We start from the raw sequence: 221820 nt of genomic DNA on the forward strand, positions 1-221820 counted from the left end.
CAATTGGTCGAACGAGCCGACTTGGAATTTCGGCTGCTCCACGCGGGCTAACTTTGCCGCCCAGGTCGCCGATCCAATCGACCTCGTGCGCGGCCGGCCGGAAGGCCGCATCGACACGATCCGGCGCACGCAGGACATCGGTCAGCTCCGCGAGGGCAAGGATCCGTCAACCCGTTGGCGGCAAGATGGAAAGGCCAATGTCAGCAGCGAAGTGAAGAGCCAGTAGCCGCGTCGGCCTCTCGGCCGCTGCCCTCTCGAGTCCCTGTCGATCCCTGGCCGCGCCTACTCGGCATAAATTCCGGAACCCACGCATCATGCCGGACACTCACGAGGCCTCAGAGCGAACCATCGCCCCGGTCCCTCGCATCACGATCCAGGCCTTCTGCGAGACGCCGGAAACGGCAGCGATGATCGAAGGCACCGCGTCCGATCGGCGGATGCAGAAGGCTCACGTGAAGGTGCAGATGGGCGGGGGCGCTGCGGCCCTGGAGGCGTACCGGCACGCGCCGACGCCCAATGTCATCGTGATCGAGTTCCTCGGCCTCAAGTCGCGGCCGCTCGAATGTCTCGATCAGCTCGCCGAGGTTTGCGACGAGGGCACCAAGGTGCTCGTGATCGGCCATGTCAACGACGTGCTGCTCTACCGGCAGTTCATCCAGCGCGGCGTGAGCGAGTATCTGATGGCTCCGGTCGAGCCGGTCGGCATGATCGCCGCGGTCTCGGATCTGTTCGCCGCGCCGGGTGCCAAGCCGGTCGGGCGCACCATCGCCGTGTACGGTGCGCGGGGTGGGGTCGGCAGCTCCACGATCGCTCATAACCTTGCCTGGACCGTGGCGCGCGAGCACGGCACCGCCACCGTCATCGCCGATCTCGACGTTCCCTTCGGCACGGCAGGACTCAACTTCAATCAGGACCCGCCGCAGGGGATCGCCGAGGCGGTGTTCGCGCCCGAGCGCCTGGATGCCAACCTGCTCGACCGATTGCTTTCGAAATGCGCCGACAATCTCAGCCTGCTCTCCGCGCCGGCCACTCTCGACCGCACGGTTGATCTCATTGAACCGGCCTTCGACGCCCTCACCGACCTGCTGCGGGCAACCGTGCCCTGCATCGTCCTCGACGTGCCGCATCAATGGAGCGCCTGGAGCCGGCGCGTGCTGGTCAGCGCCGACGAGATCCTGATCGTCTCCGCCCCCGACCTGGCGGGGTTGCGCAACGTGAAGAACCTGCTCGCACTGCTGCACCAGCAGCGTCCCAACGACGCCCGGGCCCGGGTCGTCCTCAACGGTGTCGGCATGCCCAAGCGGCCGGAGATCGCGGCCGCCGAATTCGCCAAGGCGCTCGACGTGCCGCTTCAGGCGATCATCCCCTTCGACCCGGCTCTGTTCGGGACGGCAGCCAACAACGGCCAGATGATCGCCGAAGTGCAGGCCGGCTCGAAGCCCGCGGAAATCTTCTCCGAACTCGCCGCGGCCGTGACCGGCCGGGCCGAGATCCGCCGTGCCAGGGCCAATCTTCTGGAACCGCTGCTTGCCCGGCTGACCCGCAAGAAGGCGTCCTGACGGTGGCCCGCGCTCTTTCCTCTCAAGACTGTTGAAGGCGCGGCGCCATGTTCGGTCGACGCTCCAACGCCGCATCGGCTCCCGCTCCGGCCCCCGCCCCGGCCGGGCCGACGACGGCTGCCCCGCCGGTCCTCCAACAGGAGACCGTGCGCGCACGCCCCGAGCCGCCGCGCAACCCGGCGCCTCAGGCGCCGTTGCCGAAGTCGGAGGATTACTTCCGCACGAAGAGCATGATCTTCGGCGCGCTGATCGAAGCCATCGATCTCGCGCAGCTCGCCCGGCTCGAAGGCGAGGCGGCGCGAGAGGAGATCCGCGACATCGTCTCGGAGATCATCGGCCTCAAGAACATCGTGCTGTCGATCGCCGAGCAGGAGGAGCTGCTCGATGATATCTGCAACGACGTGCTCGGCTACGGTCCCCTGGAGCCGCTGCTGGCTCGCGACGACATCGCCGACGTGATGGTGAATGGCGCCGACCGGACCTTCATCGAGGTCGCTGGCAAGATCCAGCTCACCTCCGTGCGCTTCCGCGACAACCAGCAATTGATGAACATCTGCCAGCGGATCGTCAGCCAGGTCGGCCGGCGCGTGGACGAGTCCTCGCCGATTTGCGACGCGCGCCTGCCCGATGGCTCCCGCGTCAACGTCATCGCCCCGCCACTCGCCATCGACGGGCCGGCGCTGACGATTCGTAAATTCAAGAAGGACAAGCTCACCCTCGATCAGCTCGTCCGCTTCGGCGCGATCTCGCCCGAGGGCGCCAAGATCCTGCAGATCATCGGCAAGGTCCGCTGCAACGTCGTGATTTCGGGCGGCACCGGCTCGGGCAAGACGACGCTGCTCAACTGCCTCACCGCCTTCATCGAGCACGACGAGCGGGTCATCACCTGCGAGGACGCGGCCGAGCTTCAACTCCAGCAGCCGCACGTCGTGCGCCTGGAGACCCGGCCGCCGAACCTGGAGGGCCAGGGCCAGGTCACGATGCGCGACCTCGTCAAGAACTGCCTGCGCATGCGCCCCGAGCGTATCATCGTCGGCGAGGTGCGCGGACCGGAAGCGTTCGATCTGCTGCAGGCGATGAACACCGGCCACGACGGCTCGATGGGCACGCTGCACGCCAACTCCCCGCGCGAGTGCCTCGCGCGTATCGAGTCGATGATCACCATGGGCGGCTTCTCGCTGCCCTCGCGAACGCTTCGCGAGATGATCACCGGTTCGGTCGACGTCATCATCCAGGCGATGCGTATGCGCGACGGCTCGCGACGCATCACCCACATCACGGAGGTGATGGGGATGGAGGGCGACGTCATCATCACCCAGGATCTGTTCGTCTACGACGTGCTCGGCGAGGACGCGAACGGGCGTCTGATCGGCCGCCATCGCTCGACGGGCATCGGCCGCCCGCGTTTCTGGGAACGGGCGCGCTACTACGGCGAGGAGCGGGCGCTGGCCGCGGCTCTCGACGCCGCCGCCGACACCGTGGAGCAACCGCTGTGAACGCGCTCAATGCTCCCCTCGCGGCCGGCCTCGTGGCCGTAGCCGCCGGCTCGCTCGCCTATGTCTTTCTGATGCCCTTGCTCGCCGGCGAGCGCCGGGCCGAGCAGCGTCGAAAGGCCTTGGGCCAGCCGCGCTCGGTGCTGGCCGAGCGCGGCGCCGCCGCCAATCGCCGCGAGCAGGTTGCGAAAAGCCTCAAGGAGCTGGAGGCGAAAAAGGATAAGACCAAGGTCACGCTCGAGCTGCGCATCGCTCGCGCCGGCCTCGATTGGACGCGCCGGAAATACTACGTCGTCTCCGGGATCATGGCGGCCATTCTCGCGCTCGCCGCCATCCTCGTCTCCCACAACGTGATCGTCGGCCTGCTCGCCCTTTTTGCCGGCGGGTTCGGCCTGCCCGCCTGGATGCTCAAGTGGCGGCAGAAGCGGCGTGTTGCGGCCTTCGTCGAGGAATTGCCCAACGCGATGGACGTGGTGGTGCGCGGTCTGCGCTCCGGCATCCCGCTGGGCGACTGCCTGCGCATGATCTCGCGCGAGGCGAAGGAGCCGCTGCGCAGCGAGTTCCGGGTGGCGATCGAGGCGCAGGCGCTCGGCCTGCCGATGGCGGACGCGATCCTGCGCATGTACGAGCGGGTGCCCGTGACCGAGGTGAACTTCTTCTCGATCGTGATCGGCATCCAGCAGAAGGCTGGCGGCAACCTGTCCGAGGCGCTCAGCAACCTGTCGCGGGTGCTGCGCGAACGCAAGAAGATGGCCGGCAAGATCGATGCGATGAGCATGGAGGCTAAGGTCTCGGCGGGCATCATCGGCGCGCTGCCCTTCCTCATCGGCGGCGGCACCTACCTGTCGAGCCCGGATTACACGTCGCTGCTATGGACGACCTCGGTCGGCAAGATCGCTCTGGTGATCTCCGGGTTGTGGATGCTGGCGGGCGTGCTGGTGATGAAGAAGATGATCAGTTTCGACGTCTGATCCGGCCCGGCCGGGCGGCGAGGACAGGAACCAAGCGCCCCGCCAAGGGGGCAGTGGATGGCGGCGGCGCGAGCCGCGCCGTGAGGGACGGGCTGGACTGGGATGCTGGACGACTTCGTCAACACTGCGCTCGCCCCGCGCACCGTCGCCGCGGTGCTGACCGGCATCGCCGCCGCCGCCACGGTCTTCACCCTGGTTCAGCCGCTGCTCGAAGGCGATCAGCTCGCCAAGCGGATGAAGCTCGTCAGCGACGAGCGTGAACAGATCCGCCAGCGCGAGCGCGAGCGGCTCAACAACCGCGTCAGCCTGCGCGTCGAGCCGAAGGCCTACATGAAACGGGTCGTCGAGCAGTTCAATCTCAACCGCTGGCTCGGCACGGAGACGGCCAAGGCCAAGCTGGTTCAGGCAGGATATCGTGGGACCAGTGCCGAGACGGCCTTCCTCTTCTTCCGTCTCGTGATGCCGATCGTCCTCACGGCCGTCGCCTTGTTCTACCTGTTCGTGCTGGAGGTCCTCGATCAGCCCCTGGCGATCCGGGCCGGCCTCGTCCTGGCCGCCGGATTCATTGGGCTCAAGCTGCCGGAAGTCTACCTGTCGAACATCACGACCAAGCGGCAGGCCGAGATCCGCCGCGCCTGGCCCGATGCCCTCGACCTGTGCCTGATCTGCGTCGAGTCCGGCATGTCGGTCGAGAACGCCTTCCGGCGGGTCAGTCTGGAGATCGCGAGCCAATCGACCGTGCTCGCCGAGGAGCTGGCGCTGCTGACTGCCGAGCTGTCGTTCCTTCCCGAGCGGCGGGTCGCGTACGAGAACCTTGCCCTGCGCACGGGCCTCGAGATCGTCAAGTCACTTACCACGGCGCTGATGCAGGCCGAGCGCTACGGCACGCCGGTGGGTCAGGCCCTGCGCGTGTTGGCGCAGGAAAGCCGCGATTTCCGCATGACGGAGGCCGAGAAGAAGGCGGCCGCTTTGCCTCCGAAGCTGACCGTGCCGATGATCCTGTTCTTCCTGCCGGTGCTCTTCGTCGTGCTCCTGACGCCCGCCGGGATCCAGGCCTACGCGCTGATGAAGTGAGGCCGGTTCCGAGAGGAGGGCCTTCGAAGTCATCCCGGATGCGCTTGGCCGTTCGATGATGTAGCCACGCGCGGACCTTTTCCGCGATGCGGCATCCCATGGCTCTGATTTCCCTCGACGACCTCGCTCCCGGCCAGGAATTCATGGCCGGGCCAATCACGGTGAGCCGGGACGAACTCGTCGCCTTCGCCCGCCTCTACGATCCCCAGCCTTTCCATCTCGACGAGGCGGCGGCGAAGGACACCTTCGTCGGCAGCCTGATCGGCTCCGGCTGGCAGACGGCGGCGCTCGGCATGCGCCTTCTCGCGCAGGCCCTGGTGTCGAACGCCACCTCGATGGGGTCCCCCGGCATCGCCAACCTGCGCTGGCTGAGGCCCGTCCTACCGGGCGATGCTCTGAGCGCCGTGGTGCGTGTCGAGGAGGTTCGTCCCTCGTCCTCGAAGCCCGACCGCGGCATGGCGCGTCTCGCGATGACGCTGACCAACGGCCGCGGCGAGGCGGTGATGACACAGGCCTTCGCCGTCCTGTTCGCCCGCGCCGGCGCCGTGCCGGAACCACGTCCGGTCGCGTTGTCCACGGAGACCGGCCCCGTGGTTGAGCCCGAGGACGCGGTGCCGCTGCCTTACCTTGCTCAAGCCGAACTCGGCGTCACCCGCGAACTCGGTGCTCACCGCTTCGAGGCGGACGACATCATTGCCTTCGCGCGGGCCTACGATCCGCAGATCTTCCATCTCGATCCGCAAGCCGCGCGGGCCACGCATTTCGGCGCGCTCTGCGCCTCGGGCTGGCAGACGGCTGCGGTCTGGATGAAGCGGCTCAACGCCACTTTCACCCGCGACATCGCGCTGACTGCCCGCTCCGGCCCGGTGCCGCAGCTCGGTCCCTCGCCGGGTTTCAAGGATCTGAGATGGCTGCGGCCGGTCTATGCCGGCGACACGATCCGTTACAGCAGCACGCTGATCGACCGACGCGCCTCCGCCTCGCGGCCGGGTTGGGGCATCGCCACGCATCACAATACGGCCGAGAACCAGCGCGGCGAGCCGGTTTTCGAGTTCACCGGCACGGTGTTCTGGCAGTGGGAGCCACCGGCTGCATGAGCGTTCCTTCTATGAGCGCCCCCTCCGCTCGCCGAATCCTGACCGCGAGCTTCGTCGGCACTGCGATCGAGTTCTACGACTTCTACATCTACGCCACCGCCGCCGCGCTGGTGATCGGGCCGATCTTCTTCCCCCAGGGCGAGCCCGGCGTGCAGACGCTCAGTGCGTTCGCGACTTTCGCCATCGCCTTCCTGGCCCGCCCGGTCGGGGCGGCGGCCTTCGGCCATTTCGGCGACCGGATCGGGCGCAAGGCGACGCTGGTCGCCTCGCTGATGATCATGGGGGTGTCGACGGTCCTGATCGGCTGCCTTCCGGGCTATGCCAGCATCGGTTGGTGGGCGCCGGCCCTGCTCTGCCTGCTGCGGTTCGGCCAGGGCGTCGGCTTCGGCGGCGAGTGGGGCGGGGCGGCCCTGCTCGCGGTCGAGAACGCGCCGCCGGGTCGCCGCGCGCTCTACGGCATCTTCCCGCAACTCGGCGCGCCGATCGGCTTCATCGCCGCCAACCTCCTGTTCCTCGGACTCAGCGTCGCCTTGAGCCCGGCGGATTTCGAGGCCTGGGGCTGGCGGCTCCCGTTCCTCGCCTCGGCCGCCCTCGTCGGAGTCGGGCTCTACGTTCGGCTCAAGCTCACCGAGACGCCAGCCTTCCGCGCCGCCCTCGAACAGGCGCCGCCGGAACGGGTGCCGCTCGCCACGATCTTTTCCGCGCATCTTCGCGCGACGCTGCTCGGCACGCTCGCCATGGTGGCGGCCTATGCCGTGTTCTACCTCTCGACGGTGTTCGCGCTGAGCTACGGCACCGGCACGCTGGGCTACCCGCGAAAGACCTTCCTGCTGTTCGAGTGCGTGGCGATCCTGTTCATGGCGCTGTCGATCCCGCTCTCGGGCTGGGCCGCTGATCGGTTCGGGCGCAGGCCGGTGATGCTGTCGGGGCTCGCGGTCACGGGAGCCCTCGGCGCCCTGCTCGGGCCGATGCTCGGCAGCGGCGAGCCGGCTCAAGTGCTGGGCTTCCTCTGCCTCGCGCTTTTCGCCATGGGCTGGATCTTCGGGCCGATGGGCGCGCTGCTGCCCGAACTGTTCCCGACCAGGGTGCGCTATACCGGCGCCTCCGTCACCTACAATCTCGCCGGCATTCTCGGCGCGTCGGGCGCACCCTTCGCGGCGCAGTGGCTTGCCGGCTCGGGTGGCATCGGCCTTGTCGGGCTTTACCTCGCGGCTGCGGCCGGGATCAGCTTCGCCGCCATCGTTGCCATGCCGGAGACCGGGCGCGACGCTTGAAGCTTCAGACGCCTTCAACCCAAGGGCGGGCTGCCATGCACCGAGCGAATAGATTGCGCACTATTTATATTGCGCGCAACCCAGTTTATCGGTATTGAGGTCTCAAGCCGAACGGATCGGCCCCATTCCACCCCGTTGACGAGGACAAGTCCATGACCGTCGATGTGAAGTACCGCACCACCGCCTCCGCCACCGGCGGCCGTGACGGCTCCGCCCGCACCGAGGACGGCAGCTTCCAGGTCCAGCTCTCGACTCCGAAGGAACTCGGCGGCGCGGGCGGCCCCGGCGCCAACCCCGAGCAGCTCTTCGCGGCGGGCTACTCGGCCTGCTTCATCGGCGCCCTGAAGGTGGCTGGTGGCCAGCTCAAGCTGAAGGTTCCGGCCGACACGACGGTGACCGCCCAAGTCGGCATCGGTCCGCGTTCCGAGGGCGGCTTCGGCATCACCGCCGATCTCAAGGTCAGCCTGCCGGGGCTCGACCGCGCGGACGCCGAGCGCCTCGTCGAGGCGGCCCACCAGATCTGCCCGTACTCCAACGCCACACGCGGCAACGTCGATGTCGGACTGACGGTCGCCTGAGTCGCAGGCTCATGCTGCGAAGCGCCCTCGGTCTATGGCCGGGGGCGCGTCCGTTTCACGGCCCCTCGATCGTCCGCTTCTGCACGCCGCCCTTGGCCATCTGCGGCTTCTTCGCGCTGAGGATGCGGGAGTTCACCCCGGTCCAGCCGATCTCGCCGGAGAGCCGGCCGTACTCGATCTTCGGGCAGCGGTTCATGATCACGGTTACGCCCGCCGCCTCGGCCCGTGCCGCCGCCGCGTCGTCGCGCACGCCGAGCTGCATCCAGATCACTTTTGGCGGCACCGGCAGCGCCAGCGCCTCGTCGACCAGCGGTCCGGCAGCGGCCGAATTGCGAAAGATCTCGACCATGTCGACCGGCCCGGTCAGGTCGGACAACCGCGCGATCACCGGACGGCCGAGCAGGGTCTGGCCGGCCAGACCCGGATTGACCGGCGTCACCGTGTAGCCGCGCTCGGCCAGATACTTGAAGACGATGTAGCTCGGCCGGGCCGGGTTGGCCGAGGCGCCGACGAGCGCGATCGAGCGCGCTTCCTTCAGGACGGCGCGGATCTGCGCATCGGGATAGCGGTCGTGCCGGGTGGCGATGCCTTCGGGCGCGCTGTCGATCGTCGGGATCATGCTGCTCTTGTCCGCTAAGCGCGGGCATGCTGCAAGGCTCGGTCATGAGCGAGACCGTGATGAGCCTGGAGGAAACCGCGTCCTTCCTGGAGCGGGATTTCCCGCAGATGAATGCCGGTGGGCGCCACTACCACCTGGAGGCGGTGGGGCCGCTCTCCGCGCGGATGCGCCTCGATTATCACGAGCGCCATCTGCGCCCCGGCGGCACGGTCTCCGGTCCGTCGATGATGGCGCTGGCCGATTACGCGCTCTACGCGGCGATCCTCGCCAATATCGGCCCGGTGGCGCTCGCCGTGACGACGAACCTGAGCGTCAACTTCCTGCGCCGGCCAGGCCCCGCCGCCCTCGTGGCCGAGTGCCGGCTGCTGAAGCTCGGGCGGCGCCTCGCGGTGGGCGAGGTCGCGATCCGGAGTCAGGGCGGCGAGGCCATCGTCTGCCACGCCACCGGCACCTACTCGATCCCGCCGGAGCGGTGAGGCCGTTGGCGGCCTGTCACGGACTCGCCCGACGCTATTCCGCCGGCGTGGCGAGCGGCGTCGCGGGCGTCCTCGGCGGCGCGTCGGTCGGGCGCGGCTGGTAGCCGAGCGTCTCGGGCATGAACAACAGGTAGACCGCGAAGCCGGCCGCCGCGATCGCCGCGAGCACGAGGAAGGCCGCCGTGTAGCCCGCGCCGACGATGACCACGCCGGCTAGGGTCGCGCTCAGCGCCGCGCCGAGACCCTGAGCGGTGGCCGCCGCACCCTGGGCGACGTTGAAGCGGCCGGTGCCGCGGGTGAGATCGGCGACGACGATCGGGAACAGCGCGCCGTAGATGCCGGCGCTGACGCCGTCGAGGCACTGCACCGCGACGAGATAGAAGGGATTGTCAGCGAACGTGTAGAGGACCCCACGCAGGGCCAGCACGCCGAAGGCGACGAGGAAGATCGGCTTGCGCCCGAAGCTGTCGGCCTTGGCGCCGACCAGCACCGCCATCGGCACCATCACGCATTGCGCCGCCACGATGCAGACCGCGATCAGCGAGGTCGCGTTGTCCTTGCCCACGACCTTGGTGAGCAATTGGCCGACGGAGGGCAGCATCGCTGCGTTGGCGAGATGGAATGCGGCGCAGAGGACCGCGAACAGCAGAAGGTGCCGGTTGCGCAGCAGCAGGCTGAGGCCCGAGGGCTGGTCGCAGGTTTGGTCTGTCGCACAGTCGAGGCCGCGGGCGAGGTCGTTGTCGATCTCCTCGGCTGGCACCATCAGCATCGCGACGATGGAGCAGGCGGCGAGAAGCCCCATCAGCCAGAACACCACCACCGGACCGAAGACATAGGCGAGCCCGCCTGCCAGCATTGCCGAGACCGCATTGCCGGCATGGTTGAAACCCTCGTTGCGGCCGATGCGCTTCGCGAACAATCGCGGACCGACGATGCCGAGCGTGATCCCGGTCAGCGCGGGCGCGAAGACGGCGCCCGCCATGCTGGCCAGCGCCTGCGTGCCGGCCACCAGGGTGAAATTCGAGATCCAGGGCAGGACGAGACAACTCACGGTCACGACCACTGCCGCGGCGATCACCACGCTGCGCTTGGCGTGGGTGCGATCGATCAGGGCGCCCAGGGGCGTCTGGGCCAGCAGCCCGGCGATGCCCGCAATCGTCATCACCAGTCCGATCGTGGCCTCGTTCCAGCCCTGCTGGGGACCGCGCACGGCGAGCAGGTAGATGGCGAGGTAGGGGCCGAGCCCGTCGCGGACGTCGGCGAGGGTGAAATTGAGAAGATCGAGTCCGCGCAATGCGCGGGTCGACGGCTGACGCAAGACGAGATCCGTCGTGGATTGGTCGAAGGATGGAGCTGCATCGACGCGCATCGGCAATTCGCATATCCGTGATTTTCGTCCCGCAGTCGTGAGACAGTTGCGGGAGATCAGCGGCCCGAAAAAGTCGGCATCAGAGTTCGATTGCTGCGTGCTGCATCACGGGGACGCTGCGGACAGCCACGAGACCGCACAGGCCACCGCGCTAAGTCGCGCTTCGCGTGTTCGTTCCGGTGGCGAAATCTTTAATCCCGGCCAAGTCTTCACATCTGCGTGCTTCAGGGATCGCTCGCGTTCCCCGGCCGTGCTTTGACCGTCGACGATAACGTCGCCTTAGCCATGAACCGATCGGACCTCGGCTCCGGCGCTTTCCCGTAACAGTTGTTTAGCGCGGCGGGCCGAGACAAAGAGGTCGACGGACGAGATAAGATGCCGATGCCCACCTCCGACGGTGACCAGAGTCGGTTGAACGAAAGACGGCCGCCGCCGATCGGCCGGCTGCGGTCCAGCGTGGTGCGATTCTTCCGCTCCTCGCGGACGTGGATCGACCTGGGCGTCCTTGCGCCGATCGGCATGCTGGTGCTTTCGGCCATCATGCTGCTCGACCTGCGGCGCGACGCTTGGGACAAGGCCGAGCGGACCTCGAAGAACCTGCTTCAGGTGATCGAGCGTGACATCGCGCGCAACGTCGAAATCATCGACCTCTCTCTGCAAGCTGCCATCAGCAACCTTAAGTCGCCCGGCGTCGCGGAGGCCGATCCAGCCCTCCGCCAGCTCGTGCTCTTCGATCGTGCCACGACGGCGCGTGACATGGGAGTGATGCTCATCGTCAACGAGAACGGCGACAGCATCATCGACTCGAATGCCGTGCCGGCTCGCTCCCTCAACAATGCCGACCGCGGCTACTTTCAAATTCACAAGGCGCGCGCCGATCTCGGGCTCCATATCAGCCCGCCGGTGACGTCGCGCCTGCTCGGCGTCCCGGTGATCGTGCTGAGCCGCCGGATCGACAAGCCCGACGGGTCTTTCGGCGGTGTGGTGCAGGCGAGCCTGAGGCTCTCCTATTTCAGCAACCTCGTCGATCAGATTGCGCTCGGGCAGGAGGGGGGCATCAACCTCTACCTGAGCGATGGCACGCGCCTGATGCGCTATCCCGCCGGGCCATCCGATGTTGGAGCGAATCTTGCCGAAACGCCGACGTTCAAGCGGTATCTCGCCGAGCGGAGCGGCAGCTTCACCGGCGTGTCCGTCCGCGACGGCATCGAGCGCTACTACGCGTTCACGCAAGTCGGAGACCTGCCGCTCATCCTCAATGTCTCGCTTGGAACGCGTGAGATCGTGGCGGAATGGCAGGCCAAGGCGACGGTGATCGGCCTTGCCATGCTCGTCCTATGCGGGCTGACCGTGTCGCTCTCGCTCCTGTTAGGACGGGAACTCGGCCGCAGGGCGACGATGCAGGCCGAGTTGGCCAAGCTCGCACGGACCGACAATCTGACCGGGCTGGCGAACCGACGCCATTTCGAGGAGGCATTCGAGCAGGCGTCGCGAGCGTCGGCACGCACGGGTCGGCCGCTGTCGCTGCTCGTCATCGATGCCGATCACTTCAAAAATTACAACGACCGCTTCGGCCACGCGATCGGGGACGCTGTCCTCAGGGGGCTGGCGGACGCCCTGAGGCTGAGCGCGCGCCGGCCGAATGATCTCGCGGCCCGCGTCGGTGGGGAGGAGTTCGCGATCCTGTTGCCCGAGACCGACCGGGAGGGCGCGTTGCAGGTCGCGGCAGCGATCCACAGGGCCACGGCCGCGCTCACCCTGCCGTCCGCCGGGATCGAACCGGGCTCCGTGAGCGTGAGCATCGGCCTGGCCGTGAGTTCGGCGGGCCGTGCGGCGGCAGAACTCTATCGCCGGGCCGACGCCGCGCTCTACGAGGCCAAGAGCGGCGGCCGCAATCAGACCCAGTGTGCTCCCAACGAGGCGAGCCTCCACGTGCCCGAACGGGCAAGCGCCCGGCTCGCCACCTCGTGACCGCTACCCGCGCGCCCTAATCGCTGGCGCGCCCGTGAACCAAGAACAAGGCCGTGTTCAGGGACAGGGATGGCGGGCGCCGTCATTGCCGAGATAGGTCCCGCTCCGCGCATCGTAGGAACGGAAGCGGCGGGCGCAGGCCGCGACGGCCTCGGGATCCTGGCCGCCCTGAACCACGACGGGCGCGGCCTGTGCCTGGGAGTTGGCGAGAGCGCCGCCGAGGATCGCGCCGGCCGCGAGACCCGCCACGCCCGCTCCGACTGCGGCCCCGACTCCGGGCCCCCGGCGATAGCCCCGACCATAGCCGTAGCGGCGAGGCCCGTAATGGCGATGGCCGTAGCGGCGGTACTGGACGTAGCCGGTCGGCAGATCGCCTCTGATCAGAGCGTCCGCCGGGCTCTGCGGTACGGGCGAGGCCGAAGCCGGCGCAACGGCGAGCAGGCCGGCGAAGGCAGCGAGGACAAAGGTCGATTTCATCAGTCTGGCAGATCCTTGATCGGGGTTGAGCCGCGTCTCGGAGCAAGAGCGCCGGCCGGTTCGACCGGCCAGCGCTGCTGATAGAACGTGCGAACTGCGCTCCCGCATCCGGCGACGTGTTGTCGCCGAGGAAGGGCCGGCTCTCGTGGAAGACTCAGTCGCGGACCGTCAGGGGCTTCGGCGCGGCGAGAAGCCCGCCGAGGAAGGCGGCGATGGCACCGAGGATCAGTGCGATCGAGGCGTAGAGCGCGCCCTGGGTCGCGACCGATTTCGCTGTTCTAGCCGCGTCCTCCGCCTGCTTCTTGGCGCTGGCGAGGGCCTGCTCGTACTGCTTTTGATAGTCCTGAACCTGCTGGCGCGCCTGATCGACCGGGATGTTCTGCGCCTTGGCGAGGGCGTCCGCAGCGCGTGCTTCGGCCTGCTGCTTGTCGGCGGCGTCGCCGGAAAGCAGCGCGCGCATGGCGGAGACGGCGGCGTCGCGGGCGGCCTGCGGGTCCTGGCCTGCGGCTTGATCCTTCACTCGCCGCTCGATCTGGTCGAGGGGGTTCGGGATCTTGGTCAGGGAGGGAGCGGCGGCCTGCGCCGCGGTCTGAACCGTACCGCCGACGAGGTTGCCGGCCCCGCCCAGGGCCGAGCCGACCGTGCTGACGGCGCTGCCGACGACGCCGCTGGCCGCCGAGGTCAGCAGGTAGAGGACCACGAGGGTGGTGACGACCCAGGATACGAGACCGTGCAGCCCGGCGATCCCGCGCAGGGGCTTGCCCGAGAGACGCCCGGCGATGAGGCCGCCGATCAGCGAGGCGACGATGCCGGAGCCCACGAACCACGCCCCGGCCCCGAGCGAGAAGGTCGACGCGGTCGGGTTCTCGGCCGTGTCGAGGCTCACCGAGGCGAGGCCGACGGCCACGCCCGCGAGGTTGATGACGACCTGAGCCACCAGCGCCGTCGCGGCGCCGGCGAAGACGGCTCCCCAGGAGACCTGATTGAGGGCGACGGTCTCGTGGGCGACGGAACGCGTGCTGCCGAGGGGCGAGGGTTCGAAGCCGGAAGGATACGTCACGCTGCTACTCCTGATCTCGGGCCGTCGGCCTCAAGGCCGTCGATCTTTGAGCCGTCGGGCTCGGGCCATTCGGATGGATTGAGCCTCAGTCGCGCCCGCGCACGAGGAGGCCGAGGCCGAAGCCGATCAGACCGGCAATGAGCAGCGAGGCGTGCGGCCACTCCACCGAGCGCTCGTGCCCCTCCTGCAGGGTGCGGCGACCGCGGTCATAGAGCTCCTCGGCAGTGTCGTAGGCTTCGTCGGCGACGTGCCGCGCGGCGTCCTTGGCCTGGCCGTAGACGTTCTCCGCCCGGCCCGCGACCTCGCGCAGACGGCCCTCGGCGGAGTCGCTGCGGGAGCCGGTCAGATCGCCAAAGGCACCCTGCACCTTGCCGCCCAGTTCCTGGGCGGTACCCGTGATCCTGTTTCCATCGACCATGGTCGCGATCCTCGTTGCAAAAAGTTCTGGTCCGGCCGTCTCTCGGTGCGGAGCCCTGCGCGTTGTCGGCCCTCAGCTTGGCCGAGCCGCGGTGCACGAACGAGTTGCGGACAACGTGGTTCCACCGGCACGACCCGGTTCCGCAGTCACGATCGCGCCATGGCCCCACGCACGTTCAACGAGCAGCGGCGCGAGATGTGCCCGTATCGGTGCGCGGTCGTGTTCAAGGACGGTTCAACCGATGCGCCCTACTTCACGAGGACCGGCGCGGCGTCCCGCTGCCCGAGTTGTCGGGAGGTCGACATGCGTTCCTCATTTTTGCGCACCTTCACGATCCTGGTCGGCCTCGCCGCCGCCCCCGCCCTGGCGCAAGCGCCGAGCCCGGCCACGCCGCCCACCGCCGGAAAGCCGCCCGCAATGGCGCCTGCCGCGACGCCGCCCGCGACCAAGGAGGCGAAGCCGGATGCGAAGGCCGAACTCATCGACATCAACTCGGCCAGTGCCGAGGAGCTGAGCCAGCTCAAAGGGATCGGCGAGGCGCGCTCCGCGGCGATCGTGAAGGGCCGTCCCTACCGGGGCAAGGACGAGCTGGTCCGCAAGAAGATCCTGCCGGAATCGGTCTATGCCGGTATCAAGGATCAGATCATCGCCAAACAGAAATAGTGTTTCGCGCCTCCGATCTCTGGGGGCGGGCCTATCGGGACGGCGCGCGCGATGCTACGCGCCGCCGGACCCGATCTTCGAACGGCCCCGAACCCCTCCATGTCCGCCGCCCCTTCTCGGATCCGCCTGCACCAGGGTGACCTGCCGCCCGATTTCGCGCCCGATGCGGCCATCGCCATCGATACCGAGACACTGGGGCTCAATCCGCACCGCGACCGGCTCTGCGTCGTTCAGGTCTCCCGCGGCGACGGCAGTGCCGACGTCGTACAGATCCGCCCTGGCGATCCGGTGCCCGAGCGGCTCGCGACCGTCCTCGCCGACCCGAAGGTCGTCAAGATCTTCCACTTCGCCCGGTTCGATCTCGCCGTGCTGTTCAAGGCGTTCGGCGTGATGCCGACGCCGATCTACTGCACCAAGGTCGCCTCCAAGCTCGCCCGCACCTATACCGACCGACACGGCCTCAAGGACGTGGTGCGCGAACTCGTCGGCGTCGATCTCTCCAAGCAGCAGCAATCCTCCGATTGGGGCGCCGAGGCTCTGAGCCAGGCGCAGATCGACTATGCGGCCTCCGACGTGCTCTACCTGCACGCCGCCCGCGAGCGGCTCGACACGATGCTCGCCCGCGAGGGACGCACGGAGATGGCGCGGGCCTGTTTCGACTTCCTGCCGACGCGGGCCAAGCTCGATCTCGCCGGATGGCCGGAGGTCGACATCTTCGCCCACGCCTGAGTTGCGCGCGGCGAAGGTCTGCCGCGCTTCCTCAAAGAACAGCGCGGCCGTCGAGGCGACGTGAGATCGACGCCGGCAGCGATGCCGGCCGGCCACGCTCCTGCGGAAGAGTGCCGAGACGCGGCATCCCGCGCCGCTTTCGGTGCGGGGGCGCACGCGACCGCCGTTGATCATTTGTCGAAGACGAGGCCATAACTTCGCCACCGCACCGGAGCATCCGGCCGGTAGTGCGCGACCGCGAACGCGCCGACCCTTCAGGAACGCGATGCAGGCGGCCGACACCATCCAGACGGAGACGGATCTCCTCGCGCTCGCCGCGAACGAGAACGCGCGTCGCAGGCGGGCGCACGGGCGGGCGCGCCGTCACAGCGCGCAGGTGCGCACCCTGCGACGGGTCATCCCCATCGCCGCTGGCCTCGCCATGCTGGGCCTTGCGGGCATCGTGCTGTGGGGCCCGCTCTCGGGCAGCATCCCTAACGTCTCCATCGGCCCGATCAGCGTCTCGGGCACCAAGGTGACGATGGAGAACCCGCGCCTGTCCGGCTTCCGCAAGGGCGAGCGCGGCTACGAGGTGGTCGCCGACGCCGCGCAGCAGGACGTGCGCAAGCCCAGCATCATCGAGTTGCAGGCCATGAAGGGCCACGTCGCCACCGACGACAAGGGCGGCCGGGCCTACCTCCAGGCCCAGGGCGGCGTGTTCGATTCCACCCGCGAATCGCTCAACCTCGAGAACGACATCCGTCTCTGGACCGACAAGGGCGAGGAGGTTCGGCTCTCGGTCGCCACCGTCGATTTCAAGACCGGCAGTCTGCGCTCCTCCAAGGCCGTCACCGTGACCGTCCCATCGGGCTCCATCGTCGCCGACAGCCTCGACGTGGTCGAGAGCGGCCGGGTCGTTTCCTTCGTCGGTCGCGTCCACGCCGTGTTCCACGGCGACGAGGCCGACGACAAGGAGACCGGTGCCAAGATCGCCCTGCGGACGGATCCCGAGCGCATTCACACCTCCGCGGCGGAACCCACGCGATGACGGCGCGTCTCGCCCCGGCGCTCGCCGTCGGCCTTGCTCTTCTCCTCGCCCTGCCTGCCGCCGCAGCGCAGGCGCGGGAAACCGTCAAGGAGACTCCGAAGGAAAAGTCCGCGCCGCTCGGCACCGTCGGCGGCGGCAAGGGGCCGATCAAGATCGACGCCGACCGACTCGACGTGTTCGACAAGGAGAACAAGGCGATCTTCGCCGGCAATGTCGTGGCCGTGCAGGGCGAGAGCACGATCCGCTGCTCGGCCATGACGGTCCATTACAAGCGCGACAAGGACAAAGACCCGAACAAGGCCGCGACGAAGACAGAGGCCGAGGCGGCCGAGGACGCGAAGGCCAAGGCGGCGATGGGTGGCAGCGGCATCCGCAAGGTCGAGTGCGCCGGCCCCGTCACCGTGGCGCAGAAGGATCAGGTGGCCACCGGCGACAACGCGGTGTTCGATCAGGAGGCCAAGCGCATTGTGCTGACCGGCAACGTCGTGCTCAGCCAATGCCAGAACGTCACCCGCGGCTCGCGGCTCGTCTACGACATGGCGACCGGCCGGGCGAACATGGACCCGGTGGCGGGCGGGCGCGTCTCGGCGATGTTCGTGCCCGGCGAGGGCGGTGAGAAGGGCGGGCAGGCCGGTGGGCAGCCGAAGGGCTGCACCCAGCCGGCCATCACGGCCAAGCCCGGCCCCAAGGCTGCCGACAAGCCGGCCGCGAAGACGCGGGCGCAGGCGAACTGACCGTGGCGGAAGCCGGGATGCCTGCGGGCGTGCCGCTGCGGGCGGTCGCCGAGCCGAGGCCGGCGGGCCGCGGCCGCAAGGGTTCGTGGATCGGCCGTCTGTTCGGGCGCGGCGGATCGGCGCCGCAGGCTTCACCCGACGCGGCGCTGGCCCAGGGCGGCGGACCGGGCGTGCTGCACGTGAGGGGTCTTCGCAAGAGCTACGGCGCGCGCACCGTCGTCCACGAGGCGGGGCTGACGGTCCACAACGGTGAGGCGGTGGGGCTGCTCGGGCCGAACGGCGCCGGCAAGACCACGATCTTCTACATGATCACCGGCCTCGTGCCGGCCGACCGCGGCTTCATCAGCCTCGACGGCATGGAGATCACCCACCTGCCGATGTACCAGCGCGCCCGGCTCGGCATCGGCTACCTGCCGCAGGAAGCGTCGATCTTCCGCGGGCTTTCGGTCGAGGACAACATCCGCGCCGTGCTGGAGGTGGCCGAGCCCGACCGCAAGACCCGCGAGCGCAAGCTCGATTCCCTGCTCGAAGAGTTCGACATCGCGCGCCTGCGCAAGTCTCCCTCGATCGCGCTCTCGGGTGGCGAGCGTCGCCGCTGTGAGATTGCCCGGGCGCTTGCCTCCTCGCCGACCTTCATGTTGCTCGACGAGCCGTTTGCCGGCATCGACCCCATTGCGGTGGGGGACATCCAGGATCTGGTCAAGCATCTGAAGCAGCGCGGCATCGGCGTGCTCATCACCGACCACAACGTCCGCGAGACGCTCGGCCTGATCGACCGCGCCTACATCGCTCATTCCGGCCGCATCCTCACCGAGGGCACGCCCGAGCAGATCGTAGCCAACGAGGATGCCCGCCGGCTCTATCTCGGCGAGGATTTCCGGCTCTAGACGACCATCCTGCACGGTTGAGACCGTCGGGTGCCTCCGATCGATCGCTCTTGCGAAGATCCGGAGACGATAACCACCCCTGAACCAAGCGCCTCGATGCCCAAGTCGCGCGCAAGGCTTTCTTGATTTTTGAAATGCAATCCGTCGAGCAGAACTCGCGCCCTGCGTGTGGGAGCTTCGCTCTGCCTGAGGGGTGAACGTCTGTGGCAGTGTTGCCCACCGGGACGGATTTCAGGGCGCGAGGGCGAAACAGACTTTGACGGGCGGATCGGATGGAGCTAGATCTAAACAAAGGAGATGCAAAGAACGTGCCGATTGAGGCGCGGCTCACGCTCGGGCTGCGATTTATCAACGAATTCTGAGGGTTGGACGTTGAGATGAGCCTGCTGCAACGGCTTGAAATGCGCCAGGGCCAAGCCCTGGTGATGACGCCGCAACTGTTGCAGGCGATCAAGCTCCTGCAACTCTCGCAGCTCGATCTCACAGCCTATGTCGATGCCGAGCTGGAGCGCAATCCGCTTCTGGAGCGCGCCGAAGGCGAGGGCGCGCCGGAACGCGAGGCACCGGAGGCGTCGGGCGAGGGTGAGTACGAGGGCGGCGACGGGCCCGAGCCCGAGGCGTGGCTCGCCTCCGACATGACTCCGAGCCGCAGCGAGATCGAGAGCGACCTCGACACGCGCCTCGACAACGTCTTCGCCGACGAGAATCCCGTTCCGCGCGAGACGGGGGCGGGCGACACGCTCTCGCTGACGCCGGCCCCCTACGGCAATGCCGGCGGCAGCTTCGACGGGGACCTTCCCGACTTCGAATCGACGCTCACCGCCGAGACGTCTCTGCGCGAGCACCTCGCCGCGCAGCTCGACCTCGCGACGCAGAGCCCGTCAGACCGGCTGATCGGCAGCTTCCTCATCGATGCGGTGGATGATGCCGGTTACCTGCGCGAAGAGATCGATGGCGTGGCCGAGCGGCTCGGTGCCCCGCTCGACGACGTCGCCCGCGTCCTGAAGCTGGTCCAGACCTTCGACCCACCGGGCGTGGCCGCCCGCGACCTCGCCGAATGCCTCGCGATCCAGCTCCGCGAGCAGGATCGGTTCGATCCGGCCATGCGAGCGCTGGTCTCGCGCCTCGACCTCGTGGCCAAACGCGATTTTCCGGCCCTGCGCCGCCTGTGCGGCGTGGACGACGAGGACCTCGTCGAGATGCTGGCCGAGATCCGCCGGCTCGATCCGAAGCCCGGCCGGGCCTTCGGCACGCACGCCGTCGAGGTGCTGGTACCCGACGTGTTCGTCCGGGCCGCCCCGGACGGCTCCTGGCTGGTGGAGCTGAACGCGGAGGCGCTGCCGCGGGTCCTGGTCAACCAAAGCTACTATGCCCGCGTCTCCAAGGGCGCCGTGGCGGACGGCGACAAGGCGTTCCTGTCCGAGTGCCTGCAGACCGCCAACTGGCTCACCCGCAGCCTGGAGCAGCGGGCGCGCACGATCCTCAAGGTCGCCACCGAAATCGTGCGCCAGCAGGATGCCTTCTTCCTGCACGGCGTCTCCCATCTGCGCCCGCTGAACCTCAAGACGGTTGCCGAGGCGATCGGCATGCACGAATCGACCGTCTCGCGGGTCACCTCTAACAAGTCGATCGGCACCAGCCGCGGCACCCTGGAGATGAAGTACTTCTTCACCGCCGCGATTCCGGGCGCCGCGGGCGCGGCGGCCCATTCCTCGGAGGCCGTGCGCCACCGCATCAAGCAACTCGTGGATGCGGAAGCCGCCGACGTCCTGTCCGACGACGCACTGGTGCAGCGCCTGCGCGACGAGGGTGTCGACATCGCCCGCCGCACCGTCGCGAAGTACCGCGAGTCGCTGCGCATTCCCTCGTCGATCGACCGCCGCCGCGCGAAAATGGCGACTGCCGCCCGATGACACCGGACGCGGCGAGGCTACCTGAAAGCCTTGCGCCGGCTCGACTTCGCGTTGACTTGCCCCGTCCCCCTTTCTAACTCTCGAAGCCCTCGGGAGAAAAGCGGAGACGTCGATGGCAGGTTTGCGGGTGACGGGGCATGGCCTCGATCTCGGTACGGCCCTTCGAGGCCGAGTCGAAGACCGCATGGCGGCGACGCTTTCGAAGTATCTCGACCCGCATATGAGCAGTACCTGCACCGGGCATGTGACCCTGCGGCGCGACGGCACCGCCTACCGCACCGATTGCGTGCTGCACCTCGTCACCGGGCTGACGCTGGAGGCGTCGGGCGCCGCGCACGACGTGCATGTGAGCTTCGAGCAGACCGCCGACAAGCTCGAAAAGCGCCTGCGCCGCTACAAGCACAAGCTGAAGGGGCACAATGCGCCGAGCCATAACGGGGCCGATATCGAGGCGGCCTACGCCGTCTTCGCCGCGCCCGACGACGAGGTCGATGACGAACTGGCCGACCCCGCCGATGCGGAGGAGGGCGACCACCCGCCGGTGGTGGCCGAGAGCACCCGCACCCTCAAGCGCCAATCCGTCAGCGAGGCGGTCACCGCCCTCGACATGACCGGCGCCCCGGTCGTCGTCTTCGTTCACGCTGGCACCGGGCGCATCAACGTCGTATATCGGCGCAGTGACGGCGCGATCGGCTGGGTCGATCCGCCCGCCGATCGAGGGTAAGGCACGGCCCCGTTTCGGGGCATCTCGGGCGTGGACCTGAATGTCGCTCACGAAGGCTCCGGCCGTGGCCGGAGCCCGGACTTCCGGTTCGCGGAAGGCGTGGACGACACTCTGCCGGGGCCGGTTGGCTCCGGAAACCGTGCATGGGAACGCGGGACCATCGGATGGATCCCGCCGACGAGGCGTTTAGTTTTCATGCCGATGCTCGAATTCCTGAACCCGGACTCGGTCGTCTCTGCCTTGCGTGTGCGGGACAAGAAGCACGTGCTCCAGGAGCTGGCGGCCCAGGCCGCCCGCCGCCTGCCGGGCCTGTCCGACCGGGACATCTTCGAGACCCTGCTTCAGCGCGAGCGTCTGGGCTCTACCGGCATCGGTGACGGCGTGGCCATTCCCCACGGCAAGCTCGCGCAGCTCGACCGCCTGTTCGGCCTCGTCGCCCGGCTGGAGAAGCCTGTGGATTTCGACGCCCTCGACGGTCAGCCCGTCGATGTCGCCTTCCTGCTGCTCGCCCCCGAGACCGCCGGCGCGGACCACCTGAAGGCGCTGGCCCAAGTCGCCCGGCTCCTGCGCGAGCCCGGCATGCTGGAGCGCATCCGCAGCGCCCGTGACGCGACCGCCCTCTACGCCCTGCTGGCCAACGGCCCGACGACGCAGGCGGCCTGATCATGAACCTGCTCCGTCCGCGCACCGCCCTCGTCCTGGCGGCGCTTCTCACACCCGGCAGCCTGCACGCCCAGGGTGAGGCTGCCTGTGCCCGCGACGTGCTGGTGGCCGGCTCGATGCAGCGGCAGGCCATCGAGCAGCTCGAAGGCGGGAGCGAGGACGAGGCGAGCCTCTGCCGCGTTTGGCGCCGCCACGTCGAGACCATGCGCCGGATCGCGGGCGTCTACGGCCGCTGCCTGTCCGGCCCGGAGCGGACCGAGCGCCTGTCCCAGGTCCAAGCCTCGGAGAAGGAGTTCGCGGGCCTCGTGCGCAGCCGCTGCCGCGGGATGTGAGGGCGAGCGCGGCTGTTCGCGCCTTGCAATTCGTGCATGATCGCGGCAACCGCCCGCGAGCCTCGTCCGGGCCCCTCCGGTCCGGAATCTGACCCCGCCGTGCCTCCCTTTCCCTTCACTGCCATCGTCGCTCAGGAGGAAATGAAGCGGGCGCTGCTGATTGCGGCGGTCGATCCCTCCATCGGCGGCGTCCTGATCTTCGGCGACCGCGGCACCGGTAAGTCCACCGCCGTGCGGGCGCTCGCGGCGCTGCTGCCGAAGATCTCGGCAGTGGCGGGCTGCCCCTATTCCTGCGCGCCCGACAGTCCCGCCGAGGCCTGCCCGCACTGTGCCGAGCACAGGGGACCGGGGAGGGGGAAGACCCACATGATCCCGGTGCCGGTAGTCGACCTCCCCCTCGGTGCCACCGAGGACCGGGTGGTGGGCGCCCTCGATCTGGAGCGGGCGCTGACGCGGGGCGAGAAGGCGTTCGAGCCGGGCCTGCTAGCGCGGGCCAATCGCGGCTTCCTCTACATCGATGAGGCGAACCTTTTGGAGGATCACCTCGTGGACCTCCTGCTCGACGTCGCCGCGTCGGGCGTCAACACCGTCGAGCGCGAGGGCCTGTCGTTGCGCCACCCCGCCCGCTTCGTCCTCGTCGGCAGCGGCAACCCGGAGGAGGGGGAACTGCGTCCGCAGCTTCTCGACCGCTTCGGCCTCGCCTGCGAAGTGAGCACGCCGACCGACATCGCCACCCGCATCGAGGTGGTGCGGCGGCGCGACGCCTACGAGCGCGACGGCGAGGGGTTCTGTGCCGCGCAAGGAAAGGCGGAGAAGGCGCTGCAGAAGACGATTCTGGCCGCCCGCACGCGCCTCGGCGGCGTCAGCGTGCCCGACGCGGTGCTGGAGAGCGCGGCCCGGCTCTGCCTCGCGCTGGGCACCGACGGCCTGCGCGGCGAACTCACCCTGATGCGCACGGCGCGCACGCTCGCGGCCCTCGACGGGGCCGCCGTCGTCACGGTCGCGCATCTGCGGCAGGTGGCACCGAGCGCGCTGCGTCACCGCCTGCGCCGCAACCCGCTCGACGAGTCGGGCTCCACGGCGCGCGTGGCGCGGGCCGTGGAGGAGGTGTTGGGACCGGCCTAAGGCACAGGTTGCCTCGCAAAACGCCCCGATCACGGCCGTTCTCACTCTGTGGACGGCTGCGCAGCGGGAGTATTGTGAGAGACACTCAGTCGTCCTGGTCGATGTCCTTGTCGAGGATCAGCTTCGACTCGACCGTGGTGTCGGACTTCAGCCGGTAGACCAGCGGGATGCCGGTGGCGATCTCCAGGCTGGCGATGGTCTTTGTGGTCATGCCGTCGAGCACCATGACCAGCGCCCGCAGCGAGTTGCCGTGGGCTGCCACCAGCACCCGCTCGCCCGACATGACGCGCGGAAGGATCGTCTGGATGTAATAGGGCAGCACCCGCGCGGCGGTGTCCTTCAGGCTCTCGCCGCCGGGCGGAGGCACGTCATAGGAGCGGCGCCACTCGTGGACCTGGGCGTCGCCCCAGCGCTCGCGGGCGTCGTCCTTGTTGAGGCCGGAGAGGTCACCGTAATCGCGCTCGTTCAGCGCCTCGTTGCGGATCGTCTCCAGGCCGCCCTGGCCCATCTCCTCGAGGATCAGCGCGCAGGTGTTCTGGGCGCGCCGCAGGTTCGAGGTGAAGGCCACGTCGAACTGCGTCCCCTGGGCCTTGAGCCAGCGCCCGGCCCGGCGCGCCTCGTTGACGCCGAGCTCCGTCAGCTCCGGGTCGCGCCAGCCGGTGAACAGCTTCTTCAGGTTCCATTCGCTCTGGCCGTGCCGAGCGAGGACGAGCAGGCGCTCCATGGGACGGGTCTCTCCGAAGAAGGTCGAGACGAGGCCGCCGCGTCACGGCACCTCGCGATCATGGGCCGGGCGTCTACCAGAGGCGGCGTTGCCTCCCAAGCCCAAGCCTGACGTTCCGCCAGATTCGTTATTCGGAACGCAAGTCTAATCCCGCAGGCCCAGCACGTCGTCCATACCGTAGAGGCCCGGCGGCTGGTCGAACGCCCATTGTGCCGCCCGCACGGCGCCGCGGGCGAAGATGCCCCGGTCCTCGGCATGGTGCGAGAGGGTGATCCGCTCGGAGGGGCCGGCGAAGATCACGCTGTGGTCGCCGACCACCGAACCGCCGCGCAGGGTGGCGAAGCCGATATCGCCGGGCCGCCGCGCGCCGGTATGGCCGTCGCGGGTCGAGACGCGGGTCTCGGCCAGTGACACCCGGCGCCCTTCCGCCGCCGCCTCGCCGAGCAGCAGGGCCGTGCCCGAGGGGGCATCGACCTTCATGCGGTGGTGCATCTCCAGCACCTCGATGTCGAACGCCTCGCCCAAGGTCGCGGCGACCTTACGCACGAGGCCCGCCAGCAGGTTGACGCCGAGCGACATGTTGCCCGAGCGCACGAGGCGGGCGTGATAGCTCGCCGCCTCCAGCCGCTTGAGGTCGTCCTGCGAGAGTCCCGTGGTGCCGACGACGTGGACGATGCGGGCCTGCGCGGCGAGTTCGGCGAAGGCGACCGTCGCGGCCGGGACGGTGAAGTCCAGCACCCCGTCGGCGGCCACGAACAGCGAGAGCGGATCGTCGCTCACGCTCACGCCGAGATCACCGATCCCTGCCAGACGTCCGGCATCCTGGCCGAGAGCGGGCGAGCCTGCGCGCTCGACCGCGCCGTGCAGCGTGCAGCCCTCGGCCTCGGCGACCGCCCGGATCAGCATCCGCCCCATGCGCCCCTCGGCGCCGACAACGACGAGCTTCATGATGGTCGACTTTCCGTTCCGATAGGTGGCGGGCTGCCGCGTCGCGCGTCTCGTCCGACAAGGGCGGCCATTGAGCTGTCTATACCCGCTGCGAGGCGATCAGTGGCCCGAGAACGTCCGACACGCCGTTGACGGTGATCTGCGTGCCGACACACAGCAGCAGGAAGGCCGAGAGCCGTCCGAGAACCCGCGCCCGCACCGGTCCGATCAGGGTCACGAGCCGGTCCGCCGATCCGTAGGCGAGGCGGATCATGCCGGCAATGGCCATGGCGGCAAGCGAGGCACCGATGAAGAACCCGGCGAGGTCGCCGGGTTCGGAGGGGCGGTTGGCGCCGAGCGCGATGGCGACCGCGATGGTGCCGGGCCCGGTGGTGAAGGGCAGGGTGAGGGGGAAGAAGGCGACTTCGGCGAGGTTCTCGCCGGCCTCCGGTTCCGCCTCGGCATGTTTGCGCGCCTCCCGCGTCTCGGGTGCGTTGAGCAGGGTCCAGGCAAACGCCGCGACGAACAGGCCGCCGGCGATGCGGAGCGCGGCGAGCGACACGCCGAAGAAGTTGAGGATCGGCGCCCCGGCCCAGAGGGCGGCGAGCATCACCAGGGCGGCGTAGAAGCCGATCCGCCGCGACAGCTCCGCCCGCTCCGCCTGCGAACGGTCGGCGGTGATCTGCGCGAACATCAGCGCCGAGCCGACCGGATTCACGATGGAGAACAGGCCGGACAGCGCGAGCAGGAAGCTCGTCAGCACGGTCTCGAATCCGATGGATGCCAACATGCGGGCTCGGCGGTCTGCGGGAGGGGAGGGCTTTAGCCCGGCTGCCCGGCCGGCACCAGAACGCGCGCGCGCACCCGGCTCTCCAGGCGACGCACTTGCCGCACCGCGACCGGCCGGTAAAGCTGCTTGGTCGCATCGACCACGTGGAGCCCGGCGAAGGGCATGGCGAGGCCGGTGCCGAACCGCTCCCAGGCGGCGGCGGTGCGCAGCCAGAAGCGGCTGCGGATCGGCGGCATGTAGAGAGTCTCGGCCCAGCCTTCCGGCGAGAACAACGTCTCACGCATCAGCCGCGAGAGCTGCGAACGGCTATAGGGCTGGCCGTGGCCGAAGGGCGTCGCGTCGCGCCGTGCCCAGACCCCGGTGCGGTTCGGTACCACCAGAATCAGGCGCCCGCCCGGCGTCAGCACCCGCCAGACATCGGCCAGGAGTTCGCTCGGACTCTCGACGGCTTCGAGGCCGTGGACGAGGATCACGCGATCGACCGCGGCCTCCGGCAGGGGCAGCATGGTGAGGTCGGCGAGCGCCGTCACCGAGCGCCCGCTGGAGGGCCAGTTCACCACCCCCTGCGTCGCCGGCATGAAGGCCAGCGTGCGCTCGGCGATGACGTGGACCGGGCCGAGATAGGGCGTGACATAGCCGAGCCCGAGCACGCGCAGCCCCGAGACCGAGCCGAGGAAGCCGTGGATCGCCCGGCCGACGACGCGGTGCGTGACGACCCCGAGGGGCGAGGCGTAGAAGGCGCGCAGGTCCGTGACGTCGAGGCGCATCGGATGGGGTGCCGGCACGGCCGGTTGTCCTCCACGAGACGGATGCCGTAGGGCTGATGCCGCATCAATGGGGATCGCAAGCGGCTCCGGCAAGCGGAACCGACGCGTCTGTCAGCAGAAGGCGGGCGAGCGTGACCATACGCCCGGTACCGGAACCGACGCTTCCACGCGACGGTTCCCGACCGGGTCAGTCATGCGCCGGGCCGGTGCCAACGGTTCTGAGCGAAAAATCGATACTGGCGAAAGGGTCTTCGATGACGAGAGCGGCACCACAAATCCGCACCTTCCTGTGCCGGAGCGACAATATCGGTGTGCTGATCCGCGATTCCGCCAGCGGTGCCTGTGCCGCCATCGATGTGCCGGAGGCCGCGCCCGTGCTCGCCGTCCTCGATGCGGAGGGGTGGTCCCTCACCGACATCCTCGTCACCCACCGCCACGGCGATCACATCGAGGGAATTCCGGAGGTGGTGGAGCGCACCGGCGCTCGGGTGACGGCACCGGAGAAGGCACGCACTGCGGTGCCGGATGCGGCCCGCTACGTGCGGGAGGGCGACACGGTGACGGTCGGCGAGCTCTCGGCCGCGGTCTGGGAGACGCCGGGGCACTGCGCCGACCACGTCACCTACCATTTCTCCGATGCCGGCGTGGTCTTTGCGGGCGACACCCTGTTCACCCTCGGCTGCGGCCGCGTGATGGAGGCCGAGCCGGCGGTTCTCTGGCAGTCGCTGACGCGCTTCCTTGATCTACCCGACGCGACGGCGGTCTATAGCGGCCACGATTACGTGCTCTCCAACGGCCGCTTCGCACTCGCCGCCGATCCGGACAACGCCGACCTGAAGGAGCGGGTGGCGCAGGCCCAGCGGCTTGCCGAGACCGGTGGTTTCCTGATCCCCTCCACCATTGGCGAGGAGAAGGCGACCAATCCATTCCTGCGCGCGGGCGAGCCGGCCCTTGCCCGCTCGGCCGGGCTGGAGCCGGGTTCCGATCCGTCGGCGGTGTTCGTCGCGTTGCGCGCCTGGAAGAATCGGTTCTGAAGGCAGGGGAGGGGCAGGGGGCGGTCTCGCATCGGTTTCCTTGACCGGTCCGGGTGTGTTCGGCGAGATCTTGCCTTTGCGCCGGTGCCGTGTGATCGAAGCCCACGGTTTGCGCATCGCAACACGACCCGCTCGTCCGCGTATCCTCGGCGAAAGGCCGGTTCCCTTGCCCACCCTGTTTCGTTTCCTCGCCACGATCGCGATCCTCGCGGGCCTCGTCTTCGCCGGCATGTTCGCGCTGGCAACCTTCGTCCAGCCGACGCCGCGTGAGATGAGCGTCACGATTCCTCCGGCGAAACTTCAGCCGGGCAATCGATGAGCGGGGACGGTTCCGCGTCCCCGGACGGGGCGGAGGATCCAAGCCAACTCTTTCTCGATATGCTTGCCGCCGAGCGCGGCGCGGCGGCCAACACCCTGGCAGCCTACCGGCGCGACCTCGACGATTATCTCGGATATCTCGCGGAAGTCGGGGTCGATCCCGAGGAGGCGCAGGCCGACCAAGTCCGCGCCTACATCGCCTCGCTGGAGCCCCGCGGGCTGAAGGCGTCCTCAGCCGCCCGGCGCCTCTCCTGCATCCGCGGCTTCCACCGCTTCCTCTACGCCGAGGGCTACACGGAGACGGATCCGACCGCACCGGTCGCCGCCCCGCGCCGTGCCAAGGGCCTGCCGAAGATCCTCTCGGTGACGGAGGTCGACCGCCTGCTCGCCACGGCGCGCGAGCGGGTCGATGCGGCGGGCGACAATCGGGCGGAGGCGCGAGCGGCCGCGCGGATGCTCTGCCTGCTCGAATTGCTCTACGCCACGGGCTTGCGCGTCTCGGAGCTGGTGGCGCTGCCGCGCTCGGCCGCCGCCACCCGCGAGCGCTATCTCGTGGTGAAGGGCAAGGGCGGGCGCGAGCGCCTCGTGCCGCTGACCGATCTCGCCCGGGACGCGATGCGCGCCCATATCGCGCATGGAGTCGCGCATGGCCCCGTGGACGGTCCCTGGCTGTTCCCGGCCGAGAGCGAGAGCGGCCACCTGACCCGGCAGGCCTTCGCCCGCGACCTCAAGGCTGCCGCCGCGGCGGCCGGCCTGCGTGCCGACCGGGTGAGCCCGCACGTGCTGCGCCATGCCTTCGCGAGCCATCTGCTCCAGAATGGCGCCGATCTGCGTATTGTCCAAGAATTGCTCGGGCATGCCGACATCTCGACGACCCAGATCTACACTCACATTCTCGACGAGCGGCTGAAGGGCATGGTCCGCGATCTCCATCCGCTCAACGATGCAGGTGATGACGTTGAAGTGAATATCGTTTCCTCATAAGAACTGTATCGAAATGTACCATAGTGCCTAATTTTTAGCAGATGCGGCGACGCATTGCTGGAAAATCCAGCCTTGCTGCGATGTATTGCCGTTGACATCGAGGTCGTGGTCTGGCCCTTTGAGGGGACCAGGATGCTGAGGGGGCGGCGCAGCGGCTCGACGGGGCCGGTGCCAAGACAAGATGCGCCTCGATCTCCCGACGCTCTTCATGATGACGACCGCCGTGACCGTCACGGTGGGGGTGCTGTTCCTGCTGTCGTGGAGCCAGACCCGCCGCGAGCGCTCTCTGGCGGTCTGGGGTATCGCGCACATCGTCGGCGGCCTTGCCTCACTGATGCTGGCCCTGCGGGGCCAGATCCCGGACAGCCTGTCGATTGCCCTCGCCAACGCGCTGATGATCGGCGCCTACGGATTGATCTGGTGTGGCGTGCGCGCCTTCGAGGGCCGCCGCCTGCGGCTCGACTGGGCTCTGGCCGGAGCCGTGATCTGGCTCGGAGCCTGTGCGGTTCCAGCCTTCTTCGAGTCGCTCGCCGCCCGCGTCATCCTCGCCTCGACGATCGCCGGCCTCTATTGCGGCTCAGGTGCCCTCATGATCTGGCGGGGCCGTGGCGAGCCGCTGGTGTCGCGCTACCCGGCCCTGATCCTGCTCGCGACCTACGCCGCGCTCTACTGGATCCGCATACCGCTGGCGGTCGCAACACCGTTGCCGGTCTCCATCGGGACCGCCTCGCCGTGGTTTGCCATCCTCGCCTTCGCAGGCACGCTGTTCTCGGTCGCCATCGCCTTCGTGTTCATGGCACTGACCAAGGAACGGGCCGAGCGCGAGCAGCGGCAGGCCGCCGAAACCGACTCCCTGACCGGAATTGCCAACCGCCGCGCCCTGGTCGCCGGAGCGGAGCGGCATCTCGCGGTCGCCCCCGCCGCGCTGCTTCTTTTCGACCTCGATCACTTCAAGCTGATCAACGACCGCCACGGCCACAGTGTCGGCGATGCGGCGCTGGCCGCCTTCTGCCAAATCGCGGCGCCTGTGCTGCCGCCCGAGGCGGTGTTCGGGCGAATGGGCGGTGAGGAATTCGCCTGCCTGCTTCCGCGGCTCGACGAACGGGCGGCGGCGCGCGTCGCCGAGCGGATTCGGGCCGGGGTCGCCCGCTTCACGCATCCGGACTATCCCGAGCTGAGGATGAGCGTGAGCGTCGGCGTGGCCGCCGAGAGCCAGATCGGCGGCAGCCTCGACTACCTTCTGCGGCGGGCCGACGACGCCCTGTATCGCGCCAAGCGGACCGGGCGCGACCGCGTGGTCACCTCGGAGGAGGATCCACTTCCCGTCGCGGCGGACATTCCTGGGACGAGCCGCGTCGGCGGTCGGAGTCGGGTGCGCTCGCCGTGATCGTCGTCCACACCGATCGGCCCGTTTCCCGGTGATGCCGGCCGATGCCGCATCGACGGCGCACCTCGTCCTGAGGCATCCTCTCGCGCCGTGGAAGGGCGGTCGAAACCGCTCCCGGGGGGACGGTGACGATGCGGCGGCTGGCTCGGAGAATCGTCCGCGGCATCGCCGGGGCTGTTCTCCTCATCGTTCCGGCCCGTGCGGCCGAGCCGGTCGAGCACCGGATCGAGGCGCTCCTTTCGCGGATGACGCTGGAGGAGAAGGCCGGCCAGCTCACCCTGATCTCGCACGAACCGATCCTCGACCTCGACAGCTTCCGCCGTGGGGAGGTCGGAGCCGTCATCAACTTCAACAATGCCGGTCTCGTGGCCCAGGCCGACCGGCTCGCCCGCTCGTCGCGGCTCGGCATTCCGCTGCTCGTCGGCCTCGACATCGTCCACGGCTACCGCACTATCTTCCCGCTGCCGCTCGCCATGGCCGCCAGTTTCGATGCCGGGCTCGTCCGCCGGGCCGCGGCTGCGCAGGGACGCGAATCCGCGGCCGTCGGCCTCAACTGGACGTTTTCGCCGATGGCGGACGTCGCCCGCGACCTGCGCTGGGGCCGGGTGGTCGAGGGTCTGGGCGAGGATCCGTGGCTGACGGGGCGGCTCACCGCGGCGCAGGTCGAGGGCTTTCGCGATGGTGGGCTCGCGAGCACGCTGAAGCATTTCGCGGGCTACAGTGCGGTGCTCGGCGGGCGCGACTACGACGCCACCTTCGTGGCACCCACCGAACTGCACGACCTTCACCTACCGCCGTTTCGCGACGGAATCCGGGCCGGAGCCGACGCGGTGATGACGGCGCTGACCGCGCTCAACGGTGTGCCCACCACCGCCGATCCGGCGCTGATGACCGGGCTGCTGCGGCGGCAGATGGGATTTTCCGGCCTTGTCGTGGCCGATTGGCAGGCGGTCGCGAGCCTAACGAACCACGGCGTCGCCCGAAACGGGGCGGAGGCGGCGCGCAAGGCGCTGCTGGCCGGCGTCGACATGGACATGACGAGCGGGCTCTTCCTGCGCCACCTCCCCGCGGAGGTCCGCGCCGGGCGCATTCCTGAGAGCGCGGTCGATGAGGCGGTGCGCCGGGTGCTGCGGCTGAAGTTCGGACTCGGCCTGTTCGACCGCCCCGTGATCGATACGGCCGGCGCCGAAGAAAAACTCCTGCGTCCCGAGACACGGAACCTCGCCCGCGAGGCGGCGCGGGCGAGTCTCGTCCTGCTCCAAAACCGCGAGGACCTGCTGCCGGTCAATCCGGCCAAGGTGCGCCGCATCGCCGTCGTCGGCCCCTTCGCCGATTCCGCCTGGGATCAAGTCGGGCCGCACGAGGGTGCGGGGCAGGAATGGGACGCGGTGACGATCCTGGCGGGTTTGCGCGAGCGCGCCGCCGCATCCGGCATCGCCATCGATTTCGCGCCGGGTTGCGGGCGGGTCTGCGACGGCCGTGCCGAGTTCTCCGAAGCGGTCGCGGCGGCGGCGCGTGCCGATCTCGTCGTGGCCGTGATGGGCGAGCCGCGGGACCGTTCGGGCGAGGGCTCATCGAGCGCGACGCTGTCTTGGCCGGGTCTACAGCATGAGTTGCTCGCGGCGGTGGCGGGAACGGGCAAGCCGGTCGCGCTCGTCGTGGTCGGCGGGCGCCCGACCGAGCTCGGAAACGCGCTGGAGCAAGCGCAGGCGGTGCTGATGGCGTGGCTTCCGGGCACGGAGGGCGGACCGGCAGTGGCCGAGACCTTGTTCGGCGACGCCAACCCTTCGGGCCGGTTGCCGGTCTCCTGGCCGCGCAGGGTCGGGCAATTGCCGCTGACCTACGACGTCTTGCCCGGTGGCCGGCCGCATATTCCGGGCTCGCGCTGGACCATGGGCTATGTCGATGAATCGCCGCTGCCGCTGTTCCCGTTCGGCTATGGCCTCTCATACACCCGCTTCGCCTACGGTGAGCCGGAGGTCGTGACCCCGCATCTTGGCGTCGGTGACCGCTACGACGCGGTGCTGGAGGTGCGGGCAGCCGTCACCAATTACGGCACGCGGGCCGGCCGGGCGGTGGCACAGCTCTATCTCAGTCAGCCGGTGGCCGGCCGCAGCCGGCCCAAGCGCCTGCTGAAGGGCGTCGCGCTTCTCGATCTCGCCTCGGGCGAGACCGGCACCGCGAGCTTCCGCGTGCCCGCGCGCGACCTCGGCTACCATGAGCCGGACGGCACGCTCGTGGTGGAGGCCGGCGCCTACCGCGCCCATGTCGGCGGCGATGCGGTCGCGACCCGCAGCGCCGGCTTCACCGTCGAGACCGGCTGGCGCGGCCCGCCGGGGAGCGACGAGGCGCGGCGCTGAGGCGGTTCAGCCGAAAGTCTTCCTCGGATCGAACGCGTCGCGCACGGCTTCGCCCGCGAAGACGAGCAGGCTCAACATCGTCGCCACGACGAAGAAGCCGGTAAGGCCGAGCCAGGGGGCGTTGATGTTGTCCTTGCCCTGCGCCAGCAGCTCGCCGAGCGAGGGCGAGCCCGGCGGCAAGCCGAAGCCGAGATAATCGAGCGAGGTCAGGGTCGTGACCGAGCCGTTCAGGATGAACGGCAGGAAGGTCAGCGTCGCCACCATGGCGTTGGGCAGGAGGTGGCGGGTCATGATGCGCACGTTCGACAGACCGAGCGCGCGCGCCGCCCGCACGTATTCGAAGTTGCGCGCGCGCAGGAATTCCGCGCGCACCACGCCGACGAGCGCTGTCCACGAGAACAGCGTCAGGATGCCGAGCAGGGTGAAGAAGCTCGGCACGAGGAAGGCCGACATGATGATGATGAGGTAGAGCGTCGGAATCGCGCCCCAGATCTCGATGACCCGCTGGAAGATCAGGTCGGTCCATCCGCCGAAATAGCCCTGCACCGCTCCGGCGATCACGCCGATGACCGACGAGATGCCGGCGAGCACGAGGCCGAACAGGATCGAGATGCGGAAGCCGTAAATCACCCGCGCCAGTACGTCCCGCGTGGCGTTGTCGGTGCCGAGCCAGTGCCACTCGATGTCGCGACAGCCGAGTTCGCGACCCTCGACTTTTACGCCCGCCCGCTCGGCGACCGGACGGCATTGTTCGTCGCTCAGCATCCAGGTCGGCGGCGAGGGAGCCGGCGTCGGCAGATCCCGCATGAAGGTGTTGTCGGCATACGGAATCGGTGGCCAGAGCGCCCAACCGTTCTCCTCGATCTCCTTGCGCGTCTCGGGCGCCCGGTAGTCGGTCTGTGCCAGGAAGCCGCCGAACTTCTCGTCCGGGTAATCGACGAGGACGGGGAACAGCCACTCGCCCTTGTACTGCATCACGATCGGGCGATCGTTGGCGATGAGTTCGGCGAACAGGCTCAGCACGAACAGGACGGTGAAGATCACCGCCGACCAGTATCCGCGACGGTTGGCCCGAAAGTTGGCCAGTCGCCGTCGGTTGAGGGGCGACAGGCCGCGGCGGGTGGCGGTCGGCAGGGCCTGCATCTGCGGCGCGTTGCCCGGCGCGGTGACGGGCACCGCGTCGGGTTCGGGTCGCAGCTGCTCGTTCATCGGCTCCACCCTCACACTCGGGCGGCCGATGCCGGCTCAGTCGAGCCGGATTGCGGTGCCCTCGATCTCGCTCGGCCGCAAGTCGCCCTTGCGCTCGAGATGGCGGCGCAGCAGGCGCACGTTGCGGCGGTTCGCCTTGAAGGCCGCATCGAGCAGGTCGCCGGCCAGCGGCACCGAGCCCACCGCGCCGTCGAGGGCGACGTTGGCCATCATGCGCCAGACCAGCCAGCGCGGCGCGCCGAGCCGTTTCGCCTCGTAGACGATGTACGAGGCGATCGCCATGCCCGCGATGTCGCCGAGGACGGGAACGAGACCGATCACCGCGTCGAGGCCGACGCGGCGGTTGATGCCCGGCAGAAGGAAAGCCGAGTCCATCAGGTGGGCGAGTTGCTCCAGCCGCTGGAGGCTCGCCTCCGTGCTGGTGTCGGTGAAGCGGCGCAGCTGCGCCGCGCCCGGAGGCTCGCGATAGGCCATGCTGGGGGTGTCGACGGAGGTGGTCATGGCGGAGGATGTGGCCCCGCCCCGACCGTTGCACAAGGAAGCGGGCCTCGTCTCCGCTCACCCCACGCGAAATAGACCGGCCAGCCGCTCGACCGCCGCGTCGAGGGTCGCATCCGTCTTGGCGAAGCAGAAGCGGGCGAGGTTCCTCACGCTTCCCCCTTCGTAAAAGGCGCTGACGGGAATGGCGGCCACGCCGTGCTCGCTCACGATCCTTCGGCAGAAGGCAACGTCGTCGGCGGCGAGCCCCGCGATATCGACGGTGAGGAAGTATGTGCCTGCGCTCGGCAGCACCGTGAAGCCGATTTCGGACAACCCCGCCGCCAGCCGGTCGCGGGAGCGTGCGAGGCCGGTGCGTATGTCCTCGAAGTAGCGATCGTCTTTGGCGAGTCCGTAGGCGACAGCCTCCTGGAGGTTGGGCGGCGTGGTGAAGGTGAGGAACTGGTGCGCCCGCGAGAGGACGCGCATCAGCGGCTCGGCCGCCATCACGAACCCGACCTTCCAGCCGGTGAGGCTAAAGATCTTGCCCGCCGAGCCGATCTTCACCGTGCGCTCGCGCATGCCCGGCAGGGCGATCAGAGGGAGGTGGCGCCGGCCGTCGAAGATCACGTGCTCCCACACCTCGTCGCAGATCGCCACCGCATCGAAGCGTCGGCAGAAGGCGGCGAGCAGGGCGAGGTCGTCCAGCCCGAAGACCGTGGCGCTCGGATTGAGCGGGTTGTTGAGGAGGACGATCCGGGTGCGCTCGGAAAAGGCTTCCGCCAGCGCCGCCTCCTCGATCCGGAAATGCGGGGGCTTGAGCGTGACGAAGCGCGGCACGCCGCCCGCGCGTCGCACCAGCGGCAAGTAGGCGTCGTACATCGGCTCGAACAGCACGACCTCGTCGCCGGGCCGAATCAGCGCCATCAGCGCGCCGGCCAGCGCCTCGGTCGCGCCCGAGGTCACCATCACTTCGCGCTCCGGATCGAGGTCGAGCCCCTGATGGTGCCGGTAATGCGCCGCGATGGCCGTGCGCAGCGAGGGCAGCCCCATCATGGGCGGATACTGGTTGCTGACGCTGTCTAGGGCCCGCGCCGCGGCGGCGCGCACGTCGTCCGGCCCCTGTCCGTCGGGGAAGCCTTGGCCGAGATTGATCGCATCGTGCTGGCGCGCCAGCCGCGACATCGTTTCGAAAACGGTTTCCGGCAGGGTAGCGAAGACGGGGTGGCCGGTGAGGGCGGGAAAGCGATTCGCGGCGGGAGTCATGGTCGATGTCTACGCAGAGCGGTCCGGCCGCTCCAAGCGCCTTCATGTAAGCAGGAAACAGGGAGAAGACTTGTGCGCGGTTGGTTTCATCCTGCGCGAAAACAAGAGGGGTCTTGCAGGACCTTTGCGAGAACCTCCCGACCCAGTCGATGCGGCGTGCGTTGACGCACACGAGTCTGCGGATGATCCGCCGAATCCGTTTTTTGCGGCATCATCAGGGGGTGACGAATGTTGACGATCATCAGTCGTAAGCGCATGTTCACCCCACGGTCGGACCGGCCGCGGCGCTGAAGGGACTTCGCCCCCTCGTCTCGTCAGTGTAGCTGGCCGGTCCGGTCGTCCTTCTGAAAAAGCCGCCGCTCGACACGGCGGCTTTTTTCATGTCCGATCAGGTTTCCCTTCGCGGCGGCCCCCTCGCATCGGCGGATCATGCGTCTTCGAACCTGTCTGCTGCTGGCCGTCGCGTCCACGGGTCTTGGGCTCTGCTTGCGCCTCGCCGTGCCGGTGACGCCGGTCGATGCGTCGTTTCGCGACGTGATGCGCCTCTATCAGTCGCAGGGCGCTCCGGGGCACAGCAACATGCCGGAAACGTCGGCGCCGTAGGAACACCGCATTATCGGGCCAGCCTCGCCGGCCGTACCGAGGCGGGCCCTTTTCGGGTGCGCGGTATCGACAGGACCGGACTTTCGGCCGACTGACGCGATTGAGGCACCGTCCCGAAAGACGGCGCCCCATCAAAGATCTGGCGGACCGGCTCGCATTCGACGGCCGTGAACGACATGACGAGTATGTGAGGGATGAACGAGAGTTCGCCGATACGCAGGGAGACCGCGCGGGAGTACCGGACCGCGGATCCGGTGCCGACCACCCCGGTCCGCCGACGCACGAAGTTCGGGCGCTGGATGCTCGCGCTGCTAATCCTCGGCGGCGTGGGCGCGGTGGCCCACCGCACCTATGATGCCCGGCAGAAGCCGGCCGGGGAGACGGCGCAGGCGCCGGGACCCGGTGGTCCTGGCCGCGGCGGCCGACCGGGCGAGATGAAACAGGCGGTCGGCGTCGCGCCGATCGTCAGCGGCGACATGCCGGTGGTGCTCCAGGGCCTCGGCACCGTGACGCCGCTCGCCACCGTCTCGATTCGCTCGCAGATCAGCGGCTACCTCACCAAGATCGGCTTTCGCGAGGGCCAGATGGTGAAGGAGGGCGATTTCCTGGCCCAGATCGACCCGCGGCCCTACGAGGCGCTGCTCGCCCAGTATCAGGGTCAGCTCGCCCGCGATCAGGCGCTCCTGCAGAATTCGAAGCTCGACCTCCAGCGCTACCAGACCCTGAACCGTCAGGATTCGATCTCGAAGCAGAACGTCGACACCCAGGCCGCCCTGGTGAAACAGAACGAGGGAACGGTCGCGGCCGATCAGGCGCTGGTCGATCAGCAGAAGCTGAACCTCACCTACGCCCGGATCGTCGCGCCGGTGGAGGGTCGTGTGGGCCTGCGGCAGGTGGATCTCGGCAACTACATCACCGCCGGCTCGACCAACATCGTCGTGGTCACGCAGCTGCGCCCGATCTCGGTGGTGTTCACGCTGCCGGAGGATGACGTGGCGCGGGTGATGCGCCGGGTGCGCGAGGGAGCCAAGCTCACCGTGCGCGCCTATGACCGCAGCGACCAGCACGAGATCGCCACGGGCCGCCTCGACACGGTGGACAACCAGATCGACACCACGACCGGAACGGTGAAACTGCGGGCGATGTTCGAGAACGAGGACGAGGCCCTGTTCCCGAATCAGTTCGTCAACGCGCGCCTCACCGTCGAGACGATCCGAAGCGCAGCGCTGGTGCCCAATGCCGCGATCCTGCGCGGCACGCCGGGCACCTACGTCTACCTGATGGACGGTGACGAGAAGGTCACGGTGCGCCCGATCAAGACCGGCGAGACCGATGGCGTGAACACGGTGGTTCTGTCCGGCCTTGCGCCGGGTGACCGCGTCGTCACCGACGGCACGGACCGGCTGCGCGAGGGGGCGCCCGTGCGGGTCGTCGGCCACCAGACCGGCCCGCAGGCCGCCGGACCGGCCACCGGCGCGCCCGGCGCGACGCTTCCCTCGACACCGGCGGCCGGTGCGCCGGCGCAGACGGGCTCCGGTGAGACAGCCCAGGAGCACCGGGGACGCCGGCGCCAGGCACAGTAACCGGATGCGGCCATGAACCCATCCCGCATCTTCATCCTGCGGCCCGTCGCAACGACCCTGTCGATGCTGGCGATCCTGATCGTCGGCGCGGTCTCGTACCTGAATCTGCCGGTCTCGGCCCTGCCCGCCGTCGATTACCCGACGATCCAGGTCCAGACCTTCTATCCGGGCGCCAGCCCGGAGGTGATGACTTCGGCCGTCACGGCGCCGCTGGAGCGGCAGTTCGGCCAGATGACCAACCTCAATCAGATGTCCTCGCAGAGTTCGGCGGGGGCGTCGGTCATCACGCTCCAGTTCAACCTCGACATCCCCCTCGACATCGCCGAGCAGTCGGTCCAGGCGGCGATCAACGCGGCCGGCAACTTGCTGCCGACCGACCTTCCGGCCCCGCCGATCTACGCCAAGGTCAATCCGGCCGACGCGCCGGTGCTGACACTGGCACTGACATCCAAGACAGTGCCGCTAACGCAGGTGCGCGATCTCGCCGAAACGCGGCTTGCCCAGAAGATCAGCCAGATCGCGGGTGTCGGCCTCGTCAGCATGGGCGGCGGCCAGCGGCTGGCGGTGCGGGTGCGTTTCAACGCGCTGGCGATGGCCGCCTACGGCCTCAACATCGACGACCTGCGCACGACGATCGCCAACCTCAACGTCAACACGCCCAAGGGCAACATCGACGGGCCGACCCAGTCCTACGCGATCAACGCCAACGATCAGGTCCGCGACCCGGCGGTCTATGCCAGCGCCATCATCGCCTACCGCAACGGCGCGCCCGTGCGGCTGACCGATGTCGCCGAGGTGGTCGAGGGGCCCGAGAACACGCGGCTCGGCGCCTGGGCCGACCGCACCCCCGCGGTCATCCTCAACATCCAGCGCCAGCCCGGCGCCAACGTCATCGACACGGTGGACCGCATCAAGCGGCTGCTGCCGCAACTCGAAGCGACGATGCCGGCTTCGGTCTCCATCGCCACGCTGACCGACCGCACCACGACGATCCGCGCCTCGGTGCACGACGTGCAGTTCGAGCTGATGCTCGCCATCGCCCTCGTCGTGATGGTGATCTTCCTGTTCCTGCGCAGCTTTTCCGCCACGCTGATCCCGAGCCTGTCGGTCCCGCTCTCGCTGATCGGCGCGCTCGCCGCGATGGATGCCTGGGGCTTCTCCCTCGACAACCTCTCCCTGATGGCGCTCACCATCGCCACCGGCTTCGTGGTGGATGACGCCATCGTGGTGATCGAGAACATCGCCCGCCACGTGGAGGAGGGCGACGATCCGTTCGAGGCGGCGCTGAAGGGCTCCCGCGAGATCGGCTTCACCATCATCTCGCTCACCGTCTCGTTGATCGCGGTGCTGATTCCGCTGCTCTTCATGGCCGACGTGGTCGGAAGGCTGTTCCGCGAGTTCGCCATCACCCTCTCGGCCACCATCGTGATCTCGGCCGTGGTCTCGCTGACGCTCGTGCCCATGATGTGCGCGCGGCTGCTGAAGCCCGTCGCCCACGGCGCCGACACGCCCGCCACCCGGCGCGAGGGCCCGATCGCTCGCATGGGCCGGCGGCTGAACGACGGGGTCATCACGCTCTACGGCAGGGCCCTGCGGGTCGTGCTCGCCCATCAGGGGCTGACGCTCATCGTCACCCTCGGCACCGTGGCGCTCACCGCCTGGCTCTTCGTGGTGATCCCCAAGGGCTTCTTCCCCGTGCAGGACACGGGCGTGATCCAGGGCATCTCCCAGGCCGATCAGAGCGTCTCCTACGAGGCCATGGCCGAGCGGCAGCAGGCGCTCGCCGACGTGGTGCTGAAGGATCCGGACGTCGCCAGCCTGTCCTCGTTCATCGGCGTGGACGGGCAGAACGTGACGCTCAATTCGGGCCGCTTCCTCATCAACCTGAAGCCGCGGGAGGCGCGCGGGGCGGATGCGAGCACGATCATCCGCCGCCTCAACGCGGCGACCGCCGCCGTGCCCGGCGTGCGGCTCTACATGCAGCCCGTGCAGGACCTGACGATCGACACCGCCGTCTCGGCAACGCAGTACCAAGTCATCCTCGAGAACCCGAACCTCGGCGATTTCGAAACCTGGGTGCCGCGCTACGTCGAGGCCCTGCGCCGCTCGCCGCTGCTCGCCGACGTGACCAGCGACTACCAGGGCAACGGGCTGGCGGCCTACGTCACCATCGACCGGCCGACCGCCGGCCGCTACGGCATCACGCCGGCCACGATCGACAACGTGCTCTACGACTCCTTCGGCCAGCGCATCGTCTCGACCATCTTCACCCAATCGAGCCAGTACCGGGTCATCCTCGAGGCGGACCCGAAGCTGCACACCTCGCTCGCCTCCCTCGAGAACCTCTACCTGCCGTCCTCCACCGCGCCCTCCGGGCAGGTGCCGCTCTCGGCGGTGGCGAAGATCGAAGAGCGGCGCGCGCCGCTGCTGATCGGCCATCTCGGCCAGTTCCCGGCCACCACCGTCTCGTTCAACCTCGCGCCGGGCGTCGCCCTGGGGCAGGCGGTGGACGCGCTGGAGGCCGCGCGCAAGGAGATCGATCTTCCGGCGAGCTTCAACGTGGTGCCGCAGGGCTCGGTGATCGCCTTCCAGACGGCTTTGTCCAACGAGCTGTTCCTCGTCTGCGCGGCAATCATCACCGTCTACATCGTGCTCGGCGTGCTCTACGAGAGCTTCATCCACCCCATCACCATCCTCTCGACGCTGCCCTCGGCCGGCATCGGCGCCTTGCTCGGTCTGATGTGGTTCGGGCTCTCCCTCGACATCATCGCGATCATCGGCATCGTGCTCCTGATCGGCATCGTGAAGAAGAACGCGATCATGATGATCGACTTCGCGCTGCAGGCCGAGCGTGAGGAGGGCAAGACCCCGCGTGACGCGATCTACGAGGCCTGCCTATTGCGCTTCCGCCCGATCCTGATGACGACGCTCGCCGCTCTGTTCGCGGCGGTGCCGATGATCGTCGGTTCGGGCGTCGGCTCGGAGCTGCGCCAGCCGCTCGGTATCGTCATCGCCGGCGGCCTCATCGTCAGCCAGGTGCTGACGCTGTTCACAACCCCCGTCATCTACCTCGCCTTCGACCGGCTGGAGCGGCGCATCACCCGGCGGCGCGAGCGGGACGGGCTGGCGCCGGGCGGGGCGGCGCCTTGAACCTCTCCGAACCCTTCATCCGTCGCCCGGTCGCGACGACGCTTCTCACCATCGGCCTGATGCTTGCCGGCCTGTTCGCCTATGTGCGGCTGCCGGTGGCGCCGCTGCCGCAGGTCGATTTCCCCGTCATCCTCGTCCAGGCCCAGATGGCCGGCGCCTCGCCGGAGACCATGGCGACCACGGTCGCCGCGCCGCTGGAGCGACGGCTCGGGGCCATCGCCGACGTCAACGAGATGACGTCCACAAGTTCGACCGGCACGGTTCGGATCGTCCTGCTGTTCGGCCTCAACCGAGACATCGACGGCGCCGCCCGTGACGTGCAGGCGGCGATCAACGCTGCGCGTGCCGACCTGCCGACGGCGCTCCGCACCAACCCGACCTACCGCAAGTTCAATCCGGCCGATTCGCCGATCCTGATCCTCGGGCTGACCTCAGACACGCTGACGCCGGGCCAACTCTACGATTCCGCCGCGACCATCGTGCAGCAGCGGATGAGTCAGGTTGAGGGTGTCGGCAACGTCGATATCGGCGGCTCGTCGTTGCCGGCGGTGCGGGTCGAGCTCGATCCGACTGCCCTGTTCCACTACGGCATCGGCCTGGAAGGCATCCGCGCGGGGTTGGCCTCGGCCAACGCCAACTCGCCCAAGGGCGACATCGTGGCGGGCGAGCGCCGCTACCAGCTCTACGCCAACGACCAGGGCCGGCAGGCCTCCGACTACCGCGACATCGTCGTGGCCTACCGCAACGGCGCCGCCGTGCGGCTCGCCGATGTCGGCGAGGTGGTCGACTCGGTCGAGGACAAGCGCAATCTCGGCCTCGTCGACGGCAAGCCGGGCGTGATCCTGTTCATCTACAAGCAGCCAGGCTCGAACGTCGTCGAGACGGTGGAGCGGGTGCGCGCGGCGATCCCGCAGGTGAAGGCGGCGCTGCCCGGCGACATCGACCTCGACATCTCCGGCGACCGCTCGGCCACGATCCGCGCGTCGCTGGCGAGCACCGAGGAGACGCTGATCATCGCGGTGATCCTCGTCATCTTCGTCACCTTCATCTTCCTGCGCTCGTGGCGGGCGACGCTGATCCCGGCGGTGGCGGTGCCGATCTCGATCATCGGCACCTTCGCCGCGATGTGGATGCTCGACTACTCCCTCGACATCCTCTCGCTGATGGCCCTCATCATCGCGACCGGCTTCGTCGTCGACGACGCCATCGTCGTGCTGGAGAACATCCAGCGCCATATCGAGGCGGGCAAGCCGCGGGTCGAGGCGGCGCTGATCGGCGCCCGCGAGGTCGGCTTCACCGTCGTCTCGATGAGCCTGTCGCTGATTGCCGTGTTCCTGCCGATCCTCTTGATGGGCGGCATCGTCGGTCGGCTCTTCCGGGAATTCGCGGTCACGCTCTCGATCGCGATCCTCGTCTCGCTGGTGCTCTCGCTGACGACGACGCCGATGATGTGCGCCCTGCTGCTCAAGCCCGAGGCGCAGGCGCATGCGGGCAAGCGCCCCAATTTCCTGCTACGGATGCTGGAGGGCGGCTTCGACGCGCTGCTGCGCGGCTACGAGCGCAGCTTACGGTTCGCGCTCCGTCATCGCCGCCTGACCGCGCTCAGCGTGTTCGCCGCGATCGGGCTGACGGTCTACGGCTACATTATCGTGCCGAAGGGATTCTTCCCCGATCAGGATACCGGCCAGCTCATGGGCGGCATCCAGGCCGACCAGCGCATCTCGTTCCAGTCGATGAAGGACAAGCTGGAGCGGGCGAGCGCCATCGTGCAGGCGGATCCGGCGGTGGAGAGCATCGTCGGCTTCACCGGCGGGCGCGGCACGAATTCCGCCAACGTCTTCGTCGGGCTCAAACCCTTAGGTCAGCGCGATTCGATCGAGAAGGTGATGGCGCGGCTTCGGCCCAAGCTCGCCCAGGTCGCGGGCGCGCGCCTGTACCTGTTCCCGCGCCAGGATCTGAGAATGGGCGGGCGCCAGAGCTTCGCCCAGTACCAGTACACGCTCCAGGGCGACACCGCGGCCGAACTCTACGCCGCCTCGCCCAAGCTTCTGCAGGCCCTTCAGAAGCGCACCGACATCTTCGCCGATGTGACCTCCGATCAGCAGGAGGGCGGGCTGGAGAGCCGGCTCGTCATCGATCGGGCGACCGCCTTCCGCTACGGCATCACGCCGGACCAGATCGACAATACGCTCTACGACGCCTTCGGCCAGCGGCAGGTCTCGACGATCTACAATCCGCTCAACCAGTACCACGTGGTGATGGAGATCGCGCCGCGATACCTTCAGAACCCGGAGGTGCTGAAGACGATCTATGTCTCGACCACGGGCGGACGGGCGCGGGGCTCGGCCACCACCAACGCGGTCGCCGGCACGGTCTCGGGCGGCGGGACCACGACGCCCTCGCCAGCCTCGACGTCGGGCACCTCCACCACCGATACGGCCGCAGCCATCGCCGCCGACTCGGCGCGCAACGCCGCAGGCAACGCCATCGCCGCGAGCCGGGGCAGCGCATCGTCGAGTGCGCCGGTGTCGAGCGCCAAGGAGACGATGGTCCCGCTCTCGGCCTTCGCCCGTTTCGAGACCGGCAACGCCCCGGTCCAAGTGGCCCATCAGGGCCTGTTCGTGGCGACAACGATCTCGTTCAACCTCGTGCCGGGCAAGAGCCTGGGCGAGGCGACCGCCGTCATCAACCAGACCATGCTCGATCTGCAATTGCCGCAGACCATCCACGGCGAGTTCGCGGGCGCGGCCAAGAGCTATCAGGATTCGGCCTCGCGCCAGCCGCTGCTGATCCTGGCGGCGCTGCTCGCCGTCTACGCCGTGCTGGGCATCCTCTACGAGAGCTACATCCACCCGCTGACGATCCTCTCGACGCTCCCCTCGGCCGGCATCGGCGCCATCGTCGCGCTGCTCACCACCGGCACCGAGTTCACCATCATCGCGCTGATCGCGGTGTTCCTGCTGATCGGCATCGTGAAGAAGAACGCGATCCTGATGATCGACTTCGCCATTGATGCGGAGCGGAAGCGCGGCCTCGCGCCGGGGGAGGCGATCTACGAGGCCTGCATCCTGCGCTTCCGGCCGATCATGATGACGACGCTCGCCGCCCTGCTCGGCGCGGCCCCGCTCATCATCGCCGGCGGCGAGGGCGCCGAGCTGCGCCGCCCGCTCGGGATCGCGATCGTCGGTGGACTCATCGTCAGCCAGATCCTGACCCTCTACACGACACCGGTCGTCTACCTGTATCTCGACCGTCTCCGGCTCTGGGCGAAGCGTCGCCGGGGCGGACCCGCGACGGTGCCGGCCGAGTGAGGATGGTTGTTTCGTGATCCGTGATTTGCACGAAGGCCGCCCGCGTCGAGCGGGGAGGGGAGGGTTTGCGACTCTGCTCCGCTTCTCCGGCGTCGCTATCCTTGCCGCGACCACCTCCGGCTGCCTCGTCGGCCCCGATTATTCGCGACCCTCCGTCGAGACGCCGCTGGCGTTCAAGCAGGGGGGGATGCGCGAGGACAGCTTGGCCTACGTCCAGGCGCAGAAGGGCTGGCGCCCGGCGCTGCCGAACGACGCGGCCGAGCGAGGCGATTGGTGGCGGGTCTTCAACGATCCGACCCTCGACCGGCTGATCCGCTCGATCGACGTGGACAACCAGAATCTCCGCGCCCAGATCGCGGTCTACGATCAGGCCCGCGCCCTGGTGGCGCAAGCGCGCGCCGCCCTGTTCCCCACGGTGATCGGCGCGCCGAGCATCACCCGCTCGCGGGCCCTGGGGACGGAGCGCACGACGGTCTCGCTCCAGGGGCAGGCGAGCTGGGAGCTCGACCTGTTCGGCGGCATCCGGCGCCAGATCGAGAGCGATGTCGCCTCCGCCCAGGCCTCGGCCGCCGACCTCGCCCTGGTGCGCCTCAGCCTCCAGGCGGAGCTGGCCACCGCCTATCTTCAGCTGCGCTACCAGGATGCGCTGAAGCGGGTGCTTCAGGAGAACGTCGAGGGCTTCAAGCGCAGCCTCGCCATCGCCGAGAACCAGTACAATGCGGGCGTGGCCGCCCGCTCCGACGTCATCACCGCGCAGACGCAGCTCCAGACCACCGAGGCCTCGCTGATCGCCGTCGATCTGCAGCGGGCGACCTTCGAGCACGCCGTGGCGATCCTCACCGGCAGGCCCCCTTCCGAATTCAAGCTGCCCTTCTCGCCCCTGCCGGTGCGTCCCCCGTCGGTACCGGTCGGCATCCCTTCCGACCTCTTGGAGCGCCGGCCCGATATCGCCGGGTCCGAGCGGCTGGTGCAGGCACAGAGTGAGCAGATCGGCGTAGCGGTCTCCGCCTTCTTCCCCACCGTCACGCTCTCGGCCTCGGGCGGATTCTCGGGCGCGACCAGCAATGGCGTATTCTCGGCAGCCAACCGCGTCTGGTCGATCGCCGCCAACGGCAGTCAGGTGTTCTTCGACGGCGGTGCCCGCGCCGCGGTGCTGCAGACGGCGCGGGCCGCCTACGAGGCGGCGGTGGCCAATTACCGGCAGACGGTGCTGACCGCCTTCGGCGAGGTCGAGAACGGGCTGGCCGGCGTGCGCATCCTGGCACGGCAGCAGGCGAAGCAGGACGAGGCGGTGGCCTCGGCCCGGCGCGCGGTCGAGATCGCGCTCAACGAGTACCGGGCCGGCACGCAGAACTACACCACGGTGGTGACCGCTCAGGCCTTGCAGATCAACAACGAGGTCACCGCGCTGCAGATCCGCCTCAATCGCTTCACCACCGCCGTGGCGCTGATCCGGTCGCTCGGCGGGGGCTGGGACGCCCGCTCGCTTCCGACTGGCGAAGAGCTCAAGGGCGCGCGCCTGCCGATCGACGGCGGCTCGGCCGTCCGCACCGACGAGTAGGGACCATTCCGGCGGCCGGAGCAGGGCAGCCCGGCCGGAACACGGGGCGCGGGATGCTGTTGAAACCGGGATCTCAGCGGTCGGCCCGTCGCCGGCCGGCAGCCCCGGATGATCGATGCCCGACGCCCGCGCTCACGACACCCCCGATACGCCGCAGGCCCCGCCCTGCACCCTCGTGGTCTTCGGAGCCGGCGGCGATCTGACGAAGCGCCTGCTGATGCCGGCGCTCTACAATCTTGCCGGTGGCGGGCTGCTTGCCGAAAAATTCTCGATCCTCGGCGTCGATCACAACCCGCTCACGGATGATGGCTGGCGCGACGACCTGACGAAGACGATGGAGTCCTTCGCCGGGGATCCGTCGGCCGAGTTCCATCCCGAGCGGATCGATCCGCAGCCCTGGGGCTTCATCCGCGAGCGCCTGCACGTGATGCAGGGCGATTTTTCCAAAGCGGCGACCTTCCAGGATCTTGCCGGGCGGCTGAGCGGCAATGTGGTGTTCTACCTCGCGGTCGCTGCCCGCTTCTTCGGACCCGTCGTCGAAGGCCTCGGCAAGGCCGGCCTGCTTGAACAGTCGGACGGCGCCTTCCGCCGTGTCATCATCGAGAAGCCGTTCGGCTCGGACCTCGCTTCCGCCAAGGCGCTCAACGAAACCATTCTCGCGCAGGGCGACGAGAGCCAGTTCTACCGGATCGACCACTTCCTCGGAAAGGAGACGGTCCAGAGCATCCTGGTGATTCGCTTCGCCAACGCCCTGCTCGACCCGGTCTGGCGGCGCGACTACGTCGATCATGTCGAGATCACTGCCGCCGAGACGATCGGCGTCGAGGAGCGCGGCCGCTTTTACGAGCCGACGGGCGCGCTGCGAGACATGGTGCCCAACCACCTGTTCCAGCTCCTCACCATGGTGGCGATGGAGCCGCCGGGCTCGTTCGATGCCGAGGCCGTGCGCGACGAGAAGACGAGGCTGGTGACGGCGATCCGCCCGATCTCGCCGGAGGACGCCGTGCGCGGCCAGTATGCCGCCGGACGCGAGGGGGGCAGGGATGCGGCGGCCTACCGCGACGAGCCGGATGTGGCCGAGGATTCCCGCACCGAGACCTACGTCGCGCTCAAGATCGCGATCGAGAATGAGCGCTGGTCCGGCGTGCCGTTCTACCTGCGCACCGGCAAGTGCCTGGCCGATCGGCGCACGGAGATCGCGGTGCATTTCAAGCCGGCCCCCTTCACCCTCTTCAAAGTGAAGGAGGGCGCGGACCCTTCTTCGAACGTCATGCGCCTGCGCATCGACCCGGAACCCGGCTCGGCGACACGCCTGAACGTGAAGCGGCCGGGTCCGCAGATGCATCTCTCCGCGATCGAGACCGGCTTTCGCTACGCCGACTTCTTCGAGCCCGCTTCGACGGTCGGCTACGAGACGCTGATCTACGACTGCATGATCGGAGACCCGACCCTGTTCCAGCGCGCCGACACCATCGAGGCGAGTTGGGCCGCCGTCGATCCGCTGATCCAGGCCTGGACGGACGCGCCGGTCTGCTTCTATGCGGCGGGGAGTCCGGGGCCGAAGGAGGCGGACGAACTCCTTGGCCGAGACGGGCGCGCCTGGCTGCCATTAGGGGAGAAGTAGCGCGCCGTCATCGCGAGCGTCAGCGAAGCGATCCGTGGCGCGGCACTGCCGGATGAGGTCCGCGCCCTGGATTGCCTGCGTGTCTCCCAGGGATAAAGATGCGGGCATTTAGCCCTTCAGCGCTTCCAACTCGCGCAGGATCGCGTCGCCCATCTCGGCGGTGCTAATCGGGGTCTGGCCTACGCCGACGATGTCGCGGGTGCGGGCGCCTGCGGCCAGCGCCCGGGTGATTGCGCCCTCCACGAGGTCGGCGGCCTCGCCGAGCCCGAACGAGTAGCGCAGGCACATCGCGAGCGAGCCAATCATCGCGATCGGATTGGCGTAGCCCTTGCCGGCGATGTCTGGGGCCGAGCCGTGGACCGGCTCGTAGAGCGCCTTGCGGGTGCCGCGGGCGTCCGTCGCGCCGAGCGAGGCCGAGGGCAGCATGCCGAGCGAGCCGGTGAGCATCGCCGCCACGTCGGAGAGCACGTCACCGAACAGGTTGTCGGTCACCAGCACGTCGAACTGCTTGGGACGTCGTACGAGCTGCATGGCGCAGTTGTCGGCGAGCACGTGCTCCAGCTCGACTTCGCTGTAATGCTCGGCATGAACCTTGGTCACGACCTCCTTCCACAGGACGCCGGTCTTCATCACGTTGTTCTTCTCGGCCGAGGCGACCCGGCCGGAACGCTTGCGGGCGAGGTCGAAGGCCACATGTGCGATCCGCTCGATCTCGGCGGTGGTGTAGACCTGCGTGTCGACCGCCCGCTTCGAGCCGTCCTCCAGCGTGGTGATCTCCTTCGGCTCACCGAAATAGACGCCGCCGGTAAGCTCGCGCACGATCATGATGTCGAGGCCCTCGACCAACTCGCGCTTCAGCGCCGAGGCGTCGGCCAGAGCCGGGTAGCAGATCGCCGGACGCAGGTTGGCGAACAGGCCGAGATCCTTACGCAGGCGCAGCAGGCCGGCCTCGGGGCGGATGTCGTAGGCCACGCCGTTCCACTTCGGCCCGCCGACCGCGCCGAGCAGGATCGCGTCGGCCGCGTCGGCGCGGGCGAGCGTCTCGTCCGCCAGCGGCTTGCCGTGGACATCGATGGCCGCGCCGCCAACGAGGTCGCGCTCGGTCTCGAAATCGGCGAGGCCGGCGCGCTTGAGCCAGCCAACCACCTTCTCGACCTCGGCCATCACCTCGGGGCCGATGCCGTCGCCGGGCAGGAGCAGAAGCTTGTAGGTGGTCATGGGGCTGAAATCCGGGCTGATGGCACGCGCCACGTCGTCCGCGCTCTATCGGCGCGGCCCGGCCCCCGCAAGCCCGTCTCTAAGCCAGCGTCTCAGCCGGCGCGCTTGGAAGAGCGGAATGGGCGCAGCATCCAGGCCATGCGCCCGACCTCGTCCTCGTCCGCGCGCTTCGTCGAACGGACGGCGCGTTCGGGCGCGGAGGAGCCGATCTCGTGGACGATCTGCCCGAGGAGCGGCGGGATTTCCTGGCCGTACTCGTCGAGGAGTACGGCGGCGTCCAGCAGGGCCTGGACCTGATCGTCGGGGATAGGACGGCTCATGATCTGCGCGTCGAGCGCTTGATCAGCCAGCAATGTCGCGAGGCGGGAGACCTCCGACAGACCGGCCGGTGCCGAGAGACCGCTGCTCATCGATGGGATGCCCTCTTGATCGAACGGACCCCCAGGATAATCCGTGTTGGTGAGCCAATCCTTTCACCATGTTCGCTTCTCGCGTGCCGAAAACGACCGGATCGTGATGGGAAGGCCTCCTGCGGCAGCTTTCCGGACTCAGCCCGAAAGGGCTAAGGTTTCTCGGTGTCGACACTGCGCCTTTTCCCCTCCCGCGCCGCTGAACGCGGTTCCCTCAGGACCGCTTCCGAGACCGCCTTGCGCGGCGGAGTAGCGATCGGCGCTTCGGTGCTGGCGATGTTCGCGGGGCCTGCTCAGGCCGGCGCGGCGCGGGGCGGCAGCAGCGCCTGCTACGCCACCGGCGGCGGCGCTCTCGAGATCTGCCGCTCGGCCGACGAGGCCGAAGGTGTTTTCGCTGTCCCGCCGCCCTGCCGCTTCGTTCACGACGTGCAGATCCTCCGGCTCAAGGATACTGGACCGCCCGGCCCGCTCCAGGTGATCTACCGGGCCGAGCCGCCGCGCGGGAGCGGACGCCGTGGCGAGGAGGCCTGCCCGTCGGACCTGCGCGCCAGCGACTCCGCCGCGGGCGGCGCCGTGCGCATCGGCCGGCAGATCGAGGCGCTGGCCACGATCCTGCCGCCGACCGATCCGCGCTTCTGGAGCGAGGGCCTCAAGGGGGACGGCCCGGCGCGGGCGGAGCAGCCGCGCCGCCGCAGCCGAGCGGGCCGGCAGGCGCGGCGCGAGGCCCGCCGGGCGGCGCGCGAGGCGCAGCAAGGGGGCAAGCAGGCGGAGAAGATGACCTTCCGCGCCCAGGCGCTGACGCCGGAGGACGATCCGTCCGGCAACGCGATGATGGTTGCGGGGCGCGATTGGGCGGGCGACCCCTATTACGCCATCCTCGCCACCGCGACCGAACCCTCGGGGGAGGGCGGCCGCCGCCGAGTGTTGGTCCAGGCAAGAACCTACGACTTCCAGAGCCTCGACCTGCGCGTCGAATCCGATCCCGGCACCGCATGGCAGCCGTTCGGCGCGCCCCCCGCCGAGGAGAAGGGGCGCCGACGCGGACGGGCCCGGCCTGCGGCGGCTAAGCCAGCCCCCGTGCTCGACGATAACGGCAAGCCGATCGCGGGCAATTGCGCGGCGCCGAATCTCGAGGCCCGCGGCCTGACCGGTTCGATCAGTGTGGTCGACCGCGTCTACCACTACTTCTACACCGACGTGCTGCCCGCCGATTGCGGGGCGCCGCGGAGCAAGCGGCGCATGGCGCTGTATCTGCGCACCAGCCGCGACCCGCTGGCCGAGCGCGCGTGGTCGGCGCCCGTCACGCTGATCGAGAGTCTGCCTGCCGAGACCGAGGTCCGCGTCGCCAAGGCACGCGGCATGGACCGCTGGGCCGTGGCCTATTCCTGCTCGCGGCCGGTCACCGTTTCGGGTGGGCCTGTCGCCGACATCTGCCTGCACTACACCTCCGACCTCTCGCCCGGCAGCATCACCGCCCTGACGCTCTATTCGGAGCCGATCGCTGCCGGCCATTCGACCGCCTATCTCGGCCTGCGCTCCGGCGGCGACGCCCTGGGGCGCTTCACCCGTGACGGCTTCGGATGGATGACCGACCGCTACGGCAATCTCGACGCGCCGACGATCTACCCGGACAAGGGCGGCTTCCTGACCTGGCTCGACCGCCGGGCACCCCGGATCGACGGCAGCGACGCTTCCTCCCTCTACGGCCGTCCGGTCTTCTGGGCGACCTGGTCCGTGCGACCGCGCGCTGCCCAGCCCTGACCCGATGACGATTTCGGCGGCAGGTTCGACAGGGGAATGAGCGGCCTTGGCGCCGCCGTCGATGGTGAGAGACCCTGAGACCGCGCTCGACCGGGTGTCATCCCGGCGCGGATGATGCGCGTTGAATCAGAGGGCTGACGCGCAGGGAGAAATGCCATGACGGTCACGACACTCGATGCGGTGGCCGAGCGGCGCGGCGCCGAGGTGCTGGTGGAGGTGCTGCGCTCGGAAGGGGTCCGCTACATCTTCGGCAATCCGGGCACGACCGAACTGCCGCTGATCGACGCCCTGACGGAAGCGACCGACATCGCCTACGTGCTCGCGCTGCAGGAGGCGAGCGCTGTGGCTATGGCCGACGGCTACGCGCAGGCCGCGCGCCGGCCGGGCTTCCTCAACCTGCACACCGCCGGCGGCCTCGGTCACGGCATGGGCAACCTGCTCAACGCCCAGATCTCGGGCACGCCGCTGGTGGTGACCGCGGGCCAGCAGGATTCGCGGCATGTCATCACCGATCCGCTCCTGTTCGGTGACCTAGCCGCCATCGCCGCCCCCACGGTGAAGTGGGCGCGCGAGGTGACGAACGCCGACCAGCTTCCGGTGCTCCTGCGCCGCGCGTTTCACGACGCCGCGGCGGCACCCTCAGGACCCGTCTTCCTGTCGCTGCCTATGGACGTGATGGAAGCGAGGACCGCCGCGCCGCTCGGCGAGATCTCCACCATCGACCACCGCGCCGTGGCCGGCTCCCTTGACCGGCTAGCAGAGCATCTCGCCGCCATCCCGCCGGGACGTCTCGCCCTGATCGCCGGCGACGAGGTCGATGCCAGCGACGCCTCGGCTCAGGCGGTTCGGCTCGCCGACCTCCTCGCCGCGCCGGTCTACGGCTCGTCCTGGCCGGCGCATATCCCGTTTCCGACCGCCCACCCGCTCTGGATGGGCAACCTGCCGACCAAGGCCAGCGGCATCGCCGAGATCCTGGGCCGCTTCGACGCGGTGTTCGCGCTCGGCGGCAAGTCGCTCATCACCGTTCTGTACACCGAAGGCTCGGCGGTGCCGCCGGGCACGCAGGTGTTCCAGCTCTCGGCGGATGCGCGCGATCTCGGCCGCACTTACGCGACGCAGCTCTCGACGGTCGGCAACGTGCGCGCCTCCCTTGACGTGCTGCTGCCGCTGCTCGAAGCGCGCGTCGCGCCCCGCGCCGAGACCTATGCCCGCCTGCGCCGCGAGGCCGTCGCGGCCTACGACGCGCGCCGGGCCACCCTCGAAGCCCGGGCGGATGCCGCCTACGCCGATCCCGTCATCCACCCTCTCGTCGCCGCCCGCGAGATCGCCCGCGCCGTCGGGGCCGACATCGCCATCGTCGACGAGGCGCCCGCGACCCTCGGGCACCTGCGCACCATCCTGCACAGCACTTGGACGCGGCAATATTCCTCGATCCGCGGCGGCGTGCTCGGCTGGGGCATGCCCGCCTCGGTCGGCTTCTCGCTCGGGCTCGACCGGGCGCCGATGGTCTGCATCGTCGGCGATGGGGCGGCGATGTACTCGCCCCAAGCACTCTGGACCGCCGCGCATGAAGGGCTGCCCGTGACCTTCGTCGTGATTAACAACTCCGAGTACAACATCCTGAAGCAGTTCATGAAATCGCAGACGCACTACGCCTCGGTGCGTGCGAACCGCTTCATCGCCATGGACCTGACCGACCCGCGGATCGACTTTCTGGCGCTGGCCGCCTCGATGGGCGTGCCTTCCCGCCGGATCGAGCGGGCGGCGGACATCGCCGGGGCGGTCGAGGCGGGCATCCGCTCAGGGCAGCCGAACCTGGTGGAGATCGTGGTCAGCGCCTCGTGACGACCGGCCTGCCGCCGACCCTCGTCTTCGACACCGATTGCGTGCTCTGCGCGGGATCGGTGCGCTTCGTGCTCGCGCACGAACGCGATGATCGCCTGCACTTCATGGGCGCTTGGTCCGTCGAAGGGCTCGCCCTGGCCGCCCGTTGCGGTTTCACTGCCGAGGACCTGAACGGCACCTTCCTGCTGGTCTACGACGGTCGAGCGCTGACGCGCTCGGATGCCGCGCTCGCCGTTGCACGGCATCTCAGGGCGCCGTGGCGCTGGTTCAGGCTGTTCAGAATGGTGCCGAAGCCGCTGCGCGACCGTCTCTACAGCCTCGTTGCGCGCTATCGCTACCGATTGTTCGGACGCCGCGAGGATTGCGCCCGCGTGCCGCCGGAGCAGCGGCACCGGTTCCACGGGGTGCGGCCGGCGGACCCGCCGCACCCGTAGGAGGTCAGGCCTTGCGCGCCACCGTGAAGCGGGCGGCGTCCTTGAGCACCTGGGCGCGCGCGCCCCAGGGCGCGACAGCCTCCTCGCACAGAGCCACAAGCCGATCACACTCGGCCCGCGCCCCGTCGAGGCCGAGGCGGTCGACCAGCGTCGCCTTGCCGGCATCCTTATCCTTGCCGGTGGCCTTGCCCATCGCTTCCGGAGAGGCTTCCCGGTCGAGGATGTCGTCGGCAACCTGAAAGGCTTGGCCGAGCGCCTTGCCGTAGCGCAGCAGCGCGGCCCGCTCGTCGGCATTCGCGCCGCCGACGAGGGCGCCGGCCTCAACTGAGAAGGCGAGGATCGCGCCGGTCTTCATCGCCTGCATCCGCAGGGTGTCGTCGATATCCATGTTGGCCGGGCCGAAGCGCCCCTCGGCCGAGAGGTCGAGGAGCTGGCCGCCGACCATGCCGCCGAGGCCGGAGGCGCGGGCCAGCCCCAGCACCAGCTCCGCCCGGATCGCCGGATCGGGCTGCCAGCGCGGGTCGGCGGTGACCTCGAAGGCCAGCGTCTGGAGCGCGTCACCGACGAGGATCGCGGTCGCATCGTCGTAAGCCTTGTGGACGGTGGGCTTGCCGCGGCGCAGGTCGTCATCGTCCATCGCCGGCAGGTCGTCGTGGACGAGGCTGTAGCAATGGACGAGTTCGACGCCCGCACCCGCCGCGAGCGCCGCTTCTTCAGTCCCGCCGAGCATCCGCGCGGTCTCGATGGCGAGGAAGGGCCGCAGCCGCTTGCCGCCGCCGAGTACGGCGTGGCGCATCGCCTCCATCAACCGAGGCGGACGGGCGATCTCGCCGGCCTGGAGCGTCGGCCCCAGCAGATCGACGAGGAAGGTCTCGACCGTGTCGGCGACCTGAGCGAGCCTGTGGGTAAAGTCACCCGTGTAGGCGTCCGCCTTGACCGAGGGGTGGGAAGCCTGCGTTGAGGTCATCGGAAGGGGCCTGGATCGGGGAGGGGCGGACGCGCGGTGGCGGTGCCGGAGGAGAGCGAGACGGGACGGCACGGGCGCGACCTGCGACGGGTTCCGTCGTCACGGCCACTCGCGAGGAAAGCCGCGCCGCGGGATTCCGTCCCGAGGCGTCGAACCGGGCTGCGGCGCGTCGCCACCCTGATCACGCTGGCTCCCATTGCCATTGTTGCCTTCACGCTCACGCTCGCGCTCGTCTATAGCGTGGCGACCCCGCCCTCAACCCTGATGCTCGGCCGTTGGTTGACGCTCCAAGGCGTGCAGCGGGACAGCGTGCCCTTGGAGGCCATCGCCCCGTCCCTGATCCAGGCGGTGATCGCCTCGGAGGACCAGCGCTTCTGCCTGCACAACGGCGTCGATTGGGGCGCGCTGCGCGACGTCGTCGATGACGAGGAGGGCCCGAGCCGGGGCGCCTCGACCATCACTATGCAGACGGTCAAGAACGTCTTCCTCTGGCCGGGCCGCTCCTACATCCGCAAAGGGCTCGAGATTCCGCTCGCGGTGATGGCCGACGCGGTCTGGGGCAAGCGCCGGACGATGGAAATCTATCTCAACGTTGCCGAGTGGGGGGAGGGCATCTTCGGGGCCGAGGCCGCCGCCCGCCACTGGTTCCGCAAGAGCGCCCGCGACCTGACCCGCAACGAGGCGGCTTTGCTCGCCGCCACCCTCCCGAACCCGATCCTGCGCAGCGCCGGCAAGCCGACCCGCGGCGTGCGGGCGATTGCCGGGCGCATCCAGGGCCGGATGAGTCAGGTCGATGGGTTGATGGGGTGTTTGAAGCGCTGATGATTCAGTTCTTCTCCGCCTCGCACAGCCGCGTCACGGCCCGCTCGTAGCCCTTCGCATCGAACTTCCTGAGCGAGTTCTCGCTCTGGTAGCGCACGCTCCCGAAAATCTTGCGCGTCTTCCACGGGCGGTCGTGCAAGCCGAAGATCCAGGCGACGTTGGTGAAGGAGTTCGCGTCGCGTCCGTCGAGGAAATAGCGGTTGTTGAGCCGCAGCGTCCGGGCAAAAGCCTCTTCCGGCGAGGGCGACCATTCGAGGATTTTCTTGCCCCAGTACATGCGCAACTGGTTGTGCATGTAGCCGGTCTCGCGCATCTCGCGCATGGCGACGTTCCAGTAATGGTCGTGGGTCTTCCCCTCCGCCAGCTCTTGCTCGGAATAGAGCGTCGGGCGCTCGTCGTCGGTGTGCTCCGCGAGCGTCTTGCGGGCCCAGTCGGGCACGGCGCGGCCGTAGTCGTCGTAGCCCCGCGTATGGAAGACGTGGTTCATTGCGAGTTCGCGCCGGACGATCAGCTCCTCGAGATAGGCCGAGCGATCGTCGCGGTCGGCATCCTTCGCCGCGCGAATCGCCAGCGCGATCTCGACCGGCGAGATGTGCCCGAAATGCAGGTAGGGGCTCATATGCGAGGCTGCCCCGGCTTCCGGCTTGTTGCGGCCGGCGCCGTAGCCGGCGAAGGCGTCCTTCAGGAAGCGGGTGAGGCGCCTGCTCGCCTCGTTGTGGCCGCCGCGGAAGCGCTTCACCGGGCCGACCGTGGTATCGAGCGTCAGCGTCGCGAGCAGCCTGTCCGGGTCCGAAACGTCGAGCCCGTCCTTCCGCTTCAGTCGCGCGATCAGCCCATCGGCCGGATGGTCGATCTCGCGGGGCGCCAGCGGCTCCAGGAAGTCGTCCCAGAGCTTCTGAAGCTTCGGGCGAAGGGTGCGCGCGGCGTATTCGTGCTTGGTCGAGGCGTTCTCGACCGGCACCACCACATCGCCTTCGACTTGCACGACCCGGCACGTCGCCTTCTGTTCGATCTCGCCGTACCAGCGCTTCTGTATCGCGAGGTAGCCGCGATCAAGCACCAGCAGCGCCGCCTCTTCGGAGAGATCAATGGCGACCTCGGCCGGCGTTCCCCGGCGCACGAGGAAGGCGATGCCGCGCTTGTCCAGGGCGGCCGCCGCGTCGGCGAGCCCCTGAAGCAGAAAGGCGTAGTGGCGGGCATTGGCTTCGGGGAAGCCGTTGGCGCCGTCGAGCAGGCCGAAGCAGACGAGAAGCGGGAGATTGAGGCGGTTTGCTTCCTCGATGGCCAGTTCCAGCGCCGGATTGAACGGGACGCGCATGGCCTGCTGCATGAGGTACAGGACGTACTCGGACCGATCCCGCGGCGGTTGGTCGTTCAGCACCCGGATGCGGGCCGGTTGGATCGCCATCGCTCGAAACTGCTCCCGTCTCGGTTCCGCGCGCCCACGATCACCGCTTCGGTCAGCGCCATCGTTTTCGGTCGCGTGATTCGGCTTCCACCCGGCGGCGTGGGTCGGCGCAGGAAATGCGCCAGCGCGGCAAACGTTGCATCGGCAAGGCGCCGATTTCGGCCGGCCCGCACGATCAAGGTCGGCGTCCGATCAGGATTCGCCAAATGGATCAAGGATCTGGCGTGTGATGAAAGCAATGAGCGGGCCTGGGTCTATTTTGACATCGGCCGTAACCATTGCATTCGCCTCCCGGGTCACATGCGGCATTTGAGTGACAGACGGCTGTCGACGTGTGCCTGCACACGCGCAAACGCCAACATTGCCGACGAAGCGGCTTGAAAAAATCCGAGCAAAGATCAATTTGTGCATTGCGGGAACTCGGACGGCGTCCGCCTCCCGCTGCCCTCCTTGGGCGTTTCCTCCCTAGACTTCGGGCCGCTCTTCACGGGCGGCTTTTTTTTGTCCGAAGTGCGGGATCGGGTCATCCGCGGGCGCGGGCGCGGATCATGAAATTGTCGTAGGTGTACTCGGCCACCTGGAACCAGAGGTATTCCTCGTTCCGGAAGGTCTTCATTGCATCGTAGATCCGCTTGAAGTCGGGGTTCTTGGCCGAGAGATCGGCATAGACCTCGTTCGACGCTTTGAGCGCCGCCTCCATCACATCCTGCGGGAAGGGGCGGAGCTGCGCGCCGCCGGAGACGAGTCGGCGCAGCGCCTGTGGGTTGCGCGCGTCGTAGCGCGCCTGAACCTCGGCATTCACCTGCGCCGCCGCCCCCTGCAGAATGGCACGATAGGTCTTCGGCAGACTCTTCCAGGCCTCGGCGTTGATCCAGAAATGCAGCAGGGCGCCGCCCTCCCAGAAGCCGGGATAATGGTAGATCGGCGCGACCTTCTGAAGGCCGAGTTTCTCGTCGTCGTGCGGGCCGATCCACTCGGCTGCATCGAGCGACTTGCTCTCCAGCGCCGCGAAGATCTCCGGTCCCGGTGTCGCCTGCACCGCGGCGCCGAGCTTGGACAGCACCGTGGCGCCGAGCCCGCCGATGCGCAGCTTGAGACCCTGGAGATCGCCGACCGTCTTGATCTCCTTGCGGAACCAGCCGCCCATCTGCGCCCCGGTATTGCCGCCGGGCAGCGCCACCAATCCGCTCTTCGAGAAGATCTCGGCGAACAGTTCCGCCGCACCGCCCTGGAGCCACCACGCGTTCTGGCCACGGGCGTTGAGCCCGAACGGCATCGCCGTCGCCAGCGCGAAGGCGGGATTCTTGGCCATACCGAAACTGGCCGGCGCGTGCCCCATCTCGGCCTTGCCGCTCCCGACCGCGTCGAGCATTCCATCGGCGGGGATCGTTTCGCCGGCGGCCGAGACCTGGATCTGGAAGCGCCCGTCGGTCGCCTCCGCCACGGCCTTCGCCAGGCTCTCGGAGGCGCCGAACAGGATGTCGAGGCTGCGCGCGTAGGCCGAGGTCAGACGCCAGCGCAACTCGGGCGCGGATTGCTGGGCCTGGGCCGGGCTCGCCAGCGTTCCGGCGGCGCCCAATCCGGCGCCGAGTCCGGCCGTCAGCAGGGCGCGGCGCTGCAGAGTCTTCGGCAGGGATTGTGGCATGAATCTCCCGGATCGTCCCGATACGCTGGCCGACCGTTGCCATACACGTGAAGGCCACCTTCGGGAAACCGGGGCGAAGCCCGTCGCCTCCGGCGCCCCGGCGTGATAGCAGGCTCGGCGTGAACACCGAGAAGCTCAGCCTCCACACCGTCTGCGGCCTCGACGAACTCGTCGAGCATCAGACACGCGGCGTCAGCCACGTCCTGTCGATCCTCGATCCCGACCGGGCGGATCCGGAGGCATTCGGCAGCTACGGCAGCCATCGGCGCACCATCCTGCGCTTCCACGATGCCATCGAGCCGGCGCCGGGCGTCGTCCTGCCGGAGCGCACGGACATCGAGAAGATCCTGGCCTTCGGCCGCGAGGCCATCGCCGATGGCGGCGAGATCCACATCCTCGTCCACTGCCATGTCGGCATCTCGCGCTCGACCGCGGCGCTGGCGACCCTGTTCGCCGAGGCCGAGCCCGATACGCCGGCCGAAGACCTCATCGCCCGCCTCCACGCCCAACGGGAGAAGGCGTGGCCGAACGCGCGCATGATCGCGTTCGCCGACGAGATGCTCGGGCGCCAGGGCAGCCTCAGCGAGGCGGTGCGCCGCCTGCACGCACTCCAACTGCGCAAGCGCCCGCATCTCGATCAGGTGATGCGCGACCTCGGCCGCGGCGCGGAGGTGGAGGCGGCCCAGCGCGACTGATCCTCGGATCAGTTCGGCGAATCATAACAAATCCGGTTGATCCCTTCGGGATGGCGGATTTGGCCGTCGCTCAAACGCCACGCAGGCTTTCTGATACGCTCCCCACTCCGATCGAGCGGAGACCGGATCAATTCGACTTGGCCGGGGTGAAGTTGCCGTCGCGCCAGACGTAGAGCACGTAGCCCTGGGCGGTGATGTCGCCCTTGGCATCGAAGCCGACCGGGCCGAGCACGAGATCGAAGCGCTCGTGGCGCAGGGCCTTGGCGATCGCGGCCGGATCGGTGCTGTGGGCGAAGTTGCCGGCCTCCACGAGCGCCTGCATGGCGGCGTAGCCGTAGATCATCGAGCCGTCCGCCTCGATCCCGTTCGTCTTGAAGGCGTTCACCACCCCCTGCGCTTCGGGCTTGCGACTCGGATCGAGATAGAAGGTCATCAGTACGCCGTTGCTGGCGGGGCCGGCGACCTTGGCGAAGTCCGACGTGGCGATGGCCGATGTGCCGAACCATTGCGGACGAAAGCCGCGCTCGGCCGAAATGCGGACCAGTCGGCCCATCTCCTGGGCGTCGCCGCCGTAATAGACCACGTCGATCCCCGCCCCCTTGAGCCGGTCGGCGAGCGCGGCGGCATCGGCATCGCTCGGCTGGAAGGCCGTGGACATCGCCTCGTTCACGCCGATGCGGTTGAGATTGTCCTTCGTCGCGGCGGCCAGAGCGCGCGAGGCCGGTGACAGGTCGCTGAGGATCGCGATCTTCCGGTCGCGGAAGCGCTCGGCGAGGATCGCGGCGGAGAGCTTGGCCTGGTCGTCGTCGCGGCCGCTGACCCGGAAGATCGTCGGCAGGCCGCGGTCGGTCAGCTTGGCGGCGACCGAGGCCGCTGTGATCATCACGATCCCGTGGGCGGCGTAGACTTCCGAGGCCGCGAGCGACGCGTTCGAGCAGACGTGGCCGACCACGAGCCGGACACCGGAATTGACGTAATGGTTGGCAACGGCGACCGCCTTATTCGAGTCGCAGGAATCGTCCTGAACGTCGAGGACGATGGGCTCCCCATTGATCCCGCCCTTGGCATTGGCATCCCGCGCGGCGGCCTCGACGCCGCGCAGCACCTGCTCGCCGACGGCGACGTAGGGTCCGGTGCGCGGCACCGCGACGCCGACCTTGACGTCGGCCGCAGCCGGAGCAGCCGAGACGAGGAGGCCGGCCAGCAGGCCGAGGCAGGCCGAAGCGAGGGCGAGGGGGCGTCGGACCGTCATGGCGCCTCTTTCCCAGCCCGCTGCCCCGTTGCCAAGGTCTGCCGGTCCGGACCGTTGTCGTCTGTCAGGACCATCGTCCTGTGCCGGCTCCCCGTTCGGGACCGGCACGGCCGCGCATCCGACATCGTATTCGATGCATGGAATGACGCGGGCTGGACCTTTGGCAAGTCGGGATCTCGATGAAACAGGGCAGACTTCCGAAGGGGAGGGCGGGATATGCCTGGACCCGCGCCCGCCGGGATAAGATTTCTATTGGGTGACGGTGTAGAGCGAGGCACCGGCGGCGACCGGCGCCGTAACGGTCGAGAACACGCTCAGCACCTTGCCCAGCTCCGCGAACGGCGCGCTCGACACGTAGACGAGGTCGCGGTTGCGCATGCGGAAGCTCTGGGTCAGGAACAGCCCCTGCGGATCGCGCAGGTTCACCCGGTACACCACCGGCACCTGCGGCGAGGCCAGAAGCGGCGAGTTCGGCCGCAGCCGGCGCACCACCGCCGCCGGCTCGTAGCGGAAGATGAACACACCTTCCGGATCGGCCTGGAAGTCGCGCAGGCCCGACGCGCGGGCCAGCGCCTGCGACAGCGTCAGACCGTCGGCGGAGAACGGCACCTCGGTGGTGGCGCCGAGCGCGCCCACCGCGAGGAAGGTCTGCGGGTCGCGCACCAGCGTCAGCGTGTCGTCGGGGCGCACGAAGATGTTCTCGCGCGGGTTGGCGACGACCGTGCTCATCGGAACGGTGACGGTGCGGTTGCCGCGCGACAGGCGCACGAAGGTCTCGGCCACGGGCGTGCGCACGCCGCCGGCCTGGGCGATGACGTCGAGCAGCCGGTCGCCGCGACCCGAGAGCGGCACGCGCTTGCCCATCGCGCCCTCGCCGGTGACGGTCGCCGATTGCGAGACCGGCTTGGTGACCGAGACGAGCACCTGCGGCTGGATCGCCTTGCCGGCGAGTTCGGTCTCGATCAGCGCCTGAACATCCTGGGTGCGGCGTCCGATGACCTTGATGCGGCCGGCATAGGGAACGGTGATGCCGCCGTCGGGCCCGACCACCTGCTCGGGGATCGTCGCGGACTTGGATCCGGCGGAGAAGCGGTCGGCGACCAGCGGCCCGGAGAACAGACCACCGGCACCGGCCTCCCATACCTGGACCGCCACCGAGTCGCCGACGCCGATCACGGGCTCAAGGGCCGGCCGGTTGTCTCCGAAGGTGACGAGCAGGCTGTCGAGGGGGCGTGTGCGCAGGGATTCGACGAGGGCAGGGGTGACGTCGATGATCTCGTAGCGGGCGAACAGGCCTTCCGCGGTGGCGACGTCGGCGCCATTCTCGATCGCCGAAGTGGTCGGCCCCGCCGCTGGCAGGATTGAGCACCCGGATACGGCGAGGGCAGCCGCGAGGATCGTCAGGGACGCAGCGTACTTCATGGACGATTCCATCCGGATCCGGGCGGACCGTGCCGTCACGTCCGTCCGCTCTCCGATAGCCGCGCAGTTACTGCGATCCATTGAACACGGGCCCCGGCCTGACTCTTGTAATGACGCGCAGAATGCGCCGATGGCCGGCGAGCGCTCACGCAGCAATGCGTCACCACCGTGGCACGGCCACGCTTATCCCCTCAATCCCGTCCGTTTCGGCGCGAGGGCGTCCCGCAGGACACAGCCGAGCTGGGCCGCGGTGAGATCGAGCCGAACCGGCGGCTGTCCGTTCTCACGACCGAACCTGAACAGGGCGTAGTCGGTCGCGACGGGCCCTGAGGGCGGCGGGCGGCAATCCGGCAGGGAGGGGGCGTGGTCGCCGAACACGCACAGCGTCGCCCTGCGGCCGGCGAGCCCGTCGATCAGCCGCTCGACCGCTTGGCCGGTATGAGCGACGTGGTGGAGATATTGTGCAAGCGGCTCATCGATCCCGGTGAGCCGGCCCGGCTTCCAGGGGCCGTGATTTTCCATGGTGACGGATAAGACGAAGCGGCGCCCTCCGGGGGCATGCGCTCCGTCCGGCGCCACTTCCGCCAGGATCCGCTCGGCGACCGCGACATCGCTGATGTAGGGACCGACGCGGGGGGCATTGCCGAAATCCTCCTCCATCACGAGGTGGTCGAAGCCGAGCCTGCGAAACACCTGCGCTCGGTCGAAGAAATCCCGGTGGAAGGGATGCACGAACACCGTCGCGAACCCGGAGGCGCGGGCAAGCCGGGCCAGGCTCGTCGGCTCCTCGCCCTTGCGGGCAAGGTACGGGTCGTAGCGACCGAAACCGAGGTCGTCGGGATCGAGGCCGGTGAGCACGGCGTGCTCAGAGCGCATGGTGTAGGCACCGTGCGCGGGCACCGCGAGGCGACCGTATTGCGCCGCCTGCGACCGGATTCGCGCCATCAACGGAAGATCCGGTCCTCCGAGGCGGGTCGGGTCGAGGAAGGATTCGAGCTGAACGACGACGACGACCTCGTCGTCCGGCTCGCCGCCGATACCCGCCAGGGGTCGGACGTCCATCTCGCCCAGACGGCGCAGCCCGTAGCCCATCATCGTCGCGACGAGGCCGTAGCGGGCGACGTCGCGGGCGAGGTCGGGTCGCGGGAAGAGCCGGCGCAGAGCCGCCTGGCCGAATGGGCTCAAGCCCAAGAGCGCGAGCGCCGCCAGCCCGGCCGGCAGGCCGAGGATTGCCAGTGCGGATGCGCCCGCTCCCTCCGGCAGAGCCGCCGGCTCCAGCACGTACCATGCGATGACGGTGGCAAGACCGATCAGCAGCGGCCCGGCGATCCGGAGGTCGGTGAGCGGCAGGGTGTAGTAGAGCTGCGGATGACGCGGCACCTGGGCCAGTAGAGCGAGGTCGCTGAACACGACGGGCTCGCCGATCACCTTGCGCTTCAGCTGGTCCACCACCGAGAGGATGGCCAGCGTCAGCAGGCAGGACGAGGCCGCGAGCCAGGGGCGCCACGAGAACTGAAACCAGAACAGCGTGATCAAGGCATAGCCGAGGAACCGGATCGCCAGATCGGCCGGGCGGAGGCTCGGGCGTTGCGGCGAGGCTGCCGCCTCGATGGCGAAGGCGCCGACGATCGCGACCGCCAGCGGCAAGAGAAGGGTCGCGAAGGTCATGCCGTCTCAGCGGCCCGATTCGCTGCGCACGCCGCGGCGGGCACGCAGACGGCGCAGGATCGGGTTGATTAGGGCGTAGCGCAGCCGCATCGTCGCGTGGCGGGCCGCGCCCAGGGCGAGCCGTGAGGGCGGCTTGGCGGCCCGGGCCTCGCTGAGCCGGTCGAGGAGCTGCTCGGGCGTGCACGGCTTCATGGCCACCGGATCGAGATAGAGCGGGTAGAGGATCAGCGCGCCCGCCACCAATTCGTCAAGGGACAGGCTACGGCCGCGCGCTGCACCGGGCGCCAAATCCTCCGTGAGGCCCCAGCCGGCGTAGAAGGGGCGGCCGTGGACGGCGACCGTCAGGCCGCGGATCAGTGCCTCGAAGCCCGCCAGCGACGTCATGGTCTCGACATGGTGGCAGCGGTCGAGCAGGTCGACGATGGAGAATCCGCCGACGACGCGGTCGGCGAGCCGGCGCACGTCGTCCCCCGGGATCGCGCCGGGCCGGAACCCGGCCTCGACGTCGGGATGCGGCTTGTAGAGCAGGAAGGCGTCCGGGTTGCGGGCGCGGGCTGCCCGCAGGAGGGCGAGGTTGCCGCGCACCTGCGGCGAGCCGGTCAATACCGAGGCGTCGTCCTCGACCTGCCCCGGCACCAGAACGATTCGCCGGTCGGTCGGCCAGTCCGCGCCGGGGGCCTCCAGGCCGACATTGTACTTGCTCAGGCGCCGCGCCACGATCGATTCGCGCAAGGCACTGGCGCGAGCGGTCAAACCGGGCGGGAAGTCCGCCTGCTTCAGGGTGTGGGCCAGCCGGCTCTCGACCCGCGGGTCGTAGTAGATGCCGAGGTCGTCCACGACGATGGAGGCGCCCGGCTCCAGGCTGGCGCCGAGCCCGACCGAGCGCAGGAACCCGTCCTCGATCCGCGCGAAGGGGATCTCGGCCTCGGCGCAGAGGCGCGGAAGCTGCTCGGGGCAGCGCGTGGCCCAGGCCTGGACCCGGCCGCCATGGCTGCGGGCGAGCGTCACCGCCTCCTCGGCGGTCATGGTGTGGAGCGGTGCGCCCGCCGGCCCGGTGGCGAAGACATCGAGCGCGGTCCGCTTCCAGCCGGAAACGCCGACGAGGACGACGCGGCGATCGTTGCCGAGAAAGCGGTCGCGCAGCCACGCCACTCGCTCCGCGGCTTCCGCCAGCGGAATCGGGCGGCGCGTCCACGGATCGAAACCGTGCACACCCGCGCCGTAGCGCAACGCGAGATGCGCCGCTTCGTCGGCCGGCCGCGGACCTGCCGCGGGATCGGGGCAGACAGTCTCGAAGCCGGCCAACGCGGCCTCGCAGGCCGCGTCCCAGCGCGCCACGTGGATGCGCGTCGCGATCGGAAACAGCGACCACGGGTCGGCCGGAGTCGCGATCACCGTGAGGCGCGGATCGGCGGAAACGCCCTCCGTGAGGCAACCTTCGGGACCGGCGGCGACGAAGCGTGTTCCCGGATGCGTCGCGAGGAGCCGCGTCAGGAAGGTGCGCAAAGCCCGCGGTGACGCGGCTGTCTCCGGATCGATCAGGGCGAGGTCGGGCGCCAGCTTGCCGGCGAATGTGCGGGTCACGGCCTCCGACAGCGAGCGGGCGAAGCGGTTGGAGCCCGCCAGCTCGCGGGCGCGCAGGAGATCCCCGAGATCCGGCGAGGGCGTCTCTGCGCCGACGGGAAGGCCGCCGTAGTGCAGCCGCAGGCTCGAAAGGCCGGTCTCGGGAGAATCGTAGGGGCTGAGAAGCGGGCCCGGCGCCACCCGCAGGATTGCCTTGCCGCTCCCTTCGCCGGTTGCGGACCACAGGGCCGGCGGTCCGGGTGAGCGGAAGGTCAGCGCGGCGCCCGTCGCCGCCTCGACCTGCGCGCGCAGATGGCGAACCGTCCGCCCGAGCGGCAGGAAGGAGCGGGGCAGCCCGGTATCCCCGTGCGGCTCGATGTGGCGCAGGTCGATCATGGTGGGGCGATCATGGCGAGGCCCGCTCCATAGCCCAAGCCTCGGCTGCGGCACAGACCAGTGGGGACATGGCCGATATCGCTTGGTCCGCGAGACGAGCGGCAGCGGATTTCGCGATGCATTTTTCGGGGGATGATTTTGGACTGGACACACAGGAGCCGCAATCAGGCGCGAGACGAGGGCCGTCCGATCGCCGCATGTTCTGCGTGATGGATCGGCAACGGAGACCGCAAATTCTCCCGACTGCCCCGAGCCGTGATTGTCGTGCGCGCGGTTGTCGTGAGAGGTGCTCAGCCGGCCAATGCAACACCGATCGCTTCACGACTAGGAATTGAGCGCCTGGGAATGTCGCAGCCTCGTGCCAATACCATAGGCCACCACGGCGCCACGTTCCTGTTCCTGCAGGGGATCGCTTCTCCGTTCTTCTCGGTGCTTGGCACGGCCCTGCGCGAGCGCGGCCACGGGGTCCGCCGCATCAACTTCTCGGCCGGCGACTGGTTATTCTGGCCCCATCCGGCGGACCACTATCGCGGCAGGCGCGAGGGCTGGGAGGCTTATCTCGAAGCCTACATCCGCACGCACACCATCACCGACATCGTGCTGTTCGGCGATTGCCGCCCCTATCATCAGGCCGCGGTGCTGGTCGCCAAGCCGATGGGCGTGCGCATCCACGTGTTCGAGGAGGGCTACGTCCGGCCTTACTGGATCACCTGCGAGGCCGGCGGCGTGAACGGCAACTCGACCCTGCCCAAGCGGGCGGAAGAGATCCGGGAACTCGCCCGCAGGCTGCCGCAGCCCGGCCGGGCCATGCCGCTCACCGGGGACATGGCCCGCCGCAGCCTGTGGGATATCAGCTTCAACATCGCCAATATCGGCTTTCCCTACCTCTATCCGGGGTTCCGCACCCATCGGCCGAATCACATCGCTGCCGAGTATGCCGGCTGGATCCGGAAGTTTGTGCGCCGACGCCGCACCCGCCGCGAGGCGGCGCGGGTCAACGAGATCTACCACGCGATCAACGCCGACTATTTCCTGCTGCCGCTGCAACTCGACAGCGATTACCAGATCCGCGTCCACTCGCCGTTCCTCGGCGTCGAGGGCTTCATGGATCGGGTGATCGCCTCCTTCGCCAAGCATTCGCAGGCGCCGACACGGCTCTTGGTGAAGCTGCACCCGCTCGACAGCGGGATCATGAACTGGCGCAAGCGTGCCCGCCAATCAGCCAAGCGCCACGGCTGCAACGACCGGCTCGACTTCATCGACGGCGGCGATCTGCCCAAGCTCATCGATGGCAGCCGCGGCGTCGTGCTCGTGAACTCCACGGTCGGGATGCTCGCCCTCGAGCGCGGACGACCGACTCTGGCCTTCGGCTCGGCCGTCTACAACCTGCCGGGCCTGACCCATCAGGGCGACATCGACACCTTCTGGCACAAACCGCAGGCGCCCGAGGCGGACCTGATGCAGGATTTCCTCCGCGTCGTCATGCACCGGACCCAGATCAACGGCGGCTACTTCTCCCGCTCGGCGATCGAGCGGGCGGTGGCCGGTGTCGTTCCGCGTCTTGAGGCGGCGCTGCCGCCCGCCTCGCTGGCCGCCGCCCGCGATTCGTTGGAGCAGGCCGACCGCGAGGAAAGCCTCTCGCCCGCCTATTGACCGCCAGTCACTGACGCGGGTCCGGAATCCTTCGACTGCGACCCGGCCCCTTGCGGAAAGAACACGCCGACTTGTCCGTCATCCTCATCACCGGCGCCTCCAGCGGCATCGGCGCGGCCCTGGCGCGCTTCTACGCGGCGAGGGGAGCGAGCCTCGTGCTCACGGGGCGCGACCGGGAGCGGCTGGAAGCCGTGGCACAGGGTTGTCGGGCGCTGGGAGCCGAGACCCGGACCCAGCTGATCGACGTGCGTGAGCGCGAGGCCATCGGCGCCTGGATCCGCGAGACCGACGCGCAGACGCCGATCGATCTCGTCATCGTCAACGCCGCGGTGAACGGCGGGCACCCGTCCGGCGCCCTGGAGGCCGAGGCGACGGCCTTCGAGACTGCCGACACCAACTTCACCGGCGCGCTCAACGTCATGCTTCCCTGCGTGACCTTGATGAGCGGGCGCGGCCGGGGACAGATCGCACTGATCTCCTCGCTCGCGGCCTATGCGCCGTTGCCCGACGCGCCGGCCTATAGCGGCGCCAAGGCGGCGCTCCTCGCCCATGGCCTCGCCCTGCGCCAGAAGCTGAAGCCGCTCGGCGTGCGCCTCAGCGTGGTGACTCCGGGCTACGTGAAGACGCCGATGGGCGGTGTCATCAAGGGATGGCGCCCGCTCGAAATCAGTGCGGACGAGGCCGCCGCCCGCATCGCCCGCGGATTGGAGAGCGACCGGGACGTGATCGCCTTCCCCGCGATCCTGGCCGCGCTCGCCCGCGGTGCGCTGCTGGTGCCGGAATGGGTGCGCAGCGCCGGTCTGCACGGGTTCCGCTTCCGCAACCGGCATCGGCGCTGATGGGTGCGCCCCGGATCGCCCTGTTCGCGCTGGAGGCACTGCCGAACGCCCGCGCCGTGCGCCGCTTCGTGGCGGATCATGCGGAAGAGATTGCCTTCGTCGGGCTCTCGAATGCCGAGCGGCCGGCGACCGGCGGGCTCATCGGTCAAGTTCGGCGCCATCTCGCCCGGTCCGGCCCCGGCTTCCTCCCCTATCTCGGCGTCAATTTCGGGTTCCCCGATTTGCTGCGCCCGCTGGCACCGTTCACTCAGCGCCTCGCCGGTACGGTCGGGACGCCCGAGGCCACCCCGCTTGCCGCCCTCTGCCGCCGGCTCGGGATTCCGGTGCTGCGGATCGACGACGTGAACGGCGAAGCGGTCGCACAAGCCTTCGCGGCGCATGCGCCCGACGTGATCGTCGCCTTCCACTTCGACCAGATTTTCTCGGCGGCAACACTGGAGCGGGTGCGGCTCGGCGGAATCAACCTGCATCCGAGCCTGCTGCCGCTTCACCGCGGCCCGGTGCCGACGATTCACGCTCTGGCCGACGGGAAGGGGGCGTTCGGCGTCACCGTCCACCGCCTCGCCCCCGCGATCGATGCCGGTGCGATCCTCGCGCAGGAGGCAGTCGCGCTGCCGGACGACACGACGGCCACCCGCGCCTCGGTGCGTCTGCACGAGCACGGCCGCATCCTGGTGGATCGCGTGCTCGGCGAAATCGCCGCCGAAGGGGCGATTCCGGCGGGCCGCAGCGTTCCGGTGCTGCCCTATTGCGGCTTTCCCGACCGGGCGCTGCTCGCGCGGATGCGCCGGGAGGGGCGGCTCCTCACCGACGTGCGGGATCTGCGGGACGCGCTGACACTGTCCCGCAGGGCGTGAGCCTCACGCCCGCAGGGCGGCGTCGAGGTCGTCGATGAGATCCTGCGGATCCTCGATCCCGATCGAGAGACGCACGACTTCGGGGCCGGCTCCTGCCGCCCGCTTCTGCTCGTCGGTGAGCTGGCGGTGCGTGGTCGAGGCGGGGTGGATCACCAGCGAGCGGGTGTCGCCGATATTGGCGAGGTGGCTGAAGAGCTGGAGATTCGACACCAGCTTCACGCCGGCCTCGTAGCCGCCCTTGAGGCCGAAGGTGAACACGGCGCCCGCGCCCTTGGGCGTGTAGCGCTGGGCTAACGCATGGTAGCGGTCGCTCTCAAGACCCGGATAGCTGACCCACTCGACCAGTTCATGGCCGGCGAGGAAGCTCGCCACCTTCAGGGCATTGTCGGAGTGGCGCTGCATCCGCAGCGGCAGGGTCTCGATGCCGTTGAGGATCAGGAAGGCGTTGAACGGCGAGAGCGCCGGCCCGAGGTCACGCAAGCTGAGGACACGGACGGCGATCGCAAAGCCGAAATTGCCGAAGGTCTCGGCCAGCACCATGCCGGCATATTCCGGCCGCGGCTGCGACAGCATCGGGTAGCGTTCGTCGCCCTGCCACTGGAACGTGCCGCCGTCGACGATCAGGCCGCCGATCGAATTGCCATGGCCACCCAGGAACTTGGTGGCCGAGTGCACGACGATGTCGGCGCCGTGCTCGAACGGCTTGATCAGGTACGGCGTCGCCATCGTGTTGTCGACGATGAGCGGGATGTTGTGGCGCTTGGCGATGACCGAGAGGGCGGCGATGTCGGTGATCACGCCGCCGGGATTGGCGATCGACTCGCAGAAGATCGCCTTGGTGCGCGGGGTGATGGCGCGCTCGAACGAGTCCGGGTCGTCGGTGTCGGCCCAGACCACCTGCCAGCCGAAGTTCTTGTAGGAGTGATTGAACTGGTTGATCGAGCCGCCGTAGAGCTTGTTGGCCGCGATGAACTCGTCGCCCGGCTGCATCAGCGCGTGGAGCGTCAGGAACTCGGCGGCATGGCCCGAAGCGACGGCGAGTGCCGCGGTGCCGCCTTCCAGCGCCGCGATGCGCTCCTCCAGCACCGCGTTCGTCGGGTTTGTGATGCGGGTGTAGATGTTGCCGAAGGCCTGGAGCCCGAACAGCGAGGCGGCGTGGTCCACGTCGTCGAAGACGAAGCTCGTCGTCTGGTAGATCGGCGTCGCCCGCGCGCCCGTGGCCGGGTCGGGGGTCGCGCCGGCATGGATCGCGAGGGTGTTGAAGCCGGGCTGGCGGTCGGTCATCGAAAAACTCCTCAAGACGCGTCGTTTACGCTCCTGCTCTTCGGCGGTGCAAGCGCGGCGGTGGCATGCGTGACGACACGACCGCCTGCAGCGAGATTTCGAGCCTCGGGTTCCTCAAGCGGAGCGGTCGGCCGCTATGTGCGGCCCTTCCGCACCCTGCGTTTCGGAGATGATGCTCTGCGGTAACGATCACCGGGGATCGTCGTGCTGCCACACGCCGCATCAAGCGCGGCAGTCTGGACAGGTTCGCATCTGGCATGTCAGAGAGCCGCGCAGGAAATAAAACGGTAATCCGGTGACCCACGGTCGCATTGATTGCCGCGGCGCGATGGTGTCACCCCTTGCGCCGGGTTTCGAATTTGAAAGCCTCCAAGGCGCGCGCAGCCGGGAAAGCCCGGGGCGCCACGAGAGGCTCGGCGCGACGGCTGACGGGAGGGCTGCACCTTGGCGGACGAAGGGCCTCAGGGCACCAAGCGAGATTTCCTCTTCCTCGCCACCGGCGCGGGGTTGGCCGTCGGGGCCGGCGCGGTGGCGTGGCCCTTCGTGGCCTCGATGGCACCCGACGCCGCCACCGTCGCGGCCGGTGCGCCGCTCGACGTCGACCTCAGCCCGATCCAGGACGGCCAGATCGTCAACGTGTTCTGGCGCGGCAAGCTGATCTTCGTGCGCAAGCTCACGGAGAAGGAAGTCACGGACATGAAGGCCGTGCCCCTCTCCGAGATGATCGATCCGGCCGCTTTCAACACCCGAGTCAAGTCAGGGCATGACCGTTGGCTCGTGGCCTACGGCAACTGCACTCATCTCGGCTGCGTGCCGATCGGCAATTCCGGCAATTACGAGGGCTGGTCCTGCCCGTGCCACGGCTCGCAGTTCGACGCCGTCGGGCGCGTACGCCGCGGCCCGGCGCCGACCAACCTCCCGATTCCGCCCTACGCCTTCGAGACCGATACCAAGATCAAGATCGGCGAAGAAGGCGGCAAGGCGGTCGCCTGACAACAGGACACGAGAAGCCGGAGCGGGCAAACCGATGAGCAGCGCACACGCGACCTCGACCTACGTACCCAAGAGCCGCCTCGCGAAGTGGTTCGAGTCACGGCTGCCGCTGGTCGGGCTGGTGCACTCGTCCTTCGTCGCCTTCCCGGTTCCGCGTAACCTCAACTACTTCTGGACCTTCGGCGCGATCCTGATCGCGTTCCTCGGCATCCAGATCATCACCGGCGTGTGGCTGGCGATGCACTACGATCCGAATGCGAGCAACGCATTCGAGAGCGTCGAGCACATCATGCGTGACGTGAATTACGGCTGGCTCCTGCGCTACGCGCACGCCAACGGCGCGTCGATGTTCTTCGTGGCGGTCTACGTTCACATCTTCCGCAACCTCTATTACGGGTCCTACAAGGCTCCGCGCGAGGTGCTCTACCTGCTCGGCGTCATCATCTACCTCTTGATGATGGCCACCGCCTTCCTCGGCTACACCCTGCCGTGGGGCCAGATGAGCTTCTGGGGCGCCACCGTCATCACCAACATCCTGGCGGCGATTCCGGTCGTCGGCGACACGATCCAGAGCCTGCTCTGGGGCGGCTACTCGGTCGGCAACCCGACCATCAACCGCTTCTTCTCGCTGCACTTCCTGTTGCCGTGGATGATTGCCGGCGTTGTCGTCCTGCACGTCTGGGCGCTGCACGTGACGGGTCAGAACAACCCGGCCGGCATCCCGATCAAGTCGAGCAAGGACGCCGTGCCCTTCACCCCCTACGCCACCGTCAAGGACGTGTTCGCGGTGGTGGTGTTCATGATCCTGTTCGCGTGGTTCATCTTCTACCAGCCGAACTATCTCGGCCACGCCGACAACTACGTCCCGGCCAACCCGTCGGTGACCCCCGCGCACATCGTGCCGGAATGGTACTTCCTGCCCTTCTACGCGATCCTGCGCGCGGTCCCGGACAAGCTCGGCGGCGTCATCCTGATGTTCGGCGCGGTGCTGATCCTGGCCTTCGCGCCCTGGCTCGACACGTCGCGGGTCCGCTCCTGCAATTACCGTCCGGTCTACCGGGTGTTCTTCTGGGTGTTCCTGATCAACGCCATCCTGCTCGGCTGGCTCGGCGCGAAGCCCCCGGAGGGCGGCTACGTCCTCGCCTCGCGGATCTGCACCATCTACTACTTCGCCCACTTCCTCCTCGTCATGCCGCTGGTCGGCCTGTTCGAGACGCCTGACCGCCTGCCGGGTTCGATCCTGGAGACCGTGACTGGTCCGGGCAAGCAGGTGAGCGGGTCCGGCATGCCCGCAGGCGCGGCGGCCGAACCGGCCAAGCGCGCCTAGGGCCAGAGGGAGAGAACACCGATGCGCATCGCACGCCTCGCCGCCGCGGCCCTTCTCGCGGCCTCCCTCGGTGCCGGCTCGGCGCTTGCCGAGGACGGACACGCCCCCAACCCGCCGCGGGAGAAGTGGTCCTTCGCCGGCATGTTCGGCAGCTTCGACCAGGCGCAGCTTCAGCGCGGCTTCCAAGTCTACAAGGAAGTCTGCGCCAACTGCCACTCGATGCGCCTCGTCGCCTTCCGCAACCTCGCGGAGCCGGGTGGTCCGGGCTTCACCGAAGGGCAGGTCAAAGCACTGGCCGCGACCTACAGCGTCAAGGAACTCGACGATTCCGGCGCCGAGAAGGAGCGTCCGGCGCGGCCGGCCGACCGCTTCCCGTCGCCCTTCCCCAACGACAAGGCGGCAGCCGCCGCCAATGGCGGCAAGGCGCCGCCGGATTTCTCGGTGCTCGCCAAGGCCCGCACCTACGAGCGCGGCTTCCCGCTCTTCGTATTCGATGCGCTGCCCGTCACCGGCTATTCCGAGCAGGGCGTCGACTACATCCACGCGCTGCTGACCGGTTACGAGGAGGCCCCGAAGGGCTTCACGATGCCGGACAGCGGCTACTACAACAAATACTATCCCGGCCACGTGATCGCGATGCCGAACCCGCTGAGCGACGGGCAGATCACCTATCCGAAGAACGACAAGGGCGAGCCGGTCGTGCCCGAGACGGTCCAGCAGTACTCGCGCGACGTGTCGGCCTTCATGGCCTGGGCGGCCGAGCCGCACATGATGGCCCGCAAGGCGCTGGGTCTTCGCGTGATCCTGTTCCTCATCGTGCTGGCCGGCCTGCTCTATTACGTGAAGAAGCAGATCTGGAAGAAGGTCGGCGGCGAGGTGCACGGCCTCCAGCCCGAGCTGCACAAGACCTACTGACCGGTTCAGCGATCGGACGGACGAACGGGCCCCACGTGGGCCCGTTTGCGTGTCGGGGGACGCCTGCGCTAAGGGGGTTCCATCGCCGGACGAGCCGATCCGCGCGCATTCAAAACGTCATCGCCGATCCTTATGCCCGGTCCCGCGAGAAAGCGCGTGGCGCGGACCGCAAGGGTTTCGGCAACACCACACAAGGATTCTTGCATGACGGCAGCGGTTCTCGGCGTGATCGGCGGTTCGGGTGTCTACGACTTGCCCGGCCTGGAGGATGTCCGCGAGGAGACCATCACCTCGCCCTGGGGCGAACCTTCCGACGCGCTGCGCATCGGCCGCATCGGCGAGACCAAGGTGGTGTTCCTGGCCCGCCACGGGCGCGGCCACCGTTTCTCGCCGACCGGCATCAACTACCGCGCCAACATCGACGTGATGAAGCGCGCGGGCGTCACCGACATCGTCTCGCTCTCCGCCTGCGGCTCGTTCCGCAACGAACTGCATCCGGGCCTGTTCGTGCTGGTCGATCAGTTCGTGGACCGCACGTTCGGCCGCGCGACCTCCTTCTTCGGCAATGGCTGCGTTGCCCACGTCTCCTTCGCCCAACCGGTCGGTCCGGTGCTGCAGAAGCGCATCGCCGCCGCGGCGGAAGCCGAGGGAATCTCGGTGCATCGGGGCGGCACCTATGTCTGCATGGAAGGGCCGCAATTCTCGACGCTGGCCGAGTCGAAGCACTACAAGGCTTCGAATTTCGACGTGATCGGCATGACCAACATGCCCGAGGCCAAGCTCGCCCGTGAGGCCGAGATCACCTACGCCACCATCGCCATGGTGACGGACTACGATTGCTGGCATCCGAGCCACGACAGCGTCGACGTGGCCTCGGTGGTTGCGGTGGCCCGCGCCAACGCGGGCAAGGCGGCGCAGCTCGTCGCCCGCGTCGCCCGCGACTTTCCGGCCGAGCGCGAGGCGTGTCCCGCGGGCTCGCACCGGGCGCTGGACGGCGCGATCATGACGGCGCCCGCCCAGCGCGACCCGGAACTGCTGGCCAAGCTCGACGCGGTGGCCGGACGGGTGCTGAACGGCTGAACCGTCGGAGCGCGGTGTCAGCCGAAGCGATCCGGCCCGCAGGGTATCAGGGCGGGCGTCTGACCTGCCCGTCGCTTTCCTGGGACAGCTTCCTCGCGATGACGGACGCGGAGCTTGGGAAGTCCTACCGGGCGCAGCCGGCGGCGCGCTCTTGGCGCTGGATGTCGGCGATGTCGGCGCGCTGGCGGGCGGAGAGGGGCACGTCGGCCAACTCGTCGTACTTGCAGCCGGCATTGCCGAAGGCGCGGATCGCCCGCTCGGTGCGGAAGCAGTAGCCCGCATCCTTGTAGATCGCGTTGCGCTCGCCCCACAGCTCGTCGCAGGGAAAGGCCGCGAGCGCGGGCGAGACCGTCATCGACAGGAGACAGGCGGCGGCGAGGACACGCATGAATGTGGCTCCGATCCGCCGGAGCACGGGCGTCCTCAGGCGGGTTTGAGGGTCAGTGAACGGCTCGGCTCACGACCGAAGCCCTGAATCTCCAGCCGGTTGTTCGCAATCTCGACGATGGCGAAAGCCGAGCTGGCGGGCGTGTCTACCATGCCGTGAAAGGTGACGTAGTGGATTCCGTCGCGCTCGGCATAGTTGCCCGCATGATTATGGCCGCTGAAGTAGGCGATCACGTGCGGCTGCCGCGCGAGGAGGGTGGTGATCCGTCCCGCATCCCAGAGATTGTGCGGGTTGCCGGGCGCGACCGGGTAGTGGCTCAGCACGACGACCCGCTCGCCGGCCGCCCGCGCCGTCTGAAGACTCCTCTCAAGCCATGCGAACTGCGCATCGCCGAGTGAGCCGTTCCAGGGCTTGGCGTTGACGAGGCCTTCCGCCTTGGCCCGCTCCAGACGCTCGGCCGCCAAGGTCCGGCGCGGGTCGTCCGGTGGTGGGGCGAACAGCGAGACGTCGTTGCCGTCGAGCACGATGAAGCGGGTACCGGTGACCGCGAAATCGTAATACGGGCCCTCCATCCCGAGCAGGCGCGGCACCCGTCCGCGATGTTCGGGCGCCACGTCGAAATCATGGTTGCCGAGCACGAACCGCGTCTGATGGCGAAGCGTCCGGTAGATCGGGAGGATCCGCTCATAGCTGGCCACGTCCCGATCGATGACGTCGCCCAGCGTCACCACGAAACGCAGGTCTTCGCCGTTCAAGGCGGCGACGGCGGCGCGCATCTTGTCGAGGCTGTTGGCGTAGTAGCGGCCGAGAGTCGGATGCGGCGGCGCCTCGGCATATTGCGGGTCGGCGATGACGCCGAAGCGCAGCCGGTTCTCGGCGGCACCCACCTTGCCGGCAACGAGCGCAGCACTGGCGGCGAGAACGGAACGTCGGGACAGCATGGCGGCTCCTCTCGGCCGGCGAAGCGGGCCAAGCTGTCCTCGCCGCATGACCCGCGAATGACGTCATGCTGCGGTTCATGATGGGGCCCAGCGCCAAAACCCTTCCCCCGGCGGGTGTTTCCACACTACAAGGCAGGCCCGGCCGGCCTTCGAGGCCCGCCGATCGTTCCAGGACCAGACATCCAGCACGCGATGCGTACAGCCAGCATCAGCCGCCGCACGGCGGAGACCGACGTTTCCGTCTCGATCGATCTCGACGGCACCGGCAAGGCCGAGATCTCGACCGGCGTCGGCTTCCTCGACCATATGCTGGAGCTGTTCGCCCGGCACGGCCTGTTCGACGTGACGATCAAGGTCGAGGGCGACCTGCACGTCGATCAGCACCACACCACCGAGGATACCGGCATCGCATTGGGCCAAGCGATCGCGAAGGCGCTCGGCGACAAGCGCGGCATCGCCCGCTACGCCGACATCCACCTGCCGATGGACGAGACCCTGAGCCGTATCGCCATCGACATCTCCGGCCGGCCGTTCCTGGTCTTCCGCACGAGCTTCCGCGTCGAGAAGATCGGCCAGTTCGACACCGAGTTGGTGCGGGAGTTCTTCCAGGCCTTCGCGATGAATGCCGGCATCACGCTGCATGTCGAGACGCTCTACGGCGACAATGCGCACCACATCGCCGAGAGCGTCTTCAAGGGGCTGGCCCGGACCTTGCGCAAGGCGGTCGCCATCGACCCACGGGAGGAGGGCCGCATTCCCTCCACCAAGGGATCGCTCTGACGGTGATCGGGGGAGGAGCGAGAATGCGGACCTACACGCTGCACCTTCCCGAAGGCTCGGTTCGCGGGGATCCCCGCGCATTGGAGCAGGCGCATCTCGTGCGCGACGGCTTCGCGTGGGGCGCCTTCGCCTTCACGGTCCTGTGGTTCGTGCGTCATCGCCTCTGGCTCGCGGCGCTGCTCGTGCTGGTGGGGCTCGTCGCCGTCGCCTTTGCGGGCCGTGCGCTCGCCCTCTCACCCTCCGCGGCACTGGTCATCACCGTGCTGGCGAGCCTGCTGATCGGCCTTGAGGCGTCGAGCCTGCGCCGCTGGACCTACGGTCGCCGTGGAAAACCCGCTCGGGATGCGGTGATCGCGAGCTCGCACGAGGAGGCCGAGTTGAAGGCCGCCGCCCGCTGGCTCGATGCCGATACGGTGCCCGGTGTCTTGATCCCAGGAGACGCGACGAGTGCCGCGACCCGCCCGACCCATCGCCGCGGCGACGACGCGGTGATCGGTCTGTTTCCCGCGAGCGAGGGTGGACGGTGAGCGAACAGACCGTCGCGATCATCGATTACGGTTCGGGCAACCTCCATTCGGCGGCCAAGGCCTTCGAGCGCGCGGCCCGCGAGGCCGGGCTCGACGGCACCCGCATCGTCGTCACGGACGTGCCGGAGGCCGTGGCCGGCTCCGACCGCGTCGTGCTGCCCGGCGTCGGCGCCTACGCCGATTGCCGCCGCGGCCTCGACGCGGTCCCCGGCATGGTCGAAGCCATGAGGGAGGCCGTCAAGATTCAGGGGAAGCCGTTCCTCGGCATCTGTGTGGGGATGCAGCTCATGGCGAGCCGCGGCCTCGAATACGAGGAGACTGCGGGCCTCGACTGGATTCCCGGCGACGTCGCTCCGATCGAGCCGGCCGATCCGGCCCTCAAGATCCCGCATATGGGCTGGAACACCCTGCATCTCGACCGCGAGCACGCGCTCCTGCGCGACATCGCGATCGGAGAAGGGGGGCTCCACGCTTATTTCGTCCACAGCTTCGCGCTGAAAGCCGCCGAGCCGGCGGACGTGGTCGCCCACGCCGAGTATGGCGGTCCGGTCACGGCGATGGTCGCGCGCGACAACATCGCCGGCACCCAGTTCCACCCCGAGAAGAGCCAGCGCCTCGGCCTCGCGCTCCTCGGCAACTTCCTGCGCTGGCGCCCCTGAGGGCGCCCGCTTTCCGACACACCGACCCGGCGAGTCCACGCGTGATCCTGTATCCGGCCATCGACCTCAAGGAAGGGCGCTGCGTCCGCCTCGTTCAGGGCGACATGGCCCAGGCCAAGGTCTTCAACGACGATCCCGCGGCCCAGGCCGAAGCCTTCGAGATGCAGGGCTTCTCCTGGCTTCACGTTGTTGATCTCGATGGCGCCTTCGCCGGCGCGCCGCGCAACGCGGCCGCCGTGGATGCGATCCTGGCCCGCGTGAAACTGCCGGTCCAGCTCGGCGGCGGCGTGCGCGAGATGCGCACCCTCGAAGGCTGGCTTGAGAAGGGCGTGCGACGCGTCATCATCGGCACCGCAGCGGTGCGCGACCCCGCCTTTGTGCGCGAGGCGGCCCGCCGCCATCCGGGGCGCATCGCCGTCGGCATCGATGCCAAGGACGGGCGCGTCGCGGTCGAGGGCTGGGCACAGACCTCCAGCATGACGGCGGAGGAACTCGGACGGCGCTTCGAGGATGCGGGCGTGGCCGCCATCATCTACACTGACATCGCTCGCGACGGCATCCTGAAGGGCCTCAACATCGAGATGACGCTGGCGCTCGCCTCGGCTGTGAGCATTCCCGTGATCGCCTCGGGAGGCCTCGCCTCGATGGCCGATGTCGAGCGGCTGCTGGAGCCCGATTGCGCCGTGCTCGCCGGCGCCATCACCGGCCGCGCGCTCTACGACGGGCGCATCGATCCGAAAGAGGCGCTGGCCGCCATCGCCCGCGCCGCGGTAAGCGACAAGGGAAGCGCCGCGTGATCGCGGCACTTCGACCGCCGGCCCCGTCAGCCTGAAGGCTACTGAGCGTGCTCAAGACCCGCATCATCCCCTGCCTCGACGTGAAGGACGGGCGCGTCGTGAAGGGCGTGCAGTTCCTCGAACTGCGCGATGCCGGCGATCCTGTGGAGTCGGCCAAGGCCTATGACGCCGCCGGAGCCGATGAGCTGTGCTTTCTCGACATCACCGCGAGCCACGAGGACCGCGGCACGCTGCTCGACGTAGTGAGCCGCACGGCGGAGGCCTGCTTCATGCCGCTCACCGTCGGGGGCGGGGTGCGTACGGTCTCCGACGTCCGCACACTCCTGCTCGCAGGCGCCGATAAGGTCGGCATCAACACGGCCGCCGTGAAGAATCCCGACTTCGTCGCTGAGGCGGCGGAGAAGTTCGGCGACCAGTGCATCGTTGTGGCGATCGACGCCAAGCGCGTCTCCGCGCCCGGTGAGGCCGCGCGCTGGGAGATCTTCACCCATGGCGGGCGAAACCCCACCGGCATCGACGCCGTCGATTTTGCCCGCAGGGTGTCCGAGCGGGGGGCGGGCGAGCTCCTCGTCACCTCCATGGACAAGGACGGTACCCGCTCCGGCTACGATCTCGCGCTCACCCGCGCCATCGCCGACGCGGTCAAAGTGCCGGTGATCGCCTCGGGCGGTGTCGGCGGGCTCGACGACCTCGTGGCCGGCGTCCGTGACGGGGGCGCCAGCGCTGTGCTGGCCGCTTCGATCTTTCATTTCGGGGAAGCCACCGTTGGCGAGGCCAAGCGCCACATGGCCGCCGCGGGTCTTGCGATGCGTCTCGATCCGTAACGGGTATCCGCTGCGCCGATGCGCGCGCCCCTTGACCGGGGCGCTTGCCCTGCGCAGGGTCCGCAGAGCCGGTATCCGATCATGCGATGCCGCATGGTACGGGTTCCGCTTGCGCGTATTATGACGAAGTTCAGTCTCGAAGACCTCGCCGCCCTCGTGGATAGCCGGGCCGGCGCGCCTCCCGAAAGTTCCTACACGGCCAAGCTTCTCTCGGAGGGGCCGGCCAAGGCCGCCAAGAAGCTCGGCGAGGAGGCGGTCGAGGCCGCCATTGCCGCCGTGCAGGGCGATCGCAAGGCGATCGTCGCCGAGGCGGCGGACGTGCTCTACCACCTCGTCGTGACGCTGAAGGCGACCGGCGTGCCGCTCGATGAGGTCATGACGGAGCTTGGACGGCGCACGGCCCAGAGCGGGCTCGCCGAGAAGGCGGCGCGGAGGCATACATGATTGGCGCCCCGATCCCGTCGGCCGGGATCGAACCGGAAGAGCGCCAGAATCCGGTGACCGGTCAGGGTCCGGGACGCCTCTCGCCCTATCGGATCTTCGCCCGCGAGGAATGGGCGCAACTGCGCGCCGACACCCCGCTGACACTGACCGCCGAGGATATCGGCCGGCTGCAATCGCTCAACGACCCGATCTCCATCGAGGAGGTCGTCGCGATCTACCTGCCCCTCTCGCGCCTGCTCTCGCTCTACGTCGCGGCGACCCAAGGTCTGTTCAAGGCGACGCAGCGCTTCCTGCTCGCCGAGCATGAAGCCAAGGTGCCGTACATCATCGGCCTTGCCGGCTCGGTGGCGGTCGGAAAATCGACCACGGCACGGGTGCTGAAGGCCCTGCTCGCCCGCTGGCCCAATACCCCGAAGGTCGATCTCATCACGACCGACGGCTTCCTCCACCCCAACGCCGAATTGCAGCGCATGGGCGCGATGGAGCGAAAAGGATTTCCCGAGAGCTACGACAGCGCGGCCCTGCTGCGCTTCCTCGCCGACATCAAGGCCGGCCACAGGCGGGTGTCGGCTCCGGTCTATTCCCACCTCGTCTACGACGTGGTGCCCGGCGAGGAGCAGGTGATCGAATCACCCGACATCCTGATCGTCGAGGGCCTGAACGTCCTCCAGCCGGCCCGCCTGCCGCGGGACGGCACGGCCATCCCCTTCGTCTCCGATTTCTTCGACTTCTCGATCTATCTCGACGGGCACGAGGACGACCTGCACCGCTGGTACGTCAACCGCTTCCTTCGGCTGCGCCAGACCGCGTTCCGCGACCCGCTCTCCTACTTCCGCAAATACGCCGAAGTGGCCGAGAGCGAGGCCCTGGAGATCGCCGATCGCCTCTGGACGACGATCAACTTGCCGAACCTGCGCGACAACATCCTGCCGACCCGCCAGCGGGCGAGCCTGATCCTGGCCAAGGGACCGAGCCACCGCATCGAGAGCGTGGCGCTGCGGCGATTGTGAGCTGACACGCGAGCACCGTTTGGTGAGCGAGCGGCTAACGGCCGATAAGCCGCTCGCTGGCGATGATCCATCCGAACCGATCCGCCATGGCAGCGAGGGCATTCCGCTTGACCTCGTCGGCGTCAAGCGTTCCGCCTCCGGGCATCTTCAGATCGCGCGTCGCCGTCGCGTCGGCGACGACGAAGCTCGTATAGGCATGATCCAGCGCGGCGCGTGCCGTGGCCTCCACGCACATATGGGTCATGAAGCCCGTCAGGATCAGGGACGTGCGCCCCTCCCGCCGCAGAACGGCGTCGAAGTCGGTCCCGGCAAAACTGTTGGGAAGCCGCTTCACGATCACGGTCTCACCCGGAGCAGGCGCCAGTTCCGGGACGAAGTCGGCGCCGGGCGATCCGGCGGCGAAGGCAGCCGATCCGGTCTTTGCCACGTGCTGCACGTGGATGACGGGAACGCTACGGGCCCGCGCCCATTCCCGCAGCTTGACGATGTGCGCAACCGCCGGCTCGAAGGCCGTGAGCGGAAGCACACCGGACCGGTATTCCTGCTGCGCGTCGATGATGACGAGCGCAGCCCGTTCCGGGACGAGCGGGGGCGGCTCGACGCCTGCGATCTCGAGCAGGGTGCGCGGAATGGCGAGCGAGGTGGAAGCGGCGAGGATGGCAGCGGCGACGAGCAGTTTCGGCATCGGACTCTCTCTGTGCCGACAGCCTTACCGGCTGGCTCGAATCACAAAAATGCGCAACTTCAAACAAGTGCTGTGCAGATTTGAGCATCATGACCGAGTCCGCGATCGATTGGGATGACCTTCGTATCCTTCACGTCACCGCCACCGAAGGCTCGATGCTGGCAGCGGCGCGCCGGCTCGGGATCAGTCATGCGACGGTGAGCCGTCGCCTGGCTCGGCTCGAACAGGGCCTGGGTTTGCGATTGCTCAACCGGATGGCGACTGGAATCGTCCTCACCCCGGACGGGCAGGAATTGGGTCGCCTGACCGCGCGCATGGCCGAGGATGCGCTCGCGCTGCTGCGACAGGCAAAGGGACGGTCGCTGCGATTGTCCGGTGATGTCGTCATCGCCGTCACACCGGGGCTCGCCGGCGAGATCGTCACAGCGCTCGCCCCGGTCAGCCTGGAGCATCCAGGCATTGTCCTGTCCGTCGTGAGCGCGATCTCACTCGCCTCCCTCGACCGTCTGGAGGCCGACCTCGCGATCCGGCTGACGCGGCCCGAGGAAACCTCTCACACGCGCAGGCGCCTCGGAACGATGCACTTCGCCTTGTGCGCCGCGAGGGGGTACGATTTCAGCGCCAAAGCCGGCCGGTTCATCGGCTACTCACAACGCTTCGACGGACTGGCACAGCAACGTTGGCTGATCGAACAGGCCGGCAGCGAAGGGCTGGCCCTTCGCATCGACGACATCGAGGTGCAGCGGAAAGCAGCGCTTGCCGGCCTCGGGATCGCATTGCTTCCCGAATTCATGGTCACGGATGATGAACTCGTGCGCGTGCCGTTCGACGGCCCGCTCCCGACTCGCGAGATCTGGCTCGCGCAGCACCGCGACACGCGCAAAGCTCCCGCTGTCAGGCTCGTCGCGAAGCGCCTGACCGAAGCCTTCGAACGCGACGCCCGGTTCTCTCAGGCGTGATCTCCGTCGGACTGCCCGACCGAGAGGGGCTGACCCGAAGCGATCAAGCGGAAGCGGTCTGACGGAGGGTCAACGACCCGGAAAGTGGTCCCCGTGGAAAACACCGGGGATAACCCGCCAAACGGCTCAGCTTGCCCGCAAATTGCCCCGGCTTGCCCTGGGGATGCCACAACCTCGGCCGTGTTTGCGCCACATCCGGCGGCGAAGTGTTGCCCATACGCCGCTGGCGCCATCACGAAGAGTGAGCGACGACAACGATGCAGGGCCGTACGATCGGATCGCCGCGTACTACCTCGATGCCTCGCAAGAGCGGGCGCTCCATCCCGTCCTCCGACGTCATCACCCTCAATACCCGGACGGGACGCGATCACGGCAGCCGCACGGCGCTGGTCCGCTCCATCCTCTCCATGACCCTGCTTGCCGGCGGATTGAGCGCGGTTCTGCTCAATGCCGGCACCGATCTCGGTCGCGCCGAGGCGTCGACCAAGGTCTCCGATCTGTCGATGCCGAAGCCGCGCCTTCAGATGGTGGCGCCGGAAAGCCCGGTCCCGTCGGTGCTGGCCGCGTCGGCGAGCTTCCACCCCGTCGGCGACCTCGACACCGAACTCGGTGCCAACACGGTCGACCGCGTCTCCTACGACTTCCTGCTCTCCCAGACCTCGAGCGGCGACCCGAACGACATTCTCGAATTCGGCCCGATGAAGATCCGCCGCCATCTCGTGCAGACGATCGTCAAGGCGGCGCAGGCGGTCCAGACCGATCCGGTTCTGCTCATGGCGGTGGCCGACAAGGAATCGAGCTTCATCACTGCGGTCCAGGCCAAGACCTCGTCGGCGACCGGACTGTTCCAATTCATCGAGCGCACTTGGCTCGGCGTCATGCGCGATTTCGGACCCAAATACGGGTACGAGAAGGACGCCGCCCTGATCGTGCCGGACGCCAACGACAGGCCGTCGGTTCAGGATCAATCCGAGCGCAGCCGAATCCTCGATCTGCGGCGCGATCCCTATCTTTCAGCCGTGATGGCCGGCGAGATGCTCAAGCGCGATGCTGCCCGCATCGCCCTGAAGATCGGCCGCGAACTCTCGCTTGGCGAAGTCTACCTCGCTCACTTCCTCGGCCCCGACGACGCGGAGAACTTCCTCTCACAGGTGGTCGACAAGCCGACGGCCGCCGCCGCGGCCCTGTTGCCGGGCCCGGCGCGCGCCAATCGCTCGATCTTCTTCGCCGGCACCACCGGACGCGGCCGTCACCGCAAGCCCGCGAGCCTCTCGGTTGCCCAGGTGCATCAGAAGTTCGAGGCCATGATGAGCACCCGCGGCGATCGCTATCGCGACGTGCGCAGCGTGGCCGGCCTCGTCACCCTCGCCGATGCCGAGGCGGTTCAGTAAAGGCGTTGGCCGCGGCTGCCTGCCGCGCGGCGGGCCTGCGTCGGTGAAAATCTCCCTTCGACGCAACTGAGCGGCACCTGCCCGCTTTGTTGTTCTGTGCGGCGCCTCGGGCTTTCGCGTTCCGTGAGAGCTCACCCGCCGCCCGGACGCACGAGAGAGGATCGTTTCGCCTTGAACGACTCGTTTCGAGACCGATCGCATCGAGGCTTCTCGGATGATCCTCTTCTGCCGGGGATGAAACTCGACCAGATCGGGCAGGCCCTCGCCTCCTGCTACGACAACCTCGTCGCGGAGGGTCTCCCCGATCATCTCGCAGCCCTGGTTCGGCGTGTCGATCTTGCCGAACGGTCCCGGTCCGGCAAAGCCGAACGTCCGGACGCGCCCATCGCTGTCGTGGTCGAGGACGAGCGCGATACCCGCGAACTGGCAGAGAGCGTGCTGGAAGAGACCGAGATGCGGGTGATCGGCTGCGACAGCGCCGAGAATGCCTTGGGGATCTTGCGCGAGAGGGGGGGCGAGGTGGCCCTGGTCTTCGCCGATATCCGCCTCGCCGGCGCCATGGACGGGCTTCAACTCGCCCGCGCCATCGCGACCCTCTGGCCGCGCACCCGGCTGGTCGTGACGTCCGGCGTCGAGCCGGAGCCCGGCGTCTCGCTGCCGGAGGGGGCTGTCTTCATTCCCAAGCCGTGGCGCGCGCTCGACGTATTGGTCGAGGCCGAGCGGGCCGCGCGCGACCCTTGGCCTCCGGTGAGCTGATTGTCCCAAGTCATTCGTGCCGGATGGATCCCGGGCAGGGCCTCCGGGCCGAACCGGACGGAGTGCCCTGCGTCGGATCAATCTCAGGCCGCGACCGCCTCATGCCGACGGCGGCGGGGCAGGAAGAACAAGGCTGCTCCGATCAGGCCCAGAGCGCCCGCACCCGTGCCGACATAGACGAGTTCCCGGTCGGTCTGCTCCTGATACGCCGTATCGTCCAAGACGACGACGTTCTCACTCTCCTTCGGCGATCCGGCTTCACCCGGCATGTACTTGATCGGGAGCGTGTCGGCCGCCAAGCGATTGTCGACGATGAGCTTGTCGGCCAGCGCGTGAGAGATCGAAACCTCCTCGACCCTTCTCTTCAGGCCGCTAGCGTCGGTCCAACTGAGGTCGAGCTTATAATTTGTTCCGCTACGACGACGCTTGATCCGTGTCGCACTCTCGATCGTCGCCTCAGCCTGAACCCCCATCGCCATCACGTCCCGTCGGCGGGTGCCGTCCTGCCAGCAGGCGAGGGCCACGATCGGCCCGCCCACGGCGCAGAGAATCGTGAGCCATTTCAGCTTGCCGAGAACCCAACCCACCATGCCTTCGACCTCTTCTCAGTTTCGAAGTCATCAGGCTAGGACAAAAGGCCGAGTCGATCAAACTCGACAAGAATAGATTTGGTTCGGTCTTTATTTTATCGAGAAACGACAAGTTTCTAAGCGATGCGGTTGCCGGCGACAGCCCGACTGATCTCGGCGGGACGGCGCGGTTGATCGGCTGATCTCGGCTGCCCGATCCGCTCTGCTCGGAATGCGGCAAATCAGGACAATGCGGGCCGGATTTTGGAGCCGACACCGGCGACGCTGTCTTTCTCACAGAAGGACCCGCATCGACGCAACCGGCCCCCGAGCACAGCCCGTTCGGGAGTAACCGCTGCCGAACGGCCAAGCTCATGTGAGCCTCCGCACGGCTGAGTCGTGGAAAATCCGTAAACAGCAGGGAACCGAGCAAGCACAGTCACGCTTGTAACAGCAAAGATTACTGCACAGGTAGGCTCCTGCGATGAAGACCTTGGCATCTGTTCTCGCCGGCGTTGTCGGCGTCTGTGTACTCGCGACGAACGTCGCCAGCGCCGCTCCGTACGATCCGTTCGGTTCCGACGGCGACGACTATTACCAGGAGCAGGCTTCGCCGGGCGGCTGGCCGGTCCACGATCCCTACGCGACGCGTCGCGGTTCCAGCGCCCAGGGCTACGGGTACGGGCAGAGCTATGGCGATGACGAGGCCGCTCAGGCTCAGGTCGCCCGCATCCCCCGCGAGATCGTGGCCTACAGCACCCGCTACGCGCCGGGCACGATCGTGGTCTCGACGGCGGAGCGGCGTCTCTATTACGTGCTTCCGGGCGGACAGGCGGTCCGCTACGGCGTTGGCGTCGGCCGCCCCGGCTTTACGTGGAGCGGCGTGAACAAGATCACGGCCAAGCGTGAGTGGCCGAGCTGGACGCCGCCGGCTGCCATGCTGGCGCGCCGCCCCGACCTGCCGCGCTACATGGCCGGCGGCATCGAGAACCCGCTCGGCGCCCGTGCGATGTATATCGGCCGCTCCGAGTACCGCATCCACGGCTCCAACGAGCCGGATACGATCGGTCAGGCGGTGTCCTCGGGCTGCATCCGCATGACCAACGAGGACGTGACCGATCTCTATTCCCGCGTGAAGGTCGGCGCGACCGTGGTCGTCAACTGACGTCTTCATCGACCGAGGCATGGGAAAAGGGCTGCGGCGGAGACATCCGCCGCAGCCCTTCTTGCATCTCGATACCCTGCCGCCGGTCCTTTTCGAAGAACGCGCGGGGTGCGGCTACGGCGCAACCCGGCCGACGGCCGTCTGCGGGCCGTTCATGAAGGAGACCGGCATGTCGCAGAAGCAGCGGGCGCCGAGCGGGCGCGGTCCCGGTAGGGGGCAGGAGAAAGGCTGTAGGCCGGTGATACCGGACTGGACGGCATCGCAATTCAGGCCCATGGCCCGGCGCGGCGGGCCGCCCCAGTCCCGATGCGCACGGGCGCGCGGAGGCGGCGCATCGTAGCCGTCGTCGTAGTACTGCGCGTGTGCAGGCGCGAGGCTTCCGGCCGCGAGGGCGATCAAGGCCGCAAAGCCGAGGGTGCGAACGGAACGCATCGTGTCCATAACCTCCTGTGGGCCGCCCACTCGGAGCCGGCAAGAGGGGGAGCCTTGCTTCGCCTGGGCGGCGGAAAAGAGGCGAAACGGGTCGCGCCGCGAGGAAACTGGGGCCCGATGCAGGAACGGCCCACTCCGTCGGGAGTGGGCCGTCGATCGTATGGAAGGGCCGGATAGAAGCCCGGCAGGCGCGTTACGACGTTGCCTTCTGCGCGTCGTTGGCGTTCTCGCGAGCGGTCTCGACGCCCTGCTCGTAGGCCTGACGGGCCTCGGCGGCACCCTGCTGCATCGCGCTCTTGGCGTTCTCGGCGCTCTGCTGAAACGCGCTCTGGGCGAGGCCGCCGAACTCCTTGGCCTGCGCCTGGATCGCGGCGAACTGCGCGCGGACGAACTCGGCCTGATGCTGCATCGCCTCTTGGACGTCACGAGCGCGGACGAGCTTCTGAGCGAGGTCGAACGCAGCGTTGACGTTCTGCTCGGCGTACTCGAAGCCACGGGTCGAGATGTTGGTGGCGTTGCTGCGGGCGAGGTCGGTCGAGCCCTGGACCGTGTCGGCGGTCCGGCGAGCGGCGCCGATGAAAGAGTCGAACGCCTTGCGGGCCTGCTCGACGCTCTTCTCAGCGAAGTCGCGCATCTCGGTAGGGATCTCGTAATTCGGGGTGCTGCTCATGCCTGTCTCCTCTGTGTGGCATTGCACGCTCGTTGTGCGGCGCACAATGTGCAATGCACAATAGAGCGGGGGCGACACTTTTTCCACCCCCATGGGGGCGATTAAGGTTACCAGTTGATAAACGTGTGTCGGCAGGTTTCAGTGTCCACGTCCGGCGGCAGTTAAGTTACACGGGAGTTGTGTGTTCATGCCCCGATCGACCGTCGGAAGGGCTGTGAAGGGGCTTATGACCAGGGTTCGGATGTCGGACCACGCGGCGCAGGATCTGTCTCCCGAGGGCGATTCGGGTGTGCGCGCCGCTCTGGCGCGCTGGCGCGGCGACGCGTCGATGGCGCATCTTGTCCGTGAGGGTGGGCCGCTGCTGCTTCTCGATGGGGCGGCGGAGCGGATCCTCCACGCCGACGGTGCGGCGCTCCCACTGCGGGCCGCCATCGCCGATGCGAGCGGGACCATCCTTCCTGCTCTGCGCTTGGCCGCGCAGGTCGACCGCGCCGGCACCCTCGATACACGGCCCCGGATGGTCCGCCTGCGGTTCGATCCGCGGGGCGTTGCGGCGCCCGTCGTCGTTCTCGCCGCAAGGGCCGAGATCGAGCCGGGACATTCGGTTCTGCTCCTGGCTCCGATCGGGGCCCTTCCGACGCTGCGGCCGTTCGAGGCTGCGCCGGCGAAGGTCGATCCGCAGCCCCAGATCCCGAGTGCTTCCGCGGCGTCGCTCGAAGTCCCGATCCTCGAGCCGGGGGCAGAGCCGATTGCGCCAGTGGCCGAGGCGGCGGATCGTCCGGCCCGACTCGTCTGGCGCAGCGATGCCGAGGGCGTTTTGAACCATGTCTCGCGCGCCCATCCCGACTTGTCCGAAGTCCTGGTCGGCCGATCCTGGACGACACTCGCCGCCGAGGGCGTGATCGCCGGCGAACGCGACGGCGCGGCACTGATCGAGGCTCTCTCGACACGCCGGACGTTCCGCGCCCTACCGCTCGTCCTGCGTGGGCGCGCCTTCGAGCATGTCTTGGAGATCTCGGGCGCGCCCGCAGGTCGAGCGACGGGCGATTTCTCCGGTTTTTCCGGCTTCGCGATTCCCGGCGAGCGGCGTCCGCGCCCGGTCGAGGGTGGGGAGGTCGCGGGTGGGGAGCCGCTGCTCGACGATCACCAGGAGCCGGACGTCGTTCGCGAGCCGGAGGCGGATGCCAGCCTTTCAGTCAACGAGCATGCTGCCTTCCGTGAAGTTGCGCGCATCCTGGGTCTGCGGTTCGCCCCCGACGAGGTGGTTTCGGATGAGGCGCCGTCACTCGGACGCGCGGAGGCCGCGGCGGGAAGCTCGGTGATGCCGTTCCCGAAGCCGCCGGCCCGGCTCGCGGAGAACGAGGTCCGGGCCCGCGCGGCACTCGCGGAATTGCTCGAAAGCCTACCCTTGGGAGTTTTGATTTATCGCGGCAGCGAAATGCTGTTTGCCAGCCGCGCGTTTCTCGATCTCACCGGCTATCCGGACTTGCCGGCCCTGCGTCAGGTCGGACTGGCGCACCTTTTCCGCGGCCTGCCGCCAAGAGAGCGCGCGATCGTCGGACCGGTGCCCTTCGCCCGGCCCGAGGGCGGGACGGTCGCGCTCCTCATCGATCGGGCCAGCCTCGTCTGGGAGGGCGCGCCGGCCGAGATCTGCCTCGTCCGTGGGGTGCCGGACGCGTTTGCGGCCCCGTCGCCCGCCGTTCCGCCCAACGCCGCCCGGTTGCGCGCGGAGAAGGTGTTGGACAGCCTCGAGGAGGGCGTCGTCACGCTCGATGCCGAGGGCCGGGTCGTCGGCCTGAACCCGAGTGCGGCCGAACTCGTCCACGCCCATCCGAAAGAGGTCGTGGGTGGGCGGTTCGCCGACCTGTTCGCGCCCGAGAGCCTGCCGGCCCTCGAGACGGCGGTCACCGTGTCCCGCCGCGCGGGCGCGAGCGAGATCTACGGGGTCACGCCGCGGACGGGAGCGGCGGCTCTGCGGCTGCGCATCGCCCGGTTACTGGGCGAGGACGCGCCGGGCTACTGCGCCAGCCTGCGCGAGATTCGAGACGAGGAGCCGACGCCTCCGCCAGCGGTCGCGACCGAGCCTGTCCACCGGGGCGGACCGGAGATGGAAGCGGCCTGGAAGGCCAATGCACTCGCACGGGTCAGCCGCGAGATCCGCCCCTCGCTCAACGCGATCCTCAGCCTCACCGACATGATGCTCTCCGATCGCTTCGATCGGGCGGATGCCGAGCGGCTGGAGGCCTACCTGCGCGAGGTGCGTCTCTCCGGCGGACGGATCGCCGGCCTGATCGACGATCTGCGCGATCTCGCCGAAATCCAGGCCGGCCGTGGCAAGCTCACCTTCACCGATCTCGCCCTCAACGATCTCGTCTCTTCCTGCATTGCCGCGCAGCAGGCGAGGGCGGCACGGGACCGTATCGTCCTGCGAACCAGTCTCGCTCCCGATCTGCCGGTCATGAGGGCGGACGAGCGCTCGATCCGGCAAGCGGCGCTGAACGTGCTCGAGAACGCCATCCGCGTGTCCGAGGCCGGCGGCCAGGTGATCGTCTCGACCACGCTCGCTGAGCGGGGAGAGATCGCCTTGCGTGTGCGCGACACCGGCACAGGCATGACCGAGGAAGAGCTGACGAATGCCCTCGAACCGTTCCGGGCCGATGTCGGTCCCGATGGCGAAGGTGAGGAGAAGGGTTTCGGGTTGACGCTGACCAAGGCGCTCGTCGAGGCCAATCGCGGTCGCTTCCGCATCACCAGCCGCAAGGACGAGGGTACCCTCGTCGAGATGCTGTTTCCCGCTGCCTAACGGTCAAGCGCGCGGTTGATTGGCTCGAGCCCGGTCGGCTTGAAAGAACGAATTCTTGTTGAACAACAAGCCTTTCCCGGTCTTGCCGGGGTAGCCGGGCTGCCTCTGCACCATCCGCAATCAATTATCGCGCAACTAGATTGCGCAAAATTGCAGGGCTCGACTTTTTGGTGCTTGCCGGGTGTATTCAACTGCGCTTAAGAGTTTTGAGGAAGCCCCGGCTGCGCGGACCTTCGCGATACGATCGGGGACCGGCAGGGAAGAAATTAAAATGAGCGAGAAGGTCATCGACGTTCAGGATGCCTGGCGGGAGCGGGCTCTGATCGACGACGCCAAGTACAAAGAAATGTACGCGGCATCCGTCTCAGATCCTGAGTCGTTCTGGGCCGAACATGGCAAGCGGATCGATTGGTCGACGCCGTTCAGCAAGGTCAAGAACACGAGCTTTGCGCCGGACAACGTTTCGATCAAGTGGTTCGAGGACGGAAAGACCAACGTCGCGCTCAATTGCATCGACCGTCACCTGGGGACCCGCGGTGACCAGACCGCGATCATCTGGGAGGGTGACGACCCCAACGAGTCGCAGCACATCACCTACCGTCAGTTGCACGCGGAAGTGTGCCGGATGGCGAACGTTCTGCGCAATCGCGGCGTCGGCAAGGGTGACCGCGTCACGCTCTACCTGCCGATGATCCCCGAGGCCGCCTACGCGATGCTGGCCTGCGCACGGTTGGGCGCCATTCATGCTATCGTCTTCGGCGGCTTCTCGCCGGACTCGCTCGCGAGCCGAATCAAGGGCTGCGGCTCGAAGCTCGTTATCACCGCCGACGAGGGCCTGCGCGGCGGTCGCAAGGTGCCGCTCAAGGCCAATGTCGACGAGGCGATCAAGCGCCTTGATCAGGATCTCGTGGACCACGTCATCGTGGTGAAGCGCACCGGCGGCAACGTGGCGATGGAACCCGGCCGCGACGTCTACTACCACGAGGCCGCCGCGCAGGTGACCGACGAGTGCCCGGCCGAGGCCGTGGAGGCCGAGCACCCGCTCTTCATCCTCTATACCTCGGGCTCGACCGGCCAGCCGAAGGGCGTGGTGCACACCACCGGCGGCTACCTCATCTACGCCGCGATGACCCACCAGTACGTCTTCGACTACCACGACGGCGACATCTACTGGTGCACCGCTGACGTGGGCTGGGTCACCGGCCACAGCTACATCGTCTACGGCCCGCTCGCGAACGGCGCGACCACGCTGATGTTCGAGGGCATCCCGACCTATCCGTCGAACTCTCGCTTCTGGGAGGTCATCGACAAGCACAAGGTCAACATCTTCTACACCGCGCCGACCGCGATCCGCTCGCTCATGGGCGGCGGCGAGGGGCCGGTGAAAAAGACCTCGCGCGCGTCGCTGCGGGTGCTGGGCTCGGTCGGCGAGCCGATCAACCCGGAGGCCTGGGACTGGTACTACCGCGTCGTCGGCGATTCCCGCTGCTCCATCGTCGATACCTGGTGGCAGACCGAGACCGGCGGCATCCTCATCACCCCGCTGCCCGGTGCCACCAAGCTCAAGCCCGGCTCGGCGACCCGTCCTTTCTTCGGCGTGCAGCCGGTGATGGTCGATGCCGAGGGCAAGGAACTCGACGGTCCTTGCGAGGGCAACCTCTGCATCAAGGATAGTTGGCCGGGCCAGATGCGCACCGTCTACGGCGATCACGAGCGCTTCGAGCAGACCTACTTCTCGACCTACAAGAACCTCTACTTCACGGGCGACGGCGCCCGCCGCGACGCGGACGGTTATTACTGGATCACCGGGCGAGTGGACGACGTCATCAACGTCTCCGGTCACCGTATGGGCACGGCCGAGGTCGAATCCTCGCTCGTCGCGCATCCGAAGGTTTCGGAGGCCGCGGTCGTCGGCTACCCGCACAACGTGAAGGGCCAGGGCATCTACGCCTACGTCACCCTCAACGAGGGCGAGGAGGGCACGGACGAGTTGCGCAAGGAGCTCGTCACCTGGGTCCGCAAGGATATCGGCCCGATCGCTTCGCCCGACTTGATCCAGTTCGCGCCGGGCCTGCCCAAGACCCGCTCAGGCAAGATCATGCGCCGCATCCTGCGCAAGATCGCCGAGGACGATTTCGGCTCGCTCGGCGACACCTCGACGCTGGCCGAGCCGGCGGTCGTGGAGGATCTGATCGAGAACCGGCAGAACCGCTCGGCCTGAGCGGAGGACGACCGTTCCGGCCGCGGCGTGCGGCCGGAGCCGTTCCGGGCATGACTCGCAATCGGAACCGATAGGCCCGGATGCGCCGAGCCGGACGTACCCATCGGACGTTCCGGTCCCGGCTTGCAATGGGGCGAATGCCGGCGCTCTCGTTGTCATGATTGCAGAATAAGCAGCCGATCCACGGCCCGCCGCGGCGCCGGATCAGGATCGTGCGGAAGGAGATTCATGAGCACCATCAAGACCGCGGGGACGTCCGCAACGTCGGACGCTCGCGCGCTTCACGGGGCCGCACCCCCCCACATGCCCGAGCCCGATCACCGGCTCGACCGCATCGCCGAACATCCGATCTTCAAGACATTGGTTCACGAGCGCACGCGCTTCGGCTGGATTCTGACCGGCCTGATGCTCGTGGTCTATTTCGGTTTCATCGGCCTCATCGCCTTCGACAAGGCGTTGCTCGCCACCAAGGTCGGCGGAACGGCCTCGCTCGGCTTCTACATGGGCATGTTCGTCATCGTCTTCGCCTTCGTGCTGACCGGCATCTACGTCGCCCGCGCCAACACCCGCTACGACCGGCTCTCGGCCGACCTCATCCGGAGCCTCGCCAAGTGAGCCGTCGTGTGATCCGCCTCGTCCTTCTCGGTGCGAGCCTCGCGCTCGGCACGGTTTCGGCGCTCGCTGCCGGACCCGATATGGGTGCCGTGCAGAAGCAGGCCACGAACTGGCCCGCCATCTTCATGTTCCTCTTCTTCGTGCTGTTCACCCTCGGCATCACCTACCGGGCGGCGAAGGGCTCGAAGTCGGCCTCCGACTTCTACGCGGCCGGCGGCGGCATCTCGGCGCGCACGAACTCCCTGGCGATTGCCGGCGACTACATGTCGGCGGCCTCCTTTCTCGGCATCTCGGGGCTCGTCTATTCCTCGGGCTTCGACGGCCTGATCTATTCGACGGGCTTCCTCGTCGGCTGGCCGATCGTGCTGTTCCTGATCGCCGAGCGGCTGCGTAATCTCGGCAAGTTCACCTTCGCCGACGTCGCGAGCTTCCGCCTCGATCAGACCTCGATCCGCATCATCTCCGCGACCGGCACCCTCGTCGTGGTGGCCTTCTACCTGATCGCGCAGATGGTCGGCGCGGGGAAGCTGATCCAGCTCCTGTTCGGCCTCGACTACCTTTACGCCGTGGTGATCGTCGGCGCGCTGATGATCATTTACGTCGCCTTCGGCGGCATGAAGGCGACGACCTGGGTACAGGTCATCAAGGCCTGTCTACTGCTCGGCGGCGCGACCTTCATGGCCGGCGCCGTCCTCTACCTCTACGATTTCAGCCCCGAGAAACTGTTCGCGACCGCGGTGCAGACGCATCCGAAGGGTGACGCGATCATGGCGCCCGGCGGCCTCGTCTCGAACCCGGTCGACTCGATCTCGCTCGGCGTCGGGCTGATGTTCGGCACCGCGGGCCTGCCCCACATCCTGATGCGCTTCTTCACGGTGTCGGACGCCCAGGCCGCCCGCAAGTCGGTGTTCTACGCCACCGGCCTGATCGGCTACTTCTACATCCTCACCTTCATCATCGGCTTCGGCGGCATCGCTCTGCTGATGTCCGATCCGAGCTACTTCAAGCTCGGCGCGGACGGCACCACCTACGACAAACTCAAGGACATGGTCGGCGGCACCAACATGGTGGCCGTGAACCTGGCCAACGCCGTTGGCGGGCCCTACTTCCTCGGCTTCATCTCGGCGGTGGCCTTCGCGACCATCCTCGCGGTGGTGGCGGGCCTGACGCTCGCCGGCGCCTCGGCGATCAGCCACGATCTCTACGCGCAGGTCTTCGCCCGCGGCCGCACCACCGAGAAGGCGGAGGTGAACCTCTCCAAGCTCTCCGCCGTCGGTATCGGTATCGTGGCAATCTATCTCGGCTATGTCTTCGAGAACCAGAACGTCGCCTTCATGGTCGGGCTCGCCTTCTCGGTGGCGGCGAGCTGCAACTTCCCGGTCCTGACTATGTCGATCCTCTGGCGCGGCACCACGACCTGGGGAGCGCTGGCCGGCGGCCTCGTCGGCCTCGTGGCGGCCGTCGCGATGGTGGTGCTGTCCGACGCGGTCTGGGTGAAGACCTTCGGGCATCCCGCGGCGCTGTTCCCGTACGCGAACCCGGCCCTGTTCTCGATGCCGCTGGCGTTCCTGACGATCTGGGGTGTCTCGAAGATCGACCGGACCCGCCGGGGCGATCGCGAGCGCGCTGCCTTCGATGCCCAGTTCGTCCGCTCGGAAACCGGCATCGGAGCCTCGGGCGCCCACGCGCACTGAGCATCTGACACACGCGAACCCTGAAGGACGCGGCCGGCGAGGCTGCGCCCTTTTTGCGCGCATCACGTTGTCATCCGTTACAACAACGCGAATTCTGTCAACTACGCATCTTTCGCGTCGATTTACCTATTGGGCAACTTCAAGGCATGCGGTAACACAGGCGCGTGCATGCGCCGAGCGCATGAGGCGGGTCGAAGCCGGAGAACCGGACGCCCGCACACGTGTGATCTGGAGGAACGACAAAGATGGCTGGGGCAACCGCAGTAGCGCGGTCCGCGGATGCAGTCAGGCCGATGACTGCCGGCGAGAAGAAGGTCATCATGGCCTCCTCGCTCGGGACCGTTTTCGAGTGGTACGATTTCTATCTCTACGGCTCGCTCGCCGCGATCATCGGCGCGCAGTTCTTCTCCGCTTATCCGGAGGCGACCCGCAACATCTTCGCGTTGCTGGCCTTCGCCGCGGGCTTCCTCGTGCGCCCCTTCGGCGCCCTGGTGTTCGGCCGCCTGGGTGACATGGTCGGCCGCAAGTACACCTTCCTCGTCACGATCCTGATCATGGGCATCTCGACCTTCGCGGTCGGCCTGCTGCCCTCCTACTCGACGCTCGCGGCCTACAATGTCGGCTGGATCGCGCCGGTGACGCTGCTGGCGCTGCGCATGCTCCAGGGCCTCGCCCTCGGTGGCGAGTACGGCGGCGCCGCCGTCTACGTGGCCGAGCACGCTCCGATGGGACGGCGCGGATTCTACACCGCCTTCATCCAGACGACGGCGACACTCGGCCTGCTGCTCTCGCTGATTATCATCCTGTCGACACAGGGTTACGTGAACAGCGCCTATCCGGCCACCACCGTAACCAACGCGGACGGCACCACGACCACGCTCACCGCCTTCCAGGTCTGGGGCTGGCGCATTCCGTTCCTCGTCTCGGTCGTGCTGCTCGGCATCTCGGTCTGGATCCGCCTGCAGATGCAGGAGAGCCCGGCCTTCAAGAAGATGAAGGAGGAGGGCACCCACTCCAAGGCGCCGCTGTCGGAAGCCTTCGGCCAATGGAAGAACGCGAAGTGGGCCCTGCTGGCGCTGCTCGGCCTCACCGCCGGTCAGGCCGTGGTCTGGTACACCGGCCAGTTCTACGCGCTGTTCTTCCTGCAGAGCATTCTGAAGGTCGATCAGTTCACGGCCAACATCATGATCGCGTGGTCGCTGATCCTGGCCACTGGCGGCTTCCTGTTCTTCGGCGGCCTCTCGGACCGGATCGGCCGCAAGCCGATCATCCTCGGCGGCTGCCTCATCGCGGCGCTCACCTACTTCCCGCTGTTCAACATGCTGACCGCCCAGGCCAATCCGGCCCTGCACGCAGCCCAGGCGAACGTGCCGGTGGTGGTGAAGACGAACAAGGACGACTGCTCGTTCCAGTTCAATCCGGTCGGCACTGCCAAGTTCACCAAGGAGTGCGACGTCGCCAAGGCGCTGCTCGCCCGCTCCGCCGTGAATTACACCACCGAGAACCAGCCGGCCGGTACGCCGACCGTGGTCAGCATCAACGGCAAGGACTTCCCCGTCGCCGATCCGAACTTCGCCAAGGCGGTGCCGGCGGCGCTGACGGAGGCCGGCTACCCGTCCGCGGCGTCCAATCCAACGGTGATCAAGGCCTCGAACCCGATCGACATCTTCACGGGCCAGAAGCTCGCCGTCGTCGGTATCCTGACGATCCTCGTGCTCTACGTGACGATGGTCTACGGCCCGATTGCCGCCGCGCTGGTGGAGCTGTTCCCGACCCGGATCCGCTACACCTCGATGTCGCTGCCCTACCACATCGGTAACGGCTGGTTCGGCGGCCTTCTGCCCGCCACCGCCTTCGCCATGGTGGCCCAGACCGGCGACATCTATTTCGGCCTCTGGTACCCGATCGTGATCGCGCTCTTCACCTTCGTGATCGGCCTGATCTTCATCCCCGAGACCAAGGATCGCGACATTCTGGCCTGATTTATTCCGGCCTTGCAGTCGTCAAAGGAAAGCCCCGCCGCAAGGTGGGGCTTTTTTCATGGGGCGGAGACTTTGGGATGGCGCCGGCCCGGCGCGCTGGGCAGCCGGGCGCGATCAGTGCTCCGAGCCGTTCTCGCTCGTATCCGTCGGCGGCCTCGCAGACGACACAGCGAGTGGGACCATGGCAGGTGGGGTCGAGGCTGACGGTCGACGACGGTGAGCGGCTTGGCCTGATCGGGCAAGCTGCTCGAAGAGGTCCGAGGGCGGATCGCTTCGGCTCCGGCTCACGATGATGGAGCGAGGCAAAACCCTACACAATCAGCCGGAAATCGTATCCGAGGAACGGGAGGGACAGTTTTGGAGTGCCTCACACAACGCCCGCTTACCGACGGCCCTCGCTCTGGCGAGGACAGCGCAGCGGAAGTTTTGTGAGAGACCCTTATTCCCACTTAGGAAACTGGACCGTCTTGGGAAGCGCTTCCATGAGCACGCTCCCGAACGTCTGCATTCCTGCAACGATCGCAAGACCGAGGAAGACGCAGATCATACCATATTCGATCGCCGTCGCGCCGCGCTCATCCTGTGAGAAGCGCCGAAAGAGGGCGAACGGCTGAGCGGCAGAGCCCAAGATATGCCGGACTGACGAAAACTGAGACACGGCAGATCGTTCCGAGATAAGGGATCCTCCGGCAAACTACCGCTTGAAACTTGCAGCGGGCTTAAAGCGATCTCAGAAAATCTGCCCTAAAGCCGCTTGGCCTGATGGTTGGAGTCGCGCAGCTTCCCGAAGGTCGGGCTCCGATATTCGGAAAAAGACGATACAAAACAGAAATCTAGAGCATCGCCCTGGATCTGATATCCGGCCGGTCGCGCTCGCATCGCCGGGACGTTCTGCCGGCCAGGACAAGACATTTGAGACAATGTGCAAGTTGTTAGTCGGGATGCGATCCGAGCCTCACCGAGGGGGCTACAAGCAGCGCGGCCGACCAGGATCACGTCCTCGCCGGCCGGTGTAGGGATCGGGCTCTTCGAGACCTCGCGATCAATCAATCCTTGCCGGTTTCCTTACGCAAGGCATCGATGCGCTTGGAGGCCTCCGCCTTGTCGAGATCGGCCTCGAAGGCGTCCGGCGCCTTGGCCTGCTCGGACAGGGTCTTGAGATAGGAGGCCTGCGCGCCCGTCATCGGCTCGGAGCCGGTGGTCCACTCGTCCGGATCCTTGATCCGGTTCGACTCGTCGGTCGGGTCGGATTTCGGGTTCTCGGCCGCAGCTTGGTCCTTGGTCGTCTTGCCCGTCATCGGCGCATTCTCCGCGTTCATGAATTGTTCTCATGAACGCAGGGCCCGCCGCGAAGTTCCGTGCTTCGCGGCGGGCTGTGAACCTCGCGGCAAGACCCTCAGGCGGCAACCGCCCGCGGCTGCACCTCGTCCAGATAATCGTCCATCAGTGCCTTGGTGAGTGCACCCGGCGTGAAGCGGTAGGGGCCGATCTCGGAGACCGGCGTCACCTCGGCGGCGGAGCCGGTGATGAAACACTCGGAGAAGCCCGTCATCTCCTCGGGGCGGATCCGCCGCTCGACGACTTCGATCCCGCGACGCTTGGCCAGTTCGATCACGGTCTGGCGAGTGATGCCGTTGAGGAAGCGGTCGGCCAGGGGCGTGTGGATCACGCCGTCGACGATGAAGAAGACGTTGGCACCCGTGCATTCGGCGACGTTGTCTTCCCAATCGAGCATCAGCGCGTCGGCATAGCCCTTGTTCTCGGCCCGATGCTTCGAGATCGTGCAGATCATGTAGAGGCCCGCCGCCTTCGAGGTGGAGGGCGCCGTGCGCGGGTCGGGCCGGCGGTAATCGGCGATGTCGAGGCGGATGCCCTTCATCTTGGTCGCCGGATCGAAGTAGCTCGGCCATTCCCAGGCGGCGATGGCGAGATGGATGGTGTTCTTCTGCGCCGCGACGCCCATCATCTCCGAGCCGCGCCACGCCACGGGGCGCAGGTAGGCGTCCTGAAGACCGCTGGTCGCCAGAACCTGGGCCTTGGCCGCCTCGATCTGATCGACGGTGTACGGGATTTCGAAATCGAGGAGCTGAGCCGACCGGCGCAGGCGCTCGGAATGCTCGCGGCTCTTGAAGATGCGGCCGCCATAGGCCCGCTCGCCCTCGAACACCGACGATCCGTAGTGGAGACCGTGGCTGAGCACGTGGATCTTCGCCTCGCGCCACGGCACCATGGCGCCGTCGTACCAGATCGTACCTTCGCGCTCATCGAAGGGAATCACGGACATTTCTCGAAGTTCCTCTGCGCGGCCTCGGCGAAGCACGGGGTCGCAGGGTGGGGCAGGAGCCGGAGCGGGGACGCAGAACAAGGCCGCGGGCCGCTCTACCGGCAGGGTTGACGGGTAGCAACGGGGCTGAGATATGTCAACAACACTGACTTATCTTCTCGAGGCTTCCGAGCCCTCGCGAAGCCCTGCGATCGACCGACGCCCGACGAGGTTTTCACGACGTGAGCCGTGCGATGACGCCAGATGCCGACACAGCGGTGCAGGCTCCCTGTGAGACGCCTCGCCCGGCTTGCCATGCGACGGGCGGCGACAGTGACGATCTGATCGAGCTTCTGTTCTTCGCCTATCGCGATTTCGTCGGCGACCCCGACCGGATCCTGGCGCAGTACGGTTTCGGCCGCGCCCATCACCGGGTGCTGCACTTCGTCGATCGCTATCCCGGCCTCACCATCGCCGAACTCCTCGATATCCTGCGGATCACCAAGCAGAGCCTCAACCGGGTGCTGAAAGACTTGATCGATCAAGGCTATGTCGAGCAGCAGACCGGCACGAGCGACCGGCGTCAGCGGCTCCTGTTCTGCACCCCGTCCGGCCGCGCGCTGACGGCCGACCTGACCCAGGTCCAGGTGCGCCGGATCGTGCGTGCGCTCGATGCACCGGCCGAGGAGGACGATGGCGGGCGCGGAACCCGTGCCGCCTCCGCCCATGATTTCCTGCTGGCGATGATCGAACCGGCGGAGCGCGCCGCGATTCGACGGCTGATGGCACGCCGCGCGACGGGGCGCGCCTGATGTCGGTCGAGACCGCCGTGAAGGCGCGCCCCGAGCTTCCGGACCACGCACCCCACATCCTGCTCGTCGACGACGACCGGCGAGTGCGCGAACTCCTGTCCCGCTTCCTCTCCGAGCAGGGGTTCCGCGTCACGGCCGCCGCGAATGCGGCCGAGGCCCGCTCACGCGGCCAGTGCTTCGTGTTCGACGCCCTCGTGCTCGACGTGATGATGCCCGGTGAGAGCGGCTTCGACTATGCCCGCTCCGTGCGCGAGACCTCGCGGGTGCCGATCCTGATGCTGACCGCCCGCTCCAACCCGAACGACCGGGTGACAGGCCTGGAGATCGGCGCCGACGATTACCTGCCCAAGCCCTTCGAGCCGCGTGAGTTGATCCTGCGGCTCAATAACATCATCCGCCGCCACGCCGCCCCGGAGGCGCGGGCCTCCGGCGATGCGTCGGTCAGCTTCGGTCCCTTCAGCTTCCGCACCGACCGCGGCGAGTTGCGCCGCGAGAACGAACCTGTGAAGATCACCGAGCGCGAGCGCGAGATCCTGACCATGCTGTCCCAGGCGCGCGGCGGCAATGTCGAGCGCGAAACACTCGCGGGCAACGGTGGCCTGGCAGCCGAGCGCACCATCGACGTGCAGATCAACCGCCTGCGTCGTAAGATCGAGCCGGATCCGGCCAATCCGAGCTTCCTGCACACCGTTCGCGGCGTCGGCTACCGCCTCGCCATCGATTGAGGATTTCATGGCGGTCCCCGCCGGCCTCTCCTCGAGCGAATCCCGGCCCGAACCCCGCCGGGCCGGCGCGCTCGCGGCTGTGTTCGGCCGGATCCGGAGAGGGTGGCGGCGCTTCAGCCGGGTCATCGGTGACGCCCTGCCGAAGGGCCTCTACGCCCGCTCGCTGATCATCATCATCGCGCCGATGGTGCTGCTCCAGTCGGTAATCGCCTACACCTTCATGGAGCGGCACTGGCAGCTCGTCACCCGCCGGCTCTCGGCGGCCGTCACCGCCGACATCGCCGCGCTGATGGACATCTACGAGTCCTATCCGCAGGACAAGAACGCGGAGACGCTCTCGCGCATCGCCGGCGAGCGGCTGAATCTCGACATCGACATCCTGAAGGGCGCCAAGCTGCCGAGTCCGGGGCCGCGGCCGTTCTTCTCGATCCTCGACGAGGTGCTTTCGGAAGAGATACGCCGCCAGATCCGGCGCCCGTTCTGGATCGATACGGTGGGACGCTCGAATCTCATCGAGATCCGCGTGGCGATCCCCGAGGGCGTAATGCGGGTCACCGCCCGGCGCAACCAAGCCTACGCCTCAAACTCGCACATCTTCCTACTCTGGATGACCGGCTCCTCGCTGGTGCTGCTCGGCGTGGCGATCCTGTTCCTGCGCAACCAGATCAAGCCGATCCTGCGGCTCTCGGCGGTGGCGGAGGGGTTCGGCAAAGGCCGCGAGATCGAGTTCAAGCCCCGCGGGGCCCGCGAGGTCCGGCAGGCAGGCCACGCCTTCATCGAGATGAAGCGGCGCATCGAGCGCGCCATGGAGCAGCGCACGGCGATGCTCAACGGCGTGAGCCACGACCTGCGCACCATCATCACCCGATTCAAGCTCTCCCTCGCACTGGTCGAGCAGACGCCGGAGGTCGAGGATCTCCAGCGCGACGTGGACGAGATGAGCCGGATGCTGGAGGGCTATCTCGCCTTCGCCCGCGGCGACTCCGCCGAGACCGCCGCCGAGACCGACATGCGGATCCTGCTGGAGGATCTGCGCAGCGACGTCGAGCGACTCGGCGCCCATGTCGAGGCGGTCGAGATCGAGGGCAGCCCCCTCGTTACCGTGCGGCCGGACGCCATGCGACGCTGCCTGTTCAACCTGGCCGCCAACGCCGCACGCTACGCCGACACGGTCGCGATCTCGGGCAAACGCGAGCACCGCGCCTTCCTCGTCGCGATCGACGATGACGGGCCCGGCATCCCGGTCGAGAGCCGCGAGGAGGTGTTCAAGCCGTTCGTGCGGCTCGACGACGCGCGCCAGGATGCCGGCGGCTCGGGGCTCGGGCTCGCCATCGCCCGCGACATCGCCCGCGCCCATGGCGGCGACGTCGCGCTGCATGACAGCCCGCTCGGCGGCCTGCGGGCCACGGTGCGCATCCCGGCTTGATCGACGTTCGCTAGGGCCCTGCGCCGTTGAATCGCTCGTAGATTCTGAAGCGCGGGAGTTTCCTCCGGCGGAACGGCGATGCTAAGACCGCTCCGCATTATTGTTCGGGCCGCGCCGCGGTCCTCAACGAACGCGAGTGACGTCGAATGAACCCGCTGGTGCCGCTGTCCATCGTGCTGCTCATCCCGATCGCGGCCGTCTGCGCCGTGCTCTTCACGGATACGGGGATCGAGCCGGCCCTGTTCTACGCGGCGGTCAAGACGTTCGCGATCCTGTTCGTCGTCGGCGGCGCGATCTCGTTCGCGGCGAGCCGCCTGGCCGAGCGTACCAACGGCTGACATCCGGCGCCGGCCGGCGCCTGAGGGAAGAGCGAGACCATGCTGCGGATCGTGCCTTCCTTTGACCGGATCGGCGAGGAGAACGCCTTCGCGGTGCTCGCCCGCGCTGGAGCGCTGGCGGCGCAGGGGCGCGACATCGTCAATCTCGGCATCGGCCAGCCGGATTTTCCGACCCCGCCTCATATCGTCGAGGCGGGCATCAAGGCGTTGCGCGACGGCCATCACGGCTACACGCCGGCCGTCGGCATCGCGCCGCTTCGCGAAGCGGTGGCGCGGGATCTCCATCGCCGCCACGGCGTCGAGGTCTCGCCCGACGCGGTGATGATCGTGCCGGGCGGCAAGGTCACCATGTTCATGGCGATCCTGATGTTCGGCGAGCCCGGCGCCGAGATCCTCTATCCAGACCCTGGCTTCCCGATCTACCGCTCGATGATCGAGTTCACCGGTGCAACCCCGGTGCCCGTGCCGATCCGCGAAGCCAACGGCTTCGCCTTCTCCGCGCAGGAGACGCTCTCGTTGATTACGGAGCGCACGCGCCTCCTGATCGTCAACTCGCCGGCCAACCCGACCGGCGGCGTCACGCCCAAGTCCGAGATCGATGCGCTCGTCGAAGGTCTCGAGGCCCATCCCGGCGTCGCCGTTCTCTCCGACGAGATCTACGGCACCATGACCTATGACGGGGGGACGCATGTCTCCCTGCTCGCCTATCCCGAGATCCGCGACCGTCTGATCCATCTCGACGGCGCCTCGAAGACCTACGCGATGACGGGCTGGCGGCTCGGCTGGTCGGTCTGGCCGAAGCCCCTCTACGACGCTGCCCGCAAGCTCGCGGTGAACTCCTTCTCCTGCGTCAACGCCGCCACGCAATGGGCCGGCGTCGCCGCCCTCGACGGTCCGCAGGACTGCGTCGTGGCGATGGTCACCGAGTTCGACCGGCGCAGACGGCTCATGGTGGACGGGCTGAACCGCCTGCCGAACGTCTCCTGCATCACGCCGAAGGGCGCGTTCTACGCCTTCCCGAACGTTGCTCGGACGGGTTGGAAGGCCAAGGCCCTCGCGAGCGCGCTCCTCGACGAGGCGGGCGTCGCGGTAATTGGCGGACCGGATTTCGGCGTTTACGGCGAAGGGTATCTGCGCCTCTCCTACGCCAACTCCGCCGAGAACATCGGTCGTGCCCTGGAGCGGATGGGACAGTTCCTGTCCGAGCGCCCGCCCGCCTGATACCGCGGAAGCATCCGTGTCGCCGTGCGAGAGCTTCCGAGAAGCTCCGCCTACGATTCAGGCAGATTCGGACAAACTCGGCCTTTCTCGATTTTCCATGCATCCGAATTCGAGGCTCGGGCGTTACTGGCCCATGCTTCGCTGCGCTCAGGTTGCGGCGGACGTCAGAACGACGGAGTTACCCGAATGAAGATCAAGACCCTTCTCGCTGCCTCGGCCATTGCCCTTGCTCTGCCCATGGCGGCTCAGGCTCAAGGCACCCTGCGCGGCGCCGAGCGCGGTGCTGAGGAAGGCGCGGCGGCAGCCGGCCCGATCGGCGGGATCGTCGGCGGTGCGGTCGGCGCGGCCACCGGCACGATCGGCGGCATTCTCGGTGTCGAGGATCGCCCGCGCTTCCGTTCGTATGTCCGCGAGCGCAACGTCCGCTCTTATGACTATGACGGCCGCGTCGTCGTCGGCTCCACCCTGCCGTCCTCGGGCGTGACCTATTACGATGTCCCGAACGAGTACAACGTGACCCGCGGCACCCGCTACACGGTCGTCAACGACCGTCCGGTGCTGGTCGATGGCCGCCACCGGATCATCGAAGTGCTCGACTAAGCACTCAGCCTACGGGCCGCCCGCCCAGGGCGGCACCATCCGGCCCCGGCACTCTGTGCCGGGGCCGTTTTTTTGCCTCGTCTGCTGAGATAACGCGGCATCACACCCTTGCCGACCGGACGCGAGGTGTCGGACGCAACGGTCCATGTCTTCAATCGTTTATTGGTGCGAGACAACGCTACGGAAGATCAGGACTGAAGATGAGCGGCCCCGACACCACGCCAGAAAAGCTTCCCGATAGCCCGCCGCTGCCGGAATCCGTTCGCGATCACCTCGGCCACGAGCTGCGCGGCGTGCTGACCGAGACGGCTCCCGAACCCCGCTTTCTCGGCGACGAGCCGTCCGCCGTGCCAGAAAAATTCGAGCCACAGATCCGCCGACTCGAGACGCGGCTGAAGACGCACGAGGAAGGCACGGAAGCCGTAGAGCAGGCACTCGACCGGATCCTCGATGCCTTCGGCGTGGCCCCTCACGAGGATGCGGGCGACAGGAAGTAGGACGCTCACGCCTTTCGCGTCGCCAGCAGATCCCGGATCTCGGCCAGCAGCTTCACCTCGGTAGGAACCTCAGCCTCGGGCTTCGGCTTGGCCTCTTCACGAGATTTCAGCGCGTTCATAGCGCGGATTACCATGAACAGCACGAAGGCGATGATGGTGAAGTTGACCGCCAGCGTCAGGAATTGGCCGTAGCCGATCACCGCGCCCACCTTCTTCGCTTCGACATAGGGCATGCCTGCCTGCACCTTGGACGAGAGCGGGATGTAGTAGTTCGAGAAGTCGAGGCCGCCGGTGACCGCACCGATGATCGGCATGATCACGTCCTGAACCAGCGAGTTGACGATCGCGCCGAACGCCGCGCCGATGATCACGCCGACAGCGAGATCGACCACGTTGCCGCGCAACGCGAACTTCTTGAACTCTTCCAGCATCCGAGCCTCCTGTGACGGCGTCTCGAACGGAGTGCGCCGCCTGCGAAGCTATGCCGGACGCGGCGGATGCCAAGGGGATGGGGCCTCCAACCGTGACGCATCCGGCGGGTCGGAGCGCCCTCGTTCGAGGACCCTGTGCCATCCGCCACGCGCCCGGCGGCAAGCCCGTGCAGGCCGAGCCGCCTGGCTAAGCTAGAAGTAGATCGAGCCGTGGCTCAAGATCGAGCTTCAAATTTTCCGAAATTCGGCAATTTTCGAGAAAAGATCAGAAACAAACCCTCGAGTTCTGCATGCAATCGGGGTGGCGGCAGGGAGCGGATAAGCGCCGATCTAGCGCCGTTTAGGATTAGTTCATTTTTAAATTGGTACCGAGCAGTGGCTACTCCCAATTTCCTGCCATGGCCGAGGTACCGCTCCGGATGCCTGACGAACCGCTTCACCACACCTTGCCGAAAGATCCCGGCTCAATCCAGGGTGAAACGGCAAACGTTGTCGCGGGGCACCTGACCCTCGCCCTGCGCGACTACTTCGATCTCGCGAGTCAGGCGCCGCTTCCGGGTCGGCTCGCCGAGCTTCTGCAGCAGTTCGAGACGGCGCTCGCGGCGCATGGCGGACAGGTGGAGGCCATCTTCCGGGACGATCTCGTGAAGGCGTTGCCGATGCTGCGCACCTTCGCGATCTCGCTCGCCGCCAACCCGACCCGGGCCGACGACCTCGTGCAGGAGACCATGGTCAAGGCTTGGGCGAATCGGGAGCGGTTCACGCCGGGCACGAACTTCACGGCGTGGCTGTTCACCATCCTGCGCAACCAGTTCTACACCGAGATCCGCAAGGGGCGGCGCGAGGTGGAGGACGCCGATGGTGTCCACGCCGGCACGCTGACCGCTCATCCCGATCAGGAGCATGCGGCGGGTTTGCGGATGGTGATGAACCTGATCGGCACGCTGCCGTTGCCGCAGAGACAGGCGCTCCTGCTCGTAGGCGCCGAGGGCTTCACCTACGAGGAAGCGGCCGAACGGCTCGGCTGTCAGGTCGGTACGGTCAAGAGCCGTGTCAGCCGTGCCCGCGCCTTCCTGATCGATTCCTTCGAGGGACTGCCGGATGGCTTGGCGGCGCGGGCTTGACCCGCGCCGTCGCGGCGATTGAGGCACCGCACCGGACATCTGATCCAGGAAGGCGATCTATCCCGCCGTCCTGCCCCGTCTTTTCCGGAAGCCGGTGACCGCCTCTAGGACGAGTCGTTTTTAGACGTCGAGATTGGCCACGCTGAGCGCGTTCTCCTGAATGAACTCGCGACGCGGCTCGACGATGTCGCCCATCAGCTTGACGAACAGGTCGTCGGCATCGGTCGTGTCCTTGACCTTGACCTGCAGCAGCGAGCGCACGTCGCGGTCCAGCGTCGTCTCCCAGAGTTGCTGCGCGGTCATCTCGCCGAGGCCCTTGTACCGCTGGAGCTGAAGACCCTTGCGGCCGAATGCCATCACGGCCTCGAACAGGCCAACGGGGCCGTAGAATTCGGTCTCGTCTCCCTTGCGGGACAGTGTCACCGGCTCCTCGTAGATCTCGCGCAGGGTTTCCGCGCGCTCGGCGAGGCGCCGCGCCTCCTGAGACGCGAGAAGCGTCGCGTCGAGGGTGGCAACCTGCTTCACGCTGCGAAGCGTGCGGCTGAATTCGTAGCCACCTTCCGCGGCCGCACCGGTCCAGCCCTTCTCGATCTCGTCGGCGATCCGGTCGAGACGCTTGGCGGTGCGATCGGCCAGAACCTCGGCTTCGCCGGGATTTTCGGCGACATCCTTGGCGAAGGCGCCGGCGAGGACCGCCTGCTCGACCACCGCGCGGTCGTAGCGGGTGTGGAGCCCGTGCAGAACGCTGCGGAAGCCGCGCGCCTCCTCGACCAGCGTCTTGAGCTGGGCGCCGCCGAACTCGGTGCCCGAGGCGAGCCGCAACACGGCGCCGTCGACGCCCTGATCGATGAGGTAATCCTCCAGCGCCCGCTCGTCCTTGAGGTAGAGCGCGCGCCGGCCGCGCTCGGCTTTGTAGAGCGGCGGCTGGGCGATGTAGAGGTGCCCGCGCTCGATGATCTCCGGCATTTGCCGGAAGAAGAACGTCAGCAGCAGCGTGCGGATATGCGAACCGTCGACATCCGCATCGGTCATGATGATGATGCGGTGATAGCGCAGCTTGTCCGGGTTGAAGCCCTCGCGATCGGTCGAGGACCGGCCGATGCCGGCGCCGAGCGCGGTGATCAGCGTCCCGATCTCGGCCGAGGACAGCATCCGGTCGGCGCGCACGCGCTCGACGTTCAGGATTTTTCCGCGCAGGGGCAGGACCGCCTGGAAGGTCCGGTCGCGGCCCTGCTTGGCCGAGCCGCCAGCGGAATCACCCTCCACCAGCAGCAACTCGCATTTCGACGGATCACGCTCCTGACAATCGGCGAGCTTGCCGGGAAGCGAGGCGATGTCGAGGGCGCCCTTGCGGGTGATCGTCTCGCGCGCCTTGCGTGCCGCCTCGCGGGCGGCCGCTGCCAGCACGACCTTGCCCATCACCGACTTGGCCTGGGCCGGGTTCTCCTCGAGCCAGGTCGAGAGACCCTCGTTGAGGATGTTCTCCACCGCCGGACGGACTTCGGAGGAGACGAGCTTGTCCTTCGTCTGCGAGGAGAATTTCGGGTCCGGCACCTGCACGGAGATGACGGCGGTCAGGCCCTCACGGCAATCGTCGCCCGTGAGGGAGACCTTCTCCTTCTTGGCGATCCCCGAAGACTCGGCGTAGCCGGTCAACTGACGCGTCAGGGCGGCGCGGAAGCCCGCCATGTGGGTGCCGCCGTCGCGCTGCGGGATGTTGTTGGTAAACGGCAGGACCGTCTCGTTGAACGAGTCGTTCCACCAGAATGCCACCTCGACGCGGATGCCGTCCCGCTCGCCCAGGACGGTGACGGGCTTCGCCATGCCATCGACGGGTTTGCGCGAGCGGTCGAGATAGCGCACGAACGCCTCGACGCCGCCCTCGTAGCAGAGCTCCTCGCGCCTGTGCTCGGCATGGCGGGCGTCGGTGAGCACGATGCGCACGCCGGAATTCAGGAAGGCGAGTTCGCGCAGGCGCTTCTCCAGCGTCGCGAAGTCGAACTCGGTCATCGTGAAGGTGTCGGGGCTCGGCAAAAACGTCACCTCGGTGCCGCGCCGGTCGCCCGCGGGGCCGACCACCTCCAGGGGCGCCACCGCGTCACCGTGGTGGAACTCCATCCGGTGCTCCTTGCCGGCGCGCCAGATCCGCAGCTTGAGGCTCACCGAGAGCGCGTTGACCACCGAGACGCCGACGCCGTGCAGGCCGCCGGAGACCTTGTAGGAGTTCTGGTCGAACTTACCGCCGGCATGGAGTTGGGTCATGATGACCTCGGCGGCCGAGACCCCTTCCTCCTTGTGGATGTCGGTGGGGATGCCGCGGCCGTTGTCGGAGACCGTGCACGACCCGTCGGCGTTCAGCGTCACGGTGACGAGGTCGGCGTGGCCGGCGAGCGCCTCGTCAATGGCGTTGTCCACCACCTCGTAGATCATGTGGTGAAGGCCGGAGCCGTCGTCGGTGTCGCCGATATACATGCCCGGCCGCTTGCGCACGGCATCCAGGCCCTTCAGCACGCGGATCGATTCCGCGCCGTAGCTGTCGGCGTGTTCGGTGTTCGGGGAGTCAGCCATGAAATTCCTCGGGCAGGCGGCTCGTGAGCCTGTTTTCGAGCCCGGCCGGGCCGGGCGCGCCTGCTATGTCCGTGCCCATCTCATATAGGCGTTCCCCCCTGATTTTGCATCGTTTTTCGCGTCGGGAAAGCGCCTCGGAGAACCGATTTCTGACGCGGTTCCGTTAAACTCCCGTTAGGCTCGACGACCGATCTGCCGCGCTGGCCTCGAATCCCTTCGGCGGGAGTGCGCGCTGGCACTCAGCCCTGCAGGAACGGGTTCGTCATCCGCTCCTGGCCGAGCGTTCCCGTCGGCCCGTGACCGGGAATGAAGGCCACGTCGTCGCCGAGCGGCAGGACCTTCTCCTTGATCATCCGGATCAGTTGCTCGTGACTGCCGCCCGGCAGGTCGGTCCGGCCGATCGAGCCCTGGAACACCACGTCGCCGACGAGGGCGAAACGGGCGTCGCGGCTCATGAACACGACGCTGCCGGGGGAGTGGCCGGGGGCGTGCCAGATGTCGAAGGTGAGGCCACCGATCGTGACGCTGTCGCCCTCGGCGAGCCAGCGATCCGGCGTGACCGCGCGGGCGCCGTCGAGGCCGTAACTGGCGCCCGCCTCGGACAGGGAGTCGAGCAGGAACTTGTCGGCCTCGTGCGGCCCCTCCACGGGCACGCCGAGCCGCTCCTTCAACTCGGCGGCGCCGCCGGCATGGTCGATATGGCCGTGGGTGAGCAGGATCTTCTCGACCGTGACGCCCTGCGAGCGGATCGCCGCCTCGATGCGGTCGAGGTCGCCGCCGGGATCGACGACGGCGCCGACCTTGGTGGCATCGTCCCAGATCAGGGTGCAGTTCTGCTGGAACGGGGTGACCGGGATGATCGCGGCGCGGGGCGTGGCGGGCATGCGGACTCGGCAGCTTGGGAACGTCGTGTGCGGTTCTAGACCGTTGCGCCGGGAAGCGCCAATGCGCGACGCCTCAGCCCGCGTCCTCAGTTCTCGCTCGGGATCGGACGCGGGCGGCCCGCGTCGTCGATGGCGACGAAGGTGAAGGTCGCCTCGGTCACCTTTTCGCGGAACTGCGTCTGGAAGCGCCGGGCCCAGGCTTCGAGATGGATCTTCATCGACGTGCGCCCGACATGCCCGATCCGGGTGTAGACGCACAGCACGTCCCCGACCCGCACCGGTCGGATGAAGGTCATCGCATCGACGGCCACGGTCACGACCCGTCCCTGCGCCCGCTCGACCCCGGCGATGCCGCCGGCCTGATCCATCTGCGAGAGCACCCAGCCGCCGAAGATGTCGCCGTTGGCGTTGGTGTCGGCCGGCATGGCGATGGTGCGCACCGTGAGGTCGCCGATAGGATGCGCGTCGCCCACATCGATCGCCTGTGTCATCGCTCCCCCTGCCGCCGATTCGACGATGCGTTGAGCGCCAGCCAAGCACGGCCACCGGCCCCGCGCCAGAGGCGGCGAAACCTGAAAGGCACCGTCAGGGCATCAGGCCGAAAAGCTCCAGCCCGGCGGCGAGAAAGATCGCCGCGGCGCAGACGAACAACTCCAGGGGGATATCCTGCCAGGACGGGGTGCGCGCGGGCGAAATCGCGCGCCGCTGCCGCGTCACGAGATCGATCATGGGGCGTCCTCCGGAGCGGCCCGTCTCTCGCGGACCCGCTCTCTTGAGCACGATCCTACATCCGACCGGGCCGTTTCGGAAAGCACCGGACGGGATCCGGCCCCCCGGGACGCGAACACGAAAAAGCCCGAAGCGATTTCGCTTCGGGCTTATCGTCGAACGGTCGATGGCGGGGGCCGGGACAAGCGCCCCCGCGCGGGTCGATGACCTCAGTAGTAGAACCGGCGCGGGCCGTAGAAGCGACGCGGGCCGTAGAACGGACGGCGGTAGTACGGGCGACGGTAGAACGGGCGCGGACCGTAGAAGCGGCGACCGTAATAGGGGCGCGGGCCCCAGCCGCGGCGATAATAGTACTGCGCCTTCTCAGCGGTCGCGGGCACAGCCTCGGTCACCAGCGCGGCCGAGGGACCGACCGGGGCGGCCGAGGCGCCCTGCGGAGCGACCGCGGCGAGGCCCAGGACCATCAGCGCGGCGATGAGGAGTTTCTTGAGCAAGTGGGCATTCCCTCTGCGGCAAACGCGAACGGCCACGCCGAAGCCGGCGTGCCGCGGGAGCGAGAACGCATGAGAGGTCGAAACGGTTTCACGCCAAGCGGTCGAATCGAAAAGGCGGATCAGGCGATCTTCGTGGTCATGTCGACGATGGACGCCTCGCCGCTGATCTTCACCAGCGCGATCCCGCGCTCGCAATCCTCGCGGCGCATGTACCCTTCACCGGAATCGGCAATCACGTTGCCGTTCTGGACGCGCAGGCGCCAGCGCCACTGTCCACCCGCATCGCGATAGAGTTCGTAGCGCATCCCGCTTGCCTCCTGTCGGGCCGCGCTTCGAACGAGCACGGCGCGGGATAGAACGCATCCCGCGCCGAAAGGATCGCTTCAGATTGCCGAGTGATCAGGAACGCGGCGCACGGTCGAGCCAGCCGATGGCGCGACCGCCCTCGCTGCCGGAGCGCGCGGGGCGACCATCGTTCGGACGGCCGCCCTGGGGGCGCGCGCCTTGCGGGCGGGCCCCCTGCGGACGGCCTTCGCCGGCGCGCTCGGGGCGGCGCTGATCCTGCCGCTGGCCGTCGGGACGCGGGGCGCCGGAGCGCTGGTCCTGACGGTGGCCCGGCTGACCACCGGGACGGCCGCCGCGCGCCTCGTGGGCGCGCGGCTCGCCGCGGCCCTCGCCACCCTGGCCGCGACCGCCGCCCGGACGACCCTGGCGATGGCCGGGGCGACCCTGCGGCTGGCGCGGCGGACGGCGTGCCTCCTCGGCGGCGGTGTCCTGCGCTTCCTGGCGGCTCGGCGGCACGAAGCCCTCGGGGAAGCCGGCGACCGGCACCTTCTGGCGCGTGGTGCGCTCGATGTCACGGAGGTATGCGCGCTCCTCGTCGTTGCAGAACGAGATCGCCTGACCTTCCGCTCCGGCACGGGCCGTGCGGCCGATGCGGTGGACGTAGCTCTCCGGCACGTTCGGCAGGTCGTAGTTCACGACGTGGGTGACACCCTCGACGTCGATGCCGCGGGCGGCGATGTCGGTCGCGACCAGCACGCGGCAGGAGCCGTCGCGGAAGGCGGCGAGCGCCCGCTCACGCTGCGGCTGGCTCTTGTTGCCGTGGATGGCGGCGCCGACGATGCCGGCCTTGTCGAGGCCGCGCACGACCCGATCCGCACCGTGCTTGGTGCGGGTGAAGACGAGCACGCGCTCGATCTTCGGATCGCGCAGGACGTGGTTGAGCAGGGCCTGCTTCGCGCCGGTGTGGCAGAAGATGACCTGCTGATCCACCCGCTCGGCGGTGGTCGCCACGGGTGTGACCGCCACCTGAACCGGGTTGGACAGGTACTGGTCGGCGAGGCCGGCGATGTTCTTCGGCATCGTCGCCGAGAAGAACAGGCTCTGGCGGCGCGCCGGCAGCATCTTCACGATCCGCTTGAGCGCGTGGATGAAGCCGAGGTCGAGCATCTGGTCGGCCTCGTCGAGGACGAGGATCTCGACGCCCTCCAGCGTCAGCGCCCGGCGATCGACGAGGTCGATGAGCCGGCCCGGCGTGGCGACGAGGATATCGACGCCCGGCGCGATCGCCCGCTCCTGGCGGCTGATGTTCACGCCGCCGAACACGACGGTGTTGGTGTAGGGCAGGTGCCGGCCATAATCGGAGAAGCTCTCGGCGATCTGGCTCGCCAGCTCGCGGGTCGGAGAGAGCACGAGCACGCGGCAACCGCGGCGCGGCGCGCGGCGGTTCTCGAGCGACAGGCGGTGGAGGATCGGCAGGGCGAAGGCGGCGGTCTTGCCGGTGCCGGTCTGGGCGATGCCGCAGAGGTCGCGGCCCTCCATCGCCGGCGGAACCGCCTGCGACTGGATCGGGGTCGGCGTGACGTAGCCGGCTTCTTCCAGCGCGCGGAGCACGGGCTGAGCGAGGCCGAAATCAGTGAATTGGGTCAAGTCGGTACTTTCAGGCAGCGGAACCTGCGATCCGGCGCAGCGCGCTCGGAGAAACGAGGAGGTCCGTCGGTGCGGAAGGCTGCCCGCGTGATGGGGCGGCCTGGGGTGCATGCACGTTGAAGAGAGGGGCCGGGGCGCGACCTCGAAAGGCGCGAACCGTCACGCAGCCCCCTCAAGCGACCCCGTGTGGCCGCTGACGCTGCAGGTGCGATATGCGACGTTGCACCTGCGAAGTCAATGCAAAGGACGCAGCGAAAGGCGCGCTGAAGGTCGGGCCGACGCTCGTGTTCGAGGCAGCAGGCATGAACGGCCGATGCAAGACGATCAAGGTTCGACGCGTATGCCATCACGGATGGCAGCAAAACGTGATGCAAGCGACGATTCGTGATTCCGTCCCCGGATACCGTCCTCCGATTCACGAAAGACGAAATTACAACAAAGATCAGGAAGACGACCTTGGCCGTAGTTGCCAGTACACATCAAAAATCAATAACGCTCTTGTGATGGCGAAAAGGATGTCGTGCCAGGGAACATCATCAATCCTACGTCAGATGTTCGATCGGCGGCTTGAAACCGCTCGGGCAGGAGACGCGCAATGGCCACGATTACGGGAACGAACGTAGACAATGTTCTGACCGGCACGCCAGATGACGACATCATTCTCGGTCTTCTCGGGAATGATGTCATTACCGATCCGGGTGGCTTCAACCGGATCGATGGTCAGGACGGAAACGACACCATTACCGGTGGTGCCGACCTCGATTACATTGCCGGCGGGCCCGGCAACGACACGATCTTCGGTGGTGCCGGCTTCGATCAGATCATCGGCGAGGCCGGCAACGACACGATCTACGGTCAGGACGGCGACGATTACGCGGCCGGCAATCCCGGTGATGACGCCCTCTACGGCGGACTCGGAAACGACTTCCTGGTCGGTGAGGCCGGCGTCGATCTCGTCTTCGGTGACGAGGGCAACGACTTCGTCGCGGGCGGCGATGACAATGATACCGTCAGGGGCGGCGACGGCGACGACCTCGTCGACGGCGACCTCGGCAACGATGCCCTGTTCGGCGACGCCGGCAACGACGTGGTCTTCGGCGACTACGGCGACGACAGGATGTCGGGCGGTTCGGGGGCCAACACCCTCGACGGCGCGCTCGGCACCGACACGGCCGTCTTCGCCTTCAACTTCCTCGACGCCGATGTCACGTCAGCCGGCACCCTCTCCACGATCGGCGGCCAGGACTCGACGGACACGGTCAAGAACACGGAAGTGTTCGAGTTCGCCGACCGCTCCATTCTGCAGGCCGACGGCAATGCCCTCGTCGATGACCTGTTCTACCTGAGCCAGTACGCCGACGTCTTCAGCAACGGCAACGACGCCGAGCAGCATTTTCGCGATTACGGCTGGAGGGAAGGCCGCGACCCGAACGCGTTCTTCGACACGAAGGGTTACCTCGCCGCCTATACCGACGTGGCGGCGGCCGGCATCGACCCGCTCCAGCACTACCTGACCTACGGCTGGAAGGAGGGCCGCGATCCTTCCGCGCAGTTCGGCACCAACCAGTATTTGGCGGCTTACGGAGACGTGGCGGCGGCCGGGATCAATCCGTTGCAGCATTACCTCGAATATGGCGCGGTCGAAGGGCGTTTGCCCTTCGGCGACGGCACCTTCGCCTGAGGAAACCGACACGCTGGAAACCGAGCGATCCGGCGGGGCACGGCCGGATCGTCATCGACAGCAACGCCCCGGCACGCACCGCGCCGGGGTTTTAACGTGCGAGGTCGTCATCCCTCGTCGAAACAACTCATTCGGAACACCTCGATCCCCGCGCCGTCGATCACCCGGACCGCTTCCGCGGAAGCGCCGGAGCGCTGCGGAACCCGGGCGCGTGCGAACAGGCGCCGCGCCCGCTCCTCCGCCCCCTCCTGACTCGACGTCCGCACGGAGATCCGTTGCTGAACGCCGCCGGGCGCGTCGGCCTCCTCGGGGCCGAGCACCTCGATGTGATAGGTCTCTCGCACGTCGTGTCGTATCCTCAGCTCTCCGCGCAGGGCTTACCCGAAGATCGGGCCGCCCGCAGGCTGTCGAAAGGCCTTGAACAAGCGGGACTCGGTGACATGGGGGTTTCCGCGTCCCGGCCTTGCCGAATTCCCCTCAATGCCGGATGTGGTGTCTTCATTTGCGGGTACGCGCATAGGCGAGGACATCCATGACCGCATCGCCCTTCGTCACGGTGGAGTGGCTGCACCAGCGCCTCAGCGCGCCGGACATCGTTGTCCTGGACGCGTCTTGGTACCTGCCGGCGCAGGGGCGCGATGCCGAAGCCGAATATCAGGCGGCCCATATCCCAGGTGCGATCCGCTTCGATCTCGACGCGATGAGCGATACCGATTCTTCCCTTCCCCACATGCTGCCGCGGCCCGAGGTGTTCTCCTCGAAGATGCGCGCGCTCGGCGTCGGCGACGGGGCACAGGTCGTCGTCTATGACGGGATGGGCCTGTTCTCGGCGCCGCGTGTGCGCTGGATGCTTCAGACCTTCGGCATGCGTGACGTCAAGATCCTGGAGGGCGGGATGCCGGCCTGGGTCGCGGCGGGCTATCCGACCGAGGACGGCGAGGGCCGCCCCCGCGACCGGCGCCATTTTACCGCGCGGCTCGACAACGGCGCCGTGGCGGATGCGGGCGACATCGCCCGCGCGCTCGGCAATGGCTCGGCCCAGGTGGTCGATGCCCGCTCCGGCCCGCGCTTCCGCGGCGAGGAAGCGGAGCCGCGCCCCGGCGTGCGCCCCGGCCATATGCCCGGTGCCCGGAACCTGCACTACGCTGCGCTCCAGGCGAATGGCCGCCTTCGGGACGAGGCCTCGCTGCGCGCGGCGATCGCCGAGGCCGGGGTCGATCTCGACCGCCCCGTCATCACCACCTGCGGCTCGGGCGTCACTGCGGCGATCGTCGCCCTGGCCCTAGAGACCTTGGGCAAGGAGCCGCGGGCGCTCTACGACGGCTCCTGGTCGGAATGGGGTGCCGACCCTGCGCGGCCCGTCGCGACCGGTCCCGCCTGAAGGATCGGGCCGCTCCCTCTTTCGCGCCGTGCATTGCGGGGATGCTGGCCGGCGAGAGGACGACACAGCGTTAAAGGGCGGTTAAGAGGACGGGCATAAGCGTGGCCCAAGCCTGTTGCCGGAGACCCGAACAGGGGGCCGTGCGGCAAACCGTGCGGCCCGTCTCGAAGGCTCGGAGGATACGGCTTGGGCAGGGGCCCCGAACGCTGGCAGCTCTACCGCCTGCTTGGTCACGAGATCGTCCGCGCGGTTCGCGAGCGGACGGCCCGGCTCACGGCGCGGCCCGAGATCCTCACCCGCGCGCGGGTGACCGCTCTCGTGATCGCCCCGCACGATCTGCGCACGAGCGACGCCTCGCTCGCCGACGACATCTATTCCGGCCTGTTCGTCTTCGCCGGCCGCTCGCTGATTGTGAGCGGGCGCTCCCCCTTCGACTACGATCCGCCCTCTCCGGAATGGGCGGACGCGCTCTACGGCTTCGGCTGGCTGCGCCATCTGCGCGCCGCTGATACGGCACTCGCGCGCGCCAATGCCCGCGCCTTCGTCTCGGATTTCATGAACGGCCGGGGCGAGGCCGCCCGCGCCAGCCCGGTGCCGGTGGCGTCCCGGCGGTTGATCTCGTTCCTATGCCAGTCGCCGCTGGTGCTGGAGGGCGCCGACCACGCCTTCTACCAAGCCTTCCTCAAGGCGGTGGGCAAGGGCGCGCGGGAGCTGGAACGCTCGCTGCGCCGCTCGGCGCCACCGCAATCGCGTCTGCTCGCCGCCGTGGCGCTGACCTATGCCGGGCTCTGCTGCGAGGGCATCGAACCGATCCTGCGACGCGCGACCCGCATCCTCGTGCGCGAACTCGACACGCAGATCCTGCCCGATGGCGGCCACCGCTCCCGCGATCCGCGCTTCGCCATGGAGCTGCTGCTCGATCTGCTGCCGCTGCGCCAGAGCTTCCTCAGCCGGAGCGTTGATCCGCCCGAAGCCCTGCTTCGCGCGGTCGACCGGATGCTGCCGGCTTTGCGCCTGCTGCGCCACGGCGATGCCTCGCTCAGCCACTTCAACGGCATGGGCGTGACGGCGGCCGACCATCTCGCCACGCTGCTGGTCTATGACGGGTCCGGCACCGAGCCGCTGATGTACGCCTCCCATTCCGGCTATGCCCGGATGGAAACGGGCCGCGTCGTCATGGTCTGCGATGTCGGCGCGCCGCCGCCGATGGACCAGTCGCGCGAGGCCGCCGCCGGGTGCCTCTCCTTCGAGTTGACGAGCGGCGCGCAGCGCATCGTCGTCAATTGCGGTGCGCCCGCCGGCGGCGGCGAGCTGCGCCGGGCCGCGCGCAGCACCGCCGCGCACTCGACCGCGACGGTCGCCGACACGTCCTCCTGCCGCTTCCTCGACGAGCCGGAGGATTGGTGGATCGGCCGGCTCGCCGCCCGCTGGTTGCTGGCGCGCCGGGGGCCCGTCGTGATGCGCGGCCCCGGCCCCGTCGCAGTCGAGCGGCGCACCGAGAACGGCGCGTCCGTCCTCGCCGCCCGCCATGACGGCTACGTCGCCGAGTTCGGCATCCTGCACGAGCGCCGCTGGCGCCTCTCGAGCGGCCCGGTGCGACTGGACGGCGAGGATGCCTTCCGGCGCGAGGGCAAGCGCGCGCGGCCCCAGCCGGTCGCGGTGCGATTCCATCTCCACACCGCCGTCGCCCCCCAGCCCCAGGAGGACGGCAGCGTGACCTTGGGCCTGTCGACCGGCGAGCGTTGGCGCTTCTCCGCGGAGGGCGCGACGCCGACGATCGAGGAAAGCATCTACTTCGCCGGCGTGGTCGGGGCACGGCGGACAGCGCAGATCGTCCTGCACCTGTCGGTGGACGAGGATGCCCTGGTGCGCTGGCGGATCGAGCAAGTCTGAAGACCGCGCCGAAGGCGGTTGAAACAGCCGGTTCCGTCATCCGACCACGGCGTCTTCAACTGGCCGCCCGCGTCGGTTCCGTGCTACCGCGCGCGCAAATTCCTCGTTTGACGACATAGGCCGTTTCCATGCCGCGCGACCAAATCCGGGTCTCCCGCGCCCTTCTCTCCGTCTCGGACAAGACCGGGCTCACCGACTTCGCCGCGGCGCTGAGCCGGCGGGGCGTCGAATTGGTCTCGACCGGCGGCACCCACCGCGCGCTGACCGAGGCGGGCCTCGCCGTGAAAGAGGTGTCCGAGCTGACCCGCTTTCCCGAGATGATGGACGGACGGGTGAAGACGCTGCATCCGGCGGTTCATGGCGGCCTTCTCGCGGTGCGCGACAACCCCGAGCACCAGGCGGCGCTCGCTGCCCACGGGATCGGCGCTATCGACCTGCTCGTGGTCAACCTCTACCCGTTCGAGGAGACGCTGAAGGCCGGCAAGGCCTATGACGACTGCGTCGAGAACATCGATGTCGGCGGCCCGGCCATGATCCGCGCGGCGGCCAAGAACCATGCCGACGTCGCCGTGGTGGTCGATGTCACGGACTACGATGCCATCCTCACCGAACTCGCCGCACAGGACGGCCAGCTCACCGCCGCCACCCGCCGCCGATTGGCGCAGAAGGCGTTCTCGCGCACCGCCTCCTACGACGCGGCCATCGCCAACTGGCTCGCCGAGGTCGAGGGGGGCGACGAGGCCCCGACCTTCAAGGCGCTCGGCGGCTCGCTCGCGCAGAGCCTGCGCTACGGCGAGAACCCGCACCAATCGGCCGCCTTCTATCGCCTGCCCGGCACGCTGCGCCCGGGCATCGCGACCGCCCGGCAGGTGCAGGGCAAGGAACTGTCCTACAACAACCTCAACGATACCGACGCCGCCTACGAATGCGTCGCGGAGTTCGATCCCGCCCGCACGTCGGCAGTGGCGATCATCAAGCACGCCAACCCGTGCGGCGTCGCGGAAGGGTCGAGCCTGCTCGAGGCCTATGAGCGAGCGCTCGCCTGCGACCCGACCTCGGCCTTCGGCGGCATCGTGGCCCTCAACCGCCCCCTCGATGCCGAGGCCGCGCGAAAGATCGTCGAGATCTTCACCGAGGTCATCATCGCGCCGGACGCCTCCGAGGAGGCGCTCGCCATCGTCGGCGCGAAGAAGAACCTGCGGCTCCTCCTTGCCGGCGGACTCGCCGATCCGCGGGCGAAGGGCGAGACCCTCCGCACCGTGGCAGGTGGCTTCCTTGTCCAGGGCCGGGATGCGCTCAGCGTGGACGACATGGCGTTGAAGGTCGTCACGAAGCGCACGCCGAGTGAGCACGAACTCGCCGACATGCGCTTCGCCTACCGGGTGGCCAAGCACGTGAAGTCGAACGCCATCGTCTACGCTAAGGACGGCGCCACGGTCGGCATCGGCGCCGGGCAGATGTCGCGGGTCGACTCCTCGATCACGGCCGCGCGCAAGGCCGCGGAAGCGGCCGCGCGCCTCGGGCTACCGGAGACCCTCGCCAAGGGCTCGGCGGTGGCGTCCGACGCCTTCTTCCCCTTCGCCGACGGACTGCTCGCCGCGGCCGAGGCCGGCGCCACCGCCGTGATCCAGCCCGGCGGCTCGATGCGCGACGACGAGGTGATCCGCGCCGCCGACGAGGCGGGCCTCGCCATGGTGTTCACCGGCGTTCGCCACTTCCGGCACTGAAACGGGCGGCGCCGGTTCCCGGCGCTTCGCTTCGGGTTTTGCCGTCAATCGTCATCGCGAGCCGGAGCCGACGCGATCCAGAGCGCTGCGCTCTCCGGATACGTCGGACAGTGCGCTAGCTCTTGGCGACAGGCTTGCGTCTCGGTGGGCTTCCCTCTCCGGCGCGGGAAGGAGATGCCGGCGGTGACGAGGGGGCCGCTCTGGGGCCAGTCGGTTCGGGCTCCGGCTTGGACTGACTCCAGAAGGCGTCGAACGCCTCCTTCATCGCCTTGACGTTCTGCTCCTGAACCTCCGCTCCGGTCTGGAGCATCTGCTGGAGCACGTCCATCGAGGCCTTCGTCGCGTCCGGCAGGGGCGCGGCCTCCGCTTTCCGACCGGTCGAGCGCAATTCGGGCCGCGGCGCCGACGGCTTTGCCGAGGGATTAGCCTGCGCGGCGGCGGTCAGTCCGTTGAGCCAATCCGTCCAGAGCGTGCCGACCGGATAGGGGGAGGGCGGGGGCTCTGCGGCCGGAGCCGGGGCGGGCGCGTTGAGAAGCAGGTGGACGATGCCGGCCACGATCATGCCGGCCATGATCGGCAGCATCTGCCGAAGAGCCTGGGCGCCGACGCCGCTCGCCGTCGAGGCCTGCTGGATCACCGCCTGCGCGATCATGGGCGAGCCGAACAGCCCCGCCAGCATGTCGGCGCCGGGCTGCGGCTGCGCCATTCCCGGCTGAGCGAGCCCGAACAAGCGCCCGAACCCCATGGGATCGGTCCCGGCGTTGCGCTGCATTCCCATGGTCAAGGCCGGCAGCAAAGCCTCCATGGCGCGGCGGGTCTGCTCCGGCGTGAGGCCGAATTGCTGCCCGAAGGCCTTCACGCTCGCGTCGCCCTGGCTCTGAAGGATGTCGAACATCGTGTACATGGCCGGGCGCCTCGCGGGAGCAGCAACGGTCCGGATGCCGAACGCTCCTGGGTCCGGTCGGAAACGCGCGGTGACAACGAGCGCGTGACGCGAAGCCCATCTTCGTTCCGGCCGCGCGCCGGCGATGGCCGTCGACACTCACGCCCGGAGGCGCGCCGGAACGGCCTCGGCCGAGAGTGTGTCGCAACCGGACGGGGCTGACCAGCGCTAAGCCAGATTCCGCGTCGATTTCCCTAGGGATAGCGGCAATCCGGCGCCGGCATCGTCACAGGGACATCCCGCTGGAGGGCGCGGCCTGGACTGCCTCGTCCGCCGTGGGCGCATCGAGGGCAGGGGCCGCCTCGATGCGCGTGCCGCGCTCGAGCCGGCCCACGGTGCGAAAGGCGAGGGCGAGACCCGCCACCCCGAAGGCGATCGAGCCGATGCCGGTCCCGGCGATCACGCCCTCCGGTCCGTACCACGCCGCTCCCACGAGGGCGGGCGGGACCGTGCCCAGGGTCGCACGGCCCCAGTTCAACAGGGTCGAGAGGAAGGGGAAGCCGAGATTGTTGAACGAGGCGTTGGCCAGGAACAGCAGCCCGTTGAAGAACCAGACCGGTCCGCTCACGAGGCAGAAGAAGCCGAACAGCTCGGCCGCAACGCCGGTGAGTTCGAAGGCGCCGGCCAGCGGGGCCCGCGCCAGAGCCAGAAGCAGCCAGACGAAGACGACGTAGAGCGCCGTTACTCCCGCACCGACCTGGAGGACGCCCCGCATCCGGTCGAAGCGGCCGGCGCCCCAGTTCTGGCCCAGGATCGGACCGATCGAGCCGGACATCGCGAACAATCCGCAGAAGGCGACGGGCGCGAGGCGCTCGATCACCACGTTGCCGGCAATCGCCGGCGGTCCGAAGCCGGAGAGAGCGTGCGTGACGAAGGCGCTGGCGACGGAGGGAGCAAGGTTCGTGAGCACCGCCGGAAGGGCGATGCGGGTCACCAGCGGCAGATCCCCGAGGATCGCATCGGGACGTGGGGCTTCGAGCAGTCGGTAGCGCCGGACGCCGGCCCAGCCGATGGCGATGAAGACGAGACGGGCCACGCAGACGGCGAGCGCGGCGCCGTCCACCCCGAGACCGAAGCCGAAGATCAGGAGTGGATCGACGAAGACAGTGACGATCGCGCCGCCCAGCGTCACGAACATCGCCTCCCGGGCCGCGCCGACCGCGCGCAGGAGCCCGGTGAACAGCATGCCCGGCCCGAGCAGGAGGTTCGACGGCAGGCTGATCCAGAGATAGCGCCGGGCGACGTCGTGGGTGTGGCCCTCCGCTCCGATGGCCGAGAGCAGCGGGTCGAGCACCGCGAGCAGGAAGGCGGCGAGCACGCCCGACGCGATCACGCCGTGGACCGTGACCGAGGTCGCGATGCGCCGCGCGCCGGCCGGGTCATGCGCGCCGATCGCCCGCGAGACCAGCGCGCCGGCAGCGATCATCACACCGATATTGATGGCGATGGCGAAGAACTGGACGATCGAGGCAAATCCGACCGCGGCCGTCAGCGCCGGATCGCCGAGCTTCGAGACGTAGAACAGCGACAGGAGGTCGACGGCGAAGATCGCCATCAGGCCGACCGAGCCGGTCGCGCTCATCACCACGACATGGCGCAGGATCGAGCCCGAGACGAAGCGCGCCCCGCCCTCGTCGCGTCCCGGCCCTTCGCCCCTGTCAGGCATTCGGCTCGGCATCCTCGGGTTCGAGCGCGCGGGCAGCGGATTCGTGCGGTTGCGGCTCGATCAGGCCGCGGGTCTCGGCGCTGAGCGCCCGCGAGGGGCTCTTCGGCGCGGTGAGAGGCTCGGGCCGCAATTCCGGCGTGCCGCGCAGCCAGCCCGACCCGTCCGGCATTGCACCGGCCTGCTGCAGCACGAGGCGGGCGACGTCGCGCTTGCGCACGTCCTCGACGCGGCGCGCGGCGGCTTCCGCCGACAGCCCCAGGCTCTCCAGGGTGGCGCGGCCGAAGCCGAGGGCGGACTCGACGGTCTCACGAAGCTGGAAATCGACGTCGCGGTTCATCAACTCGATGGCGTGCGTCCGGTCGTAGGCGCGCACATAGGTGCGCACGTTCGGGAATTCCTCGTGGACCATGTCGACGATCTTCAGCGCCGCCGGGGCGTCGTCGATGCAGATGCAGATCAGCTCCGCCTTGGCGAGGCCGGAGGCGCGCAGCACGTCGAGGCGGGTCCCGTCGCCGTAATAGATGCGGAAGCCGAAGCTCGTCGCGTTGCGGATCTGCTCGACGTCCTTGTCGATGACGGTGATATTGATGCCCTCCGCCAGAAGCACCTGCGCCAGAATCTGCCCGAAGCGGCCGAAGCCCACCACCAGCACGCGGGTATCGCCGGATTCCTGGGCCTCGCCGACATCGGAGGGCGGTTCGGCCTCCTTGGGGCGGCGGGCGATGAGCGCGTCGAGCCCCTTCGCGGCGATGGGACCGACCAGCATGGTGAGGGCGGCGAGCGCGACGCAGAAGCGGGTCACGTCCGAGGCGAGGATGTGCAGGTCGCCCGCCGCGGGCAGGATCACGAAGGCGAACTCACCGGCCGGCGCCAGCACCGCCGCGCCGCGAAGGGCGTCGAGCCAGGGCGAGCCGAACAGGCGGAACAGCGCGGCGACTAGCGCAATCTTTACCGCGATCGCCGCCATGGTCGCGGCGAGCAGCGCCAGCCAGTGGTTCGTGAGCAGGCCGCCGTCGATCGACATGCCGACGCTCATGAAGAACAGGCCGAGCAGCATGCCGCGGAACGGCTCGATGTCAGCTTCGAGCTGATGGCGGAAGTTCGATTCGGCGAGCATGACGCCGGCGAGGAAGGCGCCCATCGCCATGGAGAGGCCCGCCTTCTCCATCACCAGCGCCGTGCCGAGCACGACGAGGAGGGCGGCCGCCGTCATGACCTCGCGTCCACCCGCAGCCGCGAGAAGACGGAAGAACGGATTGAGGCCGTAGCGCCCGACGAGCACCACGCCCGCGACCGCCACCGCCGCGTGTCCGGTGGAGCGCAGGCCCTCGTCGACCCAGCCGTCCTTCGGCGTGGCGCCGGCCGAGGCCAGCAGCGGCAGCAGCGCCAGGATCGCCACCACCGAGATGTCCTGGAACAGGAGCACCGCGAAGGAGCGCCCGCCATAGGGTGAGCCGAGATCGCCGCGCTCTTCGAGCAGTTGGAGTGCCACCGCCGTCGCTGAGAGCGCGATGGCGATGCCGACGACACCCGCGGCCGCCGGCGTCAGGCCGTAGGCGAGGGCTGCTCCCGCGATGACCAGCGAGCACAGCGCCAATTGGGCGGCGCCGAGCCCGAAGATGTCGCGCCGCATCGAGACGAGCCGCGAGATCTCGAGTTCGAGCCCGACGATGAACAGCAGCAGCACGACGCCGATCTCGGCGACGCTCGCCGCCGTCTCGGGCTCGGCGATCAGCGAGAAGCCCGCCGGGCCGATCACCACGCCCGCGACGAGGTAGCCGATCACCGCGCTCTGGCCGAGCAGGCGCACGAGCGGAACGCCGATCACCGCCGCCGACAGGAAGGTCAGCACCGGCGGCAGAAAGCTGGCATGGTCCGTGGCGCTCGCCATGAAAGCCCGTTGCCTCGCTTGATCCGGAAGGGGAAGGGCTTCCCCTTAGCCCGCTCGCCCCGCCATCGCGAGAGTCATTTGCGTGTCGTTCGTCACATGCCCTGCCAGCGCGAACGGCCTGCGAACGAGCCGAAAGCGGCCCGCATGTCGGCGGCTTCCACGGGCATGGTTGCCACAGGAGCGCGGATGCAGGCCCCCTGGGTGGCGGGTGGGGGTCACGGATCGTGGCACCTGTGCTATGTAAAGGCGACGGACAGGCTCCAACCTGTCGCGGCTTTCGGGCTGGCCGCTGTTGACAGACCCGGCCACCCCTCTCCACATCCGCCGGATCATGAGCGCTGACACCATCAATCTCACCGCCGACCCGAACAGGGTCCCGCAGCCGGCCGTGACAGGCGACAAGCCGCCTCTCGAGATCCTGCTGTGCGCCCCCCGCGGCTTCTGCGCCGGCGTGGTGCGCGCCATCGACGTGGTCGAGCGGGCGCTGGCGATCTACGGAGCGCCGGTCTACGTCCGCCACGAGATCGTCCACAACAAATACGTGGTCGAGACGCTGAAGCGGAAGGGCGCCGTGTTCGTGCGCGAACTGGACGAGGTGCCCGATAGCGGCGCGCCCGTCATCTTCTCCGCCCACGGCGTCGCCAAGACGGTGCCGCAGAACGCCGACGCGCGCGGCCTCACCACCATCGACGCCACCTGTCCGCTGGTGACCAAGGTCCACCGCGAGGCCGAGATCCACCACAAGCGCGGGCGCCACGTCCTGCTCGTCGGCCATTCCGGCCATCCCGAGGTCGTCGGTACCATGGGCCAATTGCCCAAGGGCTCGATCACCCTGGTCGAGGACATCGAGCAGATCGATGCGCTGAACCCGCCGGCCGAGCAGGCTCTGGCCTGGGTGACCCAGACGACCCTGTCGATCGACGACACCAAGCACATCGTCGAGGCGCTCAAGGCCAAGTTCCCGGCGATCCACGGTCCCCACAAGGACGACATCTGCTACGCCACCACCAACCGCCAGGAAGCGGTCAAGGAAGTGGCGCCGCGGGTCGATGCGCTGATTGTGGTCGGTTCCTCCAATTCCTCGAATTCGCAGCGCCTGCGCGAGGTCGCCGAGCGGGCCGGCTGCCCGATCACCCGGCTCGTCCTGCGGGCGGAAGAGATCGATTGGGATGCCTTCAAGGACATCCGCCGCCTCGGCCTCACCGCCGGCGCCTCGGCACCGGAGGTTCTGGTGGAGGAGATCATCGATGCCTTTGCCGCGCGCTTCGACGTGACGGTGGATCAGGTCTCGGTGACCGTTGAGGATATGTCCTTCCCGCTGCCGCGCGAGCTGCGCAGCGAGGCCGCCGAGTAGGGCGGCGCTCTCGCTGGCACCTCGAGAGCCGGCCGAACGACCTCCAGGGGCGCCCATGGCGCCCCTTTCTCTTGCGCGAACCCGGCAGCACTCCCCGTGGCGGTCTACACCGACGTATCCGACGAGGCGCTGCGCGCCTTCCTCACAGAGTACGACATCGGCGAATTGCTCTCCTGCAAGGGCATCGCCGAAGGCGTTGAGAACTCGAACTTCTTCCTGCACACGAGCACGGGCAACTACATCCTCACCCTCTACGAGAAGCGGGTGAGCGAGGCGGACCTGCCGTTCTTCATCAACCTGATGGGCCATCTGGCCCGCGCCGGCCTCGCTTGCCCGCAGCCGGTGCGCAACCGCGCCGGCACCGCGCTCGGGCGCCTCTGCGGTCGGCCAGCGGCCATCGTCACCTTCCTCGACGGCGTCTCCTTGAGCCGCCCGAATGCGGAGCATTGCCGGGCGCTCGGTTCCGCTCTGGCCGGGCTCCACGCCGCGGGCCGCAATTTCCCGATGGTGCGCGAGAACAACCTGTCGGTGGGGGCGTGGCGCCCGCTCTTCGCGCAGGCCGAGGCGCAGGCCGATACAGTGGCGCCGGGGCTCGCCGCCCGCACCCGCGCCGACCTCGATATTCTGGAGGCTTCCTGGCCGCAGAATCTGCCGGGCGGCGTCATCCACGCCGACCTCTTCACCGACAACGTCTTCTTCATCGGCGACGCGGTGTCGGGCCTGATCGACTTCTATTTCGCCTGCACCGACGCCTTCGCCTACGATCTGGCGATCAGCCTCAACGCCTGGTGCTTCGACGCCGACGGCACCTTCCATCGCGAGAAGGCCGGGGCGCTGATCGCGGGCTACGATGCGGTGCGTGCGCTGGAGCCTGCGGAGATCGCGGCGCTACCGATCCTGGCCCGCGGCGCGGCTATGCGGTTCATGCTGACCCGCCTCGTGGACTGGCTCAACGTCCCGCCCGGCGCCCTGGTGCAGCCCAAGGACCCGCTGGAATACGACCGACGGCTGACCTTCCACCGCACCGCGACCGATGCGCGGGATTACGGCTGGGAAGGGTAGGCCGACGCAGAGCCCTCTCCCGCAGAGGGGAGAGGGCTTACGTTTCTCGCTCAGAGCACCTTCAGCAGCGCTTCGGCGCCCGACACCTCGGCCTTGGACGGCGTGTCCTCGACGTTGAGGATCCGCACGACGCCGTCATCGACCAGCATCGCGTAGCGCTGCGAGCGCGGGCCGAGGCCGAAGCCCGAACCGTCCATCTCCAGGCCGATCGCCTTGGCGAACTCGGCATTGCCGTCGGCCAGGAACTCGATGCCCTCGGCGCCGCTCTGCTGCTGCCACGCGTTGAGCACGAAGATGTCATTGACCGATGTCACGGCGATCGCATCGACGCCGCGGGCCAGGATCTCTTCGCGCTTGGCGACGAAGCCCGGCAGGTGGTTGCGGTGGCAGGCCGGTGTGAAGGCACCCGGCACGCCGACCAGCACGATGCGGCGCCCCTTGAACACGTCGTCGGTCGTCTTGGCCTGCGGACCCTCCGGCCCGCTCACCCGGAAGGTGACCTGGGGCAGGTGATCGCCAACCTGAATCGTCATCCGAACACTCCTCGGCAAAAGTCACGAACCGTTAGACGCGCAGCAGGCACCTGTCGAGGCACCGACATCCCGCCCACGCGTTTGGCTTATGGATCAATGGCGGCCGCCGCATTAGCATAGCCCGATGCAGAGACCCGACCCCGCGCTCAAAGACCCGGCCTATCTCGACGGCCAGTTCCTCGTGGCCATGCCGGGGATCGGCGACGAGCGTTTCGCGCGCTCGGTGATCTATCTCTGCGCCCACTCGGCGGATGGGGCGATGGGCATCATCGTCAACAAGCCGGTCGCGGATCTGAACATGCCGGATCTGCTGATCCAGCTCGACATCGCCAGCGAGGCGGATGCGATCCGCCTGCGCGAGCGAGTCGGTCATATGCCGGTGCTGATGGGCGGTCCGGTCGATGCCAAGCGCGGCTTCGTGCTGCACACCGCCGACTTTCACATCGACCAATCGACCCTGCAGATCGACGAGGGTGTCTGCCTGACGGCGACGGTGGAGATCCTGCGCGCCATTGCCGACGGGCGCGGCCCCTCGAACGCGGTGCTGGCGCTGGGCTATGCCGGCTGGCAGGCGGGCCAGCTCGAAAACGAGATTCTCGCGAACGGCTGGCTCAACTGCCCGGCCGATCCCGAGCTGATCTTCGATCCGGGGCTCGGCACCAAGTACGATCAGGTTCTCAAGGCGATCGGGATCGATCCCGCCATGCTCTCGGCCGAGGCCGGGCGGGCCTGAGGCGCGGGTTCGCCGTCATTGCGAGGCGAAGCCGTGGCAATCCAGAGCGAGACCTTTCCCGCGCGATGGCGCGCCCTGGATCATGTCGCTGACGCTCGTGCCGATCGGGAGGCGGGACCGAAGCGCTCAGCCGGAAACGGCCTCACACCCGCCCGTGCACGAGGTCGTGGATGAAACCGAGCTTCCTCACCACGGCCGGACCGAGCACGAAGGGGTAGAGGTCGCCCTCGCCCATGGCCCGGCTGACGCTGTTCATGGCGAAGACGAAGGGCAGCCACGCATCGATGATCTGCTCGATCGTATCGGCGCGGTAGGGATCGAAATCGACCCGCGCGGCGAGTTCGCCCTCGACGTCGGCCTTCGGCTTCACCTGCATGCCGAAGGCGCCCGCCATTTCCAGGGTATCGACGATGTGCAGGTAATGCGCCCAGGTCTCCGCGAAGTCCTCCCAGGGATGGGTCGTGGCGTAGGCCGAGACGAAGGTTTCCTGCCAATTCGCGGGCGGACCCTGATCGTAGTGGCGCTGGAGCGCAGCGCCGTAATCCTGCGAATCATCGCCGAACACCGCCCGGCACGGCTCCAGCTTGCCGGCGTCGCGCACGAGAATGTCCCAGTAATGGTGGCCGACCTCGTGGCGAAAATGGCCGAGTAGCGTCCGGTAGGGCTCGCCCATGGCGGTCCGTCGCTTCTCGCGCTCGGCCGGGTCGGCCTCCACAAGGGCGATGGTGATGATGCCGTTCTCGTGGCCGGTCATGACCTTCGGGCCGCTGGCATCCGGCGGATCGGCCAGAAAATTGAAGATCAGGCCGTGCTCGGGGTCTTCGGCGCGGGTCTTCAGCGGCAGGTTCCAGCGCAGCAGGGTGTAGAACAGCCGGTGCTTGGCGTGCTCCATCTCTCGCCAGCGCTCCAGGTTCACCGGGTCGCTGACGTCCGGCACGATGCCGTTGTGGCGGCAAGCGAGGCAGAAGGCGTCGGTCGTGCCAGGCGGCACCATCCAGTTGCAGGTGTCGTGCGCGGCGTTGGTGCAGAGGAAGCTCGGAAGGTCGGGTGCTGCGAGCGGCGTCCAGGCGTTGTTGTCGCCAGCGGGCTCAAGCGCCGAGATGCGGTCGAGCTGCGGCAGGTAGGCCAGTCGGTGGCCGCAGCGCTCGCAGGAGCGATTCTCGAAATACAGGACGTTGTCGCAGGACTGGCAGCGAAAGAGTTTCATCGGCTCACGGGAACGTTGACGCTCCGCTCCCGATCCAGCGTGGGCCGGATCCGGGGACGGGGTGCGCCGGGCACAAGGCTCGGAGGCAGCGGGGGTTCGCGGCCAACCAAGCCGCGAGTCCGCTCACCGTTCCGTGATCGATGCTGATTTTGTTCGGCTGTCTCCCGCCCGCGCGCCGACGGGGTCAGGAGGCGGCGAGCGCCTCGCTGATGGCCGCGAGGGCCGCCTCCGCACCGGCACCGTTCGGGCCGCCGGCCTGGGCCATGTCCCGGCGTCCGCCGCCGCCCTTGCCGCCGAGATGTCCGGCGCCCGCGCGCACGAGGCCGACCGCGTCGTAGCGGTCGGTGAGATCCTCGGTGACTCCGACGACGAGCCCGGCCTTGCCGTCAGCCGAGACGCCGACGATAGCGACGATGCCGGAACCGAGGCGGCTCTTGCCCTCGTCGGCCAGACCCTTGAGGTCGCGCATCTCGACGCCCTCGACGACGCGGGCCATCAGCTTCACGCCGTTGACCTCGCGGGCCTCGTCGCCGCCGCCCGCTGTGCCGCCCATGGCGATCTTCTTGCGCGCGTCGGTCAGCTCCTTCTCCAGCCGACGGCGCTCCTCGATCAGGGCGGAGAGCCGGTCCGGCACGTCGCTTACCGGCGCCTTGAGAAGGCCGGCGAGCTGGCTCAGCGTGCGGCTCTCGCCGGCGCGGTGGCGGCGCGCGGCCGTGCCGGTCATCGCCTCGATCCGGCGCACGCCGGCACCGACCGCGCTCTCGCCGAGCACGGTGATCTGGCCGATCTCGCCGAGTTGCGACACGTGGGTACCGCCGCACAGCTCGATCGAGAAGTTCGGCAGCCGGCCCTCGACCTCGCGGCCCTCGTCATCGACGGGCCGGCCCATCGAGACGACGCGGACCTCGTCGCCGTACTTCTCACCGAACAGCGCGCGGGCGCCCGATTCGATCGCCTCGTCCACCGCCATCAGCTTGGTCACCACCGGTGCGTTCTGGAGCAGCACGGCGTTGGCGATCTCCTCGACGCGATTCAGCTCTGCCTCGTCGATCGGCTTCGGGTGGCTGATGTCGAAGCGCAGGCGCTCGGGGGCGACGAGCGATCCCTTCTGGGCGACGTGGTCGCCGAGCACCTGACGCAGCGCCTCGTGCAGCAGGTGGGTGGCCGAGTGGTTGGCGCGAATTGCGGCGCGGCGGGCGTGATCGACCTTCATCTCCACGGCCGCGCCGACGGAAAGCGTGCCCTCCTCGACCGTGACGTGATGCACGAACAGGTCGCCGAGCTTCTTTTCCGTACCGGTCACGCGCGCCGTGAGACCGGGCCCGGAGATCGTGCCGGTATCGCCGACCTGACCGCCGGACTCGCCGTAGAACGGCGTCTGGTTGACGACGACGATGCCGGCCTCGCCGGCCTTGATCGTCTCGACCTCGCCGCCCTCGCGCAGCAGTGCGCTGACGACGGCCTCGGCGGTCTCGGTTTCGTAGCCCAGGAACTCGGTCGCGCCGGTGCGCTCCTTGATGCCGAACCAGACGGTCTCGGTCGCGGCCTCACCCGAGCCCTGCCAAGCGGCCCGCGCCGCCTGCTTCTGGCGCTGCATCGCCGCGTCGAAGGCCTGCGTGTCGACGCCGATACCGCGGGCCTTCAGCGCGTCCTGGGTCAGGTCGAGGGGGAAGCCGTAGGTATCGTAGAGGGTAAAGGCGGTCTCGCCCGAGAGGTTCTGGCCCGCACCCAGGTCGCGTGTCTCCGCGTCGAGGATCGCAAGGCCGCGCTCCAGGGTCTTGCGGAAGCGGCCCTCTTCCAGGCGCAGGGTCTCGGAGATCAGCGCCTCGCTGCGAGCGAGTTCGGGGAAGGCCTGACCCATCTCGCGCACCAGCGTCGGCACGAGGCGGTACATCACCGGATCGCGGGCGCCGAGCAGTTCGAGGTGACGCATGGCGCGGCGCATAATCCGGCGCAGCACGTAGCCGCGGCCCTCATTCGAGGGCAGCACGCCGTCGGCGATCAGGAACGAGGTCGAGCGCAGGTGATCGGCGATGACGCGGTAGGAGGCGCGCGTCTCAGGTTCAGGCGCGCGGGAGACAGCGTGGGCCACGGCGTCGATCAGGGCGCGGAACAGGTCAGTGTCGTAGTTCGAATGGACGCCCTGGAGGATCGCGGCCATCCGCTCGAGGCCCATGCCGGTATCGATCGAGGGCCGGGGCAGGGGATTGCGCAACCCCGGCTCGACCTGCTCGTACTGCATGAAGACGAGGTTCCAGAATTCGAGGAAGCGGTCGCCGTCCTCGTCCGGCGAGCCGGGTGGTCCGCCGGCCAAAGCCGGGCCCTGGTCGATGAAGATCTCCGAGCACGGCCCGCAGGGGCCGGTATCGCCCATCTGCCAGAAATTGTCGGAGGTGCCGATCCGGATGATCTTCTCGTCCGAGAAGCCGGCGATCTTCCGCCACAGGCCCGCGGCCTCGTCATCGTCCGCGTAGACCGTCACCAGCAGGCGCTCGGGCGTGAGGCCGAACTCCTTGGTGATCAGCCTCCAGGCCAGCTCGATCGCATCGGCCTTGAAGTAGTCGCCGAAGGAGAAGTTGCCGAGCATCTCGAAGAAAGTGTGATGCCGGGCGGTGTAGCCGACATTGTCGAGGTCGTTGTGCTTGCCGCCGGCGCGGACGCATTTCTGAGACGAGGTCGCCTTGACGTAGGGCCGCTTCTCGACGCCGGTGAAGACGTTCTTGAACTGCACCATGCCGGCGTTCGTGAACATCAACGTCGGATCGTTCTTCGGCACCAGCGAGGACGAGGGCACCACCGCGTGCCCGGCATCCCGGAAGTAATCCAGGAAGGTCGATCGGATCTCGTTGACGCCGCTCATCGGATAGGCTCGGAACTCAAGTCGCGTCGGGAGCCGGCTGACGGGCAGCGCGGCAGCATTGTTCGGCCCTCATACGGGCCGAAGCTGTGCAAGTCACGTCGGCACGTCCGTGGCGGATGGCGGAGCGCGCGCCATGCACGAAAAAGGCCCGCCGCTCGCGCGACGGGCCGGTCTCGATCGGCGCCGGTGGAGCGGGGCGGATTATGCCTCGCCCTCGTCCAGATCCTCGGCGGTCGGCTTGGCGTTCTCAAGGATGCGGTCGGCGACCAGCCCCGAATTCTGGCGGATCGAGGCCTCGATCTTGTTCGCGATATCCGGATTGTCGCGCAGAAAACCCTTGGAATTCTCGCGGCCCTGGCCGAGGCGCTGGCTGTCGTAGGAGAACCACGCGCCCGATTTCTCGACGATGCCGGCCTTAACGCCGAGATCGATCAGCTCGCCGACCTTCGACACGCCCTCACCGAACATGATGTCGAACTCGACCTGCTTGAAGGGCGGCGCGACCTTGTTCTTCACGACCTTGACGCGCACCGAGTTGCCGATGGCTTCGTCGCGGTCCTTCAGGGTCGAGACGCGGCGGATGTCGAGGCGTACCGAAGCGTAGAACTTCAGCGCGTTGCCGCCGGTGGTGGTCTCGGGGCTTCCGTACATCACACCGATCTTCATGCGGATCTGGTTGATGAAGATCACCATGCAGTTCGAGCGCGAGATCGAGCCGGTGAGCTTGCGCAGGGCCTGGCTCATCAGGCGGGCCTGGAGGCCCGGCTGACTCTCGCCCATCTCGCCCTCGATCTCGGCCCGAGGCGTCAGCGCGGCGACCGAATCGACCACCAGTACGTCGATGGCGCCGGAGCGCACCAGCGTGTCGGTGATTTCGAGCGCCTGCTCACCGGTATCGGGCTGCGAGATCAGCAGGTCGTCGAGGTTGACGCCGAGCTTCCGTGCGTAGACCGGATCGAGCGCATGCTCCGCATCGACGAAGGCGCAGACGCCGCCCTTCTTCTGGGCCTCGGCGATGGTGTGCAGCGCCAGCGTCGTCTTGCCCGACGATTCGGGGCCGTAGATCTCGATCACCCGGCCGCGCGGCAGGCCGCCGACGCCGAGCGCGATGTCGAGGCCGAGCGAGCCTGTCGAGATGGTCTCGACCTCCTGCACCTTGTCGGTCTTGCCGAGGCGCATGATCGAGCCTTTGCCGAAGGCCCGCTCGATCTGCGTCAGCGCAGCCTCGATCGCCTTGGACTTGTCCTTGTCGGCTGCTGCCATTGTCGAGGAATCCACCATCTTCAGCGCAGGCTGGGCCATCGCGAGGCTTCCTTATGCATGGGAGGGGCGCGGCGCTCAATCCGCCGGAGCTGATGGATTTCGTACTTGTTTTGTTCTCATCATGCAAGCCCTGATCTGGCGGTTCCCCGGCTGAGATCGCAGCGTCGTGCCACGTCGCTCCCGGGTCCGACGCTGCGTTCGCGTTGGTGGGGAATAGAACATAGAATTGAAGAAGCGGAGTCTGGCGATTATGTTGTGCCCGCTCTCAGGGTAGGCGCTCGATCGTCTCCGGAATCGAAAGCGTTCATCGAGTAATGATTGGTGTGTTTATTGGGGTTTTATCTGATATTTGATGGACTGGATATTGCTCACTGGTCTGGTAAAAAATGGTCGATCAACGATGGTGAGGATAAATATGACCATTCAGGCATATAAAAAAGGAATGGGTTCTGGACTCCATATAGTTGTGTCCAATTAAGCTTCATTGAAGGGCCGTCGTAGTTTCAGGTCTCCTGGTTTCTGATCCACCATCGAATGAGATAAGTATGGCATCCGCGACATCTCGGTTGGATGCATGACAGGGTCATCTTCATGCCGATAGACCGCAACGAGCTTCGCGAAATCGAGCAGCTTCTGCGTCAGGCCGAGGAGCAGCTCGGGCCGATTGCCACGTTCAGACAACGCACGCTGATACAGATGAGCCTGTTCGAGTTGCGGCGCAGCTTAAAGGCCGAGGAAGTGGACGCGGCTCCTCTGGCCGGTACGGACGGGGACAAGCCCGACAACCGAGTGTCCTGAGACCCTCTGTCGATTGAGCGGCCTACGGCCGCGTCAACACCGGCCGCGCGGAGCGACGTGCAGGCGCTTCGCTCCGTGAAGCGCCCACTCTTTCTCCGGTCGAGGTCAACTCGCCATCGTGCGTTTCACCATCTCGACGAGCTGTTTCAGGCTGAAGGGCTTTGGCAGGAAGTTGAAGGTCTCGCCCTCGGGCAGATTCTTGCGGAACGCGTCCTCCGCATAGCCGGAGACGAAGATCACCTTGAGATCGGGATGGTGCTTGCGCAGCTCACGCAGCAAGGTCGGACCGTCCATCTCCGGCATGACGACGTCCGACACCACCACATCGATGCCGTCGGCGTGCTCCTCGATCAGGCGCAGGGCCTCGATCCCCGAGGCGGCTTCGAGCACGGTGTAGCCGCGCGCCGACAGGGCGCGGGAATTGACCGCGCGCACCGGATCCTCGTCCTCGACGAGCAAGACCGTGCCCTGACCGGTATGGTCGGTCGCCGGCTTCGACGCTGGCTCCGGCGCCCGCACGACGGGAGGCGCGGCGTCCGTGTCCGGCTCGGTCCGCTTCGCGTCGGTCGTCTCGATCGATTCGGGCTTCCGCTCCGCCCCATCGGATTGGTCGGGCTTGGCCGGCGCGGTCGTGTCCCGCTCGGAGATCGCGCGGGGCGGCGGCAGCGGCTCCGGAAGTGCTTCGATGCCGGGCTCGTGGCGCGGAAGATAGATGCGGAAGGTGGTGCCTTCGCCGACCTGCGATTGCACGTCGATGGCGCCGCCCGACTGGTTGACGATGCCGAACACCGTCGAGAGCCCGAGCCCGGTGCCCTTGCCGATCTCCTTGGTCGTGAAGAATGGCTCGAAGATCTTCTGGCGCACTTCGGGCGGAATGCCCTCGCCGGTATCGGTCACCTCGATCATGACGTGATCGCCCGCGGGAATCCCGACCGGGCGCTCGCCGTCGACCGGGCAGTTGGCGGTGCGGATCGTCAGGCTGCCGCCGCCCGGCATCGCGTCGCGGGCGTTGACCGCGAGGTTCACGATCACCTGCTCGAACTGATTCACGTCGGCCTTGATCGGCCAGATCTCGCGCCCGTGGCGGAAATCGAGCTGCACGCGCTCGCCGAGCAGCCGTTTGAGCAGCAGCGTCAGGTCGGAGAGCGCCTCGCCGACATCCATCACCTCCGGCCGCAGGGTCTGGCGGCGGGAGAAGGCCAGCAGTTGGCGCACCAGGGACGCGGCCCGGTTCGCGTTCTGCTTGATCTGCATGATGTCCTGGAAGGCGTGGTCCGTCGGTCTGTGGCTCGCGAGCAGCAGGTCCGAGTAGCCGATGATCGCCTGGAGCACGTTGTTGAAGTCGTGGGCGATGCCGCCGGCAAGCTGGCCCACCGTGTCCATCTTCTGGGTCTGGGCGACCTGCTGCTCCAGTTGGCGCTGGGCGGTGGTGTCGAGGGCGTAGAGGATCACCCGCTCGCGGTCGCCATCGCTGGCGGCCTTGCCCTCGGCGTCCTGGCTTTGCGTCCCGTCGGCATCGGCCGGGCTCATCCAGACGCGGGCCGAGCGCTCGCCGGGACCGGACAGTCCGACCTCGATCGGATCAAGGCCGCCGAAGCCGTTGGCGGCGCGGGCTAGCGCGCCCTCGATGGCGCCGCGGTCGCGTTCCAGCACCGCGTCGCGCATCATCGGGTCCGGCGCGTCTCGGCCGGCTTCCGCCGCCGGCTGGCGCGGCATGCCGGCGAACAGGCGCACGAACGAGGTGTTGGCCCGGATCACGCGGCCGTCGCGGTCGAGGGTAGCGATGGCGATCGGGCTGTTGTTAAGGAACCGGGCCAGCCGCACCTCTGCCGCGCGCTGCGGCTCGTCGGCATCCGAGCCGGCGGAGCGGTTGAGCACGAAGGTGCGCGAGGGGCCGGGCGCCCCGTCCTGCCCGTAGGCGACCCGGTGGTAGAGCCGGGTCGGCAGCGGCTGGCCGTTGCGACGGCGCAGGTCGATGTCGTAGCGGTCGGTGCGCACCTCGCCGGGCAATCCGGGGGCGGCGGTGAGCATGTCGGCGCCGGGCGCGATCTCCAGGAGCTTCAGCCCGCCGGAACCCACCGTGGCGAGGTCGTAGCCGAGCCAGGAGGCGAGTGTCGCGTTCATGTAGACGATCGAGCCGGCGGCATCGATCGAGAGGAAGCCGGCCGGCGCGTGGTCGAGATAATCGATCGCGTGCTGGAGTTCCTGGAAGACGTTCTCCTGGCGCTCGCGCTCGTGGGTGATGTCGCTGACGGTCCAAAGCGCCGCGGAGCCGCGATGGCGCGGGATCGGCCGCACCGCGATGCGATACCAGGCGAAGTCGCGGTCCGGCGCGCCACCCGGCGGGGGCGACATCCGGATCTCTTCGGCGTAGGCGCGGTCGTCGCGGGAGGCCTGGGCGAGGCGATAGACGGCCTCCGAGACCTCCGGCGCCCCGACGAAGATGCGCTCGATCGAGCGGAGGTTCGAAAAGCTGTCGCCGCCAGCAAGGCGCATATAGGCCTCGTTGGCATAGATCATCCGCCCGTTATCCTCGACGACGAGCTTGCCCTCGGGCGCGGCGTCGACGATGGCGCGGGTGATGTCGTCGCGGGCGGCCGGGCCGGCGAGCTGCAGCGCGCCGATGGCCAGGGCGAACAGGAAGAACACGCCCGCCATGGCGAGCAGCGCCAGCAGGGCGAGGATGAGCGGCTGCGCCTGCTCGTTGGCGACGAAGGACAGGCCGACCGCCGCGCCGACGAGCAGCCCCGCCAGCATCAGCAGCAGGCCGACCCGGCCGGGCCGTTCCGAACGATCGATCGAACCGGACGCCGGCACCGCTGGTCCGCTGACCTCAGCCATCAGGCCCTACCCATCCCTCGCACATGGCCGCCGCACTCGCCGCTTCGAGCCCTGTGGGTCGTCAACTGCCGCGCCTTGTGCCGGAGCATTGCCGGACAATGGTGCATAAACCGTGGCGCCTGAACGACTTCGCCGTCCCATGCGGGACAGAAATCCGCCTCAGGCGGCCCGACGGCGCAGGCGAAGCACGAAACCGATCACTTCCGCAACTGCGCGATAGTGCTCGGCGGGAATCTCCTGATCGATCTCGACCGTGGCATGCAGGGCGCGAGCGAGCGGCGGGTTCTCCATCACCGGAACGTCGTGATCGGCGGCGACCGCGCGGATGCGCAAGGCCAGCGAGTCGACACCCTTGGCGACGCAAATGGGCGCGGCCATGCCGGTCTCGTAGCGCAGGGCCACGGCGAAGTGGGTCGGGTTCGTCACCACCACGGTCGCGGTGGGCACGGCGGCCATCATCCGCTTCTTCACCCGCGCTTGGCGCAACTGACGCACCCGAGCCTTCACCTCGGGGCTGCCCTCGCTCTCCTTGTGCTCCTGCTTCATCTCTTCCTTGGTCATGCGCAGGCGCGTGTGCCAGCGGTGGCGCTGGTACAGCGCGTCGCCGAGGGCGATGGCGGCGTAGATGGCGAGCGTGCCGCCCATCATCTTGAGGGCCAGGGTGAGGGTACCCTGGAGCGCCGCACCCGGATCGAGCTGGGCGAAGGATTCCGCCCGGTCGTGCTCGTTCCACAGGATCGCCCCGGCGACCGCACCGACCACGATGATCTTGGCAAGACCCTTGCCGAAATTGACCCAGGCATCGGTGCCGAGCAGGCGCTTGGCCCCGGCCATCGGCGAGATGCGCGAGAATTTCGGCATCAGGCTCTCGGCGGTGAAGATCGGCCGGTGCTGGATCAGGCCGGCGGCGAGGGCCGCGAGCATGGCGATGCCGAGCGGCACCGCGAGTGCCTTGGCGCAGACCCAACCCGCGCGGAAGGCGACGCCGAGATAGGTGCCCCCGTCCGAGGAGAAACTTCCGGCATGTTCGAGGAAGCCGCGCATGTCGCGGGTCAGCCCCTCGGCCACGGGACGGGCCGAGAGCATCAGGGCGAGGGTGAAGGCCGCCAGGATGAAGAAGGTGTTGATCTCGGGGGAGTTCGGAACGTCGCCGCGCTCGATCGCCTGCTCGATGCGTCGTGGCGTCGGGTCTTCGGTCTTGTCCTCGTCGTCGGTCTCGTCGGACACCGGCTCAGGCTCCCCCGTTCCGGATCGGCGCGCGGACGGTCAGCGCCCGAGGAACGCACCGAGATAGCGGCCGAGATCGTCCAGGAACAGTCCCATGACGAGGCCCAGCGCCCCGACGAGCAGCATCATGCCGATCAGCACCGAGGCGGGCACGGCGAGGAAGAAGACCTGCAATTGCGGCATCAGCCGGGAGAGCACGCCGAGCCCGAGATTGAACAGGATGCCGAAGACGATGAAGGGCCCGGAGATCCGCACCGCCAGGGCGAAGCCGCGGCTGAAGGCGTCGAGGGCCAGCTTGGCGGCATCTCCCATGGCCGGGACGCCGCTCGGCGGCAGCAGGACGTAGCTCCGCCCGATCGCTTCGAGGGCGATGTGGTGCAGATCGGTCGCCATGATCAGGGTGACGCCGAGCAGGGCCAGGAAGTTGCCGAGCGCGGCCTGCTGCCCGCCCATCGTCGGGTCGACGGTCATGGCGTAGGACAGGCCGAGTTGCTGCGAAATCACCGTGCCGGCGGTCTGGAGTGCGGCAACGATCATGCGCACGCACAGGCCCAGCATCAGCCCGATCAGGATCTCGCCGAACAGAAGCCCGATCAGGGCCGGCGCCGCCAGCGCCGCGTTGCCCGTCGGCAGCATTGGCCGCACGGTAGGGAACAGCACCAGCGTCACGAGGAGCGCCAGCGCGAGGCGGATGCGGCCGGCGATCAGCTGCTCGCCCAGACCCGGCATCAGCATGATCAGCGTGCCGACCCGGGCGAAGGTGATGAGGAAGGCCGCCGCGAGGCCGGGCAGCAGCAGGTCGAGCGGCGTGGTCATGCCCGCCCCTCCTACACGCTCGGCCGGGGCCGCGCTGCCTCTGCATTATCCGCCTGCGACGATCCGGGCGGCGATCCGGGCCATGTAGGCGGCCATGGCGTCGCCGATGAACGGCAGCATCAGGAGCATCACCCCGAACACCGCGACGATCTTCGGGACGTAGATCAGGGTTTGCTCTTGGATCTGCGTCAGCGCCTGGAACAGCGACACGACCAGGCCGACGACGAGGGCGACGATCATTAGCGGGCCGGCCACCTTCAGGAAGACGAAGATGCCGTCACGGGCGATGTCGAGAATGGCGAGGCCGGTCATGGGGCTTTCGGCTTTGGCTGTGGGCGGCATTCCTTCTCCCCGCTCGCGGAGAGAGGGGTCAAAAACTAGATCGGCATGCGCATGATCTCTTCGTAGGCCGAGATCACGCGATCGCGCACCGCGACCAGGGTCTGGAGGGCGGTCTCGCTCTCGGCCACGGCAGTGACGACATCCACCACGTTGGCCTTGCCCGTCGCAGCCGAGAGGGCGGCGCGGTCGGCCTGCGCACCGGATTGGGCGACGCTGTCGAGGCTCTGCTGCAGGAAGCCGGTGAAGCCGCCCGGTGCGGTCAGCCCCTGGGCCATGCCCTGAGCGGGCTTCGGGGCGCCGGGGCGGGCGAGGCTCTGGGCGGCGCCGTAGGCGCCGGCGGCGAAGGCGGAGGTCGTCATCGGGGCTACGCCTTCAGGATCTCGAGGGTGCGGGAGATCATCCGCCGCGTGGCGGTCACCATGTTGAGGTTGGCCTCGTAGGAGCGCTGGGCCTCGCGCATGTCCATGTTCTCGATGAGCCCGTTGACGTTGGGCAGGCGAACCTCACCGCGGGCATCCGCGGCCGGGTTGCCGGGATCATGCTTGGTGCGGAACGGCGTGGGATCGCGCCGCACGCGGCCGGCTTCGATGACGCTGGCGTTCAGTTCGCGGTCGAAACGGCTCGCGAAGGTCGGGATCTTGCGCCGGTATGGGTCGCCGCCGGCGGTCTGAGCGGTCGAATCCGCGTTGGCGATGTTTTCGGCGATGATGCGCATCCGCCCCGACTGCGCCTTCAGGCCGGAGGCGGCGATGCCGAGGCTCTTGAGGAAATCCATGATGGTCTCCGCTTACCCGCTTCAGCGCTTGCCGACAGCGATCTTCAGGGCGTCGAGGCTCTTCTGGTAGAGCGTGGCGACGAGCTGATAGTCGGCTTGGTTGTCACCGGCCTTCATCATCTCCTCCTCGAGATTCACCCCGTTGCCGGAGGGGCGGACCTCGAAGCCTTTGAAGCGGCGCGGGTCGGCGTTCGGCCCGGCGCTCGCCGACAGGCCGATATGTCCGGAATCGGTGCGGGCGAGGCCATCGCCGCCGACGGAGGCTCCGAGCGGGGCGGCAAGAGCGGCGGAGCCGGCCGACGGCTCGGCCAGGTCGCGCGGGCGAAAGCCGGCCATGTCGGCATTGGCGACGTTCTCGGCGAGCAGGCCTTGGCGCGCCTGATGCCAGTGCATCCGGGTGCGGAGCATGCCGAGCAGGGGCAGGTCGGTGAGCGACATGATGCCTCGGAGCCGGCGCGGCGGGCGATGAGATTCGATGGAGCCGCAAATCCGGACCCGGCAGAAACTGCCGCCGACATGGTTAAGGAGCCGTTAACTCGGCAAATCCTGCCGAGTGCCCAGTGCCGCACGGCGCGGCTCAGGTGCAGAAAGCTCGGTTTCGACCCCACCGAGTTGTTAACGAAGTGTCAGCCTTTGTTGCCGGGCAGCGAGCCGGCAGCGATAATCGCGCTCTGTATTGCGTGGGGCCGAGTTCGCGTCGCCCGCCGGCTCCAGTCCCCGCTGGTCGCCGCGCGCCGACACCGGAGCCCCGACTACGAAAGACGCAGGTCTTGCAAGCGTTCTTCAGTTCCGAGGGCTCCTACGCCCTGCAGTTCCTGGTGATTTTTCTCGTCATCCTGGTGCTGTTCCTGATCGCGGCGCTGCTGTTCATGCGGCTCTCCGGACGCGGCCTCACCCTCTCGGCGGGGGCGGGTGGGCGTGGGCGCCAGCCGCGGCTCGGCATCGTCGACATCTACGAACTCGACCGGCAGCGGCAGCTCATTTTGCTGCGACGGGACAATGTGGAGCACCTGCTGCTCGTCGGCGGCCCCAACGACGTCGTGGTCGAGCGTCATATTCAGCGCGGAGCGGGGAGCCGCTACGCCGCGGAGGGCTCTGGGCGCGCGGGCGAGATCGGCGCCGCCGAACCGGGCGGGCTGGAGCCCCCGCGCACCGATCCGTTCCTCGACTCGCCGATGCCCCCGACCTTCGCCATGCCGGAGGTGGTGCCGCCCGCCGTTCCCGGCGCGCCGCCCGCGACCGACCGGGCACCGCCCCTCGATCCCGATCTGTTCGAGCCCGAAATCTCGCCCGCCGACATGCCTCCCCGGCCCGTGACGCCGGTGAGCCGCCTGATGCGGCGCACGGCGCCGCCCGTGGTCAGCCCGCGCCCGGAGCCCGCCTCCCAACGCAGCCCCCGGTCGGACGCCGAGGCGGCGCCGGAACCCGTATCCGAGCCCGCACCGGTGATGGCGAGCCGGGAACCGAGAGCGGTCGATCCGGCCGTTCTCTCCGACATGGCACGCCAGCTCCAGGTTGCGCTGAAGCGTCCCTCGTCCGCCGTGACACCGCCGCCCGCCGGTGCGGGCGAAACACCGACGGCCTCGAAGCCGGCCGAGCCGGCACCGTCCGAACCCGATCCCGTGGCGGCCGCGATGGCCGCCATGGCGACGCCCCGACCGCCCGAGCCCGTCCGATCGGCGCCACCGGCCCCCGTCGTGCCGCCGCCTGATCCGGCCGAGCCGCGACCGGCACCGGCGGCGCGGTCGCCACAGGCCGAGTTGAGGCCGGAACCTCGGCCCGAGCCAGAGCCGGCGGCCCCCGCCAAACCCGTCGCGCCGCCGCAATTCGTGGCGCCGCCGAGACCCGAAACGGTCAAGTCTGTACCGGCGAAGTCTGAACCGGCCAGACCCGAACCGGCCAAGCCCGTGTCTTTGACACCCGAGTCTTCCAAGCCCGAGCCCCTCAGGCCTGAACCTGTGAGACCCGAGCCGTCGAAGACCGAGCCGAAATCCGAAAGCGCGGAGCCGACCACTGGGGGGCAAAACCCGTTCTCGGTGGAGGAGATCGAGGCGGAGTTCGCTCGACTCCTCGGGCGCCCGCTCGACAGTAAGAACTGAGGCCGGCAAGTTCGTCCGAACGATTGGCGAGCGATCGGGCCGGCCCGTCTCTCCGGATGCTGCCGGAGCCTCGCAGTCGCGGTGGATCGGTCTGCGTCGTGGGGGTGTGAGGCAGGCGAGGCATGGAGGCGCTGGTCGTCGGAGCGGGGGTGGTCGGGCTCGCGGTCGCGCGAGCTCTTGCGCTCCGCGGCGCCTCGGTCATCCTCGCCGAAGCAGCCGAGGCGATCGGTACGGGCGTGTCCGCCCGCAGTTCGGAGGTGATCCACGGCGGGATGTACTATCCGCCGGGCTCTCTTCGTGCCCGCCACTGCGTTGAGGGGCGCCACCGCCTCGTCGGCTTCTGCGAGAGTCACGGCGTGCCCTACCGGCTCTGCGGCAAGCTCATCGTGGCCACGCGCGAGGCGGAGCGCCCGACGCTCGAAACGATTGCTTCGCGCGGCACCGAGAACGGGGTCGAGGGCCTTCGGCTGCTCAACCGTGCCGAAGCCGTTGCCCTGGAGCCGGCCCTTTCCTGCGTCGCCGCGCTCCATTCGCCCGCGACCGGAATCGTCGACAGCCATGCTCTGATGCTCGCCCTCCTCGGCGATCTCGAAGATGCCGGCGGCGTGCTGGCCCTGCGCACCCCGATCGAATCGGCCGAGCGGCGGGAGGGGCGATGGCATATCCGCTTTGGCGGCGCGGCGCCGGGCGCACTGCAGGTCGACGGTCTCGTCAACGCCGCCGGCCTCGGCGCTCAAGCTCTTGCTCGACGGATCGAGGGTTCGGTGCCAACCCGCGTGCCCCGTCAGGTGCTGGCCAAGGGCAGCTATTTCGGGTGCGGCGGCAAGCCGGCCTTCACGCGGCTGATCTACCCGGCGCCGGTGGAGGGCGGGCTGGGCATCCACCTGACCCTGGACCTTGCCGGCCGCATGCGGTTCGGTCCCGATGTCGAGTGGGTGGACGAGCCGGACTACACCGTCGATCCGGCACGCGCCGGAGGCTTCGAGGCGGCGATCCGGCGCTACTGGCCGAGCCTGCCAGACGGGCGTTTAACGCCGGACTATGCCGGCATCCGCCCGAAACTCAGCGGCCCCGGCGACACGGCAGCGGATTTCCGCATCGACGGCCCGCCCGAGCACGGGTTGCCGGGGCTGGTCCAGCTCTTCGGGATCGAGAGTCCGGGCCTGACCTCCTCGCTCTCGCTGGCCGAGGCGGTGGCCGGTCAGCTGATGGCGTGATTACGCAGCCTGCATTAAGTCAGCGGTTGTCCCGTCTGCCACCGCGTCGGTGTGAACCGCGAAGGTGATCAGCCGCGCCGTGCCGAAGCTGGTCGATATGGCGCAATCCGTTGCGTCGCGCCCGCGCGCCATGACGATCCGGCCGATCCGCGGCGTATTGTGGCGGGCATCGAAGGTGTACCAGCGCCCACCGAGATAGACCTCGAACCACGCGGAGAAATCCATCGGATCGGGCACCGGCGGCACGCCGATATCGCCGAGATAGCCGGTGCAGTAGCGCGCCGGAATGTTCATGCAGCGGCAGAACGCGATGGCGAGATGCGCGAAATCGCGGCAGACGCCGACTTGCTGTTGGTAGCCGTCGAAGGCCGAACGGGTGGCGTCCGCTTGCTGGTAATCGAAGCGGATGCGCGTGTGCACGTAATCGACGATGGCCTGGACCCGCGCCCAGCCTTCCGGCGTCTCGCCGAAGAGCGGCCACGCAATCTCGCCCAGCTTATCCGTGTCGCAGTAGCGGCTCGCCATCAGGTAGAGCATCACCTCGTCCGGCAGGACTTCCACCGGCACCTGGGCGGCCTCGGGCGCGATCGTATCGGGCAGGCCCGAATCGGCCACGAGGAAATCCGCGGAAATCGAGAGGCGCCCGGCCGGCGCGACGATGCGGGTGCAGACGTTGCCGAACGCGTCCAGCGTCTGCCGCTGCGGGATCGGCGGATCGAAGCGAATCGTTTCCGGGCTGCGCAGGTCGCCCTGACGCGAGGGGTGGACGCTCAGCAGCAGCGACATCGGCGTCGCGGCGTCCGTCTCGAAAGTGATGTCGTATCCGGTCTTGATCAGCATGGGACGGCCTACAACGTGGTCTTTTCATCCCGAAATGTAGATTTCGCGCGGGACTATCTGGTAAGCTTCGATATTGCGAGCCGTTCCGTCTGTGCGCTGCCCAAATGTTCCGCACTGCGTCGACTTGCGCGTCATCCGCAGGGGAGAGACCTGCCGGGACGTTGACGCGCATTGCTGCTGCAGCGCACTCGGCGGTATGGAAGCGGCCATGTGGACCGCTCTCTGGAACCGCCTCGCCCATCCGGGCCACTTCCTGCGCTGGTCGGGCCTGGCCATGCCGTGGCTCGCCGCCGCCTCGGCCGCGCTCGTCGCCTTCGGGCTCTATCTGACCTTCTTCGTCGTGCCGCCCGACTACCAGCAGGGCGACACGGTGCGGATCATGTACGTGCACGTCCCCGCCGCGATCCTCGGAATGGGCTTCTACGCAGCGATGACGCTCTCGGCGATCGGCACACTGGTCTGGCGCCATCCGCTCGCCGACGTTTCGCAACGCGCCGCAGCCCCGATCGGTGCGGCCTTCACCCTGATCTGCCTCGTCACCGGTTCGCTCTGGGGCAAGCCGATGTGGGGCACCTACTGGGTCTGGGACGCGCGCCTGACCTCGATGCTGGTGCTGTTCCTGATCTATTGCGGCATCATCGCCCTGTGGCGGACGATCGAGGATCCGAGCCGGGCGGCCCGCGCCGTCTCGATCCTGACGCTGGTCGGCGCGGTGAACCTGCCGATCATCAAGTTCTCGGTGAACTGGTGGTCCACCCTGCACCAGCCGGCCTCGATTCTGCGCATGGGCGGTTCGTCGATCGATTCTTCCATGCTCTATCCGCTGCTTGAGATGGTGCTGGCGATGACCCTTCTCGGCGTCACCCTGCACCTTCAGGCGATGCGCACGGAGATCTACCGCCGCCGGGTGCGGACGCTGCTGATCCGGCAGGCCGAGCGGCTTGATGCCGGTGCCGAGGGCGCCGTCCCGGTCACCCGCACGGCCGCGTCCCTTCCCGTCGGACAGGCGATCTGAGCAGAGCCATGGATCTCGGACCCTATGCCCCCTTCATCGCCGGCTCCTACGGCTTCGCCGCCCTGGTGCTCGGTGGCATGATCCTCAACGGCTGGCGGGACGGGCGGGCGCAACGCCGCGCGCTCGCCGAGCTACAGGACGACCAGGGAGGCCGCCCGTGAGCTCCCAGGCTTCCGGAACGGTGCCGCCCGGCGGCGAACGTCCCCGGCGCTCGCTCCTCGTGCTGCTGCCGGTTCTCGTCTTCGCCGTGCTGGCGGTCGCCTTCTTCGTGCGGCTGCGCTCGGGTGCCGATCCTGCCGCGCTGCCTTCGGCTCTGATCGGCAAGCCGGTGCCCGCCTTCGCACTCCCGCCGGTGAGCGGACTTCAGGCCGACGGGAAGCCGGTGCCCGGCCTGTCGAGCGCGGACCTGAAGGGGCAGGTCACTGTCCTCAACGTCTTCGCCTCGTGGTGCGCGCCCTGCCAGGTCGAGCATCCGATGCTGATGCGGCTGGCGCAGGAGCCCGGCATCCGCCTCGTCGGCATCGACTACAAGGATCCGGGCGACGCGGGCCGGCGCTGGCTGGAGCGCAACGGCCTGCCGTTCGCGGCGGTCGGCGCCGACACGAACGGTCGCGCCGGCATCGATCTCGGCGTCTACGGCGTGCCGGAGACCTTCATCATCGGGCCCGACGGGGTGATCCGCGACAAGCTCGTCGGCATCGTGACGCCGGAGAACTATGCCAGCGTGCTCGGCCGCATTCGCGCCGCCGGCCGGACCGCGCCCGTGACGAACTGACCGCCGCGACCGGGGAGCGCTTGGAAACCTGAGATCGCGGGCGTATGCAGCCTGTGCCGGCTTGAAACCGTTCCAAGGTGCATAAGTCGGGCAATCGGCTGAAACCGCGATCAAAGAGCGCCATGCGGATCGGGCTATTCGTCCCCTGCTACGTCGATGCCTTCGAGCCGGAGGTCGGCATCGCCACGCTGGAGTTGCTGGAGCGCTTCGGCCTTACCGTCGAGTATCCCTACGATCAGACCTGCTGCGGCCAACCGATGACGAATACCGGCTGCCATCAGGAGGCTGCCGCGACCGAGGCGCTGTTCGTCAAGAACTTCTCGGGCTTCGACTACGTCGTCGCCCCGTCCGGCTCCTGCGTGCATCAGGTGCGCGAGCACCTCACCGCGATCCCGCAGACCGACGAGGTCAAGGCGGTGCGCGCCAAGACCTTCGAGCTCGTCGAATTCCTGCACGACGTCCTGATGATTGAGGAGCTGCCCTGGGCGGCGTTTCCGCACAAGGTCGCCTACCACTCGAACTGCAACGCGCTGCGTGGCATCGGCCATGCCCGACCGACCGAGCTCAACCGCCCGTTCTTCTCGAAACCCCTCAACCTGTTGAAGAAGGTGAAGGGCCTGGAGGTCGTCGACCTGACCCGGCCCGACGAGTGCTGCGGTTTCGGCGGCACTTTCTCGGTGTTCGAGCCGGCCGTCTCGGCGAAGATGGGCTACGACAAGGTGACGGATCAGGCGCGGGCCGGCGCCGAATACGTCGTTTCGGCCGATTCCTCCTGCCTGATGCATCAGAAGGGCTGCGCCGAGCGCCTCGGCGTGCCGCTGAAATACATCCACATCGCCCAGGTGCTGAACGGAGCCGCCGCATGAGCACCGACGACCTGACTCCCCGCCAGACCGAGGACGTGCTCCACCGCGAGGTGCGCGCGCCCTCCGACGAGAGCGAGCGCGGCCCCGGCGGCGAGCGCCTCCAGCACGCGGAAGCCGCCTCGAAACCGATCCGCGCCGACGCGCCGCGCGAGCCGCAGCCCCGCGGCGCCAAGGTCCGCGGCAACAAGCCGATCGATCAGGCGGAGGCCGCCGAGCGCTTCCTCGCCGCGCCGCTCCACCAGAAGGCCCATGACGAGCGGCTGTGGGACGTGCGCCGCAAGCGCGATGTCGCCGCCCATGGCATCCCGGAATGGGAGGAGCTGCGCGAGCTCGCCTCGCAGATCAAGACGCATACCCTGACCCACCTCGACCACTATCTCGAGCAGTTCGAAGCGGCGGCGAAGGCCAACGGTGTCCACGTCCACTGGGCCGAAGACGGGGCGGCCCATAACCGCATCGTCCTCGACATCCTGAAAAAACACGGCGCCAAGTCGCTGGTGAAGTCGAAGTCGATGCTGACCGAGGAGTGCGGCTTCCGCCACTTCATGGCCGCCCACGACATCGACGTGATCGAGACCGATCTCGGCGAGCGCATCCAGCAACTCGACGACGAGGAGCCGAGTCACGTGGTGATGCCGGCGGTCCACAAGACCCGCCTCGACGTTGCCGATGTCTTCGCCCGAACGCTCGGGACCGATCCGGACAACGACGACGCCCACTACCTTGCCGAGAGTCAGCGCGAGACCACCCGCCCGCTGATCCTCAAGGCGGATGCCGGACTCACCGGCTGCAATTTCGCCATCGCCGAGACCGGCACCGTCGTCACCTGTACCAACGAGGGCAATGCCGACCTGTCCGGCAACGTGCCGCCTCTGCAGATCCACTCCATCGGCATCGAAAAGCTGATTCCCCGTGTCGAGCATCTCGGCGTCTTCATCCGTCTGCTGTCGCGCTCGGCGCTGGGCTCGCCGATCACCCAGTACACCTCGCATTTCCGCGGGCCGCGGGCGGGCACCGAGATGCACATGGTGCTGGTCGATAACGGCCGCTCCGAGCGGCTGGCGATGGAGGAATTCTGGACCTCGCTCAAATGCATCCGCTGCGGCGCCTGCATGAACACCTGCCCGGTCTACCGGCGGTCCGGCGGGCTCTCCTACGGCGCGACCTATTCCGGCCCGATCGGGCTCATCATCGACCCGACCTTCAACAAGCGGAAATACTCGACCCTGCCGTTCTCCTCGACCATGAACGGCTCCTGCACCAACGTCTGCCCGGTGAAGATCAACATCCACGAGCAGATCTTCGCGTGGCGCAAGGTGCTGGCCGAAGAGCACCAGATCCCGCTCCTGAAGCAAGGCATGATGAAGGCGGCTGGCGCGGTTCTCAGCCGACCGGCGGCCTACCGCGCCGCGATTCAGACCGCCGACTCGGCGCTCCGCGTGCTGCCGCGCTTCGCCGTTTACAATCCAGCCAACACCTGGGGGAAGAAGCGCGAGATGCCGCACGCCCCGCGTCAGAGCTTCCACGCGTGGTACCGGCAGAACCGCATGAAGAAGGGGAGCGACGCGTGAGCGCCCGCGACGCGATCCTCGCCCGGCTGCGGACTAACCGCCCGGCCGGCGACTTCCCGCTTCCCAAGGTTCCGACCTTCGTGCCGCTCGTGGGTGATGACTACGTGGCCGAGTTCACCGAGCGCCTGGGCAAGATGGGCGGCCGCGTCGAGCGGGCCGGCCCCGCCTCCGATCCCTTCGCGACGGTGCGGTCGCGCTTCGATGGGGCGCGGGTGATCGCCTCCGCCGTGCCGGAATTCGCCGGAAACCGCGATCTCGCCGCCGTCCGCAAGCCGGGTGATCTGGCCGATGTGGACGTCGCGGTGGTGCGCGCCCGCTTCGGCGTGGCCGAGACCGGTTCGGTGCTGTTCACGCAAGACGACCTGATCGTGAATTCGGTCGCCTACCTTGCCCAGCACCTGATCGTGCTGCTCGACCCCGACGATATCGTCGTGAACATCCAGGCCGCCTACAAGCGACCCGACTTCGCCCAGGCAGCCTACGCCGTGCTTCATACCGGGCCGTCGGCCACTGCCGACATCGAGGGCGTGCTGATCCACGGGGCCCAGGGCGTCCGCTCGCTCACGGTTCTGCTGTTGCAGCGCAAAAAACAGGCAGCCTGAGAGCGGAGCCCACGGACCGTCCGCGCGTTTGCGGCCAAATGCCTCGTTCAAGCGAGGCCGCGCCCCGCAAATCTTCGGAGATCGACCGTGCGCTTCAAGCTCGGCTGCAGCCTCGCCTACGCGGTGAAGAGCCCAACGACCTTCATCTTCAATGTCGAGGTCGCGCATCTGCAAAGCCTCGACATCGTCAGCGAGAGCCTGACACTGTCGCCCGATCTCACGCACCGGGTTTACGTCCATCCCGATCAGAAGAACCGCTATCTCGGCGTGAACGTGCAGCCAGGGCCGTTCTCCCTCGACTACAATGCCGAGGTCGCACTCAGCGTCACCCGCGCCGACCCGGCCGCCATCGGCGAGACGCCGGTCTACGAACTGCCCCTCGATATCCTGCCCTTCCTTCTGCCGAGCCGCTTCGTCTCCTCCGATCGGCTGACGCCTTTCGCTCAGGCCGAGTTCGGCGCGCTCCCGAAGGGGCACGAGCGGGTCAACGCGATCTGCAACTGGATCCACGACCACATCGCGTACCAGCGCGGCGCGAGCGATGCCGAGACGACCGCCGATGAGACGCTGCTCCAGCGGGCGGGCGTCTGCCGCGACTTCGCCCACCTCGGAACCGCCTTCTGCCGGGCGCTCGGCATCCCGGCGCGCTTCGTGAGCTGCTACGCCTACGGTCTCGTACCGCGCGACTTCCACGCTGTGTTCGAGGCCTATCTCGACGGGCGCTGGTGGCTGTTCGATGCGACGCGCCAAGCCCATCTCGACGGGCTGGTCAGAATCGGTGTCGGCCGGGATGCCGCCGAGATCGCGTTCTCGACGCCCTTCGGTGTGATGGAGCCGACCGGCATGGAAATCCGCATCGACCGGGCCGATGGCGGCCCGGAGCCGGCACAGCGGACGGTCGATGCCATCTCGACCGAGGCGCCGGTCCCGCATGCCGGCGCTGTGTGATCACGCTTCGCAATCGATGGTCGAGGCAGAAAAATGAAATTTTTTGCATCGACGACGGATTAACCGGCAGGATCGTCCGTCTGTCTTGATGTTCGGGTTATCCGGACGAATCTCCAACTCAACCCGCCCGGTCCCATCCGCGGCGGGTTTTTCTTGTTCTCACCCCGATGCCGGGAGGCCGCACAGATGATGCGCGACACCACCCGAGGTATGTGGTATCAAAATACCGTAAGGCCAAGCGCCTTCGTTTCATTACGGTTTTCTGCGTTCCAAGCTGGGATCGCGCCTTGACGCCGCCGCAAATCCTCCGTAGTGACCCTCCCGCACGCCGCTGCGTCCTCACCCGACGCGGCGGCGCCTTGTTTCAAACGTCACCGGCACGGGAATCGGCCATGAAGACCACTTCGCTGAAGCCCGCCGACGTCGACAAGAAGTGGGTCGTGATCGACGCCGAGGGCCTCGTGGTGGGCCGTCTCGCTTCGATCGTGGCGATGCGCCTGCGCGGCAAGCACAAGGCCGCCTATACGCCCCACGTCGATTGCGGCGACAACGTCATCGTTATCAATGCGGACAAGGTGAAGTTCACCGGCCGCAAGTACGACCAGAAGGTCTACTACCACCACACGGGCTATCCGGGCGGCATCAAGGAGCGCTCGGCCAAGTTCATCCTCGAGGGCCGGTTCCCCGAGCGCGTGGTCGAGAAGGCTGTCGAGCGCATGCTGCCCCGCGGCCCGCTCTTCCGGCAGATCCTCGGCAACCTGCGCGTCTACAAGGGCGCCGCGCATCCCCACGAGGCCCAGCAGCCGCAGGCGCTCGACGTCGGCTCCCTCAACCGTAAGAACGTGAGCGCTTGATCATGGCGACCCTTCAGTCCCTCGCCGATCTCAATCGGGCGAACACCCAGACGAGCAACCCCGAGAACGAGGCGCCCGTCCACGTCCAGAAGCTGGATGCCCAGGGCCGTGCCTACGCCACCGGCAAGCGCAAGGACGCGGTCGCCCGTGTCTGGATCAAGCCCGGCAACGGCACCGTCGTGGTCAACGGCCGTCCGGTCGAGACCTACTTCGCCCGTCCGGTGCTGCGCATGATCCTGCGCCAGCCGCTGGAGATCGTCGGCCGCGTCGACCAGTACGACATCACTGTCACGGTGAAGGGCGGCGGTCTTTCCGGTCAGGCCGGCGCCGTGCGCCACGGCCTGTCCAAGGCCCTGACCTACTACGAGCCGGAGCTGCGCTCGCCGCTCAAGCGCGAGGGCTTCCTCACCCGCGACCCGCGCGTCGTGGAGCGCAAGAAGTACGGCCGCAAGAAGGCCCGCCGCAGCTTCCAGTTCTCGAAGCGCTAAGGCGTTTCGTCGGCGACGATTTTGGAGGGCGGGGCCGCGAGGCTCCGCCCTTTTTCGTGTCCTGCCGTTATCCCGCATCGAGGCGAGGCTGTCGCATGAAGAGGGGAGGGAGCCCGGACCGTCCGGCGGAGGCTACTGCGATCTCGGATCGGCGCACCCTGGTGACGCAGGCGCTGGCCCGGCTCGCCCCGCGCCTGCCGGACTTCGAGGCGGAAACGGTGGTGGACCGGGCGCTTCGGAGTCCCGGCCTGCGCGGCGCCGTGCCGGAGAATGCGGCTTGGCTAGCGCTCACCGCATTCGCCCGTCACGCCTTCACCGAGTATGACGATCTGCTCGACGAGGGCTACGACCGTGACAGCGCCCGCCACTTCGTGCTCGACGACATGAACGCGATGCTGGCCGAGTGGGGCTGCCGCCGCCGCGTCTCCGAAGAGGCCGAGGTCGGCGAGGACGAGCTCCCCGAAGAGTGAGGGGTAAGCCGGCCGTCGCCGCTTGCCCGCTTGCCGACCCTGGGGCAGGGAGGGCCATCCTCGCACTCGAAGAAAGGCCTTCCATGAAGCTCAGCGCGCGCAACGTCCTCAAGGGCAAGGTCGTCTCGGTCGAGAAGGGCTCGACTACGGCGCATGTGAAGATCGAGATCGCCAGCGGCCAGGTCGTCACCTCGGCCATCACCAATGACTCGGTCGATGCGCTCGGGCTCAAGGTCGGCGGCGAGGCTTACGCCGTGATCAAGAGCTCCGACGTCATCATCGCCGTCGACTGAGTGTTCAGGTTCACCCGTCGATCGCCAGGGCGATCCCGTGCCGGGCGGTTGCGCCCGGCGCCATCAGGCGCTGCGAATCGCGCTCCGCCAGCTCGCCGTCGAAACCTGCCCAGTCAGCATGGCCGGTCCAGGCTTCCAGCGACAGGAACGGCGCCGTCGGCTTTGTCCAGACCGCGAGATGGGGAAAGTCGTCCATCCGCATGGCGATGGCTTGGCCATTCGGCGCCTCGAACCGCATCGAACGGCTGCGCGCGTTCAGGAAGACCAGCGCCTCGGTGAACAGCTCCGGGTCGAGGTCGAGCCGCGCCCCATCGAGGGGCAGCGCACGCTCGCTGCGCACCAGCAGCCCGCCCGCGCCGACCTCGGGCACGAACGGCCGCTCGGCCTCTTCGAACAGAACCGCGTAGCCGCCGCCGGCGCGGCGCTCGCCATCCGCGAAGGGCCAAGGAAAGGCGGGGTGGAAGCCGAGGGCGTAGGGCAAAGGCGTTTCGCCCGGATTCTCGACGCAGATCCTGAAATCGAGCGCCCTGGGGGCGATGCGGGCCTCGATGGTCAGCCGGAACGGGAAGGGGAAATGCGCCCGCGTCGCCTCGTCGTCGCTCAGGCTGAGGGAGACCGAGTTTTCGCTCTGGCCGACGACAGTGAAGGGGAGGTCGCGGGCGAAGCCGTGCTGGGCCATGGGGTAGCGTCGGCCATCCACCTGGACCTCGCCCCCGGCGGAGGCGCCCACCACGGGGAAAAGCCACGGCGCGCTTCGGTTCCAGTGCTCCAGATCGCCGTTCCAGAGGTATTCGTGGCCCTCGACCTGCCAGGAGATCGGCTCCGCCCCCCGGAGCGCGATCCGCGCCGTGCTGCCGTCCTCGGCCCGAATTTCGACCGTCTCGTCCATCGACGCTGTCCCCCGTGGCGCTTCTTCACTGGAAGCGATAGCCGGGTCGAAGCGGACCCGCTACCGATCCGGCACCGCGACGGCGCGGTCCGGCGGCGGAGACGCGGCCGGGTCCGCGATGACCTGCGAGGGCGGCCCGGAGGCGACGATCCGCCCATCCTCGACGACATGGACCGTGTCGGCCCGGCGCAGCGAGGTCAGGCGGTGGGCGATCATGATGATGGTGCGCGTTCCGCCGAGCGCACCGAGTGCTTCCATCACCGCCGCCTCGGTCTCGCCGTCGAGCGCGCTCGTCGCCTCGTCGAACACGATGACGTCGGGGTCGTGATAGAGCGCGCGGGCGATGCCGATGCGCTGGCGCTGACCGCCGCTGAGCCGCGCACCGCGCTCGCCGACGCCGGTGTCGTAGCCGTTGCCGAGGGCGGCGATGAAGTCGTGCGCACCGGCGAGTCGCGCGGCGCGTTCCACAGCCATCCGATCGAGTTTCTCCGGCGCGATGCCGAGGGCGATGTTCTGCGCGATGCTGCCGTCGATCAGGAACACGTCCTGCGGCACGTAGCCGATCCGATTCTGCCAAGCCGGAAGACTGTCCGCGTCGAGCGGCCGTCCGTCGATGAGGATACGCCCTTGGGTCGGCGTGAGGATGCCGAGGATCAGGCCCACCAGCGTCGATTTTCCCGAGCCGGTGCGGCCGACGAAGCCGATTGTGGTGTGGGCCGGGATCGTCAGGTCGATGCCGCGCAGGGTCGGGCGGCCGGGTTCGTAATCGAACGTGACGCCGTCCAGGTGGATCGTCTGTGTGAACGGCAGCCGTTGCGTCGTGCGGGCAGGGCGTTCGCGCTCGCCCGCCAATGCATCGACGATCAGGCGCACGCCGGGCAGGTGGAAGCGCAACTGCGAGACGGAGGTGAAGATGTTCTGGAAGGCCGGCAGCATGCGGTAGCCGGCGAAGGCGAACAGGCCGAGCAGCGGCAGCATCCCCGCCGTGTCGATGCCCTGCGTCAGCGCGAACAGAACCACGGCGATGACGCCGCCGAAGGCGAGCGATTCGATGACGAAGCGCGGCAACTGCCCGGTCACCAGACTGGAGGCGAGGGCGTGGGCGTAGGAGCGGGCGGGGGCATCGAAGCCGGCGGTGAATGTCTCCGCGCGGCCATAGAGCTTGAGTTCGGTCAGCGCTCCGAAGGTCTCCTGCACCACGCGGTAGCGCCCCTCGTTGCCCGCCACCGCCCGCGTGCCGAGCCGGGCAAGCCGCGCCCGCATCACGAGGTAGATCGCGACGTAGAGTCCGCCGAAGCCGCCGCCCAGGATCAGCGCGAGTCGCGGCTGGTAGGCGATGAGGAAGATCACCACAGCCAGCGCCGAGGCGCCGCGCGAGGCGATCACCATGGCCGGGGTGAGCACGCCCACGACGAGCCGGTCGGTCTCGCTCAGCACGTTCTTGGCGAGTTCGGCGCTGTTGGCATGGGTGAAGAACAGCCGCTCGCGATCGACGTAGCGGGCGAGCAGGCGCCGCGCGAAGTCGTATCCGATCAGGTGTGCGAACAGGAGCTGAGCATAGGCGAAGGCGGCGTTCACCGCGCTGGTGAGCAGGATCGCGGCGAGCGCGGCGAACCCCGTGGCCAACAGGAAGGCGCGGTCGTCGCCGAGGCCGAGGGTATCACGCAGGGCGGCGAGCGAAGGAATCCGCGCCGCCGCGCCGGGATCGCCGACCAGGGTGAGAAAGGGCAGCACCGAAGCGACGCCGACCACTTCGAGGAGGGCGGCGAGCCCGAGGCCCAGCCCGAGCCATGCGAGCCGCCGTCGATCGCGCCGTCGCATCACCCGTAGGAGATCGAGGAGGGTCCTCAAACGGTCACCGGGGCGTCAGAGGGGCGCGTTCGAGAGTGAGGGAGAACCCGCGGTAAAGGTCGAACACGCATCAAGCGCTCCGCGCTGTTATCGGTCGGAGCGCCGCTTAAGTGGTTGATGAAAAACGCACCCTTCGGCTCGTCTGTCACGGGCTCGGTCTGTAGCACGGCGGGCGCGGGAGGCGTCAAGCGGATACATGGCGGCGTCGCGGCGATCCGCGATAGAACCCGAAATGACACCACTGAGTTGATCGAACCGAGGCCGTATCCTGCCGATGCGAGCGGCGACGGTCAGGCGAGGCGGGGAGCCCAGCATCGGCCTCGACAACAGCATCGAGCTGCGGAACCGGAACCTTGGCGGTACGTTCTGCAAGTATGGAACACTATAGATCCGTCTTCGCCACTGCCGCCGTGATGGTAATCGGCCTCGTTGCGACTTCTCCGCTCATCGCAGAGCAGAATTCGGGTGCGTCGCGCGCGCCGCGTGTTGCCGTCGATGTCGTTTCCGAAAGCGACGACGGATGGACTGATCCGCCGCGGCATAGGACGAGCTTGGCAGCCGTGACGGATGTGGCGGTGGAGAGCCGGAGCGAAGCCGACGTTGTGCCGTCGCCGCGGCCCGCGAGTTTCACCCTGCTATCGGCTGAGACGGCGGCCCTCCTGGCAGCCGGCGACTTCGTGAAGGTGGACGCCGCGCAAAGGGTTCAGGCAGTTCGGCGCCACCGTGCCGCCAAGGTCGCCACCCGAGCCCGTCCGGCAACGGCTGTCGAGACCGCCGCCGAGACGAGTGCTCCGGCTCAGGCGACGACGACGCAACCGCAGAAGGCCGCCCGGATCGATCCGATCGGCGACATCCTACGCGGTCTCGGGGTCGGACAAGATAGCTGAAGGTCGAAGAACGATGTAACGGCCGTCTTGTAGCGGCCAATCTGCCGCACGGCACAGGCCACAGTTTTCGCTCGTTGGTTTCAGGACAGTCCTCGACCTCCGCTGCGGAGCAACGCTCATGATCCTCGCTGCCGCCATCATGCTGATTGGCGCCCTCGGCGCGATCGCCATTACACTCGCAGCGCGTCCGAGCGCCGATCGGTACCTGAAGTGGTGATCCACAGACCGGTTCCCGGCGCCGAACGATCGTTTGAAACCCGCCAAGCCTTTCCCACGTTATCGCTGCGAACTGATGACGCGGAGGCCCGGCTGTGGCGGCAATTGTGATGGTGGCAGGTGTTGTCGGCGCCGCAGGAACGCTCATCTGCCTGATGCCGCGTCTCGACTCGTTTTTCGAATGGTGATGATCCTGAGCGCTTGAGCTGAGCAGTCTCGTTCGAATCTGCGCGCGTTGCGGCAGCGTTGCGCTGAATAGTGTGATCCGTATCAGCTAAGCGCGTTCAAAACGCCTCGCTGCTATGACCCGCAGCAAAAACCGGATCGACCATAAGTGATCCCCGCGCCAGAGGGATTCTACGATTGCAGCGAGGGAGTAGGGGCGGTCGAACTTGGAGCCTCGCCGTGCTGGGTGAATAGCGTCCGCCCTGCAACGCGAGGACGGTCGAGAACGGGCTTCTTCACGACCTTGGCGGCTTAGTGTCTCTCACAAAACACCCCCTGCGCTGTCGTCGCCAGATCGGGTGCGGTCGGTGACCGGGAGTTTTGGGAGGCACTCTTAAGCCAGACCTCATGAAGAGCCTTGCCCTTGGTCTCTGGCTATCGTCGGTCAACGGGTGGATGGCTCAGGCGACGAATGCCGCTCCACTGCAGCAACCGGCCGCGCTCAAGGAGATGCTGAGGCCGGCTCGGGTGGCGCTCGCAAGCCGAAGCGGAAACGCATAACGGCGAAGCGCAAAACCCTCTGACAAACCAGAGGCAGCCTGGGCCGGCGAACAGTCCGTCTCGGCCCCGTCGAGCGATTAGCAAGACAAGTCGCGTAACCAGATCAATCTATTAAGAAACGTTGATTGATTGGATGTCTGAGGCACAAAGGCTCTTCAGATGAATGGTGCCCAGGGACGGAGTCGAACCGCCGACACTGCGATTTTCAGTCGCATGCTCTACCAACTGAGCTACCTGGGCAACCGCCGCGTCGCGCTGCGTCGTCGGCTGGCGGGGGTATAGTGAAGGGCTTGAAGCCTGTCCAGCCTCTCATAGGCGAGAGGCGAAGCTTTTTTGCCGAACACCGGTTTCGCGTCAGTGGAAGCGATCCTCCTCATCCGAGCGGGGTGATCGGAGCGTCTCCTCGTCCTCCGGACCGGGGATGACGTAGCGCTCGCCGAGCCAGCGGCCGAGGTCGATGTCGGCACAACGCGGTGAGCAGAATGGCTTGGTCTCGGTTTTTGCCGGCTTGCCGCAGATCGGACACGGTGCGAGGCCCTTCTTCGCCGCCTGCTTCACGATGCAGCTCCCCAGGCTCCGCGCACCGGGAATCCCTCGCCCTCAAGCAAGCTCATCGTCTCGTAGAGCGGCAGTCCGACCACCGCGCTGTGCGATCCGACGAGCTTCACGACGAAGGCGGCGGCAAGGCCCTGGATGGCATAGCCACCGGCCTTTCCGCGCCACTCTCCGGAGGAGAGATAACCCTCGATCTCGCGGTTCGACAGGCGCTTGAAGCGCACGCGGGTCTCGACCATCCGTTCGCGGCGGCGATCCTTCGGCGAAAGGATACAGACGGCAGTAAAGACGCGGTGCGCCCGTCCCGAGAGCAAGCGCAGGCAGTCGGCCGCCTCGTCGAGCAACTCGGCCTTGGGCAGAACGCGGCGGCCCACGGCGACCACAGTGTCGGCGGAGACGAGATAGGCCTCCCGCAAGTCGTCTCGGCGCCGCGCTGCAGCGCCCGCCGCCTCCAGCTTTTCGCGGGCGAGACGGCGAGCCAGATCGCGCGGCGATTCGGACTTGCGCGGCGTCTCATCGATATCGGCCGGCAAAAGCGCGTCGGGTTCGATGCCGACCTGTTGCAGCAGAGCGAGCCGACGCGGCGAGGCCGAGGCCAGCACGAGGGGCGGCCGGCCCAGGCTGCCGGGAATCTGGGGCTTCAAGGCGTCGGTGGTGAGAAGCTCGTTCATCCGCGTGGTCTTACGCACAAGCCCGCCGCCACCGCAACGCGATGTCGGCTGACTGACACGCTCCGAGGCTTGCCAACGGTCAGGCAGCCGTCTAAGACCCGGCACGTTCCGTCAGGCTTCGACGCGTCAAGCCGGATGCGACGCCGCAATAGCTCAGCTGGTAGAGCACCTCATTCGTAATGAGGGGGTCGGGGGTTCGAATCCCTCTTGCGGCACCATTCAACAAAATCAATGACTTACGGGCGGTTCGGGGTCATTTAGACACCCCTTTCAGTCACCCCCAGCGCAGCGAATCACCCCGTCAGAAGAAGCGCAGCTTGAACGCCGCTGCTTCGGTTTCGTCGAGCATGCAGAGCCACAGCCGGCCCGGCCCGCTGTAGACCGGCGACATTCCGTTCTCGATGAGCCACGCCCAAATCGATCCCGGCTCCCGGCGGAAGGGTACGACCTCCCGCATGCCCGATCGGCTTCCCAGCATCGTCTCCGACCCTTCGCGCGCGCCGCGCCAGAGCGGCGGCGCATGTGGGCGACCGAACGCGCAAATCAATTCATAGCTGTCGGTGGTGTGGGGCCTCGGATCGGGGTTGGCCGGCATCCAAAGGAGTTCGTGGGTCTTCCCGGCCATCACTCCCACCGCGTCCTGAAGGCCACCGCGTCGGTCTCTCGGCGGAAGGTGACCTGAAGGTCCGCGCTGATCTCCGCGTCCGGCACGTTCTCCAAGACCCACTTCAGCATCTCGCGGGTGTCCGGCCCAAAGACCGCCCCACCGAAGCGAAGGTCCGGGGTGTCCCTGTGCGACAAACCGCCGCCCCTCACAGGGCGCTGTACCGGGGGCGATCGGAGATCGGCGATCCAAAGCGTTTTGATCCGCGACACCATCCTCATCCCCACCGTGTCTTGAAAGCCACAGCGTCGGTCTCGCTGGCGAACGTCGCGATGATGTCGAAGGCGCGGCGCTCACCCCTTCTATCGAGTTCAGGAACGACGCAAATCCGGGTGTCCGGTAGGTTCTCCTTCACCCACACAATCGCTTCGCGCCAAACCTCCCGATAGTCGGTCGATCCCCCCGGAAACGGCGGGTCAAACAATTTGAGCATGCCTTCGAGGGCTGCAATCTGTGGATCGTCTTCAGAAGGACGCTCGCTCAGGTAGAAATGTCCAAGCCGGGCCGAGTAGGTGGTTTTGGTTTCAAGTTCGAGCTTCATCCTCACCCCCTCACGCTGCGAAACAGTTTTTGCGCGCGGCCATCACGCGGCTCAGTGAACGCCGAGCAAGAGGAAGACCGCTCCGAAGAAGGCGATGCCGACGCTCATGAACATCAGGAGCCTCCGACCGTGATGAAACAGGGGGTCGTTCGGCGGGACGAACTTCCACAGCAGTGGGCTGTGGCGCGGACCTTTGGCGTGGTTGAAGCCGAAGCAGTAGCCCGAGAAGACGAGCATCACGATCGAGAGGAGCATTCCCCAGGGGATCGCTTCGAACATCACCCGAACCTCCGATCGAATGCCGTGGCGTCCGCCTCGCTGGTGAACTTCACCACCACCTGCCCTTCGAACCGCCGGTAGAAGAACATCCACTGCGGCGACACCCGCACGCAGCGCTTGTCGATGACGGCGCTCGGTGTGTTCTCGGCGAGCCATGCCCGCATCTCTGCGCCCGGCTCACCCTCCGCGAAGATGGTCAGCTTGAGGACGGGGATTTTGCGATTGAACCGGCGGTGCCGGAAAACGGTGCGTTCGATCATGGGGCGATCATAGCACGACCCCGCCCCAGGCTCTAAAACAATCCACAGCAATAGAGCGTCAGTGTCAAGTAAACCCGCCGGCCACTGACCTTCAAAGTGCGCTAATTCCCAACCACTGGCAAGTAACTCTCAACAGGATGGATTTGCCAGCACGTTCGGTTTGCGGCATGCTCGCGATCTTCGCGCGGGATGAGCCTGCGCGAATCGATTCGTTTTGGATGAAGGGGATGATCGCGACGGGCTGACCGACGATGAAACGCAGAAACCGCCAATCCCTGGCAGGGGAAAAGCGGTTCCGCCCTCAAAGTTGTGAGGGGTGCGTAAAGATGGTGACTTCGCAATCCCCATCCTAAGCATTCCGCGAGACCTGTCAACTCAGACAGTTCTCTAGTCGTGCCCGACGCGGCGTCCCGGAATGGGGATGACCGTGAACGACCTTGTATGCCTCGAACGCGTCGGGGCTTGGCTGCGCGCCAAGCTCGCTGAGCCTGGAATGCTGCGCGGACGCCAGCGCGGTGAAGAATACGTAGACCGGGTGATCCGGTTCGCCCTCTACGTCGTCCGGGTCCACGGGCGCGACGATCACGAGCACATCTTCCCGCTCAGCCGAATGCCGATGTCGGGCCTCGCCTCTCTGGGGATGCCGGAGTGGTCGATCCGCTCGTTCATCGGCGTTTTGGAGCGCGCCGGATTCGTGGAGCCGCAGGGGCCGTTGGTGCGTCGGTGCCATGCCGGCACGGTCAGCCCGACCGATGGGGCGAAGGCGGTGTGGTGGTGCCCGCGTCAGTTCAAGCTGAGCCAAGCGATTCGCAGCCTATTCGGCAAGTCACCCGATCCCGACCTCGACGCCTCACCCCTCGGAAGCCAATCCGCCCAGGATGAAACTCCCAACCTTTCAGAATATAGGGAAGGACAGAACGAGAGGGATGAATCTCTGGAATCTACTCTTCTGGGTGGATTGACCGGCCTCGACGATGACCCAATCGTGGATGAGCTTGAGGAGAGCCTTGACACCTACCGCCGAACGGTTGTTCCTCAGGCTATGCCGGATCGACGCCGGCACCCGCAGAAGTGGGAGCCGACGTTTGAGGAGATGGAGCAGATTTGGTTGGAGCGCGCGAGGAAGGGGTTCACCCTCAGCGCCGAAGCGTTGAAACCGAAGCGACCGTGGTGACGATCAGGTCCACCGCAGACGGTACGCAACCGCTTCGTCAGGATCGGGGATCGTCACCTCGATGTTGAAATTGATCGTGCCCACATCCCCTTTGCGCCCGCCACTTCGCACCACCTCGTTGAAGCTCGCCGATGGGATGTGTTCGCTCATCCAGGCGAAGAATGCGGGATCAGCGTCCGTGAACGGTACAGAGCGCAATTTCTCGATGTCGTTGGGAGGAACGCAACGGATTGAGTGAACGAGCCATCGCGTGTGCGTGTACGGTTCGCTCATGGTTGCACGAACATCTTGAAGTTGAACGCCGCGTCGTCGTCGTCGGGGACGGTGATGAGCCAAATCTTGTGACCCGCAAGGTCGAATTCGTCGTCCTCAACCGCCTCGATACCAGCAAGAGCACATCGACTCAGCATCTCCTCAGGCGCTAAGCCGGTGAGTTCGCCCCGACACGCGAGGAAGCTATTCAGGATGGAGTCCGTTGTGTGGGGAACGAGCCATGTCTCATTCTCAGCCGCCATGTGATGGAGGATGTATTTCATGCCGAACCTCCCGCCACGTTGAGCGCCCGATCGATCAGGTCGCGAAGCTGAAGGAGATCGTCACGCTCGTAGACGCACACGCCATCCTCGCCGATTGAGGACGGGCGAAGGTCACGACCACCTTCCTCGAAATCGGCAAGGTCGCGAACCTCCATGCACGGGTAGCATGCGATTGGTGTGCCCCAGCAGTTCGTAACGGTCTTTTCGTGGAAGCCTTTCGTGATGACGCACAGGCGCTCATCGTAGTCGTTGATCTCGAACACGGTCCCGGCGGGCAGCGTGAGGAAGGTTTCGCGGGTGACGATCTTCATCGGCAGAACCTCCGGCGAATCTCATCGAACGGCATGTCGGTCGCGATGGTGCGCTTCTCCGGGTCGAAGTTCAGCATGCTCTCAACGAGGAAGCGGGTGTTCGTGATCGCGAGGTTGTTCTCGCGAATCTCCCGCAGGTATCGCTCATGCTTCAGGCGTCTACGCTGTGCAGCGGTGGGGCGGATCATCGCGGCTCTCCAAACTCTTCGGCGAGCGCTTCAGCGATGGCGCGGGGATCGGCTCCCGCTTCCATGGCGCGACGAACCACTTCCTCGTACCGCCGAATGTCGTCCTCACGCTCAGCCGCAGCCACACGCTCCCTGGACGCATCATCGACTTCCATCGCGCAGACCCACGAAGGCTTGCCGCACCACGTCCGGTCGTCGATGGAAGCGTACATCGCGTTGAGATTCGCCCAAGGTGAGACGGTGGAAGCCATGTAACGGTGATACTCCATATCGATGGTCCGCTGATCGTCCGAAGCGGCGACGGTCTCGATGTTGTTCTCAATCATTTTTCACCTCGGGTGAGGCTGTGCTCGAAATCACGTAATGATACCCCGCGACCATCCTATCGTAGCAGTATCCGACGCCGGCAGCAGCAGAACAAAACGCAATAAAAACGAGTACCACGATGACGAGACGTGTTACAGTTTGCACAAATCCTGAAACCAAATCTTCAAGCAGTCCCATCGGAACCACCCTCCGTACGCTTCATGACAGGTTCCCACTTCGACGTGTCGATGGCGAAGTACTCGATGCCGGGAACAAGGCGCTTCTCGGTGATCGCGGTGAACGCAGTCATCGACAGCACCACCGTCTTCACGGGCTTCCGGGGATGACCGACTTCGGCGAGTGCGTCGCGAAGATCGTTCGCAGTCAGGGTGTCGAAGCGGGAAAGGTCGAGGGTGCTCATCGCATCCGCTCCCACACGCCCACCGCGACAAAGTAGAGACCAACGGCGCACAGCACATATGAGGTGTTGAGCGAAACATCGAACGCCGAACAGGTCAGCAGCATGGCTCCGATCACCAAGAATGCGGCGACCACCGTCAGCAGGACTTCGAGAACCGAGAAGAAAAGGGCGCTGACAAACTTCATCACTGCGCCCCACCGTTTGACCGACTATCGAGGTAGTTCGCGGCGGACTGTAGGAGCGGGATTCCGCCGAAGACGATCAGCACAACAAAAGCGATAAAGAGCATTTCCATCACTTCGCCTCCGAAACGATCGACACGAGGCGCTTGTAGGTCTGCTCCACCGCGTCCAGACGGTCAGCGAGAACGTCCTTGCTCTTGTGCGGAACGGCGTAGTCCCTCACCACCATGCCGATCGCGAGTTCGAGGATGCGACGCTCACGGACCGGATCAGACGGAGCAGCCTGCACGTCCTCCATCGCGGCTTTCGCCTCCGACTGGATCGACTGCACCATCTCTTCGATCTTCAAAATCTCTGCCGCCAAGTCCGCATTGGCACGCTTCAAATCCTTGCGGGTGACGAAGGTCTCACGATCGGCGTCGTACGACTTAGCGTAAGGGTTCGGAGTAATAGTAGCGGACGAGTCGAACTTGCCCATAGAAAAGAATCCTTTCATTAAACAACGAAAGGATTCTATCAAATACTCAACTGTACTGTCGAATTAAAACGTCAAAGCCAACGCATCCGAAACTCAATCCACTGAGCTTCGGTCATAGACTTGACATTAAGTTCGTAAGCTCGCATCGGACAGACAGCCCCGTGCCAATTGTCCAGTTCAAGCTTGAGTTCGATACCTCGATCGTCCAGCCACGATGAGAACTCGTCCCAAACCACGTCTACCTTGGTTTTCAGCGTCGATGATTCGTAATAGTTGAAGCCGCTGCGGTCGAACTTTCCAGACCTGTCAGCGTATTCGAAGGCGACGATTTTCATTCTGCATCCCCCCGCTCCGCAGCCGCCAACGCCTGCTCCTTCACCGTCAGCAGCACCTTCTCCGCCGCACGCTTGCGCGCTTCCAGGGCGAGAGATTCGCGATCCATCCGCTCCCGCAGCAAGTAATCGACCTGAGCGCGCAGTTCGTCGTTCTCGACGGTCAGGCGCTCGATCTCCGCGGCGAGAATCTGGGCTTCTTCGACGGAGATCATCAGTGCTTCCCCTGGCGGCTCAGGCGCAGCGCTTCGAGATTGCACGCGTCGATCGCGTCATCGAACGTATCGAAGGCGTGATCGTCGGTCGGGATGTACTTACACGGCACACGCATCTGAAGGCGGTCCTTCGAAGTCGCGGTGTACGTCCCGTCATCCTCGCGAATGATCGAAAACGAGTGATGGCCGTGCATCGCCATCCACTGCACAGCCTCGGGATAGATTGGATTCGGAAAACGTACAAAATTGAGCTTGAACATCAAAATCACCTAATCAAACAACGCTCCCCTCATACCCCGCTGAGACTCACCGCGTCAATATTCAAGACAGTATACGAAACAGTCAGTGTCAAATGAGACCTCGTACATTTTTGTATGTGGCGAGACGACACGCCTAAATCAGTTGCGACACATCTCATTATCATCAATGAAAGGACGCATGTCTGAAGACCTGTTTGCCAAGCTCGTTGCGGAAGTCGAAGGGGAAGCCCCCGCCCAGGTGGTGGAACAGATTCTCCCCGATGATCCGCTCTTCCCCCCGAAGGACTCGATCACGCTGATGACGGCGAATCTGTTCGAGAACACCCACCTGCCGCGCGAACTGTGGATGCAGGCGCGGCACGCCCTCAACATTCAGGTGTTCGATCGACGCGAACCCTTCACCCCCGATGCACGCCTCGCGGTGTTCACCGGCACCGTCCAACTCCACACCCCGGAGTTCTTCTCATCCTACCTCGAACACTATCGAGGCCGGCACAAAGACGCGCTCTCAAACGAGGCGTGGCAGTACTATAAGAACCTCACCCATCAGACGCTCGACATTCAGCCCGACCCCGGATGTCCCGCCCCAAAGCTCGGTCAACTCTACTCGAAGACCAACGGGACGCACTACGTCTGGAACCACATCGTCCGCCTACAGTGGACGACGTACGCAACGTTCGCCGAACTGTTCTGCGACGATGAGGAGCCGATCGTCATCGACCTGACCGAACCCGCACAGAAGAACCACGAGAACGAACCGATCCTGCGCGGCCGATACGACCCGCACACACTCTGGCGGAGGAAGACGCAGAAGAAGAAGGCGAAGACCCCATGAACTCGAACGATCTCGGCAAGATCATCATCGCGCTCAAGCGCGAACTCGAACAGTTCAAGGCGGAGACCAACCAACGCCTCGACACGCTCGAACAGACCGCTCAAGACCTGACCGATCTCGCTCACGTGCTCGGTGAGAAGAACGACGAACTCATCGAGAAGATCAAAGCGGTGAAGGACCAGATCAACCCGTCCTCCCACTCCATGCGCCCATACGACATCGAACAGGCGGTCAAGCAACAAGAGCAGGAACAACGCATCAAGCTCAAGAACCAATAACGTGTAATCTCTAATCTCTAATCTCTAATCTCTAATCTGTAATTATAATGAGATTTGGCATCTCACGTGCCTCGACGGCTCGTAAACTCGCGCCTCGACACGTGTAATTCCCTCGCTTCGCTCAGTCCAGGGCCTGCGGCCGACTACGCCTTCGCGTCTCCTTCGCTCCCTCGCTTCGCTCGGCCGCGGCTGACGCCGCTTCGCTCACTCGACTCGAAGGCAGATGTAATAACGGGTCGAGAAAGAACGTCGAGGCAAAGAGTTCGGGGCGTCGAGGCTGAGAGGAAAATTGAACCGGGCGCTTCGATCCGAGGCGCGACCACGCAACCCACCGACGCCCACGGGCGTCTCGCCTTGCCGCCGCCCAAGACGACGAAGAAGGACATCGCCGTGACACACGCTGAGAAGGACCGCCTCATCACCACGCTTCAGGATGCGTTCGATCTGGCGCGTGAGAACCAAGCGTTGAAGGAGACGATCACCCGCAAGGACGCGGAGATCACCCGCCTTCGAGCGGCACAGCCACCGACATCAGACCCACCGAGAGACATCCGCTCGATGATGGCGAAGATCAAAGAGGCGGGGAAGACCGATTAATATTGCGACCACGCTCAGAGGGCGTTACAACAAGATCGCTTCATAGATATTCCTTACAGACAACAACACGAGCCGTCGCGGATCACTCTGCGGCGGCTCATCTCGTTGGACCTGTAAATAATCGCACCGCAAGCGGGTTTGGCCGCTTCGGCAAGCGGAACGCCCAATGACAAACTTCGAAGAACTCCTCAACATCAAGCTGAACGAAGACAAATACGTTCTCGCTCGCATCGTCATCGACTACTTCAAGCGTGCACACGAGCCCATTCCCGATTGGGCGATCAGAGTGGATGCAGAGGGGCGCAGGAAGGCCGCTGAGAAGGCCGCTGAGAGCGCTCAGGAAGCCCGTGAGACCAATCGTGCCGCCAAGGTGCGGAAGCGTAAGAAGAGCGCTGTACGACCTTCTGAGGACGATCTAGGGGCATCGTAGAGGCCGAGCGTTTGGTTAATTTTTTCAGTTAACGCTTGCCGGTCCTCAGCCAAGAAAAATTCTGTACCGATCGTTACAGAAGTCGTCGGCACAGGTCGTTAGCCGGCTAACGTTCCATAACACATCTTATGCGAACGGACGAATGGTATGGGGTAGGGGGCTTTCGAGGGGATGATCGGCATGATGATCGACGCCCACGATCACCCCGACGATGGCCGCACGATCCCCCGCACCAGCACCCGCAAAAGCCCCCTCCCCTCTCGAATGCACCTCGATCGGCCTAATGTCTGGAAATCTCCGGGCCGATTTTGTGGGGAAAGCCGACATTCGCGCACATGCGCAGGCTTGACCAGGGCGACGAGCACCAGCGCAGAGCGTCCGAATCACCCTCGCTCGAACGCCCAGGAAATCGATGTCAAGACCAATGACGGGTCCCATGCCCCCGTAACAATCCTTTTTCCCCAGCTTTCCTGACCGACTTCGCAATTAAGGTTAAAACCCCGCGCGGCCCTGCATCACAAACGTCCTAAACGGTCCCCCTCCACCGTCCGCCGACGTTGATCCGCTGCATCAACCGACGTTGAAAACCGAATCTGCCCCATCGTTTTCCAGACGTTCACCTCGACGTTTCCCGACACCACCCCCTCAAATTCGATCTGACACCCCTATACCTGCACCACTCCAGCCTAAAATATTGCTGAATCTCCACTCTATGCTGTAAATTGTTTTCATTACACCATTTTTACGAAAGCAATTGCTATGGCTAGAGAATACCAAAGACATGGGATGAGCGGACACCCGCTTTACAATCGTTGGAAGCAGATGATCTATCGCTGTTACCGCGAGAAGTACGCGAAGTACCCGGTTTACGGGGCGTTGGGGGTGGAGGTTTGCGCGGCGTGGCGGACCGACTTCGGACGGTTCCTCAAGGATGTGGGGCTTCCGCCGTCTCCGCTTCATTCTCTCGATCGGATCGACGTTCGCGGGAATTACGAGCCGAACAACGTTCGGTGGGCGACGCAGGCGGTTCAGCAGCGGAACCGTCGCAACAACATTCACGTGACGTTTGGTGACCGCACGATGGTTTTGAAGGATTGGTGCACCGAGTTGCGTCTTCCCTACGAGACGGTGAAGGAGCGCTATCACGCGGGCTGGACCCCGGAGGCTGCGGTCTATTACGGGCGGTACATGACGACCGAGCGCCTTCGTGATGAGTGTGCCAAAGCGTGGGCGGTGTGTTTCCCGAACGGTTCCGGCGACTGTTACCTCCGCTAATTCACCCTATTCACAACCCTCGCTTCCCTCGATTCCACCCTTGTGAGAATCTGAGGGGAGGAGGCGTCCGATGATGATGAAGCTGTTCTGCGCGGTGATCGCGATCACCACCATCTCGACCACCGTCCAGGCGGCGGAAACCTGTCACCCCGGCTACTACTGTGTGCGCATGTTCGAGGCTCCGGCGGAGGACCCGAACGTCGCGTGGGCGCGTGAGGAGAATGCCCGTCAGCGGGTGGAGGCGGAGCGGTCGTCGGCACTTCGGCGGGAGCGGATCGACCGGCTGGATTCCGAGTGGAACGCCTATCTCGCGGGGGAGGCGTCCCGGCGCTCACGATCCTCGCAATCGATCACTGTTATCGACAGTCGCGGCAACGCGTATTTCGGGACGGTCTACCCCTGATCGGTCACGTCCAGCGAAGCTTGTGGGCGAGCCAATCGGATTCACGCGTGAAGACGATGGAGCAGTGGTGCCCCTGAGCCTCGTCACGAAACGCGTGGAAGTACGGCTTCCGGCACGTGTCGTGAATCCACTGGATGTATTGCTGGTACGTTTCGCCTTCTGAGAAGCGCAGCTTCTTCTCTTCGACGGCGCAATCGAGGTAAAAGTCGATGTCGTTATCGTCTCGACTTCGATAGATTTGCTTCCCGTTCAGAATATCTGCCGGGAAGTATGGGTACGAGAAATCGTTCACTTCATAGTCGAACGGATCGTCGTACGACGTTTCGAAGAGGCGGTGCGCCCAGGTCTTTCGCTTTGCCATCCCCCGACGCTACGGGGGAACGGTTGCGAATCTCTTAGAGCGATTCCATAGATTCCAGGCGAAGAAAAAGGCGCTTGATGAATCAACATCAAGCGCCTCTAAAACTTCCTGCCACGGAATTATAGGCGATAACCAGCAAGTGATGACCAGCCTTCGAATCTTATTTAACAGGTTACGGTAAATCTGACAAATTGTTCAGAGCCACCGCAGCCTGAACGCGAACGCGTCATTCTCATTCTTGAAGATCAAAACCAACTCATCGTGGTAGTAGAATTCTCGTAAGGTATGGTTGATCCACGGCATCCATCCGGGTGTGTTCTCGTTCAACCAATCACGCTTTCCGTCTTCATCGATCCATCCATCTATGATCTTCGTGAGCACGCAGATATCGATCGCGCGAGAACCCGCTTCGATCCCTTCGACAGTCACAGTGCACAGTAGGAGCGTCGTATCATTGATGAACACGGGCTTCATCATCCCCACCTCATCTTCACGAGAAAATGCTGATCGTCAGTCTCTGCTTTGATGAGACAGTGACGCTTCGGGGCGTCTAGATCGTTCGACGCAAAGACAGTGAAATTGTTCGCCAACGCCCAATCGTAAAAGCACTCGCGGGGCGCGCGATTGAGCTTCGATGTGCTGAGTTTCGTCGCGATATACCTGACGTAATCGTCATTCGCATCGGCGTACGAGCACGAAACGATGCCTCCGCTTCGCGCGCCTGAAAAGAACATCCCTTTCAGCGTATTCTTATCGACGTAAACTACCTCGCTCATTCGCAAAGCCCCTCGTACATCGCCGCGATCTCGATCAACGAGGCGATCAGCGTCAAAACTTCAATCAAACTGGCGTCCTGCGGCATTCCGAGAGCGTTTTTCACCGCCCACATGTCGCGTTCGGCCTTTTGCCACCGCCGGATGCGCGGCATTGCGCCTTCCGGGTACATTTCAACGAACTCATCCTGATTCACTTCATAACTCCTCAGACATTTGCAATATTTTACGACAATCTGCATCTAACAATCGATATTAAACGTTACTAGGCTCGACCATACGCCAGATTAAATAGAAGAATATCAGATTATAGCAGGTGAACTTTGGTCGAGCCCGGTACATTCATTGACTCATTCCTCTCCACGAGCCCATCGGATGGCGATCAGGCGGCGGAGGGTGCGGAGCAGATTCGCAATCTCAAGGGGCGGCTCAAGGCGACGTGGCCGAACGTGAAGGGCCGAGTTGAGGCGTCCCACGACCACCTCAACAACCCGCTTCTGCGCACGACCTTCCCGGCGGAGGGTCTGTCGTTCCCCTATTACACGGTGAACGATGCGAAGACGGCTCCGCTGAGCGAATTCGGCCTCTCGCTGCTCAATCTGGCGAATGCGGCGGCGCTCTCCACCACCCTGAATCTCGACAGCTTCGTCCGTAAGGACGGCGCGGTTATGACCGGGCCGCTTTCCGTGCCGTCGATCACGATCGCGAACGCCGTGACGATCACCGCGGAGGGCGCGAACCCGGTGTTCTCGTTCAACGGTGGCAAGATCGTCTTCGACACGACCGCCAAGGCGTACCAGTTCTACATCAACGACAAGAACTACGCGACGCTCTCCCCGGCTGCGCTGACTGTGCGCACGACCATCATCCGCGGAGTGTCCGTATGACGATCCGCGCCACGCCGCCGCTCCCGGAGACGGAGATTCAGGCGGAGTTCCCCGATCCCGGCTCCGAGGTGTTCAACTTCGACCGCTACCTTCGCGGTGTCGGTCCGGTGCCGGCTTCGGTGACGCAGATTCCCGCGACCTTCCCCCTGTCGTGGGACGACTTCCTAAACGCACGCAAGTCCACCCCCGGTTCGGTCGAGTGGACCGATCCTGGTCGGTACGAATTTGTGGTCCCCCCGTATGCGACCATGACCGTCGAGGTGAACGGTGCGGGCGGCGGTGCGGGCTCTTCCGTTTGGGAGAACTACGGCGCACCGGTCGCCGCATCGGGAAATTCGGGCTTCCCCGGCGAAGAGAGCCGCTTCCTGGCGCTTGTGGGCGGCGGCGGCGGCGGTGGCGGTGGCGGCATCGGAACGGGTGCTCGAACCGCCTCTCCGGGCGTTGCAGGCACCCCCGGCACGGCGCTGGGCGGCACCACGAACACCCCCGGCGGCGGCATGCTCGGCGGCGCGGGCAAACCCTACCTCACCGGTCTCGGACCGGGCGGAAGCGGCGGAAACGGCGGCAAGGCCGTGCGTACCTACACGGTGGGTGAGCCGGGTGCTCCGGTTGTCGGTGAGCAGTTGTTCGCCTCGGTCGGTGTCGGTGCTGCGGCGGGTGCATTTCCGGGCAACCAGGGCACCAACGGTCAGAACGGCAAAGTTCGCATTTCTTGGACGTAATAAAGGTCTGAATGGCAAATCTCACTCTTCCCCTGCGCAACATTGGTAGCGCGGGCGTCAACACGGATCGTCTCCCGGTACAGCTTGAACAGCCTCAGTGGAGCGGATGTAACAACGTTCGCTTCGAGTCGGGCGCGGTCATCCGTGCACCGCACTTCCGCAAGATCGGCACGGCCTCCGCCGGCTCGCCGAACTTCGTCTTCGGCTCCGCCTATCCCTCCGGGGGCAGCGAGTTCCTGATCGGGCTTTCCGATGGCCGGGTGATCCGCGGTCAGGCGCGCGGGCGCAACGCGGAGCCGTGGATTGAGACCGATCTCACCCCGCTCGAATGGTCGCCCCACGTGTTCGAGGCACAGCCGACGACGGCGTGTGAGCTTCAGGGGCGGATTTACTGGAACCGCCCGGATCGCGGCCTGTGGAGCATGCGCAAGGGCGATCAGGGCTTCACCGCGGTCGATGGCTGGGATCGTGAGACCACCTGTCGCGCCGTGCGCCGGCTCGGCGATCAGATCATCGCGCTCAACGTCACCCAGGGCGGTCAGACGATCCCCGCGATGGTGAAGTGGTCGGACCTCGTTCCGTTCGAGGCGGCGAAGCTCGACTTTGGCACCGCCACGACGAATTCGGCGGGCGACAACATCCTCGGATCGCTCACCGGTCAGATCGTCGATGGGGCGGAGTTGGGCGTGCGGATGTTCGTCTATTCGAACCGTCAAGTCTACGCGATGACCCCGCAGCCGACGAACTTCATCTTCGACTTCGAAGAGCGCTTTCGAGATCGCGGTGTTATTTCACAGAACTGCATCGGCGTGGCGAACAACCAGCACATGGTGTTCGGACCCGACAACATTTGGTGCCACGACGGCACGACGGTGCTCTGGACGACGAACGACAGCGTTCAGCGGGGCATTTACGATCATCTTGTGCGCGAAGCCGCGCACCGTTTCTACGTCCTGCACCTGCCGGCGCGTCGCGAGATGATGTTCTGCTTCGTCTCGACCCACCCCGACTGCAAGTTCCCGATCGGCCGCGAGTACACCCCGAACGATCTCGGCGATTATCCCGGCTGCAACCGTGCGGCGGTGTTCAATTACGGCAACGGTCTGTGGTCGTTCTCCGACCTTCCCTACAACACGGGCGGAGCCGTTGTGCAGCCCTCGACGGGCGTGCGGTGGGAGCAGTTGGCCGGCAAGACGTGGAACGATCTCCGGGCGGAGAAGACGACGTGGCTCGATTTCCGCGACCGCAACCCGGAGATCGCCGTGATGGTCTCCCCGGTGCGCGCCTACACCCCACCCGCCGTCACCCGCGCTGAAGCGACCGATGACACCTTCGCGATGCGCCGCCGCGCCCGCTAACCCTCCCGTCCCCAGAAAAGGAGCCGAATGGCCGACACCCTCACCATCCTCGACGAACAGTTGTTGAGCAACGATATCGGGCTGAATCTGCGTATTTTCTCGATTGGTCCGGCCCGTTTTGGCTCGACCCGTCGTATTGCGGGCGGCGTGCTCTACACCGCCCCGGAGGACGGAACGACCGATCAATTCACCTATACGATTCAGGACCGTTACGGCAATTTGAGCAGCGCGACCGTCACCGTCAACATCTTGGAGCCGACGATCGTCATCGCGCGCGACAACGTGCTGAGCGACCCGATCGACTGCGGCACTGCGCTCACCCTCAGCCACGACGACCTGTTGACCAACGACACCGGAGAGACGGCGCTGCGTGTCACCGCGGTGGCGAACGCCGTGAACGGCAATGTGACGCTCGGTGCGAACACCGTCACGTTCCAGGCGGAAGACTGCCAGACGCTGGTGGTCAACAAGCTGTTTCAGGCGGCGCGCCGATCGGTCCGCTCGACCCTCGACCCGAATGGAAACGTCTGGGCGGAAAGCCTCACTGCGGATAGGGAAAACGTCAACGCCTTAGTGCCGGGTCACATCGCGATCATGTCGGTGATCCGTCTCGGCGCGTCCGAGATGGAAGCCGGCTGGACCCTGATCGCGGATTCGTCTCAGGCGAAGCTCTACTTCCGCGTGATCGATCAGGCGTATGTCGATCGCCACAATCAGGAACGCTACGTCAGGGACGACGACCGCTATCCCTATCCCTACCTCTACGACCGGGCGGACGACGCGATGCAGCGTCCTGAAATCCGCGTCGATACCTTCGCCCTTCCGCCGGGTGTGCCGGCGAGCGACGCCATCCTCATGGCGCAGGCGAACACCCACGTCGATGCGGGAACCTTCTACTTCGATCCGGCACCGCTTTACGAGGACTACTACCGCAACATCTATATCGATGCGTTCGGACCTTCGGGTGAAGACGGCACCGACACGAATACGCCCGTGATGTTGATGTACACGACTTATCGCAGCGATGAAGATAATTTGAATCATCGTCAGGCGGAGTATGTCGGAAACCGTCTGACCTACGCCGTCCAGGGCGACACGCTCGACGTGCTTCACGGCGGTGGCGGAACACAGACGTTCTCTGAGAACGGTCACCTCTCGAACATCTCGAACCTCTACTGCACGGCTTATGCCCTGCGTGAGGTGCCGCGTGACCCGATCATCGAGGCCGGCTTCACCTACACGGCGGAGGATACGTTCGGTTCGACCGACACCGCGCGGGTCATTCTCCCGGTGCGTCCCGGCGTCAATCCGCGGGTCTCGCGCATCCGTCAGAGCAGCATCTTTCTGAACGAAGATGGTTGGGTGGGCTTCTCGAACGCTCTGAGCGTCGGAAACTATGCGCTCGGTGTGCACGTGAAGCAGCGCGAGACGATCGATTTCGATTTCGTCCCATCGTACAATGATCCGCTCGACCCGATCCCGGATGAGAACTGGACGGTACTGGCAAAGACCGGTCCGAATCCGCACGTCGCCGGCACGATGGTGTATCGCCCGGTCGTGAATACCGGCGAGAACTCGTTCAAAGCGTTCCGCTTCATCCTCGGTATGCCCGGTGCCGCATCAATGACCGGCATCGAGATCGTCGCGGAAGACGGCGAGACGTGGGAGGACATCTTCGTCGATTGCTTCGCGGAGAACGCCACCATTCCGAACGAAGAGTTCCCCTATGTCTGCCCGAAGCACGATATTCCCGCGGGGTGCCACAGTCTGACTTTCGTCACGGCGCGCCCGTGGACGAGCCTGTTCAAGGTCTCCGGTGGTGATTCGTTCGTCTATCACTATTCGCGCCGCGACTTCACTAACCATATGTCGATGATCGTGCACTCGACGACGGAAGCGCCGCACATCGTCATGCGTCCGCTCAATCCTGATCGCATCGACACTTCCGTCTCGACCATGACCCTGATCCTGCGAAACCGTAAATAAGAGATTTGAGGAGCGCAGCCGATGGCAGAGCCCACGATGAACATTTACAGCTTCGACATCGATCGTGAGAATGCGATCGGTGTTGAAGCCCCCGAAGCGAACGGTCTCGCCTATGTCGAGCGACAGTTCATCAGCTTCGACGAACTCGATGGGGTCAACCATCGCGATTACAAGCGCATCGAGCGCATCGACCCGATCGGAATCGTGCCGGAAGGCTCCGCCCCGGTGCTGGTCAGCGTGGGATGGGCGGACACACCGGGTGAGCCGATGGAATTCGGTGCCGCCTTGCCGTTCGACGCCATCACGAAGCGGCAACTCGATTTCCGTTCGCCCGGCCGCTACCACGGTATTCGGATCGAATACGAAGGCTTCCACAACATCCGCATCGTTGGCTTGGAGATCGAAATCTCGCTTGGTGGCAAGCGGGGCCACGCCGAAAGCCGCGGATGACGACACCCTATCGGGCGAACGCCCGACCCTACGCCTACGTCTTCCAGCCGGAATCGCAGACCTCGGACCGCCGGTACTACGCCGATCAATTGTTTGCGGCGTCCCGCTCGTCAAAATCGATCGTCGATGCGATCGTCGAGTTGCAGCGCGGCACTGCGAACGGCACCACGATCGGCTTGTCCGCCACGGGTGTCCAGGCGGGCACCTACTCGAACGTCCGCCTGACGGTGGGCGGGGACGGTCGCATCAGCGCGATCACCACCCTTCCCGAGCGCCCCTCCGAGATTCCCTCCGCCCCCGGCGCGGGTCTGTTGCTGACCTCGACCGGAGACGGCCGCATGGCGTGGACGCATCCGACGACCGGCCTCCCCGTGGGTGGCACGCCCGGTCAGGTGCTGACGCGGACATCGGACGGCACGGCATGGGCGGATCAAACGGCTTCGACCACCGTCCAGGCGCTGGTTCTGCGCTCGGTCAACGATCTCTCCATCTCGGACGGCGAGACGTTCGGCGACGGCATCTATGAGGCGGAGCTTCGGCCGACAGGCGTCCAGGCGGGCACCTACACCAACGCGACGATCACCGTGGACGCCAAGGGCCGGATTCTCTCCGCCCATACGGGCGTCACCGGCACGGTGGAGGCGGACCGCGACGGCACCTACGCGCATTGGCGGGTCTATCTGGTCGCGCCGCTGTCCGACCCCGCGCCCGATCTCGCCTCGATCACGTTCCTCGATCCAACCGACGCCGATCTCGGTGGTACGCTCACCGCGGCTCCCGGTGTCATCACCGCGCAATTCACCGATGAGTTCTCCGTCACCGGCTTGCGCATCGTCACGAAGACCGCCGCGACCGCTCCCCAGCGGGTGATCGTCCAGGGCTCGACCGATGGCACCACCTATTTCGAGGTGTGGAGCGCGAACACGAAGGATTGGGCGGACAACGAGACGCGCATCGTGCGCCGGGCCGGCTCGGTCAAGCTTACGGGCGACGTGGTGGGTTCGGGTGAGGGTGAGATCGCAACGGTGCTCGCGAACACCACCGTCGTACCCGGCACCTACACCAACGCGAATCTGACGATCGATGCCAAGGGTCGGGTCACCAAGGCGGCGAACGGCACCGGAGGCACGGGCGGGGGCAGCTTCGATCCGAACTATGAGTTTGACTTCATCTTCCGCCGGGATCGGATCACGGGCGACCTCTACATCGAGAAGATTGAGAACGGCGTTGTGATGCTGACCCTTGCGGGTATGCCGCTCGAAAACGGAGACATTCTTGCTCTCGAAGACGGCACCGGCACTCTTGCGCCGGAAGTCTAAATCATTTCAGACACCGATTTTCTAAGGACGACATGGCACTTAAAAAGCTTTCCGAACTCGACGACGGCGGTCTCATCACCGCAGGCGATCAGCTTCTCATCGCCCGCAGCGGCGAAAACTACAAGATCGACGGCGCGCAGATCGCGGAGACCGTCACCCGCGTCGAAGCACTCGAAACCGGTGTGATTACGCCCTCCCATCGCGGCCCGTGGAGTCTCGGCTACAGCTACCGCACGTTCACGTTCGAAGACGGGGTTCTCCCGGCGGGCTGGACCTTCGACAAGCCCGGTCACACCTTCGTTCCGAATGGCGACGCCGCGAACACGGTTCTGCGTTTCCCGCCGCTTCCCGGTGAGATCGGCGGATCGACGGGTCTTGCCGTCCCCTTCACCTCGACCCTCGCGTTCAACGAGTACTCGATCCGCTACCGCGTCAGTTCGGAAGGCCCCGACAAGCTACGCGTTTCGATCGACGGTGGTCCGTATGTCATCGACGTAGGCGGTGAACAGGTCGCCTACACCGACTTCACCGGCACCGTCGTACCCGGCTCTCACACGATCAGCTTGCTGTACAGCCGAGACTCTTCGGTCGTAAGAGGCGACGATACCGTCTATATTTCGTCGATCCGCATCCCGGTGGCCGAAGATAAGGTCTATCACTACGGTGATACGGTCTCGCATAACGGCAAGACCTATCTGTGTGCGAAGGAAGGCACCATTGCCACGCCCGGCGCTGGTACGGAGTGGATCGAATTCGCGGTTCCGTCGTCCGGTGGTGGGGGCGGAATGAGTCTCTTCCCGATCAAGCCCCCGGTCCCAGCGGATTTCACCGTCGTCGCCGGGAGAGACTTCACCAGCATCACGGCGAGCCCTAGCTTCACGAGCTTCCGGCGGGGTTTCAATGGTGAAAGCGGCGCGCAGCTTGCCGCGTATCGCGGCATCCCCCTGACCGGCGCAACGTGGGAAGTCACGGCGACCATTCGCATCCCGTTGCGCCATGGATCGACGACCGGCCTGACCGGCATCGCCGTGCGCGATACCGCGGGAAAGCTCTACGAGTTCGGCATCGAGGCGAACAGCAATTCTCCGCAGCTTTCCATTCTGCGCATGAGCGACAACGGAACCAACTACGTCGGTTCGGGCGGCTCCGTCAGTGGAATGGCACGTTTCGAGTGGTACACCATGCGCATGAGCAAGACGGCGAACTTTTTCGACTTCGAGTTCAGTCCCGATTACGGTCTGACATGGGAGAGACATCAATCCTACAGCCTGAACGATCACCTCGGAGCGGTCGAATCGGTCGGTTTGGTGATGCAGACCTACGGGTTTTCGGCCGCGGATAGCCTCGTCTGCGCGTATTGGGATTTGAAGTACACCTAACGCTCTTGTAAATAGGGTGTGTCATACATTCAATATCTCTCCACCCCTGAGGAAGTCCTTTATGACGATCCTCAGGGGCACTTTACCGTCACCCGCCACCTCGAATTCATTCAAGGCGAGTGGCGCACCTTCCTGCACACGGAATTCTTCTATTTCGCGCCCTCCGTTCTTCGAGAAGTGCGCCGCATTTTCCCGATCGAGCGGGCGAAGCTCCCGCCGACGATTTACGCGATCCTGAACCACGAGAAGGCGGTCGGACCGCATTACCTGAAAGTCTTCGGGTTCAAACCGCTCGCCGACGTGCCCTACGATGACGGCAAAATCCGCACATGGTGGGTTCACGAACGGTCTAAATAAACAAAAACAAGAAAAATAAGGATACTATGGGCGGACTAGCGAGCAGCAAGAGCGAGACCAAGACCAGCAAGGACGAAACCACAACCACCCGTCCTTTGCCGGAGCAGATGCCGTACCTGAATAAGGTCTGGACGGAGGCGAGTTCGATCTATGATCGCGCCCAGACCAATCCTTACACGGGTCCGTTCGTGGCTGCGCCGAACGCCAACCAGTATCAGGCTTTCGACGATTCCTCGAAATGGGCGCAGACCACCGCGCGCGACACCGCGAACAGCCTGAGCGGTTACGGTCAGGGGCAGCTTCAGACGGCCACCGCCGGTCAGCAGCAGGCTTTGAGCGGTCTGTTCAACACGGCGACCGCCGACAATACCGCCTCGAACATCGCGCGGGCCAATCAGTACGCGTCGCAGCAGAACGTGGGCGATATCGTCAAAGCGGCGAGCTTCGACGCCCGCCGGAACGCCGCGGAGAACGTGCTTCCCAGCCTCTACCGCAACGCGTCGGGCTCCGGGAACATCAACTCGTCTCGCACGGCGCTCGCCGAAGGCGTGGTCAACCGCGGTCTCGCTGAGCAGGAACAGAATCTCTCCGCCACCACCCGCGCGAACCTGTTCAACAACGCTCTCTCGACGGTCGGGAACGAGAACGCCCAGCGTCTTCAGGCGCTCGGCGGTGCCGGAACGCTGTCGAACATCATCGGCGGTCAGGGCTACACCGGCACGACTTCCGGCTTCGACGCGTACGGCAAGGCGCTTACGGCGCAGCAGGCCGCGGGCTACGGCCAGCAGCAGCTTGGTCAGAACGTCATCGATAACAATTACAAGATGTGGAACCAGCAGAACCAGTTCCCGTGGGACAACGCCGCGCGTCTGTACTCGCTCGTGGGCGATCTCAAGGGTGGTGTCGCACACACGGTGGGAACGGGGACTTCGGAAACCACGCAAACCCCGTCGATGCTCTCGACGATCGGTCAGGGCATCGGTCTGTTCGGCTCGCTGTTCTCGGACGAACGCTACAAGGACATCAAGTCGGGTCCGATCGGCTCGTGGAACGGCGTCGCTCCGGCCTACCTGTATTCGTACAAGCACGACCCGTCTCAGCTTCACGTCGGCCCGAAGGCTCAGGAAGTCGCGAAGGTTCGACCCGATGTCGTTCGCGATGTCGGCGGTGCACTCGTGATCGATACTCACAAGCTTTAAGGACATCATGGCATCAGGCATTTTCACGCCGGGCGCATTCGACCCGAATTCTCCGAATTATTACGGCTTCCGTCTCCCGATCCCCGCGCTGTCGCCGCAGTATCAGGAAGCGCAGACGATCCCCGGTGAGGCTCAGCGCCTCGCCGTGGGACCGGACGAACTGCGTGCCCGCGGACCGATCTTCGCGAACGCGATTCCCGGTGATCCGAACGTCACGCGGCCCGATCTCGCCTATACCGGGCTTCAGGGGCAATCGTTCGAGCGTGCGCCGATCTCCGCCGCTCTGATGCCGCAGACGCCCGCTCCGGCCCCTCAGGCGGCTCCCGCGCCTTACGGCGCACCCGCGCCGCAGGTGCAGCCCTACGCCGATCCCAGCACGGTTGCGCCGGGCTACGCTCCGGCTCCCGCTCAGGCTCCCGCCTCCGGTGGTTTCCTCGGCATGAACAGCCTCGCCGATCTCGGACGGCGCATGGAGAAGATGGGCGCGTGGTTCGCTCCGCCCGGAAACGCCGCGGCGGTGGCGGGTCTGCGCAACGCCGATACGCAGGAAGCCAATGTGAACGCCGACAACCGGCGCGCAGATGAAACGGCGTCGCTCGCTCGGCAGGCGCAGTTGCAGAAGATGCAGATGAACGCCGCCCCGGAGACTTCCGTCAGCACCTCGCCGAACGGCAAGTTCCGGGTCACCACGATGAAGAACCCGCTGACCGGCGAAATCACCTTCAACCGCACCGCGGTGCCGGAGGATGAGCAGGCGGCGCGCGAGTATCCCAAACCCACTGCAACGGCTGAAAAGACGATCAACGAGGATGAACAGTCGCTCGTCAAGTCGATGACTCTGTACCGCGAGGCGGAAGAGCTTCGCAACGCCTTCCGCAACAATCAGGTCGATGTGAACCTCATCGGCAAGACCACGGCTGAGCTTCAGACGATGCTCGACTCGGGCGATCCGCGCGCGGCGAATGCGATGCGCGTGCAAGCGTTCATCCAGGGTGCGGCCAATCAGCAGCTTCGTGGTGAAAAGGGCGTCCAGACGGATTCCGATGCCAAGCGCATTCAGCAGGAAATCTTGGGTGGTAGCGCTCGCTTGAACAACAAGCAGGTGTACGATTGGATGGGTCGCTACATGACCCAGCTTGACGCCGACACGACCTACCGCAGCGGTCGCGCGACGAACATCCTCAAGCGTTACGGACCGGACTTCGATCCCGATGGCTACCGCGCTCAGACCTTCGAGGGCTACGCGGCGACCGCACGCGGTCACCGTGAGCGCGACAGCGAAGCGGAGCGCAGCCGTCCGTACGCCGGATCGAGCGCTCCCGCACCGGGTCGCAATGAGAGCCCGCTGATCGAGGATTTGCGTCGCCGCGGGGTGATCCGCTGATGCGCGACGACATCGAACAGGCGCGCCGGGCCGGCGCGTCGGATGACGAGATTCTGACCTCGCTCACCGCGACGGCTCCGCAGTTTGCCGGCGAGATCGAACAGGCGCGTCAGGCGGGGGCTCCGGCCTCCGCCATCCTCACCTCATTGCAGAACGTCCAGGGTCAGCAGCGTCGCGACACGATCAAGAACCAGTCGTGGGGCGACTATGCGACCGATCTCGGCCGCGCGGTCGTCCACGGGGCGGGCTCCGACCTTCGCAACATCGGCGGCACCATCGACCATCTCGGTGGCGGCACAGCCGTCCAGACGACGGGCGACCTCGTTCAGAAGCAGGCGGGTTCCTACCGTCCGGCACAGTTCGACATCGCCGCCCCGATCGCCACCGCCTCCGAGCTTCCCAAGGCCGCCGCAGAGGCCGCTCCGGGCATTCTCGCCGCGGTCGGCATGGGCGCGGCCGGTGGTGCGGTCGGTGGTCCCGTGGGCGCGCTCATCGGTGGCGTCGGCGGAGCCGCCGCGTACGGCTTCCTGCGCTACTGGAACCAGAACGCCGAAGCCCGCGCGGCCGAACAGGGCCGGGCAAAGCCGTCCGATGAGGATTTCAATTCCACCTGGATCGAATCGAGTGCTCAGGCGGGCATCGACGCGGCCACCCTCAAAGCCTCCGGCATTCTCGGCAAGGGCATCGGCAAGACCGTGGGGGCGAAAGTCGCCGGCTCACGTCTTGGTCGGGCGAGTGTCGGTCTGACCGCGGAAGCGGGTGTGCTCGGTGCGGGCGGAGCCGCAAATGACGTGCTCGCCCAGGTCGCGCGCAACGACGGCTTCGACAACTTCGATCCGAAGGAAGTCGCGGACGCTGCGGCGACCGGTGTGGGTGTGCGCGGTGTCATCGCAGGCATTCGCTCGCCCGGCGCGGGGGTCGGTGCGTACAAGTACCGCTCGCGTGGCAAGACCAACGACCAAGCGCTGACGCGTGTCCTCGACGACATGAACTCCGACGCCTTCCCCGGCGATCTCTCGAACCGTCGCCAGACTGCGGCGAATCTTGAGACGGCGGGCGAGCGCTACGGACGCCGCGTCGAGACGTTCGCCAAGGACCCGAGCCTGACCGGTTTGACCGAGGATGGTGTGCTCGCCCTGCGCGACGCTCAGAGCTTCCTCAGGACGGGCGCGGTGATGGATGAGCGGCAGCTTTCCCGCGTGCGCGATCAGATCGGCGACAACGAGGCGTTCCGGGCGATCGCCGACGTGAACGCGGTCAACCAGATGGCGGACACCGCCGGAACCGGCGCGTCGTCCTCTCTCCTCAGCAAGGCACTACGCAACCCCGGCAAGGCCGGCTTCGTCGGTGGTGCCCTGTCCGAAGGTCTGCCGATCCTCACGGGTGGCCTCAACGTGGCGACCGGCGGGAAGCTTCTCGGTTTGGCCGCGGCGGCAAAGGCCGCCTCGAAGATCACCGGCATCGATCGTGCGGTGAACGATCCGCTCGCCTCGTACAGCGACCGTTACGTCACCCGTGCCTCGAACGACCCCACCGCCATCATTCCCACGGCCGCCCGCACGGAGGCGGACATCAACCGGCTGAAAGGCGCGGTCAATGAGATGCAGGGCGAAGCTCCGGCTCCGGCGGCTCCCCCGATCGACGCCCCGACGCCCGCTCCGGCTCCCGCTCATCCCCCGCTGACCGATCTCATCGGGGCGGATGCGCCGCAGCGCTTCACCCCGCGGCCCGCTCCCCAGGCGGCTCCCCAGGCGGCTCCCCAGGCGGCTCCTGCACCCGCTCCGGCCCCGCAGCCGGGCACCCGCGCGATGTCCGTTCCCGACATTCTCACCGAGATGCGGGTGCAGGCGGAGGGCGAGGGGCGTCCCTTGCTCGAAGTCGCTCAGGAACATCACCGCTCGGTCCGCTCGATGGAGACCAATGCCGGTCTGCCCGAAGCGCTCCGCACCGCTGCGAAGACGCAGGCGAAGGCGATCCACGAAGAGATCATCAAGCCGCTCGAAGCGGAGATGGGTGGCGCGGGTGATCCCGCGGTGACCCGTGCCCGCTCGTTCAAGCAGGTGGAGGCGGCTCCCGCAGGCGATCCGATCATCTCGCCCGAAGGTGCGACCCGGCTCGGTCAGGAAGCACCCGCGATCATCGATGCGGTGACGCGTTCGAACTCCGTCGAGACGGCCCGCCGGGCGATCGAAGCGTTCGTCGGCTCGTTCAAGGCGCGGGATCGCGACTTCGTGCGTCAAGCCATCGCCCGCGACCCGAAGGTGCAGGCGGTGAACAAGACCGTCCGCCTCAAGTCGGAGATGCGTGCGAACAAAGTTCTCACTCGTGCTAAATCGACAAAGAGAACCGGAAAAACGAAGCGCAAGACGAAATGAAGAAAGTCGGTGACGGTAAATACCTCGTCTTTGAGGAAGGAGCACTGAGTTACGTACCACCGCCGAAGCGGGTGGGTCCGTTCAACCATCGCCCACGCAAGCGCCGTCCCGGCTTCCGCGAAGTCGAGAACAAGGGGGCGCAGTCCGACCGCCATGAGTTGGAACGGCCCGGTTGGAAGAAATGGCGGGGCCGCATTCAGGCGGACAATCACGCGAACCTGCCGCGCTCCCGATCGGGACGCGCGAAGGGTCAAACCGATGGAACGACAAGGGAGCAGATGACACTCAAGAACGAATACCTCGCCGCACTGTTCGGCGAGCAGGACGGTGAGCTTGAAGAGGCCGCCTCGCACATCAACTCAGAGCCCAACCCGCTCAAGCGCATCGCCATGCGCCGTTACCTCAAGATGATCGTCATGGGGGCGTCGGATCGCGACGTGCAAAAGGCACTCGACAAGATTCTCGAATTCAACGCCGCTCGCCCGGTGGAGAAGCAGAAGATTGAGGTGAAGACGGTTGCAGAGGACGTGGAAGGCGCGTGGGATGAAGACCTTGGTCTAGGTGACTTCATTCCCGGAAAGGACGCTTGCCCGCCAAAGACAAACTAAAAGTCACCAAACCCTCGGCGCAAGAGTTTACGACGCGTGATGCGATTCTCGAAGAGCGTCGCCGCTGTGCGACGGACTTCGCCTACTTCGCGGAGAAGTACTGCAAGATTCGTAACAAGGACGGCGAGCCGGTTCCGTTCAAGCTGAACCGGGTTCAGCGCGACCTTCTCGCGATGATCGAACGTCAGTGGGCGTCCGATCGCGGTTACGTGCGCATCGTCGTCTTGAAAGCCCGTCAGCAGGGCTTCTCGACGTTCATGCAAGCGTATTCCTACTGGTGGCTCAAGCATCGCTCGACCAAACAGGCATTCGTCGTCGCAAACCTGAAGAAGGTCTCTGAGGCGTTGTTCACAATGCTTCAGTACACTCACAAGATGATGCCGGAGAAGATGCGTCCGAAGCTCTCGAAGGGCTCGGTTCGTCAGATGGTGTTCTCCGATCTCGATACGTCGATCGAAGTCGATACCGCGGGTGCGGAAGACCTTGGTCGTGGTCGTACGTTGAACCTCGCATGGCTGTCCGAGGTGGCGTTCTGGCAGGAATCGACTGCACAGAAGAACCTTCAGTCGATCATCGTTGCCTGCCCGAAGAAGAAGAACTCCATCGTCATCGTCGAGAGCACGGCAAACGGTGTCTCCGGTGCGTATTACGATCTCTATCATCGTGCACCCGGCAATGGTTTCGAGCAATTCTTCTCACCGTGGTTCTACTCGGAGGACTATACGGACGAGGATTACGGCCCCGACTTTGGCGTTGATAGCACACCGGGCGAACTGACGATCGAAGAGAAAGAGTTGATGGCCGAACACGGCCTGACGCTTGGACAGATCAACTGGCGACGCGGTGAAATGCTGCGGGCGGAGACGCATGAAGACTTCATGCGCGAGTTCCCGGCGACGCCGCAGGACGCGTTTCAGAACTCCGGTTCGCCGCTGTTCTCGCCTGTCCACCTCGAAACACTGCGCAAAGCCGCGGTCAATCCGGTCAAGCGATTGCACTACAACGAGGCGGACGACGTGTTCGAGGAACGCAAGGATCGTCAGGGCGATCTCACGCTGTTCGAAGAGCCGGTCAAGGGCAAGGTCTACTACATCGGCGCGGATGTCGCGCAGGGCACCGGGCGCGGCGACTATTCGATCGCTCAGATTCTCGATGAGGATCGGCGTCAGGTTGGTATCTATCGCTCAAACAAGATCGACCCGTGGTTCTACGGGCAGGTGCTGAACCGTCTCGGACGGATGTTCAACACGGCTGAGATCATCATCGAAGTCAACGCGGTCGGACACACCGCGAAGAGCCGTCTGTCGCGCGAGTTCCATTATCCGAACCTGTATCTGCGGGTGCGCGATGAGAAGGTGTCGGACGAATACACCGACAACATCGGCTTCGACACCAACCGCAAGACGAAGCCCCTCATCATCTCGCGCCTTCAGGACGCGGTGAAGAAGGGAAACATCATCGTCAACTGCCCGGTCACCCTCGATGAAATGCGCACGTTCATCCGCACCGATGCGGGCGGCTTGGAAGCCTCGCCGGGCGCGCACGACGACACAGTGATGGCGCTCGCGATGGCGAACTTCATCCACAAGGGCAAGCGGGAGCCGCTTCCGCTCGACCTGATCGAGGAATCTTTCCTCCCTGCATATTGATTAAATAAAGCAATATTCGAATAGTTTAGTAAAGGCGATTTTGAGCAAGAATCCTCTCACAGACGAGCGCATTGGCGTCCTCATCGATCACAAGATTTCCGACGCGATCAGTTGGTATTCTAGCAAGCTTTCGACCGAACGCACGCGCGTACTCGAATATTACGAGCGCAAGCTTCCCAAGCCTCAGCATGTCAACGGCTCGACATGGGTGAGCGCGCACGTGTTCAAGGCGGTCGAACAGATGACGGCGCAGTTGGGTGACACCTTCTCCGCCGGATCGGGCATCATCAGCTTCGACGCTCTGCACGCGCAGGATGTTGAAGCGGCTCGGATCGCCTCGGATTACACGAACTACGTGTTTTTCAAGCAGAATTGCGGTCGCAAGATCATCCGCTCGACAATCTTCAACGGTCTCACGGCCCGTGTCGGCATCGCCAAGGTCTTCTGGGAGCCGAACGTCGTCGAGGAAGAGCTTGAGTTCGCTCAGGTCACCGCGGAGGAGCTTCAGGCGTGGGAATCCGACGACAACCTCGAATTCGAGGCGGATGTGCAGCCCGATGGCACCTTCTCCGGTCGCGTCGTCACCCGTCGCGACAACGGTCAGGTGCGTGTCGAGGTAGTCAACCCAGAGGATTTCGCGATCGAGCGTCAGGCGGAGGAACTGACCGAGAGTACCTTCTGCGTCCACCGTTCGGTGATGACGGTCGATGAGATCGAGCGGCTGTACCCCAAGATGAAGGGGCGTCGCGACGACATCCTCTCGGGTCAGGACGACAGCGGCGAGTTCGCCCCGGAGCGCTTGGCGCGTTTCGGTGAGGTGTCGGACGGCATTCGTCTGCGCAACGAGCACGTTCAGGACGAGCTTCAGGAAGTCACCGTGTACGAGGCGTACAGCCGCTTCAAGCGCGAAGGCGATCTCACGGCGCGGCTCTACAAGGTGCTCCGCTGCGGCAAGGTCACCCTCGATATCGAGCCGGTGACCGAGCTTCCCTTCGTCGTCTTCACTCCGATCCCGATGGCCGGGCGCTTCTACGGCACGAACTACGCGAAGACGGTGATCCCGACGCAGAACCTGCACACCACGATGTGGCGGGCAATGGCCGATCACGCCGCGCTCACCACGAACCCGCGGTGGTTCGTCCCCACGGGTTCGCTCAGCAACCCGAAGGAATTCCTCGCCAATCGCTTCGGCGGCATCATCGAGCACAATCCCGGTCTGAAGCCGGAGGCGATGCAGCAGCCGGCGATGAACCCCATGCTGACCACCATGCTTCAGGGGCTCGACCAGATGAACGAGGAGATCACCGGCATCTCCGCCGCATCGATCGGTCTGAACAAGGATGTTCTCTCGCAGCAGAACAGTTCCGCGCTGTACGAACAGTTCACCGGCAACGGTCAGACCCGTCAGAAGCAGATTGCTCGCAACTTTGCCGACGACTTCCTCGTCCCGTTGTTCGAGAAGATTTACAAGCTTGTGGTCCAGTTCGAGGACAACGAGAAGCAGATCGAGGTGGCGGGCAATTTCATCCCGGTCGATCCTTGGCGTTGGATCGACAAGCGCACCGCTTCGGCGTCCGTGCATCTCGGCTTCGGCGAGAAGGAGAGCCGTGCTCGTGAAATCATCCAATTCGCGACCGAACTCAAGCAGAACGGCGGCGACGCCTTCACCGGCTCCGAGGGCTTCTACAACATGCTCTCCGACGCGATGACGTTGAAGGGTCACCGCGCGGATGTCGCGCGCTACCTGCCGATCCGAGAGCCGCAGCCGCCGCAGCCGTCCGAGCGCGAGATGGCGGAAGTCGAACAGATTCGCGGTCAGGCTGCGCTCTTCAACGCCCAGGCGCAAGCGGCCATCGGCAAGTTGACGATCACCGCAGAGACCAACGCGGCGAAGAACAGCTTCAACACCCTCGACCTCGCGATGAAGCAGCGCAACGCCGAAGCGGAAGAGCGTCGCAAGAGCGCCGAAGCGCAGTCGCGCATCGAACTGGCGCACGAAGAGATGGAGCTTCTGAAGAACCCGCCCGAGGGCACGCAGTCCCGCGGCATCATCAGCCCGTAAGGTCACGCATGACGAAGATCAAACTCCCGCGGGTGCCGAAAGTGCCCGCTCCGAAACCCGTCAAGATCAAGCAGCCTAAGCCGAAACGTATCAAAGGAGTGTGATGGCAAAGAACGACTACTCGAATGCGACCGCGCGGATGATCTTCGATCGTCTCGTTGCGCTTGGTGTTCCGCGCAATGCCGCGATCGGTTCGGTGGGTTCGCTGATGGGCGAATCCGGTGCGCATCTTGAGCCGCGTTCGGTGAATAGAGGCGACGGTGCGGACGGGTCGGATTCGATCGGCATCGGGCAGTGGAACCAGGGGCGTGCGACCGCGCTGAAGCGCACCGCCGCCTCGATGGGTGTGCCGTGGCAGGACCCCCGCGCCCAGGTCGAGCACCTTGTGAACGAACTCAACGGGTCTCATCGTCACGTTCTCGACGCGCTGAAGCGTGGTCCCGATACGATCGAGGCGGGCGAACGCACGTGGACGAAGCGCTACGAAGTCGCCGGCAAGCCCCATCACGACCGCCGCATCGCCCACGGCTACGGCTTCGCCCGTGCCCTCGGTGACGCTCCGGCGAATCCCGTTGCACCCGCCACCTCGTTGGTCGCTCAGGCCCGCAATCCCGGCGCTCCGCAGCGTCCGCAGGGCGCGACCCCGTTCATTCAGTCCCCCAACGGGTTCGCAGGCTTCCAAAGCCCGTCCGGCAATCAGCCGCTGATCCCGCGCATGATCGAGGCGTTCACCCGCGCGATCCCTGGCGATCCGATGACGACCGGCACCATCATCCCCGCCTCGTTCACCCCGGAAGCGCCTCAGGCCCCTCAGGAAGCGCCTCAGGCCCCTCAGGAAGCGCCTCAGGCGGCTCCACAGCCCTTCCAGCCTCCCGCGCCTCCGCAGCCCCCGCAGGGCGCGACCCCGGCTCCTCAGGGCTCTCCGTCGATCCCGAACAGCTTCCTGCCGCCGTCCTTTGCCGATGTCGCCGGGATCACCCCGAACGATCCCACGCCGCTCGGTGCGCGCAACGGCATGGTTCAGGTGGGTGGCGAGTCCGACGCCCGCCGTGCCCCCTCGTTCTCCGATGGGTATTTCGGTCGTGCACCGGAAGCGTCGCCGATGACGATCGCCCCGCAGGGGGATCGCCAGTACACCGAGACGGACTTCGATCCGGGTCCGGGTCCGGCAGAGAACCCGCTTGTCGTGCGTGGCATTCGCCCGAAGGCCGAACCCACCCCGGCACAGCCGCAGCCCCAGATGGTCCCGCTGCCCCCGCAGCGCCCCTCGAACGATCAGTTGTTCCCGCAGCCGCAGGCGACAATCCCCGGCATGCCGCAGGCTCCCTCCGGCTCGACCCCGACGATTTGGGGCGCGACCTACCACGGCCCGGAATCCGGCTGGATCAACCATGCGCAGAAACCCGCAGGCACCCCGTATCCCGAGGCGTGGCAGGGCGGGAACCCCTATCCGAGCGAAGGTAATCTTCTGAAGCTCTTGGGGCTGGTGTAGTCAATATAAATAGATTTGATGTTCAGCACTGATGAAATTCTTGAGCGCGGCCGTAGTGCCGCGCGTATCCTCGCCGACGAAGATTTGATGAATGTTTTCGCTGACTTGGAGCGGGACATCAAGGCGGCATCATTCAATAAACACAGCACCGACAGCGCTGAGCGCGAGTCGGTGTTCTATCAACTCAAGAGCATTTCCGACATTCTTAATTCACTACGGAGACGCGTTGTAGAAGCAGAGCACGTGTTGGAAGCTCTCAACTCGCAGGACAATACCTTTGACGATTGAAGTCGGTGCCACCCATTCGGGCGCACCCCAGGATGACAGCCCGGAAGCTGTCGCAGATTTTTTCCTCTCCCGGCAGACGAACGCTGATACCGGCCATTCCGACCCCGACGATGAGGAAGACCTTGAGACCGACTCTGACGAGTTCGACGATGAGGACGAGGACGCTGAAGACGGCCATCCAGATTCCGATTCCGAGGACGATGAGGAGGAGACTGAAGAGACTGACGATGCGGATTCGTCTGAAGGCCCCGAACAGAACAAGCGGGTCGATGACGATGAGGCGGTTGTCACGGTACGGTTCAACGACGAAGACCATCAGGTCACCGTCAAGGACCTAAAGCGACTCTACGGTCAGGAACGGGCTCTTAATCGCAAATCCGAAGAAGCTTCTGAAACGAAGCGGCAGGCTGACGAAGCATATACTTACGCAAGCACGGCGCTCACCAAGCTGTATCAGCAGGCGGAGCAGGCGTACCGCGCAAAGTATGAAGGCGTGAACTTCAACGTCCAGGCGGCGGAAGAAGGTTGGACGGGCGAAGACTGGCGTGCAGTCACGGCAATGGAAGCGGAGGATCGCAAGAACCTCGAATTCCTGCGCAATGATCTCACCAATCTCGTCCAGCAGCACGAACAGCAGAAGCAGCAGGCTGAGCACGCACAGAAGATCAAGTACGCTCAGGAAACGCGTCAGGCGTTGTTCGATCCGGTGCACGGGATCAAGGACTTCACTGACGACCGGCTGAACACGCTTGGTCTGTTCGCGATCAACGATCTCGGCTTCGATACGTCCTTCGTCAATTCTCTGGCGACGACGCGTAACGACGCTGCGCTCGTGAAGGCACTCAACGAACTCTATGAGTTCAAGCGTGCCGCCAAGGTTGGCGCGAATGCGCTGGCGACGAAGACCACGAAGCCGGCCAAGCCGGTCAAGGGTCGTCCCGTCCGCTCGCCCACGGAAGCCGCCCGCAAGCCCATCGTCTCGGATCGCACGAAGTCCGCCAAGTCGCGGCTCGCTCGAACCGGTTCCGTCGATGACGCGGTGGCCTTGGTCATGTCGCGCATGCGTGACGATTGAGTTTCAGACCCGTTTTTAATCGATTATACTCAAGGAAGAATAAGAAAACATGGCTACTCTGCTTTCGCGTGAACTCAACGCAATCAAGGAAAATTGGGACGAGACCATTCACATGATCTCCCCGACCAAGGTCCCGTTCACCACGATGACCAAGGAAGAGAAGACCACCGTCAACAAGCCGCAGTGGGTTGAAGACGAACTCGCCGCTGTCGATCTGACCAACCGCCGCTTCGAAGGTGCCGATCCGACCGAGAACAACGGCAATGACGTTGCGACCCGTTCGACCTCGCTTCAGCACATGGACGAGACGGTCAAGGTCTCCGACATCGCCGACATCGTGGACAAGGTTGGTCGCAAGGCCGAACTGACCCGTCGTCTCTTCAAGAAGGTCGCCGAACTGAAGCGCACCCGTGAGGCGATCATGCTCTCCGGTCAGGTTGCTGTCGCCGACGTGAACAACCCCGCGATGGACTCGTTCCAGTCGCTGGTGCACGCCGACAACCGCATCGCCACCGGCTCGACCGCGATGCCGACCGAGAAGAACCTTCTCGACACCCTTCAGAAGCTCTACGTCAACGGCGCTGACCCGTCCGTCATCATGGTGACCCCGGATTACTCCGTCGCCCTGACCGAGTTCTCGAAGGCTGCGGGCCGCTACCGCGAGATTCCGAACGTCGGTTCGGGCGCGGGCACCGCGATCGTGAACGCGGTCGAACTGTTCGTCTCCCCGTTCGGCCAGCAGAAGGTTGTCATCAACCGCTTCTCGCGCGCTGGCGACACGTTCATCTTCGACCCGGATCACTTCACCAAGCTCGCCATGGTGCCTTGGAAGACCCAGGAACTCGCCAAGACCGGCCGTTCCACCAAGGTGCAGGTTTACGGCACCTACGGTCTGAAGCTCGACAACTCGAAGGCCGCTGCGGTCATCCGCAACGTCACCGGCACGGCTGGCAAGTTCGACCTCTAATCGTTCCCGGACGATCCAAGTTAAGGCGGCCTCCGGGCCGCCTTTTCTTTTGTAAATACACTCATGGATTCAGAATTTCACAACCCGTACGACGTTTATCAGCGTCTTGTCCCGAGTGAGACGACGCCCGGTCAGTTCGATCTCATCACCTACCAGCATGTTCCTGACGAGTTCTACGAACAGAACCGTCTCATGCGGGAAGCTTCGAAGACCATTCCCATCGGCGAAATGCACATGTTCGTCCGTCCGCCGCCGCTCACGTGGCACTTGCTGTGTCAGAAGCATCCTGAATTTGCTCAGGCACAGTCGGCACCGGACGTTGATCGCAAGATGGCGAACGAAATCATGGATGCACTGCGCGCGATGGGTGAAGAGCGCTGCATCGTTACGGTTCACCGCTTCTAAGGAGCCTCATGCCGACTACGCTCGCCGACATTCGCAACCGCGTCCTGCGCAAGCTCGCACGCCACAACATGCCGGTCTCACTGGTCAACCAGTGGATCGGCGACGCCGTGCGCCGCATTCAACAGACCATCCGCGTGCCGATCGACGAAGCGCTGACGCAGGTGGTGACCGATGAGGGCTTCAACGGTCTGATCGATATTCCCACGGAGATGACGGAGCTTCTGTCGCTGCGCGTCAACGGGATCGAACTCGAACAGCGCAGCATCACCGAGATCAACGCGCAGCGCGCGCTCCCCCTGGCACAGCCCCGCTATTACACGCGCGTGGTCGGTCAGTACCGCATCGCGCCGATCCCCCAGGCGGGTTCGGTGATCGAGCTTGAGTACCGCTCCTCCATCGAGCCGGGCTCCGACGACACCACCTCGATCCGCCTGTTCGATCTCAAGCCGGAGCTTGTCGAGTACGGCGCACTTCGTATTGCCGCGGACGATTCGGAAGATGATCTGGCGTTGGCCCGATATACCTCTGAATATAACTCGCACTTCCTAGAGCTTCAGGCGCTTGCCCTGCGGGATGACTTCCAGAACGCATCCATGGCCCCTGCCTATAACATGAACGGAGATTGGTACTAATCATCGATGACCGGCATTTTTCCTAACTCGACCACTGTCGGAACCGGCACGGGCATTTTCCCGACCGATGGCACGCCGACGCTTCTCACCTCTCCCTTCGATGGTGTGCTGAAGGCGTCGAACGCCGTCATCGGCCGTGTCGTCTTGGAGAATCCGTCATCCACCCTCTCGATCGCGAACTTCCCCGCGGTGCAGAAGGTCGAGGTGGCGAGCTTCCCGGCGGTTCAGCCGGTCAGCATCGTCAATCAGCCGGGGGTGCAGGATGTCCGCATCACCAATCCGCCGGCACAGCAGACGGTCACCGGCACCGTCGCGATCTCGAACTTCCCCGCCCTTCAAGAGGTGCGGCTGAACGGCGAATCGTCGGTCACCGCCCGCCTCACCACGGGAGCCGCGCATATCGGTTCGGTCTCGGTGGCCGGTCCGATCTCCGGCACGGTGGCGATCAGCAATCCGACGACTTCGGTCGGCATCAACAACTTCCCCGCCACGCAGGCGGTCACCGGCCGGGTCGAGGTGTCGAACCTCCCCGCGTCTCCGACTTCGATCCGCGTAAACAACGACACGACGCAGCCGATCCCGGTGGCGATCGTCTCCGGCAGCGCCGGGGGCGGTGGTGGCGGCTTCGACGGCGTGCTGAAGGCATCCTCTGCCACCATCGGCACGGTCACCCTCGGTGCGCCCGTCGCCCTGGCGAGCGGCACCAGCGTCGGCATCTCCGGGCTCGTTGGCATCAACAACTTCCCCACGAGCTTCAACATCGGGAATCTTCCCTCGACGCAGACCGTCTCGGGAACGGTGAACATCGGCACGATCCCCGCGGTGACCGTCAGCAATCAGTTTGACGGCGCGCTGCGCCTTGGTGGCTCGACCGTCAGCACGAACAACCGCCTTCCGGTGGATGTCAGCTTCCCGGCGACGCAGGCCGTCTCGGTGGCGGCTCCGCTGAAGATCGACTCCTCCACGGCGATCCGCGTCGAAGTCACCAACCCGTCGTCCGGCGGCGGTGGCACCGGCACGTTCGACGGCAACGTGGTCGTGAAGAGCGGCACGATTTCGATCGCGAACTTCCCGCAGACGCAGACCGTCTCCGGCACGGTCGCGCTCGCCGGCACCCCCACGGTCAACGCGAACGTCACCTTCCCCACCGTGCAGACGGTGCAGGTGCAGAACCCGACGACCTCCGTCAGCATCTCGAACCTGCCCGCGACGCAGAACGTCGCCGTTCAGGGCACCGTGCCCGTCGCGTTCGCCGATCCGGTGACGATCGCGAATCCGGTCACCGAGGTGGCGGTGAACAACTTCCCCGCTTCGACCACGGTCAGCAATCCGTACAACGGTGCACTCACCCTTGGCGGAACCGCTGTCTCCACCTCGAACCGTCTTCCGGTGGACGTGTCGGGCACCGTCAGCCTCACGGGCGCGCCCTATGTGCGCGTCAGCCAGCTTCCCAACGTCGAGTTGGCGGTCAACGGAGTGAACGTATCCGCGTCCAGCCGCTTCCCGGTCGAGGTGCAGTTCCCGGCGACGCAGGCGGTCAGCGGCACGGTCGGGGTCTCCGGCACGGTCGGGGTCTCCGGCACCGTCGCGACGACCGTCAGCGGCACCGTCACCACCGCCCCGACGCGCACCGCTCCGGCGGTCACTCCGACGAACATCTCCGGTACGCTGGCTTCCGCGAGCGTGGCTCAGCAGATTGCGGCGGCCGACGCCAATCGTCGCGGCGGGTGGATTCAGAACAACTCGACCGCCGACCTGTGGCTGAACGATCTTGGTACGGCGACAGTCGGTGGAAGCTCGCTCCGGCTGGTGCCGGGCGCGCTCTACGAGTTCCCCTCGACGGGCGTTCCCACGGGGGCGCTCTCGATCATCGGCACGGTGGTCAATCAGGCTTGGTCGGGGAGAGTGTGGTAATGCCGCTCTACCTCCCCTCTTCGGGTGCGACCACGCCCACCGCCACCACCGCACAGTACATCGCGAACACCGCAGGGGTCGTCCTCTCCCCTGACGCCGTATGGGGTTCGGGTGTTGAAGCGGCTCCGGGTTTCATCACGTCCTTCGCTCCGGCGCTCGATCTCTACATCAACGCGCGCTTGACGCTGACGGCCAATTTCACCCTCGCGAACCCCGCCGTGATGAAGCCGGGTCAGAGCGGGCGCATTCGCCTGATTCAGGACGCCACGGGTGGCCGGACGATCGCGTACGGCTCGTACTGGAAGAAGGCGGCGGGTGATCCCTCCGCCCTTTCGACCGCGGCGGGTGCCGTGGACATCCTGTATTACGACGTGATCGATTCCACAACGATCAAGTACACCCTCAGCAAGGGCATCGCCTAATGCTGGTGGGTCTTCGTCCTTTCGCGTCGTCATCTTCGGAGCCGACTGTTCCAACACCGATCGGTCCCGTCGATCCCTATTACTCGTCTGTCTACGGTCTGTGGCATCTCGACACCGACTATAACGACTCGGGTCCGGCAGGGCGGGCGATCCAGGCGACGAACACGTCCGCAAACTACGGGATTCAGAGCACCACGACGAAGTTCGGCGCGGGTGCGCTGCGCAGCACGCTGAACAACGCGGGCGGAACGCTGGTGAAAATCCCACCGAACGCCGCGTTGAACGGTACGGGCGATTTCACCTTCGAGTTTTGGATGCGGACCGCTGGTTCGCAGGGTCAGTACTCGAACATGTTCGAAACCCTTGGCGCGGCGACGCTCGGTGGCACCGCTCCACCCGCGACCGCCCTTGGTGTGGCGAACTGGACCAATGCCGCGGGCACCGGCACGGGCGGCACGACCCTGACGATGTACCTCGGTTCGGGCGCGACGCAGCTTCGACTCACCAGCGTGTCGAACCCGAACAACGGCGCGTGGCATCACATCGCCCTGACGCGCTCCGGCAATACCTGCACGCTTTGGTTCAACGGCGTGGCGGAACGCACCGGAACGTATACGGTCGCGCTCGATCTCGGTGGCACCTACGGGATGAGTGTCGGGCGCTATACGAACACCGACGCGACGAACATCTTCAACGGATGGCTCGACGACATTCGCATCACGTTGGGCGTCGCCCGCTACACAGCGAACTTCAGCATTCCCACGGCTGAACACCCGAACAACTGATAAATCCTCTTATGATCGTTGTTCGACCCCTCTCCGATGGCTCCTTTGAGGAGCTTCCCCCGCAGGATGTCACGGTTGGTGAAGGCGAATCCGCCGTCACCATCCCGTGGCAGAACTTCTCGCTCTGGACGAACGCCGATGCGCGTCCGCACGGGCTGTACATCGTACAGACCCCGGCTCCACCGCCGGGCAAGACCCGCACCTCGTACGCGCTCGCGTGGAATGCCGATCAGACCGCGGTCGAGTACCGCCCGGTCTTCGAGGATCAACCGGAGCCGCCCGTCACCACGATCACCCCGCGTCAGATGACCCTTGCCCTGCTCCGTTGCGGCAAGCTCGATGCGGTCGAGGCGATCCTCAACGACCCCAACCTCCCGCGCGAAATGAAGCTGTCGTGGAACTTTGCGACGTATTTCGATCGCAACGACCCGATGCTGTTGCAGATGGCGGCGGCCGAAGGTTGGACGGAAGCCGAGATCAATCAGATTTTCACGCTTGGCGCGACGCTCTGATACAATCGCCGAATGAAGAAGCATTACGTCGGCTGTGCGGGAAGCACGGTCATCATCAGCACGCTGTGTGAATTCGACTGGTATCCGACCTTCCACACGGAATGGGTCGAATGGTGCGCAGAGAACGGGATTCCGTACGACACCAGCATCGGCGTCTTCGAAGCGAACGAAGATCAAGAATTCTTCATTCGGATGCGGTGGTCTTGACCTAAATACTGAGTGTTCAAACGCTCAGTATTTTTCGATCATATCCGACCACTGTTCGGAACCTTGTCTCAGAGCCACGTTGATGGCCTGAACCATTTGCTCGACACGTGGGAATCCGCTTACGGCGCTTACCCTCGCGCATACCTCGCCTACGCCCTGGCGACGACCTTCCACGAGACCGCCCGCACGATGCGGCCGATCGAAGAGTATGGGAAGGGTAAAGGGCGCAAGTACGGCGTCGCTGTGAATGGTCGCGTGTATTACGGGCGCGGCTACGTTCAGTTGACGTGGGACTACAATTACAAAAAGGCGGGATCGAAACTAAGTGTCGATCTCCTCAACAAGCCTGAACTCGCACTCGATCCGGTTATCGCGGCGAAAATCATGTACGCCGGCATGATCGAAGGCTGGTTCACCGGAAAGAAGCTGAGCGATTACATCGACCGTTCGGATGCGGTGGGTGCACGTCGCATCATCAACGGCACCGACAAGGCCGCGCTGATCGCCGGGTATCACGCCCGCTTCCTCGCCGCACTCGACGCGTCGTTCGATCGCTCTCCGGCCGCTGCGCCCGTCACTGGACCGAAGACCGGCTTCTTCACGGCTCTCCTCAATCTGTTTCGAAAGGCACGATGAACCCGATCTCTCTCGCTCTCACCGCGATCCGCGTCATCACCACGCTTCGCCCATCGACGCCCGTAGACGCGCCGACCCCCGCCCCCGCTCCCAAGCGTGGGAAGAAGGCTGCGCCCGTGGCGGTCACCCCGCGGCCGAAGAACTACAAGCCGCTCGTTCTCGCGGCTGCAACGGGTCTCACCGTCGCTGCGGGTCTATACTCAGGGCACATCGACGGCACCGCGGCGCTCTCGATGATCTCCTCAATCGACTTCAATGGCATCATGGCGATTTTTCAATAATCGCCACAACGTTTTATGAACTACTTTGTTCCCTGGCAGCGTAAATAACAGTATGGCAGATGACATCAATTCACTTCGCGGTGAGGTAAAGGACGTATCGACCGGCCTCACGGATGTGAAGGTTGCAATTGGCGTCATCAAAGCGACAACCGACGAAACCAACCGGCGCATCGAAAAGCTCGACCACGATTTCAAGAACGTTCGCCAGATTGGTGCGGCGGTTGAACTGGTCAAGCAAAAGCTCGACGGCATGCTCGATCGTCTCAAAGAGATCGAACGCGAGAAAGCCGACAAGGTGGAGACGGATCACCGCTTCTCGAAGATTGAGGAGCGTGTCACCCGCATGGAAGACGATAAGAAAAAGCTCGGCGACAAGATTTCCAAGTGGACCACCCCGTTCGTCCTGGCGATTCTGATGGCGGTGGGTGGCTACATCGCGGCGAAGCTCGGCTTCACCGACTTCCTCACCGGGGGTCGCCCATGAAGCGTGTAGCGGCCCGCGCCCTCGACGCTCTGCGCACCTTCGCCATCCTCACCCTTGGTGTCGCCGCGACCGGCTATCTCTACACGTGGTGGGGCGCGTACGTCGATCGCATCGAGACGACCAAGGAACAGCACGTGCATCAGGTGATCGGTCAGCCGTTCATCCATCACGGCGACAAGGTGGAGAACACCACCGCCCAGCCCGGTGACCTGATCTTCGTGCACAACAAGTACATTCGCACAGAGCGCTGTTCGATGGCGGTGGCGAACCTTCTCATCAACCCCGAAACGAACGACGTGCATCACTGGAGCACATTCCAAAATTGGCTTCCTGCCGGCACCTTCACCGCCGATGAGATGTTCAAGATTCCCGAGTGGATGCCGCCCGCGACGTACCGGCTGGTGAAGCGCACCACCGCGACGTGCGACGGCAAGACCGTCTACTTCGTGAACTTCGACCTTATGCTGACGATCCGTCCGCGCTGAAGTCCACCCGGAACACCTCATCCCAGCGCTCGACGACGTAGGCTCCCGCGCCCGCACGGGGGATCGTCGGATGCGCGACCGTCGCGTACACCTCGTACCGCTCCATCGTGGTGCGATACTTCGCCCGCTCCATCTTCACGGCGTGGCTGACCTCCCGCAGGGTGTCGCGATCGCAATCCTCGGGCAGCAGGACGCCGCACAGCGGCAGGAACCGCCGGGCGTTGTCCCAGCGCCCGCCCAGCCTCAACGCCGCTCCAGCCCGCTCTAATGCGATCTGAGGGGGTGTATCGCCGGGCTGTTCGACGATGGTGCCGAAGTGAGGCATCGGGAAGCTTCCCCCCATCCCCGCGAACCACGCGTGGCGCTTCGTGGCGACCGGCGCGAGAATCACGCCCTTGGCTCCGTAATCGGCGAATTCCTGAATCTCAGTGGCGGACGGCTGGTGATACAGCACGAGGTGTCCGAGCGAGCGGCGCACGAAGTCCGTCCACCCGTCGTCGCCGTAGGGGAATTGGAGTTCGATCGTTCCCGACCCCACCCATTCCGCGACGATCGCGCAGAGTTCGACGATCTGAATGCGAGTCAGCGGAAGCGCGGCGGAGTACCCCAGGTGCCGCCACGCCGCACGGATCGCTTCGAGATCGTCACACGGGGCGACGCACACCGACTTCCCCTCATGCGCCGAATACGCGCGCAGGAACGCGGGGAGCGAGGTGATCGGCGAGGCGGGATCGACGATGAGCCGGGTCGGCTCGACCGGCCCGTAGAGAAGACCGGGACGCGCGGCGACCCCGACCGTCAGACCCTGGCGCAGCGCCCGGATGAGTTCGTCGAGATCGTCGAGCGTGCCGACTTCAAGGAACGCGTGGGTCAGGCTCACGCGGTCTTCGCCCGGCCCTTCGTGGTCTTCGGCGCAGGCGTCGGCTCAACGACCGGCTCCGCCGTCTTCGTCGGGCACGTGCACAGTCCGGCCGTGCTCAGCGCCTCGCGCACGCGCTCTTCGCATTCCTGAAGGGTCAGCGCGGAGAATCCGCCGTTCTTCGTCAGCGAATCAATGAGTTCGTTGGTGAGCTTGCGAATATCGATCATGAGATGTCCTTAATTATCGAGTGAGTTCAGCAACCCAATCCTTGGGAATGGTTCCGATCGCGACCTTGAAACCATGCTTGGTCAGCCACGCCTCTTGAGTTGTTTTTGATTTCTTATAGATAGGAACTCCGGCTCGCTGAATAACGAAACGAACTTCAATCTCTGGATTCGACCGCTGAAAGTCTAGGTACTTTTGACGCTCGGCCACATCACGAAATCGACCTTTGATTTCAATGACAAGCCGTCCGTCACGAGACATCAGGTCGGGCAGGTACTGCGCTGTACGCGCCGGTACGACGTACGGAATACGTTGCCGTTCATAGAATTCATCAAGGTTATGACCTGATGATTGAATTTCGTAGCATAGGCGAGCTTCATAATTTGACCTGAAGCGTGCGCGGAATAACATAGGCGGCGATGACATTGTGTTATTTAGGGTATATGCCTCCAAGTTTTCCTGTTTCTTACATTTCGGATTGAAACAGGATCGACATCGTACTTGATTGCAAGAACTTTAGTTTCGTCATTTGACGCGCGGATCGCAATCACGTCCATTTCTACGAGCTTCGACTTGGACGTTCTCTCACCTCGAACCGTTCTTCCGTGGGCCTCTCGATCGTCTGAATTTTCCTTGTAGGTCGCCCAATACAAATTCGAATGATGATTGCAGCGTCTCAATCCATTGCGGTGCGCTACGATAGACTTTGACTGACAAGGTGACGGCCCCAGAAATGCGAGCGCAACCAGCCGATGACACAATTTCGGAGAACAAATTCCTTCCGAGTTGAATAAGCCGACGTGGAAATAACCACGACGCACGTACTTTTTCAGCAGGTACGGAAGTTGATTTTGTCCGCCACGAATTCGACGAACATCGCCGATTTCGCTGACTTCGTAATCGGCATACCCAGGAATAGATTTCCAGATCATCTCAATGCCTCAAATGAATATGAGACATCATCGCCATTCATTCGTTTGAAGTCGAATAAAAAAAGCCCGGTGGAGCAAAGCTCAACACCGGGCAAGGTAGCGACTAATGTCGCTTTCAGCGGTCTTCGATTTTTATTTCTATCCGCGGCATATTTATGTATAAATATCTTCGGGTCGGGTTTTCTCAGAGACTACCCCGGCTCGTTTATATCTCCATTTGCAATTGTTACCTCACTGACCCCCACCCGTGCCGCACATGGGTGGGGGTCTTTTTGTTTCAGCCCCACCGGAGCTTTACGGCGGTCGCCTCGCTCAGGCTCTGGGAGACGAAGGACGTGCGATTGACCCCCACGTCGAAGTGCCAGCCGCCCCGAAGATGTTCTTCCGCCCAGGCATCCCACTCTGCCGCCCACTCGTCTCGGGCCGGACCTTCGTCGGACCACGTGGTGATCGTGACCTGATGATCGCGCGGGGCCGGCTCCGGCAAGTGCCCGTACGGGTTGTTGCGGTCGAGGGCGTGACCGAGACGGTACATGGCGTGAAGCCACGCGGTGTTGCGGGCCGAAGCGTAGTTCTGCCGAAGGAGCCGTGCGGCTTCCGCCCGCTGCTCATTGTCGGTCCGCTGTCTCGCCACGCGCGGGTCGAGTTCCAAGTAGACCTTGAAGTCCCCCGCCTCGTTGAAGGCTTGGGTGAAGTGGCCCTCATCATCGGCCGCGCCACCGATGATATAGGACTCGACAAAGCGGTTGGTGGGATCGGAGATGTAGAACTTGCCGATGTTGATGTGCACCCGGTTGGGGTAAGCGATGATCGCCCCGCCCATCTCGGACGCCTTCTTCGAGTAGTTCTTCGCCGCCTTCGCTCCCAGCCGCTTCAGGATGCTGGTCTCATCGAAGCGGAACACCTGGGTGTAATCGGACCCGAAAAGCTGCTCCCTGATATGAACGATCCCTCTCGACATGTGCTCTCTCCTTCGCCGATGAAGGTCTCACGAAGGCGACCCGAGATCAAGGTGAAGGTTAGGCGATGGTTAATTTCCACAGCACTCATCGAAGACTGGTTCAGTGCTCGGTCTCCCTGAGCATCGCCTGAACCTGACGCAAGACCGTCACCGCCTCATCGTTGCGCCCCTGACGGATCAACTCTTGCGCCCGGTTGAGGAGATCGGTGATGCGGTCGTCGCGGGTCACGTCAGTAGCCGATCTGATCGACGAACGGCTTCAGCACCCGCATCGCGTGGCCGTTCCCGTAGTTGTCGTGACTGTCCTTGCGCGCCCCACGGTGTCCGACGATGCGCCGCTCGATGTCGGGCGTCATGCCGGCCATGTTGCGCAGCCGGTCGTGCGCGCGGTGGCGAAGCGAGTAGACGTTCTTGTTCGTGTCGGTGATGCCGACGCGACGGAATGCCCGCAGCAGGTTCTTCGAGACGTTCTTGCAACTGTCGGTGAAGAGCGGCCCGGTGATCTTCTCGGGAAGGTACGGGAGCAGGCAATCGGGGAGAGGCACCCGGCGCTTCGACACCTTCGTCTTGCCGCGACGCTTCCCGTTCTCGTCGTCCTCGGCGATGTAAACGAAGCGGATACCGTCCTCCACGTCCTCGCTCTCGATGGTGTACGCCTCGGAGTGGCGCATCCCCATGGTCGCACAGAGGAGCCACAACAGCCGCTCGTTTGGCCCAAGCTTCGGCAGCATGTGGTCACGGCACAGCTTCACCTCGTCTTCGGTCAGCGGCAGAACCTCTTTGGCGTCATCGACGTGAATGATCGCCCGCTCGAACGGGTTGATGTTCGTCGCCAAGAATTCCGGGTCGTGGGTGAGGGGAGCCCGGAGATAATTGATTTTTTTAACGATCGTCGCGTTCTTCGCACCCTTCGCCCGCAAGTGCTCGGCGTAGGCGCGCCCGTCCGTCCGGGTGCAGTCCTTCATCGCGCGCCCGCCGCAGAACGCCTTGAAGTCCGCCCACGTGTCTCGGGCTTCCTTGTTATAGTAAGGGTTGCGCGTCTTCGCTTCGAGGAACTTTTCAAGCATCGCAGCGTCCGAACCGTCATCCACAGGCTTTTTTTCACGCGGCTTCCGACCCTGGATGAGCGCGGCGAACTGCGGATGCGCCCGCGCGGCGAGCGGGGCGAAATGCGGCGCGAATTCGATCTTCGCGTTCGCCGGCAGGGGCGGGGGATCGGTTGGGTCGTAGTCGTGGGTTCCCGCCACCTTCAGCGGGTTGGCGGTGGTCGTCGTCAGACCGTCCTTGATGAGATAGATTGTCGCACCCGACACGATCTGAACCGAGCCGTCGTCCAGGGTCGTGTGACCATCCTCGTGCCGGTAGCCAAAGCCGGTGAAGGCGAGCGGCTGCTTCGATCGGCGCAGCGCCAACAACTCCGCCTTGTGCGCCTGGATCAGGGGGAGGGCGAGCACTTCGGCTTCGTCCCGCTTCGACGTTCCCAGGCTCCGGCGGACGGTGGCTCGACCCATCTCGGCGGGGAACTGAAGCCGGATGCGCCACATGTCGGAGCCCGGCTTCCGAAACAGATACTCGCCCCTGCGCCCGGCCATGTCTGAACCCGTTTAGTCACCCCGTTCAGACACGAATTTAGTCACCCATTTAGTCACCGTCTATGTCGTTGTTTTTTCTGACGAAATGACCTGTGGAAACCGGTTGGTGCCGCCTCCCTCTTGCGGCACCAGCACCATTTTTCCATTCAAAAACAAGCACTTAGGTTGAGCTGATCTTTAGCATAGCTACAGGTCTCAGCTACAGTTGCCCCATGCCTCGTCGAGTTCGACCGCGATCTCGTCGCTGACCACGAATCGCCCGGCCCGGTCGTGCCAGGGCAGGGTGTAGTGACGCTCCCGCCACCATGCGCGAAACTCGGCGGTGTCCTCCTTCGGAATCTGCTGCCAGTTGTCGGAGCGATCCTCGGGCTGCGTGTCCCGCTCGATTTTCATCAGGGTGTAGCTGTAGGGGGTGCTCCCCGGATGTTCGGCCTCGTCCGGGTAGGCGACGATCTCGACGACGAACGACATGGGGTCTCCTGACTGGTGAGCCACCCTGGCCCGGCATGCCTTGCCGATTCGTTCAGGGGCACTCGAATTCGTGCTTCAGGTCCGGGTTGTCCCAGCGCATCTTCAGTTCCACCGCGAGGTCGCGGGCGATCTCGGTCTCTACGTAATCTCGCTCGTACGGACCGATTCCCCGCGCAGCGCACCACTCGGCCATCGCCTCCCACTCGTCATCGCGGACGAACTGCGTCGGGGGCTCGTCGTCGGTATTCCGCGTGCGGGGAGACCCTGCGGGCTCGTACAGCCTGTAGGCGTACGGGAAGCCGGTGCGCTCATCCAAGTAGTAATCGATGGCGAAGAACACCAGCGTCGGCTCCAAGTGGAGCCGCGAGCGTACCACCCGAATCGTTGACAAACCTTTCCTCAACTATTCAGCGCAAGCAACAAAGTAAACCGAATCACAAGCTTGTCAATGCTCCAAGTATTCGTCTACTTGCTCAACTACAGTAAAGAATAGGCGTTTGCCATAGTCTGAAAGATGCGGCATGACTCGGCCTTCGCGTCGAGCGCATGCGAAAAACCCGGCCGCCTTTAGAGAGGCAGACCGGGTTTGATTCGAACGGGTGTGTAGGAAGCCCCGTTTTAGCAGTCTTAAAAAAGGGGTGCAACTCCCCCGGCGAAGCTCTGTCTTGTGCGCTCGACTTCATGAACGGGGTCGAAGATGAATCCGCCGAAGTACGTCGAGCGCTGGTCCAACATCGAGGCTCGCAAGCGCGAGAATGAGCGCCAGCGAACCGACTGGCGCTACCGCCGTCCCTACGATCCGGCGAACGCCACTGACGAGGAACACCACCACGAATGGTGGCGGCGTACGCGTCCCGCGGTTTCGAATTTCCAGATGAAGCGGGGCAAGCGCGACTACGATCGTGGTCTCGGCAAACTGGAGCACTGGCAGGGCATCTACCGCCTGCCCAGGATCGTCAGGAGAGCCCTGAAGCGGCCGTTGGCCCCGCTCCTGATGTCAGGGCGCCGGAAGGTCATCGCGGCCGTGGACGCGCTCCTCACGCTGATCGGCCGGTATCACACCTCGCCCCGGAACTTCGTCGGTCGTGGCTGCGGAATCGGTGAGGACGGCGGATTCCTGCTCGACCGCCGCGGTCTGTCGGGTCCGTACGCCCCTCCCGGCTGCTCCGGCCTGACCGAGTGGTCGGCGCGTGAAGCCACGCAGTTCCTGCTCGAAGTCGGAATCATCGACCGGGTCACTCCGAAAGCCCTGATGGCCACCCAGGATCGGACTGGTCGATCGGGATTCTGGATGAAGGCCACGAAGGACAAGGCCACGGGTCGGATCAAGGCTGAGCCCATCCGGTATCGGCTCGGTCGGCTCTATCGCTCTCTCTTCTCGAAAGCCCTTGGTTGGTCCCAGCCGCCTGAGGTGCCTTCCGGAAAATCTCCCGTAGGTGAGAACATCACTTCTCAGGATAATAGGGACATTGATGTAGGAGCCGTGGGTGTATCTACGGGCGGTGAGCTTCTGGCGGCCACACGAAGTCCAGAAGAATGGTTGGCGATGTTCAAGCAGATTCAGCTTGAACGCTACGAGACGGACGCAGCCGAGCGGAAGGCCGCGGCCATGGCGGACCTTGAAATGCGAAAGGCGCGGCGGCTGGCCCGCGGATGGTGAGGCTATGAACGAGATCGACCTGTACGGCCCACACACCCCCATGCTCCTGTCGGAGGTTTGGGCCTTCGTCCGGCGCACTGGCATCGAGCGCCCGAGGATCACCTGGGAGGTGAACAACGGGAATCGGAAGCGCCGTCGCGTCACTTTCACCGACGCCAACTGCGCGCTCGTCTTCCGGCTGGAATTCGCGGCTTGATCGACAGGCCGCTGACGGGGCTGGAGAAGTACGTCGCCTTCCGTGAGAGCTACGTCGGGACGACCGCGGCCAAGCACATCATCGAGGTCCAGATACCGGAGCAGATGGCGGAAGCCGAGCAATGGCGGAAGGAAAGGCAGGGGCGGAGGACGCGACCGGATTCCAGTTAACGAAACGTGAGGAATCAGAGTTAACGGAATCTCATCCGAAGCGCTTGCGTAGTGCGAAGCGTTCGTTCTGGTTCCAACCCAGCAGGTAGCAGATGCCTCAACGCCGCATCGGGGTGTGCTACTATCCGCCGAATTCGTACAGAGCGGTCCCGAAATGTCAGATTCGATCAGCAAGCAGGATGCGGCGCGCAGATTAATAGAAGCGTCAATCGACCTATTTTTTGACGCCAAGGATAGCCTTGTCGTCTACAATCTTGCTTACTCTGCTTTCAAAGTGCTCTACGATTTATATTCCCATCATCAAAAAGATGATTTTGCGAAGCAGATCGATGCAGCCCTCGGCAAAAAAGGGTGGCAACATATGTCGGGAACTGCAAACTTCCTGAAGCATGCCGATAAAGACCCACAGGACGTACTTGAGCACCACCACCCATTTCAGAGTATGGTGATTCTTGTGCTGGCAGTCATTATGTATCGCCGCACATTCGGTGAGTCGTCGGTGAAAATGATGGCTTTCGACTATTGGACGGACGAACTTGTACATGATGAGATTGGCATCAGGGAAGTCGATGAAAATCCGGGAAGGGCTGAGTTTTCTCGGAATCTCAGAAAACAGATACAAGAACTTCCATTTGATCAGCAAATCATTGCCGGTAAGGCACTGTACGAGCAATTCATCGAGCACTACGAATCGGTTCGCGCCGCTGTCGAACTAGGTCAAGAAAAAGGTCTCACCATAACTGAAATTATTGACCAGCAAGAAGAAATCTATAGACAAAATCAGAATCAATCTGACTGACGATGGTCAGTGCATGGTCGTTTCTAGCAAACTGGATGGATATTTGAAGGGATGAATTTATATAGACAATATTTGTCCCTCAGGATAAATGTATATATCCTATCCTGAGAGAAAGAGATGAACAAAAAAGAAACTCAGTACAAAATCCTTCAAGCTTACGATCGGATTGTGGAAGATCGGGCGGGTAACGGTCGAGCGGAGCGTCTGCACGGCTACGAACAAGCCGTGCGGCATCGATCGAAGTTCGAATCCTGCGGCAGAGTTCTGACGAGTCCCTACGGGTGCGAGGTCACGCACTGGTGTCGCCGTCCGGCTTGCCCGACCTGTGCGACCTTCTGGGGACGCAAGCTCGGGAGCGCGCTGGCGGCGGCTTGTCCAGACGCCGCTCCTGACGATTATCGGATGGCAACCTTGATCCTCGGGCTCGTGCCAAGGCCGGAGGACGCCTTCGATCAATTCTGGGCTTGGCGTCGGTCCCTCGGCAACGCGGTCGATTACCGGCGTCGGGCAGCAGGAATCGATAGAGCGGGATGGCGCGGATTCGGGGCGGCCGGAAGCCTCGAACTCGATCAGTTCGAGACGGAGGAATTCCTCCGTCTCGGCACCAACAAGCAGGCGCAGTACCGGGCGTTAGGCTTCGAGCCGGAGCGGGCACGGGGGCCGCAATGGGTCACGACCGTGCACGCCCTGGTCCATGTGGGCACGCTCGGCGATGACACTGTGCGGACGTTCTTCCAGGGCGCTGCTCCGGTGGTCCACCTTCAGGGACTCCGCGAGGACAAGGACTTCATCGAGAGTGCCGAAGATATCCTCGGCTACGCGGCGAAGGTGTCGCTCGTGACTACGCTCTCGGGCGGCGAAACGCGGCCGTGGTCGCCGGACGCGATTGCGAGCTACGTCGCTGCGACCATGCAAAGCCATGGGCGTCAGGGATTCAAGGTCTTGATCCGGCCTACAGGCTTAAGAAAGAAATCAATCGTCGAATCCGCGTTGGGTTATCTTGAGCCAATGCCGGTCATTATTTGATTGTTGTTCCAATCAGAGAAATACTGTATACTATAATAGTAATAAGAGAGATTCTATGTACAAGTTCTACGTTAGTAAAGTGGTTGCCGCGCGCGACCTCGCTTCCCTCGTTGAGGTCCTCAATTCGCAAACTCGTGACGGCCATGTCGCCGATCAGACACGAATCGCTCGCGACCTCTGGCTCCTGCGCATCGCGTGCTCTGAGCGCGACGATGCTGCCCTCGTTCGTGGCCTGTAGGCGATCAGGGCGTGTTGTTCGGTCGGTCACACAAAGGCGTTGGGGGTATTGCCTCGCGTGGCTCCGGAGGCGTCCGCCAGCGCGAATTGCCCCCGCCCTGGTAGCGCGGGCGCTTCTTCGTTGGCCCGTGCTGATAGGCATCTGAGCGGGATTTCGATGGAGCCACGGGCTTGATGAGGCCCGTGGTATCGGATTCGGAGCAGAGGATTTCCCAGAGGCGCATCCGGTATTTAGCCGCCCGCGGCCTCACTCCGTGAGGGCGGAACTGCGCGTCTTTCAGAGTCTGACGGTTCGACATCGCCTTCAAAGGCTCGCCTGAACGCGGCGAACCTCGGCGGTCAGATCGATCGCCTGCGGCAGGCTACGTCCATCAGCGAAGCGGACGTAGCGCCGCCGGTCCCGGCTCGCCAAAACGTCAATCGGATCGTGCGGGGCCAGATACGCGCCAGCGATCCCGTAGCTCTCGTCGAAGACCACGTGGACGAAGTGGTCGAACAGGCCCTGCTTCACGGCCGGAACCTGCACGCGGTCCTCACGGCGACCGTCGAAGGGGTAGCGCCGCGAGCGGACCTCGATCCGGCCGAGGCTGGCGTCGGTGAGATCGTAGCCCTTGTTGACCCCGTTCGTCAGCACGCGGGCACCGAGGGCCTCGGCCACGAGGCGCGTGGCGTAGCCGCCCGCCTCGCGGATGCCATGCGTGGACCAGAGTTCCTTCTCGGAGGCGGACAGAAGGCGGAAGAGTTCGGCCATCTTGCGCTTGGAATACGTCATGGCGATGTGGCTGCCTTGGTTTCGAGAATGGGGCTCAGGGGCTCAGGGGCGACGGAAGCGGCGGGTGCGGTGGGTGACGGTGACGAGGTGTCCGCCGTCACCGATCACGGCGGAGACATCGAGCCAGGGCGAGATCACGCGCAGGCCGCGCTCGCCGCCCAGATGGCGCCGGAGGCGCCGCAGGGCCGACTTGTCGAAGACGAGGTGCTCGGCTCCGCTTGAGCGGATCGAGGTGCCGAAGGTTTCGAGGAGCCCGACGACGAGAGGCGGGATCGCTCGTTGCTGGAGGCGTTCCTTGGCGTGCAAGGTCATGGTGCTGGCGATCACGACCGGACCTCCGGCTTGGCGTCGCGACGCAGACTGACCTCCAGCGCCTTGCCCACGAACAGCGGCACATCGACATCAAGGCCGGTCGCCAGTTCCGCCGCGCGCTCGGCGTCGAAGGCGAAGGAGCCGATCTCCCAACTCGCGATCTCGGCGGCTGACCAAGCCTTGAGCGATGACGAAAGGATGGGCTCGAACTGCACGCGAAGCCGCTGGATCAGTTCGCCGAGTTCTTCCGCCGTCTGGACCGAGCCAAACCGGCTCCGCAGGTTCGGATCATCCCGCAGCCGGACCGGGGTCGGCTTGAACCCGCGCCGCCCCGCCAGCCAGCGCTTCGCCTCCTCGAATTCGACCTGGACGGGCTTGGAGCCCGGAATGGCTCTCAGCCCTCCCTCGTCCTTATCCGCCATGGCGTTGCGGACCGCTCCCTCGGACATGTTGGCGAGCAGCGCGAGTTCACGTGTCGTGAACTCGCCGCGCTCGACGATCTCCAGCTTCCATCGAGCGTAGGCGGCGTCGGCGATGGTCTGGCAGAGGCCATCCGGTCCCATGAAGGAGTGCGTGACGCCCGCCGAACCCGCTCGTCCGCCCACGCGCGGGGTGCCCTGCATGAAGACCAGTAGGTCCTGGACCTCTTCATCGAGTGCATTGGTCAGGCCGGGCTCGAAGACGAAGCCATAGGCCCTCTCGAAGGTCTTGCTGATCTGGAACCGGCCGAGATCAACGCGAGCGGGATCGAGATCACAGAACTCGTGCTCCCCCTCTTCCTCCCGCAAGGGGAACCCGAGGAACCGCTCGGCCGCCTCCTCGCCCGCGCCCATGGCGATGTGATCGGCCTCGTAGAGAAAGATCGTCCGAAGCTCGTCGAGCATCTGCTCCATCGTGAACCGCGCCATTTATGATCTCCACGCTTCATGTTTGCGTATCACTGATATGGACGAGCGCGATCCGGTTCGCAAGCCTAAAATGCGAAGATGATGCATGTTTGCGTATTTTGCTTGCTCGCCGGGTTCTGACCTGTGATAATGAGGCTTATCAAAGCCCAGACGGGTTGCGGCTGGATGAGGAGAGCGGGTCATGGCGGGAGCGGACGACAACGGACGGGACACGCTCGACCGCCTCACCGCCGAGGCGGCCCGGCTCCACTACGAGCAGGTCGCGCGACTCCTGCGGCTGCGGGCGCGCGGCGCGGACACCGCCCGAGCGGTCCGGCTGCTCCTCGTCCTCGGCGACTGCCTCGATGGCCTGCGCGGGCACCAGCGACAGCTTGCGGAGGCGCGGCCATGAAACCGGAGAAGTGGCCCGGAGCGGCGAACGAAGCGCTGGCTGCTCTCATCGCGGATGGCGAAGCGCGGCGCGCACAACAGTTGCAGGACCTGCTCGACTACGCTGAGCGCAGCTATGGCCAGGGCATGGCGGAGGCGCTGGACGCCCTGCGCCGGACCGAGGAGAGCCTTGCGTCCCTGCGCGGTCAGCAGGGATACCGACGTGCGCACGGAGAGGCCCGATGAGCACACTGCCTGTTCCCGCCTTGGCAAGCATCCCCACCCTCGGCCTCGATGCCGTGGTCGAGCGGGCCGCCGGGCTCGCTCGGCAGGCGCGCGCGCCGAACACGCTCCGGGCCTACGAGAGCGACTGGCGGGAATTCGAGCGCTGGTGCGCTACGCAGGGATTCGGCCCGATGCCCGCTCCACCGGCCGTGGTCGGGCTCTACCTCGCCGCGCACGAGCACCTGTCCGTCGCCACCCTGTCGCGGCGGGTCAGCAGCATCGCCGCCCAACACCGGCAGGCCGGACACAGCCTCGACACCCGCCACCCCGCCATCACCGATGTGCTGCGCGGCCTGCGCCGCGAGCGTGGCTCCGCCCAGCGCCGTGCCGAGGCTCTGACCGTGGGGCACCTCCGGCAGGTATTGGCTGATCTCGGTGACGGTCTCGGTGATCTTCGCGATCGCGCCCTGCTGCTGGTCGGCACGGCCGCCGCGCTCCGGCGCTCGGAACTTGTGGCTCTCGACGTTGCCGACGTTGCCGTGTTGCCTGAGGGACTGAGGGTCACGATCCGCCAGAGCAAGACCGATTCCGAGGGGCACGGAGCCGTGCTTGCAGTCGGCCGCACCGGTCGCCTCACCTGCCCGGCCGCCGCCTACGAACGGTGGCTTGCCGCCGCCGGGATCGCGGAGGGGGCGGCCTTCCGTGCCGTCGATCGCCACAGCCGTCTCGGTGGGCGGCTGTCTGGCAACGCCGTCGCCCTGATCGTCCAGCGCCGCGCCGCCGCTGCCGGGCTCGATGCGGCAGCTTTCAGCGGTCACAGCCTGAGGAGCGGATTCGCCACGAGCGCCGCCCGCGCGGGAATGGGCGAGTTCAAGATCGCCGCGCAGACCCGGCACGCCTCGCTCGCCGTCCTGCGCCGCTACGTGCGGGAGGGCCGCCTGTTCGAGGAGAACCTCGCCCAGGAAATCGGCCTTTGAGCGAATGTTAGGTTCTCACCACGGGCACTTTGTAGATGGAAATTTTTATCGATGAAGCTGGGCAATTCACGAAGCACACCGGCTGGAGCGCAATCTGTGCGTTGACACTTCCTCACAGAGAGGTTGGTCAAGCTCGCCGGAAAATTTCTTACTCGACGAAGGATTGGCCTCGCGCCCCGAATGGAGAGCTAAAAGGCGGCTCCCTAGATGTTGATCACCTGCGTAAGCTGAGCGACCTGTTGTTCGAGCGAGGCGCTCTTTTGCATCTATCTGCTATCGATATGGGAATCGAATCAGATGAAGGATTAGCCGTTCATAAAAATCTACAATGTGAGAGTATGACTCGAAATCTTACCGAGGAGCATCATCCCGACGTAATAGCTCGCATCTGGGAATTGAGGCGAACGCTCGAACGCATGCCGATGCAGCTATATGTTCAAACAGTCCTGATGCGTGACCTTGTTGCTTCAGTGATCGAGGATACGACGCTCTATTTCTCACAGCGTCGGCCGCAAGAACTGGCTATCTTCGAATGGACAATCGACGCCAAAGACCCTTTGAAAGTAACAACTCACGAGCAGTGGTGGCTCGATACAGTTGGCCCTTTACTGGAGAGTCGAGGCCGCACGAAACCCCTTAAGGCTCTCGCCGACCCTTCGGCAGACTACAGCTTCTTCGATAAATCTTTTTCCCTCCAAAAGGAACTATGGCATCCGCATGAGGAGAGGAAGGTTGTTGATGGATACGACATCCGTAAGGTCGTGATAGACAACATCAATTTTGTTGACTCTCGGACCGATGTATTGATTCAATCAATAGACATATTCAGCAACTTTTTCCGCCGCCTTCTCAATGAGCATGTGAGCGATCCTGAAGTTGCTCGATGTCTCGGAAGGAACCAGATAAAACGCAAGATTGATGGTAATTACCAAAGCGCTAGTCTTCTGAGCTTGTCCTGTGATGGTAGCGAAAGGTTTGACTCAATAGGGGGTCTAATACAACTAATGGGCCAATCTGGACGGCCTATGTTGCTGCCGAAGCGCACATCTTCGAAACGCGGCAACATAAAATCCCAAGTAAAAATTGATAGCGTCGGTAGGAGTAAAGCTGCGCCTGTTAGGTTAGGATGACATCAATAATTTGCGGAGTCATAATGCTGTTTAGTAGTTAATTTCGTCGATCCAACGCTTCAGAAGAGCAATCGAGAATTTGCCGTAGTTTCCATGGTCGCCGTTCTCGTGACCGACGATCTCCTTCTGTACGTCGATCGGGCACTCGATCTCGCGCAGGCGGGTGTGGACGCGATGGCGCAGGGAGTAGACCACCTTGCGCTTGTCCTTGGTCACTACCCGTCGCACCGCCCGGAGCAGGTTCTTCGAGATGTTCTTGAGGTTCGGGTCCTCGAACAGAGGGCCGGTGATTTTCGTTGGGAGATGAGGGAGCAGGCAGTCGGGCAGCGGCACGCGGCGCTTGCTCGAATCGGTCTTCTTCCCAACCCGCACGTAGCGAATCCCGTCCTCCCTGAACTCCTCACGAATCGCGAACGCCTCGGAGTGGCGCATGCCGGTGGCGGCGAGGATCAGCCACATCAACCGCTCGTCCTTGCCGAGCTTCGGCAGCATCTGGGCGTTGGCCAGCGCCATGTCGTCGGCGTCGAAGCAAAGCCGCTCCAACTTGTCGTCCTTGTGATCGACCACCTTGAAGAAAGGATTCCCTTTCAGGTCGCCCGTCTCGTTGGCGTGATTGATTGGAGCGGCGAGGAAGTTGACCCGTTTCACGACGGTCGCGGTCTTCAGGTCCTTGCTCCGGAGAAAGTCCACGTAGGCACGGCCATCGGTGCGGTCGCAGTCCTTGATCGGCTTGCCCCCGGTGAACACCTTGAACTCCGCCCAGGTTGAGCGGGCCTCGGCCGCGTAGCTGCCCGTGGTCTCGTGGCCCTTGTAGCGCAGGTACTCATCGAGCAGCGCCAGATCGCTATCCGTAGCTTTCGGCTTAGGCGTCGCTGCTTCCTTCTCAGCGGCCTGCTCGTACGGCTCCGAATCGAAACGCGCATCGAGGTTCACATGCCACTGGTCACGCTCCTCCTTCATCAGCGCACCGTCCTTGATGAACAGGGCTGACCACTCGGTCGAGATGATCCGCGTGCCGTCTTCGAGCATCGATTCGCCCAAAGGCCACTTTCGGGTGGCGGTGAGCTTGAAGCGCTCGTCCTTCCGATTTCGGAACTCCCAGAGGTCGAGCTTGTGCTGTTGGATCAGGGGGAGCGCCTTGATCCCGGCCTCGCTCCGATCGGCCGTCCCCAGACTCTTTTGAAGCGGCCTGCGACCCATCGCCTTGGGGTACTGCAAGCGCAGCCACCAGAACCGACTCTCGGCCCGCTGGTACAGGTAGTCGTGGGATCGGCAGCGCATCCCTCAGACCCGTTAGATACAGGTGGTAGATGCGGGATTAGCTACAGGCGCAGTGACAGGCTAGAGACCCTGATAACATTGATGTTTTTGGCTGTGGAGAATCCAAGGTTTCGCCTCCCTCTTGCGGCACCACTCTTCCAAGCTGCCGGGTTCCAGGCTTCGTTCCGTCAGAACGTCAGGCCGCCTCTCCTCCCTCGAACGGGCGCAGCATCACTCCGAGCCATTGGACCGGCTGCCCTGCAGAGAGACGCAGGTCCGCACCATGTCGCTCAGCGTCAACGACTTGGTGTCGCCGATATTGGCCACTTCTTCCAGGCAGCGCATGAAATAGCCGCTGTCGAGGTCGGGCGAGAGCGTGCTCATCGCCTTGCCGACGCGGTTGGTGAAATCGATCTTCTCGCTGGCTCCGGCGCGCGGCCACAGGGAGGCTTTGTCCTCCATCCTCAGCCGACCTGCCGCCAGGGAGGGATCGATGAGGGAAAGCGCGGCCAGTATCCCGATTGCTGCCGCTCGGCCCATCGCTTCGCTCCCCGTCGCGGCGTCGGATGCCGCCTCGCGATCTACTGATCCGACAGACCCAACACGAGGCGTTCTTCGATGTTGCGTTGGATACTAAATTTAAGTTGTTTCTCAGAGATTTATCCGCATTGGCTGAGGCCAGATGCCATTTCGTGAGGAAGGTTGACCCGCCACCAGAGGCTCCTGGCGGCAGGTCTGCCGACATCCGACCCGCCTCTAGCGAGAGCTTCCGCCGCCATTGCCGCCGCCGGCGCTGCCTTGCGGGATCGCGCGCTCCGGTTGGCCGGCATTGCCGCCTGCCGCAGAGTTGGTGGTGATGGTATCTGCTCCGGTGGCGCCGGGCGCGATAATGTAATCGACGGTGTTGCCGGTCGTGTTGGTCTGACGCTGGATGATCGTGCCCGGCGGAAATGGACCTCCCAACGGACCGGGAGGTTGCACCTGGGCGGTCGCCGCGCCCGAGCCGAGACAGCTCAAGGCGGCAAGGGTGAGAGCGGTGCGGCGCATATGAAACTCCTGAACGAAGGCCACGGAAACTCCTGAACCACGCAGGAAGGGCGGCTATGCGCATCCAAGTCCCTCGATAGCGACTCGGTTTCCTGGCGCCCCTGCGGCCTGATGACGACACCCGGCGTGGATGACGCCCGAGGCCGTGGTCCCATGGCTGACCTCGCGCAGAGAGCGACCGCGTCAGCAAATCCGAGCGATGGGCTGTATTGGGGCATGCCCGAGTAACGGGCGGCAACAAAAACAAAAAAGGCCGCCCCGAGGGACGGCCCGAAGTCTAGGGAGGAAACGCCCAAGAAGGGCTGCAGAACCGCGACGCCATCGCGATCCGGCATATCCCGTATTTCTCACGTTGCACTGCACAATGCAATTGGCGGCGCGTCGGAACGGGCATGCGCTGACTGCATATGCTGGCAACGCTCCATTCGACGGAGCCAAAGGCCCGCTCGCGAGTTCCGGTCCGCCTGATGCCGTTTTCGGATGCCTGAGATGCCTCGCTGGATGTTTGCCTTTCCCATCGTGCTGCTGCTGATGGCGGCGCTCATCGTGTTTGCCTTCACGCGCACCGGTCCGACCGACAATCAGAACACCCACGCGCCGCAGACCGGCCAGATGCGCTGACATCCCTGCCTCGCACGCTCCACTCTCCCCGCCTGCGAACCCTCTGGTCCGGTTCGGCCTGCGAATTGCAAAACCGATCTGCAGGATCGTTGGAAGGGCGTTGTCATGCGAGTTGAGTGCGCGGTGTTTCTGACCGGGTTGCTCATCCCTTCCGCATCGAGGGGACTGGAAGCGCCGTCGGACGTCGTCGCCTTCCTTGGGGCCGCGCGGCACCATATCGGCGAGCGTGTCACCCTCGAACATTGCCACCTCGTCTACACGACCGAGGAGGAGATCACCTGTGTCGGACTTCTGCCGAAGGACGCCGGAGGCGAGGTGCGGATGGCAGGCAAGCTCCTGATCCGCGTCGGTCCCGCGGAGACGTCGAGCCATCAGCGGGCTCTTGCCCACTGCGCCGGAGGCGCCCTCAACGGAAGCTGCGACGTGAGCGTGTCGGGTGAGGTCTACGATGCCGCGCGCTCCTTCGGACTGGACGAGGCGCGTCTGATCGGTCTGCGCGAGGCGGCGATCCGCTGGCCCGACTGAGAGGACGGACGTAGGGGAGGGGTGAACCGACGGGGGCTTACGGCGTTGGAACTTCTAGGGAGTTCACCGATGATCGCACGTCTCGTTTCCGTAGCGGGCCTCACGGCCCTCCTCGTTGTTCCGGCCGTCGCGCAGGGACCGGCTCAGACCGGCACCGGTGGTGACCCGGCCTCGACCATCTACGCGCCCAATACCTCGCCCGTCGGCCGGACCATGCCGCCGGCCGGGGCCGGAGGAGCACGCCGGGATTCGAACAATCCCGACCGCGAGACCGCCATGGAGCGGAAAGACGACAAGATCGACACCGGTATCTGCATCGGTTGCGACAAGTAGGCGAAGCCCGCGGGCGGTCGCAGCCGGTGCCGCTGTCACTCCGACCAGCGCAGGGCGGCGGCGGCGGCTAGGGTGCCGACCACCGCCGCGATCAGGCTCAAGGCGGCCAGCACGGCGAGCGGTGTCGCGAACGGCACCGTGCCGCCGAGAGCGGCCTCCGCCGCCGAGACGCCGAAGATCAGGGTCGGAATCATCAGCGGCAGCACGATGATCGCCAGGATCAGGCCACCGCGGCGGATGGTGGCGGTGAGGGCCGCGCCGACCGCGCCGATGAAGGCCAGAGCCGGCGTGCCCAGCGCGAGCGTCAGTGCCGTGGCGCCCATGGCCTTCGGCGAAAGCGCGACCAGCAGGCCGAACAGCGGCGAGGCGAGCGCCAGGGGCAGACCGGTGGTGAGCCAGGAGGCGAGCACCTTGGCCAGCACCACCAGTTCGAGCGGAACGGCGGCACCGGTCATCAGGTCGAGGGAGCCGTCCTCCTCGTCGGATTGAAACAGCCGGTCGAGCCCGATCAGGGTGGCGAGCACGGCGGACAGCCACAGGATCGCCGGGCCGATCCGCGAGAGCAGGTTCAGATCGGGCCCGAGGGCGAAGGGCACCAGAACCACGATCATCAGGAAGAAGACCAGCGACAGCGCGCCCGAGCCGCCGACACGGGCGGCGAGCTTCAGATCGCGGGCGAGCAGGGCGGAGAAGGCGCGCATCACAGCCACTCCTCCGCGGCGAACGCATCCTCGGCCGGGGCCGCGACAGGTCCGATGCGCAGCTCGCGGGCATCCTCAAGCCCGAGGGCTTGGTGCGTTGCAGCAATCACGATGCCGCCCTCAGCGCGGTGGTGTCGCATCAGGCCGGCAAGCACCCCTTGCGAAGCGAGGTCGAGGGCGGCGGTCGGCTCGTCGAGAAGCCAGACCGGGCGGCGACAGACGAGGAGCCGGGCCAGCGCCACCCGGCGCCTTTGTCCGGCAGAGAGGTAGCCCACCGGCAGCCGCGCCACATGCGGCAGGCCCAGCGCCTCCAGGGCCTGAACCGGAGAGGCGGCCGGGTGACCGAGAAGGTTGCGGGCGAATTCGAGATTCTCCGCCGCCGTCAGCGCCGATTTCAGTCCGTCCCGGTGCCCGACGACATGAAGGCATTCCGGCAATGTCGCCTCGCCGGTGCCCTCGACGCGAATGGCACCGGCATCGGGTTTGAGGCGACCGGAGAGCATAGTCAGCAGGCTCGATTTGCCGGCGCCGTTTCGTCCGGTCACCATCAGTCCTTCGCCGGGACCGACGGCGAAGGAGAGCCCGGCAAAGATCCGGCGCCCCGAACGGCGGCAGGCAAGATTCTCTACGATCAACCGCACGGATCGGCCTTGGATGAGGGGAGGGTCCGCACGTCTCGTCTTCGCCGCGTGGGAAGCTGAATGACCGCCCGCGATAAGAGGGGCGAGTCCGGATCGCGTCGGCGATCAGGCCGTTTGCGGCCTATAGCCGATCGTTCCGCGTCGCGCGAACCGCACGCATCGCCGGCGCATTGGTTCTGCGTTCCCAGAGGCGGATTGGCAGGATCGACTATCAGGGGTCACGAGCAGCCGCCCCTGGCCCCGACCCGCCTGACCGAGGAGGATGTGGCCGGGAGTCCGGCCGCGAGTGGCGGGAAGCCCCGGCTCGCCCGCCTCGTGCCCAACTGGCGCGACGCATTCCGGGCGGCCTTGCGCCGCTGCAACGCTCCGGCCAGGGCAGGCTGATCGAGCGGCTTTTGCACAGCGCTCGGGGCTGGAATGTCAGTCGCGCGGCTGTGTCATCGGGCCAGTAGCGGCCAATTTCGAAACGTTCTATAGACCGGCTCAGGCTGCGCCGCGCGATCATTCAAGGGCGTCCAAACCGCCCCTCGCGCACCATCCTGAGTGTCATTCGCGGGCCTTCCGGCCGCCGGGAGATCCCCGAGGGCACTCGCTACCCGGGCACCCCCGGGGCGGCGCGCGCTCCTTGGAGCGCATCCGGCCGAACACCTCTCGTGGCGCAGGTTATGCCTGCTCCGTGTTCGCTAACGCCAGCTCAGGACCGACTCGCCGTGGCATCGCTCGACAGTTTCAAGGCCCGCCAGACGCTTGAGGCAGGGGGCAAGACCTACTCCTACTACTCCATCCCCGAGGCACAGAAGAACGGCTTGGCCGACGCGACCGCGCTGCCGTTCTCGATGAAGGTGATCCTTGAGAACCTTCTCCGCTTCGAGGACGACCGCTCGGTCCGCAAGGGCGACATCGAGGCCGCCGTGGCGTGGCTCGGCAACAAGGGCAAGGCCGAGACTGAGATCGCCTTCCGCCCCTCCCGCGTGCTGATGCAGGATTTCACGGGCGTGCCCGCAGTGGTGGACCTCGCCGCCATGCGCGACGCCATGGTCGCGCTCGGCGGCGACCCCCAGAAGATCAACCCGCTGGTGCCGGTCGATCTCGTCATCGACCACTCGGTGATCGTCGACGAGTTCGGCACCCCGAAGGCGCTCGGCGACAACGTCGCCCTCGAATACGCCCGCAATGGCGAGCGCTACACCTTCCTGAAATGGGGGCAGTCGGCGTTCGATAACTTCTCCGTCGTGCCTCCCGGCACCGGCATCTGCCACCAGGTGAATCTCGAATACCTGTCGCAGACGGTGTGGACCGGGGCGGGTGGAGATGGAGATCCCTTCCCGTGTGCCTATCCGGACAGCCTCGTCGGCACCGATTCGCACACCACCATGGTCAACGGCCTCGCCGTGCTCGGCTGGGGCGTTGGCGGCATCGAGGCCGAGGCGGCCATGCTCGGTCAGCCGCTTTCGATGCTGATCCCCGAAGTCGTCGGCTTCAAGCTGTCGGGCAAGCTCCCCGAGGGAACCACCGCGACCGACCTCGTGCTCACCGTCACGCAGATGCTGCGCAAGAAGGGCGTGGTCGGTAAGTTCGTGGAGTTCTACGGTCCCGGCCTCGACGACATGCCGGTCGCCGACCGCGCCACGATCTCCAACATGGCGCCTGAATACGGCGCGACCTGCGGCTTCTTCCCGATCGACCAGAAGACCATCGACTTCCTGAAGGTCACCGGCAGGCAGGACGAACGCGTCGCGCTGGTCGAGGCCTACGCCAAGGCGCAGGGCATGTGGCGCGACGCCAAGACGCCCGATCCGGTCTTCACCGACACGCTCGAACTCGACATGGGCACGGTGCGCCCGTCGCTTGCCGGTCCGAAGCGCCCGCAGGACCGGGTGCTGCTCGATGCCGCCAAGGCCGGCTTTGCCGATTCCATGGAGAAGGAGTTCAAGAAGGCCGCCGACATCGCCAGCCGCTACGCGGTCGAAGGTACGAACTTCGACATCGGCCACGGCGACGTGGTGATCGCGGCGATCACCTCCTGCACCAACACCTCGAACCCGAGCGTGATGATCGGCGCCGGCCTGCTCGCCCGCAACGCGGTTGCCAAGGGCCTCTCCTCGAAGCCGTGGGTGAAGACCTCGCTCGCCCCCGGCTCGCAGGTCGTCGGCGAGTATTTGGAAAAGTCAGGCCTCCAGGCGAGCCTCGACGCGCTCGGCTTCAATCTCGTCGGCTTCGGTTGCACGACCTGCATCGGCAATTCGGGCCCGCTTCCGGCCCCGATCTCGAAGGCGATCAACGACAACGACGTGGTCGCGGCGGCCGTGCTCTCGGGCAACCGCAACTTCGAGGGCCGCGTGAACCCGGACGTGCGGGCTAACTACCTCGCCTCGCCGCCGCTGGTGGTGGCCTACGCGCTGGCCGGCTCGCTCCAGATCGACATCACCCGCGAGCCGCTCGGCCAGGGCTCGGACGGCAAGCCGGTCTACCTGAAGGACATCTGGCCGTCCTCGGAAGAGGTGAACCGCTTCATCGAGGAAAACATCACCTCGGAGCTGTTCAAGAGCCGCTACGCCGACGTGTTCGGCGGCGACGCCAACTGGAAGGGCGTCGAGGTCACTGAGGCGGAGACCTTCGCCTGGGATGCCGGCTCCACCTACGTGCAGAACCCGCCCTATTTCGAGGGCATGACCAAGACGCCCGACCCGATCACCGACATCGAGGGCGCGCGAATCCTCGGCCTGTTCCTCGACTCGATCACGACCGACCACATCTCGCCCGCCGGCAACATCCGCGCGGCGTCGCCCGCCGGTGAGTACCTGCAGTCGCATCAGGTGCGGGTGCAGGACTTCAACCAGTACGGCACGCGGCGCGGCAACCACGAGGTGATGATGCGGGGCACGTTCGCCAACATCCGCATCAAGAACCAGATGGTGCGGGACGAGAGCGGCAACGTCGTCGAAGGCGGCCTCACCCTGCATCAGCCCGACGGTGAGCGGATGTACATCTATGACGCCGCGCAGAAATACGCGGAGGAGGGCACGCCGCTCGTCGTCTTCGCCGGCAAGGAGTACGGCACCGGCTCGTCCCGCGACTGGGCGGCCAAGGGCACGAAGCTGCTCGGCGTGCGCGCCGTGATCGCCGAGAGCTTCGAGCGCATCCACCGCTCGAACCTCGTCGGCATGGGCGTGGTCCCGCTGGTCTTCCAGGGCGACACGTCCTGGCAGTCGCTGGGGCTGAAGGGCGACGAGACCGTGACGATCAAGGGGCTGGCGGGCGAGCTGAAGCCGCGCCAGACGCTCATCGCGGAGATCACCTCGGCGGACGGCTCGAAGCAGGAGGTGCCGCTGACCTGCCGGATCGATACCCTCGACGAGCTGGAATACTTCCGCAATGGCGGCATCCTGCCTTACGTGCTGCGCTCGCTCGCTGCGTAAGCATCAGCCGTTTCGGCGATCGAAAAAGCCTCTTCCGCAAGGGAGGGGCTTTTTTCGTCGTTGCGTCAATAGGCGGAGGACGAAGCGATGGAGACGCGAACCAAGCGCATCCTCCCGGGCATCGGCTTCACCCTACTGGTGGCTCTCACTTCGACAGGTGGGCTCCTGCTGGCAGTCCACTTCGCGATGAGGCCGAACCCCGCTTCGCGCCCGCTTTTGGCTGAAGGCTTGCCGCACGAACTCCGATCGGCGGATCGAGTCTTCGCGAAGCGTGTCCTGACGGCCTGCCCGGTCGGATTGCCGGAGGCCGATCTCGTTCGGACTCTCGACGCTCAAGGTTTCCAGCGCCGCGAGATCGAGGGGCGTCGACAATCGAGTTCCGTGCAGCAGGCATTTCCCTGCCAGCATACTTGGAGCTTCGACTGGATCGCGGACAATGAGGGTCGGATTGCCGAGATAAAGGCGAATGACGATCCGGTCTGCCTCTGAAACGTCTGGTATCCCCACAGGCCTTGCCGGCCCCAGTACGGTCGCTATAGCCGAGTGATCGAGCTCGGCCCTGCCCCCGGACCGAGCGCTCGACCTGGAGACGACGGCCATGATTCTGGAAATCGCGCAGATCGACGTGAAGCCCGGCTCGGAGGCCGCGTTCGAGACTGGCATCGCCCAGGCCGCCGAAATCTTTCGCGCCGCCGCAGGCTGCCGCAGCTTCGCCGTACGCCGCTCGATCGAGAAGCCGCAGCGCTATCGCCTGCTGATCGAATGGGACACGCTGGAAGCGCATACGCGGGACTTCACCGGCTCCGACGCCTGGAAGGCGTACCGGGCGCTGGTCTCGGACACGTTCGAGAGCCCGCCCCAAGTCGAGCACACCGAACTGACGCTCAACGGCTTCTGAGCCGAGAGAGGGACGATCCGGCCATGAAGATGTACGGCAACTGGCGCTCCGCAGCGGCCTTCCGCGTGCGCATCGCACTGAACCTCAAGGGGATCGCCTACGAGGAGATCTTCCTCGACCTCGATGCCGGCGACCAGTTCAAGCCGGGTTTCCTCGCGATCAATCCGCAGGGTGCGGTGCCCGCTTTGTTCGACGGCGACGGGCCGCCCCTGACCCAGTCGCTGGCGATCCTCGACTACCTTGAGGAGACGCAGGCGGGCGTGAAGCTGCTCCCCACAGAGCCTCGGGCGCGGGCCCGTGCCCGCTCCCTGGCCCAGGTGGTGGCTTGCGACACCCACCCCCTCTACGTGCCGCGCGTGCGCACGTTCCTGAGCGAGAATTATAGCTTGCCGCGTGAGCGCATGCTCGAATTCCTGCGCAACGCCTTCACCTCGGGCCTGAAGGTGCTGGAGACCCGGCTCTCGACGGAGGAGGGGACCGGCCGCTTCTGCCAGGGCGACGCGGTGAGTCATGCCGACCTCTGCCTTGTCAGCCTTTGGGTCGGCACCGGCATCTTCGGCATCGAGACCGATCCCTACCCTACGGTCCGGCGCATCGCCGAAACGGTGCTGACTCTCGACGCCGTGGTCCGCGCCCACCCCCTTCGGCAGCCTGGCGCGCCGAAGACCTAGAATCGGGTAACCGGAACATCAAAAAAAATTTTGCAGTTGTTCCACTGTGTCTTGTCAAACTTGCACCCCACCTCCGCGGCGAACGTGTGGGTTCTTGAAGGGTTGCTGTTGTAAGATCATTCCAAACTGAAGCGCCGCCGCGCGAGGCGGCCTGTTTCTTTCGAGGTGGGGCGAGGATGGTTCCGAGCGAAACGGTCACGGATCTGCACAAGATCGTCGTGGTGGGGGGAGGGGCAGCCGGCCTGGAGTTAGTGACCAAGCTCGGCAACAAATACGGCAAGCGCGGCAAGGCCCACGTCACACTGGTGGATCGCGCCCGCACCCACATCTGGAAGCCGCTGCTGCACGAGGTTGCCGCCGGTTCGCTCGATGTCGGCCATCACGCCGTCGATTACCTGCACCACGCTCACGCCAACCACTTCCGCTACCGCATCGGCGAGATGACCGGCCTCGATCGTGAGAAGCGGGTGATCCATCTCGCCGCGAGCCGCGACAGCGAGGGGCGTGAGGTCACGCCCGTGCGGGCAATTTCCTACGATACGCTGATCTTGGCGGTCGGCTCCACCACCAACGACTTCGGAACGCCGGGCGTCGCCGAGCACGCCATCGCCCTCGACACCAAGGAGCAGGCGCTGCGCTTTCACCAGCGCCTCGTCAACGGCATGCTGCGGGCACACACCCAGGAGGGTCCGGTGCGTCCCGGCCAGCTCCACGTCACGGTGATCGGCGCGGGCGCGACCGGGACGGAATTGGCGGCGGAGCTGCACCGCACCACCCGCGAGGTCGCCCGCACCGGCCTCGACCGGATCGATCCGGCCAAGGATCTCAAGATCACCCTGGTGGAAGCCGCCGACCGCATCCTGCCCGCGGTGCCGCAGCGCTTGGCCGCGGAAGTGATGGGGCAGCTCGCCAAGATCGGTGTCGAGGTGAGGGTGCAGGCTCGTGTCACCGAGGTGCGGGCTGATGGGGTTCTGCTCGCCGACGGCGGCTTCATCCCGTCCGAACTCGTGGTCTGGGCCGCGGGCGTGAAGGGACCGGCCTTCCTCAAAGATCTCGGCGGTCTCGAGAGCACCCGCAATAACCAGCTCGTCGTCACGCCGACGCTGCAGACCTCCCGCGATCTCGATATCTTCGCTATCGGCGATTGCGCCTACCTCGTGGAGGAGGGCTCGCAGACGCCGATCCCGCCGCGCGCCCAGGCGGCGCACCAGCAGGCATCGCACCTCTACGGGCAGATGGCCAATCGCCTCGCGGGCCGGCCGCTGAAGCCGTTCAAGTACCGTGATTTCGGCTCGCTGGTCTCGCTCGGAGAATACACCGCGGTCGGCAACCTGATGGGCTTCATCCAGGGGAGGAACATGTTCATCGCCGGGCTCTTCGCCCGCCTGATGTACCGCTCGCTCTACAAGATGCACGAGACAGCGGTGAACGGCTGGTGGAAGACCAGCCTCGATGCCCTGGCCCGAGCGCTGACCCGGCGCACCGAGCCACGCGTAAAGCTGCACTGACGAAAGGTT

Annotated in this window: 235 protein-coding genes and 2 tRNA genes (1 of these 237 running past the window's edge); 142 read left to right on the plus strand and 95 right to left on the minus strand. The window is 66.2% G+C overall.

Translation table 11 applies throughout. The features are described from left to right. From MFF24_RS01115 to MFF24_RS01150, 8 genes are all read left to right on the plus strand, one after another. Positions 1–226, plus strand: the 3' portion of a protein-coding gene (locus MFF24_RS01115) for a CpaD family pilus assembly protein (protein ID WP_238221746.1). Its footprint begins 521 nt before the window's first position; 226 of the gene's 747 nt are visible here — the last part of the coding sequence; its start codon lies off the left edge, out of view; the stop codon is at positions 224–226. Positions 227–314: 88 nt separating this feature from the next. Next, positions 315–1559, plus strand: a complete 1245-nt coding sequence (locus MFF24_RS01120) for a CpaE/TadZ family protein (protein WP_238221747.1) — start codon at positions 315–317, stop codon at positions 1557–1559. 47 nt (positions 1560–1606) lie between these two features. After that, positions 1607–3055, plus strand: coding sequence for a TadA family conjugal transfer-associated ATPase (locus MFF24_RS01125; RefSeq protein ID WP_108940402.1), 1449 nt, complete (start codon positions 1607–1609; stop codon positions 3053–3055). Next, the gene (locus MFF24_RS01130; RefSeq protein WP_238221749.1) at positions 3052–4023 is read left to right on the plus strand and encodes a type II secretion system F family protein; all 972 of its coding nucleotides are present in this window, start codon (positions 3052–3054) and stop codon (positions 4021–4023) included. Before MFF24_RS01125 ends, MFF24_RS01130 begins: the two co-directional genes overlap by 4 nt. A 102-nt stretch (positions 4024–4125) precedes the next feature. Further along, positions 4126–5097: a type II secretion system F family protein gene (locus MFF24_RS01135; protein WP_108940404.1), complete on the plus strand. Its 972-nt coding sequence runs from the start codon at positions 4126–4128 to the stop codon at positions 5095–5097. Positions 5098–5195: 98 nt separating this feature from the next. Continuing rightward, the gene (locus tag MFF24_RS01140) at positions 5196–6194 is read left to right on the plus strand and encodes a MaoC family dehydratase (protein ID WP_238221750.1); all 999 of its coding nucleotides are present in this window, start codon (positions 5196–5198) and stop codon (positions 6192–6194) included. 11 nt (positions 6195–6205) lie between these two features. Further along, entirely contained in the window at positions 6206–7468 is a 1263-nt protein-coding gene (locus tag MFF24_RS01145; RefSeq protein WP_238222865.1) for an MFS transporter, read from the plus strand. Positions 7469–7620: 152 nt separating this feature from the next. Next, on the plus strand, positions 7621–8046 hold the full coding sequence (locus MFF24_RS01150) for an organic hydroperoxide resistance protein (RefSeq protein WP_056192596.1): 426 nt from the start codon (positions 7621–7623) through the stop codon (positions 8044–8046). 55 nt (positions 8047–8101) lie between these two features. Here the strand turns inward: MFF24_RS01150 and MFF24_RS01155 are convergent, their stop codons facing one another. Continuing rightward, complete coding sequence (locus tag MFF24_RS01155; protein WP_238221751.1) at positions 8102–8665, minus strand: CoA-binding protein; 564 nt, start codon at positions 8663–8665, stop codon at positions 8102–8104. A gap of 44 nt (positions 8666–8709) precedes the next feature. On the opposite strand from MFF24_RS01155, the gene MFF24_RS01160 reads away from it, so the two are divergent. Then, positions 8710–9141, plus strand: a complete 432-nt coding sequence (locus MFF24_RS01160) for a PaaI family thioesterase (RefSeq protein WP_166273398.1) — start codon at positions 8710–8712, stop codon at positions 9139–9141. A gap of 34 nt (positions 9142–9175) precedes the next feature. Here MFF24_RS01160 and MFF24_RS01165 read toward each other — a convergent pair whose 3' ends face one another. Further along, positions 9176–10510 carry an MFS transporter gene (locus MFF24_RS01165; protein WP_238221752.1) on the minus strand — a complete coding sequence of 445 codons (1335 nt, stop codon included), beginning with the start codon at positions 10508–10510 and terminating at the stop codon, positions 9176–9178. A gap of 381 nt (positions 10511–10891) precedes the next feature. Between MFF24_RS01165 and MFF24_RS01170 the strand changes: the two genes are divergently transcribed. Further along, positions 10892–12481: a sensor domain-containing diguanylate cyclase gene (locus tag MFF24_RS01170; protein ID WP_238222866.1), complete on the plus strand. Its 1590-nt coding sequence runs from the start codon at positions 10892–10894 to the stop codon at positions 12479–12481. A 57-nt stretch (positions 12482–12538) separates the two neighbouring features. Here the strand turns inward: MFF24_RS01170 and MFF24_RS01175 are convergent, their stop codons facing one another. From MFF24_RS01175 to MFF24_RS01185, 3 genes are all read right to left on the minus strand, one after another. Further along, entirely contained in the window at positions 12539–12958 is a 420-nt protein-coding gene (locus MFF24_RS01175) for a BA14K family protein (protein ID WP_238221753.1), read from the minus strand. A gap of 154 nt (positions 12959–13112) precedes the next feature. Then, positions 13113–14018 carry a PhnA-like protein gene (locus MFF24_RS01180; RefSeq protein WP_238221754.1) on the minus strand — a complete coding sequence of 302 codons (906 nt, stop codon included), beginning with the start codon at positions 14016–14018 and terminating at the stop codon, positions 13113–13115. Between the two features lie 85 nt (positions 14019–14103). Then, positions 14104–14436, minus strand: a complete 333-nt coding sequence (locus tag MFF24_RS01185; protein ID WP_133090646.1) for a CsbD family protein — start codon at positions 14434–14436, stop codon at positions 14104–14106. A gap of 303 nt (positions 14437–14739) precedes the next feature. Between MFF24_RS01185 and MFF24_RS01190 the strand changes: the two genes are divergently transcribed. The 10 genes from MFF24_RS01190 to bchI all read left to right on the plus strand — a co-directional run bounded on the left by MFF24_RS01190 (position 14740) and on the right by bchI (position 23233). Beyond that, a complete protein-coding gene (locus MFF24_RS01190) occupies positions 14740–15099 on the plus strand; it encodes a ComEA family DNA-binding protein (protein WP_238221756.1) in 360 nt (119 codons plus the stop codon). A 99-nt stretch (positions 15100–15198) separates the two neighbouring features. After that, positions 15199–15828 carry a ribonuclease D gene (locus tag MFF24_RS01195; protein ID WP_238221757.1) on the plus strand — a complete coding sequence of 210 codons (630 nt, stop codon included), beginning with the start codon at positions 15199–15201 and terminating at the stop codon, positions 15826–15828. Between the two features lie 265 nt (positions 15829–16093). Further along, positions 16094–16855, plus strand: coding sequence for a lipopolysaccharide-assembly, LptC-related protein (locus tag MFF24_RS01200; protein WP_238221758.1), 762 nt, complete (start codon positions 16094–16096; stop codon positions 16853–16855). Next, a complete protein-coding gene (locus MFF24_RS01205) occupies positions 16852–17589 on the plus strand; it encodes an LptA/OstA family protein (protein WP_238221760.1) in 738 nt (245 codons plus the stop codon). Before MFF24_RS01200 ends, MFF24_RS01205 begins: the two co-directional genes overlap by 4 nt. A gap of 17 nt (positions 17590–17606) precedes the next feature. Next, positions 17607–18476, plus strand: a complete 870-nt coding sequence (lptB, locus tag MFF24_RS01210) for an LPS export ABC transporter ATP-binding protein (RefSeq protein ID WP_238221762.1) — start codon at positions 17607–17609, stop codon at positions 18474–18476. A gap of 377 nt (positions 18477–18853) precedes the next feature. Then, a complete protein-coding gene (gene rpoN, locus MFF24_RS01215; RefSeq protein WP_238221764.1) occupies positions 18854–20389 on the plus strand; it encodes an RNA polymerase factor sigma-54 in 1536 nt (511 codons plus the stop codon). Positions 20390–20501: 112 nt separating this feature from the next. Further along, on the plus strand, positions 20502–21113 hold the full coding sequence (gene hpf / locus MFF24_RS01220; RefSeq protein WP_108940417.1) for a ribosome hibernation-promoting factor, HPF/YfiA family: 612 nt from the start codon (positions 20502–20504) through the stop codon (positions 21111–21113). A gap of 195 nt (positions 21114–21308) precedes the next feature. Further along, complete coding sequence (gene ptsN, locus MFF24_RS01225) at positions 21309–21776, plus strand: PTS IIA-like nitrogen regulatory protein PtsN (protein WP_108940418.1); 468 nt, start codon at positions 21309–21311, stop codon at positions 21774–21776. 2 nt (positions 21777–21778) lie between these two features. Then, a complete protein-coding gene (locus MFF24_RS01230; RefSeq protein WP_238221765.1) occupies positions 21779–22108 on the plus strand; it encodes a hypothetical protein in 330 nt (109 codons plus the stop codon). 99 nt (positions 22109–22207) lie between these two features. Next, positions 22208–23233 carry a magnesium chelatase ATPase subunit I gene (bchI, locus tag MFF24_RS01235; RefSeq protein ID WP_238221767.1) on the plus strand — a complete coding sequence of 342 codons (1026 nt, stop codon included), beginning with the start codon at positions 22208–22210 and terminating at the stop codon, positions 23231–23233. A gap of 85 nt (positions 23234–23318) precedes the next feature. On the opposite strand, the gene MFF24_RS01240 is transcribed toward bchI, so the two are convergent. The 4 genes from MFF24_RS01240 to MFF24_RS01255 form a co-directional block, all read right to left on the minus strand. Further along, positions 23319–23957 (minus strand): 2,3-bisphosphoglycerate-dependent phosphoglycerate mutase, encoded by a 639-nt coding sequence (locus MFF24_RS01240; RefSeq protein ID WP_133088682.1) that lies wholly within the window; start codon positions 23955–23957, stop codon positions 23319–23321. Positions 23958–24101: 144 nt separating this feature from the next. Then, complete coding sequence (gene dapB, locus MFF24_RS01245) at positions 24102–24905, minus strand: 4-hydroxy-tetrahydrodipicolinate reductase (protein WP_238221769.1); 804 nt, start codon at positions 24903–24905, stop codon at positions 24102–24104. Positions 24906–24984: 79 nt separating this feature from the next. After that, complete coding sequence (locus MFF24_RS01250; RefSeq protein WP_108940422.1) at positions 24985–25674, minus strand: MarC family protein; 690 nt, start codon at positions 25672–25674, stop codon at positions 24985–24987. 32 nt (positions 25675–25706) lie between these two features. After that, on the minus strand, positions 25707–26441 hold the full coding sequence (locus tag MFF24_RS01255) for a class I SAM-dependent methyltransferase (protein WP_238222867.1): 735 nt from the start codon (positions 26439–26441) through the stop codon (positions 25707–25709). Between the two features lie 254 nt (positions 26442–26695). Between MFF24_RS01255 and gloB the strand changes: the two genes are divergently transcribed. The 5 genes from gloB to MFF24_RS01280 all read left to right on the plus strand — a co-directional run bounded on the left by gloB (position 26696) and on the right by MFF24_RS01280 (position 32524). Further along, a complete protein-coding gene (gene gloB / locus MFF24_RS01260; protein WP_238221771.1) occupies positions 26696–27475 on the plus strand; it encodes a hydroxyacylglutathione hydrolase in 780 nt (259 codons plus the stop codon). Between the two features lie 166 nt (positions 27476–27641). Next, positions 27642–27794 (plus strand): histidine kinase, encoded by a 153-nt coding sequence (locus MFF24_RS01265; protein WP_108940425.1) that lies wholly within the window; start codon positions 27642–27644, stop codon positions 27792–27794. Next, on the plus strand, positions 27791–28777 hold the full coding sequence (locus MFF24_RS01270; RefSeq protein ID WP_238221773.1) for a site-specific tyrosine recombinase XerD: 987 nt from the start codon (positions 27791–27793) through the stop codon (positions 28775–28777). Before MFF24_RS01265 ends, MFF24_RS01270 begins: the two co-directional genes overlap by 4 nt. Before the next feature lie 181 nt (positions 28778–28958). Next, entirely contained in the window at positions 28959–30164 is a 1206-nt protein-coding gene (locus tag MFF24_RS01275) for a GGDEF domain-containing protein (protein WP_238221774.1), read from the plus strand. Between the two features lie 131 nt (positions 30165–30295). After that, a complete protein-coding gene (locus MFF24_RS01280; protein WP_238221776.1) occupies positions 30296–32524 on the plus strand; it encodes a glycoside hydrolase family 3 N-terminal domain-containing protein in 2229 nt (742 codons plus the stop codon). Positions 32525–32530: 6 nt separating this feature from the next. Here MFF24_RS01280 and MFF24_RS01285 read toward each other — a convergent pair whose 3' ends face one another. The 3 genes from MFF24_RS01285 to MFF24_RS01295 all read right to left on the minus strand — a co-directional run bounded on the left by MFF24_RS01285 (position 32531) and on the right by MFF24_RS01295 (position 35476). Beyond that, a complete protein-coding gene (locus MFF24_RS01285; RefSeq protein ID WP_238221778.1) occupies positions 32531–33733 on the minus strand; it encodes an ABC transporter permease in 1203 nt (400 codons plus the stop codon). Between the two features lie 36 nt (positions 33734–33769). Then, complete coding sequence (locus MFF24_RS01290; protein ID WP_231347027.1) at positions 33770–34207, minus strand: DUF4112 domain-containing protein; 438 nt, start codon at positions 34205–34207, stop codon at positions 33770–33772. 84 nt (positions 34208–34291) lie between these two features. Further along, positions 34292–35476, minus strand: a complete 1185-nt coding sequence (locus MFF24_RS01295; protein WP_238221780.1) for an aminotransferase — start codon at positions 35474–35476, stop codon at positions 34292–34294. Between the two features lie 429 nt (positions 35477–35905). Here MFF24_RS01295 and MFF24_RS01300 point away from each other — a divergent pair, with 429 nt between their 5' ends. The 6 genes from MFF24_RS01300 (at position 35906) to zwf (ending at position 47308) form a co-directional block, all read left to right on the plus strand. Beyond that, positions 35906–36079 (plus strand): hypothetical protein, encoded by a 174-nt coding sequence (locus tag MFF24_RS01300; RefSeq protein ID WP_238221782.1) that lies wholly within the window; start codon positions 35906–35908, stop codon positions 36077–36079. Between the two features lie 194 nt (positions 36080–36273). Next, a complete protein-coding gene (locus MFF24_RS01305; protein ID WP_238221783.1) occupies positions 36274–37662 on the plus strand; it encodes an MdtA/MuxA family multidrug efflux RND transporter periplasmic adaptor subunit in 1389 nt (462 codons plus the stop codon). Between the two features lie 12 nt (positions 37663–37674). Further along, a complete protein-coding gene (locus MFF24_RS01310) occupies positions 37675–40812 on the plus strand; it encodes a multidrug efflux RND transporter permease subunit (RefSeq protein WP_238221785.1) in 3138 nt (1045 codons plus the stop codon). Continuing rightward, a complete protein-coding gene (locus MFF24_RS01315) occupies positions 40809–44123 on the plus strand; it encodes an efflux RND transporter permease subunit (RefSeq protein WP_238221787.1) in 3315 nt (1104 codons plus the stop codon). The genes MFF24_RS01310 and MFF24_RS01315 overlap by 4 nt, the downstream gene beginning before the upstream one ends. A 73-nt stretch (positions 44124–44196) precedes the next feature. Continuing rightward, positions 44197–45684, plus strand: coding sequence for an efflux transporter outer membrane subunit (locus tag MFF24_RS01320; protein ID WP_238222868.1), 1488 nt, complete (start codon positions 44197–44199; stop codon positions 45682–45684). Positions 45685–45799: 115 nt separating this feature from the next. Next, positions 45800–47308, plus strand: a complete 1509-nt coding sequence (zwf, locus tag MFF24_RS01325) for a glucose-6-phosphate dehydrogenase (protein ID WP_238221788.1) — start codon at positions 45800–45802, stop codon at positions 47306–47308. A 108-nt stretch (positions 47309–47416) separates the two neighbouring features. On the opposite strand, the gene leuB is transcribed toward zwf, so the two are convergent. Further along, entirely contained in the window at positions 47417–48526 is a 1110-nt protein-coding gene (gene leuB, locus MFF24_RS01330; protein ID WP_238221789.1) for a 3-isopropylmalate dehydrogenase, read from the minus strand. A 92-nt stretch (positions 48527–48618) separates the two neighbouring features. Continuing rightward, positions 48619–48936 carry a hypothetical protein gene (locus MFF24_RS01335; protein WP_108940436.1) on the minus strand — a complete coding sequence of 106 codons (318 nt, stop codon included), beginning with the start codon at positions 48934–48936 and terminating at the stop codon, positions 48619–48621. Between the two features lie 276 nt (positions 48937–49212). On the opposite strand from MFF24_RS01335, the gene MFF24_RS01340 reads away from it, so the two are divergent. The 3 genes from MFF24_RS01340 (at position 49213) to MFF24_RS01350 (ending at position 52976) form a co-directional block, all read left to right on the plus strand. Next, on the plus strand, positions 49213–50697 hold the full coding sequence (locus MFF24_RS01340; RefSeq protein ID WP_238222869.1) for a hypothetical protein: 1485 nt from the start codon (positions 49213–49215) through the stop codon (positions 50695–50697). A 156-nt stretch (positions 50698–50853) separates the two neighbouring features. Then, the gene (locus MFF24_RS01345) at positions 50854–52542 is read left to right on the plus strand and encodes a thiamine pyrophosphate-binding protein (protein WP_238221790.1); all 1689 of its coding nucleotides are present in this window, start codon (positions 50854–50856) and stop codon (positions 52540–52542) included. An 8-nt stretch (positions 52543–52550) separates the two neighbouring features. After that, the gene (locus MFF24_RS01350) at positions 52551–52976 is read left to right on the plus strand and encodes a thiol-disulfide oxidoreductase DCC family protein (protein ID WP_308445591.1); all 426 of its coding nucleotides are present in this window, start codon (positions 52551–52553) and stop codon (positions 52974–52976) included. A 4-nt stretch (positions 52977–52980) separates the two neighbouring features. On the opposite strand, the gene MFF24_RS01355 is transcribed toward MFF24_RS01350, so the two are convergent. Further along, positions 52981–53943 (minus strand): polyprenyl synthetase family protein, encoded by a 963-nt coding sequence (locus MFF24_RS01355; RefSeq protein ID WP_238221792.1) that lies wholly within the window; start codon positions 53941–53943, stop codon positions 52981–52983. Positions 53944–53979: 36 nt separating this feature from the next. Between MFF24_RS01355 and mtgA the strand changes: the two genes are divergently transcribed. Further along, positions 53980–54765 (plus strand): monofunctional biosynthetic peptidoglycan transglycosylase, encoded by a 786-nt coding sequence (gene mtgA / locus MFF24_RS01360; protein WP_238221793.1) that lies wholly within the window; start codon positions 53980–53982, stop codon positions 54763–54765. A 4-nt stretch (positions 54766–54769) separates the two neighbouring features. Here mtgA and MFF24_RS01365 read toward each other — a convergent pair whose 3' ends face one another. Further along, positions 54770–56173: a deoxyribodipyrimidine photo-lyase gene (locus MFF24_RS01365; RefSeq protein ID WP_238221794.1), complete on the minus strand. Its 1404-nt coding sequence runs from the start codon at positions 56171–56173 to the stop codon at positions 54770–54772. A 523-nt stretch (positions 56174–56696) separates the two neighbouring features. Next, complete coding sequence (locus MFF24_RS01370; protein WP_238221796.1) at positions 56697–57818, minus strand: TRAP transporter substrate-binding protein; 1122 nt, start codon at positions 57816–57818, stop codon at positions 56697–56699. 119 nt (positions 57819–57937) lie between these two features. On the opposite strand from MFF24_RS01370, the gene MFF24_RS01375 reads away from it, so the two are divergent. Further along, positions 57938–58513 carry a tyrosine phosphatase family protein gene (locus MFF24_RS01375; RefSeq protein ID WP_238221803.1) on the plus strand — a complete coding sequence of 192 codons (576 nt, stop codon included), beginning with the start codon at positions 57938–57940 and terminating at the stop codon, positions 58511–58513. A gap of 127 nt (positions 58514–58640) precedes the next feature. Here the strand turns inward: MFF24_RS01375 and MFF24_RS01380 are convergent, their stop codons facing one another. The 4 genes from MFF24_RS01380 to MFF24_RS01395 form a co-directional block, all read right to left on the minus strand. Beyond that, positions 58641–59765: a branched-chain amino acid ABC transporter substrate-binding protein gene (locus MFF24_RS01380; RefSeq protein WP_238221805.1), complete on the minus strand. Its 1125-nt coding sequence runs from the start codon at positions 59763–59765 to the stop codon at positions 58641–58643. A 249-nt stretch (positions 59766–60014) separates the two neighbouring features. Next, positions 60015–61187, minus strand: coding sequence for a polysaccharide biosynthesis/export family protein (locus MFF24_RS01385; protein WP_238221807.1), 1173 nt, complete (start codon positions 61185–61187; stop codon positions 60015–60017). Positions 61188–61370: 183 nt separating this feature from the next. Then, entirely contained in the window at positions 61371–62855 is a 1485-nt protein-coding gene (locus MFF24_RS01390) for an LTA synthase family protein (RefSeq protein ID WP_238221809.1), read from the minus strand. Between the two features lie 6 nt (positions 62856–62861). After that, entirely contained in the window at positions 62862–64814 is a 1953-nt protein-coding gene (locus tag MFF24_RS01395; protein WP_238221811.1) for a capsular polysaccharide export protein, LipB/KpsS family, read from the minus strand. A 345-nt stretch (positions 64815–65159) separates the two neighbouring features. Between MFF24_RS01395 and MFF24_RS01400 the strand changes: the two genes are divergently transcribed. The 3 genes from MFF24_RS01400 (at position 65160) to MFF24_RS01410 (ending at position 68163) form a co-directional block, all read left to right on the plus strand. Continuing rightward, positions 65160–66467 carry a capsule polysaccharide biogenesis protein gene (locus MFF24_RS01400; RefSeq protein WP_238221819.1) on the plus strand — a complete coding sequence of 436 codons (1308 nt, stop codon included), beginning with the start codon at positions 65160–65162 and terminating at the stop codon, positions 66465–66467. Positions 66468–66538: 71 nt separating this feature from the next. Continuing rightward, positions 66539–67306: an SDR family NAD(P)-dependent oxidoreductase gene (locus MFF24_RS01405; protein WP_238221821.1), complete on the plus strand. Its 768-nt coding sequence runs from the start codon at positions 66539–66541 to the stop codon at positions 67304–67306. After that, entirely contained in the window at positions 67306–68163 is an 858-nt protein-coding gene (locus MFF24_RS01410; RefSeq protein ID WP_238221823.1) for a formyltransferase family protein, read from the plus strand. The genes MFF24_RS01405 and MFF24_RS01410 overlap by 1 nt, the downstream gene beginning before the upstream one ends. Before the next feature lie 3 nt (positions 68164–68166). On the opposite strand, the gene MFF24_RS01415 is transcribed toward MFF24_RS01410, so the two are convergent. Beyond that, complete coding sequence (locus tag MFF24_RS01415) at positions 68167–69447, minus strand: O-acetylhomoserine aminocarboxypropyltransferase (protein ID WP_108940450.1); 1281 nt, start codon at positions 69445–69447, stop codon at positions 68167–68169. Positions 69448–69891: 444 nt separating this feature from the next. Here MFF24_RS01415 and petA point away from each other — a divergent pair, with 444 nt between their 5' ends. The 4 genes from petA to MFF24_RS01435 all read left to right on the plus strand — a co-directional run bounded on the left by petA (position 69892) and on the right by MFF24_RS01435 (position 73762). Further along, positions 69892–70440, plus strand: a complete 549-nt coding sequence (petA, locus tag MFF24_RS01420; protein ID WP_238221825.1) for a ubiquinol-cytochrome c reductase iron-sulfur subunit — start codon at positions 69892–69894, stop codon at positions 70438–70440. A 34-nt stretch (positions 70441–70474) separates the two neighbouring features. Further along, positions 70475–71767: a cytochrome b gene (locus MFF24_RS01425; RefSeq protein ID WP_108940452.1), complete on the plus strand. Its 1293-nt coding sequence runs from the start codon at positions 70475–70477 to the stop codon at positions 71765–71767. Between the two features lie 21 nt (positions 71768–71788). Next, positions 71789–72682, plus strand: a complete 894-nt coding sequence (locus tag MFF24_RS01430; RefSeq protein ID WP_166273404.1) for a cytochrome c1 — start codon at positions 71789–71791, stop codon at positions 72680–72682. A gap of 204 nt (positions 72683–72886) precedes the next feature. After that, complete coding sequence (locus MFF24_RS01435) at positions 72887–73762, plus strand: S-methyl-5'-thioadenosine phosphorylase (protein WP_133088659.1); 876 nt, start codon at positions 72887–72889, stop codon at positions 73760–73762. 124 nt (positions 73763–73886) lie between these two features. Here MFF24_RS01435 and MFF24_RS01440 read toward each other — a convergent pair whose 3' ends face one another. Together MFF24_RS01440 and MFF24_RS01445 are read right to left on the minus strand one after the other, a co-directional pair. Further along, entirely contained in the window at positions 73887–74150 is a 264-nt protein-coding gene (locus MFF24_RS01440; protein WP_108940455.1) for a YARHG domain-containing protein, read from the minus strand. A gap of 35 nt (positions 74151–74185) precedes the next feature. Further along, positions 74186–75091: a metallophosphoesterase gene (locus MFF24_RS01445; protein ID WP_238221827.1), complete on the minus strand. Its 906-nt coding sequence runs from the start codon at positions 75089–75091 to the stop codon at positions 74186–74188. 192 nt (positions 75092–75283) lie between these two features. Between MFF24_RS01445 and hisB the strand changes: the two genes are divergently transcribed. From hisB to coaA, 7 genes are all read left to right on the plus strand, one after another. Beyond that, the gene (gene hisB / locus MFF24_RS01450; protein WP_238221829.1) at positions 75284–75871 is read left to right on the plus strand and encodes an imidazoleglycerol-phosphate dehydratase HisB; all 588 of its coding nucleotides are present in this window, start codon (positions 75284–75286) and stop codon (positions 75869–75871) included. A gap of 23 nt (positions 75872–75894) precedes the next feature. Continuing rightward, entirely contained in the window at positions 75895–76398 is a 504-nt protein-coding gene (locus tag MFF24_RS01455; RefSeq protein WP_238221831.1) for a DUF2628 domain-containing protein, read from the plus strand. After that, the gene (gene hisH / locus MFF24_RS01460) at positions 76395–77057 is read left to right on the plus strand and encodes an imidazole glycerol phosphate synthase subunit HisH (RefSeq protein WP_238221832.1); all 663 of its coding nucleotides are present in this window, start codon (positions 76395–76397) and stop codon (positions 77055–77057) included. The genes MFF24_RS01455 and hisH overlap by 4 nt, the downstream gene beginning before the upstream one ends. A 41-nt stretch (positions 77058–77098) precedes the next feature. Further along, positions 77099–77854: a 1-(5-phosphoribosyl)-5-[(5-phosphoribosylamino)methylideneamino]imidazole-4-carboxamide isomerase gene (gene hisA, locus MFF24_RS01465; protein ID WP_238221833.1), complete on the plus strand. Its 756-nt coding sequence runs from the start codon at positions 77099–77101 to the stop codon at positions 77852–77854. 47 nt (positions 77855–77901) lie between these two features. Then, complete coding sequence (gene hisF / locus MFF24_RS01470; RefSeq protein WP_108940461.1) at positions 77902–78678, plus strand: imidazole glycerol phosphate synthase subunit HisF; 777 nt, start codon at positions 77902–77904, stop codon at positions 78676–78678. A gap of 120 nt (positions 78679–78798) precedes the next feature. Further along, on the plus strand, positions 78799–79122 hold the full coding sequence (locus tag MFF24_RS01475) for a phosphoribosyl-ATP diphosphatase (protein WP_108940462.1): 324 nt from the start codon (positions 78799–78801) through the stop codon (positions 79120–79122). Further along, positions 79119–80132 (plus strand): type I pantothenate kinase, encoded by a 1014-nt coding sequence (coaA, locus tag MFF24_RS01480; protein ID WP_133088653.1) that lies wholly within the window; start codon positions 79119–79121, stop codon positions 80130–80132. The genes MFF24_RS01475 and coaA overlap by 4 nt, the downstream gene beginning before the upstream one ends. A gap of 34 nt (positions 80133–80166) precedes the next feature. On the opposite strand, the gene MFF24_RS01485 is transcribed toward coaA, so the two are convergent. Beyond that, positions 80167–80817 carry a cysteine hydrolase family protein gene (locus tag MFF24_RS01485; RefSeq protein ID WP_238221834.1) on the minus strand — a complete coding sequence of 217 codons (651 nt, stop codon included), beginning with the start codon at positions 80815–80817 and terminating at the stop codon, positions 80167–80169. Positions 80818–80906: 89 nt separating this feature from the next. Here MFF24_RS01485 and MFF24_RS01490 point away from each other — a divergent pair, with 89 nt between their 5' ends. The 3 genes from MFF24_RS01490 to MFF24_RS01500 all read left to right on the plus strand — a co-directional run bounded on the left by MFF24_RS01490 (position 80907) and on the right by MFF24_RS01500 (position 83923). Beyond that, positions 80907–81776 (plus strand): LysR family transcriptional regulator, encoded by an 870-nt coding sequence (locus MFF24_RS01490; protein WP_238221835.1) that lies wholly within the window; start codon positions 80907–80909, stop codon positions 81774–81776. A gap of 257 nt (positions 81777–82033) precedes the next feature. Next, positions 82034–83167, plus strand: a complete 1134-nt coding sequence (locus tag MFF24_RS01495; protein ID WP_238221836.1) for a transglycosylase SLT domain-containing protein — start codon at positions 82034–82036, stop codon at positions 83165–83167. A gap of 234 nt (positions 83168–83401) precedes the next feature. Continuing rightward, on the plus strand, positions 83402–83923 hold the full coding sequence (locus tag MFF24_RS01500; RefSeq protein WP_238221837.1) for a response regulator: 522 nt from the start codon (positions 83402–83404) through the stop codon (positions 83921–83923). An 83-nt stretch (positions 83924–84006) separates the two neighbouring features. On the opposite strand, the gene MFF24_RS01505 is transcribed toward MFF24_RS01500, so the two are convergent. Continuing rightward, positions 84007–84513, minus strand: coding sequence for a hypothetical protein (locus MFF24_RS01505; RefSeq protein WP_238221839.1), 507 nt, complete (start codon positions 84511–84513; stop codon positions 84007–84009). Between the two features lie 463 nt (positions 84514–84976). Here MFF24_RS01505 and MFF24_RS01510 point away from each other — a divergent pair, with 463 nt between their 5' ends. Beyond that, the gene (locus tag MFF24_RS01510; RefSeq protein ID WP_108940468.1) at positions 84977–85657 is read left to right on the plus strand and encodes a L,D-transpeptidase; all 681 of its coding nucleotides are present in this window, start codon (positions 84977–84979) and stop codon (positions 85655–85657) included. A 114-nt stretch (positions 85658–85771) separates the two neighbouring features. Here the strand turns inward: MFF24_RS01510 and MFF24_RS01515 are convergent, their stop codons facing one another. Together MFF24_RS01515 and MFF24_RS01520 are read right to left on the minus strand one after the other, a co-directional pair. Beyond that, positions 85772–86089 (minus strand): hypothetical protein, encoded by a 318-nt coding sequence (locus MFF24_RS01515; RefSeq protein ID WP_238221841.1) that lies wholly within the window; start codon positions 86087–86089, stop codon positions 85772–85774. A 193-nt stretch (positions 86090–86282) separates the two neighbouring features. Then, positions 86283–86759, minus strand: coding sequence for a phasin (locus tag MFF24_RS01520; RefSeq protein WP_108940469.1), 477 nt, complete (start codon positions 86757–86759; stop codon positions 86283–86285). Between the two features lie 241 nt (positions 86760–87000). Here MFF24_RS01520 and MFF24_RS01525 point away from each other — a divergent pair, with 241 nt between their 5' ends. The 5 genes from MFF24_RS01525 to MFF24_RS01545 all read left to right on the plus strand — a co-directional run bounded on the left by MFF24_RS01525 (position 87001) and on the right by MFF24_RS01545 (position 96074). Beyond that, positions 87001–89562, plus strand: coding sequence for a PAS domain-containing sensor histidine kinase (locus MFF24_RS01525; protein WP_238221847.1), 2562 nt, complete (start codon positions 87001–87003; stop codon positions 89560–89562). Positions 89563–89833: 271 nt separating this feature from the next. Further along, positions 89834–91783, plus strand: a complete 1950-nt coding sequence (acs, locus tag MFF24_RS01530) for an acetate--CoA ligase (RefSeq protein ID WP_238221848.1) — start codon at positions 89834–89836, stop codon at positions 91781–91783. A gap of 228 nt (positions 91784–92011) precedes the next feature. Next, positions 92012–92398: a DUF485 domain-containing protein gene (locus MFF24_RS01535; RefSeq protein WP_108940472.1), complete on the plus strand. Its 387-nt coding sequence runs from the start codon at positions 92012–92014 to the stop codon at positions 92396–92398. A gap of 8 nt (positions 92399–92406) precedes the next feature. Further along, entirely contained in the window at positions 92407–94092 is a 1686-nt protein-coding gene (locus MFF24_RS01540; RefSeq protein ID WP_238222871.1) for a cation acetate symporter, read from the plus strand. 245 nt (positions 94093–94337) lie between these two features. Further along, positions 94338–96074 carry an MFS transporter gene (locus MFF24_RS01545; RefSeq protein ID WP_108940474.1) on the plus strand — a complete coding sequence of 579 codons (1737 nt, stop codon included), beginning with the start codon at positions 94338–94340 and terminating at the stop codon, positions 96072–96074. A gap of 439 nt (positions 96075–96513) precedes the next feature. Here MFF24_RS01545 and MFF24_RS29015 read toward each other — a convergent pair whose 3' ends face one another. From MFF24_RS29015 to MFF24_RS01560, 3 genes are all read right to left on the minus strand, one after another. Beyond that, positions 96514–96732, minus strand: coding sequence for a Flp family type IVb pilin (locus MFF24_RS29015; RefSeq protein ID WP_373322638.1), 219 nt, complete (start codon positions 96730–96732; stop codon positions 96514–96516). A 388-nt stretch (positions 96733–97120) separates the two neighbouring features. Then, entirely contained in the window at positions 97121–97393 is a 273-nt protein-coding gene (locus MFF24_RS01555) for a DUF3072 domain-containing protein (protein ID WP_373322639.1), read from the minus strand. Positions 97394–97470: 77 nt separating this feature from the next. Further along, positions 97471–98358, minus strand: a complete 888-nt coding sequence (locus MFF24_RS01560; RefSeq protein ID WP_238221849.1) for a branched-chain amino acid aminotransferase — start codon at positions 98356–98358, stop codon at positions 97471–97473. A 233-nt stretch (positions 98359–98591) separates the two neighbouring features. Here MFF24_RS01560 and MFF24_RS01565 point away from each other — a divergent pair, with 233 nt between their 5' ends. From MFF24_RS01565 to MFF24_RS01595, 7 genes are all read left to right on the plus strand, one after another. Continuing rightward, positions 98592–99149, plus strand: a complete 558-nt coding sequence (locus tag MFF24_RS01565; RefSeq protein WP_238221857.1) for a MarR family winged helix-turn-helix transcriptional regulator — start codon at positions 98592–98594, stop codon at positions 99147–99149. After that, on the plus strand, positions 99149–99874 hold the full coding sequence (locus MFF24_RS01570) for a response regulator (protein ID WP_108940477.1): 726 nt from the start codon (positions 99149–99151) through the stop codon (positions 99872–99874). Before MFF24_RS01565 ends, MFF24_RS01570 begins: the two co-directional genes overlap by 1 nt. 7 nt (positions 99875–99881) lie before the next feature. After that, positions 99882–101300: an ATP-binding protein gene (locus MFF24_RS01575; protein ID WP_166059515.1), complete on the plus strand. Its 1419-nt coding sequence runs from the start codon at positions 99882–99884 to the stop codon at positions 101298–101300. A 146-nt stretch (positions 101301–101446) separates the two neighbouring features. Further along, positions 101447–101638, plus strand: a complete 192-nt coding sequence (locus MFF24_RS01580; protein WP_017485854.1) for a hypothetical protein — start codon at positions 101447–101449, stop codon at positions 101636–101638. 39 nt (positions 101639–101677) lie between these two features. Further along, positions 101678–102859 carry a pyridoxal phosphate-dependent aminotransferase gene (locus MFF24_RS01585; protein WP_238221859.1) on the plus strand — a complete coding sequence of 394 codons (1182 nt, stop codon included), beginning with the start codon at positions 101678–101680 and terminating at the stop codon, positions 102857–102859. Positions 102860–103045: 186 nt separating this feature from the next. Then, positions 103046–103459, plus strand: a complete 414-nt coding sequence (locus MFF24_RS01590; protein ID WP_108940480.1) for a DUF1236 domain-containing protein — start codon at positions 103046–103048, stop codon at positions 103457–103459. 200 nt (positions 103460–103659) lie between these two features. Beyond that, entirely contained in the window at positions 103660–103956 is a 297-nt protein-coding gene (locus MFF24_RS01595; RefSeq protein WP_238221861.1) for a hypothetical protein, read from the plus strand. Positions 103957–103961: 5 nt separating this feature from the next. Here MFF24_RS01595 and mscL read toward each other — a convergent pair whose 3' ends face one another. After that, positions 103962–104387, minus strand: coding sequence for a large conductance mechanosensitive channel protein MscL (mscL, locus tag MFF24_RS01600; RefSeq protein WP_108940482.1), 426 nt, complete (start codon positions 104385–104387; stop codon positions 103962–103964). Between the two features lie 419 nt (positions 104388–104806). On the opposite strand from mscL, the gene MFF24_RS01605 reads away from it, so the two are divergent. Then, positions 104807–105511 carry a sigma-70 family RNA polymerase sigma factor gene (locus MFF24_RS01605; protein ID WP_108942945.1) on the plus strand — a complete coding sequence of 235 codons (705 nt, stop codon included), beginning with the start codon at positions 104807–104809 and terminating at the stop codon, positions 105509–105511. Between the two features lie 120 nt (positions 105512–105631). Here MFF24_RS01605 and gyrB read toward each other — a convergent pair whose 3' ends face one another. The 7 genes from gyrB to MFF24_RS01640 all read right to left on the minus strand — a co-directional run bounded on the left by gyrB (position 105632) and on the right by MFF24_RS01640 (position 112118). Next, positions 105632–108079 carry a DNA topoisomerase (ATP-hydrolyzing) subunit B gene (gene gyrB / locus MFF24_RS01610; RefSeq protein ID WP_108940483.1) on the minus strand — a complete coding sequence of 816 codons (2448 nt, stop codon included), beginning with the start codon at positions 108077–108079 and terminating at the stop codon, positions 105632–105634. A 239-nt stretch (positions 108080–108318) separates the two neighbouring features. Then, positions 108319–108963, minus strand: a complete 645-nt coding sequence (locus MFF24_RS01615) for an MBL fold metallo-hydrolase (RefSeq protein ID WP_238221863.1) — start codon at positions 108961–108963, stop codon at positions 108319–108321. A gap of 86 nt (positions 108964–109049) precedes the next feature. After that, a complete protein-coding gene (locus MFF24_RS01620; RefSeq protein WP_238221872.1) occupies positions 109050–109454 on the minus strand; it encodes an acyl-CoA thioesterase in 405 nt (134 codons plus the stop codon). A gap of 94 nt (positions 109455–109548) precedes the next feature. Beyond that, positions 109549–109692 carry a hypothetical protein gene (locus tag MFF24_RS01625; protein WP_238221875.1) on the minus strand — a complete coding sequence of 48 codons (144 nt, stop codon included), beginning with the start codon at positions 109690–109692 and terminating at the stop codon, positions 109549–109551. Between the two features lie 209 nt (positions 109693–109901). After that, positions 109902–110186, minus strand: a complete 285-nt coding sequence (locus tag MFF24_RS01630) for a hypothetical protein (protein ID WP_108940486.1) — start codon at positions 110184–110186, stop codon at positions 109902–109904. A gap of 119 nt (positions 110187–110305) precedes the next feature. Then, complete coding sequence (locus MFF24_RS01635; RefSeq protein ID WP_238221883.1) at positions 110306–110491, minus strand: YegP family protein; 186 nt, start codon at positions 110489–110491, stop codon at positions 110306–110308. A 94-nt stretch (positions 110492–110585) separates the two neighbouring features. Beyond that, entirely contained in the window at positions 110586–112118 is a 1533-nt protein-coding gene (locus MFF24_RS01640) for a DEAD/DEAH box helicase (protein ID WP_133088637.1), read from the minus strand. Between the two features lie 595 nt (positions 112119–112713). Between MFF24_RS01640 and MFF24_RS01645 the strand changes: the two genes are divergently transcribed. Then, on the plus strand, positions 112714–113799 hold the full coding sequence (locus MFF24_RS01645) for a calcium-binding protein (RefSeq protein WP_238221884.1): 1086 nt from the start codon (positions 112714–112716) through the stop codon (positions 113797–113799). A 107-nt stretch (positions 113800–113906) separates the two neighbouring features. Here the strand turns inward: MFF24_RS01645 and MFF24_RS01650 are convergent, their stop codons facing one another. Then, positions 113907–114143: a hypothetical protein gene (locus MFF24_RS01650; RefSeq protein ID WP_238221886.1), complete on the minus strand. Its 237-nt coding sequence runs from the start codon at positions 114141–114143 to the stop codon at positions 113907–113909. Between the two features lie 188 nt (positions 114144–114331). On the opposite strand from MFF24_RS01650, the gene sseA reads away from it, so the two are divergent. The 3 genes from sseA to purH all read left to right on the plus strand — a co-directional run bounded on the left by sseA (position 114332) and on the right by purH (position 118800). Then, positions 114332–115180 carry a 3-mercaptopyruvate sulfurtransferase gene (sseA, locus tag MFF24_RS01655; RefSeq protein ID WP_108940491.1) on the plus strand — a complete coding sequence of 283 codons (849 nt, stop codon included), beginning with the start codon at positions 114332–114334 and terminating at the stop codon, positions 115178–115180. Positions 115181–115366: 186 nt separating this feature from the next. After that, complete coding sequence (locus MFF24_RS01660; RefSeq protein WP_238221894.1) at positions 115367–117073, plus strand: heparinase II/III family protein; 1707 nt, start codon at positions 115367–115369, stop codon at positions 117071–117073. A 128-nt stretch (positions 117074–117201) separates the two neighbouring features. Next, the gene (gene purH, locus MFF24_RS01665) at positions 117202–118800 is read left to right on the plus strand and encodes a bifunctional phosphoribosylaminoimidazolecarboxamide formyltransferase/IMP cyclohydrolase (RefSeq protein WP_238221896.1); all 1599 of its coding nucleotides are present in this window, start codon (positions 117202–117204) and stop codon (positions 118798–118800) included. Positions 118801–118915: 115 nt separating this feature from the next. Here the strand turns inward: purH and MFF24_RS01670 are convergent, their stop codons facing one another. The 3 genes from MFF24_RS01670 to MFF24_RS01680 form a co-directional block, all read right to left on the minus strand. Beyond that, entirely contained in the window at positions 118916–119704 is a 789-nt protein-coding gene (locus tag MFF24_RS01670; RefSeq protein WP_238221898.1) for a DUF937 domain-containing protein, read from the minus strand. A 265-nt stretch (positions 119705–119969) separates the two neighbouring features. Next, on the minus strand, positions 119970–121409 hold the full coding sequence (locus MFF24_RS01675) for an MATE family efflux transporter (RefSeq protein ID WP_238221900.1): 1440 nt from the start codon (positions 121407–121409) through the stop codon (positions 119970–119972). Next, entirely contained in the window at positions 121402–123300 is a 1899-nt protein-coding gene (locus MFF24_RS01680; RefSeq protein WP_238221902.1) for a monovalent cation:proton antiporter-2 (CPA2) family protein, read from the minus strand. Before MFF24_RS01680 ends, MFF24_RS01675 begins: the two co-directional genes overlap by 8 nt. Before the next feature lie 331 nt (positions 123301–123631). Here MFF24_RS01680 and ispH point away from each other — a divergent pair, with 331 nt between their 5' ends. Together ispH and thrB are read left to right on the plus strand one after the other, a co-directional pair. Then, positions 123632–124654, plus strand: coding sequence for a 4-hydroxy-3-methylbut-2-enyl diphosphate reductase (gene ispH, locus MFF24_RS01685; protein WP_108940497.1), 1023 nt, complete (start codon positions 123632–123634; stop codon positions 124652–124654). Positions 124655–124750: 96 nt separating this feature from the next. Next, a complete protein-coding gene (gene thrB / locus MFF24_RS01690; RefSeq protein WP_238221904.1) occupies positions 124751–125716 on the plus strand; it encodes a homoserine kinase in 966 nt (321 codons plus the stop codon). Positions 125717–125766: 50 nt separating this feature from the next. On the opposite strand, the gene MFF24_RS01695 is transcribed toward thrB, so the two are convergent. Then, positions 125767–126249, minus strand: a complete 483-nt coding sequence (locus MFF24_RS01695) for a peroxiredoxin (protein ID WP_238221906.1) — start codon at positions 126247–126249, stop codon at positions 125767–125769. A gap of 124 nt (positions 126250–126373) precedes the next feature. Between MFF24_RS01695 and MFF24_RS01700 the strand changes: the two genes are divergently transcribed. Further along, positions 126374–126982, plus strand: a complete 609-nt coding sequence (locus tag MFF24_RS01700) for a YqgE/AlgH family protein (protein WP_108940500.1) — start codon at positions 126374–126376, stop codon at positions 126980–126982. Positions 126983–127124: 142 nt separating this feature from the next. On the opposite strand, the gene MFF24_RS01705 is transcribed toward MFF24_RS01700, so the two are convergent. The 3 genes from MFF24_RS01705 to recA all read right to left on the minus strand — a co-directional run bounded on the left by MFF24_RS01705 (position 127125) and on the right by recA (position 132330). Beyond that, the gene (locus MFF24_RS01705) at positions 127125–128189 is read right to left on the minus strand and encodes a zinc-binding metallopeptidase family protein (RefSeq protein ID WP_166059528.1); all 1065 of its coding nucleotides are present in this window, start codon (positions 128187–128189) and stop codon (positions 127125–127127) included. Between the two features lie 184 nt (positions 128190–128373). Beyond that, complete coding sequence (gene alaS, locus MFF24_RS01710; protein ID WP_238221908.1) at positions 128374–131049, minus strand: alanine--tRNA ligase; 2676 nt, start codon at positions 131047–131049, stop codon at positions 128374–128376. Positions 131050–131250: 201 nt separating this feature from the next. Further along, positions 131251–132330 (minus strand): recombinase RecA, encoded by a 1080-nt coding sequence (gene recA, locus MFF24_RS01715; protein ID WP_373322650.1) that lies wholly within the window; start codon positions 132328–132330, stop codon positions 131251–131253. 552 nt (positions 132331–132882) lie between these two features. On the opposite strand from recA, the gene MFF24_RS01720 reads away from it, so the two are divergent. Beyond that, positions 132883–133110, plus strand: a complete 228-nt coding sequence (locus MFF24_RS01720) for a hypothetical protein (RefSeq protein ID WP_238221911.1) — start codon at positions 132883–132885, stop codon at positions 133108–133110. Positions 133111–133215: 105 nt separating this feature from the next. Here the strand turns inward: MFF24_RS01720 and MFF24_RS01725 are convergent, their stop codons facing one another. The 7 genes from MFF24_RS01725 to flgB all read right to left on the minus strand — a co-directional run bounded on the left by MFF24_RS01725 (position 133216) and on the right by flgB (position 139549). Then, positions 133216–135951, minus strand: a complete 2736-nt coding sequence (locus tag MFF24_RS01725) for an ATP-binding protein (protein ID WP_238221913.1) — start codon at positions 135949–135951, stop codon at positions 133216–133218. Positions 135952–136110: 159 nt separating this feature from the next. Continuing rightward, positions 136111–137178: a flagellar biosynthesis protein FlhB gene (flhB, locus tag MFF24_RS01730; RefSeq protein WP_166059534.1), complete on the minus strand. Its 1068-nt coding sequence runs from the start codon at positions 137176–137178 to the stop codon at positions 136111–136113. A 39-nt stretch (positions 137179–137217) separates the two neighbouring features. Then, positions 137218–137994, minus strand: a complete 777-nt coding sequence (fliR, locus tag MFF24_RS01735; protein ID WP_238221915.1) for a flagellar biosynthetic protein FliR — start codon at positions 137992–137994, stop codon at positions 137218–137220. A 45-nt stretch (positions 137995–138039) separates the two neighbouring features. Next, positions 138040–138306 (minus strand): flagellar biosynthesis protein FliQ, encoded by a 267-nt coding sequence (gene fliQ / locus MFF24_RS01740; RefSeq protein ID WP_108940508.1) that lies wholly within the window; start codon positions 138304–138306, stop codon positions 138040–138042. 65 nt (positions 138307–138371) lie between these two features. Further along, complete coding sequence (gene fliE, locus MFF24_RS01745; RefSeq protein WP_238221920.1) at positions 138372–138695, minus strand: flagellar hook-basal body complex protein FliE; 324 nt, start codon at positions 138693–138695, stop codon at positions 138372–138374. Positions 138696–138700: 5 nt separating this feature from the next. Beyond that, positions 138701–139111 carry a flagellar basal body rod protein FlgC gene (gene flgC / locus MFF24_RS01750; RefSeq protein WP_133088620.1) on the minus strand — a complete coding sequence of 137 codons (411 nt, stop codon included), beginning with the start codon at positions 139109–139111 and terminating at the stop codon, positions 138701–138703. 21 nt (positions 139112–139132) lie between these two features. Further along, positions 139133–139549 carry a flagellar basal body rod protein FlgB gene (gene flgB, locus MFF24_RS01755; protein WP_108940510.1) on the minus strand — a complete coding sequence of 139 codons (417 nt, stop codon included), beginning with the start codon at positions 139547–139549 and terminating at the stop codon, positions 139133–139135. A gap of 332 nt (positions 139550–139881) precedes the next feature. Here flgB and MFF24_RS01760 point away from each other — a divergent pair, with 332 nt between their 5' ends. Further along, complete coding sequence (locus MFF24_RS01760; protein ID WP_238221921.1) at positions 139882–141210, plus strand: hypothetical protein; 1329 nt, start codon at positions 139882–139884, stop codon at positions 141208–141210. A 122-nt stretch (positions 141211–141332) separates the two neighbouring features. Continuing rightward, a complete protein-coding gene (locus MFF24_RS01765) occupies positions 141333–142427 on the plus strand; it encodes an NAD(P)/FAD-dependent oxidoreductase (RefSeq protein ID WP_238221922.1) in 1095 nt (364 codons plus the stop codon). Here the strand turns inward: MFF24_RS01765 and MFF24_RS01770 are convergent, their stop codons facing one another. Beyond that, positions 142428–143267, minus strand: a complete 840-nt coding sequence (locus tag MFF24_RS01770; RefSeq protein ID WP_238221924.1) for a transglutaminase-like domain-containing protein — start codon at positions 143265–143267, stop codon at positions 142428–142430. It abuts the gene before it with no gap. 208 nt (positions 143268–143475) lie between these two features. Between MFF24_RS01770 and MFF24_RS01775 the strand changes: the two genes are divergently transcribed. The 11 genes from MFF24_RS01775 (at position 143476) to MFF24_RS01825 (ending at position 151149) form a co-directional block, all read left to right on the plus strand. Next, positions 143476–144282, plus strand: a complete 807-nt coding sequence (locus MFF24_RS01775; protein ID WP_133088616.1) for a heme ABC transporter permease — start codon at positions 143476–143478, stop codon at positions 144280–144282. Positions 144283–144290: 8 nt separating this feature from the next. Continuing rightward, positions 144291–144443, plus strand: coding sequence for a heme exporter protein CcmD (gene ccmD, locus MFF24_RS01780; protein WP_238221926.1), 153 nt, complete (start codon positions 144291–144293; stop codon positions 144441–144443). After that, complete coding sequence (locus MFF24_RS01785; RefSeq protein ID WP_238221928.1) at positions 144440–145057, plus strand: DsbE family thiol:disulfide interchange protein; 618 nt, start codon at positions 144440–144442, stop codon at positions 145055–145057. The genes ccmD and MFF24_RS01785 overlap by 4 nt, the downstream gene beginning before the upstream one ends. 122 nt (positions 145058–145179) lie before the next feature. Beyond that, positions 145180–145923 carry a (Fe-S)-binding protein gene (locus tag MFF24_RS01790; protein WP_238221930.1) on the plus strand — a complete coding sequence of 248 codons (744 nt, stop codon included), beginning with the start codon at positions 145180–145182 and terminating at the stop codon, positions 145921–145923. Then, a complete protein-coding gene (locus MFF24_RS01795; protein WP_238221931.1) occupies positions 145920–147494 on the plus strand; it encodes a lactate utilization protein B in 1575 nt (524 codons plus the stop codon). Before MFF24_RS01790 ends, MFF24_RS01795 begins: the two co-directional genes overlap by 4 nt. Beyond that, a complete protein-coding gene (locus MFF24_RS01800; RefSeq protein ID WP_238221933.1) occupies positions 147491–148096 on the plus strand; it encodes a LutC/YkgG family protein in 606 nt (201 codons plus the stop codon). The genes MFF24_RS01795 and MFF24_RS01800 overlap by 4 nt, the downstream gene beginning before the upstream one ends. Positions 148097–148183: 87 nt before the next feature. Then, positions 148184–149044 (plus strand): transglutaminase-like domain-containing protein, encoded by an 861-nt coding sequence (locus tag MFF24_RS01805; RefSeq protein ID WP_238221935.1) that lies wholly within the window; start codon positions 148184–148186, stop codon positions 149042–149044. A gap of 392 nt (positions 149045–149436) precedes the next feature. Then, on the plus strand, positions 149437–149898 hold the full coding sequence (gene rplM, locus MFF24_RS01810; RefSeq protein ID WP_108940521.1) for a 50S ribosomal protein L13: 462 nt from the start codon (positions 149437–149439) through the stop codon (positions 149896–149898). Positions 149899–149900: 2 nt separating this feature from the next. After that, positions 149901–150386 (plus strand): 30S ribosomal protein S9, encoded by a 486-nt coding sequence (gene rpsI, locus MFF24_RS01815; RefSeq protein ID WP_108940522.1) that lies wholly within the window; start codon positions 149901–149903, stop codon positions 150384–150386. Positions 150387–150481: 95 nt separating this feature from the next. Beyond that, on the plus strand, positions 150482–150856 hold the full coding sequence (locus MFF24_RS01820) for a DUF2293 domain-containing protein (protein ID WP_133088609.1): 375 nt from the start codon (positions 150482–150484) through the stop codon (positions 150854–150856). A gap of 83 nt (positions 150857–150939) precedes the next feature. Continuing rightward, the gene (locus MFF24_RS01825) at positions 150940–151149 is read left to right on the plus strand and encodes a TOBE domain-containing protein (RefSeq protein ID WP_108940524.1); all 210 of its coding nucleotides are present in this window, start codon (positions 150940–150942) and stop codon (positions 151147–151149) included. A 10-nt stretch (positions 151150–151159) separates the two neighbouring features. Here MFF24_RS01825 and MFF24_RS01830 read toward each other — a convergent pair whose 3' ends face one another. Continuing rightward, the gene (locus tag MFF24_RS01830) at positions 151160–152038 is read right to left on the minus strand and encodes an aldose 1-epimerase family protein (RefSeq protein WP_238221937.1); all 879 of its coding nucleotides are present in this window, start codon (positions 152036–152038) and stop codon (positions 151160–151162) included. Positions 152039–152098: 60 nt separating this feature from the next. Next, positions 152099–153889 (minus strand): ABC transporter ATP-binding protein, encoded by a 1791-nt coding sequence (locus tag MFF24_RS01835; RefSeq protein WP_238221938.1) that lies wholly within the window; start codon positions 153887–153889, stop codon positions 152099–152101. 551 nt (positions 153890–154440) lie between these two features. Between MFF24_RS01835 and MFF24_RS01840 the strand changes: the two genes are divergently transcribed. Further along, entirely contained in the window at positions 154441–154776 is a 336-nt protein-coding gene (locus MFF24_RS01840; RefSeq protein ID WP_238221940.1) for a hypothetical protein, read from the plus strand. 1106 nt (positions 154777–155882) lie between these two features. Here MFF24_RS01840 and MFF24_RS01845 read toward each other — a convergent pair. The 3 genes from MFF24_RS01845 to MFF24_RS01855 form a co-directional block, all read right to left on the minus strand. After that, positions 155883–155958, minus strand: a tRNA-Phe gene (locus MFF24_RS01845). A 114-nt stretch (positions 155959–156072) separates the two neighbouring features. Continuing rightward, a complete protein-coding gene (gene yacG, locus MFF24_RS01850; protein WP_373322651.1) occupies positions 156073–156291 on the minus strand; it encodes a DNA gyrase inhibitor YacG in 219 nt (72 codons plus the stop codon). Continuing rightward, a complete protein-coding gene (locus MFF24_RS01855; RefSeq protein ID WP_238221944.1) occupies positions 156273–156944 on the minus strand; it encodes a Maf-like protein in 672 nt (223 codons plus the stop codon). The genes yacG and MFF24_RS01855 overlap by 19 nt, the downstream gene beginning before the upstream one ends. A 142-nt stretch (positions 156945–157086) precedes the next feature. On the opposite strand from MFF24_RS01855, the gene MFF24_RS01860 reads away from it, so the two are divergent. Continuing rightward, a tRNA-Thr gene (locus MFF24_RS01860) sits at positions 157087–157162 on the plus strand. 83 nt (positions 157163–157245) lie between these two features. Here the strand turns inward: MFF24_RS01860 and MFF24_RS01865 are convergent. The 4 genes from MFF24_RS01865 to MFF24_RS01880 all read right to left on the minus strand — a co-directional run bounded on the left by MFF24_RS01865 (position 157246) and on the right by MFF24_RS01880 (position 158688). Then, the gene (locus tag MFF24_RS01865; RefSeq protein WP_238221946.1) at positions 157246–157569 is read right to left on the minus strand and encodes a hypothetical protein; all 324 of its coding nucleotides are present in this window, start codon (positions 157567–157569) and stop codon (positions 157246–157248) included. Positions 157570–157825: 256 nt separating this feature from the next. Next, positions 157826–158149 carry a hypothetical protein gene (locus MFF24_RS01870; RefSeq protein WP_238221948.1) on the minus strand — a complete coding sequence of 108 codons (324 nt, stop codon included), beginning with the start codon at positions 158147–158149 and terminating at the stop codon, positions 157826–157828. A 51-nt stretch (positions 158150–158200) separates the two neighbouring features. Further along, positions 158201–158428, minus strand: a complete 228-nt coding sequence (locus MFF24_RS01875) for a hypothetical protein (RefSeq protein WP_238221949.1) — start codon at positions 158426–158428, stop codon at positions 158201–158203. Continuing rightward, positions 158428–158688: a hypothetical protein gene (locus MFF24_RS01880; RefSeq protein WP_238221951.1), complete on the minus strand. Its 261-nt coding sequence runs from the start codon at positions 158686–158688 to the stop codon at positions 158428–158430. Before MFF24_RS01880 ends, MFF24_RS01875 begins: the two co-directional genes overlap by 1 nt. Before the next feature lie 421 nt (positions 158689–159109). Here MFF24_RS01880 and MFF24_RS01885 point away from each other — a divergent pair, with 421 nt between their 5' ends. Continuing rightward, complete coding sequence (locus MFF24_RS01885) at positions 159110–159862, plus strand: hypothetical protein (RefSeq protein ID WP_238221960.1); 753 nt, start codon at positions 159110–159112, stop codon at positions 159860–159862. A 3-nt stretch (positions 159863–159865) separates the two neighbouring features. On the opposite strand, the gene MFF24_RS01890 is transcribed toward MFF24_RS01885, so the two are convergent. The 11 genes from MFF24_RS01890 to MFF24_RS01940 form a co-directional block, all read right to left on the minus strand. Next, a complete protein-coding gene (locus MFF24_RS01890; RefSeq protein ID WP_238221962.1) occupies positions 159866–160135 on the minus strand; it encodes a hypothetical protein in 270 nt (89 codons plus the stop codon). After that, on the minus strand, positions 160132–160398 hold the full coding sequence (locus tag MFF24_RS01895; protein WP_238221965.1) for a hypothetical protein: 267 nt from the start codon (positions 160396–160398) through the stop codon (positions 160132–160134). Before MFF24_RS01895 ends, MFF24_RS01890 begins: the two co-directional genes overlap by 4 nt. Then, complete coding sequence (locus MFF24_RS01900) at positions 160395–160709, minus strand: hypothetical protein (protein WP_238221967.1); 315 nt, start codon at positions 160707–160709, stop codon at positions 160395–160397. The genes MFF24_RS01895 and MFF24_RS01900 overlap by 4 nt, the downstream gene beginning before the upstream one ends. After that, a complete protein-coding gene (locus MFF24_RS01905; RefSeq protein ID WP_238221969.1) occupies positions 160706–160897 on the minus strand; it encodes a hypothetical protein in 192 nt (63 codons plus the stop codon). Before MFF24_RS01905 ends, MFF24_RS01900 begins: the two co-directional genes overlap by 4 nt. Next, positions 160894–161223 carry a hypothetical protein gene (locus MFF24_RS01910; protein WP_238221970.1) on the minus strand — a complete coding sequence of 110 codons (330 nt, stop codon included), beginning with the start codon at positions 161221–161223 and terminating at the stop codon, positions 160894–160896. Before MFF24_RS01910 ends, MFF24_RS01905 begins: the two co-directional genes overlap by 4 nt. Positions 161224–161387: 164 nt before the next feature. Continuing rightward, a complete protein-coding gene (locus tag MFF24_RS01915; protein ID WP_238221972.1) occupies positions 161388–161624 on the minus strand; it encodes a hypothetical protein in 237 nt (78 codons plus the stop codon). Next, entirely contained in the window at positions 161621–161809 is a 189-nt protein-coding gene (locus MFF24_RS01920; protein WP_238221974.1) for a hypothetical protein, read from the minus strand. Before MFF24_RS01920 ends, MFF24_RS01915 begins: the two co-directional genes overlap by 4 nt. Before the next feature lie 109 nt (positions 161810–161918). Further along, the gene (locus MFF24_RS01925; RefSeq protein WP_238221977.1) at positions 161919–162284 is read right to left on the minus strand and encodes a hypothetical protein; all 366 of its coding nucleotides are present in this window, start codon (positions 162282–162284) and stop codon (positions 161919–161921) included. 71 nt (positions 162285–162355) lie between these two features. Beyond that, a complete protein-coding gene (locus MFF24_RS01930) occupies positions 162356–162619 on the minus strand; it encodes a hypothetical protein (protein WP_238221979.1) in 264 nt (87 codons plus the stop codon). Next, positions 162616–162831, minus strand: a complete 216-nt coding sequence (locus tag MFF24_RS01935; protein ID WP_238221980.1) for a hypothetical protein — start codon at positions 162829–162831, stop codon at positions 162616–162618. Before MFF24_RS01935 ends, MFF24_RS01930 begins: the two co-directional genes overlap by 4 nt. Then, a complete protein-coding gene (locus MFF24_RS01940) occupies positions 162831–163091 on the minus strand; it encodes a hypothetical protein (RefSeq protein ID WP_238221981.1) in 261 nt (86 codons plus the stop codon). Before MFF24_RS01940 ends, MFF24_RS01935 begins: the two co-directional genes overlap by 1 nt. 178 nt (positions 163092–163269) lie before the next feature. On the opposite strand from MFF24_RS01940, the gene MFF24_RS01945 reads away from it, so the two are divergent. The 6 genes from MFF24_RS01945 to MFF24_RS01970 all read left to right on the plus strand — a co-directional run bounded on the left by MFF24_RS01945 (position 163270) and on the right by MFF24_RS01970 (position 166909). Further along, positions 163270–163926 (plus strand): hypothetical protein, encoded by a 657-nt coding sequence (locus MFF24_RS01945; protein ID WP_238221982.1) that lies wholly within the window; start codon positions 163270–163272, stop codon positions 163924–163926. Then, complete coding sequence (locus MFF24_RS01950) at positions 163923–164204, plus strand: hypothetical protein (protein WP_238221983.1); 282 nt, start codon at positions 163923–163925, stop codon at positions 164202–164204. Before MFF24_RS01945 ends, MFF24_RS01950 begins: the two co-directional genes overlap by 4 nt. Positions 164205–164594: 390 nt before the next feature. After that, positions 164595–164801 carry a hypothetical protein gene (locus MFF24_RS01955; RefSeq protein WP_238221984.1) on the plus strand — a complete coding sequence of 69 codons (207 nt, stop codon included), beginning with the start codon at positions 164595–164597 and terminating at the stop codon, positions 164799–164801. 166 nt (positions 164802–164967) lie between these two features. Next, the gene (locus MFF24_RS01960; RefSeq protein ID WP_238221985.1) at positions 164968–165231 is read left to right on the plus strand and encodes a hypothetical protein; all 264 of its coding nucleotides are present in this window, start codon (positions 164968–164970) and stop codon (positions 165229–165231) included. A 786-nt stretch (positions 165232–166017) separates the two neighbouring features. Continuing rightward, on the plus strand, positions 166018–166506 hold the full coding sequence (locus MFF24_RS01965) for a hypothetical protein (protein WP_238221986.1): 489 nt from the start codon (positions 166018–166020) through the stop codon (positions 166504–166506). Positions 166507–166576: 70 nt separating this feature from the next. Beyond that, positions 166577–166909: a hypothetical protein gene (locus MFF24_RS01970; RefSeq protein WP_238221987.1), complete on the plus strand. Its 333-nt coding sequence runs from the start codon at positions 166577–166579 to the stop codon at positions 166907–166909. 4 nt (positions 166910–166913) lie between these two features. On the opposite strand, the gene MFF24_RS01975 is transcribed toward MFF24_RS01970, so the two are convergent. From MFF24_RS01975 to MFF24_RS01985, 3 genes are all read right to left on the minus strand, one after another. Continuing rightward, complete coding sequence (locus MFF24_RS01975) at positions 166914–167270, minus strand: hypothetical protein (RefSeq protein ID WP_238221989.1); 357 nt, start codon at positions 167268–167270, stop codon at positions 166914–166916. A 195-nt stretch (positions 167271–167465) separates the two neighbouring features. Then, on the minus strand, positions 167466–167747 hold the full coding sequence (locus MFF24_RS01980; RefSeq protein ID WP_238221990.1) for a hypothetical protein: 282 nt from the start codon (positions 167745–167747) through the stop codon (positions 167466–167468). 295 nt (positions 167748–168042) lie between these two features. Then, complete coding sequence (locus tag MFF24_RS01985; RefSeq protein ID WP_238221991.1) at positions 168043–168240, minus strand: hypothetical protein; 198 nt, start codon at positions 168238–168240, stop codon at positions 168043–168045. 252 nt (positions 168241–168492) lie between these two features. Here MFF24_RS01985 and MFF24_RS01990 point away from each other — a divergent pair, with 252 nt between their 5' ends. The 29 genes from MFF24_RS01990 to MFF24_RS02130 all read left to right on the plus strand — a co-directional run bounded on the left by MFF24_RS01990 (position 168493) and on the right by MFF24_RS02130 (position 196363). Further along, positions 168493–168930 (plus strand): hypothetical protein, encoded by a 438-nt coding sequence (locus MFF24_RS01990; RefSeq protein ID WP_238221992.1) that lies wholly within the window; start codon positions 168493–168495, stop codon positions 168928–168930. After that, the gene (locus tag MFF24_RS01995; RefSeq protein ID WP_238221993.1) at positions 168927–169652 is read left to right on the plus strand and encodes a hypothetical protein; all 726 of its coding nucleotides are present in this window, start codon (positions 168927–168929) and stop codon (positions 169650–169652) included. Before MFF24_RS01990 ends, MFF24_RS01995 begins: the two co-directional genes overlap by 4 nt. An 11-nt stretch (positions 169653–169663) precedes the next feature. Then, a complete protein-coding gene (locus MFF24_RS02000) occupies positions 169664–171010 on the plus strand; it encodes a hypothetical protein (protein ID WP_238221994.1) in 1347 nt (448 codons plus the stop codon). Between the two features lie 27 nt (positions 171011–171037). Further along, a complete protein-coding gene (locus MFF24_RS02005) occupies positions 171038–172996 on the plus strand; it encodes an Ig-like domain-containing protein (RefSeq protein ID WP_238221995.1) in 1959 nt (652 codons plus the stop codon). A 21-nt stretch (positions 172997–173017) separates the two neighbouring features. Continuing rightward, positions 173018–173446: a hypothetical protein gene (locus tag MFF24_RS02010; RefSeq protein ID WP_238221996.1), complete on the plus strand. Its 429-nt coding sequence runs from the start codon at positions 173018–173020 to the stop codon at positions 173444–173446. Further along, a complete protein-coding gene (locus tag MFF24_RS02015; RefSeq protein ID WP_238221998.1) occupies positions 173443–174765 on the plus strand; it encodes a hypothetical protein in 1323 nt (440 codons plus the stop codon). The genes MFF24_RS02010 and MFF24_RS02015 overlap by 4 nt, the downstream gene beginning before the upstream one ends. 32 nt (positions 174766–174797) lie before the next feature. Continuing rightward, positions 174798–176144: a hypothetical protein gene (locus MFF24_RS02020; protein WP_238221999.1), complete on the plus strand. Its 1347-nt coding sequence runs from the start codon at positions 174798–174800 to the stop codon at positions 176142–176144. An 18-nt stretch (positions 176145–176162) separates the two neighbouring features. Beyond that, complete coding sequence (locus MFF24_RS02025) at positions 176163–176501, plus strand: hypothetical protein (protein ID WP_238222000.1); 339 nt, start codon at positions 176163–176165, stop codon at positions 176499–176501. Between the two features lie 26 nt (positions 176502–176527). Next, a complete protein-coding gene (locus MFF24_RS02030) occupies positions 176528–177700 on the plus strand; it encodes a tail fiber domain-containing protein (RefSeq protein ID WP_238222001.1) in 1173 nt (390 codons plus the stop codon). A gap of 145 nt (positions 177701–177845) precedes the next feature. Next, complete coding sequence (locus tag MFF24_RS02035) at positions 177846–179084, plus strand: hypothetical protein (protein ID WP_238222002.1); 1239 nt, start codon at positions 177846–177848, stop codon at positions 179082–179084. After that, positions 179084–181459, plus strand: coding sequence for a hypothetical protein (locus MFF24_RS02040; RefSeq protein WP_238222003.1), 2376 nt, complete (start codon positions 179084–179086; stop codon positions 181457–181459). The genes MFF24_RS02035 and MFF24_RS02040 overlap by 1 nt, the downstream gene beginning before the upstream one ends. Continuing rightward, positions 181456–182067 carry a hypothetical protein gene (locus tag MFF24_RS02045; protein ID WP_238222004.1) on the plus strand — a complete coding sequence of 204 codons (612 nt, stop codon included), beginning with the start codon at positions 181456–181458 and terminating at the stop codon, positions 182065–182067. Before MFF24_RS02040 ends, MFF24_RS02045 begins: the two co-directional genes overlap by 4 nt. Next, a complete protein-coding gene (locus MFF24_RS02050) occupies positions 182046–183716 on the plus strand; it encodes a phage terminase large subunit family protein (RefSeq protein ID WP_238222005.1) in 1671 nt (556 codons plus the stop codon). Before MFF24_RS02045 ends, MFF24_RS02050 begins: the two co-directional genes overlap by 22 nt. A gap of 40 nt (positions 183717–183756) precedes the next feature. Next, positions 183757–185778, plus strand: a complete 2022-nt coding sequence (locus tag MFF24_RS02055; RefSeq protein WP_425543173.1) for a portal protein — start codon at positions 183757–183759, stop codon at positions 185776–185778. 103 nt (positions 185779–185881) lie between these two features. Then, positions 185882–187270 (plus strand): phage tail tip lysozyme, encoded by a 1389-nt coding sequence (locus MFF24_RS02060; protein WP_238222010.1) that lies wholly within the window; start codon positions 185882–185884, stop codon positions 187268–187270. 18 nt (positions 187271–187288) lie between these two features. Further along, entirely contained in the window at positions 187289–187558 is a 270-nt protein-coding gene (locus tag MFF24_RS02065; protein WP_238222011.1) for a hypothetical protein, read from the plus strand. Beyond that, the gene (locus MFF24_RS02070; RefSeq protein WP_238222012.1) at positions 187548–188633 is read left to right on the plus strand and encodes a hypothetical protein; all 1086 of its coding nucleotides are present in this window, start codon (positions 187548–187550) and stop codon (positions 188631–188633) included. The genes MFF24_RS02065 and MFF24_RS02070 overlap by 11 nt, the downstream gene beginning before the upstream one ends. A 49-nt stretch (positions 188634–188682) precedes the next feature. After that, a complete protein-coding gene (locus MFF24_RS02075; protein ID WP_238222013.1) occupies positions 188683–189600 on the plus strand; it encodes an SU10 major capsid protein in 918 nt (305 codons plus the stop codon). Positions 189601–189663: 63 nt separating this feature from the next. Then, entirely contained in the window at positions 189664–190005 is a 342-nt protein-coding gene (locus MFF24_RS02080; RefSeq protein WP_238222014.1) for a hypothetical protein, read from the plus strand. Between the two features lie 8 nt (positions 190006–190013). After that, on the plus strand, positions 190014–190637 hold the full coding sequence (locus MFF24_RS02085; protein WP_238222015.1) for a phage adaptor protein: 624 nt from the start codon (positions 190014–190016) through the stop codon (positions 190635–190637). Positions 190638–190643: 6 nt separating this feature from the next. Beyond that, a complete protein-coding gene (locus MFF24_RS02090) occupies positions 190644–192551 on the plus strand; it encodes a hypothetical protein (RefSeq protein WP_238222016.1) in 1908 nt (635 codons plus the stop codon). Further along, entirely contained in the window at positions 192551–192973 is a 423-nt protein-coding gene (locus tag MFF24_RS02095; protein WP_238222017.1) for a hypothetical protein, read from the plus strand. The genes MFF24_RS02090 and MFF24_RS02095 overlap by 1 nt, the downstream gene beginning before the upstream one ends. Then, positions 192973–193758 carry a LamG-like jellyroll fold domain-containing protein gene (locus MFF24_RS02100; protein ID WP_238222018.1) on the plus strand — a complete coding sequence of 262 codons (786 nt, stop codon included), beginning with the start codon at positions 192973–192975 and terminating at the stop codon, positions 193756–193758. The genes MFF24_RS02095 and MFF24_RS02100 overlap by 1 nt, the downstream gene beginning before the upstream one ends. Positions 193759–193769: 11 nt before the next feature. Further along, entirely contained in the window at positions 193770–194270 is a 501-nt protein-coding gene (locus tag MFF24_RS02105) for a hypothetical protein (protein WP_238222020.1), read from the plus strand. A gap of 12 nt (positions 194271–194282) precedes the next feature. Continuing rightward, complete coding sequence (locus tag MFF24_RS02110) at positions 194283–194477, plus strand: hypothetical protein (protein WP_238222022.1); 195 nt, start codon at positions 194283–194285, stop codon at positions 194475–194477. A gap of 63 nt (positions 194478–194540) precedes the next feature. Beyond that, positions 194541–195113: a glycoside hydrolase family 19 protein gene (locus MFF24_RS02115; RefSeq protein WP_238222024.1), complete on the plus strand. Its 573-nt coding sequence runs from the start codon at positions 194541–194543 to the stop codon at positions 195111–195113. Continuing rightward, positions 195110–195394 carry a hypothetical protein gene (locus MFF24_RS02120; RefSeq protein ID WP_238222026.1) on the plus strand — a complete coding sequence of 95 codons (285 nt, stop codon included), beginning with the start codon at positions 195110–195112 and terminating at the stop codon, positions 195392–195394. Before MFF24_RS02115 ends, MFF24_RS02120 begins: the two co-directional genes overlap by 4 nt. A 52-nt stretch (positions 195395–195446) precedes the next feature. Then, complete coding sequence (locus tag MFF24_RS02125) at positions 195447–195878, plus strand: hypothetical protein (RefSeq protein WP_238222028.1); 432 nt, start codon at positions 195447–195449, stop codon at positions 195876–195878. Further along, a complete protein-coding gene (locus MFF24_RS02130) occupies positions 195875–196363 on the plus strand; it encodes a hypothetical protein (RefSeq protein ID WP_238222030.1) in 489 nt (162 codons plus the stop codon). The genes MFF24_RS02125 and MFF24_RS02130 overlap by 4 nt, the downstream gene beginning before the upstream one ends. Here the strand turns inward: MFF24_RS02130 and MFF24_RS02135 are convergent. The 9 genes from MFF24_RS02135 to MFF24_RS02165 all read right to left on the minus strand — a co-directional run bounded on the left by MFF24_RS02135 (position 196338) and on the right by MFF24_RS02165 (position 201782). Beyond that, positions 196338–197243, minus strand: coding sequence for a hypothetical protein (locus MFF24_RS02135; RefSeq protein WP_238222032.1), 906 nt, complete (start codon positions 197241–197243; stop codon positions 196338–196340). The genes MFF24_RS02130 and MFF24_RS02135 overlap by 26 nt on opposite strands. Further along, positions 197240–197452, minus strand: coding sequence for a hypothetical protein (locus MFF24_RS02140; RefSeq protein WP_238222034.1), 213 nt, complete (start codon positions 197450–197452; stop codon positions 197240–197242). Before MFF24_RS02140 ends, MFF24_RS02135 begins: the two co-directional genes overlap by 4 nt. Before the next feature lie 13 nt (positions 197453–197465). Continuing rightward, positions 197466–197903, minus strand: coding sequence for a PDDEXK family nuclease (locus MFF24_RS02145; RefSeq protein WP_238222036.1), 438 nt, complete (start codon positions 197901–197903; stop codon positions 197466–197468). Then, positions 197885–198382: an HNH endonuclease gene (locus MFF24_RS29020; protein WP_373322640.1), complete on the minus strand. Its 498-nt coding sequence runs from the start codon at positions 198380–198382 to the stop codon at positions 197885–197887. The genes MFF24_RS02145 and MFF24_RS29020 overlap by 19 nt, the downstream gene beginning before the upstream one ends. Before the next feature lie 277 nt (positions 198383–198659). After that, positions 198660–199343, minus strand: a complete 684-nt coding sequence (locus MFF24_RS02150) for a hypothetical protein (RefSeq protein ID WP_238222038.1) — start codon at positions 199341–199343, stop codon at positions 198660–198662. Between the two features lie 100 nt (positions 199344–199443). Further along, positions 199444–199572: a hypothetical protein gene (locus MFF24_RS28770; protein WP_283214468.1), complete on the minus strand. Its 129-nt coding sequence runs from the start codon at positions 199570–199572 to the stop codon at positions 199444–199446. Between the two features lies 1 nt (position 199573). Beyond that, a complete protein-coding gene (locus MFF24_RS02155) occupies positions 199574–200935 on the minus strand; it encodes a site-specific integrase (RefSeq protein ID WP_238222041.1) in 1362 nt (453 codons plus the stop codon). Between the two features lie 195 nt (positions 200936–201130). Beyond that, entirely contained in the window at positions 201131–201406 is a 276-nt protein-coding gene (locus MFF24_RS02160) for a hypothetical protein (protein ID WP_238222042.1), read from the minus strand. A 52-nt stretch (positions 201407–201458) separates the two neighbouring features. Next, positions 201459–201782 carry a hypothetical protein gene (locus MFF24_RS02165; protein WP_238222044.1) on the minus strand — a complete coding sequence of 108 codons (324 nt, stop codon included), beginning with the start codon at positions 201780–201782 and terminating at the stop codon, positions 201459–201461. 321 nt (positions 201783–202103) lie between these two features. Here MFF24_RS02165 and MFF24_RS02170 point away from each other — a divergent pair, with 321 nt between their 5' ends. From MFF24_RS02170 to MFF24_RS02195, 6 genes are all read left to right on the plus strand, one after another. Continuing rightward, the gene (locus MFF24_RS02170; RefSeq protein ID WP_238222047.1) at positions 202104–203066 is read left to right on the plus strand and encodes a hypothetical protein; all 963 of its coding nucleotides are present in this window, start codon (positions 202104–202106) and stop codon (positions 203064–203066) included. Positions 203067–203070: 4 nt separating this feature from the next. Further along, positions 203071–203262 carry a hypothetical protein gene (locus MFF24_RS02175; RefSeq protein ID WP_238222049.1) on the plus strand — a complete coding sequence of 64 codons (192 nt, stop codon included), beginning with the start codon at positions 203071–203073 and terminating at the stop codon, positions 203260–203262. Continuing rightward, positions 203259–203432, plus strand: a complete 174-nt coding sequence (locus MFF24_RS02180; RefSeq protein WP_238222051.1) for a hypothetical protein — start codon at positions 203259–203261, stop codon at positions 203430–203432. The genes MFF24_RS02175 and MFF24_RS02180 overlap by 4 nt, the downstream gene beginning before the upstream one ends. Positions 203433–203586: 154 nt before the next feature. Next, entirely contained in the window at positions 203587–204231 is a 645-nt protein-coding gene (locus MFF24_RS02185) for a hypothetical protein (protein ID WP_238222053.1), read from the plus strand. A gap of 402 nt (positions 204232–204633) precedes the next feature. Beyond that, on the plus strand, positions 204634–205257 hold the full coding sequence (locus tag MFF24_RS02190; RefSeq protein WP_238222055.1) for a hypothetical protein: 624 nt from the start codon (positions 204634–204636) through the stop codon (positions 205255–205257). Between the two features lie 55 nt (positions 205258–205312). Then, positions 205313–205495: a hypothetical protein gene (locus tag MFF24_RS02195; protein WP_238222057.1), complete on the plus strand. Its 183-nt coding sequence runs from the start codon at positions 205313–205315 to the stop codon at positions 205493–205495. A 303-nt stretch (positions 205496–205798) separates the two neighbouring features. Here MFF24_RS02195 and MFF24_RS02200 read toward each other — a convergent pair whose 3' ends face one another. The 3 genes from MFF24_RS02200 to MFF24_RS02210 are packed head-to-tail and all read right to left on the minus strand — an operon-like array spanning position 205799 to position 207486. Further along, positions 205799–206266 (minus strand): hypothetical protein, encoded by a 468-nt coding sequence (locus MFF24_RS02200; RefSeq protein WP_238222059.1) that lies wholly within the window; start codon positions 206264–206266, stop codon positions 205799–205801. Positions 206267–206308: 42 nt separating this feature from the next. Further along, positions 206309–206593, minus strand: a complete 285-nt coding sequence (locus tag MFF24_RS02205) for a hypothetical protein (RefSeq protein WP_238222061.1) — start codon at positions 206591–206593, stop codon at positions 206309–206311. After that, a complete protein-coding gene (locus MFF24_RS02210) occupies positions 206590–207486 on the minus strand; it encodes a hypothetical protein (RefSeq protein WP_238222062.1) in 897 nt (298 codons plus the stop codon). The genes MFF24_RS02205 and MFF24_RS02210 overlap by 4 nt, the downstream gene beginning before the upstream one ends. A 181-nt stretch (positions 207487–207667) precedes the next feature. Here MFF24_RS02210 and MFF24_RS02215 point away from each other — a divergent pair, with 181 nt between their 5' ends. The 4 genes from MFF24_RS02215 to MFF24_RS02230 are packed head-to-tail and all read left to right on the plus strand — an operon-like array spanning position 207668 to position 210187. Continuing rightward, a complete protein-coding gene (locus MFF24_RS02215) occupies positions 207668–207877 on the plus strand; it encodes a hypothetical protein (RefSeq protein WP_238222064.1) in 210 nt (69 codons plus the stop codon). Continuing rightward, positions 207874–208101 carry a hypothetical protein gene (locus MFF24_RS02220; protein ID WP_238222066.1) on the plus strand — a complete coding sequence of 76 codons (228 nt, stop codon included), beginning with the start codon at positions 207874–207876 and terminating at the stop codon, positions 208099–208101. Before MFF24_RS02215 ends, MFF24_RS02220 begins: the two co-directional genes overlap by 4 nt. Further along, positions 208098–209057, plus strand: coding sequence for a site-specific integrase (locus MFF24_RS02225; RefSeq protein ID WP_238222068.1), 960 nt, complete (start codon positions 208098–208100; stop codon positions 209055–209057). Before MFF24_RS02220 ends, MFF24_RS02225 begins: the two co-directional genes overlap by 4 nt. A gap of 35 nt (positions 209058–209092) precedes the next feature. Further along, entirely contained in the window at positions 209093–210187 is a 1095-nt protein-coding gene (locus MFF24_RS02230) for a DUF3800 domain-containing protein (protein WP_238222070.1), read from the plus strand. A 30-nt stretch (positions 210188–210217) separates the two neighbouring features. Here MFF24_RS02230 and MFF24_RS02235 read toward each other — a convergent pair whose 3' ends face one another. The 3 genes from MFF24_RS02235 to MFF24_RS02245 form a co-directional block, all read right to left on the minus strand. Continuing rightward, complete coding sequence (locus MFF24_RS02235; protein WP_238222072.1) at positions 210218–211405, minus strand: tyrosine-type recombinase/integrase; 1188 nt, start codon at positions 211403–211405, stop codon at positions 210218–210220. A gap of 273 nt (positions 211406–211678) precedes the next feature. Next, a complete protein-coding gene (locus MFF24_RS02240) occupies positions 211679–211987 on the minus strand; it encodes a hypothetical protein (protein ID WP_238222075.1) in 309 nt (102 codons plus the stop codon). A 216-nt stretch (positions 211988–212203) separates the two neighbouring features. Then, the gene (locus MFF24_RS02245) at positions 212204–212494 is read right to left on the minus strand and encodes a hypothetical protein (RefSeq protein WP_108940531.1); all 291 of its coding nucleotides are present in this window, start codon (positions 212492–212494) and stop codon (positions 212204–212206) included. A gap of 726 nt (positions 212495–213220) precedes the next feature. On the opposite strand from MFF24_RS02245, the gene MFF24_RS02250 reads away from it, so the two are divergent. Both MFF24_RS02250 and MFF24_RS02255 read left to right on the plus strand, forming a co-directional pair. Next, a complete protein-coding gene (locus MFF24_RS02250) occupies positions 213221–213640 on the plus strand; it encodes a hypothetical protein (RefSeq protein ID WP_238222077.1) in 420 nt (139 codons plus the stop codon). Between the two features lie 69 nt (positions 213641–213709). Further along, a complete protein-coding gene (locus MFF24_RS02255; protein ID WP_166059549.1) occupies positions 213710–213973 on the plus strand; it encodes a hypothetical protein in 264 nt (87 codons plus the stop codon). 35 nt (positions 213974–214008) lie between these two features. Here the strand turns inward: MFF24_RS02255 and ccmB are convergent, their stop codons facing one another. Together ccmB and ccmA are read right to left on the minus strand one after the other, a co-directional pair. Next, positions 214009–214674, minus strand: coding sequence for a heme exporter protein CcmB (ccmB, locus tag MFF24_RS02260; RefSeq protein ID WP_197711563.1), 666 nt, complete (start codon positions 214672–214674; stop codon positions 214009–214011). Next, entirely contained in the window at positions 214674–215315 is a 642-nt protein-coding gene (ccmA, locus tag MFF24_RS02265) for a heme ABC exporter ATP-binding protein CcmA (protein WP_238222079.1), read from the minus strand. Before ccmA ends, ccmB begins: the two co-directional genes overlap by 1 nt. 710 nt (positions 215316–216025) lie before the next feature. On the opposite strand from ccmA, the gene acnA reads away from it, so the two are divergent. The 4 genes from acnA to MFF24_RS02285 all read left to right on the plus strand — a co-directional run bounded on the left by acnA (position 216026) and on the right by MFF24_RS02285 (position 221811). Next, entirely contained in the window at positions 216026–218734 is a 2709-nt protein-coding gene (gene acnA, locus MFF24_RS02270) for an aconitate hydratase AcnA (protein ID WP_283214469.1), read from the plus strand. A 598-nt stretch (positions 218735–219332) separates the two neighbouring features. Then, positions 219333–219632, plus strand: a complete 300-nt coding sequence (locus MFF24_RS02275) for an antibiotic biosynthesis monooxygenase family protein (RefSeq protein ID WP_133088598.1) — start codon at positions 219333–219335, stop codon at positions 219630–219632. 23 nt (positions 219633–219655) lie between these two features. Beyond that, positions 219656–220303 carry a maleylacetoacetate isomerase gene (gene maiA, locus MFF24_RS02280; protein WP_238222084.1) on the plus strand — a complete coding sequence of 216 codons (648 nt, stop codon included), beginning with the start codon at positions 219656–219658 and terminating at the stop codon, positions 220301–220303. A 176-nt stretch (positions 220304–220479) separates the two neighbouring features. Then, positions 220480–221811 carry an NAD(P)/FAD-dependent oxidoreductase gene (locus tag MFF24_RS02285; protein ID WP_238222088.1) on the plus strand — a complete coding sequence of 444 codons (1332 nt, stop codon included), beginning with the start codon at positions 220480–220482 and terminating at the stop codon, positions 221809–221811. The last annotated feature ends 9 nt before the right edge of the window (positions 221812–221820 follow it).

It is taken from the genome of Methylorubrum aminovorans (genome assembly GCF_022179725.1).
Taxonomy (GTDB): domain Bacteria; phylum Pseudomonadota; class Alphaproteobacteria; order Rhizobiales; family Beijerinckiaceae; genus Methylobacterium; species Methylobacterium aminovorans.

Excerpts from the sequence above, each read along its gene's own strand:
- MFF24_RS01430 (WP_166273404.1), top strand. The coding sequence starts at position 71,789 with ATGCGCATCGCACGCCTCGCCGCCGCGGCCCTTCTCGCGGCCTCCCTC.
- MFF24_RS01290 (WP_231347027.1), bottom strand. The coding sequence starts at position 34,207 with ATGGCCTATCGCGAGCCTCCGGGCGCGGCGCAGCTGCGCCGCTTCACC.
- MFF24_RS01675 (WP_238221900.1), bottom strand. The coding sequence starts at position 121,409 with ATGCCTGACAGGGGCGAAGGGCCGGGACGCGACGAGGGCGGGGCGCGC.
- MFF24_RS02185 (WP_238222053.1), top strand. The coding sequence starts at position 203,587 with ATGTCAGATTCGATCAGCAAGCAGGATGCGGCGCGCAGATTAATAGAA.
- MFF24_RS02110 (WP_238222022.1), top strand. The coding sequence starts at position 194,283 with ATGAAGAAGCATTACGTCGGCTGTGCGGGAAGCACGGTCATCATCAGC.
- mscL (WP_108940482.1), bottom strand. The coding sequence starts at position 104,387 with ATGCTGGAAGAGTTCAAGAAGTTCGCGTTGCGCGGCAACGTGGTCGAT.
- MFF24_RS01155 (WP_238221751.1), bottom strand. The coding sequence starts at position 8,665 with ATGATCCCGACGATCGACAGCGCGCCCGAAGGCATCGCCACCCGGCAC.
- MFF24_RS01895 (WP_238221965.1), bottom strand. The coding sequence starts at position 160,398 with ATGAAATACATCCTCCATCACATGGCGGCTGAGAATGAGACATGGCTC.
- MFF24_RS02030 (WP_238222001.1), top strand. The coding sequence starts at position 176,528 with ATGGGCGGACTAGCGAGCAGCAAGAGCGAGACCAAGACCAGCAAGGAC.
- MFF24_RS01515 (WP_238221841.1), bottom strand. The coding sequence starts at position 86,089 with ATGCGTTCCGTTCGCACCCTCGGCTTTGCGGCCTTGATCGCCCTCGCG.
- MFF24_RS01635 (WP_238221883.1), bottom strand. The coding sequence starts at position 110,491 with ATGCGCTACGAACTCTATCGCGATGCGGGTGGACAGTGGCGCTGGCGC.
- MFF24_RS01170 (WP_238222866.1), top strand. The coding sequence starts at position 10,892 with ATGCCCACCTCCGACGGTGACCAGAGTCGGTTGAACGAAAGACGGCCG.
- MFF24_RS01355 (WP_238221792.1), bottom strand. The coding sequence starts at position 53,943 with ATGACCTCAACGCAGGCTTCCCACCCCTCGGTCAAGGCGGACGCCTAC.
- MFF24_RS01195 (WP_238221757.1), top strand. The coding sequence starts at position 15,199 with ATGTCCGCCGCCCCTTCTCGGATCCGCCTGCACCAGGGTGACCTGCCG.
- MFF24_RS01560 (WP_238221849.1), bottom strand. The coding sequence starts at position 98,358 with ATGTCCGTGATTCCCTTCGATGAGCGCGAAGGTACGATCTGGTACGAC.
- MFF24_RS01395 (WP_238221811.1), bottom strand. The coding sequence starts at position 64,814 with ATGATCGACCTGCGCCACATCGAGCCGCACGGGGATACCGGGCTGCCC.
- MFF24_RS02195 (WP_238222057.1), top strand. The coding sequence starts at position 205,313 with ATGTACAAGTTCTACGTTAGTAAAGTGGTTGCCGCGCGCGACCTCGCT.
- MFF24_RS01285 (WP_238221778.1), bottom strand. The coding sequence starts at position 33,733 with ATGAACGAGCAGCTGCGACCCGAACCCGACGCGGTGCCCGTCACCGCG.
- MFF24_RS01425 (WP_108940452.1), top strand. The coding sequence starts at position 70,475 with ATGAGCAGCGCACACGCGACCTCGACCTACGTACCCAAGAGCCGCCTC.
- MFF24_RS01930 (WP_238221979.1), bottom strand. The coding sequence starts at position 162,619 with ATGAAAATCGTCGCCTTCGAATACGCTGACAGGTCTGGAAAGTTCGAC.
- MFF24_RS02155 (WP_238222041.1), bottom strand. The coding sequence starts at position 200,935 with ATGGCCGGGCGCAGGGGCGAGTATCTGTTTCGGAAGCCGGGCTCCGAC.
- MFF24_RS02210 (WP_238222062.1), bottom strand. The coding sequence starts at position 207,486 with ATGGCGCGGTTCACGATGGAGCAGATGCTCGACGAGCTTCGGACGATC.
- MFF24_RS01615 (WP_238221863.1), bottom strand. The coding sequence starts at position 108,963 with ATGCCCGCCACGCCCCGCGCCGCGATCATCCCGGTCACCCCGTTCCAG.
- ccmB (WP_197711563.1), bottom strand. The coding sequence starts at position 214,674 with ATGCGCGCCTTCTCCGCCCTGCTCGCCCGCGATCTGAAGCTCGCCGCC.
- MFF24_RS01605 (WP_108942945.1), top strand. The coding sequence starts at position 104,807 with ATGCCTGACGAACCGCTTCACCACACCTTGCCGAAAGATCCCGGCTCA.
- MFF24_RS01900 (WP_238221967.1), bottom strand. The coding sequence starts at position 160,709 with ATGAAGATCGTCACCCGCGAAACCTTCCTCACGCTGCCCGCCGGGACC.
- MFF24_RS01525 (WP_238221847.1), top strand. The coding sequence starts at position 87,001 with ATGTCGGACCACGCGGCGCAGGATCTGTCTCCCGAGGGCGATTCGGGT.
- MFF24_RS02100 (WP_238222018.1), top strand. The coding sequence starts at position 192,973 with ATGCTGGTGGGTCTTCGTCCTTTCGCGTCGTCATCTTCGGAGCCGACT.
- MFF24_RS01795 (WP_238221931.1), top strand. The coding sequence starts at position 145,920 with ATGAGCACCGACGACCTGACTCCCCGCCAGACCGAGGACGTGCTCCAC.
- MFF24_RS02020 (WP_238221999.1), top strand. The coding sequence starts at position 174,798 with ATGGCACTTAAAAAGCTTTCCGAACTCGACGACGGCGGTCTCATCACC.
- MFF24_RS01335 (WP_108940436.1), bottom strand. The coding sequence starts at position 48,936 with ATGAGCAGCGGTCTCTCGGCACCGGCCGGTCTGTCGGAGGTCTCCCGC.
- fliR (WP_238221915.1), bottom strand. The coding sequence starts at position 137,994 with ATGACCACGCCGCTCGACCTGCTGCTGCCCGGCCTCGCGGCGGCCTTC.
- MFF24_RS01150 (WP_056192596.1), top strand. The coding sequence starts at position 7,621 with ATGACCGTCGATGTGAAGTACCGCACCACCGCCTCCGCCACCGGCGGC.
- acs (WP_238221848.1), top strand. The coding sequence starts at position 89,834 with ATGAGCGAGAAGGTCATCGACGTTCAGGATGCCTGGCGGGAGCGGGCT.
- MFF24_RS01490 (WP_238221835.1), top strand. The coding sequence starts at position 80,907 with ATGACCGAGTCCGCGATCGATTGGGATGACCTTCGTATCCTTCACGTC.
- MFF24_RS01865 (WP_238221946.1), bottom strand. The coding sequence starts at position 157,569 with ATGGCCGGGAAGACCCACGAACTCCTTTGGATGCCGGCCAACCCCGAT.
- MFF24_RS01905 (WP_238221969.1), bottom strand. The coding sequence starts at position 160,897 with ATGATCCGCCCCACCGCTGCACAGCGTAGACGCCTGAAGCATGAGCGA.
- MFF24_RS01975 (WP_238221989.1), bottom strand. The coding sequence starts at position 167,270 with ATGGCAAAGCGAAAGACCTGGGCGCACCGCCTCTTCGAAACGTCGTAC.
- gyrB (WP_108940483.1), bottom strand. The coding sequence starts at position 108,079 with ATGGCTGACTCCCCGAACACCGAACACGCCGACAGCTACGGCGCGGAA.
- MFF24_RS01440 (WP_108940455.1), bottom strand. The coding sequence starts at position 74,150 with ATGCGTGTCCTCGCCGCCGCCTGTCTCCTGTCGATGACGGTCTCGCCC.
- MFF24_RS01790 (WP_238221930.1), top strand. The coding sequence starts at position 145,180 with ATGCGGATCGGGCTATTCGTCCCCTGCTACGTCGATGCCTTCGAGCCG.
- MFF24_RS01455 (WP_238221831.1), top strand. The coding sequence starts at position 75,895 with ATGCGGACCTACACGCTGCACCTTCCCGAAGGCTCGGTTCGCGGGGAT.
- MFF24_RS02275 (WP_133088598.1), top strand. The coding sequence starts at position 219,333 with ATGATTCTGGAAATCGCGCAGATCGACGTGAAGCCCGGCTCGGAGGCC.
- MFF24_RS01625 (WP_238221875.1), bottom strand. The coding sequence starts at position 109,692 with ATGATCGATCTCGTGACGCGGCAGCGGCGCGCGATTTCGCCCGCGCGC.
- MFF24_RS01160 (WP_166273398.1), top strand. The coding sequence starts at position 8,710 with ATGAGCGAGACCGTGATGAGCCTGGAGGAAACCGCGTCCTTCCTGGAG.
- MFF24_RS01700 (WP_108940500.1), top strand. The coding sequence starts at position 126,374 with ATGCAGAGACCCGACCCCGCGCTCAAAGACCCGGCCTATCTCGACGGC.
- MFF24_RS01570 (WP_108940477.1), top strand. The coding sequence starts at position 99,149 with ATGTCGGTCGAGACCGCCGTGAAGGCGCGCCCCGAGCTTCCGGACCAC.
- MFF24_RS01970 (WP_238221987.1), top strand. The coding sequence starts at position 166,577 with ATGATGATGAAGCTGTTCTGCGCGGTGATCGCGATCACCACCATCTCG.
- MFF24_RS02095 (WP_238222017.1), top strand. The coding sequence starts at position 192,551 with ATGCCGCTCTACCTCCCCTCTTCGGGTGCGACCACGCCCACCGCCACC.
- MFF24_RS01645 (WP_238221884.1), top strand. The coding sequence starts at position 112,714 with ATGGCCACGATTACGGGAACGAACGTAGACAATGTTCTGACCGGCACG.
- gloB (WP_238221771.1), top strand. The coding sequence starts at position 26,696 with ATGACGAGAGCGGCACCACAAATCCGCACCTTCCTGTGCCGGAGCGAC.
- MFF24_RS01240 (WP_133088682.1), bottom strand. The coding sequence starts at position 23,957 with ATGGAGCGCCTGCTCGTCCTCGCTCGGCACGGCCAGAGCGAATGGAAC.
- MFF24_RS02200 (WP_238222059.1), bottom strand. The coding sequence starts at position 206,266 with ATGACGTATTCCAAGCGCAAGATGGCCGAACTCTTCCGCCTTCTGTCC.
- MFF24_RS01310 (WP_238221785.1), top strand. The coding sequence starts at position 37,675 with ATGAACCCATCCCGCATCTTCATCCTGCGGCCCGTCGCAACGACCCTG.
- MFF24_RS02225 (WP_238222068.1), top strand. The coding sequence starts at position 208,098 with ATGAGCACACTGCCTGTTCCCGCCTTGGCAAGCATCCCCACCCTCGGC.
- rpsI (WP_108940522.1), top strand. The coding sequence starts at position 149,901 with ATGGCGACCCTTCAGTCCCTCGCCGATCTCAATCGGGCGAACACCCAG.
- MFF24_RS01770 (WP_238221924.1), bottom strand. The coding sequence starts at position 143,267 with ATGCTGATCAAGACCGGATACGACATCACTTTCGAGACGGACGCCGCG.
- MFF24_RS01765 (WP_238221922.1), top strand. The coding sequence starts at position 141,333 with ATGGAGGCGCTGGTCGTCGGAGCGGGGGTGGTCGGGCTCGCGGTCGCG.
- MFF24_RS01945 (WP_238221982.1), top strand. The coding sequence starts at position 163,270 with ATGTCTGAAGACCTGTTTGCCAAGCTCGTTGCGGAAGTCGAAGGGGAA.
- coaA (WP_133088653.1), top strand. The coding sequence starts at position 79,119 with ATGATTGGCGCCCCGATCCCGTCGGCCGGGATCGAACCGGAAGAGCGC.
- MFF24_RS01565 (WP_238221857.1), top strand. The coding sequence starts at position 98,592 with ATGACGCCAGATGCCGACACAGCGGTGCAGGCTCCCTGTGAGACGCCT.
- MFF24_RS01190 (WP_238221756.1), top strand. The coding sequence starts at position 14,740 with ATGCGTTCCTCATTTTTGCGCACCTTCACGATCCTGGTCGGCCTCGCC.
- MFF24_RS02105 (WP_238222020.1), top strand. The coding sequence starts at position 193,770 with ATGATCGTTGTTCGACCCCTCTCCGATGGCTCCTTTGAGGAGCTTCCC.
- MFF24_RS02230 (WP_238222070.1), top strand. The coding sequence starts at position 209,093 with ATGGAAATTTTTATCGATGAAGCTGGGCAATTCACGAAGCACACCGGC.
- MFF24_RS01910 (WP_238221970.1), bottom strand. The coding sequence starts at position 161,223 with ATGATTGAGAACAACATCGAGACCGTCGCCGCTTCGGACGATCAGCGG.
- MFF24_RS01830 (WP_238221937.1), bottom strand. The coding sequence starts at position 152,038 with ATGGACGAGACGGTCGAAATTCGGGCCGAGGACGGCAGCACGGCGCGG.
- fliQ (WP_108940508.1), bottom strand. The coding sequence starts at position 138,306 with ATGACCGGCCTCGCCATTCTCGACATCGCCCGTGACGGCATCTTCGTC.
- MFF24_RS02080 (WP_238222014.1), top strand. The coding sequence starts at position 189,664 with ATGGATTCAGAATTTCACAACCCGTACGACGTTTATCAGCGTCTTGTC.
- MFF24_RS01940 (WP_238221981.1), bottom strand. The coding sequence starts at position 163,091 with ATGTTCAAGCTCAATTTTGTACGTTTTCCGAATCCAATCTATCCCGAG.
- MFF24_RS01185 (WP_133090646.1), bottom strand. The coding sequence starts at position 14,436 with ATGGTCGATGGAAACAGGATCACGGGTACCGCCCAGGAACTGGGCGGC.
- MFF24_RS02005 (WP_238221995.1), top strand. The coding sequence starts at position 171,038 with ATGGCCGACACCCTCACCATCCTCGACGAACAGTTGTTGAGCAACGAT.
- MFF24_RS01890 (WP_238221962.1), bottom strand. The coding sequence starts at position 160,135 with ATGAGCGAACCGTACACGCACACGCGATGGCTCGTTCACTCAATCCGT.
- MFF24_RS01140 (WP_238221750.1), top strand. The coding sequence starts at position 5,196 with ATGGCTCTGATTTCCCTCGACGACCTCGCTCCCGGCCAGGAATTCATG.
- MFF24_RS01595 (WP_238221861.1), top strand. The coding sequence starts at position 103,660 with ATGAGCGGCCCCGACACCACGCCAGAAAAGCTTCCCGATAGCCCGCCG.
- MFF24_RS01255 (WP_238222867.1), bottom strand. The coding sequence starts at position 26,441 with ATGCGCCTCGACGTCACGGACCTGCGCGCCTTCTACGCCTCGCCCCTC.
- MFF24_RS01620 (WP_238221872.1), bottom strand. The coding sequence starts at position 109,454 with ATGACACAGGCGATCGATGTGGGCGACGCGCATCCTATCGGCGACCTC.
- MFF24_RS01885 (WP_238221960.1), top strand. The coding sequence starts at position 159,110 with ATGACCGTGAACGACCTTGTATGCCTCGAACGCGTCGGGGCTTGGCTG.
- MFF24_RS02090 (WP_238222016.1), top strand. The coding sequence starts at position 190,644 with ATGACCGGCATTTTTCCTAACTCGACCACTGTCGGAACCGGCACGGGC.
- MFF24_RS01585 (WP_238221859.1), top strand. The coding sequence starts at position 101,678 with ATGCTGCGGATCGTGCCTTCCTTTGACCGGATCGGCGAGGAGAACGCC.
- MFF24_RS01485 (WP_238221834.1), bottom strand. The coding sequence starts at position 80,817 with ATGCCGAAACTGCTCGTCGCCGCTGCCATCCTCGCCGCTTCCACCTCG.
- MFF24_RS02120 (WP_238222026.1), top strand. The coding sequence starts at position 195,110 with ATGAACCCGATCTCTCTCGCTCTCACCGCGATCCGCGTCATCACCACG.
- MFF24_RS02220 (WP_238222066.1), top strand. The coding sequence starts at position 207,874 with ATGAAACCGGAGAAGTGGCCCGGAGCGGCGAACGAAGCGCTGGCTGCT.
- MFF24_RS01390 (WP_238221809.1), bottom strand. The coding sequence starts at position 62,855 with ATGACCTTCGCGACCCTTCTCTTGCCGCTGGCGGTCGCGATCGTCGGC.
- MFF24_RS01415 (WP_108940450.1), bottom strand. The coding sequence starts at position 69,447 with ATGACCGACCGCCAGCCCGGCTTCAACACCCTCGCGATCCATGCCGGC.
- MFF24_RS01400 (WP_238221819.1), top strand. The coding sequence starts at position 65,160 with ATGTCGCAGCCTCGTGCCAATACCATAGGCCACCACGGCGCCACGTTC.
- MFF24_RS01855 (WP_238221944.1), bottom strand. The coding sequence starts at position 156,944 with ATGAACGAGCTTCTCACCACCGACGCCTTGAAGCCCCAGATTCCCGGC.
- MFF24_RS01870 (WP_238221948.1), bottom strand. The coding sequence starts at position 158,149 with ATGAAGCTCGAACTTGAAACCAAAACCACCTACTCGGCCCGGCTTGGA.
- MFF24_RS01680 (WP_238221902.1), bottom strand. The coding sequence starts at position 123,300 with ATGGCGAGCGCCACGGACCATGCCAGCTTTCTGCCGCCGGTGCTGACC.
- MFF24_RS02215 (WP_238222064.1), top strand. The coding sequence starts at position 207,668 with ATGGCGGGAGCGGACGACAACGGACGGGACACGCTCGACCGCCTCACC.
- MFF24_RS02015 (WP_238221998.1), top strand. The coding sequence starts at position 173,443 with ATGACGACACCCTATCGGGCGAACGCCCGACCCTACGCCTACGTCTTC.
- MFF24_RS01280 (WP_238221776.1), top strand. The coding sequence starts at position 30,296 with ATGCGGCGGCTGGCTCGGAGAATCGTCCGCGGCATCGCCGGGGCTGTT.
- MFF24_RS01370 (WP_238221796.1), bottom strand. The coding sequence starts at position 57,818 with ATGCCACAATCCCTGCCGAAGACTCTGCAGCGCCGCGCCCTGCTGACG.
- MFF24_RS02010 (WP_238221996.1), top strand. The coding sequence starts at position 173,018 with ATGGCAGAGCCCACGATGAACATTTACAGCTTCGACATCGATCGTGAG.
- MFF24_RS01995 (WP_238221993.1), top strand. The coding sequence starts at position 168,927 with ATGACGATCCGCGCCACGCCGCCGCTCCCGGAGACGGAGATTCAGGCG.
- MFF24_RS02045 (WP_238222004.1), top strand. The coding sequence starts at position 181,456 with ATGAAGAAAGTCGGTGACGGTAAATACCTCGTCTTTGAGGAAGGAGCA.
- hisB (WP_238221829.1), top strand. The coding sequence starts at position 75,284 with ATGCGTACAGCCAGCATCAGCCGCCGCACGGCGGAGACCGACGTTTCC.
- MFF24_RS01410 (WP_238221823.1), top strand. The coding sequence starts at position 67,306 with ATGGGTGCGCCCCGGATCGCCCTGTTCGCGCTGGAGGCACTGCCGAAC.
- MFF24_RS01385 (WP_238221807.1), bottom strand. The coding sequence starts at position 61,187 with ATGAAGTACGCTGCGTCCCTGACGATCCTCGCGGCTGCCCTCGCCGTA.
- MFF24_RS02130 (WP_238222030.1), top strand. The coding sequence starts at position 195,875 with ATGAAGCGTGTAGCGGCCCGCGCCCTCGACGCTCTGCGCACCTTCGCC.
- MFF24_RS01520 (WP_108940469.1), bottom strand. The coding sequence starts at position 86,759 with ATGAGCAGCACCCCGAATTACGAGATCCCTACCGAGATGCGCGACTTC.
- MFF24_RS01545 (WP_108940474.1), top strand. The coding sequence starts at position 94,338 with ATGGCTGGGGCAACCGCAGTAGCGCGGTCCGCGGATGCAGTCAGGCCG.
- MFF24_RS01270 (WP_238221773.1), top strand. The coding sequence starts at position 27,791 with ATGAGCGGGGACGGTTCCGCGTCCCCGGACGGGGCGGAGGATCCAAGC.
- MFF24_RS01925 (WP_238221977.1), bottom strand. The coding sequence starts at position 162,284 with ATGGGCAAGTTCGACTCGTCCGCTACTATTACTCCGAACCCTTACGCT.
- MFF24_RS01725 (WP_238221913.1), bottom strand. The coding sequence starts at position 135,951 with ATGGCTGAGGTCAGCGGACCAGCGGTGCCGGCGTCCGGTTCGATCGAT.
- MFF24_RS01695 (WP_238221906.1), bottom strand. The coding sequence starts at position 126,249 with ATGACGATTCAGGTTGGCGATCACCTGCCCCAGGTCACCTTCCGGGTG.
- MFF24_RS01305 (WP_238221783.1), top strand. The coding sequence starts at position 36,274 with ATGAACGAGAGTTCGCCGATACGCAGGGAGACCGCGCGGGAGTACCGG.
- MFF24_RS02285 (WP_238222088.1), top strand. The coding sequence starts at position 220,480 with ATGGTTCCGAGCGAAACGGTCACGGATCTGCACAAGATCGTCGTGGTG.
- MFF24_RS02160 (WP_238222042.1), bottom strand. The coding sequence starts at position 201,406 with ATGTCGTTCGTCGTCGAGATCGTCGCCTACCCGGACGAGGCCGAACAT.
- MFF24_RS01915 (WP_238221972.1), bottom strand. The coding sequence starts at position 161,624 with ATGAGCACCCTCGACCTTTCCCGCTTCGACACCCTGACTGCGAACGAT.
- MFF24_RS01775 (WP_133088616.1), top strand. The coding sequence starts at position 143,476 with ATGTGGACCGCTCTCTGGAACCGCCTCGCCCATCCGGGCCACTTCCTG.
- MFF24_RS01205 (WP_238221760.1), top strand. The coding sequence starts at position 16,852 with ATGACGGCGCGTCTCGCCCCGGCGCTCGCCGTCGGCCTTGCTCTTCTC.
- MFF24_RS01935 (WP_238221980.1), bottom strand. The coding sequence starts at position 162,831 with ATGATCTCCGTCGAAGAAGCCCAGATTCTCGCCGCGGAGATCGAGCGC.
- lptB (WP_238221762.1), top strand. The coding sequence starts at position 17,607 with ATGCCTGCGGGCGTGCCGCTGCGGGCGGTCGCCGAGCCGAGGCCGGCG.
- MFF24_RS02150 (WP_238222038.1), bottom strand. The coding sequence starts at position 199,343 with ATGTCGAGAGGGATCGTTCATATCAGGGAGCAGCTTTTCGGGTCCGAT.
- MFF24_RS02170 (WP_238222047.1), top strand. The coding sequence starts at position 202,104 with ATGAATCCGCCGAAGTACGTCGAGCGCTGGTCCAACATCGAGGCTCGC.
- MFF24_RS01275 (WP_238221774.1), top strand. The coding sequence starts at position 28,959 with ATGCGCCTCGATCTCCCGACGCTCTTCATGATGACGACCGCCGTGACC.
- MFF24_RS01120 (WP_238221747.1), top strand. The coding sequence starts at position 315 with ATGCCGGACACTCACGAGGCCTCAGAGCGAACCATCGCCCCGGTCCCT.
- MFF24_RS02065 (WP_238222011.1), top strand. The coding sequence starts at position 187,289 with ATGTTCAGCACTGATGAAATTCTTGAGCGCGGCCGTAGTGCCGCGCGT.
- MFF24_RS01580 (WP_017485854.1), top strand. The coding sequence starts at position 101,447 with ATGAACCCGCTGGTGCCGCTGTCCATCGTGCTGCTCATCCCGATCGCG.
- MFF24_RS01200 (WP_238221758.1), top strand. The coding sequence starts at position 16,094 with ATGCAGGCGGCCGACACCATCCAGACGGAGACGGATCTCCTCGCGCTC.
- zwf (WP_238221788.1), top strand. The coding sequence starts at position 45,800 with ATGCCCGACGCCCGCGCTCACGACACCCCCGATACGCCGCAGGCCCCG.
- MFF24_RS01175 (WP_238221753.1), bottom strand. The coding sequence starts at position 12,958 with ATGAAATCGACCTTTGTCCTCGCTGCCTTCGCCGGCCTGCTCGCCGTT.
- MFF24_RS01980 (WP_238221990.1), bottom strand. The coding sequence starts at position 167,747 with ATGATGAAGCCCGTGTTCATCAATGATACGACGCTCCTACTGTGCACT.
- MFF24_RS01250 (WP_108940422.1), bottom strand. The coding sequence starts at position 25,674 with ATGTTGGCATCCATCGGATTCGAGACCGTGCTGACGAGCTTCCTGCTC.
- MFF24_RS01495 (WP_238221836.1), top strand. The coding sequence starts at position 82,034 with ATGCAGGGCCGTACGATCGGATCGCCGCGTACTACCTCGATGCCTCGC.
- MFF24_RS01165 (WP_238221752.1), bottom strand. The coding sequence starts at position 10,510 with ATGCGCGTCGATGCAGCTCCATCCTTCGACCAATCCACGACGGATCTC.
- maiA (WP_238222084.1), top strand. The coding sequence starts at position 219,656 with ATGAAGATGTACGGCAACTGGCGCTCCGCAGCGGCCTTCCGCGTGCGC.
- MFF24_RS01340 (WP_238222869.1), top strand. The coding sequence starts at position 49,213 with ATGTTCGCGGGGCCTGCTCAGGCCGGCGCGGCGCGGGGCGGCAGCAGC.
- dapB (WP_238221769.1), bottom strand. The coding sequence starts at position 24,905 with ATGAAGCTCGTCGTTGTCGGCGCCGAGGGGCGCATGGGGCGGATGCTG.
- MFF24_RS01590 (WP_108940480.1), top strand. The coding sequence starts at position 103,046 with ATGAAGATCAAGACCCTTCTCGCTGCCTCGGCCATTGCCCTTGCTCTG.
- hpf (WP_108940417.1), top strand. The coding sequence starts at position 20,502 with ATGGCAGGTTTGCGGGTGACGGGGCATGGCCTCGATCTCGGTACGGCC.
- MFF24_RS01880 (WP_238221951.1), bottom strand. The coding sequence starts at position 158,688 with ATGATCGAACGCACCGTTTTCCGGCACCGCCGGTTCAATCGCAAAATC.
- MFF24_RS01345 (WP_238221790.1), top strand. The coding sequence starts at position 50,854 with ATGACGGTCACGACACTCGATGCGGTGGCCGAGCGGCGCGGCGCCGAG.
- MFF24_RS01295 (WP_238221780.1), bottom strand. The coding sequence starts at position 35,476 with ATGACTCCCGCCGCGAATCGCTTTCCCGCCCTCACCGGCCACCCCGTC.
- MFF24_RS01535 (WP_108940472.1), top strand. The coding sequence starts at position 92,012 with ATGAGCACCATCAAGACCGCGGGGACGTCCGCAACGTCGGACGCTCGC.
- MFF24_RS02000 (WP_238221994.1), top strand. The coding sequence starts at position 169,664 with ATGGCAAATCTCACTCTTCCCCTGCGCAACATTGGTAGCGCGGGCGTC.
- MFF24_RS01960 (WP_238221985.1), top strand. The coding sequence starts at position 164,968 with ATGACAAACTTCGAAGAACTCCTCAACATCAAGCTGAACGAAGACAAA.
- leuB (WP_238221789.1), bottom strand. The coding sequence starts at position 48,526 with ATGACCACCTACAAGCTTCTGCTCCTGCCCGGCGACGGCATCGGCCCC.
- MFF24_RS02085 (WP_238222015.1), top strand. The coding sequence starts at position 190,014 with ATGCCGACTACGCTCGCCGACATTCGCAACCGCGTCCTGCGCAAGCTC.
- MFF24_RS29020 (WP_373322640.1), bottom strand. The coding sequence starts at position 198,382 with ATGATCTGGAAATCTATTCCTGGGTATGCCGATTACGAAGTCAGCGAA.
- MFF24_RS01720 (WP_238221911.1), top strand. The coding sequence starts at position 132,883 with ATGCATGACAGGGTCATCTTCATGCCGATAGACCGCAACGAGCTTCGC.
- MFF24_RS01435 (WP_133088659.1), top strand. The coding sequence starts at position 72,887 with ATGACGGCAGCGGTTCTCGGCGTGATCGGCGGTTCGGGTGTCTACGAC.
- ccmD (WP_238221926.1), top strand. The coding sequence starts at position 144,291 with ATGGATCTCGGACCCTATGCCCCCTTCATCGCCGGCTCCTACGGCTTC.
- MFF24_RS01380 (WP_238221805.1), bottom strand. The coding sequence starts at position 59,765 with ATGACGGTCCGACGCCCCCTCGCCCTCGCTTCGGCCTGCCTCGGCCTG.
- MFF24_RS02240 (WP_238222075.1), bottom strand. The coding sequence starts at position 211,987 with ATGGGCCGAGCGGCAGCAATCGGGATACTGGCCGCGCTTTCCCTCATC.
- MFF24_RS01705 (WP_166059528.1), bottom strand. The coding sequence starts at position 128,189 with ATGAAACTCTTTCGCTGCCAGTCCTGCGACAACGTCCTGTATTTCGAG.
- MFF24_RS02060 (WP_238222010.1), top strand. The coding sequence starts at position 185,882 with ATGGCAAAGAACGACTACTCGAATGCGACCGCGCGGATGATCTTCGAT.
- rpoN (WP_238221764.1), top strand. The coding sequence starts at position 18,854 with ATGAGCCTGCTGCAACGGCTTGAAATGCGCCAGGGCCAAGCCCTGGTG.
- ptsN (WP_108940418.1), top strand. The coding sequence starts at position 21,309 with ATGCCGATGCTCGAATTCCTGAACCCGGACTCGGTCGTCTCTGCCTTG.
- sseA (WP_108940491.1), top strand. The coding sequence starts at position 114,332 with ATGACCGCATCGCCCTTCGTCACGGTGGAGTGGCTGCACCAGCGCCTC.
- rplM (WP_108940521.1), top strand. The coding sequence starts at position 149,437 with ATGAAGACCACTTCGCTGAAGCCCGCCGACGTCGACAAGAAGTGGGTC.
- MFF24_RS01920 (WP_238221974.1), bottom strand. The coding sequence starts at position 161,809 with ATGAAGTTTGTCAGCGCCCTTTTCTTCTCGGTTCTCGAAGTCCTGCTG.
- recA (WP_373322650.1), bottom strand. The coding sequence starts at position 132,330 with ATGGTGGATTCCTCGACAATGGCAGCAGCCGACAAGGACAAGTCCAAG.
- MFF24_RS02140 (WP_238222034.1), bottom strand. The coding sequence starts at position 197,452 with ATGATCGATATTCGCAAGCTCACCAACGAACTCATTGATTCGCTGACG.
- MFF24_RS01475 (WP_108940462.1), top strand. The coding sequence starts at position 78,799 with ATGACGAAGTTCAGTCTCGAAGACCTCGCCGCCCTCGTGGATAGCCGG.
- fliE (WP_238221920.1), bottom strand. The coding sequence starts at position 138,695 with ATGACGACCTCCGCCTTCGCCGCCGGCGCCTACGGCGCCGCCCAGAGC.
- purH (WP_238221896.1), top strand. The coding sequence starts at position 117,202 with ATGCCGCGCGACCAAATCCGGGTCTCCCGCGCCCTTCTCTCCGTCTCG.
- MFF24_RS01505 (WP_238221839.1), bottom strand. The coding sequence starts at position 84,513 with ATGGTGGGTTGGGTTCTCGGCAAGCTGAAATGGCTCACGATTCTCTGC.
- alaS (WP_238221908.1), bottom strand. The coding sequence starts at position 131,049 with ATGAGCGGCGTCAACGAGATCCGATCGACCTTCCTGGATTACTTCCGG.
- MFF24_RS02175 (WP_238222049.1), top strand. The coding sequence starts at position 203,071 with ATGAACGAGATCGACCTGTACGGCCCACACACCCCCATGCTCCTGTCG.
- MFF24_RS01445 (WP_238221827.1), bottom strand. The coding sequence starts at position 75,091 with ATGCTGTCCCGACGTTCCGTTCTCGCCGCCAGTGCTGCGCTCGTTGCC.
- MFF24_RS01950 (WP_238221983.1), top strand. The coding sequence starts at position 163,923 with ATGAACTCGAACGATCTCGGCAAGATCATCATCGCGCTCAAGCGCGAA.
- MFF24_RS02255 (WP_166059549.1), top strand. The coding sequence starts at position 213,710 with ATGATCGCACGTCTCGTTTCCGTAGCGGGCCTCACGGCCCTCCTCGTT.
- MFF24_RS01500 (WP_238221837.1), top strand. The coding sequence starts at position 83,402 with ATGAAACTCGACCAGATCGGGCAGGCCCTCGCCTCCTGCTACGACAAC.
- MFF24_RS01135 (WP_108940404.1), top strand. The coding sequence starts at position 4,126 with ATGCTGGACGACTTCGTCAACACTGCGCTCGCCCCGCGCACCGTCGCC.
- MFF24_RS02075 (WP_238222013.1), top strand. The coding sequence starts at position 188,683 with ATGGCTACTCTGCTTTCGCGTGAACTCAACGCAATCAAGGAAAATTGG.
- MFF24_RS01230 (WP_238221765.1), top strand. The coding sequence starts at position 21,779 with ATGAACCTGCTCCGTCCGCGCACCGCCCTCGTCCTGGCGGCGCTTCTC.
- MFF24_RS01145 (WP_238222865.1), top strand. The coding sequence starts at position 6,206 with ATGAGCGCCCCCTCCGCTCGCCGAATCCTGACCGCGAGCTTCGTCGGC.
- flgB (WP_108940510.1), bottom strand. The coding sequence starts at position 139,549 with ATGTCGCTCACCGACCTGCCCCTGCTCGGCATGCTCCGCACCCGGATG.
- MFF24_RS01670 (WP_238221898.1), bottom strand. The coding sequence starts at position 119,704 with ATGTACACGATGTTCGACATCCTTCAGAGCCAGGGCGACGCGAGCGTG.
- MFF24_RS02190 (WP_238222055.1), top strand. The coding sequence starts at position 204,634 with ATGGCAACCTTGATCCTCGGGCTCGTGCCAAGGCCGGAGGACGCCTTC.
- MFF24_RS01965 (WP_238221986.1), top strand. The coding sequence starts at position 166,018 with ATGAGCGGACACCCGCTTTACAATCGTTGGAAGCAGATGATCTATCGC.
- MFF24_RS02245 (WP_108940531.1), bottom strand. The coding sequence starts at position 212,494 with ATGCGCCGCACCGCTCTCACCCTTGCCGCCTTGAGCTGTCTCGGCTCG.
- MFF24_RS01875 (WP_238221949.1), bottom strand. The coding sequence starts at position 158,428 with ATGTTCGAAGCGATCCCCTGGGGAATGCTCCTCTCGATCGTGATGCTC.
- MFF24_RS01365 (WP_238221794.1), bottom strand. The coding sequence starts at position 56,173 with ATGGCGATCCAACCGGCCCGCATCCGGGTGCTGAACGACCAACCGCCG.
- MFF24_RS01820 (WP_133088609.1), top strand. The coding sequence starts at position 150,482 with ATGAAGAGGGGAGGGAGCCCGGACCGTCCGGCGGAGGCTACTGCGATC.
- MFF24_RS01825 (WP_108940524.1), top strand. The coding sequence starts at position 150,940 with ATGAAGCTCAGCGCGCGCAACGTCCTCAAGGGCAAGGTCGTCTCGGTC.
- MFF24_RS01125 (WP_108940402.1), top strand. The coding sequence starts at position 1,607 with ATGTTCGGTCGACGCTCCAACGCCGCATCGGCTCCCGCTCCGGCCCCC.
- MFF24_RS01555 (WP_373322639.1), bottom strand. The coding sequence starts at position 97,393 with ATGAACGCGGAGAATGCGCCGATGACGGGCAAGACGACCAAGGACCAA.
- flgC (WP_133088620.1), bottom strand. The coding sequence starts at position 139,111 with ATGGATTTCCTCAAGAGCCTCGGCATCGCCGCCTCCGGCCTGAAGGCG.
- MFF24_RS02125 (WP_238222028.1), top strand. The coding sequence starts at position 195,447 with ATGGCAGATGACATCAATTCACTTCGCGGTGAGGTAAAGGACGTATCG.
- ispH (WP_108940497.1), top strand. The coding sequence starts at position 123,632 with ATGAGCGCTGACACCATCAATCTCACCGCCGACCCGAACAGGGTCCCG.
- MFF24_RS02040 (WP_238222003.1), top strand. The coding sequence starts at position 179,084 with ATGCGCGACGACATCGAACAGGCGCGCCGGGCCGGCGCGTCGGATGAC.
- MFF24_RS02250 (WP_238222077.1), top strand. The coding sequence starts at position 213,221 with ATGCGAGTTGAGTGCGCGGTGTTTCTGACCGGGTTGCTCATCCCTTCC.
- MFF24_RS01300 (WP_238221782.1), top strand. The coding sequence starts at position 35,906 with ATGCGTCTTCGAACCTGTCTGCTGCTGGCCGTCGCGTCCACGGGTCTT.
- MFF24_RS01510 (WP_108940468.1), top strand. The coding sequence starts at position 84,977 with ATGAAGACCTTGGCATCTGTTCTCGCCGGCGTTGTCGGCGTCTGTGTA.
- MFF24_RS01575 (WP_166059515.1), top strand. The coding sequence starts at position 99,882 with ATGGCGGTCCCCGCCGGCCTCTCCTCGAGCGAATCCCGGCCCGAACCC.